This is a genomic window from Mesorhizobium sp. ISC11 (assembly GCF_037162595.1).
Classification (GTDB): domain Bacteria; phylum Pseudomonadota; class Alphaproteobacteria; order Rhizobiales; family Rhizobiaceae; genus Mesorhizobium; species Mesorhizobium ciceri.
Window position 1 is genome coordinate 1,627,316 of the sequence record NZ_JAVSPW010000001.1, and the last position, 230,686, is coordinate 1,858,001.

Consider the following 230,686-nt stretch of genomic DNA (forward strand, 5'->3'; position numbering starts at 1 on the left):
CTATTACGGCCTGCCCTGGCCATGCTGGGGCAAGCCGGAAATACGCCATCCTGGCACGGCCAACCTTTACAGCACCGGCCTGCATGTAATGGATGGCGGCAGTCCCTTCCGGGCCCGTTTCGGTGTGGAGCGTAACGGCGAGACGCTTCTTGCCGAAGGCTCCTACACGCAAGGCTCGGAACTGACCGACGGCTATCCGGAATTCACGATGGCGGTGCTGCAAAAGCTCGGCTGGGACAAGGACTTGAGTGCGGAGGAACTCAAAGTCGTCCAGACGATCGGCGATGATATGGGTGACATCGGCAAGGTCTCGTGGTCGACCGACCTGTCGGGCGGCATCCAGCGCGTCGTGCTCAGCCACGGCTGTCACCCCTACGGAAACGGAAAGGCCAGGGCTGTCGCCTGGAACCTGCCCGACCCGGTGCCGATCCATCGCGAGCCGATCTATACCCCCAGGGTGGACCTAGTCGCAAAATATCCGACCTATCCTGACGCCAAGCAGTTCCGTTTGCCGAATATCGGCTTCAGCGTTCAGAAGGCGGCGGTGGACAAGGGCGTCGCGAAATCGTTCCCGATCATCCTGACGACCGGTCGCCTGGTCGAATATGAAGGCGGCGGCGAGGAAACCCGCTCAAACCGGTGGTTGGCCGAGTTGCAGCAGGAGATGTTCGTCGAAATCAATCCCGCGGACGCAGCCGCCCGCGGCATTGGCGACGGCGTCTGGGTGTGGGTGACCGGCGCGGAGAACGATTCCAAAGCGCGGGTGAAGGCTTTGGTGACCGAGCGTGTCGGCAAGGGAGTAGCGTTCATGCCTTTCCACTTCGGCGGCTGGTTCCAGGGTGAGACCCTGCGGGCCAACTACCCCGAAGGCGCCGATCCCTATGTGCTCGGTGAAAGCGCAAACAGCATCACCACCTACGGCTATGACCCGGTAACGGGCATGCAGGAGCCGAAAGTCACGTTGTGCCAGATCGCGATGGCGTAACAGGGAGGTGCGGAAAATGGCCAGGATGAAGTTCCTCTGCGACGCCGACCGCTGCATTGAGTGCAACGCTTGCGTCACCGCCTGCAAGAACGAGCACGATGTGCCTTGGGGCATTAACCGCCGCCGCGTCGTCACGATCCATGACGGCAAGCCCGGCGAGCGCTCCGTCTCGATGGCCTGCATGCATTGCACCGACGCCCCGTGCGCGGCGGTGTGCCCCGTCGCATGCTTCTATACGACTGCCGACGCGGTGGTGCTGCACTCTAAGGATTTGTGCATCGGCTGCGGCTATTGCTTCTACGCCTGTCCGTTCGGCGCGCCGCAATACCCGCGCGTCGGCAATTTCGGATCGCGCGGCAAGATGGACAAGTGCACGTTCTGCGCGGCCGGTCCGGAGCCGGACTCGACCGAGGCCGAATATGCAAAATATGGCGCCAATCGGCTGGCCGAAGGCAAGCTGCCGCTTTGCGCCGAGATGTGCTCGACCAAGTCGCTGCTGGCCGGCGACGGCGAGATCATCGCTGCGATCTACAAGGAACGCGTGACGCAGCGCGGCTACGGCTCCGGTGCGTGGGGGTGGCAGACGGCCTATCGGGAGACAATTGAGGTGTAGTTCATCGCGGTGCCGATTGGTTCGCGCAGACAAACAAGCTCAGGAGGACCGAGCAAATGCGTATCTCGAGCCTTGGTCGACTGATTTCCCCGGCGGCCGCCGCACTCATACTGGCTCTCGGCCTGCTTGTTGTTCCGGCCAGGGCGCAGGACGCCGGTTCAGGAAACAACCCGACCGCCCAGGCTGTCAGCGAGCGGCAACTTCTCGATGAACTCAACAAGATCCGGGGCCGCGTCACCATACCGGACGGCAAGGCCGCCACGCTGCAGCAGCCGCAGGGCCGCGACTATCAGGGCTTCCATGAGCGCGCGCTGCCCTGGATCGGCGGCATTGCCATCCTCGGCATGCTGGTCGTGCTGGCGCTGTTCTATTTCGTCAGAGGCCGCATCCGCGTCGCGGCGGGTGAATCAGGCGTCAGGATCCTGCGCTTCAACGCCATCGAACGGCTTGCCCATTGGACGACTGCCACAGCGTTCATCATCCTGGCCGTTACCGGCTTGAATCTCGTATTCGGCAAACGCCTGCTGATGCCGCTGATCGGACCGGACGCGTTCTCGGCATGGTCGTTTTGGGCGAAATACGCGCATGACTTCGTCGCCTGGGCATTCATGCTGGGCGTACTTGTTATGCTGGTCGCCTGGGTCTGGGACAACCTGCCCGACCGCTACGATGCCAACTGGCTGAAGGTCGGCGGCGGATTCTTCGACAAGTCGAACCGGACGCACCCGCCGGCGGCACGCTTCAACACAGGACAGAAGCTTATCTTCTGGGCGGTCCTGCTGGGCGGAATTGCCTTGTCGGTGTCCGGCATCTACATGCTGTTCCCATTCTCCTTCGCCGATATCAACGGCATGCAGACGGCCCAGTATGTTCATGCGGTCGTAGGCGTCCTCCTGATCGCCGTCATCATCGCCCACATCTATATCGGCACGCTCGGCATGGAAGGCGCCTACGAAGCCATGGTGTCCGGCACAGTGGATCTGAATTGGGCCAAGGAGCACCACAGCGCCTGGGTTGCCAAGCAGCAGGCGAAGACGGGCGATGCTACGCCGGAGACTTCCGCTGAGCCGGCCGAATAGCGTTTCTATCGCTGGTCGACTGCAGCCCAATCGCTCAGGAGGTAGTTGGTCATGATTTGCCGGCGGAGCCGCCGGCGGGATCGCCCGACCAGTTCTGCCCGACGAGATTGTGGCCCGGATCGCCCACCCGGGCACTGTCGGTGCTGAAGACCTGCCAGGAAGGCACCTGCTGTGCGCGCAAAACATAGCCGGCACCAAAGGCAACTAAGACGGTAACGACAATTCCCGTCAAAATCATACGCATCCCGCCTGCTCCTTCCATTCTCGAGACGGGCCGCCAGCCACCGTTCTTGCTCTCGCTATTTCGGCGTGGCCGCCTGCGGCGCTAGACGCTGGGCACCGGCAGCCCCTGTGGGCTCGGCCGGCACAACCGCCTTCTGCTGATATTGCATATCGAGTGCTGCCAATGCAATCAGCGGCGGTGGCATGGCAACGCCGGCAACTCTCATGGCGCGGGCCGTTTTCTGGCACTGGGCGATATCGTTCGCATCGGCGAGTTGCTCTGCCGCTTCGACAGTCAGCACGGATTCCTTGGGCGTGCTGGTCACGTCTGCGGGGGGCAGCGGCGCTGCCCTGCTTTCTTTCTGCGGGGCATTGTGCGCCGATCCGCTGGCTGCGTTGTCCTTGCCTGGCTGGGGAGCGTCGGTTGCCACGCCGTCCTGTCCGGTGATTTTTTGCGCAGAGCCCGTACCACCCTCCGACTTCGCTGGGTCGCCCGATCCGGTCGTGCCCTGCTTAGCTGAAGCCGCATCCGGCTTCTTTGCCGCGCCGGTGGGTGGGGGCGTCTCAGCTGGAGGCGCTTTCATGAAGGCGAGGATCTCGTGACAGAGGTTGACCGGGCCGCCTTGCCCCGACGCAACCACCTGACCGGCAGGCGCCTCAGCGGTCGGTGCGGCTGGCTGAGGCGTCGCGGTCTGTGCCTGGGAGGCCGAAACCGAGAGTGTAAGCATTCCCGCGAGGGCAATTCTTCTCATCGCTAGCTCCTTCCCCTTCGTGTCAGACGGTGCCGCCGGATGCAGTCGGGGCACCACCGTCGCACGCGTGCCAATCCAGACGAAATGTCCAACGCCGCCTTGCGTTCCATTGCTGCCTTCAACTATCAGGTTCCCGCATCGTCAACCCCCGTTATGAGGGCTCGGGCACGGATCGCCGCATTACCGGCGCACCCGGGTCGGCTTATGTCGCCGAGCCGGTCTGCTTCAGCCGCACAAGAACAGCACAACGACTTTCGCCCTGACGTACTTGAGGCATCACCGTGCCGGCTGCACATGTTTTCGCCCGAATGACGCCGATCCGTGGAGCAGCACTCGGTTGCGGCCGGATTGTTTGGCAAGGTAGAGTGCCGCATCCGCGTGACTCTGTAACTGCTCTGGTGAGATGGCCTCGTCAGTCGTCTGAACTGCAACTCCAATGCTGAGTGTGACGCTAGGCGACATGCGGGATGCAGGGTTGGGAAAAGCCGCGGCCTCAACGCTCTGACGAATTCGCTCGGCCACCGCGACGGCCTCTTCCTCGTCCACCCCGGGCAGCAACACCAGGAACTCTTCGCCGCCGTAGCGGGCCACCTGATCGCGGCCGCGCCTCACGTTTTCCTGGATCATTCTGGCGACCTCGACCAGACAGCGATCGCCCTGGGCATGGCCGAGGTGGTCGTTCAGCTTCTTGTCGTCGATGTCGCACATCAGCATGGCGGCACCGCCGTGGCATTTCCGGCCACCGTCCCATAGACGGTCAAGCGTTTCCGTCATCCAGCGCCGGTTGGCTATGCCAGTGAGCGGATCAGTCCTCGCCAAAAGTTTCAGCCGATCATTCGCTTCCGCCAGTTCGGCGACCCTGCGCCGGTCGCGAAGCTCAAACAGGAAGGTCTTCTGAGCGAGAATTGTCATGCTGCGCCGCGCGGCGACCGTTGCGAAGATGCCGCTGGTGAAAACAACGTCGCAGCCACGGCGCTGCCAAATTCGATGCCCGGGTTGTGTAGTTGAAAAACGAGATAGAGACCGAGCGCCAAGGCGGCAATAGTCACCGTCCAGGCCAGCGGAACCCCGAAGATGATGATGGCTGTGATGGCCACGAACAGCATGATGTTCAAGTGCCGTTCGTAGAACTCGCCACCAGCGCTTACGCCGACTAACGCAACCGACAACAAAATGAGGAAGAAGCCCGCGATCAGCGAAGCCCCTTGTAGCCACGGCGCCCGCGGCTTTCGCCAGATAAGAACGACGGCCACAGCGACGGGCGGAATGATGGCGCCAGGCAGGAGCATGGATAGCGCAGTTGCCCTTGGGAGCATCACCATGTTGAGCGCGAGTGTCAGCACGTCCAACAAAGCCACCCAGACCATCCAGGCTCGGATGATCTTTGTCTGCGACCAGACACGCGCTCGAAACAGGCGGTAGATCTCGCCCGTCAGCCGGATATCGCGCGTGCGGCTCGCCAGTAGTCGGTCGACTTCTGCAGTTATGGCCAGGACTATCCTGCACGTCTAGGTGCATCCGTTCAGTCAAATATCGGCCCTTACAACTGGTTTCTCCTGAATGTTCCGCCCGAGCCATCCGCTCCTCGGGATGGACAAGAATGCCAAGCTATCCTGAAGATTTGATTTCCAGAGGTACCGACTTGCGAATTCCGCTGTGATCCCTGCAAGCGTTTACGGCTCCATCATGGCTCGCGGCCTGCTGCCAAGCCGCGCCCACTGACGAGACCGTGCCCGCGATCAGTGTCTCTTCGAGCAAAGGCGTACGGAGCGCATGAGAATGTCTTGGACTGCCCCTCCACTATCAAGTCGGGGTCGAAATCCAAAAGCCACCGTCTGCTGGCGGCTCAAGGCACTTGCCTAACTCCTAGCTATCTTTCCGATCGTGATAGCCACAATCTCACGAATTCTCTGGCGGGATGACACTGTCGATGAAGGTCGTGGGATTGTCCACGGGCTGGACCTAGACGCCAAGATGGTGTTGCAGCAGCCCCGCCTGGATCTTGAGTTCGGCGGCCGGGCCTTCGTGGGCGATATGGCCATTGTTGATGATATAAACGCGGCTCGCGAGCGCCAGCGTCGCTGCGATGTTCTGTTCCACCAGCACAATTGTCTGCCCTGCCTGGACCAGCTCGCGGCAGGCGCGCACCAAGTCGTACACAATGACTGGAGCAAGTCCTTCGAAGGGTTCATCAAGCAGGAGGATCTTTGGGTTGCGCACCAATGCACGCGCTATAGCCAGCATCTGCTGTTCGCCACCTGACAAATCCGTACCACGGCTGGCGCGTCGTTCCTTCAGCCGGGGGAACATCGTGTAAATGCGTTCCAGCGGCCACCGGTCATCCGCAGTCAACCCGGCCAGAATGATGTTTTCCTCGACGCTCAGGCTGCCGAAGATGCGTCGATTCTCGTGCACGAGTTGCATGCCTTCCCGAGCGATGCTGTGCGCCTTCCTGCCAACCAGTTCGACCCCGTCTAGTTCAACCGAGCCGGTCCGCGGCGTCACGACCCCCATCAGGCTCTTCAGCGTCGTCGACTTGCCAGCGCCGTTGCGGCCCAGGAGCGCCACGACCTCATTCTTCTCGACCCTCAATGTGACGTCGAACAGAATGTGACTGTCACCATAATAGCTGTTTAATGCTCTCACATCGAGCAGGCTCATGCCACCTCTCCATGTACACCGCCAAGGTAGGCTTCCTGCACCTTTGCGTTGGCCTTGATCTCACTGGGCGTGCCTTCGGCCAGCACCCTGCCCTCCTGCAGGACGGTGATTTTCTCGACCAGCTCGAAGAGCGAATCCATATCGTGGTCGATGATGATCATCGTGCGTGCACGCGCGATTGACTTGAGCAGCGCCACGGTCTCGACGCGCTCGCGCGGGCTCATGCCGGCAAGCGGTTCGTCAAGCAGGAGCAGGCTCGGCGACGTCGCCAGTGCAAGACCGATTTCCAGCCGCCGCTTCTCGCCATAAGCCAGTTCCGAAACTGGCCGATCGAGCCGCGCCGTAAGGTTCACCAGCGCCGCCGTTCGCTCGACCTGCTCGCTGAGACCGGGAACGCTGTGGATACTCTTGAACAGATCAAGCCGGAACTTTCCACGCGCCTCGCCCAGCGCGGCAATCATCAGGTTCCGCCGCACCGTCAAGCGGTCGAATAGCTGGTTGATCTGGTAGCTCTTGGTGAGCCCGAGCTGGCACACCTCGGATACGCCCATGCCCGTAATATCGCGGCCGGCCAGTATGATGCGGCCGGAGGTTGGCGCGATCTCGCAGGTGAGCATCTTGAAGAACGTCGTCTTGCCCGCGCCGTTGGGTCCAATGATGCCCCGTATCTCCCCATGATCGACGCTGAGGTCGATGTCGCTGTTGGCTGTGATACCGCCATAGCGTTTGGTTAGGCCCTGCACCTGCAGGATCGGTCCGGATGCTGGCGCAGCACCACGCCGGCGCGCCGGCATCGGTTCGACGGCGGTCACGACGTGCGGCGCACTCTCGACCGCGGTATTGGACGATTCGATGCGCTTGCGGCCACCGGTCAACCCATAGAGATCGACGATCGCACCGACGATGCCGCGCCGCAGGAAGCAGACCAGCAGCACGAAAACGATGCCGAGCACCAACTTCCATGTGGCGCCGAGATGCAATGTGTTCTGGAAAAAGTCGCTGAGATAGAGCCACACCGTCGCGCCCACCAGCGGCCCGAACAGTGTGCCGGCACCGCCGATCGCCGTCTGCATCACGACCTGGCCGGACGTGTCGAACATGAAAGCGTCCGGCGGCATGAAGCCCTGCATCACGCCCAACAGGCCGCCGGCAAAGCCGGCATAGATCGCGGCAACCACGAAGGCCGTGAGCTTGTAGCCGTGTATGTCGTGGCCCAGCGCCGCGGCGCGGAGCGGATTGTCGCGGATCGCCGAAAGGATCGCGCCAACGGGCGAGCGTACGATGCGCAGTGCGACGGCAATGCCGATGAAATAGCAGAACGCCAGGAAGGTATACATCGTCCAGTCGGTGTTGAATTCAAGCACCGTGAAGCCGAGGTTGACGACCGGGGTTGGCACGCCAGGCAAGCCGTTCTCGCCGCCCGTGAATGCCGAGAGCGGATTGAACTCGACAAAGAAGAAGACTTCGGCGATCGCCACCGTGATCATGGCGAAATAGATACCGGTGCGTCGCAGGGCTATCAACCCGATCACGTAGCCGACGACACCCGACACGACGGCGCCCAGGACAATGGCAGCCATGACATAAGAGAAGCCGGTTTCAGTCAGGAGATAGGCGGCGAACATCCCGCCAGTACCGTAGAAGGCCGACTGGCCGAAGGACAGCAATCCCGTGTAGCCGAACAGGATGTCGAAGCCGATCCCGAACAGTCCCCAGATCAGGATACGATTGATCGTGCTGGGCGAGAACCCGAGATGGGGCAGAACGAAAGGCGCCAGGACGAGCGCCAGCGCCGTCAGAAGCTCGACGAGGAAGGGATGTTTGATGTTCATGGCCGACCGCGTCTACTCACGCCCTGCCGTGCCGAGCAGCCCGTGCGGTCGAAGCACCAACACCAGCGTCATCGCCACGAACAGCATGACATACGAATAACCAGGATTGAACATCGAGGTGATGCTGATGATTTCGCCGGCGATGAGGCCGCCAAGGATGGCGCCGGTAAAGGAACCGACACCGCCGATTACCACGACCACAAAGGTCTGGACCAGTATGGCTTCCCCGACATCGGGCGCGATCGACACCACGGGTGCGTTGACAATACCGGCGAAGCCAGCTGCCATGGCTCCGATGCCGAAGACGAGCATGAAGATCTTGTAGACATCGATTCCAAGCGAGTCGACCATTACCGAATCCTCGATGCCTGCTCGCACGATCATCCCGATGCGGGTGCGATAGAGCACGACATAGAGCATCAGCAGCGCCAGGGCGACGATGCCGAGGAGCGCCAATCGGTAGGTGGGATAGACCATGAAGCCGAGATGGGTAATGCCGACTAGCGAGGCGGGCGGCGGCACCGTGTGCGAGAGGCTGCCGAAGAAAAAGCGGACCGTCTCGACGAAAACGATGCCGAGCCCGAATGTGACGAGAAGCTGGTCCTCGAGCGGCCGCGTGTAGAAATGGCGAACGATCAGCCGCTCGATCAACACCCCCACGATCATCACGAACAGCGATCCGGCCGCCACCGCGGCGAGGAATGAACCTGTGTAGGTGTAGGCGAGCCAGCCGGCATAGCCACCGAGCATGAACATCGCGCCGTGGGCAAGGTTCAGGACGCCGAGCGTCCCGTAGATGATGGTCAGCCCGGAGGAGATCAGCGCCAGAAGCGCGCCGAGTACGAGCCCATTGAAGCACTGCGAAATGAAATTTGCCCAGTTGATCACTCTGCGCCCACCTTGGTCATGAATAATATGCCCTGCCCGCGCGCCAGCAAGGGTTTGGCAGACAAGTCGCGAACAATCGACATCCCACCGAGCGCCGGGAGACGAACCGTCTGCGTCCGGGCAGAGCCAGTCCCGATGCGAGCGCCCTCTCCAGCCGTGGCGAAGCGGAGAAGGCGCTGCGGGCATCAGGTGTAGCTGCCCAGGTTGCAGCCGAACTCGTCGGGCTTCTGCATCAGCGGCGCGCCATCGACGACCTCCACCACATTCCAGTAGTCGTCGTCGCTCTTCATGTCCTTGGGATCCTTACCCTGAACGAGTACGACGGGTCGCACGCACTGATGGTCTTCCGGCCGATAGTGAACGTCGCCGACGAGTGAAGGGATGGTCTCGCCCTTCTCGTATTGCTTGATGACGTCCGGCGGATAGAAGCTACCGGCCTGCGACACCATGCGCGCCCAATGAGCGAAGCTGACATAGGCGTTTTCGGCGCCCCATTCCGGCCGATAGCCGAACTTTTGCTGGAATGCGTCCACGAACTGCTTGGCGAGCGGATACTTGTCCTGCAGGGTCCACCAGAAATCGGTAGCGGCAAAAACCCCGGCTGTCAGTTCGGGGCCTACTTCCTTGGCAAGGAAGGGGATCTGGTAGGGGATCACCATCTTCATGCTCGGAGTCAGGCCGAACTGCTTGGCCTGCTGGATTGACAGCACCGCGTCGCGGCCCCAGTTGACGTTGACGATGAATTCGGCGCCCGAATTGGCGATATTGGTCAGATACTGGCTGAAATCCTGGGTGCCCAACGGCGAGACCTGGTCCGTCACCATCTCCCATCCGCCCTGAGAGGTCAGGTAGTCGTTCACCGACTTGGTCACGGTGTGGCCGTAAGTGTAGTCCGGCGTCATGAATGCCGCCTTCTTTCCCTTGCCGTAGGTCTTCACAAGAATCGGGCCGATCGCGTTGGCTGCGGTCTGGCCGTAGAAATTCTGGCGGAAGCCGTAGCGAACGCAGTCCTTGCCTGTTGTGTCGTTTGAGCCGGAGATGCCCGCGACGTAGAGGATCTTCTCGCGCTGCGCGAATTTGTTGAGCGCAACCGCGACCGCCGATGAAGTCGAGCCGGTCATCAGGATGATGTTGTTTTGGTGGATGAAATTCTGCTCGAGCTCGACGGCCTGGTTCGGCTTAGCCGCGCTGTCGGCGGACAACAACTCGACCTTCTTGCCGAGCAACCCCTTGTCGACCTTCGGCGCCAACGCCTTCATCAACTCGTGGCCGTTGTTGATGTGGTCGACCGCGAGCTGCCAGCCCTTAAGTTCGTCAGCACCTTGCACGGCATAGGCACCGGTAAGGGGCACGGCGGCTCCGATGTAGACGGTGTCGCCCGCCGACCCGGCCGGCCAGGTGCCTATCGCGGGCTTGTCGTCGGCCGCAAAAGCCGCAAAGCTGGATAAGGGCAGAACGGCGCTGCCGAGAAGACCTGCGCCCGCGTGCAGCATGCTACGGCGGGATATATGGGAAGTATTTTGATCGTCGAGTGGCATGAGCTGTTCCTCCTTAGCGTGGAGCCGTCGGACGACTCTCATTGTTGTTCCGGAAACCGGTTTTTTTCAGCGAGACGCTGAAAATGGCCTATTTGCATGGGCATTCGCAGTGGCGTAGGCCTGCCAGTCAATACAACTTTCGTTTGATGATTCTGTTCATTGATCTGGATTAATAAGCATAGGAAAGTTTCATTGAAGGTCATGAACATGTGGAGCATGGCATGCCGCTGACCGGCCATCCGATCGTGACCCGACTGACACGTGCAATGAAGCTGGAATCGTTAGACATCAAACGTCTGGAGGCAATCTTCGAGCGCGATCTTACCATTCGGAAACGGGAGGAACTCGTCGTTCACGGCTCCGAGTTCCGAAACCTGTGCTTTGTTAAAGACGGCTACGCGATCCGTTACAGGTTGCTGCGCAGCGGCAGGCGGCAAATCCTGAAGCTTATCCTGCCGGGTGATGTCATTGGATTCCCGGTCAGCTTTTTCGATCGATCGACTTGTGCGGTCGTTGCCGTGAGCGAGCTGACCTACGCCGTGTGCTCGTTCGACGCTTACGTTCGTCTCTGCTACGAGCAGCCCCAATTCGGTCTGGTGTTAAGTTGGCTCGCCGCCCAGGAGGCAGCGACTTATGCGGAACACATTGTCAATCTGGGTCGGCGCACTCCGATTGAAAGGCTGGCGCACCTTTTGCTAGAGATCCACGCGCGTCTCCTGGAGGTGGAACGCGCTGACGAAGAAAGTTTCGACTTGCCATTTTCGCAGGAAGTCATGGCGGACGCGCTCGGGCTGAGCGTGCCCCATCTCAATCGCGTCATTCAGCAATTGCGCGCCGAACAGCTTATCACCAGCAACGCGCGCTTTATCGAGCTGACCGATCTTGCGGGCCTTCAAAGATTGGCTCAGTACCAGCCCATGACCCTAATCCCCGTCCCGGGGCCGAAACAGCTGGAGTGATCACACAGCCCTATTGCGAGCGGGCATCGAATGCGTTGTCGATTTGGCCTTTATGTCTGTTATCAAGAGCAACTTTATCAATGCTGACTGCCAGCTGCAGTTGCGTCATCCCATCCTTGCTGAGCATGATCGAACGACTTCACCGAGTGGCGAATGACGTTTCTCCGGGGCGAGGAACTTGGCCGTCAGATTGCAACGATGGGTTAGCAGAGCCGCGTTTGGCAGCAGCTTCCCAGCGATGGTCTCGCTGATCAGCGGCATGGCCGAACCGCCGGCGCCGGGCGTGGTGAACTCGTGCAGCTCGACGAAGGCGAAATTGGAGGTGCGGTCGGTGGCGACGAACATGTTCAGCTTGCCCCGCTCGGTGCGCACCTCCGCGACGTCGATATGGAAGTAGCCGATCGAATAGCTCTTGAACTTCTTCTTTGCCGGCTTGCCGCCGGCGCAGCCGCCGCAAACAGCGGCTCGGACCCTCACCACCGCAGCTTCGCTTCGAAGTTGAACCCGGTGCCAAGGTCACTTGAGGACAAAAAAGTCGCACCGGCTTGGAATAGCTTCGCCATCGTCTCAGTATACGGCACATGAATGCGAGCTTCGACGTCACTCCGCATCTGGAGGATCTGTGGCGGTATGGTCGAGTGCTTACGCACAACGACGCAGACGCCGACGACTTGGTGCAGGAGTCGCTTGTCCGCGCTCTTTCCTTGGCTCGCAGTTACGATTCTTCGCGTCCTCTCATGCCCTGGCTGATCACAATCGTGCGAAATACCTTTCTAACCAGTGCGGTGCGTGCGGACGCAGAGAGGCGGCGGATTGCCGCCTTTGCGGAGCAGTCTGACCCACTGTTACTGCCATCGCAGGAGCACAGCACCGAACTCTCCAATGTCAGAAAGGCGCTGAGAGAGTTGCCTACGGAGCAAGCCGAAGTTCTCCATTTGGTCGGCGTCCTCGGCTTCACCTATTCTGACGCCGCAACAGTACTCGGCGTACCGCAGGGAACTGTTATGTCCCGCCTGAGCCGCGCACGAGTTGCCCTGAAGAACAACATGGAAAAACTACGCGATTGCGCGCCTTCCCAGTTAAAAGTTGTAGGAGGCCGTGATGTGGCCAAGTGACCGTATTTCCGAGGACGAGATCAATCGCTTCCTTGACGGCGAACTGACCCAGCCTCAGAGATCCGACCTCCAGGCACGGCTTGCCCTGGAGCCGGAACTGGCGGCGGAAGTTTTTGCCCAGGCACAGCGCATGGAAGCATTGCGCGTCGCTCAACCGCAGCGGCTTTTCCCGCCCCGAGTTAGCGTGGACAAGGCCAAGCAACTGGAAAGTGCGTTTCGACGGCTAAGAATATTCAGTGCGCTCAAACTGCAAACGGCAGCCGCCTTGCTCATTCTGGCGGGTTGGTCGGCCAACTCACTGACACTGCCTCTCCGCCAGGGAGGGCAAACCACCGATGAGAATTTCATTCTTGCCGCGCGTGATGCCTTGCGAGTCGCCCAGCTGAATGCCGGTCCCGAAAGGGGCAGTGAGCCAAAGCAGGACAAGATCGAGCGACTGGTCGGCGCCATGAACATCAGCATGCCCGCTCTTCCAGCGACATGGAGGGTGAAAGATGTTCAGGTGCAGCCCTGGAACGGGCGGCAGAGCCTTGTCGTGACGGCTGACACACCGAGCGTTGGCCAGATCACACTGGTTGCGGTCGCGATGAGCGGCGAAGACGCCGTACCGCCTACTCCCGCTACGGATGGGCGCGTGCCGACCATATACTGGCAATCGGGCGGCACGGCCTACGCCCTGATGGGCCCTGCCGCGCCCGACCGACTTGAAAAAGAGGCTAAGGAAATCGAGGTGGCCACCCGGAGGAGCGTCGCTGCCAAAATACGGGGCTGAGGACCATTGGGCTATCATTAGTCAAAGGAAAGTGAGACTGCATGTCTGCCGAACAAATCCAGAAACATTTCATACGGTTTCTTGGTTCGGATGTCGGTGTATCGTTCAGTAATCCGTTAGATCCCCGCGAAGTCATTCTGTATCGGCCTGACAAATTGTCCGAGACATTTGTGACGTGGGCGTTCGAGGAACTGAAAAAGACCACGCCGGACGTCGCAAGAAAGATTGACCGACTGCTTGTATCATATGAAACCCGACATGGCCGCACTCGTCGCGGGATAAACATCTCCTCAACCAGCAATGTGCCTCAGCAGCGAAATCCTGAGTTATCGCGAGTTGAGGCTTCGGGGCGGGCGGCATGATAAGGCTTCCGCCGCCGACCCTAGGAGCCCTGCGGTATTACCCGTCGACGTGCCCGATTTGCGAAGAAACCGCGCTCGCGGCCGACATTATCTTGCGAACGGTAGAATTCCAGTGCGCCCGCTGCGGCGGATACGAAATCACCGCCGCCGCGCGCTCGGCAATGCGAGCTATGTCCCCGGAGCGCCGCATGCTGTGGCTTTCGCAGGCCCGGCTACAAATGTCCGGCGCTCAAAGAATAGCTCTCATACTCTGTGCGAGTGCAGATTTGATCGGCCGTGAATAATTGCGGTTTTGCGAAACCCCATCGAGTTCGGATGCAGGCGCCCATGAAGGAACGCGCCAACATCACCGTTTGGGGGAGCACAAGAGTGATGCTGTTTGAGCAAGTCCGCCCGCGGGCGTTTCCTGGCGGCCCGGCATTTTCGGCGGAGTTGGTGCCGGACCGATCCACTATGTTGTTTTCGATGTAATCCATCTCAAGACGACTGAGCGGCAGGCGCGGAGTTTCTGGAAGTTGATGAAAGGAACGTTCACTTGACTGATGTGTCTTCCGGGGGCGAGGCCCAAAATGCACGGCTCGCTGATCTACGGGCAGCGACAATGCTACGCGAGACCGCCCAAGTGTCGTTCGATGCGGCGACCGAATCCGCTCTGTCGGCAATAGCCGCCGAGATGAACATGAGTCGACCTGAGCTCATTCGGATGGCATTGGTTGACTGGCTGGAATCTCACAAAAACTCTCGAGCGGCTGCGAACGATTAGCTGCGCCGCGAACGCGCCCGATGCGTCCGCCCAGAATACCAGGCGAAGCTGCCACATCCACCGCGGACCTCACATCGCGCGAACGACGGACCATTCGGGATATTATAATCTCGTGAGTCACGGGAAGGCTGCCTCTGTTGGGAAAGAGGCACTCCCAGCCGCCTGTTTAACGGGACACCGTCCCCGGCGGCCTGGGCAGCGAATCATCATTCTCGTGCCGACTGACCTCTCCTTGCCATAGCGGCGACTTCCACTAACTTTTCAATATGGCCATCGGAACGGTGTTGATTTCCGGCGGCGGAATCGCCGGCCCCGCCCTTGCCTTCTGGCTGGCAGCCGGTGGATTCCGACCAACACTAATCGAACGAGCGCCCCATTTGCGCACGGGAGGTTACGTCATCGATTTTTGGGGCCTTGGTTATGGCATCGCCGAGCGAATGGGGCTCGAGGAGGAGATCAATCGCGTAGGCTACCATGTACGCGAAGTGCGCTTTGTAAACGATCGTGGAAAGCGCGTCACAGGTTTTGGCACGGACGTTTTTACTGAGCTGACAGCGGGCCGCTTTGTGACACTCGGACGCAGCGATCTCTCTAGGCTGCTTTTCGACAAGATAAAGGATACGACCGAAGTCATATTCGATGATGAGATCCTCGGCATTCAAGAGCATCCAGCCGGTGTGCGCGTTAACTTCAAGCGTGGAGGCGAGCGCGCGTTCGATCTGGTGATCGGCGCTGACGGTCTGCATTCCGGCGTTCGCCGTCTGGCCTTCGGGCCACAGCAGCAGTTCGAAAAGAGACTCGGTTACGCTGTCGCTGCCTTCGAGTGCGCTGGCTACCGTCCACGCGACGAAGACGTGTATTTGATGTACGGCCAGCCAGGAAGAATGCTCGGGCGTTTCACGCTGCGTGATAACCGAACGCTCTTCTTGTTCGTCTTTGCGGCGGGCAACGACCCAGTGCCAGCGACGCTGGAAATGCAGAAGGCAGTGCTGCGAAAAATTTACGGCGGTGGGGGATGGGAATGCCCGCGTATTTTGAATGCGCTGGATGGGATCGACGATCTCTATTTCGACAGCGTCAGCCAGATCAGGATGAACAGTTGGTCGCAAGGCCGCATTGCTCTAACGGGCGATGCCGCGTTTTGCGTGTCCTTGTTGGCCGGACAAGGTTCAGCCCTGGCCATGATTTCGGCCTATATCTTGGCGGGTGAACTTTTCAGGGCCGAGGGACGATATCAGGAGGCATTCCGCACGTACGAAACTCTCTTGCGGGATTACATTCATACGAAGCAGCGCGGCGCCGAGCGATTTGCCACAGCCTTTGCACCAAGGACGCAATTGGGCCTGTTTGTGCGCAACTTGGTGATAAGCACATTTGCAATCCCCGGTGTCGCACGATTGGCCATCGGGCGAGAAATTGCCGACGCTCTGCAGCTACCTGATTATCGCTGGCCATCGCCGACGAATTGACGACAGCGGTGGCGCGCGCCAGCCTCCCGCGCCAACCTTCCGAAAAATAGTCGCCATGCCGGAATAGTTTCCCGCCACGCTCGGTATATGCCGCATGAGAGTGAACTTCGACGTGGCGCATCAAGCAGCGGACCATCGTCCAATGCCGGGAGCGGCAGCGCCATCTTGGGAGCGCAGCGCGAGTGCTGATGATCACGACAACGTCAGTGCTCGCGGTCGGGAGGAGCGCGCTCTCATTGGCCCAGCGGTTGTCCCCCTGTCCATGGCCGCTGGGCCGGTCCGCCGATGAAAAGCACAAACATTCCAGGCGTGATTGGCGCAGCGGAGACACGGCCCCGCTGACCACGGATGCAGCAGACGGCACACGAGACGAGTATGCGGAAGCTAGAAGACTATGAGGAGATCGCGCTCATCGGTTACCCGTACGACGGAGACTACATAGCCATGTTGGACGGCAAAGGCGATCGTGCTCGACTGCTCGGCGGCGAATTGTGCGGCCTTTATGGCGCAACACTGACCGACCAGGCGGCGGCTTTGCCACGGTACTATCCGCGGGCGTCCCATCTCGTTATCGCCACCGTCAAGGGGACCGGCTTGTTGCGATCCGGGACTACTGAAGGGCAAATGTTGGACTTCCGCACGAAGGCAAAGTCCAACACCCGACTGAGGCAGTTCGATCAAGCCGCAGCACGGCCGGCTTGATGGTGGTCAGAACTTCCAAAGATCCCCCTTGAGAAGCCCATCTTCAAACATCAGTGATATGGAAACCACCTTGACCACGTTTGCTGGTATGAAATCTGGAAGGATATGATGACCATCAAAGCAGTTGTGGCAAGCATTGCATCCTTGCTACTTTCTATCACTTGGGTGCAAGCTGGCCCCAGACTTCTCTCTCAGCACGGTGCATGGGGCGTCTATTCTTATCGTTCAGACACAACATGGTGCTATGTCCTGAGTGTCCCTGTTTCCGAACTTCCTGCGGATGTCGATCATGGCGAGAATTTTGTCATGATCTCGCGAGCGCCGAAGGATGACCAGCCCGAAGCCGTCATGGGGTATCGGCTTAAGCCGGGGTCGGACATCGATGTGGTGATCGCAGACGAGCACTTCTCAATGTTTACCCAAGACAACAAGGCTTGGTTGGCGAGCGCCGAAGAGGATCGATCGATGGTCAATGCCATGCGGGCAGCCAGCAAAATGAAGCTGTTGGCCACGTCCTGGAGAGGTACACAAACCCAGTACGCCTATTCGCTGATGGGGCTCACCGCCGCCTTGAAAGCGAGCAAGATTTGCAAATCAGCTCGTTGAGCGAAGTCCGGCGACGCACGGTAGTCGCTCCAAAGCCGCTCAATCGACTTGGAGAAAACCACCCAGGCGCGTGAAACCTTGGATGAAGAAGATGAGAGAGTTCTTCAATACCGCTATCGTTATCCTGCTGATAGTGATTGCTGTCGTCCTGCTCTTCCTGGCACCAAGAGGCTTTCAGCTCGGTCCGCCCGATCCGCTTATTAGCTCACGGGCTTCTGGTTTGATGCGAGGGGTCGACTCCATTGTGCAGACCCCTTTAACAAAAACTATGGTGTGAGGTGGTCCGGCCGCGCCGCATGCAATCCTTTTTCGAAACCGAACGCGGCGCCCAGGTTTTTAAAGCGTGGGCGCTCATTCGATCTGCTCTCACGGTTGGCTTGGTAGCCGCTTCTGCACCGACGACAGGATTGCGAGCCGAGACCACTAGCGTTCCTATACCCCGCTTCGTCTCGTTGAAAGGTTCACCCGCGAACCTGCGGATCGGCCCTGGTGTCGATTACAGCATTGAATGGGTCTACATGCGCCCGGGCATTCCCCTTGAGATTTACCAGCAATTTGGCAAATGGCGGCGGGTACGGGATTGGAGCGGGGCCAGCGGATGGATCTATGCTCCGCTTCTGTCTGGACGCAGAACGGCCGTGATCGCTCCTTGGAGCAAAGGTAACGTTGCTCTACGCAAAAAGGCTAAATTCGATGGCCCGGTTATCTCCTGGCTGGAACCTGCCGTTGAAGTCAAACTCAGGGGATGCGATGGTCAATGGTGCAGCGTCGCGCTGAGTTCGATGTCAGGCTTCATCAAACAGTTCGACTTGTGGGGGGCTTATCCCGGCGAAGTGTTCTGAATGACGAGGCCGGAAAATCGTTGACGGACGTTCATTCACTTTTCGGCTGATCTATGTCCTCCCTCCGGTGTAAGCGTCATCAGGTGCCCACTGTGATCCAGACACCCCACGTCCTCACACTTGCTCGAAGCTGTCAGTTCGATGCATCACGCGCATCCATCGTATAGGCGTATGGGCGGCTACGACAGGAGTTCAGCCTGCGGATGGGCCATCTGCCCGTCTTCGCGCGCAATGGATGCGTGCGACTCGATGCTGGCTCTTTTGGCGCAGAGATCGTTGCAACTAGCGAGCGGAACCTTGCCACTTATCGCGGTGCACTCCGACAGGCACATGATGCCATGATGGGCACTTCTGCATGCGCCAGAGCCTGATCCAACTGCTGTCGGACGTCGCTGATTTCTACCGCGTCACCCCGTCGGCTAAGGCATTCAAGCAGGCCGTGAAGGCTCCAGACGTTGCGTGGGTGTTGGCAAGGCCGCGGCAACGTCGCATCAAGCCCAAGGTCAGCGCGATAGACAGCCTCAGCTTCGCCATATCGTTCGGCATCCATCAGCAATGCGCCAAGCGCGTGTCGCGTCGGCTGCATCCAACCCCATGGCTCGTCATAAAGTAAATTGTCGTCGAGATCGACCGCATGCCGCAGGAAATCCAGACCTTCATGGACGCGGCCGGATTTGTAGTGCAACTCCCCCAGCATCATCGCTTCGGCAACCTTCAGGATATCGGCGCAGGGGTTGTTGAACAGCATGCGCTCGGGTTGCACTGCATCGCGCGCTGCCGCGAAAAGGCTAGCGCTTTCCTCGGCTTGGGGAATTCACCGAGGTTGGACAGAGCCACTGTCCGGGCATAATGCAACAGGACGGCGCTGTAGGAGTAAAGCTCCGCATCCTCGGGGAAGGCCTCTTCCAGGATACAGGACCAGCGTCCAAAGCGGATAAGTACGTGCAACTTCATCGGCGCAAAGGCTTCAAACATCTCTGGCATGTAACGCACCACCGGCTCTGGCAGGTTTTCCACCAATGCCCTCGCAGCTTCGAAGGCGTCCGACGGGCGACCAAGAAACATGGCCCCGTAGATTTGAAAGTGAAGGTTGTGGATCCGGTAGACCGTGTAAAAGTTCTTGCCGCCTGCATGAGCGAAATATGAACGATCCACCTGAGCCGCCTGCCGGTTGCGCATCACGACTTTGTGGTAATCGCCGCAAAGCACGTCGATATGCGTCGCCATATGCACAAGATGCCCAGAGTCTGGCACGAGGCGCACCAACCGATCTGCATGCGGCAAGGCTTTTTCCGGCGTCGACGACATCTCCATCAGATGAATGTAGAAATGCAACAACCCCGGATGTCCCCAGGCTGCTGGCTGGGTCGTGAAGGCGCGGTCCAGAGCCGCGTGCGCTTCCTCCGTCGAGGTGCCAGCCGCAGGCTGCCCGGTACGAGTATCCCACAGCGCCCAAGGTGTGCGGTTGATCAGTGCCTCGACAAAGATCGCGGTCACATCTAGATCGTGAGGGAAACTCTCGTATACTGTGCGCATCGCTGCAGCGAAATCGTCATTCCAAGGGCCATAATCCGTAATCTCAGGGTCAGTAGGGAACCGCATGTCAGCGCATCAAGCAGTGCGCGCTCGACTTCGATTGCAGGCAGATGGCACGCCTCTGCCAACAATACATGCGCCCGCGTCAAAGCGACAATACGCTCTTCAGGCCCGAAGGAGGTCCATAGCTTGTTGTAGTTTGGACCTAGACAGTGGGCAATTCCCCACCGCGCCATGACGTTTGTAGGCGCCACTTCGAGCACACGCTCGTAACAGGCAATGGCCTCTTCGTGGTTAAATCCGTATTGCCAGATCAGCCCCCGGTCGAACCACATCTGCGCCTCGGAAGGCGTGTTGTCCAGCCGGCGGGAGAAGGTGCCTAGATCGAAATACGTCATGGTATCCAACTCCATGGCTGACGGCGACTACCGGCCCAGACTACATCAAACCCGGGAAGGAAGGGAGTTCGACAGAAGGCTGACCGCTTGATCTCACCGTGCCATCTTCCTCAACAGCCGCGATATCGTTCGCCTTTCCCAGCCCCGACCCCGATTTCGTACCGGGCCGAAAACGATGTCCCCTCGACGGACGACGTCAGCGAATTCTTGACCTGTTCATTCGGTGGCTCCGAGAATCGGAAACGAGATGAAGCTGAGTGCGGCGGGGCCGGAAGCGGAAGGTCCTCTTCCGTAAGGGGAAAGGGAACGAGGCTTTCACTGAGAAGGATCGATTACATGCCGCAATCCAGCTCCGCGAGCCGCGCCATCTGATTGCCCGCGGCGTCGAAGTTTTCGCTCATCAACCACCGACTTATTGTGGCCCGACGACGGGGCCACTCTTCTTTCAAGATGGAAAACCAAGCCACGTCACGCTGCCACCCGTCAACGATTGCCGCGCGTCGCCATGTTCCTTCGTAGGTAAATCCTAGATTCTTGGCAGCCTTGAACGATTTCTGATTTTGCGACTGACATCTCCAGACAAGACGTTGATAACCCAACTCATCCATCGCATGACACATCAGCAGAAAAATAGCTTCCCGCGCCGCGCGTGTCCCCTGCAACGACGGGGAGAACCAGATACTGCCGATTTCGATGCTGCTATCCTTTTGTTCCACGTCGCAAATTGAAAGCCATCCCTGCGGCGCTTGCCCTTTTGGCTCCACTATCCAAAATGGTTGATGCGTACGAGCGCTGACCTCCTTAAGAAACATTTGAAGGCTTTTGATTTCTGCAAATGGTCCGTATCGCAGATAGGTAAAACTCTCAGGGGCCGCAACGACAGCCGGCCAGAGAGCGTCAGCGTCATTCGCGCTCAAAGGCAGCAAATCGACATAGTTACCGACACGCCGTTCCTTTATCGGAAAGGGCCAGCTTTGTTGGGAAATACGAGTGCCGAGCGATGACGTCATACAGAAAGACGAACTGTCTCATCCAACGCTCGTGTGAGAATACACAGCCGTGGAATGAGCTTTGTCCTCAGGCCACTGACCGCAAGATCGTGGTCCGAGCTTCCCGGCCTTCCGGCGTTGGCATCCCAGCATAATTATGCGGCTGGCCCTGTTTAAGATGAAGTTCGACCGCCACTCCTGCCGCAGATGCCTTGGCGGCCATGTCGACGCAATCGGGATAGAACAGATCGAGCGTCCCGGAAAAGATGATTATCGGCGCCAGCCCACGGAAATCACCATTCAATGGACTGACATAAGGATGGGCGATATCAAAGTCCCCCGCAAAGAGGCGCCCGACTTCGCGTACGCCAGGTATATCATTGACAGGATCCCGCGCAGCAATCGGCACCTGCTCCGGCCGGCTGACGGAAAAATCCCCGCCAGGCGAGATCAACACAAGTCGGCTCGGTTGTGTGTGTCCACGATCTCGCAGCCACTGGGCCGCTGCCAATCCCAACGCGGCTCCGGCCGAATTGCCGACCACTGTCACCTTCACCGCCCCCGCATCTTGCAGGATTTTACGCAACAGTTCGCCCATGGCCGGCACTACCTCTTCTGCGGTGTTATGGGGTGCCAATGGATAAATAGGAACGATACAGCGTACCTCGGCAGTTCGGGTGAAGTAGCCGACAATGCGCCAGTGGGCGCGAACGATCTCATTGATATAGCCGCCGCCGTGCAGGAAGACCACGATGTTGCAACCTTCACAATGTGCGGCGGGCGCTGTGTGATAGATTGGCCATCCAGCCACGTCCTTTCTCGTCACCTCGACGCCGCGCCCCAGTCCTGTTGGCCCGAAGAGAACCGGCCGCAATGCTAATCGGCGCACGCGGTGTTGCACGGCACCAGCGGATGCCATCCGCTTCTTGACACGAAACAACCTCAGCAACCCAACGAGGATGCGGCTCTGCAAGCTTGTACAGTCTGTGCCCGAAGTAAGCCGTTGCAGCGTTCTTTCATTGCCGCGAACCAAGGGTGCCATTTTTAAACTCGCTTTCGAATATATTTCGTTCGCTGGCGCGTGCCGACGAGCCAGAGTCCAAGATTATGCGAACCCGTTCAATTCAGGTTTAGCGACCATCAAAGCGATGATGAGCGCAAAAGCGCTATGACGGCTAATCGTCCAGCCATAGCACGGCTGTCGGCGGCCAATGCCTTGACGTCCACTGCCGAGCCACGATGCCCCACTTGGCCTCGCATCGCCCATGGACGAACGAATGTGTGCTCAACGGCCATTAGAGCGCCGATAAGCGCGATGGACGCCACCAACCACGGCGTCAACAGGGACCAGCCGCCAAGAACCACAAGGACGATACCGGCGAGGACGCCAGCGCCGGTCAGAGGTCCCGCCAAGCGACTGGCCAAGAAGGCCATTCTTGCCGGTCTTCGGTAGCCTCGTCTTGCCGCAAGGAGCAGAAACTCTGCCGCCATGAACAGGAGCAAAGCGGTGCACATGGCATAGAGATGAATTCCCAAAACAGCTCCATAAAGCATTTATTCGTCCGCTCGTTCACAAGAATGGTGGACATAATGCGAGCGATGGCTCACAATTGTCTACTCGCATTAGGACGAGAGAAACATGGCGCCTAAGCCGCTTATGAATCCAAGGAAGGGCGCGTCTCAGGAGAGGTCCCGCGCGACGGTCGATGCGCTTGTAGAAGCAACTGCTCGCATATTGGTCAGAGAAGGCTTTGACAAAGCCAGCACCAACCGTATTGCCGTTGAAGCGGGCGTGAGCGTTGGCTCGCTTTACCAATACTATCCTGGCAAAGAGGCGCTCGTCGCCGCCGTCATCGATCGCCACAATCAAGAAATCATGCAGGTTGTCAGGAGGGCGTTCGCGGAGATCGCGTCACAGCCGGTTGAAAAAGCTGTGCGCCGGCTTGTCGCAGTTGCGATCGAGGCGCATAGCATCGACCCCAAGCTGCACCGTGTCCTTGCCGAGCAGATACCCCGCACGGGACGCCTCGAAAATGTGGAAACCTTCAATCGTGAAGCCCACGCCATGTTCAAGGCCTATCTCGAAAGTCACAGAGATGAGTTACGCGCGGCAGATCTGGCACTTGCCGCTTTTGTATGTGTGACCTCGATCGAGGCGCTAGCCCATAATGCCGTCTTGCATAGCGATGGGAAGCTTTCTGACAAAACCATCGGAACGCTCACCGACGAGGCCACTCGTCTCGTGGTCGGATATCTGCAATAGTCGCAGCCACTGCGCCGCGACGGCAACGGCGTCGAGACTTGGACGAAGCATCCTCAAAGCCTGGTCTCAGCCACTCCGTGAACATGAACCGAGACAAGGTGATCATTTCTGCTTCCCTGTAAGGCCGGTTTGAGAGCCTGCGAAATTGTCGGATTGAAGTGGTCGATGCTGCTCGATCGATCAGGACGGGCGAATGGTCAACTACTCGGGCATTGCGTAGCCAGCATATGATCCGGAGGGGGAAATAGACCGGGTGAATATAGCAAGGCGGTCGGCGCGCTGGACAAGTTCACCGTTCGGGAGTGATCGCGATCTGTGGCGGTCGTGCCACAGAACCTTGATCAGAACGCCGCAACGGCCGTAGAAGACGAACAGATGACCGTGCGGATCACGCTTTAACGTCTGCTGCACCACCAGCGCCAGGCCGGGAAGCCTTCTGCTGGGCAAACGTGCGCCGGCACTTCTACGAACTCGCCGCAGCCGGCCCAGCGCCGAATCGCGAGCGAGGCGCTCAGGCGCATCCCAGAACTCTATCGCGTCGAAGACGAACTCCACGGCCAGCCGGGGTTGGACGTCGTGCCGGCGCGCCAGGAAAGGTGCCGCCCGATTGTCGTTGCGCGAGAAGCTCGGAGCCCTCTTCACTCGACTCCCTTGGGAATGACGGAACTCGAAAGGCTGAAGCGGGACCTCGGATCGCTCACCTTCTCAGCCCAATACCGGCGCCCCCCCGCTCCGACCGATTGCAACCTCGTCAAGCGTTCGTGGTTTCCATAGTACGATCCAGGGCAGCTCAACCGTCGTTCAATGACGATCGTGCAAAACTGGGATACGGCCCTCAAAGGCGATATAAGTTGCGACTACTCCGTTGGGACGATCTGGGCGAAGGACGACAACACTACTACTTGCTCGATGTCGTTCGTACTTGCGCCGCCTACCCGCAACTGGTCCAGACGGTGAAAAGATCGATCGACGATCACGATCCGGATATCGTCCTGATTGAGGACGTCGGATCAGGGACGAGCTTGATAGCCTACCTCGACTATCAAGGTCTTTCGACCACGCCCGTCAAAGCTCGGATGGGCAAGGAGAGCCGTCTATCCCGTGTCTCGGCTATGATGGAGAAACGTTCACCTGCCGAAGGAGGCACATTGGGAGGACGATTTCCTGCTGGAAGTCTTAGCGTTCCCGGTCGCAAGCATGACGATCGGCTCGACTCCATGTCCCGAGCTCTGATTTTGGATGAAGGACGACAAGCCCGTTGAACGGTCGCGCACCAAATGAAGGTCTGGAATCGGCCGCAAGCGGACAATCTGTTTCCGGTTCCTGTCTTTGGATCAACGGGGCTTTAAAACGTGCACCGCGCGCGCCAGCTTTCCCTTCTGACCAATTGCCGGTTCTGCCCTGCACTCTTGAGCGCGCGTGAGGCGGATCTATGGAAGCTATCGGCGCAGGCCACCTCGACGTCTGCTTTGGTCAAGCCAACCTCGCGCAGATGGAAGTTTCATAGGTGACCAAGCGAGCGCTCTATGTTGCCGCGGGTGCCACTCATGGACAAGGGAAAGCAGGCGTCCGAGCGGACGATCAAGAAAAGTGCCCGGCACGGGCTGTGCGGTCTGGCCTAGTGTCGCTTGCATCGTGTTATGCTTGGTCATGGTACCTTCGTTGGTCGGGATTGCTCGAATGACGATCACCATGACGCTAGAAGACGCGGAGGCGCCAAGGCAGCTTCGGAAGCGTTCCGCTTCAGATTGTGAACTGGCCCTAGTCCTCCGCAAGGCCTAACTTGCGGCAATGGAGCGCTCAGCGCTGACGCGACGGCCTTACGGACTGGTCTGCCCGATCTCGCGCGCGTGTGAGTTCCTGGAGCCGCGCTGGACGATCCAGATCCTGACCGAGCTCTGGAACGGCTCGACCCGTTTCAATGATATTCGCAAGGGGGTAGGCAACATCTCCTCCGCCCTCTTGTCGAGGCGGCTCAAGGAGATGGAAGCGTTGGGCCTGGTCGAGCGCGTCGAGGACGAGGCTGCCCGCACCGTCGCCTATTCCGCACCGAGAAGTCGATCAAACTCGAGCCGGCGATGAACGCGCTGGCGAAATGGGCATAATGAAACATCCAGGCGGAGATCGCGCTCGCCGACATGGATGTATCGATCCTCATGTGGGCCGTGCGGCGAAAGATCGACCTCGCTGAACTGCCGCGGCGGCGCGCCGTGATCCGCTTCCATTTCCGTGACGATCCCCCACCGAAGTGTCCCCATTACTGGTTTGTGGTAGAGCCAGGCGAGGACTTACCCGAGCAATGCTCGCTCGACCCCCGCCGGGACGTCGACCTTTACGTCGAGACTGGCATTGTTTCGCTGGGGGCCATCCTGGAGGGCCGCTCCAACATCGAGCGCGAGAAAGAAAGGGGCGGCCTTTTCCTAAGCGGCGACCCCGGTCTTGCCTGCAGCATGGACCGTTGGCTGCGAACCTCGGTCTGGGCGGCGCTCGAGGGAATCGTCCCGCTTTCTTAAAAACCATAATGAGGGTGCGGCCACACGCATGGAGGGTCGCTCGTGCCCGTGCAACGCCTAGTACAGAGAATAGGGGAGGAAAGACATGTCAGCTAAAATTCTGCAAAAAACTACAAGCTCAACGGGTCCAGCACCAAGTATGAGCAAGAAAACGTGCCTTATGCTCAACCAATCGCGGACCAACCTGGCCTGGCTTGGATTGTCTGGATTATAAACGAGGCGCAAAGCGAAGCCGGCGGGATCTACCTGTTCGACGATGAGCAGTGCAAGCCTTCGTGGACGGGCCAATTATTGCGGAGATGAAAGGTGACCCGACGTTGAGCATCAAGGCCTTTGACGTAATCGCGGAACTCACGACCATCACACGTCAACGTAGTATTCTCGGAGGTAGGATGGCGCATGTAACAGTTGAGATAACGGGACGAACGCCTCCCGCTATCGCGCGTATGTAAAGTCAGCCCAGGCCAAACGGGAGTAGTAGCAGGAGCGCTGCCAGAGGCCCGACGATCCCAGCACGCCGCGCGCAGTAGCGCAGAAGCGCACGGAAGAGCGGCGGATCGAGTTCCACATCGGGGTGATGTGGCGACATCGGGCTTTGATGACCCCATGCCAAAAACATGGGGTCACGTCGATCTCAGACAGTTTGATACGGCTTTCCGCCAGTCAGTGAATATCGATACGTCGCGTCACCTGACCGTTACTTTCCCAGTAGGTATGCTTCTTGGCGATGATGGGGTCGTCCATTGCGGGTTGGACCTGCCCTCCAGTACTAACCGCACGCGAGGTGACTGTGTGCTCCCCGGCGGAGGGCTTGGGCCAGTCGACGGACCATATCTTCCAAGCGAAGTCCGCCTTGTCGGTTTCGTCGATGGCCGCCGGCATCCATGGCCCGTCATCGATCTTCACCTCGACCCGGTCGATCGGCGCGCCCCAGGCCGCCCCGACGATCCGGTGGTCACTGCCGATATGAGTGACCCGGGCCGGTGCAGACTTCAAGCGCGCCCGCCCGACAGAGGTTTCCACCCATACCGTCTCTCCGTTGTGCTCCTCCTCGCGCAGTGTGACATAATCGCGTCCCATAAACCGGTTCTCGAAGCGTTGGTCGCTCACGTCCATTCGTTTGAGCCATTTCACGTTCGCGATCCCGTACCAGCCCGGCGCTATCAGCCGCAGCGGGAAGCCGTTATCAGGAGGTAAGGGAGTTCCGTTCATCTCGTAGCAGAGGATGTTTTTGGGATCCATGGCGTCGGTGAGCGACATGCTGCGCGCAAAGTTCTGCGTGAACTTGATGTCGTCGGCTCGCTTTATTTCTCCTTCATCGGTGCCCCAGAAGACAACCTCGATACCACTGTCGAGGACTCCGACCTCCTTGAGGATCGGGGCGAGCGGCGTACCCGCCCAGCGAGCATTGCCAATCCCACCATTGAAAAACGGTAGGCCAGTATTGCCCGAACATTCGACCGTGAACGTGACTTCCTGGCGCGGTCGAGCCCTGATGTCGGCGAGCGTCAGGGCTGTTGGCTTTTTGACGGAACCGCCGATTTCGAGCTTCCACGTAGTTTCGTCGATGACCGGCCGGTTGAAATGCGCGATTGAAAAGAACTTGTCGTTGGGCGTCACCCAGGAATCGAGATCCTCCCACACCAGCTGATTTTTGATGACTTCCGGTACCGGGTTCGGCGGCAGCTGATCGAGCCATTTGATGACTTCCTCGCCGGCCCGGGTTGGAAAGGCATAGGCAATCCGCGATTGAAAGGACGTCAGTGCTACAAGGGCTGCTCCGCCTTGAATGATGAATTCACGTCTGGGAAGGTAATGCATGATGACTTCTCCTCCAGTGAAAAGCTCAGTTCTCCTTCAGGGGTAAGTGCAGTAGCGACCGGGATCGCGCAAAGCAGAGGCCGGCCGCGGCGGGCAATATGAGAGCGCGTGAAACAAGCGCCGTAGTTAAAGCGGCGTTTCCCGCTCTCAAATAGCCAGCTCGTCAGGTCCGAGCCGGCTGTCTTCAATCATATGCCCTATCTGTCCTCGTGGCGAGGGCAAGGGCTCGCATCTTTTCGCTCCAGGCTTGATTTCTGCGTCGTGCTCCAAAGTCGAATGCCGCCTACAATTGGTGAGTGGATCTTGTGGGCGGCATGGACCTATTCAGCACCGGGGTCGGCTTTTCAGGAACGATAGAACGACTGCCTACGGCAGAGATGAGGCGCAGAGCAGAATATGGGCATCGCGCCGCGACGGTTGAGATTCAATCGCGGCTCAGCGCTCGCCGGAGAGCACCGAAGCGAATGCGATATTGCGCTGGCGTCACCCCGACCTGGCGGCGGAAGAGACGCCCGAAAAAACTCGCATCCTCATAGCCGACTTCATTCGCCACCGCTTCGACAGGGAGCTCGCCCGTCTCCAGCAGAGCTGCTTGGCCTGCTCGAGCCTGAGCGCATGGATGGAGTCGATCGCCTTCATGTCCGTGGCCCTGGCGAAGCGGCGCACGAAGGAGCGCTCGGACAGGCCTGACAACTTGGTCATGGCTGCGACGGGCGACGGCGTCCGGTAGTTGAGTTCCGCCCATCTCTGGCACCGGTTGATCACCGCGTCGCTGGTCTGGCGAAAGCGCATCAGCGCCGCGAAGGGCTGCTGGCCCATATCGTGCCACTGCAGCATGTAGACCTTGGCGACCTCCATCGCCTCCTTGAGGCCGACAAAGCGCGCGATCAGATAGAGGGCGAGATCCTCCCAGCTCGAGCCGCCCCCGGCCATGACGATGCGGTGGGCCTCGCCGGTCAGCACGAGTGACTGGCCCGGCTTCACCTTAACGCCGGGATAGTTGTTCGTGAGCGTCTCGACATAGCCCCAGTGAATGGTGGCATCGCGATTGTCGAGTAGCCCGGCCTCGCCGAGCAGCACCGCGCCCGAACAAGCGCTGGCCAGCATGGCGCCGTCGTCATGCGCTCGCTTCAGCCATGCGGCTTCGGCGTCATACTGCCCGGCGACGCTTTCTCCCGGATTGACGAAGAAATCTGGGATACAGACGATGTCGGGTGGCGGGCAATCGGCAAGGCTGTGATCTGGGCGCATCCAGATGCCGTTTGCAGCGCGAAACGGGCTGCCGTCCCCAGCAACCACATAGGGCCGCATGCGCGGCGTGCCCGCCGCACCGCTGGTTATGAACAGGAAATCCCTGCCGGGCGAGGAAAACAGGTCGAACATGCCGTAGATCGTGGAGGCGGTAGCCTCCGGAACATCGCCCTTGCAATGGCATGACGTCACGTTGGGGCATACCCCTGACGTGCAGCTATTGACGGTTGCTAATTAACTTCTCTATCGCTCCGTGGTAGCGCGCCGTTGCGTGCCAGAAGCTCATGTGCTCAGGCCAGACTGCTTTGCTACCTAGATGAATCACCAGTTTCGCGCGCTGGAAAAAACAGTCGGGCGAAAAGCTCCTCGCTACCGAACCCACCCGACTTCGAGACGATGACAGTGCCATTCCAAGCGCCCGAGATTAATCGGCTGACCGCCACACCGGGCTCGTAGAGCCCTTCGCACAGCATTTGGGAGGCCCCGCAGATGCTCGCCAGCAGCCGCAAGGTCCACCCGCCTGTTACCAGCGCTGAACGTGGCGCCGGCAATCTGGCCACGAGTTGCTTGAGCGATTGCTCTATTGCCAGCCGCGCTTGGGCTTCCGCAGCAGCGTGGGACGGCGCGACCAACAGAAATGGGGAGGCGGGATGTACGGAAATGGATCCGTCCATCACGACGGTCTCCAGCCCGCGGACCGCCGCGACCTGGCGCAAAGCAACCGGATGGTTCGTGCCACAGATGGCGAGATCGAGTGCCGGTGGCCGGAGGCTGGAAGCCGACCTTCCCGCGAGCACAGAAGCCAATCCGCCTGAGCCCACATAAAGGTCCTCGGCATCCCCTCCGAAGGCAGCGACGGTCGCCGCAAGCTCGGCATCGCTTGAAGCGTTGGCGACAAGAAATCCATCCTGCTTCCAGGCGTCGCCGATCATCGCTGCAGGAACCCCATAGCTCGATAGTGCACCGACTAGCGCTGGACCGACAGGGGTTATCCCGTGGGACGAGCTTACCTGTTGCCGGCCATCGACCGTGGCTCGGCCCATGGCGGGGAATGCGGGAGCAAAAAGAGCACGTCTGAACCGTCCGGCGCGGAAAGCCGCTATCGCCTCGGCCACAGGGTGGCCACGCATGACGCTGTCGATTTTCTTGAATGAGAAGGTCCGTGCGTCAGGTTTGTGACTGACAAAAACGCCTGTGACCCGTTCGTACGCCGCTGCTTCCCCCAAGTCTCGGCTATCGAGGTCGATAGCATCGTAGCCGGTAAGCGACGGTGGCACATCGAACCAAACCTTCACCGGTCTTTCGGGCGTCGCGAAGTAACCGGCGGTATCGAGCGCGCCGGTGATGTCGTCGGCGACGATCAGAACATCGGACTTAGGCGATTTACGCGCGTTAGAATTTTGGCTCACGCGGCCTCTCTCCGGTCAAAAGCAGTGCGTAGTCGATGGCCTCTATGAGGCTGGTCTCTCGGGCGATGCCGCGGCCGGCTATGTCGAAGGCGGTACCGTGGTCGACAGAGGTCCGCACGATCGGTAGGCCGAGCGTGATGTTGACTCCGCTCAGGCCAAGCCATTCACCGGTCTGCGGGTCGATCTGGAAGCCAAGCAGCTTCACCGGAATATGGCCTTGGTCGTGATACATGGCCACGACCGCGTCATAGGCACCGCCGCGCATTTTCACGAAGACAGTGTCGCCGGGGACGGGGCCATGGACGTCGTGGCCGCGTGCCCTGTAGTCGGCGATGATCGGCTGGGTGATGCGGATGTCGTGGGTTCCGAAAATGCCGCCTTCGCCAGCGTGCGGATTGAGCGCCGCAATCGCGACGCGGGGGGCCGCTATCCCCACATGCCCCAAGGCTTCGATCGTAAGATCGAGAACCCGGCGCATGCGTGGCTCCGTCGCCCTCTCCGGCACATCTTCCAGCGGGATGTGGGTCGTGACGTGGCTGACGCGGAAAGAACCGTGCGCGAGCATCATTGCGCTGTCTCGCGCACCGGTCAGCGCCGCCAGCAACTCGGTGTGACCGGGGAACCGATGACCGGCAAGATGCAGCGATTCCTTGTTGAGCGGCGCGGTGACGATTGCCGAAGCCTCGCCGGCCATCGTACGCCGCACACCCTCGGCCACGGCTTCGTAGGCCTGCCTGCCTGCTTCCGCAGACACCTGCCCGATCGCGACGGCCGAACCCTCGATCGGCCAGATACCGAGCGGCTCATCCGCTGTCGTGAGGGCGCGCAAAGGCAAGACCAGCGACCGGGCTGTCTCGTCAAGCGCCGCCAGCGATCCTACCAACCGGAGCCGAAACACACCGGTCTCGAGCTGTGGCGCGAAATGCCGGGCGGCCTTGAGCGCGATCTCGGGTCCGACACCGGCCGGATCGCCGACGGTAATGGCTATAGTTGCGGTCATTCAGCTCTCCACAAGCGCTGTGCGGACGTTCAAGACAGAATCACGCGAGGGGCCGCCCGCCGTCGACTGGAATGATAACGCCTGTCGCGAAGCGAAGGTGGGTCGCGACCGCCAGAACTGCCTCGGCAACATCGTCGGGGGTGCCCAATCGCCCGAGCGGAGTCCGGTTAACCTGTTCATCTCGCCAGGACTCGTCGCGGCCCTTGATAAAATCGGTGTCGACGACGCCCGGCGACACCGACACGACCCTGATTTTCGGTGCCAGGGCGCGCGCCAGCGACTTGGTTAGGTTGTCGACAGCTGCCTTGGAGGCGCAGTAGGCGATGTTGCTGCCCATGGCCGTTACGCCCGCAATCGACGAGATGTTGACGATGACGCCGCTGGCGGCGCGGTCGAGCAGCGGTCGCATTGCCCGCGTAGCGGCGATGACACCGCGCACGTTGACGCTGAGGATGCGGTCGATCAATGCGTCGTCCAGACCATCGAGGTCCGAATGCTGCACGAACCGGGTTATGCCGGCGCAATTGACCAGGATATCCAGCCGGCCGAACCTCTTCTCGATCTGGCCGGCCAGTCGCGCAAGGCAGTCGCTCTCGGTTACGCTCGCCTTGGCGACGAGGTGGTCACGGGGCGCAAGCGAGGAGACCAGTGCCTCCGCCGCCTGGCGCGAATGGTTGTAGCCGACGACGACCGACGCCCCTTCGTGTGCGAGCCTCGATACAATCTGCCCGCCGATACCACCGGTCGCACCGGTCACCAGGGCGACCTTGTCTTGCAGCATTGCCGCCATGGCCCCCTCCCTGTCAGACGCTGGTGCGTCGCTTGTGGGCGACGAGAGCCATGAGCTTGCGGTCGCGCCAGGCGCTGCGCTCACCGAGGCGGGAGGCCGGCAGCTTTTCGCGGCGCGCGGCCTCGGCTTTGCTGACGAGCGCTTCGGACCAAGGCGCCGGATCGCGCCTTTCCAGCGCGATCGCGTGGTAGAGCGGCCCCAGACGCCGTGCATAATCGGCAATCCCACCTGGCGCGTTGAGGTCTATCGTCTCGAACGGCCCCATGAAGGACCAGCGGTAGCCAAGCCCGTGCGACACGGTCAGATCGATGTCGGCGGCACTTGCGACGCCTTCCTCAAGCAATGCCCAGGCTTCGTTGAGCAACGCGCCCTGAAGCCTGTTCAGCACAAAGCCTTCGACCTCCTTGCGCACGACGATGGCCGCCTGACCCACGGCTTCCATTTGTGCCCGAAGCCATGGAACGATGTTTGCGTCCGTCCATGGCGCCGGAACCAATTCGACCAACGGGACCAGATGTGGCGGATTTACCGGATGCACCACGAGGAAGTGTGCGCGGTTTGCACATGGTGCCGTAAACGCCGAGGCAGGTATACCTGAGCTTGAACTGCCAACGACGGCGTCGGGCCGCATGACCCGATCGATTTCGAGGCAGACGGCCTCCTTGACATCGCGCCGTTCGAGCACCGACTCCTGGATATAGTCGGCATCGGCGACCGCCTCCTCCAGGGTGTCGACAACGCTCAACCGCCGGATGACTGGATCGATTGCGTCGATCAGCCCAGCTTCTTTCATGTCGGCAAGACTGGCGCGGATCCTGTCAATCACCTTCGCGCGGATGTCGTCGCTACCATCGTAGATGGTCACCTGATGTCCCGCCCGGGCGAAAACGATCGCCCAGCCGCGGCCGACGAGCCCTGCCCCGATAATGGCGACCTTGCGGATTGCGTCCACTACTGCACCCACGATTTCTCGCCGTCCGCCAGGCAGATTTCAGTGATGCGCAGGCCATCCTTGGTGATGCGCGACGGGAAACGGTCCTTCAGCCGCTCTTCGTGGATGGGAATGACGCGCCGCGCCTCGTAATTCACCTGCTTCATCATCTCCTCGGTGGCCAGCACGAGATTTGTCTGGCTGCCGACCGCTAACCCCACCGGAACGTAGAGCGTCTCGATATCGACGGCAGCTCCCGAGCCCTCGATATTGTCGAAGACATAGACCAGATCGCCTGCCAGTACCCAGGTATCTTCCTTGCCGTTGCGTATGGTGACCCACATCGAACCGTAGGTGTGGCTATCGAAGGCGGGATTGAGATCGACATTCGGGAGCACGTCCTGCTTTGCCCCATCAATCGTCACCAGCCGCTTCTGGCGGGCAAGATCGACACCGCGCACGATATCGCCAGGGTCGACGGCGACGTTCATCCAGCGCATGCGGTCCGGCAGCGACATCGCCCAGACCCATTTCGCGATTTCCCGCTCCTGGATGTAGAAAGTCGCTTTAGGGAAGTCCTCGACATTGCCGAAATGGTCGAAGTGGGCGTGCGTGACGAAGACCGTGTCGACGTCTATCGGCGACAGGCCGATCTCGCCGAGGACGGCCTCGGGCGAGTGCCAGTTTTCGACGCCGAACTTGTCGCCGAGATGCTTGCCGTAGTCCTTGTTATTGTAGCCAACATCGACCATGGCGACGTGGCCGTTCCCCTTAATCAGCGCATAGCAGTAGGGAAGCTTGACGTGACCCTGATTGTGGGCGCCGTAGAGCACGCCGCTCTTGTGGTAGTTTGTGACGTAGCTGTACTCAAGCACCCAGATCGAATACTGACCCATCGTTTCCTCCCTGTTTTCGCCAGCGCTGTGCACAACTGCAGCAGGCATGATTGAAATCGATCGGCGTCATGCCGGCTCGAGGCTCCGACGCCGCCTGCAGCCAGGCATAGGCGTGCTTGATTCTCTCCGCTGCGCGGTCGAGATGCTGCTGCCAGTCGCGCCGCAGCCGAGCCAGGCCGAATTCGTCAAGCACTTCGCCGAGCGTCGCGTGCGCAGACTCCAAGCGCACGCGATGGGCCTCCAGACCGCGCGGCGACTGCAAGGCGCCCAGTCGCCGCTTGACCTCGGCCCATTGTTCACAGGCCGCCGGGATATCCGGCAGGTCGAGCACATCGCGGCGACCGCCAGCTTCGGCCAGAACCAGCAAGCCCGCGACCTGCCCGATCAGTCGGCGCAGACCGTCATAGATGGGACGGGTGGCAACGACATAGCGGACGACAGCCTCGTCGGTCGCCCCATCCTTATCGATGAGCGGCTGGGATTCCCCACTTTCAGCGGACGACGGCTGCGGCGCTGCAACCAGCTCGCAGTCATAGCGGTGAACGGAGAGCGCGCGTTCGAAGAATCGCTTCGCGGATGGATCAGTCATGGTCCCTCCTGCGTGTCGTCGCCCGCTCGATCACGGGGCCGGGCGCAATCATCTGCACGACCGGCTCCCGGCCAGCATTCGTGCCCAATTCCTTGGCCAGCGAGACCGTCGCCTCCAGCATCTTTTCGATGGGCTGCTTGACGGTCGTCAGACCGTGCGAGGGCCAGTGCGCCATTTCGATATCGTCGAAGCCGACGATCGAGATGTCGTCCGGCACGCTAAGCCCCAGTTCCCGCACACCGTCGAGGAAGCCGATGGCGAGAATGTCGTTGGCGCAGAACACGCCGTCGGGCATCTTTTCGAGATCATGCAGCTTGTGGGCGGCCTGATAGCCAGCGTGATAGCTGAATTGCCCCGCATCGATGACGGCAGGCTCTGCAAGGCCGCGCTCGACCGCGCGTTCGCTAAAGCCGCGGTGACGGGCGACATTGGTCGAGGCATCCGCCAGTGCGGCGATGTAGGCCAGGCGCCGGTGGCCCGTATCGGCCAGATAGTCGGCAATGCGGCGACCGCCAAGTATGTTATCGCAGGAGATGCCGAAAGCGTGGTCGTCGGCCGACAGTCGGTTGAAGAAAATCACCGGCGTGCCGGCCTTGCGGCACTCCTGCGCGGCTTCCGAAGACAAGGTCGCCGCGAGGATGATGGCGAGGTCGGGCTGGTAGTTGAGGAGAAGGCGCAGTGCCTGGTCGACCTCGCCAGACTGGTCGGCAGCGACCAGCATCACATTCATGTCGATGGCGCGCAGTTCGGTGGTGAGCCGGGTCAGCACTTCCGGATAGAACGGGTTCGTGATGTCGGCGACGACCACGCCGACGATGCGCGTCTTCTTGGTGATGAGGCTGCGAGCGAAGGGATTCGGCGAATAGCCGATCTCCCGCGCCCGGTTCAGCACCACGTCCCGCGTTTCCTTGGCGATCACGGCGTCGGCGTGAAAGGCCCTGGACACGGTCGCGACAGACATGCCGAGGTCGCGCGCCAGATCCTTTACGGTCAGGCGTGGCTTGCTGCTTTTGTTACGGGCGATGACCGACATGAAAACTCCGTTGGCGCGCAGCCTTAGGCCTCGTTGCGACCTCCGTAGCGGCGAACCCGGATGTTGGCCTGCTCGGCATGTCCGTAGAATCCTTCCAGGACGCACAGGCGCGAACAGTACTCGCCGATCATAGCGCTCGCTTCGTCGGTCAGGACGCGCTGATAGGTGCAGGTCTTGATGAACTTGCCAACCCACAAACCGCCGGTGTAGCGGGCCGCCTTCTTGGTCGGCAGCGTATGATTGGTGCCGATGACCTTGTCGCCATAGGCAACGTTGGTGCGTGGACCCAGGAACAGTGCGCCGTAATTGCGCATGTTGTCGAGAAAGTAGTCCGGATCGCGCGTCATCACCTGCACGTGCTCGGAGGCGATCCGGTCGGCTTCCACAACCATTTCCTCGTAGGAATCGCATACGATCACCTCGCCGTAGTCGGCCCATGCCCTGGCAGCGATTTCGGCCGTCGGCAGGATTTTCAACTGACGTTCGATCTCCGCCATGGTGTCGCGCGCCAGCTTTAGCGAATTGGTCAGAAGCACCGCCGGGCTTGTGGGACCATGTTCGGCCTGGCCAAGCAGGTCGGTCGCGCAAATCTCCCCGTCGACGCTGTCGTCAGCGATCACCAGCGTCTCGGTCGGGCCGGCGAACAGATCGATGCCGATGCGGCCGTAGAGCTGGCGCTTGGCTTCAGCAACGAAGGCGTTGCCGGGACCGACAAGCATGTCGACGCGTCCGATGGTCTCGGTTCCGAGCGCCATGGCGCCGACGGCCTGGATACCGCCCAAAACGTAGATCTCGTCGGCGCCGCCCAAGTGCATGGCAGCGACGATGGCCGGGTGTGGCCCGCCCTGGAACGGTGGCGCGCATGCGACGATCTTCTTCACGCCGGCGACCTTCGCTGTGACCACGCTCATATGCGCGGAAGCGACCATTGGATATTTGCCGCCCGGCACGTAGCAGCCAACCGTCTCAACGGGGATGTTCTTGTGGCCAAGGACGACACCTGGCAGCGTTTCCACCTCGAGGTCCTGCAGGCAGGCGCGCTGCTTTTCCGCGAAATTGCGGACCTGCACCTGGGCGAAGCGGATGTCCTCAAGATCTCTTGCCGAGACTTCGGACATGGCCTGCTCTATATCGCTGTCGCTCAGCCGGAAGCTCGGCGGCGACCATTTGTCGAAACGCTCCGACAGTTCCCGGACGGCGTCGTCGCCGCGTTTTTCGATATCGGCGAGGACCGTTTCGACGGTCGTTCGCACGGCCGCGTCGCCCTGGGCAACAGCCTCGGGATCCCTGCCCCGCTTCAGAAAGGTCGGCATGTTCTCATCCTTGTCTTGAGTCGGATGGACGGCACGACGCCGTCCATCTATCGCATTGCTGATCGTCAACGCTTCACTGTCGCCTCGATCTTGGTCAGCTTGTATTCGTCGGCCGCAGCCTTGCAGGACGAGCAGTTGATGCCGGGCGCGTCGGGCGCCTTCTTTACATCCGCCGGCAGCGGCTGGATGGTCGCTCCCGGTGTTGGCTTGCCCTCCAACGCCGACTGCAGCGACAGTTCCGGCAGCAGCTCGGGATTGAAGACCTCGGTGACGAAGGACGACGGCACCTTGTCTGACGGAAAGACGTTGCAGCCGTCGGCGAAGGTGTCGCCCTTGCAGGGCTTGACCTGATCGGCCGGCACCCACGGCAGCGGGTACTCGACGTTCATCGGCTTCAGGTCGCGCTTCTTGGTGAGGATCTCCATCATCAGCTTGAAGGCGTAGCCGGAGGTGGCAGGCGGCGAGCCGGCCGAGACGCCCTTGAGCCCCATGCCCTGCATCTTCGGATCGGCCAGGCCGAGGCGGAAGCCGTCAGAGTTCTCGCCGGTCATCGGCACGAGCTTGTTGCCCTTGTCAAGCTGCGCCTGGATCGCGCCGTATTCGCCAGCCTGGGCCCAGATGCCGTCGACGTCCGGATGTGCGGCGAGCGCCTTGGCCGTCTCCTGCTGCGTGGTGCGGTCATCCCAGTAGGAATAGTATTCGGCGACCACCTTGATGCCGGGATACTGGCTGAAGATGTGCATTGCGCCGTCGGTGTGGCGTTTGTCGACCGAGTTGCCCGGAACGCCGCGGCTGAGGAAGATATTGCCCTTGCCACCAAGGATATTGACCAGCGCCTGGGCGGTGTTCTCGCCAAAGCCGGCGGTGATGTAGCTGACGTTGTAGGCGCAGGGCTCGGTTACCGTGGCGTCGTACATGAAGAACAGCACGCCTTTCTGGCAGCCGCGATGTATGGTGCGGTTCAACGCCGTCGACGAGATCGGGAAGCTGATGATGCCGTCGGCGCCATCCTGGATCATGCTTTCATAGGCCGAGATCTGCGCCTGCGGATCGGTGCCGGAAATCACCTCCTTCAGTTCCACCGTCTTGTCGTAGGGCGGCGTCTGCGCCAGCGCCTTGACAATGTTCGCGGCCTCCGACTGCCACGAGTTGCCGCTATAGCTCAGCGACAGATAAACCTTGAGCTTCTTGTCCTGCGCGTCGGCCTGGTCGACGACCGTCCCGACGCTCACAGCTGTGGCAAGCGTCAGCGACGCGGCCAGACCTAGTGTTTTTAATAGCTTCATTTGCATCAACCTCCCTTTGGAATTTGGCCCTTGCGTGCCGGGCCAGAGCTTGTGAGAACGTTCTCACAATCGAAAGAAACATTGCAAGCAGGGGCATGGTCATTTCCTGCGCGTCAGCATCCGATTGCCGATGTGGGTCAGGAACTCGCCCCGCAGCACCAGCAGCGCGCCAACGATGATCCCGCCCTCGATGACGGTGCGCCATCCCTCGCTGAGTCCAATGGCGGAGATCATCGTGCCGAGCGTGGTTAGAAGGATTGCGCCGCCGACCGTGCCGATGAAGGTCCCGCTGCCGCCGAGAATCGAGGAGCCGCCGATCACGACGGCGGCGATCGAGGGCAGCATATAGCTGTCGCCCATTCTGAGTGTCGCGCCGTTCGAATAGCCGACGAGCATCATGCCGACGAAACCGGCGCAGGCGGCACTCATTGCATAGGGCACGAGTTCGAGCCGGTTGACGTTGACGCCAGCGATGAGCGCGGCGTCCCTGTTGGTGCCGAGCGCACGGAGCCGGCGTCCGAGCGCTGTGAAATTCTGCAGGAGCCAGCCGAACAGGATAAAGGCGAGTGTGAAGTAGATGATCACCGGCACGCCGAGGAACCACTCCTTCATCAGCCACAGCAGCGCCGATGGCGAGCCGCCGCGCGGCGTGCCGCTGGTATAGCCAAGCGCCACCGAAGCGACGAAGATCGACGTCGCCATCGTCATAATGAATGGCGGCACCTTCAGCCAGACGATGCCGATGCCGCTCACCGCGCCGACGAGCGCGCAGATGACCAGAATGGCCGGCAGCATGTACCAGATGCCGGCGTTGCCCGTGCCGATCCAGGTCGTCGTCAGGACGCCGCCGAGCGTGATGAGGGCAGGGATCGACAGATCCAGTCCGCCGACCAGGATGACAAGCCCTTGCCCGAAGGAAAGGATGATCAGGAAGGACGCAAGGATCAGCACCGTGAGCACCTGGCTCCAGGAGCCGAGCGCCGGGCTGATGAAGCGCGAGCACAACACGAGCACGATGCTCAGCCCGAACACGACAAGCGTGTTCACCGTTTCCCGGTCGAGTTTCTGCCTGCCGCGCTGGTCGGAAGAGGCATCGAAAGGCATCGCTACGTCCTTATGCGCGTTCACTGGACTTCGTCCTTCTTGAGCAGACGCGCCACCGCGTTGCCGAAAACGATCGCAAGCACCAGTACCAAGCCTTGGAAGACACCGGTGTAGAAAGACGAGACCCCGCCCGAGAACAGCACTTTCTGCAAAAGCATGAGCGTGCCGGCACCGAGGATCGATCCGACGAGGCTGCCGCGGCCACCGCTGAGCGGGGTGCCGCCGAGCGCCACAGCGGCAAAGGTAAGCATCAGGAATGGCGTGCCCGCCGTCGGATTGCCGGTCGCGGTCTGAGCGCTCAGCATGAAGCCGGCGACACCGTAGAGCATGCCCGCACCGATGAAGGCGGTGATGCGGACGCCTGAGACAGCCACGCCGGAGAAGCGGGCCGACTGTTCGTCGGCGCCAATCGCATAAAGGCCGATGCCGGTGTTGGTTCGCCGGAAGGCCAGCCACAGCAAGACGACGGCAACCAGGAACAGGCCGGCAGTCGGAACGGCGCCGAAAAGCGTGTCGGTCAGGGTGTAGCTGACGAAGTCGGCGATCATGCCGCCGGGCGCGTCGAGAATGACGAGCGCCAGTCCCTGGCAAATGATCATCGTGCCGAGTGTCGCCGCGATGGTCTGGAGTCCGATCCTGGCAACCAGAATGCCGTTGATCAAGCCGACGAAGGCTCCGATCGCGCAGCACATCAGCAGGCTGACCAAAGCTCCACCGGGGCCATCGAGCGGATAGACGGCCATCAGCACGTTGGTCAGCGAGACGACGCCGGCGACGGACAAGTCAAAGCCGCGGCTGATGACGACCAGCGTCTCGCCCGCAGCCGCTAGTGCCAGCGGCGTCGAATTGTTGACGAGGTCGGTGAACGTATAGACCGACAGCGCATCGGGCTGCCAGAACGCATAGAGCGCGTAGAGCAGAATGTAGATCAGTGCGACGATGCCGGTGCCGCTGACGACGGCGCGCCGGAAAACCGAGCGGCGCGGCGCGGGACTTGCCGAGATCGCGCTCATGCGGCCACCCCCTTCATCGTGCCCCGGGCATGGCCGATCAGCGCGCCGACAATGGCCTGCTCGTCGATAGCCTCGCCCTGGTATTCGGCGAAGATGCGGCCGCCATAGAGCACAATGCAACGATGCGCGAGGTGGACCAGTTCCGGCAGTTCGGACGAATAAAACAGCACCGAACCACCATCGGCGGTGAACTTGCGGATCGCCTCGTAGATCGACTGTTTGGTTCCGACATCGACCCCGCGCGTCGGATCGAAGAGCAGCAAAGTGCGCGCGCCGGTCATGATGACGCGCGCCAGAAGGGCCTTTTGCTGGTTGCCGCCGGAAAGCTCCTCGATCTTGAAATGCAGGTAGCGCTCCTGCAGGTCGACCGCCTTGGCTGTTTCTTGCGCGGCGCGGCGCTCGACGGCCGGCCAGACGATGCCGCCCTGCGCGATGCGGGAGATGATCGGCAGCACCATGTTGCTGGCGGTGGTAAGGCCGGCGAGGATGCCCTCCGACTTGCGATCCTCAGGCAGGTAGGCAAGGCCGTTACCACACTGGAGCGCGGCGCTCGGGCTGCCGATCTGTGCGCCCACGCCGTCGATTTCGATGCTTCCGCCCTTCGCCTTGCCAAGACCGATCAGCGTCCTGAACAGGTCGCGCTGGCCCTGCCCTTCGAGCGCGGCAATGCCGACGATCTCGCCGCGCCTGACATTGAACGATACATCGTTCAGGATGCCGCCCGAGAGGCTCTTGATGCCGAGCGCGATGGGCGCGCCGTCACCGGCTGCCGGCAACGCGTTGATCGTTTGACGCGCGCTGCGGCCCACCATCATCTCGAAGATGTTGTCATCCGAGGCGCCCGAAAGCTCGACGGTGCCGATGCTGCGGCCGTTGCGCAGGATGGTGGCGCGTGAGCACAAAGTACGCACTTCGCCGAGGCGATGGGAAATGTAGAGGATGGCGGTCTGCAGAGTCTTTTGCCGGCGCACGAGATCGAACAGCCATTCGACGTCGGCCAGCGCTGCCGTCGGCTCGTCCAGGATCAGCAGTTTCGACGCATGGCTGAAGGCACGGACGATTTCGAGCCGCTGACGATCCGACAATGAGAGCACACCGACCGACGCGTCCGGATCGAAATGCGCGAGACCGTAGTCCTGCAGGGTCTTGCCGGCGCAGGCCATGGCCGCGCTGTGTGAAGCGAGGCCGAGCATGCCTCTGGGCATTTTCGGCAGCATCAGGTTCTGCGCGATGCTGAGATTGGGCAGCAGGCTGAGTTCCTGGAAAGCCGTAGCCACGCCCTGCGCCCGTGCATCGACGATGCCGTGCGGCGTATAGGGCTTGCCGAAAACCGACATCGACCCGCTGTCGAGCTTCACCACGCCGCTGAGAATCTTCACCAAGGTCGACTTGCCGGCGCCGTTCTCGCCCAGCAGCGCATGGACTTCTCCCGGACGCAGGTCGATGGAAACGGAATCGAGCGCGACGGTAGGCCCGTAGGACTTCGCAATGCTGGCGATGCGGACGGCTAGCCGCGTCTCGTCGGTGCTCATGCCTCCTCCCAAGGTTAGGCCGCAAGCGGTGAGAACGTTCTCTGAGAACGTTCTCACCGTTCCACAGAGCGATATTCGTTGTCAACCGGGATTTGACGCCGCGTCTCCGCTATTGACGTATAGCTGAAGCAGGCCTACTGGTACACATACCGGACCACAAGACCTGTTAGGGTGCAAGGACGGATGGATCTACGAGCAATCCTAACCGACGACAACGGCGCGCTGAGCGGGGTGCCGAAGCGGTCGATGAAGGACTTCGTCGTCCAGAAGATCGCCACATTCATTGCGACTGGTGTGCTTGACGTGGGCGATCCACTTCCAAGCGAGCGTGAGCTTGCGGCCGCTTTGTCCGTCAGCCGAGAGACGGTGCGCGGTGCGATCCTGATCCTTTCGACGAAGGGCATCCTTTCCGTTACGCAGGGGACTCGGACCGTAGTCGCCTCTACAGAAGTCGGGGAACTCGCAGTTCAATCGGCTCGCTATCGCGATATCTCCGGATACAGTCTCGACGATGTCCATGAGGCTCGGCTGCTGATTGAAGAGCAGGTGGCGCGGGCCGCCGCTGACCGGGTCGAAGCGGCGACGCTGGAGACTCTGGCCAGATCGATCGAAGCGCAGGAGGCGGCAATCGATGATCCTGTCCGCTTCCTCATTTGCGATCGCGAGTTTCACACGACCATCTATCGAGCTGGCGGCAATGGCGCTTTGGCGGATATTGCCTCGGATCTCTATTCCTACCTTCTCGACCATCGACGGCGCGCGGTTGCTCAGCCAACGAGCATCGCGACGAGCATAGCCGATCACCGCGCCATTTTTGCGGGGCTCGAGGCGCGCGATCCTGACGCGGCGGCAAGAGCGTTCGCTGTCCATGAAACACGCATCTACACCACGACCAGGCAGCTTCTGACGAAGTCCGCCCGGAAGCGATGAGGACGGTATTGCCGAACGACCATGCAGCACAACAGGGAGGATTTACAATGCTGACCAGACGCCTTTTTGCCACCGCAGCCCTAGCGGGCATTGTCACGCTCACCGGCATTGCCGGCTCGATGACCACCGCTTTCGCCCAGTCCAAAGAGTTGGTTTATTTGACCCCAGGCCTTGACCTTGCCTTCTGGCGATACCTCTCCAAGGGCATCGAGAATGTCGCGACGAAGGGTGGATATACCTATCAGGCTCTGGATTCCGGCAACAACGCCCAGACGCAGCTTAAAAATGCCAAGGACGCGATCGCTCGCGGCGTGGCTGGCATAATTATTTCTCCAACCGACAGCTCAACCGCGCCGGCCGTGCTCGATCTCGCCAAGCAAGCAAATATCCCCGTGGTCATCGCCGACATCGGTACCGACAGCGGTGACTATGTGTCCTTCATCATCTCTGACAATTATCAGGGCGCAAACGGCGTCGGCAAAGCGCTGGCCGAGGCGATGAAAGCCGCAGGCAAGCAAGATGGCAGCGTGGGAATCGTCGGCATCAGCCAGGCCCGTCTCAACGGTCAGGCGCGGACGAAGGGCTTCAAGGACGCGATGACAGCGGCTGGCATCACCAAGGAAGCCGGGCTGCAGCAGATGCAGACCTACACCGCTGACGAAACCTTCAAGTTCACGCAGGATATGACAACCGCGCATCCGGACATGAAGGGGCTGTTCGTTCAGACCGACGGCCCGACGCTCGGCGCCTTGCAGGCGATCAAGGCGGCACGCCTCACCGGTGACGTACTGGTTGCCGGTTTCGACGGGGTGCCGGAATTCGTACCACTGCTCCAGTCGGGCGAACTGGTGGTTTCTGGCATGCAGCAGCCGTATCTGATGGGCCAAGAATCGGGGCGCGCGATGGTCGACCATCTCGGCGGCAAAACTCCAGAAAAGAAGATCCTCGTACCGATCAAGATCGTGACCAGCAAGAACATCGAACAGGAGCTTCCAACCATCAAGGAAACGGTCTTCGCCAACGAGATGTAATCGAGAGTTTAGCCGACTTATACTGTTCGGGGGACGCGCCCTCGCCGCACAGTTCAATCATGTTCTCTGGGAGTGTACCCGCGGATGGTAGAGAGCAGTAAGGCTAGCGAGCCACTTCTCGTGGCTCGTGGCATCACCCGCCTGTTTGGGACCGCCTACGCGCTCAGCAACGCATCGATAGCGCTCTGCCGGCACGAGATCTGTGGATTGATTGGCGCAAACGGTGCGGGCAAGTCGACGCTGTCGCGGATCGTTTGCGGCCACTTGCGGCCTTCGTCGGGCGAGATATTGTTTAAGGGCGCTCCTTTGATTGCGGGCTCCGCGCGTGATGCGCTGCGCTCCGGCATAGCGCTCGTCGCACAGGAAACCAGCCTGGCGCCCGACATGAGCGTGCTGGAGAACATCTTCTTGCCCAGCTATGCGATGCCCGGACGCCTGTCTTTCAGCCAATTGCGGCACAAGGCGCAGGCCCTCCTGTCGGAACTCGGTCACGACCACATGCTGCCACTCGACATCGAGGTGCGGCGGCTCTCGGCGGCGCAACGGCAACTCGTCGAAATAGCGAAGGCGCTGGCCTTAAACGCCGATCTCGTCATCTTCGACGAGCCGACCGCCTCGCTGTCGCCGATCGAGGTTGACCGGCTGTTCGACATCATGACGCGGCTGAAAAATAGTGGCAAGGCACTCGCTTTCGTCTCCCATCGGCTTGAGGAAGTGTTCGCAATCACCGATCGCGTCACGATCCTGCGCGAGGGCAAGACCGTGGCGGAAGGCCTGCCGACGGCCGGTCTCACCCAGGCTGACGTCATCCGCCACATGGTGGGACGCGACATCGGCAATGTGTATCGCAAGGCATCATCGCCTGCGGCCTCGAACGAGCAGCCGGTGGCTCTCGAGGTGACCGGGCTCAGCGCTTCGCCGATGGTGCGTAACGTCTCGTTCATGGTGCGCAAGGGCGAAATTCTCGGCCTCGGCGGCCTTGTCGGAGCTGGGCGCACGGAGAGCGCCGAAGCGATATTCGGGCTACGCCATCGCAACGGGGGGCGCATCCTCGTCGGCGGCAAGGAGATTCCTCCCAATAGCCCCATCGCGGCAATTCGCGCTGGCCTAGGCATGGTCGCCGAGGACCGGCGCGCCCAGAATATCGTGCCTGATATGACGGTCGGCGAGAACCTTTTCCTCGCCCAGATGGGCAAGCACAGGGGATTTGGCCGCGGCCACTCAGCGCGTCGAAAACAAGCCCGCGAGCTTATTTTCCGTCTCGGCCTTCCCACCGACCGGATGGAAGCAAACCTCCTGCACTTCTCCGGCGGCATGCAACAGAAGGTCATCATCGCGCGCTGGCTGCTGATCGAGCCCGAAGTGCTCATTCTGGATGAACCAACGAAGGGCGTCGATATCGGGACACGCCAGGCGATCTACGAGCTGCTGCGCGAAGTCGCCGAAAAGGGGATTGCCGTGGTGGTGATCTCCTCGGACTTTGGGGAGCTCCTGGGAGTTTGCGAGCGGGTCGTCGTGGTGAGTGACGGCTATACCATCGCCGACCTGCCGGCTTCGCTCCTGAGCGAAGAGAGCCTGACATTGCTCGCTGCGCCGCGAAGTTCAGCAGAGCGCAATGCTGCATTCCTGCGGGATCTTGTCGCCAGCTACGGCGGCACGGCATTCTGGGGACTGATCGACGACGACCGGTTCGTCTGCCTCGCCATCGCCGACAGTGCACGTAGTACACCAATGGGACTCGCGGCCGGCCATGTCTACCTGGCGCACCAGACGGCGATCCCCCTCGCTCTTGAAGGGCGCCAGCCCGGCATCGTGACTGAGAACGACGGCCGGTCTACTGTGCTTGCGCCACTCTCCAACCGCAGGGGCCACGATCTAGGCTGGATCGGCCTCACCCTACCGCCGGGATCCAAGCTGCCGAAAGCTGAGACGCTGTCGGCCCGCATGGCCGGGTTGTTCGATACACCTCAAAACGAAGAGATCGACGCATGAATGCGCCCTCCCGATCCTTTGCCATGCCTAGATTCACCAGCACCCTTGAGTTCCGAATGCTCGGCCTTGCCGTGGTGCTTGCGGTGATCCTGTCGTTCATCTCGCCCTACTTCTTCACCGAACGTAACGTGTTCAACATCCTCGACCAGTCGGTGGTGCTGGGCATTGTTGCCGTCGGCATGACCCTGGTGATTCTCACCGGAGGCATCGACCTTTCCGTCGGTTCGGTTGCCGGCCTGACCGGCATTGTTCTCGCCCTGCTTCTGAAGGAATTTCCCATTCCCTTAGCGATAGCGCTCGCCGTCGGCTGCGGCGCACTGATCGGGCTTTTCTCCGGCGTTCTCATCGCGGTGTTCGGCTTGGCGCCCTTCGTGGTGACGCTCGGCGTCATGGCGATGGGGCGCAGTCTTGCCTACATCGTGTCGGGGCAGCGCTCGATTTCGGGACTGCCGATGGGGCTGCAGAACATCGTCTACACGACCCTGCTCGGCATCCCCACCAACGTCATCTTCCTCATCGCGCTCTACGTCGCCACCTGGGCGTGGCTGACATATTCGAAGGGCGGGCGCACGATCTACGCTGTCGGCTCGAATCTCGAAGCCGCCCGGGCCGCCGGCCTCAACACCCTCTTCTACTCGATCTTCCCCTATGTAGCCTGCGGGGCCCTTTCGGCGACAGCGATGACCTTTTCGCTGGCACAGATCATGTCGGCCGACCCGATCGGCGGAAACCAGCTTGAACTCGACGCCATAGCGGCCGTGGTCATCGGTGGCGCGAGCCTCTACGGTGGACGAGGCACCATATTCGGCACGCTGATGGGGGTTCTGATCATGGTGATGATTCGCAATGGACTGAACTTGCTCGGCGTCTCGCCGTTCTGGCAGGGGACTGCTATCGGCGCCATCATCATCCTCGCCCTGCTGGCCGAGCGCCTCATCACCTGGAAATCGCGCCGCGTCTGAGATCGGGAGCACGCCGATGACACATTCCGATCCCTCCCGCACGGTCCGGCTTTACGGTACCGAGGAGCCCCCGGCAGAGGAGCGCGTGCTGAATGCCGGTCCGCTCAGCGTACTTTTTGACGGCGCCAACCTACGCGACGTCCGTATGCATGGCGAAGAGGCGATCCGCGCAATCTCCTTCGTCGTGCGCGACAAGGACTGGGCGACGCTGATTCCGAAAATTGCGGATCTGATCGTCCAGCAAGATGGCGATCGATTTTGGATCAGCTACCGCGCAGGAGTAGCCGGCAATGGCGAGACCTTTGGCTACGAAGTCGTCATCGAAGGGTCCGCAGCCGGCGTGCTGACCTATTCGGCTCGCGGGAAGACGCCGACCGGGCTTCTGACGAATCGAACCGGGTTTGTCGTCCTGCATCCTATTGAGGGCGTGAGCGGCGCGCCGGCCACGATCACGCATACAAGCGGCGAAAGGGTCGAGACACGCTTTCCCGTAGAGATCGATCCTGTACAGCCGATGATGGATCTTCGTGAAATAGCGCACCGTACTCCCGGCGGGCTGGAGGTCACCTGCCTGATGGAGGGCGACGCCTTCGAGATGGAAGACCAGCGGAACTGGACCGACGCCTCCTACAAAACCTATGTTCGTCCCCTCGCCTTGCCCTGGCCATACAGGATCGAGCCAGGCGAGGTCGTCCAACAGAAGATCACCCTGACCGTCAAGGGCTTTCCGAGGGCTCCGTCGCGTTGGGCTGGGGGCGCAGCCGTCCTGACGCTTGGCGAGGCGGAGGGCACGATGCCCCCTCTCGGCATTGGGCTCCAGCCCGAGGATGCTTCGGCTGCATTGCGGCATGTCGAGACGCTGCACCAGCTCGGCGTCGCCCATGTTATCTGCCATCACGATCCACGGCGCGGCCATGATGCCGAATCGCTGGCGAGGCATGTGGAGGTCGCCGCCGCATTAGGCGCGCAACCTTGGCTCGAAGCCGTCGTCGAGCACGTCAACGATGCCGGAGCCGCGGCGGAAATCGACTTCCTCGGCAAGCTTGTCGCGAAACTCGATCGTCGTTTCGCGACAGTTTTGGTGTCGCCGGCGCCCGACCTCAAATGCACGCTGCCCGGCAGCGTCTGGCCGGCTGCGCCTGCCCCGGCGAAACTCTATGCCGCCACGCGCACCGCCTTCCCTGGGTCCCGCATCGGCGGCGGGATGTTCAGCTTCTTCACTGAGCTCAACCGTAAACGTCCCCCGACCGAGACGATAGACCTCGTGACATTTACGACGGCAGCGATCTTCCATGCTGGTGACGACCGATCCTTGATGGAGACGCTCGAATGTTTACCGCATATCGTCAGGACCGTGCCAGCCATCGCCAGGGGGCTGCCGTATTCCGTTGGGCCGTCCGCGATCGGGTTGCGTGACAATCCCTATGGCGAAGCGCCCGTCGCCAATCCCACGAACATCCGGCAGGCGGTCAATTTCAATGATCCGCGCCAGAGGGGCATCATGGGCGCAGCCTGGAATCTCGGCTATTTCGCTGCCTTCGCGGAAGGCGGCGCGGAGGCCGTCGCGCTCGGCGGCGCGGTCGGCCCGTTCGGCGTTCTCTCCGTGCCGACGCCGTTTCCGCAGTCCTGGTTCGAGGGCAAGGGCGAACTGTATCCTGTTTGGCACATCGTGCGAGGCCTGGCGAAACTCAAAGGCCGTCCGATCCGTCCGCTGCGATCGTCCGCCGCCGGGGCGGTGCGAGGGATCGCGGCGGTTACGGAAAAAGGCACCGAGCTATGGCTCTGCAATCCCTCGCCCAACACGCTGGAAGTCCGCCTCCCCGAAGGCTTCACGACCGCTGCAATTCTTGATGCCTCATCTTTCGTTGCGGCATCCCGTCAACCGGATCTGCTCGACCGCCTGACGCCTGTCGAAGCACAGACGCTGTCGCTCGAAAGCTACGCGGTGGTGCGTGCCTTCAGGCCAGTATGATGCAGCATCCCGAGACAGGCCCTGAAGAGAACGGAGCATCCATGCATATACTCATCATTGGCGCTGGTGGAATGATCGGCCGCAAACTCGCGGCGGAGCTTTCCCGGACCGGGTCGCTCGGGGATAAGAAGATCGAGCGGATGACGTTGGCAGACTTGACGAAGCCCCCAGTGCCAACCGGTGCCTTATATTCCATCGAAGCCATTGCCGCTGATATTGCCGTCTCCGGTGCAGCCGAGGAGCTAGCCGCGCGCCGCGCCGATGTGATTTTCCATCTCGCAGCCATCGTGTCCGGCGAAGCGGAACGCGATTTCGAGAAGGGGTACCTGATCAATGTGGACGGCACGCGTGCTCTTTTCGAGGCGATCCGACTGGAAGGGGCGCGTAAGAAGTATCTCCCCCGGCTGGTGTTCACCTCGTCGGTCGCAGTATATGGCGCGCCTTTACCAGACCCTATTCCCGACGATTACATTCTTGCCCCGCTAACCAGCTACGGCACCCAGAAGGCGATATCCGAGCTGTTGCTCGCAGACTATTCGCGACGCGGCTTCCTTGACGGAATTGGGATACGGCTGCCTACGATCGTTATTCGGCCTGGCGCTCCCAACGCGGCGGCCTCGGGATTCTTCTCCGGAATCCTGCGCGAGCCACTCGCCGGCCAACGCTCCGTCCTGCCGGTGGAGGAGACGGTCAAGCATTGGCTGGCTAGTCCGCGCACGGCGGTAGCTCTCCTCATCCATGCCGCGATGCTCGATACGTCCGCGCTGGGCGCCCGGCGCACGCTGAACATGCCTGGGGTCGCGGCCACAGTCTCCGACCAAATTGCCGCGCTCCGCCGCGTGGCAGGCGCCGAAGCCGAGGCTTTGATAGACCGCAAGCCGGACGAGGCGATTAAGGCCATCATTGCGGGTTGGCCAAAATCCTTCTCGCCCACGCTAGCCAACAATCTGGGCTTCGTGGCCGAAAGCACGGTGGATGAACTGATAGCGGTTTACCTGGCGGATGACGCCCCGAAGGCCATCCCTTAACCGCCAAGGCAGAGTCACTAGCGTTTCCATGGAAGTTGAAAGTGAGAGATCTGATGCTTCTCGGCTGCATAGGCGATGATTTCACCGGGTCGTCCGACTTGGCCAACACGCTCGCCAAGGGGGGTATGCGCACCGTCCAGTACAATGGCGTTCCCAAAATCGACTCCGACCGCTCGGTTGACGCGGGCGTCGTTGCCCTGAAGACCAGAACGATACCCGCCAGCGAGGCGGTGAAGCAGTCGCTTGCGGCGCTAGAGTGGCTTAGACGCCAGGGCTGCCGCCAGTATCTGTTCAAGTACTGCTCGACATTCGATTCGACCCCCGAAGGCAATATCGGGCCGGTGCTAGACGCTCTTGGCGACGCCGTGGGGGCGGCACGCGCGATCGTCTGTCCGGCGTTTCCCGCGACTGGCCGGTCGATCTACCAGGGGCATCTTTTCGTTAACGATCGTCTGTTGAGCGAATCCGGCATGGAGAAACATCCGCTTACGCCAATGACAGATCCCGATCTGAGACGTTGGCTTGCACGACAGACCGGGCGCGGGATCGGCCATGTCCCCTACGACGTCGTGGCGGGAGGAAGCATCCCGATCAGGGATGCTCTAGAGGCTGCTGCTGCGAGCGGCTCTCGCTACATCGTCGTCGACGCCATTTTGGACAAGGACCTTATCGCCATTGGCGAGGCTGCCGAATCGGATGTCCTGCTCAGCGGCGGTTCGGGCATTGCCCTTGGACTTCCGACCAACTTTCGTCGGGCCGGGCTGATTGGCAGGGCGGCCATGGATTGGATGGGAAAACAGGGGCCGGCAGCCGTGCTTTGCGGCTCGTGCTCTGCCATGAGCCGACGCCAGATCGCCGAGCACCGGAAAAGCCATCCAACGCGCGTCGTGGAGGTGGACGCTGTCATGGACCGCGCGGCCAATCCTGTCGAATATGCCGAATGGGTTATCGGCCAGCAGCAGCATGGCTTGCCGCTCGTGTTTTCGTCGGCTGAGCCCGAAGCCGTCGCAGCCGCGCAGAAGCACCACGGGAAGGAGCGCGTCGCAACGGCGGTCGAAGGTTTTTTCGGCGAATTGGCGCGCCAGCTTCTGGCGCATGGCGTCCGCCGGCTGGTCACGGCGGGCGGCGAGACATCGGGGGCCGTCGTATCGGCGCTCGAGATTTCGTCGTTCGAGATCGGACCGGAGATCGACCCCGGCGTTCCAGCGTTGAAGGCCGGTGGGCTGGAAATGGTGCTCGCACTGAAGTCGGGCAATTTCGGCGCGGCTGACTTCTTCAAAAAGGCAGCCGGCGTCCTTGCTGGAGACGTTGTCCGATGAACGATGAAACAAGGCTCAGGGAGCAAATTTGCAGCGTTGCCGCGTCCATGTTCACGCGCGGCCTTACTGCCGGAAGCTCGGGGAACATCTCCGCTCGCCTCGGCGACGGTCGGCTTCTCGTCTCGCCGACGGGATCGTCCTTTGGCACGCTCGATCCCGCCCGCCTATCGTTGTTTGACGCGGAGGGGCGGTTCGTGGACGGCGACAAGCCGACGAAGGAAATGCCGCTGCATTCGGCGTTCTACGAGACGCGCGGTGCGCGCGCTGGAGCGGTCGTCCATCTTCATTCAACCCATTCGGTCGCGGTTTCGCTTCTGCCCGGCATCGATCCGGACAGCGTCTTCAAGCCATTGACGGCCTATTCGGTCATGCGGCTGGGCAAGGTGAAACTGCTGCCCTACATCCGGCCTGGCGATCCGTCGATGGGAGACGCCGTGCGCGGACTCGCTGGAAAACGGTCGGCAGTGTTGCTGGCCCACCACGGCCCCGTGGTGGCCGGCAAGGATCTCGAAGCCGCCGCCTACGCGATGGAAGAGCTTGAGGAAACGGCCAAACTCACGCTTCTCACCCGCGGCTTGCGGCCTAAAATCCTCGCAGCGCCGCAAATTCGTGAGTTGGTGGAATATTTTGACGTGGAGTGGGACGACTGATGCAGCTTTCGGCCAATCTGGGATTTCTTTTTCGTGACCTCGCGCTTCCAGACGCGATCCGTGCGGCAAAACGGCTCGGTTTTGCCGCCGTTGAGATGCATTGGCCATACGACACCGATGCATCGGTGATCGCGCAGACGCTCATCGAAACTGGCCTTCCGCTTCTTGGCATCAACACGGCCAGAGGCGACGTTGGAGCGGGTGACAATGGCCTCGCTGCGCTGCCGGGTCGGGAAACGGAAGCTCGCGCGGCGATTGACCAGGCGGTTCAATGGGCAGCAGCCACGCGCTGTCGCAACATCCATGTGATGGCAGGCAAGGCAACCGGTGACGAGGCCTTCGCGACCTTCGAAGGCAACTTGCGGTACGCATCGAAGAGCGCCGCGCAGCACAACATCGGGGTGCTGATCGAGCCGTTGAACCCGCGCGATGCGCCAGGCTATTTTCTTTCCGACCTCCCCACCGCACTGCGTGTGATCGATGCGACACAAGGCGCCGTAAAGGTCATGTTCGACTGCTACCACATGCAGATCATTCAGGGTGACTTGCTCAACTCGGTGAGGCGATTTGCCGACAGGATCGGCCATATCCAATTTGCCGCCGTGCCGGATCGTGGCGAGCCCGATCACGGCGAGGTGGACTATGGCTGGCTCCTGCGTGCAATCGCTGACGCCGGCTATGATGGCGCATTCGGCGCCGAATATCGCCCTGCTACCGATTCCTTTGCTTGGATGGAGTTGTTCGAGGATTAAGAGCGTGTGGGAGTGGACTGGGCCGGACACTCATTTTGGCCCGCGAACTTCCGCCAACTGACTGAACGGATGAAAGACGCCCCTATTGCGACGGCCTTTCTATCGGCGGTAGGAGGTTAACCAAAGCTTGGCGAGAAAGGGCCAACAACACACTCGCTCGATCAGCAGCGTTAGCCAAACGACTCAATCCATGCAATCCAGCGACGGCTCCCTTCGTGGCGGATCGACGTATCGATGACGAACGAACCCTTGTTCTGCGTGATCCTGGAGGGAGCCGTGCGCCTGTCTTTGGAAGGGCGGCCAACGATCGAGCTAAAGGAGAACGACTTTTTCCTCGTCCCGGCGGCACGCGACTTTACAATGTCGAGCCTTGATGGCGGCCCAAGGAGCCAGTCGGTGCATACGATCGTGGAGGACGAGACGGGGCACGGCGATCCGGCAGGCCAACGAACTTACGCATGCTAGCTGGCCGCTTCGCCTTCGGCTCGCCGGATGCCGGGCTGCTACTGTCGCTTCTGCCGGAGCTCATCCACGTCCGCTGGCTGAAGAGGATCGCTACGTTGGTACAGCTCGTCAGGAATGAAGCTCAGGACGAGAGGCCTGCCCGCGAGATGGTCCTCGGGCGCCTGCTTGCTGTACGGCTCATCGAGGCGCAGCGGGCGGCGGCGGACAACGCCGCCCCGCCGGGAGCCTTCTCCGTGGATTGGCTGACGCCCTAGCTAGGGAGCGCAATACACTGCATTCACGGCGACCCGCGCCATGAATGGACGGTGGAGCGACTGGCGAAGGAGGCCTCCATGTCGCGCTCGGTGTTCTTCGACAGGTTCCGCAGGGAGGTCGGCGTCCAGCCGATGGAGTACCTGCTATGTGGCGGATGGCCCTCGCCAGGGACATGCTGCGGCGCGGGGATGGCGGCGTGAAGGAGGTTGCTGAAACCGTCGGCTATGGCTCCGCCAGTTCCTTCCAGTGTTGCATTCACCCGGTTACCGCCAATACAGTTCGCACGCCAAAGGGTCTCACGGTAGGCTAGAGCTGTGAAGACCACTCCTTGGAATTCCCCTAGCCGACTTCTCGTTCGTTCATTTTTCCATGACGGACCACCGATTCCTGACCGACCAGGCCCCGCAATTGGCATCTTGCACCGGTGAGGCACCGAATAGCCGCTTGTATTCACGGCTGAATTGGGAGGCGCTGCCATAACCGACCGAAGGCCACACCGGCTGCGTCCAGCGGCGCCTGCAACAGTTGCCGGCGCGCGCCGGATTGCCAACGTACAGTGTGCTGTCTCTTCAGATCGCGCGCGGGCCGCATGTCCGCGTCGCCCGACTATACGAAAAGACGGAGCGGAATTTTCGCGCCCGTCGCCCTCGCCACAGCCTCCATCTTGCCGAATCCGTCCACCATTAGTGGGAAAGTTCGTTCTTATAGAAAACCCCACCCTTCATGATCGCCTGGAAGGATTTGCCTTCGTCGCCGAGCAGCGAGATGTCCTTCAGTGGATCGCCGTCTATCACAATCATGTCAGCATAGGCCCCTGCGGCGATGGTGCCGATCTTGCCAGCCATCAAGCACAGTTCGGCCGCGTTGATGGTGGTCGATCGGATGACCTCGATGGGCGGCAGCGCCTCGGCGCGGATATTGAATTCCAGGTTCTGGTGTGGATGTAGAAAGCCTAGATGATCCGAACCATGGCAAATCTTTACACCGGCGTCGTGCATGATCTCCAGCGATTCCGGGCCACGATCACGCACCCACTGCAGGCGCTCAACGGCGGCAGCGTCGAGTCCGAGCCTTTCAGCCTCGATGATTTGTCCCTCGTATGCGCTGATTGTCGGCGTTGAATAAGCGCCCTTCTCGGCCATGATCGCCGCCGTTGCGGGAGTGATCAGCGTACAGTGCTCGATCGACTTGATCCCGCAGGCCAGCGCCCGCGCGATTGACTCGTCCGAATGTGCGTGCACGCAAACGTATGTCTGGGCGTTCTCCGCTTCTTCCTGGAAGGCGCGAAGCTCATCCATCGAATAGGCATTCCATGAGCGTGGCATCCGCAGCTGCGCCGCGCCGCCGCCGGCCATCACCTTGATGAACTGAGCGCCTTTGCGTATCTCCTCGCGCGTCGCGCGGCGACACTCATCAACGCCGTCGACGATCTTCGACACGTTGCCGAGTTGATTGTTGAAGGTTTCAGCCGAGATCAGGTCGCCGCGCTCGCGCGGATCGGTATGGCCGCCGGACTGGACAAAAGCCTTGCCGCACATGGTCAACCTGGGTCCGTCGATCAGACCGCTTTCAAGCGCGTATTTGAAGCCCAGCGTCGCCCCACCGACGTCGCGGACTGTCGTGAAGCCGCGCAACAGCATGCCCTTGACGATCTTGGCCGCGTGCAGCGCCACCAGTTCGTTGGGCATACGTGAGCTGGCGGACGGATCTTCAGCGGCCGAATAAACGTGGACGTGGCAATCGATTAAGCCGGGCATCAGCGTCTTGCCCTTCAGGTCGATCATGATCGCGTTGACGTCCTTAATCGGCTTGTCGGAAACTTCGTCAATCATGCCTTCCGACACCCGTACATGACGGTCATACTCCCCGTCGTCCGAGGAACCATCAAGCACGCGCGCGTTCTCGAAGACATATGAAGGCATGGGAATCTCCTCTTCAATCATTCCTGTTAGTAGGTCGCACGTCCGCCCGACAGGTCGAAGACCGCTCCGGTGGTGAAGGAATTCTCCTGCGTGGCCAGCCAGCAGATCATGGACGCTGCCTCCTCCAGTTCGAGCATGCGCCCGCGTGGGATCTTGCCAAGGATATAGGCTATATGTTCGGGCGCCTGGGCCATCGCGCCCGGTGTCTTGGCGACGGCCGGCGTCACGCAGTTGACGGCGACGTTGCGATCGGCCAACTCCTTACCAAGCGACTTGGTTAGCGCGATCACGCCGGCTTTCATTGACGAATAGGCGACCGCATTGGGATTGCCTTCCTTGCCGGCGACAGAGCTGATGTTGACGATGCGTCCGTAACCCTTCTCCATCATGTGGGGCACGATCGTTCGGCAGCAGTGGAAGGTGCCATTGAGTCCGACCTGAACCACCTCTGCGAAGGCTTCCGGCGGATACTCCCAAGTTGGCATATTAGGGCCAACCAAGGCGGCGTTATTAACTAGGATGTCGACCTTGCCGTAGCGCTCGACAGTTGCCTTTGTCGCAGCCTCAACTGAGGCGAGCACGCCGATATCGGCTGTCAGGCACTGGACGCGGTCTGAGGCTCCGACCTTCTCGGCGCAGACACCGAGCACCATCTCGTCGCGGTCCCAGATGGAGACACTCGCACCTGATTCGAGCATACGCTTGACGACGGCAAACCCGATTCCTTGAGCGCCTCCCGTGATGACTGCGGTTCGGCCTGCGAGATCATATTCATTCATGTATAGACGGTTCCTGACTTTCCGCTGGCGCCCCGGCTACGCCGGACGTGAGCAATTTCATTTTGTGTTTTCTGCCAAACCGGAATACGACCTTATTGGAGACATGATGGGCAGCGCGAAGACTTGATTGGGAACGGGTGCGTCGTGATCCGCGATGACCCCGGCGCAGCTGAACATTCGCGATTGTCGATCCCTTCCTTGGCACCAGGATCGTGGACAGTGGTCGGCCAATCCAGCATGGAGCTTTGCGACGAATGCGTTTTGACCTGTTGTCATTGGAATTGTTCGTCGCAGTCTGTGAGGAGCAAAGCATTGCCAAGGCCGCTGACCGCGAGCACATAGCTGCATCTGCAATCAGCAAGCGCATTTCCGATCTCGAGGCCCGGCTCAAGACACCGCTGTTCTTGCGTGGTTCCAAGGGGTTGGAACTCACCGCAGCCGCCAATTCCCTGCTGTACCACGCCCGCGTGGTCATGCGCGACCTGCGCCAGATGGAATCCGAGCTGTCCAATCATGCCAGCGGCGTGCGTGGCCACGTCCGCGTCTATGCCAGTGTTTCCACCATCATCCAACACCTGCCGCGTGACCTGCGCGAGTTCCTCGCCCTACACGACGCCGTGCGCATTGACCTGCAGGAAGGAACAAGCCAGGAGGCGCTCGAGGCGGTGGCGGAGAACGCCGCCGATATCGGCGTCTTCGGCGGCGTTGTGCCGCGCCAAGGCTTGAAGATCATCCCGTACCGTGTCGACCGCATTGTCGCACTCGTTCACAAGGACCACCCGCTGGCGGACCGCACGATCGTCAAGTTTGCTGAGTTCACCGATTTCGATCTAATCGGGCCGATGAAGGGATCCTTCCTCGACTCGCTTGTGCTACGCGCTGCTTCCGACCTCGCCCGCTCGTTGCGGATGCCAGTCCGCGTGAACGGTTTCGAGACCGTATTCAGCATGGTTGAAGCCGGACTGGGGATCGGCCTGGTCCCGGAGAAATGCGCCGAGCGCTATGTGACCAGCGGCAACACCGTCGCCATCGTCCTTGACGAACCCTGGGCCGAGCGCCAGTGGAACCTTTGCGTGCAGGCAAGCCAGACCATGCCGCCGCCCGTGCGGCTGCTGCTCAACCATCTCACCAACAGCGAAACCCGATAAGGCCGCTTGATTTCGCCGGCCGTCCTCGTCGGCGCGGTCCGCCCGCGACCGCCGGGGCGCGTTCGCCTATGGCGATGGGCTGTTTCCGAAGGACGACTTCGAGGATGCACGCGACACTCCTATAAGACACCCGAAAGGGCGCGCGCCGTGGTGGTTTGCGCTCCTGTGAAATCCATCTGGAGGAATAGGACGTGAAAATCGCGGTACTTCCCGGCGACGGCATCGGCAAGGAGGTGACCGCTGAGGCGGTCAAAGTGTTGCGCTCACTTGCCGGCGCTGGACTCGCCTTCGAGATGACCGAAGCCATCATCGGCGACGAAGGCATTCAGACCGTCGGCGATGCGTTGCCGGCGAAAACGCTTGAACTCTGCCGTGCGGTTGACGCTATCCTGCTTGGCGGTACCGGTGTGCCCGCCGACGAGCACCGCCCACCATCCGAAGGCGCTGGAAACGGGTTGTTGCGGCTTCGCCGGGCGCTGTCGCTCTATGCCAATTTTCGTCCGGTCCTGCTCTATCCCGAATTGCTCGACGCCTCGACGCTGAAGCCGGAGGTGGTCGAAGGCGTCGATATGCTGATCCTGCGGGAGTTGAATGGTGACCTGTATTTCGGCGAGCCCCGCGGCATCTCTGTCAACGCGGCCGGGGAGCGCGAAGGCATCAACACAATGCGCTACACCGAGAGCGAGATAGACCGTATCGCCCATGTAGGCTTCAAGGCGGCGCAAAAACGCGGCAGGAAGCTGTGCTCTGTCGACAAGTCGAACGTGCTGGAGACAATGATGTTGTGGCGCGAGGTGGTGACCCGCGTCGGCAAGGACTATACGGATGTGGAACTGACCCATCTCTATGTCGATGCAGCCTCCATGGCGCTGATCCGCAATCCCAGGCAGTTTGACGTCATCGTCACCGGAAATGTCTTCGGTGACATCCTCTCCGATGCCGCGGCGATGCTTGCCGGTTCAATCGGCATGCTGCCGTCGGCCTCGTTGGGTGTCGGAAACAAGGGGCTCTACGAACCTGTCCACGGCACCGCACCCGACATTGCGGGCCGCAATATTGCCAATCCGCTGGCAGCGATTTTGTCGGTAGCGCTGATGCTGCGCTATTCTTTCTCGCTGGAAAATGAGGCCGCGCGGGTCGAGGCTGCGGTCCGTTCGGTGCTTGCCGCCGGCTACCGAACCGCCGACATTATGCGGCCCGGCTGTCGCAGGGTCTCCACCAGCGAGATGGGTGACGCCGTTGTAGCGGTTCTCGTCGCCGGATCCAGCAGGCAGGCCGTCTGCTGATCGGTCCGATGCGTCGCAAGTTCCTAGAAAGGAGAGTCCGTCTCCCGCGTGGGCGTCTTCAATCCAGGTCTGACGCTCGACTGAAATCCCAGTGGGCGCAAAAGGAGTACGACACGCGATGAAATTGCTGCGCTATGGCGAGCCGGGTGAGGAAAAGCCTGGCATTCTCGACCGAGAGGGCCTCATTCGTAACCTGTCTGGCCATGTCTGCGATATTGCCGGCGGGACGCTGTGTCCCATTGGTCTCGACGCGCTCCGTGCGATCGATATCGCCAGTCTCCCGGTCGTCGACGGTAATCCACGCATCGGCCCTTGCGTCGCCGGGACCGGAAAATTCATCTGCATCGGGCTGAATTATTCTGACCATGCCGAGGAAACCGGCGCCACGGTGCCGTCCGAGCCGATTATCTTCATGAAGGCAACTTCGGCGATCACCGGCCCATACGACCGGGTCGAGATCCCACGCGGTTCCGAAAAGACCGACTGGGAGGTCGAACTCGGCGTCGTTATCGGCAAGACCGCGAAATATGTCTCGGAGGACGAGGCGATGGACCATGTCGCTGGCTATTGTGTCGTCAACGACTTATCCGAGCGCTCCTTCCAGGCCGAACGACAAGGTCAGTGGACCAAGGGCAAGTCGGCCGACACCTTCGGCCCGCTCGGCCCCTGGCTGGTCACCGCGGACGAGGTGTGCGATCCACAGGCGCTGAAGATGCATCTTGAGGTCAATGGCAAAGCCTTCCAGAACGGCTCGACAGCGACCATGGTCTACGGCGTGAGGCACTTGGTATCCTATCTGTCGCAGTTCATGAGCCTGCGCCCCGGCGATATCATTTCCACTGGCACTCCGCCCGGCGTCGGCCTCGGTCAGAAGCCGAATATTTTTCTCAAGGCTGGCGATGTCATTACCTTGGGCATCGAGGGTCTTGGCGAACAGCGCCAGGAATGCATTCGGGCGTAGCGATCGGATGCTCCATGACCGTCGACCCGACGCCTTTGACGTGGGTGGCAGCGATTCAAATCCTCGAAGCTCGACGATTTCCGGTCGCCATCCCGATTAGGGGCCTTCCTATCGCCCATCAATGTTGGCATCTGACATTTCTAGACTCGCCGGAGCAGGCATGCACTTCAATTTTTCCGACCTCAAGCCCATTGAGCGATACAAGCTCCTGTCCTCCACCATCACGCCCCGCCCAATAGCCTGGGTTTCCACCATCAGCGAAGCCGGTCAACGCAACGCCGCGCCGTTCTCCTTCTTCAATGTTTTCGGCGAGGATCCGCCGGTTGTCGGATTCTCGATCAACGACCGCAGTCCCGGCGACCGGAAGGACACAGGCCGTAACATCCGCGCCACCGGCGAGTTCGTCGTCAACCTAGTCGACGAGGATCAGCTGAAGGCGATGAACGTCACGGCCACTGAATACGGCCCGGCCGTCGACGAGTTCACCGTCTCCGGCCTGAGCTCGCAGGCCTCGCTTTCGATCGGCGCGCCGCGCATCGCAGAAAGTCCGGTGTCCTTCGAGTGCAAGCTGATGCAAATCGTCGAGCTGGGGTCAAACCGTTCGCTTATCCTCGGCCATGTGCAAGTCATGCATATCCGCAACGACCTGCTCATCAATCCGGAACGCTTCCATGTCGATACGGCGAAGATGCGCGTCGTCGGGCGGATGCAGGGTAACAACTACATTGTCTGCGACGACATTTTTGAGATGGCACGCCTTCAGCCATAAGCCTGATTGCGGGAATAGAAGCGGCGCTTCCTTCACGGTGTTCGGTGCTCGTCGAGCGGGTGTCAGGCCGCGGAGCGAGAGCGACCCTATGGAGTTTTGGCGTATAACCGAGGCAAGTCGTTCGAGCCATGGATGACCCTAGCTGTGTCCCGATAGCGTTGCTTTCTGTAGCGGTTGTGGCTCAAACAGCAGCGAACACGATCGCTGCTAGCGGCGTAGAGAACGGTGCATCCGCGACTGCGTGGTCTCAAAGCGCAGCCGACAATAACGCCATTTGGCCCTTTCATGTCAGTCGGTGACAGCCCCGATACTGAGCCATGGCGTCGCTTGCGCCGACGCTTTCTCATGATCTTTGATCGCCGGCAGTTCCGCCAGAGTGTCGTCGATGAAATCATTGCCCTTCAGCAGTCGCTCCCGGTCTGAATCGACAATCAAGAACGGCACTGTGCCAAGCCGCAGGTGGCTGAGCTCGCGCCTTTCCAGGTCCACCGTGAAGCGCGCTTCCTGCGGATTCGCCGCCGCGCGCAGGCACTCTGCTAGCACGTCCTCACTGACGGTCGCAGGAATGATGCCGTTGTTGATGCAGTTCGCCTTGAAAATATCGGCGAACATGGAGGAGATCAGGCAGCGTATGCCAAATGATTTCAGTGCCCAGGGCGCGTGCTCGCGCGACGAACCGGAGCCGAAATTACGCCCCGCGATGATGATCGTCGCCTCGTCATAGGGCTGCTTGTTGAGGATAAAGTCCGGATCTGGTGTGCCGTCTGGTCTGTAGCGCAGGCTATGAAACAGGAACGGTGCCATCGCGTTGCGATCCGGCTTGCGCAGGAACTGCTGGGGATAGATCAGGTCTGTGTTGATGTCGGACATCGGAAAGGGCGCGGCGATGCCGCTGTGTCCGGAGATCGGTTCCATATTCGCCTCAGATCAGTTCGCGCACGTCTGTCAAATGGCCGGTGATCGCCGCTGCCGCGGCCATGGCGGGGCTCATCAGATGCGTACGCGCACCGCGCCCCTGTCGCCCTTCGAAATTCCGGTTCGATGTCGATGCGCATCGTTCGCCAGGTTTCAGCCGCTCGCCATTCATCGCCAGGCACATCGAGCAGCCAGGCTCACGCCAGTCGAATCCGGCCTCGATGAAGATCTGGTCGAGTCCCTCCTGCTCAGCCTGGTCCTTGACCGGCCCCGAACCAGGCACAATCCAGGCAGTCGTACCGTCGGCGACCTTGCGCCCCCGCACCACTACGGCCGCGGCCCGCAAGTCCTCGATGCGGCCATTGGTGCACGAGCCGATGAAGACGTGATCAACGTGGATGTCGGTCAGCGCCTGTCCGGGCTGCAGGCCCATGTAGTCGAGTGCGCCTTGGATACTGGTGCGCTCGCTCTCGTTGTCGCAGGACGAAGGGTTTGGCACCCTGCCTACGATCGGCAGCGATTGGCCGGGATTGGTGCCCCAGGTGACGAAGGGCACTACGTCGGATCCGGCGATTTCGACATCCGCGTCGAAGAACGCATCCGGATCTGACTTCAGCGAGCGCCACGAATCCACTGCCCGGCCCCACATTTCGTCCTTCGGCGAGTATTTGCGTCCTTCCAGATAGGCGATGGTCTTCTCGTCGGGCGCCACCATGCCGGCGCGCGCGCCGCCCTCGATCGACATGTTGCACAGCGTCATGCGCTGTTCCATGGTCAGCGCCCGAACCGCCTCTCCCTGGTATTCGATGACGTGGCCGGTACCACCTGCCACGCCAATCCTATGCAGAATCGAAAGGATTAGGTCTTTCGCCGTTGCGCCGGAGGGCAGTTCGCCCTTCACGTTGACACGCATCGACTTGGACTTGCGCTGCACGATGGTCTGCGTCGCCAGCACGTGCTCGACCTCGGAGATACCGATGCCAAAGGCGAGTGCCCCGAATGCGCCATGGGTGGAGGTGTGGCTGTCGCCGCACACCACCAGAGCGCCGGGCAGCACAAAGCCGAGTTCAGGCCCGATCACGTGGACGATACCCTGCCGGCGGTTGCCGACCGAATAGACGTCGATACCGGCCTGCCCGCAGTAGGCCTCAATGTCCTGGACCATCTTGCGTGCGTCCTCGTCCTCATAGGCGATCCCGTTGACGCGGGGCGTCGTGGGAACGACGTGGTCGGCCACGCCGATCGTCAGATCGGGACGGTGCACCTTGCGCCCGCGCGCACTTAGCCCCGAAAATGCGTAAGTCGCGACACCTTCATGAACCAGATGTCGGTCGACAAAGAGAATGGCCCTGTTGTCGCCCAGCGGCTTGACGACATGGGCATCCCAGATTTTTTCATACAGCGTCTTCGCCATGGTGACCTCTTCGCGGCGCCGCCTGATTGCATCTGCCGAGGACACTCGCTGAACGGCGCATGCGACTGGACACCAGGCGCTCGTCATCGGCGAAATCCTCAGAGGTATCAGGCCGCCTGCAATCTAGGAGTTAGCCCACACGCCTTGAAGGCTCATTTCGACATGGCTCCGTCGCGAACGACGATGCGGATCACGCCCTGGTCCAGTTTGCCCGCCGCATCTTCAAAATCAGCGGAGCGGCTGGACAGTTCTGCCTCCCAGCCCTGTCAGGTGTTGGTCGGCATTCCCAAGCCGACGCCAAAAACGGTCGGTCATGAAGGCTCCGATCCCGGCACGCCTTCCTACACGCAACGAGAAGTACGGAGAATTGTCAGACACCAAGATAGTCGAGTAGACTTTGTTCCTCCGCAGCCATGTGGAGATTCGTCAATTCCTTTACGATCTTCCCGTTCTCGATCATGTAGTATCTGTCCGTAACCTCAGCCGCAAACTGAAGATTCTGTTCGACCAATAGAATTGTCAGACCGGTCGACTTGATATCATTAATGATCGCGCCGATTGCATCGACAACTACAGGAGCCAAGCCCTCGGTTGGCTCATCAAGCAGGAGGAACGACGCTCCCATATAGAGCGGACGCGCGATCGCCAGCATCTGCTTCTCTCCGCCAGACAGAGACGCTGCTTTTTGCAGGCGCCGCGCCTTGAGAATGGGGAAATGCTGGTAGATCCGTTCAAGTGGCCATCCTGTGGTTTTGTTCGGCCGACCGATGGTCAGATTTTCATGGACGTTCAATGTCGAAAATATGCCGCGGTCCTCAGGGGCAAAGCCCACTCCCATCCTGCAAATGCGCTCGGGCGAAAGGTCGATGATTTCCGAGCTGCCAAAACGGATGCTGCCCGTCCGGCGCGGTATGTCACCAATGATGGATTTAAGCAGCGTGGTCTTGCCGGCGCCGTTGCGCCCCACCAGCGTCACGACCTCGCCTGCGTCGACTGACAGGCCAACACTCTGCAATATATGGCTTTCACCATAATAGGCATCGAGATTTCTTATCTCCAACATACTCAATGGCGTTTTCCCAGATAGGCTTCGATTACGCGAGGGTCCGTTCGTACGTCGTCATAGCGCCCGCGAGCGAGCAGAGCACCCTGCTGCATGACGATGATTTCGTCGGCGACATCGGCGATGACTCCAAGATTGTGCTCCACAACGATGATCGTGCGCTCGCGGGACAATTGGGCGATTAGGTCAGTTGTGCGTGACACGTCCGCACTCGTCATCCCTGCGGTCGGTTCGTCGAGAAGAAGGATCGCCGGGTGCGCCGCCAAGGAGATCGCGAGTTCCAAGGCCCGTTTGCGGCCATAGGAAAGATCACTGGCCGGCCGCTCGCGCAAAGATGGCGGAATGCCGACTTGATCCAGCAAAGCGTTGGCTTCAGGTCTGTGGTTTTCGTGCCAGCCTGACTTCGCCAGCACTTTGGCGCCCCCATCCGCTCGCCGTTGCACCGACAGGACAACATTGTCCATGACCGCCAGATTGGGAAAAATGCTGGTGATTTGAAAACTTCGCACGATCCCGCGCCGGGCAAACTGTTCGGTGCGCAGCGAAGTCATGTCTTCACCATTAAACAGCAGACGACCACGCTTGGGCCGATAAAAACCACTCAAGACATTGAACAGAGTGGTCTTGCCGGCGCCGTTCGGTCCGATGATCCCGTAAACCGGCTTTTTCTCGAACTTCAAGCTAATGTTGTTGATGGCCGTGAAACCGCCAAAGCTCATTGTGACCGATTGCAGTTCAAGGAGCGGCACGTCTGTCGAACCCGCCCCGTAGACGGAGTTACTAGCGCCAGGATCAGGCATCGGCCACCTCTCCGGTTGTTGCAATCTGGTTCGGGTTTGCAGCGAAAAGCTCACCCTTTGCCGGCATATCGGGCGACGTGGCGCGATCGACCGAATGATGCACGATCTCGCCGAGTATTCCGCGTCGGAACAACAGCACGACGGCCACGAACAGAAGGCCGAGGAACAGGCTGCCATTGTCCGTGATTGACGACAACGTATTGCGCATGAGCAAAACGATGCTACTGCCTAAAAATGGGCCGAAGATGGTACCGGCGCCGCCAAGCAGCGTCATCATGATAGGCTCTCCAGAAGCGCGCCATGAGACCATTTCAAGGGTAACAAACTGATGGTTAAGGGCATAGAGAGCGCCGCCGATCGAGCACACCACTGCCGAAAATACATACGCCTTCACACGCAAGCCGTAGACGCTGTAGCCAAGACTCATCATGCGCTGCTCGTTCTCGCGGGCGCCGAGAAGCGCAAGGCCATACGGCGACTTTAGAAGTCGAATTGTCGTGATAATCACCAAGGCAGCGGCAGCGAGGCAAACATAATAGAAGATCCGGTCGTCCTTGAGGTCCAAGCCCAGGAGCGTTGGTCGAACCAATCCGTGCAACCCGTCCTCACCGCCCGTGTAGTCGGGAAACTGATTGACGACGAAATAGACGATCGACGCGAATGCAAAGGTGATCATGGAGAAATAGATCCCTTTCTTTCTTGCGACGATGAAGCCAAAAAGAAGACTTACAATGGTGCTCAGGGCGACGCCGGCGAGCAGCGAAAGGAACATCGGAGCCCCGAACTTAACCATCAGGATCCCGGTGACGTAGGCCGACATGCCCCAATAGGCGGCCTGGCCGAACGAGAGGAGTCCGCCGATCGCGAACAACAGATCGAAACCAACCGCAAACAGCCCCCAAAGGATAATGTCAGTCGCAAGGACTGGATAGACCAGCCACGGAAGCAAAAGCGCTGCCGCCAGCGCAATGAGAGCGGTGGGTCGGCTCAAGAACACCCGCCGCGCACGCTCGGTCATCGGTGTATAATGCAGCGCGAAATGCGAAATATCGATGCCTTGGAAAATCCCGCCCGGGCGTATTAGGAGCACGACAAGCATCAAAATGTATATGACTGCGGAGGCCGCCGGCGCATAGAAGATGGCCGCGATAGCCGAGACGAGGCCTGACGCAAAGCCCATGATTGCCGATCCGGCGATCGAGCCCATGCCGCCGGCGACGACCACGGCGAAGACGAAATTGATCATTTCCTCTCCCATAAACGGCGACACGTTGCGCATCGGTGCGGAAAGCGCCCCCGCGAGCCCAGCCAGAGCGGAGGCGAAAAAGAACGTGCCGGACACGAGAAGGGGCACATTGCCGCCGAAACATTTAAGCAGATCGGGCCGCTCCGATGCCGCCCGGATCAGCGCTCCCAGGCGCGTGCGCTCAAGCGCCAAATATGTGCCCAGACATAGAAATACCGATACCACAACGACGAAGAGGCGATATTTCGGGTATGAGGCGAAGCCGAGGCTGACGGCACCCTTGAGAAGGTCAGGCACCAGGTATGGCGCCGACGTAACGCCGTAAAAAATTCGAACAACGTCTTCGATGATCAGCGAGAGGCCGAAGGTCAAAATCAGGATGTAGGCGAGATCCAAGCCATAAAGTCGGCGGATGAGCAGCCGCTCAATAATCACACCAAGCAGTCCGACCAGAACGGCGGAAATGAGAAAGCCCAGCCAAAGCGAAACACCGAGATGCGATCCCAGAATCACCGCGATGATTGCGCCCAGCATGAACATCGCGCCATGCATGAAATTAACCACGCGCATCATGCCGAAGATGATGCTCATGCCGAGACTCATCAACGCCAGGACACCTCCCGTGACAAGTCCGTTGAAGAGCAAAATTGCATAGTAAGACATTGGCCGGCCTCGGTTGCGTTGCGGATGAACCCCTCTCGCCGTCGGCGATCAGCCGGCGGCGGTAGGCATGCTTCTTCCGCTACCAATCGTGCTTGCAGGTGCTTTCTGCTTCCGGGTAGTACGCCTCATCCCCTGGAACCGACCCGACGATGTTGAAAAAGTCGCTGTCGTTCTTGACCTCCGATGCGGGTTTGACCTGGCCAATAAAGGTACGCTTCACCACAAGATGGTCGCGCTTGCGCATGAGCGCGTCCTTGGTGAACATGTCGCTGAAACGCCGACCTTCTAGGGCTTCCGTTACCTTGTCGGGATCGTCCGTCCCGATTTCTTGGACGGCCTTCAGTACTTGATAGACGGCAGAATAGTTGCCCGCGTGTATGTCACCAGGGTAGAAGCTGAGCTTCTCGCGGAAACGCTTTGTGAATTTCCGGGTTTCGTCGTCGAGATCCCAATACCAGATCAGCGCGGCGTTTACGCCGGCCCACGTGTCCGGCCCGAGAGCCTTCACATCAGATAGATTCAACTGTCCGGGAACAATCTTTATTCCGGCATCCATCAAGCCGAATTCACGGGCCTGCTTAACCGCGTTGCGCAGATCCTGTCCGGATTCAAGGATTCCGATTGCCTCGGCGCCAGCCGCCTGCGCTTTGAGAAGATAGCTTGAGAAATCGTCGTTCGGGAACGGCACCATATCCACCCCAACGACCTCACCACCGTTTTGATTAACGGCACTCGAGAAAGAAGCCAGCAACGACTTTCCGAAGGCAAAGTCGGCTGTGATAAAATACCATTTTTTGGTGCCGTCCTGGGTCATTTTCTTGACCGGCGCGGACATGGCTGAGGTATCGTATCCATAGTGCCAAGTGTATTTGCCGCAAGCTTCATTCGTAAGCGCCATGGTTCCCGGGCTAACAAAGGTCGTCAGAATGTGCCTTTCGTTAGCGAGCTTGGCTATGGCAATGGCTGCGGCGGAGCTCGACACGTCGGTAATGAGGTTCACGCCCTGAGAGTCTATGATCTCGCGCGCCTTATTGACCGAGAGTGCAGGATCCAGCTTGTTGTCGACGACGATGACATTGATCGGTACCCCGTTGACCTTTCCACCGAAGTCATCAACGGCCATCTTGGCGAATTCAACGTCACCGGGACCTGATGTTTCTGAATAAACCGAAGAAAGATCGGTCAACATCAGGATATTGAACTGTTTGGCTTTCATCTGAGCATACGCCGGGACGGTACCGGCAAAAGCGATAGCCGCCAGCAGGCCAGCGGCTGCCAATGATTTTATCCGCATTTCAACTCCTCCTCCTCGAAAACAGGCATCCCTAGCCGTGAGCCACTTCAGTGACCGCATCTTATTGTCATTCGGTTTTTAGCGGCAACGAAAGCAATGGGAGAAGTCTCATATGGGCAGGACGTCATCGCGTTTGGAGATGCACCACATCGCGCCAATCGCATCGCCATGGAAACTCCAGAACATCCGCGGGCCAACCTCAAATGATTTTCGCGTGCGCCAAGGTTTTACCGCGTTTCACTGATCGCGGCGCCCCTCTGGTGACCGAGCAACACTAGTAGGCGGAACATTCCTGTATATTCGCCACGCTTCATCCTATGGGCGCTGCCGAGCACCAACGCCCTCAATTCAGTATCTTCTTCCTCACCTCGAAAGGGCCCAGCACCGAACCTGTCCCGAGCGGCAGGTGAGAGGACGGTCTTAGTGTCCGCTTTGAAATCTCGGCGCTTGAGTTTGCTCAGCAGTGGCGCGACGGCAAACGGACGCGGGCACCCCGAACGTCCGCGATGGAACGACCAATATCGTTGACAAAAGAGGGTGCGGAACATGGCGTCGGCGGCAAGTTTGTTGCCGGCGGCTTTCATTCGCATGATTTATCACTTGGCGGGCACGCATTGCCGGATTGCGCCGTAACACTAAGTCGAAGTTGCCGCGAAGCTGATCAGTCGGCGCGGGACCTTCGGCCGCTGATCACAGTCTCTGTTGCGTTCCATCCACTCGTTGAGAAGCAGGGTTGGAGGAGCCAGCATAGCAACCATTTCTACGACCCAGCCAAAACGCCAAGCCTATCCAGAGCAGGCGCGAGCCCTTTTAGCGACACGGACAGCACCACGTCCTTCTGGTCGGTGCTTCTGACCTAGATCTTTAGCACGGTACCCGCCCGCAGTGCGGTAACCGTTGCTTCATCGAGAGTGAGCGGCACGATGCAGCCGGCCGCCTCGACAACGAGTACGGAAATGGGCTGCGGCATAAAACTATTGGACCATCGAGCTATTCATCAACCACAACGTGCTGAACGAAGATACGATTCAGGCGTCCAAACCATTTCATTTGCGTTTGAAGTTTTTTCCGATCCCGCTATTTTGCAGTAAGGGGTTATGAGACGGAAAATCGTGGACGTTCTGAAACGCAACAATGTCCGGCTCCACGGCACGGGGCCGAAAAGTATGGTGTTCGCGCACGGCTTTGGCTGTGATCAGAACATGTGGCGTTTCGTCGAGCCAGCATTCCGCCGCCAGTTTCGGACCGTGCTCTTCGACCATGTCGGCGCTGGAAGGTCCGATCTTGCCGCTTATGACAGCGCCAAGTACGCGGCCCTGGACGGTTACGCGGATGACCTTATCGAAATCGGGAATGCCGTAGAGCTTTCGGGAGCAGTGTTTGTCGGGCATTCTGTCAGCGCGATGATCGGAGTTCTCGCATCTGTAAAGGTGCCCGAAATGTTCGACAGTCTGGTTCTGGTCGGTCCGTCTCCTCGATATATTGACGATGCCGGCTATGTCGGGGGCTTTTCAGAGGCGGATGTCGAGGGTCTGCTTTCATCGCTTGCTGACAACCACATGGGCTGGTCGGCTGCGATGGCGCCAGCGATCATGGGCAACGCGGATCGCCCGGACCTTGCCGACGAGTTGACCAACAGTTTTTGTCGGACTGATCCCGACATAGCCCGCGAATTCGCACGGGCCACATTCACCTCTGACAACAGGTCCGACCTGCCGAAAGTCACCGCGCGGACGCTAGTCCTCCAGTGCTCGGACGACATCATTGCAGGCGATCATGTCGGTGAATACGTGCGTGCTCACATAGCTGGAAGCAAACTGATTCACCTGGACGCCGTCGGTCACTGCCCCAACCTCAGCGCCCCGCAGGAAGTTGTGGCGGCGATACGGGCTTTCGTCTGAGTTCGCGATGGGGGCGGACGACAAATATCTCGATCTTTTCGAGAACGCGCCGTGTGGCTACCTCGTCATAGGCGCAGATGGCCGCATCCAGGACGCGAACGGCACTTTCCAAAGATGGACTGGGTTCTCGAAGGAGGCAGTCTGCGGCAAACGCTTCCGTGAAATTCTCAATGTCGCAGGCAGGATGTTCTACGAGACACATTTCGCTCCATTGTTGAGGATGCAAGGATTTTTCGAAGAGGTCGCGTTGGATATCGTGAAGGCGGATGGCGACATCCTGCCGGTTCTAGCCAACTCATTGGAACAGCGCACGCCCGCCGGAGACGTGATCGAAACACGGGTGACATTGTTTCGCGCAACACAGCGGCGGCGCTATGAGCGCGAGTTGGGCGAGGCTAAACGTCAGCTGGAACAAGGATTGCATTCTGCGCAACAAACAGCGGAGTTGCGCGAGCAGTTCATCGCGGTGCTTGGCCACGATCTGCGAAATCCACTAGCGTCGATATCCGCTGGGGTACATATGCTCGCCCGTAACACCGATCCGAGTGACGAAAAAGTTGCCAAAGTCCTGCGCCTGATGCTGGCGAGCATAGCGCGCATGAGCGGCTTGATCGACAACGTCCTGGATTTCGCAAGGGGCAGGTTGGGAGGCGGCTTGGGATTGACGAGGGATCGAGGCAAGCCGATCCAGCCTACATTGCAGCAAGTGCTTGACGAGATTAGATCAAGTTACCCGGAGCGTCAGATCGACGTATTGTGGAATCTCGATGGTGACATGATCGAAGTTGACCATGTGAGGCTTGCGCAGCTGTTTTCCAACCTGATGGGAAACGCGATTGCCCATGGAGACCCTGAAACTCTGATCCAGGTGACCGGTAAGTTCAGTGAAGGCTTTTTCGATCTCTCGGTCGCGAATGGCGGCAAGCCTATTCCGCAAGCGGCATTGCAGCGCCTCTTTCAACCATTCTATCGAGGAGATGCAAAAGGTCGCCAACAAGGCTTGGGATTGGGGCTCTACATCGCGTCAGAAATAGCCCGTGCCCATGGTGGAACCTTGGACGTGGTGTCGGATATGGAGCAAACGCGATTTAGTTTCCGTATGCCCATAAGTTGATGACGCAAGCCAATTTGACTGCGAGCAGCTCCGCTTGGCGCCGAGACGCCAGCCATGCGTGACGACCTGCTCCCACGCATGTGCAGTGAATGCCAAAGCCGCAATGTCGATCTGATCTACACGCCCGACCCGTCGAAGCATTCCGGCATGGGGCAAGCTAACGCCTGTGCGAAGGCGAAGGACGGGCGCGAGGGCCAATCCGGCCTTGTCAGTACCGGCAAACCCGAACGCGTTCCAGCACCCGGTGGTGATGGTGCCAGTGCCTAACCCACTTCACGCGGCAATGGTGACGATGCCGGTAATAGTAGCGATGCGGGTAGCGGGCCACGTAGGCAGGATAGCGGGGGCCGTAATAGCGGCCGCCATAGTCGTAAAACGGACCTCCGCCGTAGAAGGGGCCACCGCGGTAAAACGGGCCGCCGCCGAACGGACCGAAGCCCCCGAACGGACCAAAAAAGCCGATGCCAGAACCGAAGTGTGCATCCGCAGGCACAACCGTGGCTGCGGCGCAGGCGATGGCAATCACCGAAGCAAGGAACAGTTTTCTCATAGCAACCTCCCTGAGGTCCCTTCACCCGAGAAACTCCCGCAGGAGCCGTACGTTCCCGATTGCTAAAATTCTCTGCGCGCCGTCACCCAACCAGACGTTTTTGCCGATTCCGCCGTATAAGGCCGCATCATACCTTCGACTTCCGCCATCCTGCCCACCATGCTTCCATTGAGAGCAGAACCAGCGCTCGCCTTTGGCCAGTTGACGACCGTTTCGGTGTAATGTCGCTGCCCTGGCATGTGGTAGATTCGCTCGCCTGTCACGCTAATGTTGCCCTTGATGGCGCAGCCGCTCGGCGCGCTAATGCCGCCGCCCTGACGATGCACTGTGGGGAGAGGATGCTGTACGGACTGCGGTATAAGGTAGCTTGCCCCGGCAACGCCGCAAAGCAAGACAGGGATTAGCGCCCGCTGCTCTAACAGCGAACGCCTACGTCGCCTTATAGGCTTGGAAGCCTTCTGCCCCTGTATGCCCACGCCCGGTGGGAGAATGCGACCCCTAAGGCTTGGAGTCCAGATGGGGCGGGCTCACCGGTCCTGTGGTGTTCCGCCGGATGAACGGGACTTCCTTCCCGGTCACTTCCCGCACGGCTTTGGACAGCGCCTCATGCAGGACGCGCGTCAGCCGGTAGTGCTTGCAATATATAACGGCTTGACGATGCTCAAGTGCAGCGCTTCCGCTGCTGTCACAAAGCGTTCAATTTCAGTCTGCGAATTTCTGCGAACCTTTTGACCTGGCCATTTTCCATCCGAATCTCTCGGTGTGCCATACGATCTTGGCCGTCGATCTTCGTCGGCTTGTGGATTATCAGGCTTCGGCAGGTGTTCGGGGTGGGCCTCGAGAAGCGTGATCTTGATCTGCGGTCTGCAGCGGTTCCAGTCAACCCGGGCGAGACCGTGGCCCTTGTCGGCCCGACCGGATCGGGCAAATCCAGCTCGATGGCGCTGGTGCACCGCTTCTATCCAACTTCAACCTCATAGGATCGACACCGCCGCCGTAAGCGGACATTGCCGCAGCTGCACTCGGCCTTCACAAGCATGTGTGCGGGATCGTGCGCCATCAGAACAAAAAAGGAACATACTCCTTGCGCGTCAAGACGCTTGTGGAATCTTTTCCCCCATGAGCGATGGACCATCCCGGCTTGCCGAAGGCATGACAGCGGCCCCGCGCGATCGACGAAGCGTCGACAATCATACGTGCGAGCACCCCGGCTGCGGCAAAGATGGAGGCTTCGGCTTCGCCAGGATGCGTCAGCCTTCGCACTGATTTTGCATGGAGCACCGTGGCGAAGGAGAGCTAGCACACTAAAAAGGCTCGCGGTCCCATTGGCGAGTCGCAGAGCTTCCCCGTGCCCCAACCCCACAGCAGCAAAGCGATTTCAGTCCCAGCCAATATGACCCATCGCGGGACGGCATAGCGCCAAGAATCACCTATCGCGTGAGCGGCGGACCTGTTTCCGAATAGGCGGGCCTCGCCGGCAACTTTGCCTTACTTAACGTAAGAACAGCCAGGGTCTTTAGCTGAACAGCGGGCGCGCCCATGCGAGGGATTACTCAACATTGTTTGCCCTGCTGACTTTACGCATGAGCTGCTTATCCACCCAGTCCTGAATTGGTCGGTCGGAGTTGCGACTACGCCAAGCAACCGGCGCAGTCGGATTTGAACCTACATGGAGTGCCAAATCTGTGAGCGACGGGAATGTCTTCTTGACCCCGTCGATTGTGACGGTAACCGGAATTAAAACCCCGCTCGGCATTGCCTTACCCCTCGCGCTGCTAACCAAATCCCGCCTCCGAGGTAAGCCGAGATGGCCCTCCTAGAGGTGGCGGCTGCCCCACCGGAATCAGCCCGCTGGGGCTGTTGATCAGCCCATTTAGGGACTGGCAAAAGGGGCTGTTCGGTGGTGACCCTGGATCACATGTGCAACTTGACGCCGTACTTTGGCTGGCACATCGGCCGAACAGATGAGGGCGTACGATCGATAGGAGTCGATCCGCCATATCAAGGCGTGAGAAGGCGATAGGTTCTGTCGGGAAATAGGTCTCACCAGCGCGTTTCCCCCGGCCGCCATCATACGCCGGCGATGCACCTTGCGCGTGCTGACGCCCGCCTGTGGCCAGCAGGAAGCGCGCATTCGCCCTTGCCCGGAAGAGATCGACCTCGGCCGGCTTCTGCGCTTCCCGCGCCAGCCCGTAGACCTCGGGCAGCGGTTGCCGGTCGGCCGGCTTCGCCTTCATGGTCCACTTCTCGCTGCGGAAGCTCCAATGAGCGATGCCGTCGAGTTCGCTGCCGTCGAACCAAGCGCTCGAGTTCAGTTTCGGTAAATGCAACACCCGAGCCATCCACCAGATTTTCTCGATGTCGTGTTCGCCGGCACCCTTCGCCCATGGCGCCAGCCCTTGCCTGGTCGCTCCGTCAGATCGCGTCGCGCATGGTGGTCTCCGTTTGTCTCACTTCAGGACGGAAGTGCTGGCACCCGTCTTGCACCGAAGGCGGTTTCCGGCTGATCCCGGGCAGCTCGTCGGGCTTGAGGCAGTAGTTGGGGGGGCCTCGCCCGGCGAGTTCACCAATGCGGTTTGTCAATGTTGAAGGGTCGCCCGCAACCATCGCTGGGCCTTGCGCACGATCCCCTGCGCTCATTCGTCGTCTTCCCAACTGTGAGTTTTTTCCACGGAGTTCATGGATGGCGCGCACAATGCAATGGAAATCTACATACCTCGGTGCATCGATCATTATTTTAGTGATCACTAAAATCCTCGATGATTTGAACGCCAGAGTTTAACGCAGCCCGTGCGATTTCAGGGCGACGTTTCTTCTGCGTGGGGTTGGATATGCGTGCCCGGATGTTAGTTAGGAACTCGAAGGCTACAGAAGCCTTCGAGTTGCGCGTGAAAATCTCGTCTTTGGAAGAGGAGCAGAGGCGAAGAGTGGCGAGCTCGGCCGGTATGTTAAAGCTGGCGCAAGTCGGCCAAGAATTAAAGTGGCTCCGGTTTCGCCTGGCCATCCTGGAAGACTGTGTGGCGGCGCTTTCAACCAAACACTAATTTACGTGCCCGTACTGGATTAGCCGGGACCATCATCGGCCGCCTTCAGATGAGACACCACCGTCCGACGGGTAGGCTCGGCAGTGTTTGGTTTTTCTTCGGTTCTCTTCGTCCCAAACTGGTAGAAAAGCGCGAATGAGAATACGAGATATCCCACCTGGAAAATGATCAAGATCAGCAATGTCCATGCAAGCGACTTCCAGAACGAGCCGGTTGCTAGAAGAATCCAGATCGCCGCCACGGTCGAAGTGGCGAACATCCCGATTAGGAATCGCGGAAAAAACATTTATGCTCAATGCCGCCCCATAACTGGACCGACCGGGTCTCTCGCGTCTACTCTCTAGAAGCATTTAACGTTTCACTAAATTAGTAATTGCGCAAGTCATCCTGGGAGGTGACCCCAGCGAGCCCTCTGGTCACCCACTTCGGAATGTAGGATTATTATCCTCGTTGCAGCGATCCCCTCAAAACGGAGTTCGCCAAATGCCTAGGTCAAAAGGTTCGCAGAAGCTATCGCAGGCTGAAATTGAGCGCCTTGTGGCGGCAGCGGAAGCGCTGCACTTGAGCATCATCAAGCCCTTCATATCCCCGCATTGCGAGTGGCGTTGCCCCCAGTTTTTATCCAGTTTGAGTTCGTTTCCGGCGTGGGTTGTGCCCTGCTGGGCGAGTGAAGCGACGGGCGCTGGCGCGGAGCCTTTGGCATAGCGCAGCGCGAGCGACCGCCGCGGATTGAAGGTGCTGGCGAACTCGGCCGGTGTCTGCCAGGCGATTTGGGAGTGCGGCCGGGCGGTGCTGTAGTCGGCGGGCACAGGGCGATGGCTACGCGCGCCTGAGCCAGCGAGGTAAACAGTGTCTCGTTGAGCAGTTCATCGCGCAGTCGGCCGTTGAAGCTCTCGATGAAGCCGTTCTGCATCGACTTCCCGGGCGCAGTGTAATGCCATTCGACGCGGTTCTGATCCGCCCAAGAGAGGATGGCGTTCGAGGTGAACTCGCTGCCATTGTCGCTGACGATCATCCTCAGCCGGCCGCGCTCGGTGATGAGCCGGTCCAATTCGCGGGCGACCCGCATGCCGGAGAGAGACGTATCAACGATCAGTGCCAGGCACGACTCGAACCCCCATAAATGCTTGGATCAAGGTTGCACCACAGCGGATCCAGACACCCCGACCTCCTCCAGAAGGGCCCGCATCTCGTCGGGAGCCGCAAGACAGAAAATTCGAAAAGCTTCTAGGAAACCCAAGCAGACTGAACGGCGCTGCGGACAATGAGGTTTACGAATACACCGGCGAACATTCGCATTGGGGCGGTCAATATCGTCGGCAGAAGAGCGTCCGAAAGGGCTATCGGCGGCTCCCTCGTAGGAACAAAAAAGAAGAGAAGCAGAACTTTCTTGTGCGTTTTTTGCACACAAGGTTCCGTAACCAGCTGATTATATCCAGGTATCCGGCCAGTCTCATCATTCGGTCGCCGTTTTTAGCCGCTGCACCAGATTCCACCTTTCGATGGAAGGGCGCAGAAGGACGACTTCGTCGCTTGGATCGGTCAGAGCTGATGGGATTAAGATCGGAAAAGCTTCACGGCTGTTTGGCGTCTTTAAAATCGCAGTCTCCGCACTTTCATCCACTGCCCACCAGCGTTAGGCCGAACAAGATGAGCAGCCAAAGTGCTGCAGCAGCGACCGCGAGTTGCGGAAGCACTGCCCCCCGGGACAAATGCATGAATGAGATCCCGATAATCACTGCCTTCGCCGCGGCGATCGCAAGATTGACGGTTGAGTTGAAGCCGCCGAGATCGATGAAGGAGGAGCCGACAGTGAGCGCCAGGAGCACCAGAAGGCCGGCATAGGCCGAGGCGAGTTTGCGGGTTTCGGTCACGACGGAGCTCAGCGGTTGGTCAGGTAGAGGACGGGGAAGAGAAACACCCAGACGATATCGACAAAATGCCAGTAGAGGCCGACCGCCTGCACGCGCCGGGCTCGGCTCGAGGCCTCGGTTCGCCACCACAGCGCCAGCGTGCCGCAGACCACTACAATTCCGCAGAACAGATGCAGGCCATGCAGTGCCGTCATCGCGAAATAGAGGCTGAAGAAAAAGGCAGCATGCACCGGGTCGGCGCCCCGATAGATGAAGGGCCCGCCCAGCACCGGCGCAATCCCCTCATGGAACTCCATCGCGTATTCGGTGCCCTTGATGATCAGGAAGACGACGCCCAGCGCCGCTGTCGCGGCCAGCGACCAGCCGGCTGCCCGCCAGCGCGAACCGGAGGTGAAGAAGTGCGCCAGCGCCATGGCGAAGCTGGAGGTAATCAGCACCGCTGTGTTTATCGTTCCCAGCATCAGTGACAAGTGCCTGGAGGCTTCGGCGAAGGCGGCGCCGTAGCTCAGCCGGGCGACGAAGAAGATCAGGAAAATGGCGCCGAACAGCATCGCCTCGGAGCCGATGAAGACCCACATACCGAAGGCATCGGCGGCCCGCTCGCGCTCGCCCGACTTGAAGGCGACGCTTTCGGTCGAGGCGCTCATAAGACCACCCCGGCTGCCGGATCGGTGCGCTTTTCTCCAAGCCCTTTCATCGGGTAGTCGTAGGCCGGTCTGGTCACCACCGGCATTTCGGCGAAATTGTGCGGCGGCGGCGGCGAGCTTGTCTGCCATTCGAGCCCGGTGGCGCCCCACGGATTGTCCGGGGCGCGCCGGCCTCGGAATAGCGACCAGGTCAGGTAGAAGAGCGGCATCAGATAACCGATCGCGAGCACCACGGCGCCCGCTGAAGACAGAACATGCCAGAACTGGAACTCCGGCGGATAAGTGTGGTAGCGCCGGGGCATGCCCAGAAACCCCAGCACATATTGCGGGAAGAAAGTGAGGTTGAAGCCGACGAAACTAACGGCGGCCGCAATGCGACCGGCCGTCTCGGAATACATGCGGCCCGTCATCTTCGGCCACCAGAAATGCATGCCGCCCATGAAGGCCATCACCATGCCGCCGACCATGATATAGTGAAAATGGGCAATTACGAAGTAGGTGTCGTGGAGGTGCACGTCGACCGCCAGCGAGGCGACGAACAGCCCGGCCAGCCCTCCGAAGGTGAACAGCGCAATGAAGAACAGCGCAAACAGCATCGGCGTCTCGAAACTGATCTCGCCCTTGCGCAGGGTAAGGCCCCAGTTGAACACCTTGATCGCCGAAGGAATGGCCACGATGAAGGAAAGGAAGGAAAAGATCACCCCGGCGTAGGCCGACTGGCCGGAGACGAACATGTGGTGGCCCCAGACCAGGAAGCCGAAAATGGCGATCGCCATGCTGCACAGTGCCACCGCCTTGTAGCCGAATAGCGGTCGGCGGGCAAAGCAGGGGATGACTTCCGACACAACCCCCATGCCAGGCAGGATCATAATATAGACCGCAGGGTGCGAGTAGAACCAAAAGAGATGCTGGAACAGCAGCGGGTCGCCACCGAGGTCGGGATCGAAGATCCCGAGGCCGAAGACGCGCTCCAGCACGATCAGGATCAGCGAGGCGGCCAGCACCGGAGTTGCCAGCACCATCACCAGGGCGGTGGCGTAGAGCGTCCACACGAAAATGGGCAGCCTGAACCAGGTCAGGCCCGGGGCGCGCAATTTGTGCACGGTCACGATAAAGTTGATGCCGGTCATGATCGAGGAGAAGCCGACGATCAAGACGCCAAAGGCGGCGGTCGAGACGTAGCTGTCGGAATAGATGCTGGAGAGCGGCGTATAGAAGGTCCAGCCGGTGTCGACGCCGCCGGCAAGCACCGCAAACATCGCGAACAGGCTGCCGAAGATGAAGACGTACCAGCTCGCCAGGTTGAGCCGCGGAAAGGCGAGGTCGCGCGCACCGATCATCAGCGGCAGCAGGAAGTTGCCAAGCGTGGCGGGGATGGACGGCACCAGGAAGAACCAAACCATGATGATGCCGTGAAGCGAGAACAGCCGGTTATAGACGTCGTCGGAGACGAGGTCGCCTGCGGGCGAGGCGAGTTCGATGCGCATCAGCACGGCGAAGGCGCCGCCGAGAAAGAAGAAGCCGGTGATCGCCACTAGATAGAGCCAGGCCACGCGCTTGTGGTCTGTGGTGAGAAGCCAGGCGGCCGGTCCGGCGCCCTCCTCCAGATAGCTTTGGGCCTGCATCGCTTCGCTCGTCATTGCACCGCCTCCGGCTGCGCCGCGCCTTGGGCCGCAGGCCCCGCCGCACCTGCTCCGCCTTTAGGCGACAGCGATTTCAGGTAGGCGACCAGCATCTGCAGCTCGGCCTCGTCTACCAGCCCCTCGAAACTGGGCATCACCGGCTGATACCCGGCAGCGACCTCCTTCATGGGATTGAGGATGGAATCGCGCAGGTAGCGCTCGTCGGCGACCACCGTCTGTCGGTCGGAGAGCGCCACTGGCCGCCCGAAGACGCCGGCAAGATCGGGCGCGCGCACCTTGCTGGAGTTTCCGTGGCAGCCGGAGCAGCCGAGCGCGCGGAACAGCTTTTCGCCGCCCTGCGCAAGCGACTCGCTCTCGCCCTGGGCGGAGAGCCACGCCGCATATTGCTCGGGCGCCATCACGTCGACCCAGCCGCCCATTTCCGAGTGTTGGGTGCCGCAATATTCGGCGCAGAAGAGATGATAGCGGCCGGGCCTAGTGGCGGTGAACCAGACATGGGTGGCGCGACCGGGCACCGCGTCCTGCTTGACCCGGAAGGCCGGCACGAAGAAGGAATGGATGACGTCCTGCGAGGCAAGCGACACCACCACCGGCTTGCCGACCGGCACATGCAACTCGTTAATCTCGCGCTGGCCGCCGGGATGGCGAAAAGTCCACATCCACTGCTTGCCCAGTCCGGCGATCTGTATGGCGTCGGGTGGCGGGTGGCCGCCGCGCACATAGAGCGCCGCCCCCCAGCCGAAAAAGGCGAACGATATGAGCAGGCTGGCCGTGGTCCAGGTGATCTCCAGCGGCAGGGTGCGCATACGCTCGCCGGTGCGATCGGCGCTGGAGCCGGCGCGGTATTTGACCGCGTAGCCAACGACCAGGCAGGTCAGGAGCAGGCCGAGCGCCAGGCTGAAGGCGAGCAGCGCATAAAACAGCGCGTCAACCTGCGGCGCCGCCGAGGAGGCTTCCTGCGGAACGAAGGGCACGTTGAAGCTCATGCCCGCCTCCGCCAGGAAAGAGCTAGTACGGCGGTGGCGAGCGCCAGCACCGTGGCGACGGCGCCGAGCTTTAGCGCCGCCCAGATCGCCGGCGTATACTGGCCTTTCGAAGTGTCGAAGCCGGCGCATAGCAGGAAGACGTGATCGGCGACGGACCCAAGCTTGCCGGCCGACGCCTCGACCAGCGCCAGCCTCAAGTCGCGCGGCTCGAAGCTCAATGCCGGCAGCACCTGCGCGATTTGTCCGCCGGGAGTGAGCGCCAGAACCGCGATCGGATGGACGAATTGGTCGATGCGCGGGCGCGTGTCGAACGAAATGCCGGCCTGCGCCGCCAGGGCCGCGGCGGCGCCGTCGGGACTGGTGAGGAAGCGCCAGGCAGAGAGGCCCTTCGCGTCGGTAGCGTCAGCGACCCCGGCGCGAGCGGCGGCAGCGTCTTCCTGCGTCTCGGTCACGTCGATGGAGACGAACAAAGCGCGGTAGTTACTGGGGTCGAGACCGGTCTTGTTGAGATCGGAAGCGACCGCCTGCTGGGTAAGTCCGCACAGGTTCGGGCATCTGTCGTAGCCGAAGATGAGCAGCGCCGGCCGGCCGGCGAGGATGTCGCCCAGCGTGGCCGTCGCCCCGGACTGGTCGCGGAAGGGTTTGTCCAGGCTGAGCTGCGCGCCGATCTTCGGATCAAAGGCGGGGCGTTCGACTGCTTGGGCGGCCGTGAGGACTGCAAAAAAGAGCGCAAGGGCCGCAGTCAGGCGCTTTCCCACCCCTAGCTCCTCCCTCTTGTGTGGACAAGTTAGGGGTGGGTGTGCACCTTCCGCAAAAGAGCAGGCACCAATTTCGCATGATAGCCATCGGAGGAGCAACCACCGCATCATGGCTGCGCTCCACCATGCGGCAATGCAATCCCTGACGGCGACACCCCGTCGTGCGGTTGCATTGGCTGGACTTGCTTCGCCTCGCCCTGCCCCGCTTGGCCTTGGCACCGCGCCGCCTGCGGCGCGCGGGGCACGTTTTCGCCGAGAAAAGCGCATTCCCCAACCCGAGCAGGCAGTTGCCGCGACCAGTCCGGCAGGCCGTTCCTGGCCACCAGTTCCATCGCATCTCCGATGGGAATGCGGGCGATGCCGGCGGCGCGGTCGACCCAGCCGAGCTTGGCCAGTTCCTTGTCCTCGCGATCACGGAAGGCGGCGAGGTCGATCGCCGGGAAGCGTTGCATGGCCGGCGTCGCCTCATTGCCCTGCCAGGCCGCGCCGGGCAGAGGCCAATAAGCATTGGTATCGAAGATCAGCCTGAGCACGACCACGGTGAGGACCAGGAATAGCACCAGCCCGCCACCGAACAGCAGCAGCGCGCGCGATGACACGTCCCGCGTTTCGGGATAACGAGGTTCGTCAGCCATTGGCGAACCTCCCGCGCGCCAGCCGCTCGCGCCAGGCGGCGATGCGCTCCGGCTCCCGAAGCGCGAACACGAAGAGCGCCGTCCACAGCCCGCCGGCACCGGCGAGCGCCGCCAGATCCGGCCAGCTCAGACCAAAGCCGGCGAAGGCCGGCCTGACGCGCCACAGCAAATCGGCAAAATGTCCGGCCAGTGTGATGGCGGCCAGCCAGACGATGCCGGCATGGCTGCGCTTCAGGTCGCGGCTGAGGAAGCCCGCGAAAGGCAGCACGAACTGCAAGGCAATCAGCCACAGCACGAATTGCCAGCCGTTCCGAGCGCGCACCATGTACCAGTGGATTTCGACGGGCAAGTCGCCGCCCCAGATGATCAGCCACTGCATGAAGGCGAGGTAGGCCCAGGTCAGCATCAGGCCGAACAGCATATTGGCGACGTCTTCGCTCAGCTCCACGCGCTCCGCGCCACCGGGCATGGTCTCGATCGAACGTCGCGCGGCTAGCACCAGCACGGCCACCGCATAGGCCCCGATCGTCTCGGCTGAGGCTTCCAGCATTCCGTAGATGGTCGAATAGAAGTTAGGCTCGAGCGACAGCATCCAGTCTGTGGAAAAGACGCTAACGGCAAAGCCGTGAACCACCAGCCCGGCGGCGCAGCCCATGCTTCTCGCCCGGCGCTGCTGGGCAGTCTTGACGGGAACGGTCGCGGTCGGGCCCAGCAGGAACCAGGCCAGCACGAACCAGACGATGACGCACACTGCAAAGCGGACGAGGAAGAAGGGCACATTCAGATAGGCGAGCTTGTGGCGCGCCGTCTCGGTTAGAGCGGCAGGATCGGCAGCCCAGGGGAAGACGAAGTCGGGTCGGACCAGCACGGGAAGAAGTAGTACGAGCGCCAGCGGCAGGGTCGCGACCATGGCTCTCAGCGGCGGTAGTGCGGCATCGCCCCAGCGGCCGCCGGTCAGGCCGTGGATCATCATGATCGTCATGGCGCCGAGCGACAGGCCGAGCAGGAAAAGGGCCATCGTGACCCATCCACAAATCGTCGCTTGCGCGCCAAGAAGCAGCCCGAGTATACACAGCAGCAGCCCGACGGCAGCTACGGCAAGCATCCAGCGGAAAGGCCGGTCGATCCTGTCGAGGCCGATCTTCATTGCGTCGCCTCCGCGTTGAGTTTGGTGCGGAGCGGCTCTGGCAAATCGGCCGCGGCGGCGCGACGGGAAAGCTGCAACGCGCGGATGTAGGCGACGATCGCCCAGCGGTCGGCCGGGGGAACGCACGCGGCATAGGAATACATGGCGCCGTAGCCGTTGGTGATGACATCGTAGAAATGACGGTCGGGCGCGCGGCGCAGCGCCTCCTGATGATAGGTCGGCGGGGCCGGAAAGCCGCGCTGAACGATCATGCCGTGGCCGTCGCCGGTGCGGCCGTGACAGGGCGAACAGAAGATATCGAAGCGCTCTCGACCACGGTTCAGCAGCGCCATGGTGACCGGTTGCGGGATGGCATCCGGCACCGGTGCAAGCTCGGCGTTGCGCGCCACCGTGCCCGACACCGGCATGCGCGCCGAGGCGCCGTCGGCGAACTGGCTGCTCGCCTCCAGCGGCTCGTAATGCGGCTGGTCGGCCATCTGCTGCTGGCACCCGGCAAGCGCCGGCGCGGCCGCGAGCGCGAGGGCGAACGCCGGCCTCACGCCTCCACCTCCTCGACCGTTTCGGCGCCCAGTCTGGTCAATTGCCCCTTGACGACGGCTTTGCGGAATCTCGGGTCGGCCGCCTCGACCAGCAGGTAGAACTTGCCGCCCTGCGCATAGGTGAAGCTCCGCGCATTGAAGACAGGGTGGTAATATTGCGGCAGCCGGTTGGCGGCGAGCACACCGATGAAGCCGGCCGTCGCCGCACCGAGAATGCCGGCCTCGAAGGCGATGACGACGAAGGGCGGCCAGGAATGCAGCGGCCGTCCGCCGACATTGACCGGGTAGTCGATCTCTACCGAATACAGGATCAGTCCGTAAGCAAACAGCGCGGCGAGGATGCCGCCGGCCAGCACCACCCAGGGCAGGCGCGTTTTCCTCATGCCGAGTACCTCCTCGGCCAGCCCCTTCACCGCATAGGGCGAGAAGGCATCCATGCGGCTGTAGCCGCGATCGCGCATGTCGTGGGCAGCAGCCGTCAGGGCGTCGGCATCGGCGAAGGTAGCGATGACGCCGTAGAGGCTCATTGCCCCCTGCCCTCCTGCGCCAATTCCTCGACCTCGAAGATGGTGATCGCTGGCAGGATGCGGACGAACAAGAAAACCAGCGCGAAGAAGGTTCCGATAGAGCCGAACAATATGCCGAAATCCAGCCAGGTCAGCGACTGCTCGCCCCAGGAGGACGGCAGGAAATCGCGGCTCGGGCCGCTGACGACGATGACGTAGCGTTCGATCCACATGCCGAGATTGATGATGAGCGCTATCGCGAACAGCGCCGGCATATTGAGCCGCACGCGGCGGAACCAGAGAAGTTGCAACACGCCGCAATTGCAGGCGAGCATCACCCAGAAGAACGGTGCGTAGGGGCCGAAGGCGCGCTCGGCCATCATGGTTCGCTCGTAAGCCTCGCCAGAGTACCAGGCGAAAAAGGCCTCCGTAACATAGCCGTACAACACGACCATGCCGGACGCGAGCATCAGTCTGCCGGCATTGTCCATGTGCCTCGGCGTAATCAGGTCCTGGACCGAAAAGGCCCAGCGCAGCGGGATCGCGATGGTGAGCACCATGGCGAAGCCGGAATAGAGCGCGCCGGCTACGAAATAGGGCGGGAAGATCGTCGAATGGTAACCGGGCAGAATGGCGAAGGTGAAGTCGAGCGACACGATCGAATGCACCGACACCACCAGCGGCGTCGCCAGCGCCGCCATCAAATAGTAAACCTGCTCGTAGCGCGCCCAATGGAAGGCAGAACCGCGCCAGCCCATTGCCAGAAGTCCATAGAAGATCTGCGCGCTGCGCGATTTCGCCCGGTCGCGCAGCACAGCAAGGTCGGGCAGCAGGCCCATATACCAGAACAGCAGCGACACGGTGGCGTAGGTGGCGATCGCCGCGAAATCCCAAACCAGGGGGCTGCGCCATTGCGGCCAGTGCATATGCGTGTTGGGCAGCGGCAAGAGCCAGTAGAAGAACCACGGCCGGCCGAGATGCAGGATGGGGTAGAGTCCGGCCATCGCCACGGCGAACAGCGTCATCGCCTCGGCAAAGCGGTTGATCGAGGCGCGCCAGGGCTGGCGAAGCAGGAGGAGCACCGCCGAGATCAGTGTGCCAGCATGGCCGATTCCGATCCACCAGACGAAGTTGGAGATCATCGTGCCCCAGGCGACTGGGATGCTGAGCCCAATGCCGCCGATGCCGACTACGATCAAGTAAGTGACCGAATAGAAGAAGACCAGCACCAGCAAGAAGCACAGGAAAAATGCCGCCCAGAAATAGCGCGGCAAGCGGCCACCGAGCACGATGGAGGCGATGCGGCCGCTGATTTCGGGAAAATCGTGCCGGCCGGCCAGCACCGGCGGGCGCCGCGGCCTTTTTTCCGAGCGGGCGGGAGTGGCCGCTTCAGCCATTGCCCGGCTCCGCTTTGGAGGCGCCGGCGAGGCGGGGATTCGGATTGCTGATCCGGCCCAGATACGTGGTGCGCGGACGCGTGTTCAGGTCTTCCAGAAGCCCGTAGCTCTGCGGCGCCGCCTTCTCCCGCGAAACTTCGGAGTCGGTGAGATTGCGGTCGCCGAAGATGATTGCTCTCGTCGGGCAGGACTGCTGGCAGGCGGTCACCACCTCACCGTCCCGTATCGGGCGGTTCTCGATCTGCGCGTGGATGCGCTTTTCGCTGATGCGCTGTACACAGTAGGTGCATTTTTCCATGACGCCGCGCGAGCGCACACTAACGTCGGGATTGCGCGCCGCCTGCTCGGGGCCGGCCTCCCCCTTGTCGAACTCGCGATAGTCAAGGAAATTGAAGCGGCGCACCTTGTAAGGGCAATTCTGCGAGCAATAACGCGTGCCGATGCAGCGGTTGTAGACCTGCGCGTTCAGCCCATCATGGGTGTGCACGGTGGCATTGACTGGACAGACGATCTCGCACGGCGCCTTCTCGCAATGCATGCAGGGCACCGGCTGGAAATAGGTATCCGGCGCCTCCGGCTCCCCTGCATAGTAGCGGTCGATGCGCAGCCAGTGCATTTCGTGGCCACGAGCGACCTCGTCCGGCCCGACCGTGGCTATGTTGTTCTCGGCTTGGCAGGCTGCGACGCAAGCCATGCAGCCGACGCAGGCCGAAAGGTCGATCGACATGGCCCAGGCTTCTTGATGGTAAGTCCAGTCCGGATAAATGGACTCGGCCGGCGCCGGCGGCACGCCGTCGCGCACGAAATCCGGATTCTTCGCGAATTCCGCCAGCGAAGCGTGACGCACGATCGCCCTGCCCTCCATCGCATTGTGATGTTGGGTGGTGACGATGCGCTGCGTCTGATCGCGGGGCGAAAGCGCGACGCCGTCAGCGAACCAGGGCGCGTCTACGGTCCTGAGCTGGAAAGCATCATAGCCGATGGCGAGAGGCGCCACCGCACCGGGCGCCTTGCGGCCGAAGCCGAAGGAGAGCGTCACCGTGTCGTCCGGATGGCCGGGCACGATCCAGGCCGGCGCATCGAGGCTGAGGCCGTTGCGGGCGAGGTTCACCGTCCGACCGTTCTCAAGCTTCAGGCGCGCGGCGGTCGCCGGCGAGACCAGCGCCGCATTGCCCCACACGATCTTCGTCAGCGGGCGCGGCAGTTCCTGCAGCATGGCCGAATTGGCGTAGCGGCCGTCGCGTAGGAAGGGATCGGCCGTGAACCTTATTTCCACCTCCTTGGCAGGCTCGGCGCGCGGCCGCAGGCCGGCGAGGTCGGCCGGCGGCTGGACCGCGGCGGGAACGGCGGCGGTGCCTGGGACAACGCCGTCGCGCAAAGCCTTGCGCCAGCCGGCATCGTCCAAGCTTTGCGCCCAATTTCGGCGCACCAGCATCAGCGCGTCGGCATCGAACGTGCCGGCAAGCGCCGCCAGGATTTCGTGCACGGTCCTCCCACCAAACAGCGGTAGGATCAGCGGCTGCACGATCGAGGCGGTGCCGTCGAAGGCGCGCAGGTCGCTCCAGCTTTCAAGATCGTGTGCGGCCGGCACATGCCATTGCGCCAGGAACGCCGTCTCGTCGCGGTAGAGGCCAAAATGGACAAGCAGTTTCAGAGACCCGAACGTCTTCTTCGCATCGAGGCCGGCAGGCGCGGTATGTACCGGGTTCGCGCCAAGCGCGACGACCGTGTCGATTGCAGCGTGCGAGATCGCCTGGCCGAGATCGGATAGGTCGCCATCGACAGGGACCGCATGCGGCGGTTCGATGAGATCAATCGTGTTGCCGAAGGCGCCGAGCCGGCCGTTGATGGCCAGCGCCACCGCGTGGACGAAGGCGGTCTGCTGCGATCCGGGCACGACCAAGGCGTTGCGGCCGCCGGCCTTGAGATCGTCGATAACGGCGGCAATCCACTGCCGGTCGGCTGCGCCGGCAGCACCCTCACCTCCCAGCACGGCATTCAGCGCGGCCGCGATTGCCTCCACCTCGCTTGGCCTTGCCGCCCGGCGGTGGTCGGCGGCCGCGCCGGTAATGGTCGGCGTCGACTCCACCGCATAGAGCCGGTTCATCGCGTCGCCCGGCTCGCGCACACGCCTTCGCGCCGCGAACTGCTTCGAATAGGCGAGCGCACCCGGCCCTTCACCGAGGAAATCCGCGTCCAGCGAGCAGATCACCTGGGTGCGGTCGAAGCGGTAGAGTGGCGTCAATGCCCGGCCGAACAGCTTCGTCGCGGCCTCCTCGTCGGCGGTCGCGGCAAGCGGATCGTGGCGATAGATGCGAAGTTCCGGATATTGCTTGCGAAGCGCGTCGAGTTGCGCCTTCATCGTCGACGAAGTGCCGGTCTCGACGAGCAGCGCCGCGCCTTTCCCACCCGAAGCCGTCCAGTCGGAGGTGAGCTTGGCCATATCCGCCAGGAAATCGCTGTAGGACGCCGGCTCGCCATTCTTCAGCGGGGTACGCGAGCGGTCGGGATCGAACAGGGCCAGCACTTGAGCCTGCATAACGGCATCCGTGGCGCCGAGCGAGGCGGGGTGATCGGGGTTGCCTTCCACCTTGGTCGGCCGGCCTTCGTGGCTCTCGACGACGGCGCCGATGCCGTAGCCGCCGCTGCAAAGCGTCGTCGCATAGTAAAGCGGCCGGCCGGGAATGACGTTCTCCGGCTGGCGCACATACGGCACGATGTCCTCGGCCCGGCCGCAGGCGGTCAAGCCGGCCAGCGAGAGCGAGGCGCCAGCGAGCTTCAAAAACGTGCGACGGTCGAGATTATGCGGCAGACGCTCGGCGATCGAAGGGAACTCGGCTTCGATGAAGCGGCGGAAATCCGGCGTACCGGCCATTTCGTCCAAGTTGCGCCAGAGATCGCCGGCGCCCGACGGACGGCGCGAACCGGCGGACCGGGCGGGTGGGTCCCTGTCAGCGGTGGCAGACATAGCAGTCGGTCATGGTCTCGGGATGGACGTCAAGCAGCTTGACGAGCGACTGTCGGATTTTCGCGATATCCTCCGGCGGGTTCCAGTGCATCAGGAAGGCGTCCTGCGGCGGCCGCAGATTGGGCTCGGGATCGCGGTGGCAGCCGAGGCACCATTCCATGCTCAGCGGCTCGGCCCGCGCCATCAGCGGCATGTCGTCGACCGCGCCGTGGCAGGTCTCGCAGGCGACGCCCTTGTTCACATGGATGGAATGATTGAAGTAGACGAAGTCCGGAACCGAATTGACCCTCTGCCAATGCAGCGGCTGGCTCCTGGCAAGGCTGGTGCGTATCGGCGCCAGCATGGCGGCATTGGTGTAGAGCTGCGAATGACAGGTCATGCAGATTTCGGTCGCCGGCAGCCCGGCTGAATTGGACGTCTCAACGCCGTTATGGCAATAGCGGCAATCGATGCCGAGCTGGCCGACATGGTGCTTGTGGCTGAAAGGGACCGGCTGTGCCGCTGCCTCGCCGACGCCGGTCAAAAAGCTCGAGCGCAGCAGCGCCGTGCCGGCGGTCGCAACCAGAAGCATGGTGCACACCCCGCCCCACAGCACGAACCGGGTGATGCCATTGGCGCTCCTTGCAAAGATTTGCGGCATCCCCTCGCCCAGAATGATTTGAACTTGGACCGACGTGATGGCGCCCAACTGAGAGGCCCCGCGGAAGTTCCGGAGCCGGTAGATTGCTCACGGGAAGGTGATCAAAATAACTCGTAACCGACATTTCGCGCGAAGCGATCGCCGGTTAAGGCGTTTGGAATCCGTCACGGTTCGTTACCAGCTGGAAGAAAGATATGGCTGTTGTAGCGCACGGGTTGCTGCCGGGCGATCTGCCTCGCAAGCCTCACGAACCGCCGTTTTCATGCGGTTTCCGATCCAACTTCTTGTCCTCGCCTGCCTCCTGGTTGGGACCGTACCCGGCCTGACCATTGGCCCGTTCCTCCACACCGCCGTCACCTCCGTCCTAGGACCCGCGATGCCACAGTAAGTCTGGCTATCTGGCACGGGTTCACAATTCCTCTGTTCATGAGCGTGTTGGCCCTTGCCGGTGGCGCAATCCTCTATCTGCTGCTGAAGAACTATCTGGCGCGGTGCGAGGACGGCCCGCCCTACTTCAGCTGTCTCAGCGCGTCTTCGAGCGTGTGCTGGTGGTGGTCTCATGGAGAGGTGCCCGCTTCATCGTAAGCGTCGCCATGGACCAGGATCATGACCATCGCCCTTCTATCAGCAGGAACAGCTCGCGCGCCCGCTCGCCGGGCGATGGCACGTCAGCTTCGGCGAGCAGGGTCGCCAAGTGCTTCTCCATCAGCGCCTTGTGCTGACGCGCCATCGAACGCGCGGGATGCCCCGAGAGATGGGCAAGCTCGATTGCCAGCCGCGTAATCCCGACCCCGCCTAAGGTGGCTTGGACGACCATGTGGCCAGTCCACCGAAGAGCTTGTCGACCAGTTGCTCAGCACCTCCTGACAGGTCGATGCCGTCCTTGCTGTGGTAGTAGAGGGTCTTCTTGGTGACGCCAGCGGTGCTTGCGGTCTCGTCCATGCCGACGCGAAAGAATCCCCGGCGGCGAAAGGGCTTGAAAGCCACCTGCAATATCGCTGGCCTGGTCTGGTCGGAGGATCGGCGCACGGAGCTAACGCCGATGAATGTATACTCGATAATGAGTTCATATCCGTGCGGTCTCGACATTCAATGGACCAGCGATTGTCTAATATTCGTTGGGAGCCGAGAATGGACAGGCTGATCACCGCAGTGCCCGATCTCCAACAATTCACGGAAGCCACAACCCTGGGCGACCGGACCAAGGCTTCACCGGCGCCTGCGCTCCTGACCTGCATGAGGACCTCTGTCAGGTGACCCGCCGCCGCGTTCCGCGAGCCTTTTTCGACTGTGTCGAGGCCGGCGCCTATTCCGGACAGACGCTGCGCGCCAACAGCGCCCGATCTGGAGCGCCTGACGTTTCGCCAGCGTTTGCTGGTCGACGTCTCGCGACGGGACACTGGAACAACTATCCTCGGCTAAAAGGCATCGCTACCAATAGCATCGGCACCGATCGGCATTGGCGGGATGCAGTGGGAGATTCTCGCTTGCCGCGCCGCACAGGCTGCCGGTGTCCCCTACACGCTCGGAACGATGGCGATCTGCTCGATCGAGTACGTTGCAGAGGCCGTCGATAAGCCGTTCTGGTTCCAGCTCTATGTGATGAAGGACCGCGGCTTCGTGCGTTCGCTCGTCGAGCGCGCAGCGGCTGCCCGCTGCAGCGCGTTGGTGCTCACGGTCGACCTGCCGGTGCTGGGACAGCGCCACGCCGACATCAAGAACGGGCTCTCGGTTCCGCCGTCTCTGACCGTGCGCAATCTTCTCGATATAGCGACCAAACCCGGTTGGGCCTGGCGAATGCTCACCGCCAAGCGCTAAACGTTCGGCAATCTCGCCGGCCATGTGAAAGGCGAGCAAGGCGTCAAGGAACTGGGGGACTGGGTATCGCATCAATTCGATTTCACGCTCAACTGGCAAAACGCGAGTGGATCGGGAGCATCTGGCCCGGCAAGCTCATCCTCAAGGGCATTCTCGACGTGGACGATTCACGTACTGGCAGCAAGGCCGGTGGGACCGCGATCGTGGTGTCCAATCATGGCGGCCGGCAGTTGGATGGCGCGCCCTCAACGATCTCGAAGCTGCCGAAAATCGTTGAAGCGGTAGGCTCCGAAACGGAAGTGCTGTTCGACGGCGGCGTGCGGTCCGGCCAGGCGTCTGGGGCCGGCGGAGAGTCCGGTGGCGACCGCCATCGAGATCCCTCGCAAGGAACCGTCCGTCACCATGGCGCTGACCGGCACACGACGTATCGATGAAGTCGACGAGCGGGTGCTGGATTAGCGAAGCTTGGCCGGATGGCGGCCGTCGCGGTGGTATCTGCCGCCGCCCCTCACGTCGCGACGACTGCCACTGTGTGGCACCGAGGAGAAGGGCGGCCCCGGCCAGCCGAAGGATTGCACACAATTTCGGGCCTACGCCCTGTGCGGCTGCTTGCCGCCCATGCCGTGGGGCGACTCGGCTGCCTCGGCACAACGTTTCTGGCAGGCGACGTCATAAAGCGGTCGAGAGCGGCGCGGAATTCTTCGTCGCGTCTGCGCCTCGTACCAGTTTCTCCGCTAGGGATGGATGAGGTCGGCCGCGCGCTCGCCAATCATAATTGCCGTCGCGTTGGTGTTGCCGGCGATATGACGCGGGAAGATCGAGGCATCCGCGACCCAGAGCCCTTCGGTGCCCCGTACGCGAAGCTGCGGGTCGACGACTGCGCTTTCGTCTGGTCCCATCCGGCAAGTGCCCACCGGATGCAGGAACGGCACCGTGGCCTTGCGCGCATAGGCTTCGTCCGCCGCAGGCCCCGCGCCTTCAGCCGGCACGTCGATGAGTTCGCGCACATGGCTGCCGAACGGGGGCGTCGAGGCTAGCTTCCGTATCCAATCCAAGCCGCGCAGCACACAGGCAATATCGTGTGGATGGTCGAGCAAGCGCGGATAGATTGCCACCGACTGTCGCGGGTCGCTGGAACGAAGCTCGAGGTAGCCGGTGCTTTTGGGATAGTTGACGTTGGCCAGGATGGTAACAAGGTTGCGCGTCGGCACGTGCAAACGGCCGTTGTCGTTGAAATATCCGAAGGGGAAGAGATGAAACTGGAGGTCCGGCATTTCCCTGTCCGGCGTGGATTTCAGGAAGGCGAGCACCTGGGCGGTGGGCACGCTCAACACGCCGTTTCGCGAAAGGATCCATTCGGCGAACGCTTTTGCCCGTCCGATCGGCGATGCAAAGGCATTCCCCGTCTTGACGTCCATCTCCGCACGGACATAGAGGCCCGGATGTTCCATCAGGTTGCGGCCGACCTCGGGCCTTGCTACCCGCACGCCAATCCCATGGCGGACCAGTTGGTCCGGATCGCCGATGCCCGAGAGCATCAGTATCTGCGGCGAGTTGATGGATCCGGCTGACAAGACTACGCCGCGCCGTGCCTTGGCTTGCATCTTCTGGCTGCCGCGCAGGATGTCGACGCCGATAGCCCGATTGCCTTCCAGCACGATGCGCTCAACCAACGCATCGTCCATGAATGTGAGCTTGGCGTCACCGAGGCGAGGCACGATGAACGCGTCGAATGCCGAATGACGAATGCCGCCTCTGGTGGAGCCCTGATTCCAAGCGACACCCTCGTGGGACCTTCCGTTAAGGTCGGCGTTCAGGGGCACGCCAGCATTCACGAAGCTGTCGATGAATTTGGCCGATAAGGGGTGCTTCCATCGCAGGGCTGATACACGTAACGGTCCCATGCCACCGCGATAGGCGTTATCCTTATCGTTATCGGCAGTCTCCATCTTGCGGAAATATGGCAGAACCGAACTCCAGCCCCACCCCTTGTTTCCCAACGCCTCCCAAGCGTCGTAGTCGGCAGCGGCGCCGCGAATGAAGATCATGCCGTTGATGGCCGAAGATCCGCCGGGCACGCGCCCTCGCGGCCACGATTCCCGCAGGCCGTTGCGGCTGGGATCCGGCTCAGTCACATAGTTCCAGTCGTAGCGGTTGTTACCGATCGTATACATGAGCGCAGCCGGTATGCGCGTAAGATGTAACTTCTCGCGCTTGCCCGCTTCAAGGAGAAGGACGCTCGCGCCCTTTTCGACAAGCCTTGCTGTAAGCGGTGAACCCGCACTGCCCGAACCTACGACGATATAGTCGAATTCCATGATACGCTTGCCTCATCGGGATTGCGGGGCACCGCGCCGGGGTTAGGGGGCCCGGCGCGGTCTGGGACTGCGCCGCTGTTACGGGCCGCTCAGATCGAGCGCGGGCATCAGCCTTGGGGCCGACAAGCCGGCCTCGACGAGATGGCACGCGGCATAATCCTCGTCGCGTCGTTTCAGCAGCGCCGGATCCTCCGTTGCGCAGCGGTCAAATGCGAACGGGCAGCGCGTGCGGAAGGTGCAGCCGGAAGGGATGTCGATGGGGTCCGGCGGCTCGCCTTCCAGGAGATAGGTCGCCGCGTCGTAGGGCTTGTGCTCGATCGCCGGAACCGCACTGAGCAGTGCCCGCGTGTAGGGATGGCCGGAATCGAAGAAAGTCGCCTCATTGCCGGCGAGTTCGGCGATGCGACCGAGATACATGACGGCCACGCGATTGCAGACGCGGCGCACCATGCTCAGATCGTGCGAGATATAGATGTAGGTCATGCCGTGGCGGGCCTGCAGGCGCTCGAAAAGGTCGAGCAGCTTGCCCTGTTCCACTTGGTCGAGTGCCGACAGCGTCTCGTCGAGGATCAGCAGTTCCGGGTCCAGCACCATGGCGCGGGCGATGTTGACGCGTTGCCGCTGGCCCGCACTGAGCCCTACCGGCAGTTTGTCCGTCAACTCGGGGCGCAACCCCACCTCGTTCATCGTGTAGGCGACCTTCTCGCCGATCTCCTTGGCGCTCATTCCGCCATGGATGCGCAGCGGTTCGGCGATCGTCCGGCCAATGGCCAAATGTGGCGGGATGGCGTTGTAGGGATCCTGCAGCAGGAGCTGGAACCGACGGCGCAGATCAAGCAGCTTCTTTCGGCCGAGATGCGCGATGTCCTGGCCCTTGAACAGGATCTGGCCGCGATTGGGTGCTTCGAGGCGGCTGAGTAGACGCGAAAGCGTCGACTTCCCGCAACCGGATTCGCCCACGATGCCGAGATTATCGCCTTTGTAGACATCGAAGGAGACGCCCCGGACGGCCTGGACGACCCGATACGCAAACAGCCTCTCACGGTCCTTGGTTGCGTAGGAACGGTAGACGTCGCGGACCGAAAGGATGATCTCGCGTGTGTCGTCCTTGGCCAAGGCCGGCGCGGCGGTGACCCGCTCAGCGTCCCAGATGCGCGGCACGCTCTTGATGAGGTTGCGCGTATAGTTGTGCTGGGGGTCGTCGATCAGTTTACGGGTCTCCTGGCACTCGACCACGCGGCCATCGGCGAGCACAAGGACGTTGTCTGCGATCTCGTTAACGACACCGAGCGCCGAGGAGACGAAGATGACCGCCGTGCGGAAATCGCGCTGGAGATCCCTCAGCAGGCGAAGAATCTGGGCGGCGACGGTCACGTCGAGCGGCTGCGTGATGTTGTCGGCGACGAGCAGGTCAGGGTTGGTGACCAGGGCATCGACGATCAGCACGCGCTGCATCATCCCGCCACTGAACTGGAAAGGAAATTCTTGGAAGCGCTGCGCTGGCGAAGGAATGCGGACCGCGTCGAGGACACGAAGCACGCGCGCCTTTGCTTCCGCCGTCGAAATGCCTGGCTCGACGGCGCGCAGCTTCTCGATGATCTGTTGTCCGACCGGGATGGTCGGATCGAGCGCGCTGCCGGGGTCGGAGCCAATATAGGCCACCTTGCGCCCTCGCAGTCTCTGCATCTCGGCGGGCGCGAGATCGAACAGGTTGCGGCCATGGTAGGCAATCGTCCCACCGGTCACGACCAGCGGCGGACTTATCCAGTTGACGAGTGCGCGCGACAGGACTGTCTTACCCGAGCCGCTTTCACCGATGATGCCGAGGACCTCGTCCTGGGAAACCGAGAGGTTGACGTCCCGAAGAACAGCGCGCCTTGCGCCGCCTTGCAGCGCTAGATCGACCGACAGGCCTGAAACCTCTATAATGCTGGCACTCTCCCCGCTCATACGACACCTTGGAGTAGCTTGTTGCGGGAGCGTTCAAGGGCACCCCCCATGAGGTTGATGCTGCACAGCGATATCGCCAGCAGCAGGCCGGGAATGGTGGTGATCCACCACGCATTTAGGAGATACTTGGTGCCGTCGGCGATGATCGTCCCGAATGTAGGCGTGGGCGGTTGGATGCCGATGCCGATAAAGCCGAGGATGGCTTCGAAGATCATCATTCGTGCGACGTCGAGCACGGCGACGAACGCGATCGGCGGCAGGATGTTAGGCGCGATATGCACCAGCAATATGCGCAGGTCCGATGCGCCCAGGATTTTGGCCGCACGCACATATTCCTTGCGCCGTTCCGACATGGTGACGCTGCGCGCCACGCGGGCGTAGCCGGGCCATCCCGCGAGGATGAAGACGAGGATGACAGTCAGCGGCGTCGGCCGCGTTACGCCGAGGATGGTGATGGCCAGGATGATCACCGGAATCGACATTTGGGCATCGGTGATGCGCATTAGGATCAGATTGGTCCAGCCACCGACATAGCCGGCCAGCATCCCGACGGCCGAACCGAGCACGAACATGCCCACCACGCTCGTAATACCGATCATCAGCGCGTTCCGCAGGCCGATCAGCGAACGCGCGAGCAGGTCGCGGCCGAGCTGATCGGTGCCGATCACGTGAGGCCAGACCGAGCCTTCGGCAGGCCAGGGGGGCGAGAACTTCAGGCCGACATTGAACTTCGTCGCGGAAAGTCCGAGCAGGCCCGGCGCGGCGACCGAGAGCAGGATCACGGCGATGAAAATTACCGCCCCGACCCGGAACTCCGGCGTCTTGAAAGCCTGAAGGAAGATATTAGCGCCGAGGCTTCGGGCTTTTTGGGGAACGCTGACGTCCTCTTCGACGATGGTGTGTTCGGACATCAGTACTGGAGCCTTCTGTCGATCGTGGTCGAAGCGAAATCGACGAGGATGTTCACACCGACGAGCCCGGCGCAGGCGAAGATCGCGATCGCCTGGATGATCGGGAAATCGCGCTGGAACACCGCATTGATCATGAGCAGGCCTATCCCCGGATAGTTGAAGAGGTATTCGACGACGAACAGCGAGCCGAGGATCAGTCCGACCGCCTGGATGCCCAACACGTTCAGAAGGGGTATCCCGGAGTTACGCAGAACATGCGCCGAGATCATGCGCCGTCGCGTCAACCCGCGGATTTGGCCAACATAGACATAGGGCTCGAGGAGGTTGGAGGAGACCGAAACCGAGAGCGACCGGACGATGATCGGGATCAGTTCCACCGCCAGGACCAAGGCCGGCAGGATGGCATAGGTCCAGTTCTCGTAGCCGATTGCAGGCAGCCAGCCCGTCTTGGCCGACAACAGATAAATGAACACCAGTCCGAGCCATACATTGGGCAGCGAGACGAGGACCGAACTCAGGTAGAGCGCGAATCGGTCGGGCGCCCTGCCCGCGTTAAGGCCCGCCCAGATGCCGAGCGGAACCGCGATCGACAGTGAGATCAGGAAGGCAAGGCCCGCAAGCAGCAGGCTGTAGGGCAAAGTCGCGCCGATCAGCTCGATGACCGGCGCCCGGTTGCTGGCATCGAAGGTTGATTCGCCGCGTGAGCCTCCAGTGCTGCCGCCCTGGGCGCTGCGCACGAAGGATCGGCCGAAATCGCCGCGAACGACCTGCGCCATATACCGCCCGAACTGGACGATTATCGGATCACGCAGGCCGAGCTCCTTGGCCGTCTGCTCCGCCACGGACTGCGAAACCATCGGGCCGAGCATCAGCCGCACTGGGTCGCCGGGCACCACCCGTAGCAGGGTGAAGATCAACAGGGCGATGCCCGCCACGATAATCACGCCTTGCGCGAGACGGCGAACGAAGAAGTCTATGGCGAAAAGCATTTCGGCAGGCTCACAAAGGAGCAGCGCCGCCGCATGGCGACGCTGCTGGCCAAGGGTTAGACGAGATCCGCCTTCGATAGGTCGATCGGCCCGTAGGGCAGATAGACCGCGCCTTCGAGGTTCTTGGCGGCGCCGTGGAAGGTGAGCGCAGAAAACAAGGAGAAGCTCGGGACTTTTTTGGCCATCGTCGGGAAGGTCTCCTCGGTGAGGATCTTCAGCCGCTGTTCCGGATTGGGCGCGTTGCGCTCCTTGTCCAGGACCGCGTCGATCTCGGGATCGTTGATGCCTGAAATCAGCGCCGCGCTGGAATGCCAGTTGGGCCGCAGGACGAGGTCCGGCTCAGGCGATGGCGTCATCCAGCCGACGTCGCACATATGGCCCTGGCCTTGGCCGTCGGCGCGGCGATAGATCGCCACTTCCCAGGCCGCCGGCTCGAGGACCGTCAACTGGACATTGAAGCCCTGCTCCTGGAGCATCGCGGCGATCAATTCGCCATACTCCTTGGTCTTGGGATAGAAGCCGATCGATGTGATATATTCGAGCTGCGGCAGCCCCGCCCCGTTCGGGAAGCCAGCTTCGGCAAGCAGACGCTGCGCTTCCTCGGGATTGTAGTCTGGATATCCCTTGATGTCGGTAAAGCCGAACTTCATCGGGGAGACGTAACAGCTTGACTCGAGCGCCGCTTCACCCATCAGTTCGAGAATCTGCTTGCGGTCAATCGAGTGGCATGCCGCCAGGCGGATGCGCGGATCGTCGAAGGGCGCCTTGTTGCAGCGAAAATGCAGATATTTGTTCTCGGTCGTGAGACCCTTGCGAGTGGTGACCTTCGGATTTCCTGCGAGAGATGCGTACTGTTCCGGCTCGAGACGTTCGGCGATGTGGTACTGGCCGTTCAGGAGGCCGAGAACCCGCGTGTTGGCATCCGGAACATAGGCATAGACGACCTCATCGATCTTCGGACGCCCGCCGAAGAAGTCGTCATATGCGTGAAGAATATTTTTGTCGCCGTTGGTCTCGACATACTTGAAGGCGTTCGTGCCGTTCGGACGCTTTTGCAGAATCTTCGGATCAGCAACATCCTTCGCAGAGAGGATCGGGATGACGCTTGAAATGAACCACCAAGCCGATGCCGGATAGCCGTGCTTCTCGGTGTGCAGTCGCACCGTAAGGCGATCGACGATTTCTACATCGACCTTTCCGGGGCAAAAGGAAGCGGCCGGGCGGGCCGGGTCGCAGGAGTATTCGAGCGTCGCCTTGACGTCCTCGGCGCTGAATTCCTTTCCGTCGTGAAATTTCACGCCGTCGCGCAGCTTGAATTCGAACGTGTTGGTGTCGATCAGCTTCCAGCTTTCCGCCAGCGCGGGTTCGAGCAGGTCCGCCTCGCCGTCCCGCATCGGGGCACGCGTCAACGCATTGAAGACAAACTTTTCGAAATTGCCCTGACCGAGGGTCGTGTGGGAGGTCGGATCCCAATTACCTGTGACGGGTCCCATGGACGCGAGCACGAGTGACTTCTTGCCCTGCGCATTGGCCGGCACGGCGACCTTGCCGAGCACGCCGGCCACGCCAAGCGCTCCCGCGCCAACCATAATGTCTCTACGCGTAATCATTGATCCTGTTCCCCTTTTTGACCTTCAGTTGTGCTGCAAACGGACGGTTTGTTTCGATGGCCGGTCGATGCCGCCCCAATCAGACGTACTCAATGGTTTGCCGCGCGGTATGGCGCGCGTCGCCCCAATGCTGGACGAACCCTTGACCGCCCAGAACCCTGAACGGCTGAGGACGCGAGATCCGCGTCTGACCGATTTTGCCAGTCTCTCAAATTACACAAATCGGTCAAAACGACCAATATCGGCACATCAGACTTGGGTCAAGGCCCCGATCGGCTCTGCTGTGAAAAATCAGATTTCTTTGCAAACGCCTGAAACGGAAAGGTTGCTGACGCATCTGCTGATTTGACGGATTTAAGTGGGATTTGACTGGTTTGCCGATGTGGCCTAGCTTGACGCGAGAATTTTTGCGTCCCTGGACGCAAACGGCTTTGTCGTAGTTGTCCGGCGCGGCCGGAATTAACTAAGGTCGGCAATGACTCAAATGGTTACAGGCAGATTCGGTCCATGAGATTTTCGGGGTTTCGGCAGGAAAAGATTCTCGAAATACTGCGCACGAATGAGCGCGCGAGCGTCAATCTGCTCGCCGATCGCCTCGAAGTCAGTCCGGAATCCATCCGACGCGATCTGCGATTACTCGAAATGAATGGCTTTGCCCGGCGCGTCTATGGGGGCGCGGTACTCACGCCGGCCGATAGCGACAAGCCGTTCGGCGAGCGCAACCGGGTCAATGCGCCGGAAAAGAACCTGATTGCCGAAAAGGCCGCCAGCCTGGTCCAGAACGGCATGAAGATCTTCGTCAGTTCGGGCACCACTACCCTGGCCTGCGTGAAGCACCTTCACAAGCATCAGGACCTGACGATTTTCACGAACTCCATCGCGATCGCGGCGCATTTCTTCTCCCACGGCTGGGGCACCAGCGTGCGCGTGCTGGGTGGTCCAATGGTGCCGGAATATCAGGCAACGTTCGGGCATTCCACCATCATGGCGCTGAACGGACACCGGTTCGATCTCGCTTTGATGGGCGCTAGCGCCGTCCACGTCGACCACGGCTTCATGGGCTTCGGCGAGGACGAGGTCGCCCTTCACGACGAGGCAAGGCGTCAGGCCGGCACCACCGTCATGGTGGCCGACCCATCGAAGTTCGGGCGCTTCGGCTCGGTTCGCGCCTTCGGGCTCGGCGACGCCCACCATGTCATCACAACTAAAGGCGTCGGCGAAGAATTCGTCCAGCGCTTCGCCGAACTGGGCGTCGACCTCATCCGCGTTTGAGAGCGCCTCGGCGCCGATAGGACAAGTCGGCACTTTACTCAGGCCCGCATAGATATAGCATTGCGTTTCCTGCTAGCGCGCCTCCCCCGCTCCCTTTCGTGGACCGGCCGTCGCCGGCGGGTTGTGCTTACTTGGATTACATGGGTTCCGCTGCCTTCATGGAAATTGCTCTGTCGCGAAAGGGTTTGGCTCGCCGCATCGGCCCGATGGACGTTCATCGCCTCCGGGCGGCAACGCAAGAACTCCGCTCCCATGTAGCGGATGACCTCACGGTGCCCGACGACTTCTGTCTGGCAATGCCCGACCAACCCGCCTCCTCTGGTGCCGGACCGCAGCTGTGCGGATCGGCACAGGAGATGGAGCCTGGCATCCTCGTCCCGTCGCATCGCGGCGTGGACAGCACCCGCCTGCTTCTCTCGGTCGATGGCCAACATCCGTCGCTCCTGCTCAAAACCATCCAGCCCGACCAGCGCCGCTTCATCGATGCGGCCGCATCCTTCGATGCGCAACGCAAGGCGGCCTGCCTCAACTGCGCGCCCGAAGTCCTTGCCATCGATGCGCGGCGCGCGACCTGCATTATGGAATATCGCAACGGCTGGGCGACCGCCCGTGTCAGCGACCTGAAAAATTTGGACGTCCTCAATGACGTGATCGGCGTCAAACGCAAGATCCACGGTGGACCGCGCTTCACGATCCCGGTGTCGCCGTTCGACAGGATCCGCGCGCTGAAGCAGGAATGCGACCGGGCCGTGGCTCAGGCTCCGGCCGACCTTCCGGTCCTGTTCGAGCAAGTTTTGCGCTTTGAGCGCATGATCGCCGCGTCGGGGGTCGACAGTGTGCCCTCCCATGCCGACGGCATGGCCTCGAACATCCTCATCGCGCCGGATGGTCGGATCGAACTCGTGGATTTTGACGGCGCCGGCAACGTCGACCCTTATTTTGAGATCGGGATCCTGATCAACGAAGTTTTCGAAGACGAGAAGGATTTCCTCCCGGCCCTCGAAATGTTCGAAGGCACGCCCAGGCCGGGAAGTCTCCGTCGCGCGCGTCTCTACGCGATCGCCGACGATCTCGCATGGGGTCTCTGGGGTCTCGTAATGGACGCCACCTCGCAACGCAAAGATGTCGAGTTCTACCGATACGGGTTCTGGCGCTTCATCCGCTGCCGCGCCGCGCTCGGAAGCGTCGATTTCGGCTCGTATGCGAGAATGGTCTGAGAACCCTGTCATGGAACGGAAGTGCGGGGAAGGCCATTCATCCTCCGAGCGACAATTGGAGACAATGCTCTCCATGGTCCCGGCATGGCAGGGCAAGGATATCTATTACCGGCCGATCTTCGGCGGCTTCAGCAATTCCAATTGGCACATCAGGATCGGAGGTGAACGGCAGACCTTCTTCCTGAAGATGCCCGGCCCCGGAACCGAGAAGTTCATCGATCGCAGCGCTTCGCTCGAGGCAGGCAGGCGCGCGCACCTGCTTGGCATCGGGCCCCGCACCTACGATGATCTCAGTGACCGCGGCGTCGAAATCTGCGACTTCGTCGAGCGGTCGCGCCCCTGCACGACGCGCGACTTCCACTCCGCGGAGATCAGGACGCGCACCATCAAGCTGTTCCGCACCTTCAACGATTCCGCCCCGCTCGGCTTGACCAAGACCCTTTTCGACATGATCGAAGAGCATATCATCCAGTTGCGTGAGCTTGGCGGCGTGTTCTCGCACGATTTTCCTGCCATCCATGCGCAGTACCTATCGGCGCGGGCCGCGCTGGAAGCGTCGGGCTTGGATATCGTCCCCTGCTACAACGACCCGGCGCCTGCCAACTTCCTGCTGACGGAGGACGGCAGAATCGTCATCGTTGACCTCGAATACGCGTCGAACAACGACCGATGCTGCGATCTCGCCACCTGGTGCGGGGAAATGGTCCTGAGCGATGCAATGCAAGATGAGGCGATCGAATGTTATTTCGGTCGTGTCGAGGCCAGCATCAGGGCGCGCATGCTTGTCTACCAGATGCTGGGCGACCTGAAATGGTCGCTGTGGTGCATGATCCAGAACATAACCTCGAGCATCGACTTCGACTTCTACAAATATGGCGCCTGGAAGCAGATGCGCCTGCGCTCGACCCTTCGGAACCCGTATTGGGACCGCGCCCTCATGTCTCTGTAGGGGCTGCCACCTCCTGACTCGAGGCTCGGGCGTCTCGCGATGAGCCCTAATTTCGGAGCCAATTGCCCGCGCAGCTACTTGCACCGTTTCGCCTGTCTCTCGATCCGGTCCGGCTACTGAGACCATCAATGCGTAGGCTGTGCCGTCGGACTGCCAGAAGACGGTCGGCACACCGCCCGTGGCCGTGGTTGGTGCCTGCGCTTCCCATCCATTGGAGCGACGAGTATGGTCCGGCCGACGCTTGGTATCGGTCACGACCAGGCTTTCCTTTCCTTCCAAAGCTGGACTTGGACGCCCACCCAACTGACGGGAGCGCCGGCATGCCGATATTCACAGCTCCGACCCCCCTAAACCAGCGCGCTCGCGGTTTTCGCCAGACAAGCAGGACGACCATAGCGGGCTCGCTGATCGCTGATCGTATGGATCGAAGCAAAGCAGCGTAGGTCCGCGCGGCTAAGACGGGTGAAATGATCGCGCCGGGCACGAGCATGGAAGCGCGATCGACCTTGGAAACAGCAACATGTTGAACGCCAGCGTCGACACGTCCAACAACGTGCCCCGGATCATCCAGGCACCGATGATCTTCTCCGTTTGCGATCTATAGGCGTTTGGAACTGTTGTAGATTTTTCTTTGAGGCGGATGTCGCGCGTGCGACGCGCCAGAAGTCGGTCAACTTCAGCAGTTACAGCAGGGTCATCCTGCTCGTCGAGGTGCACTCGGTGCGACAAAAATATCGGCCTCTAGAACCGCTTCTCCTAACGGTTCCGTCCGATCATCCGATCGTCGGGTAAGGCATGGATGCCGGAGCTATCCTGAAGATTTGATTTCTAACAGGTACCGATTGCCCATTGAGTTGGACGCCCTGCTTGGGCCGAAGGTCCTCGATAGGATGCCTTCCCCTAGGCTCGTCGAAGCTCTGACGGCGTAATGCCTTTGTACTGACGATATACACGGCTGAAATGGCCGGCATTTGGAAACCCGCACCTATAGGCGATATCTCCAATTTGGAGATCGCTCGTTTCCAAAAGCGTTCCTGCATAGTGCAGACGTATCGCGAGATATGCCACCATCGGGCTGGTTTGCACTTCCGTGGCAAATAAACGCTCAAGCTGGCGACGCGAAATCCCAAGCTTAGCTGCCAAGCTTTCTACAGTAATTTTCTCCTGCAGGTTGCTCTCCATCAGAAGTAAGGCTCGCCTTAAATGGCGACTCCTGGCCTTGGAGAAAAGCTCGCCGTTTGGCTGAACGTCCCGGCCTGTTCTGATTCTATCGAGAATCAGTATTTTTGCAGCCTTCTCAGCAGCTCTATTGTCCACGTGCTTCGACACAAAGTGGCTTGCAAGATCGGCTGCTCCGGCGCCCCCAGCGCAGGTGGCGCGGTTTCCGTCGATCGAGAACAAGGTGTCCGCGTGCGCCCGAACATGCGGGAAAGTGTTCCGAAAATCTTTGATGTGAAACCAGCTCACGCAGGCTCGATAGTTGTCGAGCAGACCATAGTGCGCCAGTACGAAGCTCCCGGTGCATAAAGCCGTCAGAGGCATATCACGCTGTGCGGCCCGTCGGAGAAAGGCCTCCTTTTCGCCGCTGAGGTACTGCGTGCCGCTAAGCAATCCCCCCACAACGACGATATTGTCGTATTCCTGCGGATCGGTGATTTGCCTAGTGGGCAGTAACTCAACGCCGCAACTCGAGCGGATTGGAAGACCCTTCTCTCCAATAATCTGCCAGTCGAACTTCCCACGCCGGCTGCGGTCGTCATCATCGCCGGCGAGGCGCAGTGTGTCGAGGAACAGCGACAGTGGGGAAAGCGTAAAGTTTCGGGCGAGCAGGAAGCCAAAACGCAATACCAATCCTCCTATTCCCCAGGAAGGATGTGGCCGGCGTCGGCGCGCCACGACACCCAGATCGTAGCGCCGGGCATTAAATTCAGTTGCTCCAACTCGTCATGGCTCTTTTGTGCCTTGAGTTCGATGCCATCGACCCCTTCGAGATGGATGACGGCGGTGGCACCGACAAACTCCTCGCCAACCACTGAGGCGCGCATCGCGTTGCTGGTAGCCGGCTGGCGGTTGTTCAACTGCACGCGGTCACCCGACACGACGAACGTCGCCTTGTCACCCTTAGCCAATGCCTTTGCCGGGTTCGGCGCGACGTCAAACTCGCCAGATGGCGTGGCGATCCTGACGGCATCGCTGGTGACCCCGGAGACCTTGCCGGCAAAGACGTTCGATGAGCCCAGGAATTCCGCGACGAACCGTGTGCGCGGAGCCCGGTAGATTTCCTGCGGATTGCCGATCTGTTCGATACGACCACGGCTCATGATGACGACCCGGTCGGCCATCGAAAAAGCCTCGGACTGGCTGTGTGTCACATACACAAAGGTAATGCCTAGTTCCTTCTGCAGGTTCGACAGCACGGTCTGCATGCGAACCTTGAGATGGGCGTCGAGCGCCGATAGCGGCTCGTCAAGCAGCAGGATCCCCGGTTCCGTCACCAGCGAACGGGCTAGCGCCACGCGCTGGCGCTGCCCCCCGGAAAGGTGCGCAACGTTGCGTTGGGCGAATTCTGTGATTTGCATTCGCTCCAGCCATTTGTCGACGCGCCGGGTGCGCTCCGCCTTGTCGACGCCGCGCATTCGCAGACTGAACTCGACGTTCTCGCGCACGGTCAGGAAGGGGAACAGCGCCAGACTCTGCCACACCATTGGCGTGTCGCGACGCCAGGTCGGCAAATCGTTGATGCGTTTGCCAGCCAAGCGGATTTCGCCCTCGGTCGGCGCCTCGAGTCCGGCCAACATCCTGAGCGTCGTCGTCTTGCCGCAGCCACTCGACCCCATGATGGCCAAGAACTCGCCCTTGCGGATATCGAGATCCATGCGTTCGACGGCGACGAAGGCGCCGAACCTTTTGACCACGCCGTCAAAGACGACGAGAGCTTCTTCGGTCATGTCTGGGTCTCCGCTTTGCCGCCACCGATCTGGGCGACGTTGCGTTTCATGAGGAGGAGTTGAGCGAGGACCACCAGGGTCATCGAAGCCAGGAAGACGAAGGTGCCGATGACGTTGATGCGCGGGCTGACCTGGCCCTGCAGGAAGCCGAGAACCTTGACCGGCAGCGTTTCGTGCAGCCCGGATACAAACCAGGCGACGGCAAATTCGTCGAATGACACTGCCATGGTAATGAAGAGTGCGGCGAAGATCGCTGGCCGGCAGAAAGGGACGATCACATGCCGCATGGCCATCCATTCGGAGGCGCCGAGGTTCCACGCCGCCGCTTCCAGCGAGGGATCCATCTGCGACAGGCGCAGGCGGCATATTGCCATGGCGAAGGGAGCGCACATCACGACATGGGCAATGATGACGGAGTGGATTTCACCCGACAGACTGACGTTCGACAGGAACGCCAGCATGGCGAGGCCAAGGATGACCACAGGTATGGTTGGCGGCAGAAGCGCCAGCGCCACATAAAGCGGCTTGCCCAAGAATTTGTAGCGGAAATCGGTATAGGCGGCGCCAAACCCGATCGCAGTTGCCAAGACCGAGACGGTGGCGCCGACGATCAAGGTGTTGCGCAGGCCCTCCCAGACCAGCGGGTCGGCGTAGACAGCCTCGTACCAAATGGTTGAGAAGCCACCAAGCGGCAGCGACGGGAAGCGGTCGACATTGAGCGAAAAGACGAAGCTTGCCGCGATTGGCGCGAAGATGAAGGCGAATGACATGACGATGTAGAGTTTCAGCGCCCAGTCGACCAGCCGGCTGCGGTTCAAGTCATTCATCGTCCGCGCTCTCGGTAGGCGAAGCTCACGGCCGCGAACGCCACCGCAAGCAGCGTCGCAATCATGGTCAGGGCGATGACGGCAGCGCGCGGCCATTGCTGGCCAGACTTGGTCGTATCGGTGATCAGGATCGAGAGCGTTGGCGGATCGCCGCCGCCAAGATAAAGCGGGCTGACGAAATCACCGAAGGTGAGAATGAAGCAGAACAGCGCCGCGATCACCAGCCCGACCCTTGCCGCCGGCACGACGATCTCGAACACGGTGCGCAGCCGCCCGCAGCGCAGATTGTGGGCGGCCTCGATCAGCGTTCTGTCGACAAAGACGAGGCTGAACAATTGCAGAAGCACAACCAACGGGAAGCTCAAGGTCAGGTAACCGATCATGGTGCCGAACGTCGTATTCAGCATCCCGAATGGGCCGACGCCGACATGGGTGAGCAGTGCGTTGATGATGCCATTGTCGGACAGGAATATCTGCCAGGAATAGACGCGCACCAGATAAGAGGTGAAGAATGGTATGACCATCAAGAACACGGCCCAGCGCCGAGCCGTTTCGGACAGCTTGAAGGCGATGCCGTAGGCGCAAGGGAATGCCAGTGCGCTGGTGATAACCGCGGCGGTGGCGGATAGCCATAGCGTGCGGAAATACGCGTTCCAGAAGACGCCACGGCCAAGCATCCTTAGCCAGTTGTCCGGATTGAAATCCGGTTCCATACGGAAGTTTTTAACCGTCCAGAAGCTGAGAGCGATCAGAAAGACAAGCGGCGCCAGGAAGAACAGCACCTGCCAGACCAGCATCGGCAGCGAAAATGTCAGGCCGTAAAGTGTAATCGACTTTCGCATTGGCACAGGCCCCGCCCGATTGAACACGGCTCCTCCGTCCGCACGGTGCACGGCGAGGCCTCAAAGGGTGCCGGGCGAGCCTTCGAGCCTCGCCCGGCAGTTTCTGATCGTTACGATCCCTTGTATTCGGACCAGAAGTCGTTCCAGTCTTCAAGGCTCTGCTGAACTGGCAACTGGCGGTATGTGATACGCCCATCGCGGATCATGTCCATGACATTACTCTGGTTGAGCACCATGCCCTGGCGCTTGGCCTCCGCCGGCGTTTCGGTGGCCAAAAGCTCCCAGCCCTTCTTGTTCGGGATGAGGCACGGATAGGCTACCATGTTGGCAGACTTCACCTGGCCCTTGGCCGAGGTGATGTACTGGATCCATTTCTTCGCCAGATCGGCCTTCTGCGAGCCTTTGCCGATCGAGAAGGATTCGGTGAACTGCAGGCCGCCCTCTTCCGGAATGACGGTCCGCACCTTCGCCCCGCCCTTTTCCAGCGCCCCGGTGATCCAGTCGCCGATGCCCGCCATGGCCAGCATCTGTCCGTTCTGAAGCGACGAGAAGGTGCCGCCGTAGTCGAAGAAGCCGCCGATCTGGGGGCGCAGCGATTTCGTTTTATCCTGAACCGCGCTCCACGCCGCGGCGTCAATATCGTACGGCGAGGCGTTGCCCGTGAGCAGGCTGATCTGACCGAGATTGGGCAGGTGCCAATCGAAATGCCCGACCTTGCCCTTCAGCTTCTCGGTCCAAAAGACATTGTAGGTGGAGGCCTCCTTCTCGGTGATCGCTTCGGTGTTGTAGGCCACGCCAAGGAAGCCGAAACGGGTGATGACGGAATAGAGGTCGTCGCCCTGCCAGTGCCCTGGAAAATGCTGGAATTCGGGGAAGAATTCGTCGAACGGGTAGTCGGCGGGATCGAGTTTCTCGATATAGCCGGCCGCGTTGAGCTGCTGCACGTACTCGGCATCCGACAGGATGACATCGAATGTTCCGGGAGGCGATTGGGCGATCAGCCCGAGCATGTTGTCGCCGCCGGTGTAGTATTTGGGCTTGAACTTGACGTTGTTGGCGGCCTCGAACTCGGCGACGACGTCTGGCTCGGCGTGGCCATACCAAGCGAGCATATTGAGTTCGACCGGTTCGGCAAACGCCAACCGGCTGAGGAACGGCATTGCCAAAGCGCCACCACCCAGGATGCTGGCTCCTTTTAGAAGATCGCGGCGCGTGCGCACGCCGGACAAGCTTTTTTTGATTGTCATGGTTGTTCCCCTTGGCTTGTTGTCCAGCAAGGGTAGAAAGGGTTCAGCTATTTGGAAAATTAATTCTTATAATAAATGCATTTGCATCACTTATTGACGGTCCAACTCGATCGGCCGCCGGACCGGGTCGCCGGAGACGCCGGCTTCATCTAGACGCGCGACGATATGATTGACTAGCCTGATACCGGCATCGGACAAGCGCGGGTGCTTATAGAACAGTCCGACACGGATTTCAGCGAGCGCTGGAAACCCGTCCGTTTCGTCAAGAACGCGCATGCCAGGCAGCATCGTGTAGCGAGTGAGCGCGCTGACGCCAAGCCCATTCACCACGGCGTTCTGCAACCCCGCGATGCCGGAGCCCGTGTAGGCCACCCGCCACCGGATTTCTGCAGCATCGAGAGACTGGATCATGCGGGCGCGATAGGCACAACCTTCCGGGTGCGCCGCCAAATGCACCCCAGTTCCCAAATCGAAGCGCGCCCCTTCAGCAGCAGCCCAGATCGGCCGCTCGATCCACGAACGTGACAGGTACTGCGAACGCTCGTTGTTGACCATCGCGACAGCCAGATCGAGTTCGTCGGCGCGCAACCGATCGAGAATGTCGGCGCTCCAGCCGCAATGGATTTCAAGTGAGATCCCCGGATGCTGGCTGGTGTATTCGGTGATGACGCCCTGCAGGAAGGCCACCGCATAGTCATTCGGCAGGCCGATGCGCAACACGCCTGCTATCTTCGACCGGTTGAAATAGGAAGCGGCTTGATCGTTGAGCCGCAGCATCTCGCGAGCATAGCTCAGCAGCATCTCCCCCTCACTGGTCAGGAGCAGTGTGCGTCCCACCTGTTTGATGAGGGGGGCGCCGACCAGTTCCTCAAGCCGGCGGATCTGCAGAGAGATGGCCGGCTGGGTACGTCCAAGCGCGTCACCCGCCTTGGTATAGGCGCCAAGATCGATTACCGACACGAAGGTCCGCAGGAGGTCGGTCTGGAAGTTGATTATGTTGCGCATGGATTTATATTTCTCATACGTGGATCACGAATATAAATTTTCCATATCACGCTTGTCCCCACTAATCATCAGTCTGGATGGCCGAAATTGGGAGGATTGTATGTCGGATGCCACTGTTTTTGCGGCCGAACTGCCTTGGCCCGATTATGACAAAACGGTTCGCGGCGGCTCGGTGCCCATCCTCCTGCCGGTCGGCTCGATGGAGCAGCATGGCCATCACATGCCCATGCATGTCGACGTGCTGTTGCCCGTCGAATTCTCCCGACGCGTCGCCGGGAAAATCGGCGCACTGGTCGCGCCGCCCTTCACTTATGGCTACAAGTCGCATCAGAAGTCTGGCGGCGGCAATCACCTGCCGGGCACGACCAGCCTGGATGGTGCGACGCTGGTCGCAGCACTCCGCGACGTCATCAAGGAGTTCGCCCGCCACGGCGTACGCAAAATCTGTTTGATGAACGGTCATTTCGAGAACTCGTGGTTCATCGTCGAGGGCATCGATCTGGCCCTGCGCGAACTCGGCTGGGGGGGCATTGGCGATATGAAGATCGTCGTGCTGTCCTATTGGGATTTCGTCGATAAGGCGACCATCGCACGCCTTTATCCAGACGGGTTCGCCGGCTGGGACCTCGAGCATGGCGGCGTGCTTGAAACATCGCTGATGCTGGCGCTCTACCCGAACTTCGTTCATCTTGAGCGCGCCGTTGATCATAAACCGGCGAGCTTCCCGCCTTATGATGTCTACCCGCCCAAGCCTGAATGGACACCGCCGAGCGGCACACTGTCATCACCCAAGGAGGCGTCGAAGGCGAAGGGCGACATCCTGCTCGATGTTTGTGTAAGCGGCATCGTCAAGGCGCTGGAGGTCGAATTTCCGCGCTGAGGCGCCGTCGTGCGCACATTATGTGGAATGTACCGACAGAATTTCTGCCTTCCGACTTGTACATGGAGGCTGGAGGCCGGATGCGTTTGCGAGCGGCTGCCAGATGGTTGTGGCAGATGATCGTCGGCTATCCACAGCGCGGTGTTACAATTGAAATATGACGAAATGCCTGTCAGGTTTGCCGGCCAGGCGAAAACAGCTGCGCTTGGTGAAAGCACGGATGGCGATGGTCCGTGTCGACGTCAGTAGAAGCGACCGATACGTCGCAGACATGGCGGTTGGCACGGACTCCATTTCCGTGCCTCTGTCCCTGTCAAAAAGCGAAGGTGCGCGCATATTTTGCGGCCGAAGAGAGCGCGCAGCCTATCGCAAACGCAGGAGATCGCTCTGAATCTTGCCGAAACGCGTACAGATGTATGGGCGGACAGGCACCATGCCGGTCGGGCACAGCGGCTAGAAGCGCCTGTCCCAACATGAGCCGATCATTGAGAACGACAAGGTGATTACTCAGAGATCATCGATGCTATTGGTTGGACGCGCGACACTTCTTCATGGACTGCACATCACTCGCGTCTCGCGCAGTTTTCTTAATCCCTGTTCCAGACTGAGGCACCACCAGACGAGTTGCGCCATGAAGGTACCAGGTAAGCCAGTCCGCCCGCTCCATCAGTACGGAAATGGCCAATTAGGCGGTGCCTGCGATATCTCCTCGCCGATATATTCAGGTGCACTCAAGCCAGAATCACTGCGCGTCACAAGGGTGTCTGACGTGAACACGCTTATCAGATAGATGGCAGATTCGTGGACGAGACCGTAAACGGGTGACGCTGAGTATGGGTCGGGCCGATTTGACCGGCCCGACACCCCACGATGCCACTCGTGCGGGATATAAAACACTTGGTCAGCCGCCGACGATGTTGTGCTCCGGGCCGAAAGGAAAGCCGGTGATGTTTTCCGCTCCGCTCTCCTTCACGAACAGGATGTCGTGTTCGCGATAGCCGCCGGCACCTGGCATGCCTTCCGGCAGCATCACCATCGGTTCCATCGAGACGACCATGCCGGGTTGCAGCACCGTATCTATATCCTCCCGCAATTCGACTCCGGCTTCGCGGCCATAATAATGGCAGAGCACACCGAAGGAATGACCGTAGCCGAAGGAGCGATACTTCAGCAGATCCCATCCCCGGTACATATCGTTGAGCTCGATCGCGATGTCCTTGCAGCGTGCGCCGGGCTTGATCAGTTCGAGTCCTCGGCGGTGGACGGCGACGTTCTTCTGCCAGATATCGAGACTGGCGTCGTCGACATGATCGCAAAACAGCGTGCGTTCGAGCGCCGTGTAATAGCCGAAGATCATCGGGAACGTGTTGAGCGACAGGATGTCGCCGGACTGCACGAGACGGTTGGTGACGGGATTATGGGCGCCGTCGGTGTTGATCCCCGACTGAAACCAGGTCCAGGTGTCCATCAACTCGACATAAGGATGGGATTTCGCGATCTCACGGATCATGGCGCTGGTTGTCGCGATTGCCACCTCGTGCTCAGGCACGCCGGCCTTCACGGCAGCCACGCAGGCAGCACCGCCGACGTCGCAGACCCGTGCCCCCTCCCGGATCAGCTTTTGCTCTTCCAGCGACTTGATGGAGCGCATCCACATCGACGGCTGAGCAACATCGACGAATTCGACGCCTGGCAGTGCCTCCTCAAGTTGACGGCGGAAGTCGAGGTTGACGTGGTCGAACTCGATACCGATGCGCTTGGCGCCCGCAGTGAGTTGGCGCACTGCACGATAGAAATTGTCGCGGCGCCAGTCGGTGTAGGTGATGTTATCCCCAAAGCTGCGGCGGTATGGTTGCCCGCCGTCGATACCGGCAGAAATCGTGGTTGCCTTGTGGTGGTCGATTACCATGCCGTATTTGCGGCCGAAGTAGCAGTAGAGCCAGCCGGAATAATAGTTGATGCAATGGTATGATGTGAACAGCGTCGCATCTACATTGTGCTCGACCATCCAGAGGCGAATATCGTCCTGGCGCCGTTTCATTTCAGCTTCAGAGAACGGAGAATACTCCTTCTCGCCATTATGCCATGCCGTCACGTGTAACATGTCTTCAGTCATCGTGCTTTTTCCCTGCGAGGTTGATGCAGGAAGCTACGATCAAGAGGGCGTATCACGAAAATTTATTCACCTGATGGCTGCATTTTGAAAAATTATGGGATCACCAACCGCCTCAGGTATCCCTCATATTCCACGTCTCATTTCTTGAGCGAGAGCCGACACCTTACAGTCCGCACCAAACCTGAAAGCTCATTTTGAGATGATGAACGTCTACGTCGTCGGGCGAGCCATGCCACGTTCACTGGCGCTCCTCCAAAAGACTCGGGGCATCCCCTCGCCCAGAATGATTTGAGCTTGGACCGACGTAGTGGTCGCCCAACTGAGAGGCGGAAGTTCCGGAGCCGGTAGATTGCTCACGGGAAGGTGATCAAGATACATCGTATTCCGATATTTTGCGCGAAACGATCGCCGATTTCGGGCGTTCGGAGACCATCACGGTTCTTTACGAGTTGGAAGAAAGACATGACTGTTGCCCATCATCACGCCAAAGCAGAAACCCGCAAAAGTCGGCGCGGCGTTTGGCTATCTCCGGATCCAGTCGGCAGCATGGTGGTGCTATGGCGATTAACGATCCTATAGGCGATCGGACAACACTTTGTAGCGGCCCTCGCCGACAATGTCGGCGCGGATAACATTCTCGACCTGAACTTATCGCAACCGCCATAAGCGCGGTGGCGAGATCGGCCCGAATGACACTAAGCAGGCACGTCATGTGGAGTTCAAGCGTGAATCGCGGAATAGCAATTACCCTGGTCGTCGTTGTCGTGGGAATCGCAGCATTTGTCGTCCTCCGGGGTGGTAGATCCACGGCTGGAGGTTCGGGTGGAGAAACGCCACACGCACTCGATCGTCGGCCCTAGCGTGGAATTCGTCGAACCGTCGCTAGGGCCTTCATCAGGTCGCGTTTCGATGCGGAAACGACAAACTCACACTTGATCAGGAGAGTGCGCGATGTATCGGCTCATGCTGTCAGCAATCATCGTTATCGTAGGAGCTGTCCTCGTCGTCGGGGGCCTCTGGTTGGCGGTCTTGGGCGGTAGCTGGTTCTATTTGGTGCTGGGTGCGATGCTCACCGCATCCGGGATTCTGATGGGGCGTCACAACCCAACTGGGGTGGGGCTCTACGCCTTGGCGACACTGGTCACACTCTGCTGGGCGTTGTGGGAAGTCGGCTTCAACTGGTGGGCCTTGGCGCCTCGGGGCGGGCTGTTGCTGGTCATAGGGGTTTTGGTGCTCCTGCCAGCCATCATAAACAAGCTCAACCGTTCTGAACGGGTGGCGACAGGTTCCGATCGTGCTCGCCCAGGTTTCGATTTCAACAATGCCGCTTTGACGGCGGTGATCGTGTTGGCGGCTGCTGCAGGCATCTATTCAATGTTTCAGGATCCGGAGGAGGTGACGGGGACTTTCGATCAGGAGCGCATGGCGGCGGTGGCGTCTTCAGACGACGGTACCCCGCCCGGACAATGGGTCGCCTATGGACGTAACTCGATGGGCCAGCGCTATTCGCCCCTAGCCCAGATCACGCCCCAAAACATCGGCAAACTGCAGGTGGCGTGGACATTCAAGACGGGGCAAATCCGCGGGCCTAATGACCCGCAGGAAACGACCTATGAGGTCACTCCGCTCATGGTGAACGACACGGTATACATCTGCACCCCCTTCAGCACTGTCATAGCGCTCGACCCAGTTACTGGCAAAGAGAAATGGCGGTTTGATCCCAAGCTAAAAGAGCCACCTCAGGCCACTACTCAACACATGACCTGCCGAGGCGTCGCGTACGAGGAGGTCACGCCGGCGGACCTGCCCCCGAACGTTTCACTCGCGCCGGAGGTTGCCGGGGCGCCCGCACAGGCTGGCGCCGATCTCCAGCAGAGCGTCGATGAAATCACAACGCAGGCCGCCGGGGTGCCGCAAAATGTGGTGACTGGACAGGCACAGCCTGGGGCTCCCAACCCGGTCGTCAATCGCGACCAGCCGCCAGCCAGCGTGAGCATCACCCGCGAATGCATGAAGCGGCTTTTCGTCCCCACATCGGATGGCAGGCTCATCTCGATCAGCGCCGAGACCGGCAAGATCTGTCCGGGGTTTGGCGGCGCTGACGGGACCGTCAATCTGTGGGCCAACATGCCCAACGTGACGCCGGGTTCTTTCTATTCGACGTCGCCTCCCGTCATCACTCACGATCTGGTCGTCGTTGCCGGAGCGGTCAATGACAACGTGGCGACCACTTCTCCATCTGGAGTGATCAGAGCCTTCAACGCCTATACGGGCGCCCTTGTCTGGAATTTCGACAGCAAGAATCCAGGTGCCACCGCTCCTATTCCCAATGGTCAGACCTATTCCAACAATGCTCCGAATTCATGGAGTGTCGCCAGCTACGACCCGAAGCTCGGATTGATTTATTTTCCGATGGGCAACGAGTCCCCGGACCAATTTGGCGCCAAGCGCGGACCCGAAACCGAGCGGTTTTCGTCTTCGATCCTGGCGCTGCATGCGGACACGGGTAAGGTGGCCTGGGTCTTCCAGACCGTCCATCATGACCTTTGGGACTACGACGTGCCGGCTCAGCCGAGCCTGGTCGATCTCACCGTGGGCGGACAGGACGTCCCGGCTCTGGTTGCGCCGACCAAGCAGGGCGAAATATTTGTTCTGAACCGCCTCACCGGAAAACCCCTTCTGCCCGTCCAGGAAGAGCCCGCCCCGCAAGGCGCTGTCGACGGAGATCACACCTCGCCAACCCAGCCCCACTCGGCGGTATCATTCCGGCCTAAGCCGTTGACCGGAGCGGACATGTGGGGCGCCACAATAGTAGATCAGCTCTACTGCCGCATCCGCTTTCGTCAGCTGCGGTATGATGGGGTATTTACGCCGCCATCCACGCAGGGCAGCATCGTATATCCAGGAAATTTCGGTGTCTTCAATTGGGGCGCGATCGCGGTTGATCCGCAACGAGATATTGCCTTTGCCATGCCGGTCTATCTGGCGTTCACGTCCCAGCTTCTACCCAGGCCGGACAACACAGCTCGTGTGGTGAGCAAGAAGAATGCGCCTGTGTTCAATGAAAATTTTGGCGCCCCCTACGCGGCCAAGATGGGCCCATTCTACTCGTTTCTAGATCTGCCATGCCAGCAGCCCCCTTGGGGATATGTCGCTGGGGTGGATCTGCGGACAGGCAAGACCGTATACCGCCATGTCAACGGCACGGTCCGGGACCTGTCGCCCATACCGCTCCCGTTCGAGATGGGAGTGCCAGGGATTGGTGGACCGATCATCACCGGGGGCGGTGTCGCGTTCCTGAGCGGGACGATGGACAACTACGTTCGCGGCTACGATCTTCGCACAGGACGCGAGATTTGGCGCCAGCGGCTGCCGGCGGGTGGGCAAGCAACACCGTCCACCTACCAGGCTACTGACGGTCGGCAGTATCTTGTCGTTGTAGCCGGAGGTCATGGGTCTACTGGCACCAAAGCAGGAGATTCGGTAATCGCCTACGCGCTGCCTCGCTAGAGCTTGGCTCAATGAGGCTAAACAGTGCGTTTTCAGAGCTAATCGGGCGAGCCGTATGCATATCAGTTACGGTGGGCGTCGAACCTCGTCGGCAGCACGGTTGCCCAAACCGCCGATCGACGCTCTCGATCCGATTGCGCGGTGTATCAGATTGAGTTTAAGCAGGCCACCGCCCACGTGAGGACAAAGGTTTTGAGAGGATCCGATGTCTCGCACGAGAGAGCGGGATGTTATGAGCCGGTCAGGGAGCTTTCCCCCGTTCGCAGTCGTGCAACGGAGGTGCATGACGCGTTGATCGGAAAGCGCCGAGGCGACATGACGGACGAGAGTGGTTTCGCGCGCTGTGCAATCTATGATCCGCTCCCGCCATAAGAGGATTGCATGGCCTAATCTGTTATCCGGGCTGGGTTCGGCCGCACTGGCACGCACACTTTGATTTTGGCGCTTGAGATGCTCGGTTCGGGCGGTGCCATCGCATGGAGGACGTCAACTCTAACCCCGAGCACCGCGACCTGATGCGCGCCGCCGAGCGCGGCGATTCGGTGGACTGGGGCGTCGTCTACGCCGGTTAGAAGGCGGCAGTCGACTGGCCGACGGCCTATTTCTGGCGCGAACTCGCCGAGTATTCCCCGACGCCAAGCTCATCCTCACCGTCGCCGAGGATTGGTCGGGGCCTCAACTAGGCTAGCGTGCGATCCAGGCGACCAGATGTTCCTCACGCTTTGAGGTCATTGGAAGCCAGCGGCTGGCTGTTGCGCGTGGCGCTGGCATTCCATCGCCCGAAACCGGACAGGTCGAGAACCGCCTAAGAGCGACCGCGCCGACATCGCGCGACGGAAACGCCGGCCAAGCGACCGAGGAGATCGTCGTCGTGGACGGCGGCGCAGCGGCTGAAACGCTGCGGCGAGATCAGTACCGGGGCAGTATAAGATCAGCGATGGCCAATCTCGATCCGTTGATCGGCCGAATCTCTCCACGGACGGCCTCCCCAAGCACGGACATCATGCGTTGGTGGCCCTCGGAAGGGGCCATGTTCGGGAAGTCCGACCGGCCCGATCCTTGAGAACGAAGCCGAATGGCTGACCTCCCAGCCAAAGACCGGTTTCAAGCCGTTCGCGTTCGTCGGTCTCGGATGGCGGGGAGTGTGGGCTCCCCATTTGCGAGATTTTACGCAACCAACTTGGTTTGCCAGCATTAATCTGGAAAGCACCGGAGGTGCCCCATGCTGCATTACAGTGTGCCTCGGGAGTTTGAGATTGGCGACGAGGTCGCGTTGACCTCTACCGTCATCACGGTTCTCCCTAGCGGACGCGCCAGAGTAAGCATTCCGTCCTACGACCCTCCTTATTCGGTGGATGCACCACCTAAAGCCCGAGCTGGGGATAAACTTGTTCTTGTTGGAGACATCATCCGCATCGATCGCGAAGCCAATAAGCTGACGGTGCGGATTGACTGCGGCGGGGTGATAACCATCGACAAGTCGGCCATCGCTAGGGTAAGAAAGCACCGTCAGGGTTCGCGGCCTGACGAGGAAAGAACATCATTGTGATCGCGGCTTGCGAACCAATTTGACGCTCCACCGTATGAGAGTGGTCGGGAACGGCGATCGCGCAACCGGATGAACGGTCGCGTTTCGGCCTTTCGAAGAAATGCCGGCTATCCTCGTCACGTTCACGGTGCGCTGTCTGCTTGTCGGGCTATTCTTGCCGTTGAGCGCGCTCGACAAAGTGCTGAATTTCGACCAGGCGATTGGCCAGGCCTCGCAGGCGATCCCTGGTCGCGCATTCGCGACGGTGATGATCGCGGGCGGATTCTGTATCGAAGTCTTCATGTCCCTGGCGATCCTGGGCGGCGTTGCCGACCCGCCTCGCGGCCCTGATCCTGGCGGGCTATTGCCTCGTGACGGCGCTGCTTTGGAAACAGTTCTGGCGCCGGCCGGATTTCCGCCTGAAAGGCAGGAGCGAGGCCCGGGACGTGTTCTGGGATTTCCTCAAGAACCTCGCTCTTGCCGGCGGCTTTTGTCGCCAGAAGTTCGTCGTCCGGCGCTTGCTGTTTGGGCTCATGCTGCATTGGAGCACCTGTACATCCTCTGGCGTCGCCAGTCCTGCGAGTCGTGTTCGAGACTTTCATGAAGTGCTGTTGAAGGCGGTGCGAGACGTGACAGGGGCGGAAGTTCCGTTCATCCGGTGGAACACCACGGGTCCGGTGAATTAGGCCCGGCTTATGGATTCAACGACGCAAACGTCGCATTCTTCCGTTTGGGAGTGAGGGGCGTGGGCAAAGTCCAGCGGCGTCATGAAGGGGCAGACCAGGCTAACCGCTGGCGCAAAAGTGCCACCAAGCGGAGGCGCGGCTTTTGGCGGCTGGAGTATCTATTCGCATTGATCTTGGTGCCAGTGGCCGTGGTGCTATCGCAGAACCCTGGCATCATCGGCGCGGCTCCTAGCCTAATGCAACTGCCCGAAGCGGCTGACGCGGCTCCTAGCACGTCGCTCTTTTCCATTGGATGCAACATCAAGGGAAATGTCAGCATCGACACTGGGGAACGTATCTATCACGTCCCCGGCCAGAAATATTATTCACAGACGATCATCAGGCCGGAATACGGAGAGCGGTGGTTTTGCTCTGAAGCGGAAGCCCGCGCCGCAGGCTGGCGGAAATCTAGACGGTAGCCATTCCCCTACGGCTGGGTAGCCGCCTTCTTCGTCGCCAGAAGCGGGAGGCGCCTTGTCGGTGCAGGTTTCACGGGCTCTTTCGCTTCAACCTTGTTTTGCCTGGCACGGTATTGAAGCATCTCGGCAATAACCGCTCTTGCGATGCGCTTGAAGTCATCGGACTTCTCGGAGTCCTCAACCAGCTTCTTGAAATCCGCGATAACTCCCGCCTCGTTCAAAATGTGCCGTGGGAAGATTAAGGCCTTTTTCGCCTTTGCCATTTTCGCGACCTCTCCTTTTGGGAAAAGAGAGCGTATCAGGACTTGCTAATGAAACGCAAACGGCCCGCCTTTGGGGAGGGCGAGCCGTGTATGAAGTTCTATCGCCGCAATCCTATTCACATTTGAAGGATCCGCCTGAAAAGGTATTGCAAAGTTTGTCGCAACATTCGTCATCGCTCGAGCACTTTGCGCCAACGGGCTTGCAAAGAAGTTCTGATTTGGTGGCTTTCGACATGTTGTCTCCGGATTGCGGTAGGCTTTTCTTGCAAGCGCATCCGACCAAAGAGAGACCGATAACGAGCGCGCATAAGACATATTTGATTATATGCACGTTTATCCCCTCCTCCATTATAATCCCACTTAAAATAGCAGTGCGACGACTTAATACAAACAAAGAACGATGAATAGGTGGGCCGCACCCCAACTCATCCGTCTCCAAATGCGGGCCTGCCAACTAGTTTCAGGTCAGGAGTGCCTACCCCGTCAGCCGGGTCTGTCAAATATTGATCACCAACGGGACCGTCATCATGACCAATCCTTGCAAACACGAAAGATCGCCGAACTAGCGTCGCCTGCGGAGGCATTTGCTTCGGTCGAGGTCGCCGTCTCTTCGCTGATACCAGGAACATCGATGGTCTTGCAATGGCGCGGCAAGCCGGCCGTCGTGCGCCACCGCACCAGGCAGGAAATTGAAGGCGCCGGAGAACATGGCGATCCCGGTGTTCCATTTCATTTCCGATACCAAGATTCGTATCGACTGAGAGAAGGGACAGTTCAATGAGCGAGGGACATTCCACCTACAAGCCCCAGACCGGTATCGGCCGCTGGTTCGACACGCGCCTGCCACTGCCACGGCTGGAGCATACTTCGTTCGAAATAGGCCACCTCGTCTCGAATTCCCTTGCACAGCGGAGCCGGTCCATAGATGCGGTGCATGATCGGCGCCAACTTGCGCGCCAAGGCGACGACGGCGTGCTTGTGACCTCGTTTAGTCGCCAGCCGCATGCCCCAGGTCCGCAGCCCGCAACGCTAATTACATCGACAGCGTTAACTGTTCATCCATTTGGATGTTGACGCTTACTCTTCATTGGCGTTAAGAATATGTTAATATAAGCGCCTTCTAAAAAATGGTCCTGACCGGCAGGCCGGGAAAGGGCGTCATGGAGACTAAAGGAAACGCAGCGCGGCTGCCAGATTCGTCGCCGGCTACATGTTGTGGTCAAGCCTTACACTCGGACGACATGTTGATGTCTGGCTGATCGCGGCACTGTGGCCTTGCTGCGACTGGACGCCAAAATTCGCATGTCGATCGTACTGTTCAGGTGGAGAAAGACTAATCTGTCAATGCGGCAGTGAACAGATGTGGAGGGCATCTGTCTCGTGTACGAGTAAAAGGGGTGGGGTTAAATGGCTTCTTGTCAAAGCACGGATGCCAACGGAGCCAAAACATCATTTCCAAATACAACGCCGACCGGAGGCGATGTATGTAGTTTTGCCGAAAATGCGACCATCCTCATTTCTACACCACTGACCGTTATTGCTCTCGATGTGTTGAGCAACGATTTAGCCGGAATCGCACTTTGCTCCATCGACAATGAGTTTTCCCCCTCAACCGATATGAACTCCGCGTCTGCCGATTGCCAAGATCCATCCGACATCCGGTATCCGGCGGACTCGCGATCGTTGGCGCTTGGCGTCTGTACGAATGTCATTGGTCCGAATGCGAACTCATCTGGTCCTGGTGCTCAGCCCAGGATCAAGCCGTTTGTGGGCGAAGGCGAACTTGCCCGAATAGGTTTGCAATTTTTGAGCGACAATCTGGTAAGCGGCGCGACGGCGCCGGCAATTCCCATGAGTGACAACAACAACAACAAGGGCGATAGGGGCGGGGCATGGCAACTACCATTGGCACAAGCAGCAACGACAATCTGGTCGGCGGCAGCGGCGACGACGTGCTGTCAGGAGGGGCGGGAGACGATCGCCTGAACGGCGGTTCAGGCGCCGATACGCTCGATGGCGGCAGCGGATTCGATACGGTTCTGGGCGGATCGGGAGCGGACACGCTTATCTATCGAGCTTGGGAAAACCAGTACAAGATTGGAACCCAGATTTACGGCACAGGTACAATCGCCGGACAAACAGCCTTTTCCGGTTACGACATCTACGACGGCGGTAACGGCAATGCTGCGAAAGGCACCGCCGAGATTGATACGCTCGTTATCTACCTGAGCAATGCTCAACTGGCCGACTCGTTATTTATGACGGCGTTTGACGCTGAAATTGCCAAGTTTCGCACCTTCATCGCAGCAAATTCGAACGCCAATACTGGCCAGGCAGGTCAAGCAGAATTCACATTCACTACGATCAACCTCAAGGTCTCCGCGATTGAGCAGGTGCGCTACGGAGCGGACCCAACCTCTCCCGTCGGCGTCAACGATACCAATGGAGCTGATCTCGTGCGAGAGGCTGGCGTTGGCCCGGGGAATACACCGTTTCCCGGCGATCCCATGGCGTCAGGTAATGTGCTGGCTAACGACACGGATTCCGACGACGGTCAGGCATCGCTGGTCGTGTCGGCGTTCCGGACAGGTACTGAATCCGGATCTGGAAGTGCCGGCACGGTCGGATCTGCATTAGTGGGCACTTATGGCTCACTGACCTTGAATGCGAACGGAACCTATACCTACACGCTCAACAACAGCGATGTGGACACCAACTCGCTCGCGGACGGGGTGACAGTCACTGAGGTGTTTACATACACCGTCCGTGACCCTCACGGGCTCACGGATACCGCGCAGTTGACCGTCACCATCACCGGGACCAACGACATCGTCTCGATCACCAGCGGCGCACAGGTTGGCGCGGTCGTCGAAGATGCCGACACGACGCCTTCGCCGACCGACTCGCTCAACGCCGCCGGCACGATTGCGTTCAACGACGTCGATCTCAGTGACGGCCATACCGCTTCGTTTGTTTCGACCGCCGGCGAAACTGCGCTCGGCACCTTCTCGCTCGACGCTGTCAGTGAAGCCGCAAACGCCGCCAGCGGTTCGGTCCAGTGGCACTACGCCCTCAACAACGGGGCTTCACAGTACCTTGCTGCCGGCCAGAGCGTGGTCGAGCATTATACCGTTACGGTCAACGACGGCCACGGCTCGACGGCAACGCAGGTCGTTTCCATCACCATCACCGGCACCAACGACATCGTCTCGATCACCAGCGGCGCACAGGTTGGCGCGGTCGTCGAAGATGCCGACACGACGCCTTCGCCGACCGACTCGCTCAACGCCGCCGGCACGATTGCGTTCAACGACGTCGATCTCAGTGACGGCCATACCGCTTCGTTTGTTTCGACCGCCGGCGAAACTGCGCTCGGCACCTTCTCGCTCGACGCTGTCAGTGAAGCCGCAAACGCCGCCAGCGGTTCGGTCCAGTGGCACTACGCCCTCAACAACGGGGCTTCACAGTACCTTGCTGCCGGCCAGAGCGTGGTCGAGCATTATACCGTAACGGTCAACGACGGCCACGGCTCGACGGCAACGCAGGTCGTTTCCATCACCATCACCGGCACCAACGATGCACCGGTCGTGGCGGCGACGGACGTCACCGGCGCGGTCACCGAGCAGGTCACCCCGCTCGGCAACCTCACCGACACCGGCACCATTGCCTTCACCGACGTCGACCTCACCGACGCCCACACCATCAGCCCAACGATCACGGCCTCGGCCGGCGCGCTCGGCGCCCTCACCGCCAGCGTCACCTCCGACACCACCGGCTCCGGCCTGGGTGGCGTGATCACCTGGAACTACAGCGTCGCCGATAGCGACGTGGAGTACCTCGCCAAGGACCAGACCAAGGTCGAGACCTTCACCATCACCCTCGACGATGGCAACGGCGGCACCGTGGATCGCACGGTTTCGGTGACCATCACCGGCACCAACGATGCACCGGTCGTGGCGGCGACGGACGTCACCGGCGCGGTCACCGAGCAGGTCACCCCGCTCGGCAACCTCACCGACACCGGCACCATTGCCTTCACCGACGTCGACCTCACCGACGCCCACACCATCAGCCCAACGATCACGGCCTCGGCCGGCGCGCTCGGCGCCCTCACCGCCAGCGTCACCTCCGACACCACCGGCTCCGGCCTGGGTGGCGTGATCACCTGGAACTACAGCGTCGCCGATAGCGACGTGGAGTACCTCGCCAAGGACCAGACCAAGGTCGAGACCTTCACCATCACCCTCGACGATGGCAACGGCGGCACCGTGGATCGCACGGTTTCGGTGACCATCACCGGCACCAACGATGCACCGGTCGTGGCGGCGACGGACGTCACCGGCGCGGTCACCGAGCAGGTCACCCCGCTCGGCAACCTCACCGACACCGGCACCATTGCCTTCACCGACGTCGACCTCACCGACGCCCACACCATCAGCCCAACGATCACGGCCTCGGCCGGCGCGCTCGGCGCCCTCACCGCCAGCGTCACCTCCGACACCACCGGCTCCGGCCTGGGTGGCGTGATCACCTGGAACTACAGCGTCGCCGATAGCGACGTGGAGTACCTCGCCAAGGACCAGACCAAGGTCGAGACCTTCACCATCACCCTCGACGATGGCAACGGCGGCACCGTGGATCGCACGGTTTCGGTGACCATCACCGGCACCAACGATGCACCGGTCGTGGCGGCGACGGACGTCACCGGCGCGGTCACCGAGCAGGTCACCCCGCTCGGCAACCTCACCGACACCGGCACCATTGCCTTCACCGACGTCGACCTCACCGACGCCCACACCATCAGCCCAACGATCACGGCCTCGGCCGGCGCGCTCGGCGCCCTCACCGCCAGCGTCACCTCCGACACCACCGGCTCCGGCCTGGGTGGCGTGATCACCTGGAACTACAGCGTCGCCGATAGCGACGTGGAGTACCTCGCCAAGGACCAGACCAAGGTCGAGACCTTCACCATCACCCTCGACGATGGCAACGGCGGCACCGTGGATCGCACGGTTTCGGTGACCATCACCGGCACCAACGATGCACCGGTCGTGGCGGCGACGGACGTCACCGGCGCGGTCACCGAGCAGGTCACCCCGCTCGGCAACCTCACCGACACCGGCACCATTGCCTTCACCGACGTCGACCTCACCGACGCCCACACCATCAGCCCAACGATCACGGCCTCGGCCGGCGCGCTCGGCGCCCTCACCGCCAGCGTCACCTCCGACACCACCGGCTCCGGCCTGGGTGGCGTGATCACCTGGAACTACAGCGTCGCCGATAGCGACGTGGAGTACCTCGCCAAGGACCAGACCAAGGTCGAGACCTTCACCATCACCCTCGACGATGGCAACGGCGGCACCGTGGATCGCACGGTTTCGGTGACCATCACCGGCACCAACGATGCACCGGTCGTGGCGGCGACGGACGTCACCGGCGCGGTCACCGAGCAGGTCACCCCGCTCGGCAACCTCACCGACACCGGCACCATTGCCTTCACCGACGTCGACCTCACCGACGCCCACACCATCAGCCCAACGATCACGGCCTCGGCCGGCGCGCTCGGCGCCCTCACCGCCAGCGTCACCTCCGACACCACCGGCTCCGGCCTGGGTGGCGTGATCACCTGGAACTACAGCGTCGCCGATAGCGACGTGGAGTACCTCGCCAAGGACCAGACCAAGGTCGAGACCTTCACCATCACCCTCGACGATGGCAACGGCGGCACCGTGGATCGCACGGTTTCGGTGACCATCACCGGCACCAACGATGCACCGGTCGTGGCGGCGACGGACGTCACCGGCGCGGTCACCGAGCAGGTCACCCCGCTCGGCAACCTCACCGACACCGGCACCATTGCCTTCACCGACGTCGACCTCACCGACGCCCACACCATCAGCCCAACGATCACGGCCTCGGCCGGCGCGCTCGGCGCCCTCACCGCCAGCGTCACCTCCGACACCACCGGCTCCGGCCTGGGTGGCGTGATCACCTGGAACTACAGCGTCGCCGATAGCGACGTGGAGTACCTCGCCAAGGACCAGACCAAGGTCGAGACCTTCACCATCACCCTCGACGATGGCAACGGCGGCACCGTGGATCGCACGGTTTCGGTGACCATCACCGGCACCAACGATGCACCGGTCGTGGCGGCGACGGACGTCACCGGCGCGGTCACCGAGCAGGTCACCCCGCTCGGCAACCTCACCGACACCGGCACCATTGCCTTCACCGACGTCGACCTCACCGACGCCCACACCATCAGCCCAACGATCACGGCCTCGGCCGGCGCGCTCGGCGCCCTCACCGCCAGCGTCACCTCCGACACCACCGGCTCCGGCCTGGGTGGCGTGATCACCTGGAACTACAGCGTCGCCGATAGCGACGTGGAGTACCTCGCCAAGGACCAGACCAAGGTCGAGACCTTCACCATCACCCTCGACGATGGCAACGGCGGCACCGTGGATCGCACGGTTTCGGTGACCATCACCGGCACCAACGATGCACCGGTCGTGGCGGCGACGGACGTCACCGGCGCGGTCACCGAGCAGGTCACCCCGCTCGGCAACCTCACCGACACCGGCACCATTGCCTTCACCGACGTCGACCTCACCGACGCCCACACCATCAGCCCAACGATCACGGCCTCGGCCGGCGCGCTCGGCGCCCTCACCGCCAGCGTCACCTCCGACACCACCGGCTCCGGCCTGGGTGGCGTGATCACCTGGAACTACAGCGTCGCCGATAGCGACGTGGAGTACCTCGCCAAGGACCAGACCAAGGTCGAGACCTTCACCATCACCCTCGACGATGGCAACGGCGGCACCGTGGATCGCACGGTTTCGGTGACCATCACCGGCACCAACGATGCACCGGTCGTGGCGGCGACGGACGTCACCGGCGCGGTCACCGAGCAGGTCACCCCGCTCGGCAACCTCACCGACACCGGCACCATTGCCTTCACCGACGTCGACCTCACCGACGCCCACACCATCAGCCCAACGATCACGGCCTCGGCCGGCGCGCTCGGCGCCCTCACCGCCAGCGTCACCTCCGACACCACCGGCTCCGGCCTGGGTGGCGTGATCACCTGGAACTACAGCGTCGCCGATAGCGACGTGGAGTACCTCGCCAAGGACCAGACCAAGGTCGAGACCTTCACCATCACCCTCGACGATGGCAACGGCGGCACCGTGGATCGCACGGTTTCGGTGACCATCACCGGCACCAACGATGCACCGGTCGTGGCGGCGACGGACGTCACCGGCGCGGTCACCGAGCAGGTCACCCCGCTCGGCAACCTCACCGACACCGGCACCATTGCCTTCACCGACGTCGACCTCACCGACGCCCACACCATCAGCCCAACGATCACGGCCTCGGCCGGCGCGCTCGGCGCCCTCACCGCCAGCGTCACCTCCGACACCACCGGCTCCGGCCTGGGTGGCGTGATCACCTGGAACTACAGCGTCGCCGATAGCGACGTGGAGTACCTCGCCAAGGACCAGACCAAGGTCGAGACCTTCACCATCACCCTCGACGATGGCAACGGCGGCACCGTGGATCGCACGGTTTCGGTGACCATCACCGGCACCAACGATGCACCGGTCGTGGCGGCGACGGACGTCACCGGCGCGGTCACCGAGCAGGTCACCCCGCTCGGCAACCTCACCGACACCGGCACCATTGCCTTCACCGACGTCGACCTCACCGACGCCCACACCATCAGCCCAACGATCACGGCCTCGGCCGGCGCGCTCGGCGCCCTCACCGCCAGCGTCACCTCCGACACCACCGGCTCCGGCCTGGGTGGCGTGATCACCTGGAACTACAGCGTCGCCGATAGCGACGTGGAGTACCTCGCCAAGGACCAGACCAAGGTCGAGACCTTCACCATCACCCTCGACGATGGCAACGGCGGCACCGTGGATCGCACGGTTTCGGTGACCATCACCGGCACCAACGATGCACCGGTCGTGGCGGCGACGGACGTCACCGGCGCGGTCACCGAGCAGGTCACCCCGCTCGGCAACCTCACCGACACCGGCACCATTGCCTTCACCGACGTCGACCTCACCGACGCCCACACCATCAGCCCAACGATCACGGCCTCGGCCGGCGCGCTCGGCGCCCTCACCGCCAGCGTCACCTCCGACACCACCGGCTCCGGCCTGGGTGGCGTGATCACCTGGAACTACAGCGTCGCCGATAGCGACGTGGAGTACCTCGCCAAGGACCAGACCAAGGTCGAGACCTTCACCATCACCCTCGACGATGGCAACGGCGGCACCGTGGATCGCACGGTTTCGGTGACCATCACCGGCACCAACGATGCACCGGTCGTGGCGGCGACGGACGTCACCGGCGCGGTCACCGAGCAGGTCACCCCGCTCGGCAACCTCACCGACACCGGCACCATTGCCTTCACCGACGTCGACCTCACCGACGCCCACACCATCAGCCCAACGATCACGGCCTCGGCCGGCGCGCTCGGCGCCCTCACCGCCAGCGTCACCTCCGACACCACCGGCTCCGGCCTGGGTGGCGTGATCACCTGGAACTACAGCGTCGCCGATAGCGACGTGGAGTACCTCGCCAAGGACCAGACCAAGGTCGAGACCTTCACCATCACCCTCGACGATGGCAACGGCGGCACCGTGGATCGCACGGTTTCGGTGACCATCACCGGCACCAACGATGCACCGGTCGTGGCGGCGACGGACGTCACCGGCGCGGTCACCGAGCAGGTCACCCCGCTCGGCAACCTCACCGACACCGGCACCATTGCCTTCACCGACGTCGACCTCACCGACGCCCACACCATCAGCCCAACGATCACGGCCTCGGCCGGCGCGCTCGGCGCCCTCACCGCCAGCGTCACCTCCGACACCACCGGCTCCGGCCTGGGTGGCGTGATCACCTGGAACTACAGCGTCGCCGATAGCGACGTGGAGTACCTCGCCAAGGACCAGACCAAGGTCGAGACCTTCACCATCACCCTCGACGATGGCAACGGCGGCACCGTGGATCGCACGGTTTCGGTGACCATCACCGGCACCAACGATGCACCGGTCGTGGCGGCGACGGACGTCACCGGCGCGGTCACCGAGCAGGTCACCCCGCTCGGCAACCTCACCGACACCGGCACCATTGCCTTCACCGACGTCGACCTCACCGACGCCCACACCATCAGCCCAACGATCACGGCCTCGGCCGGCGCGCTCGGCGCCCTCACCGCCAGCGTCACCTCCGACACCACCGGCTCCGGCCTGGGTGGCGTGATCACCTGGAACTACAGCGTCGCCGATAGCGACGTGGAGTACCTCGCCAAGGACCAGACCAAGGTCGAGACCTTCACCATCACCCTCGACGATGGCAACGGCGGCACCGTGGATCGCACGGTTTCGGTGACCATCACCGGCACCAACGATGCACCGGTCGTGGCGGCGACGGACGTCACCGGCGCGGTCACCGAGCAGGTCACCCCGCTCGGCAACCTCACCGACACCGGCACCATTGCCTTCACCGACGTCGACCTCACCGACGCCCACACCATCAGCCCAACGATCACGGCCTCGGCCGGCGCGCTCGGCGCCCTCACCGCCAGCGTCACCTCCGACACCACCGGCTCCGGCCTGGGTGGCGTGATCACCTGGAACTACAGCGTCGCCGATAGCGACGTGGAGTACCTCGCCAAGGACCAGACCAAGGTCGAGACCTTCACCATCACCCTCGACGATGGCAACGGCGGCACCGTGGATCGCACGGTTTCGGTGACCATCACCGGCACCAACGATGCACCGGTCGTGGCGGCGACGGACGTCACCGGCGCGGTCACCGAGCAGGTCACCCCGCTCGGCAACCTCACCGACACCGGCACCATTGCCTTCACCGACGTCGACCTCACCGACGCCCACACCATCAGCCCAACGATCACGGCCTCGGCCGGCGCGCTCGGCGCCCTCACCGCCAGCGTCACCTCCGACACCACCGGCTCCGGCCTGGGTGGCGTGATCACCTGGAACTACAGCGTCGCCGATAGCGACGTGGAGTACCTCGCCAAGGACCAGACCAAGGTCGAGACCTTCACCATCACCCTCGACGATGGCAACGGCGGCACCGTGGATCGCACGGTTTCGGTGACCATCACCGGCACCAACGATGCACCGGTCGTGGCGGCGACGGACGTCACCGGCGCGGTCACCGAGCAGGTCACCCCGCTCGGCAACCTCACCGACACCGGCACCATTGCCTTCACCGACGTCGACCTCACCGACGCCCACACCATCAGCCCAACGATCACGGCCTCGGCCGGCGCGCTCGGCGCCCTCACCGCCAGCGTCACCTCCGACACCACCGGCTCCGGCCTGGGTGGCGTGATCACCTGGAACTACAGCGTCGCCGATAGCGACGTGGAGTACCTCGCCAAGGACCAGACCAAGGTCGAGACCTTCACCATCACCCTCGACGATGGCAACGGCGGCACCGTGGATCGCACGGTTTCGGTGACCATCACCGGCACCAACGATGCACCGGTCGTGGCGGCGACGGACGTCACCGGCGCGGTCACCGAGCAGGTCACCCCGCTCGGCAACCTCACCGACACCGGCACCATTGCCTTCACCGACGTCGACCTCACCGACGCCCACACCATCAGCCCAACGATCACGGCCTCGGCCGGCGCGCTCGGCGCCCTCACCGCCAGCGTCACCTCCGACACCACCGGCTCCGGCCTGGGTGGCGTGATCACCTGGAACTACAGCGTCGCCGATAGCGACGTGGAGTACCTCGCCAAGGACCAGACCAAGGTCGAGACCTTCACCATCACCCTCGACGATGGCAACGGCGGCACCGTGGATCGCACGGTTTCGGTGACCATCACCGGCACCAACGATGCACCGGTCGTGGCGGCGACGGACGTCACCGGCGCGGTCACCGAGCAGGTCACCCCGCTCGGCAACCTCACCGACACCGGCACCATTGCCTTCACCGACGTCGACCTCACCGACGCCCACACCATCAGCCCAACGATCACGGCCTCGGCCGGCGCGCTCGGCGCCCTCACCGCCAGCGTCACCTCCGACACCACCGGCTCCGGCCTGGGTGGCGTGATCACCTGGAACTACAGCGTCGCCGATAGCGACGTGGAGTACCTCGCCAAGGACCAGACCAAGGTCGAGACCTTCACCATCACCCTCGACGATGGCAACGGCGGCACCGTGGATCGCACGGTTTCGGTGACCATCACCGGCACCAACGATGCACCGGTCGTGGCGGCGACGGACGTCACCGGCGCGGTCACCGAGCAGGTCACCCCGCTCGGCAACCTCACCGACACCGGCACCATTGCCTTCACCGACGTCGACCTCACCGACGCCCACACCATCAGCCCAACGATCACGGCCTCGGCCGGCGCGCTCGGCGCCCTCACCGCCAGCGTCACCTCCGACACCACCGGCTCCGGCCTGGGTGGCGTGATCACCTGGAACTACAGCGTCGCCGATAGCGACGTGGAGTACCTCGCCAAGGACCAGACCAAGGTCGAGACCTTCACCATCACCCTCGACGATGGCAACGGCGGCACCGTGGATCGCACGGTTTCGGTGACCATCACCGGCACCAACGATGCACCGGTCGTGGCGGCGACGGACGTCACCGGCGCGGTCACCGAGCAGGTCACCCCGCTCGGCAACCTCACCGACACCGGCACCATTGCCTTCACCGACGTCGACCTCACCGACGCCCACACCATCAGCCCAACGATCACGGCCTCGGCCGGCGCGCTCGGCGCCCTCACCGCCAGCGTCACCTCCGACACCACCGGCTCCGGCCTGGGTGGCGTGATCACCTGGAACTACAGCGTCGCCGATAGCGACGTGGAGTACCTCGCCAAGGACCAGACCAAGGTCGAGACCTTCACCATCACCCTCGACGATGGCAACGGCGGCACCGTGGATCGCACGGTTTCGGTGACCATCACCGGCACCAACGATGCACCGGTCGTGGCGGCGACGGACGTCACCGGCGCGGTCACCGAGCAGGTCACCCCGCTCGGCAACCTCACCGACACCGGCACCATTGCCTTCACCGACGTCGACCTCACCGACGCCCACACCATCAGCCCAACGATCACGGCCTCGGCCGGCGCGCTCGGCGCCCTCACCGCCAGCGTCACCTCCGACACCACCGGCTCCGGCCTGGGTGGCGTGATCACCTGGAACTACAGCGTCGCCGATAGCGACGTGGAGTACCTCGCCAAGGACCAGACCAAGGTCGAGACCTTCACCATCACCCTCGACGATGGCAACGGCGGCACCGTGGATCGCACGGTTTCGGTGACCATCACCGGCACCAACGATGCACCGGTCGTGGCGGCGACGGACGTCACCGGCGCGGTCACCGAGCAGGTCACCCCGCTCGGCAACCTCACCGACACCGGCACCATTGCCTTCACCGACGTCGACCTCACCGACGCCCACACCATCAGCCCAACGATCACGGCCTCGGCCGGCGCGCTCGGCGCCCTCACCGCCAGCGTCACCTCCGACACCACCGGCTCCGGCCTGGGTGGCGTGATCACCTGGAACTACAGCGTCGCCGATAGCGACGTGGAGTACCTCGCCAAGGACCAGACCAAGGTCGAGACCTTCACCATCACCCTCGACGATGGCAACGGCGGCACCGTGGATCGCACGGTTTCGGTGACCATCACCGGCACCAACGATGCACCGGTCGTGGCGGCGACGGACGTCACCGGCGCGGTCACCGAGCAGGTCACCCCGCTCGGCAACCTCACCGACACCGGCACCATTGCCTTCACCGACGTCGACCTCACCGACGCCCACACCATCAGCCCAACGATCACGGCCTCGGCCGGCGCGCTCGGCGCCCTCACCGCCAGCGTCACCTCCGACACCACCGGCTCCGGCCTGGGTGGCGTGATCACCTGGAACTACAGCGTCGCCGATAGCGACGTGGAGTACCTCGCCAAGGACCAGACCAAGGTCGAGACCTTCACCATCACCCTCGACGATGGCAACGGCGGCACCGTGGATCGCACGGTTTCGGTGACCATCACCGGCACCAACGATGCACCGGTCGTGGCGGCGACGGACGTCACCGGCGCGGTCACCGAGCAGGTCACCCCGCTCGGCAACCTCACCGACACCGGCACCATTGCCTTCACCGACGTCGACCTCACCGACGCCCACACCATCAGCCCAACGATCACGGCCTCGGCCGGCGCGCTCGGCGCCCTCACCGCCAGCGTCACCTCCGACACCACCGGCTCCGGCCTGGGTGGCGTGATCACCTGGAACTACAGCGTCGCCGATAGCGACGTGGAGTACCTCGCCAAGGACCAGACCAAGGTCGAGACCTTCACCATCACCCTCGACGATGGCAACGGCGGCACCGTGGATCGCACGGTTTCGGTGACCATCACCGGCACCAACGATGCACCGGTCGTGGCGGCGACGGACGTCACCGGCGCGGTCACCGAGCAGGTCACCCCGCTCGGCAACCTCACCGACACCGGCACCATTGCCTTCACCGACGTCGACCTCACCGACGCCCACACCATCAGCCCAACGATCACGGCCTCGGCCGGCGCGCTCGGCGCCCTCACCGCCAGCGTCACCTCCGACACCACCGGCTCCGGCCTGGGTGGCGTGATCACCTGGAACTACAGCGTCGCCGATAGCGACGTGGAGTACCTCGCCAAGGACCAGACCAAGGTCGAGACCTTCACCATCACCCTCGACGATGGCAACGGCGGCACCGTGGATCGCACGGTTTCGGTGACCATCACCGGCACCAACGATGCACCGGTCGTGGCGGCGACGGACGTCACCGGCGCGGTCACCGAGCAGGTCACCCCGCTCGGCAACCTCACCGACACCGGCACCATTGCCTTCACCGACGTCGACCTCACCGACGCCCACACCATCAGCCCAACGATCACGGCCTCGGCCGGCGCGCTCGGCGCCCTCACCGCCAGCGTCACCTCCGACACCACCGGCTCCGGCCTGGGTGGCGTGATCACCTGGAACTACAGCGTCGCCGATAGCGACGTGGAGTACCTCGCCAAGGACCAGACCAAGGTCGAGACCTTCACCATCACCCTCGACGATGGCAACGGCGGCACCGTGGATCGCACGGTTTCGGTGACCATCACCGGCACCAACGATGCACCGGTCGTGGCGGCGACGGACGTCACCGGCGCGGTCACCGAGCAGGTCACCCCGCTCGGCAACCTCACCGACACCGGCACCATTGCCTTCACCGACGTCGACCTCACCGACGCCCACACCATCAGCCCAACGATCACGGCCTCGGCCGGCGCGCTCGGCGCCCTCACCGCCAGCGTCACCTCCGACACCACCGGCTCCGGCCTGGGTGGCGTGATCACCTGGAACTACAGCGTCGCCGATAGCGACGTGGAGTACCTCGCCAAGGACCAGACCAAGGTCGAGACCTTCACCATCACCCTCGACGATGGCAACGGCGGCACCGTGGATCGCACGGTTTCGGTGACCATCACCGGCACCAACGATGCACCGGTCGTGGCGGCGACGGACGTCACCGGCGCGGTCACCGAGCAGGTCACCCCGCTCGGCAACCTCACCGACACCGGCACCATTGCCTTCACCGACGTCGACCTCACCGACGCCCACACCATCAGCCCAACGATCACGGCCTCGGCCGGCGCGCTCGGCGCCCTCACCGCCAGCGTCACCTCCGACACCACCGGCTCCGGCCTGGGTGGCGTGATCACCTGGAACTACAGCGTCGCCGATAGCGACGTGGAGTACCTCGCCAAGGACCAGACCAAGGTCGAGACCTTCACCATCACCCTCGACGATGGCAACGGCGGCACCGTGGATCGCACGGTTTCGGTGACCATCACCGGCACCAACGATGCACCGGTCGTGGCGGCGACGGACGTCACCGGCGCGGTCACCGAGCAGGTCACCCCGCTCGGCAACCTCACCGACACCGGCACCATTGCCTTCACCGACGTCGACCTCACCGACGCCCACACCATCAGCCCAACGATCACGGCCTCGGCCGGCGCGCTCGGCGCCCTCACCGCCAGCGTCACCTCCGACACCACCGGCTCCGGCCTGGGTGGCGTGATCACCTGGAACTACAGCGTCGCCGATAGCGACGTGGAGTACCTCGCCAAGGACCAGACCAAGGTCGAGACCTTCACCATCACCCTCGACGATGGCAACGGCGGCACCGTGGATCGCACGGTTTCGGTGACCATCACCGGCACCAACGATGCACCGGTCGTGGCGGCGACGGACGTCACCGGCGCGGTCACCGAGCAGGTCACCCCGCTCGGCAACCTCACCGACACCGGCACCATTGCCTTCACCGACGTCGACCTCACCGACGCCCACACCATCAGCCCAACGATCACGGCCTCGGCCGGCGCGCTCGGCGCCCTCACCGCCAGCGTCACCTCCGACACCACCGGCTCCGGCCTGGGTGGCGTGATCACCTGGAACTACAGCGTCGCCGATAGCGACGTGGAGTACCTCGCCAAGGACCAGACCAAGGTCGAGACCTTCACCATCACCCTCGACGATGGCAACGGCGGCACCGTGGATCGCACGGTTTCGGTGACCATCACCGGCACCAACGATGCACCGGTCGTGGCGGCGACGGACGTCACCGGCGCGGTCACCGAGCAGGTCACCCCGCTCGGCAACCTCACCGACACCGGCACCATTGCCTTCACCGACGTCGACCTCACCGACGCCCACACCATCAGCCCAACGATCACGGCCTCGGCCGGCGCGCTCGGCGCCCTCACCGCCAGCGTCACCTCCGACACCACCGGCTCCGGCCTGGGTGGCGTGATCACCTGGAACTACAGCGTCGCCGATAGCGACGTGGAGTACCTCGCCAAGGACCAGACCAAGGTCGAGACCTTCACCATCACCCTCGACGATGGCAACGGCGGCACCGTGGATCGCACGGTTTCGGTGACCATCACCGGCACCAACGATGCACCGGTCGTGGCGGCGACGGACGTCACCGGCGCGGTCACCGAGCAGGTCACCCCGCTCGGCAACCTCACCGACACCGGCACCATTGCCTTCACCGACGTCGACCTCACCGACGCCCACACCATCAGCCCAACGATCACGGCCTCGGCCGGCGCGCTCGGCGCCCTCACCGCCAGCGTCACCTCCGACACCACCGGCTCCGGCCTGGGTGGCGTGATCACCTGGAACTACAGCGTCGCCGATAGCGACGTGGAGTACCTCGCCAAGGACCAGACCAAGGTCGAGACCTTCACCATCACCCTCGACGATGGCAACGGCGGCACCGTGGATCGCACGGTTTCGGTGACCATCACCGGCACCAACGATGCACCGGTCGTGGCGGCGACGGACGTCACCGGCGCGGTCACCGAGCAGGTCACCCCGCTCGGCAACCTCACCGACACCGGCACCATTGCCTTCACCGACGTCGACCTCACCGACGCCCACACCATCAGCCCAACGATCACGGCCTCGGCCGGCGCGCTCGGCGCCCTCACCGCCAGCGTCACCTCCGACACCACCGGCTCCGGCCTGGGTGGCGTGATCACCTGGAACTACAGCGTCGCCGATAGCGACGTGGAGTACCTCGCCAAGGACCAGACCAAGGTCGAGACCTTCACCATCACCCTCGACGATGGCAACGGCGGCACCGTGGATCGCACGGTTTCGGTGACCATCACCGGCACCAACGATGCACCGGTCGTGGCGGCGACGGACGTCACCGGCGCGGTCACCGAGCAGGTCACCCCGCTCGGCAACCTCACCGACACCGGCACCATTGCCTTCACCGACGTCGACCTCACCGACGCCCACACCATCAGCCCAACGATCACGGCCTCGGCCGGCGCGCTCGGCGCCCTCACCGCCAGCGTCACCTCCGACACCACCGGCTCCGGCCTGGGTGGCGTGATCACCTGGAACTACAGCGTCGCCGATAGCGACGTGGAGTACCTCGCCAAGGACCAGACCAAGGTCGAGACCTTCACCATCACCCTCGACGATGGCAACGGCGGCACCGTGGATCGCACGGTTTCGGTGACCATCACCGGCACCAACGATGCACCGGTCGTGGCGGCGACGGACGTCACCGGCGCGGTCACCGAGCAGGTCACCCCGCTCGGCAACCTCACCGACACCGGCACCATTGCCTTCACCGACGTCGACCTCACCGACGCCCACACCATCAGCCCAACGATCACGGCCTCGGCCGGCGCGCTCGGCGCCCTCACCGCCAGCGTCACCTCCGACACCACCGGCTCCGGCCTGGGTGGCGTGATCACCTGGAACTACAGCGTCGCCGATAGCGACGTGGAGTACCTCGCCAAGGACCAGACCAAGGTCGAGACCTTCACCATCACCCTCGACGATGGCAACGGCGGCACCGTGGATCGCACGGTTTCGGTGACCATCACCGGCACCAACGATGCACCGGTCATTGATCTGAACGGCGCGGGCGCCGGCAATGACGCGACGGCTTCGTTCACGGAGCAGACGCCGCTGGTGATCGCACCTTTGGCAACAGTAACCGACGTCGACTCGGCCAACCTGACGTCCCTGACGGCGACGCTGACGGCGCGGCCCGATGGGAACGCGGTCGAATCCCTGTCGCTCAACGCCAGCGCCACGGCGGCCGCCGCCGGACTGACGGTGCTCTACACCGCAAGCACCGGCATTCTGTCGATCACAGGCTCGGCCGCGAAGGCGGCCTACCAGACGATCCTCGACGGCATCGTCTACAACAACACCAGCGACACGCCGACGACAGCGGCGCGGACCGTCAACGTGGTTGCGAGCGACGGCACAGACAGCAGTGCCTCGCATAGTGTCACGATCAGCGTCACGCCGGTCAACGACGCGCCGGTCATTGATCTGAACGGCGCGGGCGCCGGCAATGACGCGACGGCTTCGTTCACGGAGCAGACGCCGTTGGTGATCGCACCTTTGGCGACGGTGACCAATGCCGACTCGGCGAACCTGACGTCACTGACGGCGACGTTAACGGCGCGGCCCGATGGCAATGGGGTCGAATCCCTGTCGCTGAACGCCAGCGCCACGGCGGCCGCAAGCGGGCTGACGGTGCTCTACACGGCAAGCACCGGCATTCTGTCGATCACAGGCTCGGCTTCACAGGCCACCTACCAGACGATCCTCGACGGCATCGTCTACAACAACACCAGCGACACGCCGACAACAGCGGCGCGGACCGTCAACGTGGTTGCGAGCGACGGCACAGACAGCAGTGCCTCGCATAGTGTCACGATCAGCGTCACGCCGGTCAACGACGCGCCGATCGCGGCCGACGACGCCGGCTCAGCCACTGAGGCGGGCGGCATCGCTAACGGCACTGCGGGCAGCAATGCGACCGGCAACGTCATCACCACCGGACCGGGTGCCGACAGCGACGCCGACAACGCCACCGCCTCGCTGGTGGTCTCGGCGATCCGCACCGGCACCGAGGCCGGCTCGGGAACCAGCGGCACGGTCGGCACCGGGCTGGCTGGCCAGTATGGCACGCTGACGCTCAACACCGACGGCAGCTACAGCTATGCAGTCAACAACAGCAATGCCACCGTCCAGGCGCTCAATGTCGGTGGCACGTTGACCGACACCTTCACCTACACGGTCAAGGATCCGGGCAACCTCACCGATACTGCGCAGCTCACCGTCATCATCAACGGTGCCAATGATGCTCCTGTGGCGGTAGCGGATTCGGCAACCACGACCCAGAACGTACCAGTTCAGATTTCCGTGCTGGCCAACGATACCGAGGTGGACAACACTAATGCTCAACTGAGCGTGACGCAGATCAATGGCTCGGCTGTCACAGTGGGCGTGGCGGTTAATGTCGCTAATGGAACGGCTACACTAAACGCTGACAAAACTATTACCTACACGCCTAATACGGGTTTTTCTGGAAGCACATTCCAGGCATTTACCTATACAGTTAGCGATGGGCAGGCGACCTCGAGTGCGGCAGTCAATCTGACGGTCACCGCGGCACCACCGCCCACGTCCTCCGATTGGCCATTAATCGTCACTAAGAGCGCCGCCGTCAGCTGGTCAATCGCCCAGCTGCTCGCCAACGATTCAGATGTTACCAACGATCTAAACTCGATAACTTCGGCCAGGGTACAGGATTCAAGCGGAGCATTTATCAGTACGGCAACCATTGCCGGGGGTAATATTTCATTTACGGCACCTGGATCGGCAGCAAATGACTTCCTCTCCGTTACCCTTAATGATGGGCGAGTGTTGGTCTGGAAGCTGATCGTCGATAACTCATCGAACAGCTCAGACCTTCAAACCGACGGCGCTTACACAACATATCGAGCTCCGGGAACTCCCGGCACGTATATTGCCTCATATCTTGATATATCTAATAACGGCAACAAAGATTTAGGGGGCGCTATCGTTAGTGGATCGCTTGGCGGTTACGATGTCCTAGTCGGGAGGAATGGGGACGATATCTTGGTTGGAAGGAGCAGCGGCGATACACTGATGGGCGGTGGTGGCACAGACACGATCGTTGGTGATCAGAGCGACATCCTGCTCGATGGCGGTGCAAACAGTGATACGCTTCAGGTCGGCGCCAATTTCACCAGCACCAGCGACGCACAAATTGTTAACATAGAAGCAGTGACGCTGACGGCATCCGGTTTGACTCTTGATCTGACGAATCAGAGCGAAGCGCTTGCTATTGCCGGCTCGTCGGGCATCGACATAATCAAAGGCGGCTCAGGTGCAGACAGCATCACCGGTGGCACTGGTGCTGATACAATGACCGGCAATGGCGGCATTGACACTTTCATAATTAACACCGGCCACTCCACGGTGACGATTGCCGGCGCCGGAAATAGCGGCACAATATCCGGGTACGACGTCATCACTGACTTCAACACGACCGCAGGCGGCGACATTCTCGATCTGCCAATTGTCGGGGCATCAGCAACTTCCGGAAACGTCAATGGAGCCGGCGATTCAACCCTGACGATCGGGGGTGATACTGTCCAATCCCACAATGTTACGAACGGGATTGCCACTTTCTTTGGTACAGACACTTTCACCGCTCCGCTGACCGTCACGTCAACTGGCAGTCTTGCCGCTGTCGTTCAATATCTCTTAGGAAATGACATTGGCAACGCAGGTTCTACCGTTGCATTCACGACATCAGGCGCTATCGGCAATCATACCTTTGTCTACCAACAGACTGCTACCACTAATGGCAACGCCGGCGGATACACGCTGGTCGAACTCGCTAATGTGACGTTGACCAACGTCAGCGGCGCGCATGTGGCGCCTGCAGGCGCTGCAGGCGAAGCTATCAACCTTGGCCTGACAAATCCGGCGGATCATGTCGGCTCGATCAGCGTATCCATCAGCGGAGTTCCCGTCGGATGGACAGTCAGCCAGGGCATCGACAACGGCGATGGCACGTGGTCAGTGCAAACAAACGACGTCACCGCGCTCGCCGTGACCTCGCCAGGAGACTACGCTGGCGCACTTTCGCTGCACATGTCGCAAACCTGGATCGATTCCACCGGCGGCACCGGGCTCGCCATGATCACCGACAATGTCGAAGCTTACGCGCCGGGTTCGCCGATCTTTGCCTGGTCCGGCGACGACGTTCTGACAGGTTCCAGCGGGAACGACCTGTTTGTCTTCTCGCAGCCCATCGGAAACGACACCGTGCATAGCTTCGACGCGGACAAGATCGACCTGATCGGCTATTCCGGCTTCGCGAGTTTCGCTGACGTCCAGGCGCACCTGGCCGACGACGCCAACGGCAACGCGGTGATCACGCTTGGCGACGGGCAGTCGATCATGCTGGATGGCGTGCACTCAGCCGCGCTGACTGGTAGCAATTTTGTCTTCGACCAGACGCCGGTGGTCAACAATGCCGGAACCATGACGATCGGTGATGGCGCATTGCTGCCGCTGAGCGGCACGATCAACAATACCGGCCTTATCTCGCTCGACTCGAACGGTAGCGATACGCTGCTGCAGCTCATCCAGCACGGCATAACGCTGCAGGGCGGCGGACAGATCATCCTGTCCGACAGTGACGCGAACGTGATTTCGGGCACGGCCGCCGATGTCACTCTGACCAATATCGACAACACCATCTCCGGCGCCGGTCAACTCGGCGGCGGCCTGCTGGGTCTGGACAATCAGTGCACAATCATCGCCACCGGCACCCACGCGCTGGTTATAAACACCGGCGGCAGCACCGTCTCCAATTCCGGAACACTGGAGGCAACGGGGTCGGGTGGCCTGACGATCAACGGTGCCGTCGCCAATTCCGGACTGATCTGGGCCAATGGGGGTGATATCGCGATAGACGGCCAGGTTACCGGAGACGGCGATGCCATCATTGGAAACATGTCGCAGCTGGAGTTTCACGCCGCCACTTCCTCGGACGTCATTTTCGCGGCGGATGCTGCCGGCACATTGCGGCTGGACGATTCGTTCGATTTCAGCGGCAGCATCGCCGGCATGACGAGTGATGACAAGATCGATTTCGGTGACATCCTGTTCAACACCGGAACATCCGCTATCTATCAGGCAAACCAGGACGGAAGTGGGGGAACGCTGCTGGTTTCGGACGGCACTCATGACGCCACGCTCCACCTGCTCGGCGCTTACGAAACGGGCACCTTTACGCTCGCTGACGATGGCACCGGCCGGACCGCGGTCGCGTATAATCCAGCGGACGACTTCCACTTCGTGTGACGTGAAGCCGCGCGCTCCAATAAGGAGCGGGCGCCGGATTGATCCGGCGCCCGCTTCATATCTGATACTTGCGATATCAAGGAGGGAGGGCGAGCTATCTCTCCCTAAAGGCGCGCTGGAACGAATCCACCAGGGGTTTGGTCAGGTAGGCCAAAAACGTCCGTTCGCCGGTTGAAATGAACGTTTCGACCGGCATGCCCGGATAGATCTGCTCGGGCTTGACCTGCGGTGGCAGCTTGTCGGCCATTTTAAGCCGGACGGTGAAGTAGGGCAGTCCCGTGCTGGGTGTTATCAGCCGGTCCGCCGAAATGTAGAACACCTTTCCGGGCACTTTCGGCGTCGTGCGCGCATTCAGCGCCGTGAACATCATGTTTGCGTCCTGCCCGATCCGGATGGAATCGATATCCTCGGGCTTTATCCTGGCCTCGACGATGAGCTCGTTCGTGGTCGGCAGGAGCTCCATCGCCATCTCTCCCGCTCTGATGACGCTGCCCTGAGAATTGTAGAGCGATCGAACGATGATGCCATCCACCGGCGCCCGGATGGTCGTCCGGTCCAGGACCGATCGAGCAGCGTTGATTTGTTCCTCGAGGTCGGCGACCTGTGCCCGAGCTTTGTTCATGTCGGTCACGGCGTCCTCGACCCGGCTGGTCGTAAGCCGCTCGATCTGTTGACGCGCTTCCACGGTCTGGGTAGCCGAGGTGGCGATCTGCGCCTCCAGAGATCCCGCCTGGCCTACCAGGTCGGCGGTGCTGCGTAGAAGATCGGTATATTCCGAACGATTTGTCAGTCCTCTCTCCAACAGGCGCTTTTTGCGTTCCGTTTCCGTATTGACGATCGCGAGCTGGTTTTCTGCAGCTTTCTTCTGCGCTCTCAGGCCGGCAACGGCTTCCTGAAGGGCTGCCACCCGTTGCATCAAAATCGCCTGTTCCGCGGTATACCGCGCCAATCGCGCCTGAAATTCCTTTGTCTGCTGTGCAAAGACGTCGCTGAATTCAGCCGCGCCCGAATAGGCTCCCAGGTCACCGGGCAGGACAATTTTCACCAGACCGTCCCGTTCTGCTTCGAGCCGCGCGATTTCAGCCTTTTGTGCAACCCACTGCTTGAGAACGCGGTTGAGCTGGGACTGCGCCACCGTCGGATCGAGCACGATCAGGGCCTGGCCTCTTGAGACCCTGTCGCCTTCCCGGACCTTGATGCTTGTGACGACGCCTCCTTCGAGATGCTGGATCATGACGTTCTGCCCAGCTGCTGCGACCACGCCCGGCGCGATCGTCGCTCCCCCAATCGGTGCAGTGGTTGCCCAGAACCCGAAGCCGAGCACGAAAACGGCCACGCTTGCATATCCCGCCAGCGTGATCCGATCTGTGCGTGTATCGATGTTGCGCTGCCAGCGATACGTCTTGCCGACCGCCTGCATGGTTTGGCTAGGAACCGTCATTGGCGACCTTTATCTCCACGCGACCTGGTGACGGGAAAGGCACCACTCCTTCATTGTCATGCGACTGAGCGGCCGCCGCCGCCGCCGCTTGACCACGTCGCTCGGCAAGCTGGTCGAGCACGTCCTTGGTCAAACCGTAGATCTCGACCTGGCCATTGCGCAGCATGAGTATGCGATCGCATTTGGAAGCGAGCGAGGGCCGATGGGTGATGACGAGCACGGTCGTTTTTCGTGACCGCGCCTGGATGATCGCCCGCTCGAGCGCGGCTTCGCCGTCGGAATCGAGATTTGCATTGGGCTCGTCGAGAACCAACAGCTTGGGATCGCCGTAGAAGGCGCGCGCAAGCCCAATGCGCTGACGCTCGCCACCCGACAAGCGAACGCCGGTCGGGCCGATCACTGTCGAATATCCATCCCTCTGGCCCAGGATGAGCTCATGCACCTGCGCCTCCTGGGCTGCTTGAACCAATTTCTCATCGGGCGCGTCCGGCTCGAAACGCGCAATGTTCTGGCCGATGGTTCCCGGGAAGAGTTCCACGTCCTGCGGAAGATAGCCGATATGACGGCCGAGCTCCTCCGGATCCCAGCTTCGCATATCGCCGCCATCGATGCGGATCACCCCAGAACGGGGCTCAATGGCACCGACTATGAGGCGCGCCAGAGTCGATTTTCCAGCCTGACTTGGCCCGACGATCGCGACTGTTTCGCCAGCGGGGACTTCAAAGGTCACCCGCTTTATGAGCGGTAGCGCGCCATCGGCCGAACCTGGAAGATGATAAACTACCTGATCAGCGCCCAAAGACCCTTCGGGCGTCGGCAATGCAATATTTTCCTTTGGAACGAACTTCGATCGGCCAGCCGAAAGCCTCTTCCATGCAAGATTGGCATCGATAATCTGCCGCCAGCTCCCAATGATTTGATCAAGAGGCTGCAGAGCGCGCGCCGAAATCATCGAGGACGCAAATATCATACCGGCGGTCATCTCGTTGTGAAGAACCAGATAAGCGCCGACGCCCAATATCGCGATTTGCAGTACCGATCGCGTGGTGCGGGACACACCGCCATAAAATGCGTTGACGCGGGCGAGCCCGTCCGAAGCGTGCAGAGAGCCGGAAAAACGGGTCCCCCAGAACTCTATTGCATTGGACACCATGCCGAGCGCGCGAACCGTTTCGAAGTTTCGGGCGAAGGCCTGCGCCGAATTCATTGAGGCGCTAAGATTTTCCGCCGCCTCCTTGCCAGGTCGCGAACTCGCGACCTGGTTCAGCACGGCGAGGGCGACCATAAGAGCCGCCCCGATGACCGTTACCAGAAAAAGCAACGGATGAATGAAATACAGGAGGCCCACGAAGATTGGCCCGAAAGGAAGGTCGAAGAGAAAGAAAATCGTTCGTGAAGCGATGAAACCTCGCAGGGTGGCCAGGTCTCGCAAGGCTTGGACATCGCCGAGCCCAGCGCGGGGACCGCTCATTGCGGCGAGAAAAGACGATGCACCCAAAGAGACATCGAGCCGCGCCGCGAGTCGGCTTGCATATACACCCCGCACGACTTCGAGCACTCCGAACAGCAAAAGCGACGAGAGGGCAAGCAAGGTCAGGTAGGTGAGAGTATCCAGATTGGCAGCGGGCAAAACCCGATCATATACCTGCAGCATGTAGAGGGGCAGAATTAACACCAGGGTGTTCATCACCGCGGAGAATAGGCCCATTTCGACCACGCTTCTCGATAGAACCTTTCGGTTTGTAGAACTGGACATGCCCAAAATTGCCCCCAGCGAAATGCACACACATTAGGCAATCGTTATATATCATTCGACGTTGTCACGCTATCGGCCGCGATTCTTTTGAGAGCCATAGTAAAGAGGGCGGACGCCGACTGAGGCGCTATGCCAGCAAAAATCGATGCATTTGAGGTATGCTCGCCGGCCGCTGCGCGCACGCATAAATCAGGCTCGCGATCAACTGGCTCGACAAACCTAATGTCCTTACCCTTCCGGCGCTGGTTGCGGTGGCCACACCTCTTTACCGGCCTTGATCCACCTTGTCCCATGGTGTGTTTCGATCTTTGTAACGCGCTCGCAACTCGGTGGAGCGAACGATCGTTGTCAAGCCAATCGGACGGCCTACGTTGATCGCCTCTTTCTGCAAGGTCGCTGCGGAACCAAAGATGGAAATGCTGGAAGCTCGTTTTTTCTGGCCAGATCGTCAAGCAACCTGATGATAGCCTTGGCTTCTTCGGACTTGTAGGAATAGTACCGCCAGGAGCCTTCGGCGCGGCACTCGAGAACTCCATGTTCGACGAGCTCTCTTAGATGTAGCGAAATGGAGTGCTTGGTACAGCCCACTGGGGAGAGCAGATCTGACACCGTTCTTTCGCCATCCATCAAATGAATGAGTATCAGCAGGCGCTTGTCGTTAGCGAGGGCAGCAAGCAACCGCGCCGCGACCGCCACCTGTTCGCGGAAGGAAGGGCGCTTGGTCGGACGCCGCCGCGGAGCAGGGTTCGCCCCGATTTCCACAAGACCTTGTTTAACATATGCAGTCATGCACTTTGCCTCGGACCCAGCTAAGCAGAAGCAGTACGACGCTTCTCTGGTCAAGCATATGCTAAACGAGTCCGCTCTCCAGCATGATGCGAGCCCTTGCCCTTCATGTGGTTGGTGAGGATGGCAATGCGCTTGGGTGGTGAGGTCGAGTTCATCTTGGCGGTAGCCTTCTTCCGACTCGGACACCCGATCATGAGCGGACGCCTCCATCAAGGCTGTCCCACGGCCTAGCCGGACTTGCCAATCTCTTTCATCAGCACGGGTAATTCGGTTGGCGGAGTAAGACAGAACATTCGAAAAGCTTCCACGGATATTGCAGAGAACGCCTGCGGTGGAAAGGTTAATATCGTGGGCGAAAAGAGCTTCAAATAAAGCTGTGGGCGGCTACGTCGCGGGAACGAAAAAAGAAGAGAAGCAGAACTTTCATGTGCGATTTTTGCACACGGTCTCCCGCAACTGTCTGATCTTACTTATCTATCTGCCCCATCCATCATAGGTGCTATGGCTATCCTAAACCTTTGATAATCTTTCATGTTTCGTAACTTCGACAGGTTGGATCGCGTCGTACGGACTCTATCACGCGCCATGATAGGCCCAAGCCGCAAATTCGGCGGATGACTGGCCGGCGCGACGGCGTGGGGCGTCGAATACCTCAATCGCAGGGTAGCGTATAGGTCGACCTGGCCGGAATTGCCAACGCGTCATCTGCTTTCGATGCCTGGGCGGAGGACGGAACCCTCTAGCTTCGTATGACGGTGTCTGCGCCAACGATGTGGCTAGGAACTGGGAAGGCCAGCCCTCGACAGCATCTCAAGGAACCGGGAATGATGATGATCCTTTACATAGCGCGGCACAAAGCCAGGGCAGACATTGCTCAGATTGAGATGCGGAAGTTGTGACAGGCAATGGTGGATGGCCCGGGACGCTTCTTCGTTGTTTCCGGTGGCCGATGCGGTCGCGGCCCAATAAAGGGCGCCGCGAACGAAGCCAGGCTTTGTCCTGACCACTTTGCGGGCGGCTTCGAGCGCCCGCTGGTTGTCTCCGCCAGCGAAGAGCGCCACAACCAGGCCGTGGTGGCGCCAGAAGTCGATGACATCGTGCGTTCCGAGCCGGATTGCTTCGTTGGCCTCACGCACCGCTTCGTCGACCTGTCCGCGCAACGCAAAGAGCATCGAAATATCGCCGTGGCCAGTCGGGTAGCTTGGGTTGAGGCTGATCGCGTGGCGGCATTCGGCGATCGCCTCGTCGATGCGACCGCAACTTTCGAGAGCGAACGACAGAATACATCGGGCAATTTCATCGTCCGGTACCGCCCGTACTGCGGCTTCCGCAAGCTCGACCGCACGCTCGATCACCCCACGCTCCCGAGGCAGCGCACCAAACGCCACGCCCATGGATATTACGATCGAGAGCGTCCGCTTTGCACGGGCATTGTCGGGACCTATCGAGAAGGCCCTCTCGGCAAGCTCTATCCCGACCAAAAGTGAGTCCCGAGTCATCTCAAAATATTTCATGAGGGCTTCGTTCACCAGCCTGCGCACTTCAGGGATCCCTGGCGGGCTTTTGTCTCGAACCTTCCAGTTGGTCAGTTGAAGTTCGAGGATCACGGCAAGAACAACAGATTGTGCGATCCTGTCCTGGAATTCGAGCGCGTTCTCGGAGTGGCCGTCGAACTTCTGGGCCCAGACATGGTGGCCGCCGGCGGCATCGACGAGCTGGACATTCACCCTCAACCCATTGCCGGATCTCTGGACGCTGCCGCTGAGCATATATCGCGCCCGGAGTATCCCTGGTGTCTTGGCTTCTTCGCCTGGGCCGCTCTTCTCGGGCGGAAGCGCGGCGAGCACGACATAGTCGGCCACTTCGGAGAGGGCTGTCGTGATGTCCTGGACAAGTCCCTTTGCGAAGAAGTCGTCGCCTTGCTTTCCGGTCAGATTGACGAAGTCGGCAACGCTGATGGACGGACGCCCAAGGCGCTGGCTGGACGGAACACCATTTGTCGACTGCACATTTGAAGCGTCGTCGGCGGCGAGCAACAGAGATTGCCAAAGCGCCCGCGTTTCAGGGCCGGCTTCGACGCCGAACTCCTTCTTCAGCATGCTTCTGCAAGCTTCGTATGTCCTGATTGCCCTGTCGCGTTGGCCACATGCGAGCAGCAATTCCATCTTGAGCCGATAGGATTCTTCCCGTGTCGGTTCCATGGTCAGAATACGATCGGCCAGGATCAGCCCGGCATCGGGGTCGACGAGACGGGCCAGTTTTTCGAAGGACTCAAGCGCGCGGCCGAGCAGCCTGTCGCGTTCCGATGTGATCCAGTCATCGAACGCATTGCTTCCCAGATAAAGCCCGTCGAGGAAGGGCCCGGTGTAGTTCGCCAAGGCCTTCGCCAGCTCCTGGGCGGAACGGGCCGAGAGACCCGTTTCGAACTTCTCCGCGTCGACTTGAACCAGCTCTGGCCTCAGGGCGATCAACTCACCGCTGGAATGGATGAGATCCACCCCCTCTCGCGCCAGATCCTGGCGCAGGACACTGAGGGCCTGCCGAAGGCTGTTGCGCGAATGTTCAGCGTCGCTGTCGCCCCATAGGAGGTCAGCCAGCCTCTCCCGCGTCGCCGCCATGCCCGGACACCGGGCCAGATAGGCGATGATTGCCGGCCCTCGTTTCCCGGTCAGCCGAAGCGGGCCGGCCGTTTCATTTTCAATCCGGAAACCGCCGAAGAGTGAGATTCTATTTGCAGCGCCGCTGTCCTCACTTTGCATTTGCTATCCCAGCCTGACGAAATCCTAACTCAAAACTAACGCTTCGCAACAGTCGGCCTTCGCGCTCAAGCGCTGCCGTAACGGCAGGCTGTTTAGGCTTTGCTAAATTAAGGCGACCAAGTCAACGAAAGGCTTGGTTCGAGGGGGGCGCGTGTCCAGGACAAGAGCCAATTTGCTGCTGCTGTTTGCAGCCGCTTTGTGGGGCTTCGGCAATGTCTCGCAAAAGATGGTGCTTGTGCATCTCGACGCGCTGAGTGCTGTGGGTCTGCGATGCCTGATCGGCGGGCTGCTTGTGCTGCCCTTTGTCTTCATGGAGAAGCGGCTTCCGCTCGGGCCGGACTATTTTTCCAGCTTGGCCAAGGTGGGCGCGCTGTTTGCCATCTCCATCACGCTCCAGCAGCTTTGCTATCTCGGGGCCTCCGTCACCAATGCGAGCTTCCTGGTAAGCACGGCAACGGTAATGACACCGCTGGCCGCCTGGTTTCTCGTAGGCGAACGTCCGACAGCGAGTCTCACAATCGCCGCCGGATTGACCCTTGTTGGAGCCCTGCTGTTGTCGGATGGGATAGCCGGGTTCAGCAGTGGCGATCTTACCGCTGTCCTCTCGGCTGCCTGCTATGCGCTCTGGGCAGTCGAGCTGGGCCGGCACATGCAGGTGCATGCGCGGCCGTTCACCGCTGCCGCGACACAGTTCTTCGGCGCCGCAGCCTTCGCCCTGCCGCTCGGTGCAATGCAAGGCAATCTGTCGCTGGCCGCCGCATTCGCAGCAGGCCCGGAACTGGCGATCCTCGGCGTGTTCTCCACTGCGATTGCCTTCGGCATACAGACGGTTGCCCTCCGCTTTACGCCGGCCAGCCACGCCGCCGTGATCGTCAGCGCAGAAAGCGTTTTCGGGGCGCTGGGCGCGGCAATCTTTCTCGGCGAGCGGAGCTCGTCCGCGAGCGTCTTGGGTGCCGGCATTATCCTGGGTGCGATCCTGTCCGTTGCAATGTCGAACCGAGCGCCGCAGGCACGCACGTCCTTGCGAACCGCTTCGGTTCAACCCTTCGACGCGGCCCCTGCCTTTGCAGCTGCCGCCGCAAATTGGGCGGGCGACCGTCATCCCAACAATTCAGGTCCAGTGGAGGAATGTGATGGCCCTTGCCGGTGATGCGAAACGTATTCCAGACCCGGCCGGACTTGTCGCGGGGGCGCAGTGATGGATGCGCGGACAATCCTTCTTCCGGTCGCACATTTGGTATCGGCGCTTCGCGCCCGCATGAAAGGACCGGGTGGCTACTACAACAGCGGCAATGCGCTCGGCCTCATTGTCGGTCTGGCGATCCAGATTGCCACCGCGCCGGTCGGCCTGCATGAGGGAAGCAGCGTCACCATGGCGCTGATCGAATATTTCGCTGGCAGCCATGGCACTGTTGCGCTGACCTTGACCACCCTGGTCTTCTGGGGCGGCGAGGCCTATCACCGGGCCTGGGCAAGACCGGATGCTCCCGATCCCGCCCTCAACCGTCTGGGCGACTTCCTGTCGGGCCTGGGTGCGATCGGGCTCGGCATTGCCCTGTTGCTGCTCGGCGATCCATTGCTTGCGGCGACCTCCGGCCTGCTGCATGCGCTGGGCAAATTCGGCAGCACCTTTCACAGGCCCGGCACGCCAATTTCGATCTGGCCGGCGCTTGGCCCGATCCGTTCCGCAGTGCGGTGCTCGCCAGCCGGTTGCCGGCAATGCTGGCGACGACAGTGGCCCTCGCCCGCGCTTTGCCTGAGGTCTGGTGGAGCGGCTCTTTCGCGGCCCTCGCCATGCCACTGACCTTGCTCGGCTGTTATCTCTTGTGGACCAAGGCCGATCTGCTGCTCTTCGGCGTGGGCACCAAGGCGATCCGCCAGATTTCCACATGTTGAGCTCGCTTTTTGAAACGACCGGATGTCGAGATGGAGAATGATATGTTTGGCAGTGTGTATCATCAGGACGCCGGCCCCCCACCCTTTCGCGAACGGGTGCGGATGACAGGCTGGGGCAGTCTCCTGACGCTGGCCGGTTCAATCTCGAGAATGACAGGAATACTTGCAGCTTCGCTGTTTTGGGGGGTCTCTGCCCATGCCGCGAACGTTGACGTCGCCATCGTGTTCGCGGTCGACTTTTCGTCATCCATCGATCCGAAGATCGCCGATATGCAACGCGAGGGACATGCCACGGCACTCACCTCGCCAGAGATCATCGCCGCCATCAGCCGGAATTATGTTGGTTGCATCGGCGTTGCCTATTTTGAGTGGTCGAGCCCCGGACACGCGCGCGTCGTGCTGCCGTGGACAAGCATCTGCGGACTGGAAGATGCCAAAGCAGCGGCTGCGGTGATCAGCAGGAAAGGCGATACCGGCTTCATCCGCAGAGGGCGTGGCGGAACATCCGTCTCCTCGGCTATCGACATCGGCAGTCTCCTGCTCGACCAGTTCCCGGGAAAGGCCGCAAAGAAAGTCATCGATATCTCCTCCAATGGCGAGAACAACGACGGGCTTCCCGTCCAGCCGAGCAGGTCGAACGCCATAGCCAAGGGATATACGATCAATGCCATCGCCATCCCGGCGGAGGATGAGAATCCCGACCAACCTCTGGCATCCTATTTTGCCAAATCGGTCATTGGCGGTTCCCAGGCCTTCGTCATGACGCCGAAGGGGCCAGACGACTACACCATGGCGCTTCGCCGCAAGCTCGTGACTGAAGTAAGCATGAACGACGACCGTCCGCTGTGAAAGTGTGCCATGTAGGACAAACTTTCGAGGCCTTACCGTCAGGACAACAGCCTATCGCCGCAATGCGTGCACGCTTGCCTTGCCTTCGCCGCCTACCGGCAAAGCCATGTCATCGTCGAGAAGGCGCGTGATGCGGGCAAAGCCGGTGAACGCTTTCCTTGCTTCCTCGGCCGACATCTGGCCCGACAAGGCGGCCGAGCAACAGTTCAGCGCGCACTGATAAACCGGACCGCGCCGTCCCGCCGGCCATTTCCGCAAGAACATCATGGCTTCGGCAACACTATCGATTTCTTCCGCGGGGTGCCCTTGCCCGCGCGAAATCCGCACGGGCGAAAAGAAATGCAATTGATCCATCGTTTCCTCCCGGTCGACCGCAATGCGCTCGATCGAACCCCACCAAACGCGCCAACAGCCGGTTGGTTCCAGCCAAAAAATGGAATCTTTTAGAAATCTGTCAGGCGAAGGCGATCAGCTGTGCGGTGGTGAGTGTCGCCTACATCGTCGGAAAGTGGCAGGCGACTTTGCGACCGGGTCGGTATTCCCGCAACTGCGGCCGCTCCGAACGGCAGCGCTCCGCCGCGATCGGGCATCGGGGATGGAAACGGCAGCCGGTTGGAGGGTTCAGAGGGCTCGGTACGTCGCCGGTGAGGATGATGCGCTTGCGCGTCCCGCTGGGCGTCGTCTCCACGATAGGAACCGCCGAGATCAGCGCCTGGCTATAAGGATGGGCTGGTGCTGCAAACACTTCTTCCGCCGGCCCTTCTTCGACGATCGAGCCGAGATACATGACCGCTATGCGGGTTGAAACCTGACGTACCACCGACAGGTCGTGGGCGATGAAGATGTAAGTGAGATTGAGCTTCTCCTGCAGATCGGCAAGCAGGTTGACGATTTGCGCCTGCACCGACACGTCGAGCGCGGAGACGGGTTCGTCCAGGACCACGAGGTCCGGGTTCAATGCAATAGCCCGCGCGATGCCGACGCGCTGGCGTTGCCCGCCGGAAAATTCGTGCGGAAACCGCATGACGTGATCCGGCAGCAGGCCGACAAGGTCGAACAGTTCCGCCACGCGTCTGGTGATCTCGCTCGACGAGAGCCTGCCATGGATGCGCAGCGGCTCGGCCACCAGGTCGCCGACGCGCCGGCGCGGATTGAGCGATGCCGACGGATCCTGGAAAACCATTTGCAAGCGGCGCCGGAGCGGCCTGAGTTCGGACAGCGACTTCGAGGTGATATCGTTGCCTTCGAACAGAAGCTCGCCGTCCGATACGTCGTAGAGCCTCACTAGGCAGCGCGCCAGCGTGGACTTGCCGCATCCGGATTCGCCGACAAGGCCGACCGTCTCGCCGCGCCACACGGTCAGGGAAACATTGTCGACCGCATGAACGGTTCGCTTGCCTTCGGCGGAAAAACGGCTGCCGATCGAAAAGCGCTTGCCCAGCGAATGCGTCTCGATAATGGGGCGATTCTTGTCGGTCATCGATCCGCTCATGCCTGTGCCACCCTGAAGCACGCCGCGGCATGAGTGCCGCTCCCGAGGTCGGGTTTGCCGGCCTCGCAGGGCTCATAGTGAACCGGGCACCGCGGACCGAACGCACAGCCCTGCGGCAATCGCAGCAATGACGGCGGCGAACCGGGAATGGCCGGCAGGCGGCGTGGTTTTTCGCCGGTCAGCGGCGGGATCGAACCGAGCAGAGCGCGCGTATAGGGGTGTCGCGGATCGGAAAACAGCTCCGCGCGACTGCCGCGCTCCACCACGCGGCCGGCATACATGACCATGACCCGGTCGGCGAGTTCGGAGACCACGCCCATGTCATGCGTGATGAAGACCACCGCCGACTTGTGCGTCGCGCGCAGCTTGCGCACCAGATCGAGAATGCCGGCCTGTACGGTGACGTCGAGCGCCGTGGTCGGTTCGTCAGCCACCAGCAACGCCGGATTGCAGGACAAAGCCATTGCGATCACCGCCCGTTGACGCATGCCGCCGGACAGTTGGTGCGGGTAGCGCGACATCGCCTCGTGCGGGTTCGGAAAATTCACCTCGGCCAGCAATTCCTCCACGCGCTCCATCGCCTTGGACTTGCTGATGTTGCGATGCGCGCGGATCTGTTCGGCGATCTGCCAGCCGATCGTGTAGACAGGTGTCAACGCGGTCATCGGATCCTGGAAGATCATCGCGATCTCGTTGCCGCGCAGCCGCCTCAGTTCGCGCGCGGGCAGTCCCACCAGTTCGCGGCCCTTGTAACGGATCGAGCCTTCGATGGTGGCGTTGGGGTCGGTGATCAGACCCATGACGGCCAGCAGCGACACGGTCTTGCCGGAACCGGACTCACCGACGACGCCGAGGATCTCGCTCTCCTCGAGGTCGAAGGAAACGCCATCGATGGCCCGCACCAGGCCATCATTTGTGCGGAAGGATACTTTGAGGTCGCGCACCGACAGTATCATGATGTCCTCAGGCGCGGATCGAGAAGGATGTAGACGAAATCGACGACCGCATTGGCAACAACCACGAACATCGAAGCGTACATCACCGTTGCCATGATCATCGGCAGATCGAGATTCTGCAGCGCGTCATAAGTGAGCTTGCCGATGCCGTGCAGCCCGAACACCACCTCCGTCAGCAGGGCCGAGCCTCCGACCAGCGCACCGAAATCCAGGCCGAACAAGGTGACGAAGGCGATGAGCGACGTGCGCAAGGCATGGCGCAGCAGGATGCGGGTCTCCGACAGGCCCTTGGCCCGGGCCGTACGGATATAGTCCTCCTGCAGGGATTCGATGATCGCCGCGCGCAGCACGCGCCCATAAATGCCGATGTAGAGAATGGACAGCGTGATCCACGGAATGACCAGGGTCAGGAACCAGCCCTTTGGATCGTCGGAGAAGTTCTTGTAGCCGAGCGGCGGCACCCAGGAGAACGCCCAGCTGTCGTGGTAGCGGCTCTGGGTGATCAGGTTCATCACCTCGCCCAGCCAGTACACCGGCATCGAAATACCGAGCAGCCCTAGCGCCATCAGCAGCTTATCCAGCCAGCTGCCGCGCGTGGCGGCGGCGGCGATGCCGATGATGATGGAGACGACCACCCACAGGATCGCCGCTCCGAACACCAGCGAGAGCGTGACCGGGATCGAATCCATGACCGCCGGCACCACCTTCCAGCCACGATTGACGAAGGAGGTCAGATCGCCGGTGACGAAGATCTTCTCCATCATCGTCACATATTGCACGTAGAGCGGCCGGTCGAAGCCGAAGCTGTGGCGTACCGCCTCCAGCACTTCGGGCGATGCATTGCGGCCGGCGATGCGCGCCGCCGGATCGGAGCCCGGCGTTGCGAAGAAAATCAGGAAGACGATGACCGAGATGCCGAACATCACGAACAGCATCTGGCCGAACCGGCGCAGGATTGCGTAGATCATCAGTCGCGCCCCAGCCGAACCTTGGAGCGCGGGTCGAGCGCGTCGCGCAGACCGTCGCCGAAGACATTGAGCGCCATTACGGAAACCGCGATCGCCAGGCCCGGCACCAGCGCCACCAGTGGCCTGGTGTAGAGCAGCGCCTGTCCGTCCTGGATAATGGTGCCCCAGCTCGCGGCCGGCGGCTGCACGCCGATCGAAAGGAAGGAAAGGGCTGATTCCGTGAGCATGTTCAGCGCCATCATCAGCGGCACGAAGACGATCAGCGTCGTGGTGACGTTGGGCAGGATGTCGCGCCACAGGATGCGCCATCCCGGCACGCCCAGATTGATCGCGGCGAGCACGAATTCGCTTTTGCGCAGTGCCAGAACCTGCCCGCGTATCGGACGAGCCACATAGGGCACGTAGACGATACCGATGATGATGACAGGCAGCCACAGACTGCCGGACTCGATCTGGATCGGTCCTATCGTGATGCCATGCGCGATGGTGACGATGGAGAGCGAAATCGCCAGCAGATAAATGGGGAACGCCCACAGTATGTCGAGGAAGCGCGACAGCACCGTGTCGGTGACGCCGCCGAAATAGCCGGCGATCAATCCCGCCGCCGTGCCCAGGATCAGGGTGAAGATGGTTGCTGCTCCGGAGATCAGCAACGAGCTCAGCCCGCCATAGAGCATCCTGGCCATGACATCGCGCCCCTGGCTGTCGGCGCCGAGGAAGTAATTGCCCAGCCGCCAGGTCGGGCCGAGCGGTGTGTAGCCAAGCCCGAGCCCCTCAGTCGATTGTTCCATCACCGGAACGTCGGCGCCGTCGATCTGGATGACGGCGTCGAGCGTCGAGGCGAATGGGTCCACGCCGGCCCATTTCGCATAAAGAGGCGCACTGAGGCAGGCAAGGACGATGAGGAGGAACACGGCCAGCGACGCCATGGCAGCCCTGTCCCTTGCCAGCTTCGCAAACGCGACGGCCCAGGGCCCTCGCGTTTTGCGCGGCGCGGCGACAGCTACGTTCGACACGGACGTGCCCCTCCGCGGTTCGTTACTGCACCCAGGCCATTACTGTACCCAGGATTGGGTGATCATCCAGTTGAACTGCCGGTTGAACTTGAAATTGCCAAGACGTTTGCTGACGAAGTCGAGCCGCTTCGGCGTGAAGAGGCCGACCGCAGGTGCCTTGTCGGTGACTTGCCTGTCGATTTCAGCCCACATTTTATCGGCGGCTTTCTGATCGGTGACGCCGAGGTCCAATGCCTTTTGCATCTTGGCGTCGATTTCCTTGTCGCAGAAGCCGGCGATGTTGATCGAGGCGTCCGAACCTTCGCGGAAAGAGGCGCAGCTGAACAGGATGTTCAGGAAGTCCGAAGCCGCCGGATAGTCCTTGTACCACTGGGTGACGGACATCTGCACCTTGTTGTTGGTGTTCTGGATGTAGGTGAACTGGATGTTCGACGAGATCGGCTTGACGTCGGCGACATAGCCGATGCTGGTCAGCACGCTCTGCAGATAGACGCCGATGGAGCGCGAAATGGCGGTGTCCTCGACGATGATCGTCACCTTCTGGCCCTTGGTGCCGGAGTCCTCGACGAGCTGCTTTGCCTTGTCGAGGTCGGGGGCCGACCATTTGGCGCCCGGATTCTTGGTGAAGGGGCAATAGTCTTCATGGCCGGGGAAGTCCGGAGGCAGGACCTGGCAGACCGGCGAAGCCAGCACCTTGCCGCCGAACAGCTTGACCAGCGTGTTGCGATCGATCGCATAGGCAACGGCCTGGCGGGCTTTTTCATTGTCGAAGGGTGCGAGACGGTTGTTCAGCGGCGCGTACCACCAAGCCGAAAGCGGCGAGATGTGCAGCTGGTCCATGGACTTGCTGCCCAGTTCGCCCAGGCGATCGCTCGGCAGAGCGTCGAACATCCAGTCCGCTTCGCCGTTCTGGATCGCGGTGACGGCTGCCTCTTCGGACAGGCCGAAATCATATTGGACGACATCCGGATAGCCGTCCGGCTGGGCTTCTTCGCTCCACTGCTTGAAATTGGGGTTGCGGGAAACCGTCATGCCCTTGTTCGGGTCGAAGGCGGAGATCATGTACGCGCCGGTGCTGGGAATGGGCTTGGAACCCATGTCTTCAGCGGGCGTGTCCGCCGGCAGGACCACGGCATGCGGCAAGGCAAGCTTGTAGAGCAGCTCGGCATCCGGCTTGGTGATGTTGATGGTGATGGTGCCGGCCGCTTCGTCGCCGACAACGCCGCCTTCCAGCGTGCAGCTCTTGGTGTCGGCCAGGCATTTGTCCGCACCGACGATGCCGGCATAGAACGTGCCGGAGGTGGGTCCGGAAACCTTGAAGATGCGCTGGAAAGAAGCGACGACGTCCTTCACGCCAAGATCCTGGCCGCTGGAGAACTTGATGCCCTTGCGCAGCTTGAAGGTGAAGGTCTTGCCGTCATTGCTGACCTGCGGCAGGGCCTCGGCCAGATCGGGGACGATGGTGAAGCCGTCCATGCCCTCGGCCTTGCGGAAGGCCACCAGGCCGTCATAGATCGGCTGGTACATCTGCCAGCCCTGGTCCGTGTAATTGATGTGCGGATCGAGCGTTCCGGCCGCGGAGCGGGCCAGCAGGCGGACGGTGCCGCCTCGGTGCTCCTTGAGATATTCGGCCTGTGCCGGGGCCAGCCATGTACCGGCCAGCAATGCCGCGGCTGTTGCCGCCAGAAGCAGTTTCTTCATGTCTTGATTCCCCTTTTTTCAGTTATCGTTGTGGTCCAGGAAGTCTCCCACCACCCGCATGCACGCATCTTGCTCTTCGACATGCGGCATGTGGCTGGAATGCTCGAATATCTCCCAGCGAGACCCCTTGATGCCGTCCTTGTAGGGCTGCACGGTCGCGGGCGTGGCCTCGTCGTGACGTCCGGAGATGATCAGTGTGGAAACATCGATGGCCGGCAGGCGCTCGACGATGCTCCAGTTCTTCAGCGTTCCGATGACATGGAACTCGTTTGGCCCATTCATCAGATTATAGACGGTCGGATTGCGCACGACCTGGGCGAAACTTTCCGTGACTTCGGGCGGGAAAGGCACGACCCGGCAGACATGCCGCTCGTAGAACACCATCGTCGCAGCCTGGTACGCCGCATCGTCCGTCGTGCCGGCCTGTTCGTGCCGGGTCAGGGTCTCCTGCACATCCGCGGGCAGATCCGCACGCAACCGGTTGGCCTCTTCGACCCACAGTTTCATGGACGCCGGTGAGTTGGCGATGGTCAGCGACTTCAGGCCCTTCGGCCGCGTCACGGCATATTCGGCGCCCAGCATACCGCCCCAGCTCTGGCCGAGGACGTGGAAGCCCGCCCGAATGCCGAGATGATCAACCAGGTTTTCAAGCTCGTCGATGAACAGCCCAGGTGTCCAGAAATCGGCGCCTTTCTCAGGCAGCAAGGTGGAATTGCCGCAGCCCAACTGGTCGTAGTGGATGACGGCGCGATCCCTTCGCGCAAGAAGCTTGTAGGCATCGACATAATTGTGGGCGACGCCCGGGCCGCCATGCAGGATCACCACAGGCGCCTTTTCGCCGCCGAGTTCGCCACTGACCCGATACCAGGTCTCGTAGGCGCCGAAAGCGGCCCGTCCTTCCATGCCGATGATCTCAGATGACATCCCAATTCCCAGTGCGATTGAAGGTACTTTTATCGTCCGCGGCGGCAGGCGCCTAACTCATGTTACGGGTGACCTGCACCCACTCTTCCAGCATCTGCACGCCAAATGCCGTGGCACCTTGCCTACCGAGCGGCCGATCGGTGTCGGTCAGTTCCTTGCTGGCGATGTCGAGATGCACCCAGGGGCGATCTTCCGTGAAATGGCGCAGGAAGGCTGCGGCATAGGGAGCATCGCCATCTTCCATATCCTTGGCATGATGCCGCAGGTCCGCGAACGGCGATTGCAGGCCCTCGTCGTAGGCCCGATCGAGCGGCAGCCGCCAGAACCGCTCGCCGACCGTTTCTCCGGCCGCGATCATCTGTGACGCGATGGCATCGTCGGTGCTGAACAGGCCGGCGAATATCGACCCCAACCCACGCGTCACCGAATAGGTCAGCGTTGCCAGATCGACGATCACTAAAGGGTTGAAGCGCGTGGCTGCATAGTGGAGGCAGTCGGCCAGAAGCAGGCGTCCCTCCGCATCCGTGTCGAACACTTCCACTGTCTGTCCGGACGCCGTCGTGATGATGTCGCGCGGTTTGAGCGCCGTGCCGGATGGCATGTTCTCCGCAATGCCGAGAACACCGACAACGTGTACCGGGCTGCCTTGCCGGGCGAGTGCGATCAGCAGGCCGACCACAGCGGCCGCTCCGCCCATGTCGGCTTTCATGTCGAACATCTGCGCTCCGCCCTTGATGCAGAGGCCGCCCGAATCGAAGCAGACGCCCTTGCCGACGAAAGCGAGTGGTTGGGCGGGAGCACCCTTGCCCCGGTAGCGCAGGACAGCGACCCGCGGCGGGCGCGCCGAGCCCGATCCGACAGCAAGAAGCGCGTTCATGCCGAGCTCCTTCAGTTGCGCGGCATCAAGCATTTCGATGTCGATGCCGGCTTCACGCAGGGGCTCAAGATGATCGTGGAAATTGTCGGGATGGAGGTGGTTCGGCGGCAGGTTGACCAAGGTGCGTGCATATTCGACGCCGTCGGCGATGGCATTGATCCGCGCCAGCGCCGCTGTCAGATCCGGGCCGCGAGCCCCTACCAGTTTCACCCGCAAGGTTCTATCCGCTCCCGCCCCTTGCCGCCGGTTGCGCATGTCGAAACGATAGCGGCGCAGCCGCATGCCAAGCGCGACACGCGCCAGGATTTCGGCGCCGGGCAGGTCAACGCCGGCGATCGGGTCCAGGACCAGGGTGGCCGCGCATTCCCCCTTGCCCTCGAGATGCGCGGCAAGCAGACCGCCGGCGCGCGCCAGTGACAGGGTGGTTACGGCTTCAGCTTTGCCCAGGGCTAGAATGACCACGCGCTTGGTCGATACGGACTGCGGGGCGATAAGATCGATGCAGGTGCCGGATTCGGCCAAGGCGGCCGGGTCGGAGCAGGCGCGCGAGAGAATCCCGCCCATCTCGGCATCCAGGGTGGACGCCCGCGGGCCGAAGCCTGTTTGGGCAGTTTGCAAGATCACGACGACGGAGGCGGCGGAAATCTCGTCCGCGGTCTCGAAAACCGGCGCTGGCGATTGAGGCATAGGCTGGCGCTCTCTCCGATTGCGGCAATACCAGCCGGGTAGCGAGCAACGCTTCGCTCACCCCGGTGGAGACTGGTCAAGCCGGTCTCCGCCGTTCGTGGTATAATGCCGGTCCCCAAATAGTCGCTTTCTTGAGACGACTTAATTGCTCTTGTCTTCTGGGTATCTCCTAACAGGGCAGGCGATCAAACGCGAATTCTGCCCATGTCGATTGACAAAAACTCAACTGACAATTCATGATCGGCCAATGGCCCTTCCCTCACTCAATGGCATGCGCGCTTTCGAGGCCGCCGCTCGCCTTGGCAGCGTCAAGGACGCGGCGGAAGAACTGCATCTGACACCCTCGGCTGTCAGCCGGCACATCCGCGCGCTTGAACGAAATCTTGGCCAAGACCTGTTCGAACGCGGTTTTCGCCAGATAACGCCAACCATAAGGGGCTCCTACTATGCGCGCAGCCTCTCGGAGGCGTTCGAAGCGATCTGGCGCGCCACCGATGACGTCAGCCTCTCCGAGGGGTCGCGCCACGGCAAGATCCAACGTGTCCGGGTCTTGTGCGTGCCCACCGTTCTGAACCTTTGGCTGGCGGACCGGTTGCCGAACTTTCGCCGGTTGCATCCGTCGGTGGATCTGGAGATCTCCACTTCAGGCAAGCGCGCCAACTTCGATTTGGCCATTGTCGACGAATTCGTCTACAAGGCCGGCCCGGCTCTGACGCTGCTGATCCCGCTGCTTTTGACGCCGGTCTGTGCGCCTTCGCTTCTGGAGGGGCCTGTGCCGCTGCGATCGCCGGCCGATCTGGTCAATCATCATCTGATCCATGAATGCGAAACCATGAGATGGAAGCGTTGGCTGGAGCAGGAAGGCGTTCTGGAAACGACGCCAAAATCCAGCACAACACTGGATGATTGCACCTTGATCATGCGCGAAGCGATCAATGGCGCCGGAATAGCGCTTGCGGACACGATGATGGCGCAAGATTTTCTGCAGCAAGGCAAGCTGGTCGCGCCGTTCCGTGCCCGCCACACCTATCCGGCCGGCATTTACCTGCATCAGCGTCGCAGCATCGGCAACAAGCCAGGCACCGGTCTGTTTCAGGATTGGCTGCTCGCCGAAGTCGCGGACCACAAGCAGGTGATGGCAATCGCTTAGATGCCCCCAACCGAAAATGTCGGGAGCCACCGCTTCAGATTGGAATCCCCGCGTCGAACCTCGACTCATCCGTGGTCCAGCGATGACCCACCATCGCCTTGCATCGATAATCGCAGTTCTCATTGAATATCTTTAAGGCCAAAGCCGGCAAATAGGTTGCTTGTCGGTTCCCCTGCGGCAGGCTTAACCTGCACGCGGCCAACGCGTGAGGGCGCGTGCTGCAAAAGGGGAACATTGCCATGACGATACAGGGTGCTTCACCTGATCTGTACAACGAGGATCTGGCTCCGGCCAAAGTTCGAAACTGGGGACCATTCTCGATCTTCAACGTCTGGACGTCGGACGTCCACAGCCTTTGGGGCTACTATCTTGCCGCCAGTCTGTTCCTGTTCTGCGGCGGCTTCGTCAATTTCATCATCGCCATAGGCATCGGCTCGCTGATCATCTACGCGCTGATGAACATGGTCGGCTATGCCGGCGTGAAGACGGGCGTGCCCTACCCCGTGCTTGCCCGCGCCTCTTTCGGCATCTGGGGCGCCAACATACCGGCGCTGGTGCGCGCCGTCGTCGCCTGCTTCTGGTACGGCGCGCAGACTGCCGCCGCCTCGGGCGCGATCGTGGCGCTGCTGATCCGCACGCAATGGTTCGCCGATTTCAACGCCAGCACGCACTTCCTCGGTCATACCGGCCTGGAGGTGATCTGCTTCGTGGTCATCTGGGGGCTGCAATTGCTGATCATCCAGAACGGCATGGAAACGGTCCGCCGCTTCCAGGATTGGGCCGGCCCCGCGGTGTGGGTGATGATGCTGATCCTGGCGATCTATCTCTGTGTCAAATCCGGGAGATTTGCCTTCACCAGCGACATCCCGATGGACGTGCTGCTGGACAAGACGAAGGATGCGGGCGTGCCCGGCACGCCTGGCTCCTGGACCTCGCTGTTTGCGGTGGCCGCGATCTGGGTCACCTATTTCTCGGCGCTCTATCTCAATTTCTGCGATTTCGCCCGTTACGCGCCTGACAAGGCATCGCTGCGCAAGGGCAACATCTGGGGCCTGCCGATCAACCTGATCCTGTTTTCTCTGGTGGCCGGCGTCACCACCATTGCCGCCTTTGACGTCTATGGCGAGGTGCTGCTGCATCCCGACCAGATCTCGGCGAAATTCGACAGCTGGTTCCTGGCGGCGCTTGCTGCCCTGACCTTTGCAGTTGCGACGCTTGGCATCAACGTGGTGGCGAACTTCGTCTCGCCGGCCTTCGACTTCTCCAATGTCTTTCCCAGGCAGATCGACTTCAAGAAGGGCGGCTATATCGCGGCCGTGATCGCCCTGCTGCTCTATCCCTTCGCGCCATGGGAAGGCAGTGCGGCTTCCTTCGTCAACATCATCGGCGCGACGATGGGGCCGATCTTCGGGGTGATGATGGTCGACTACTACCTGATCCGGAAGGGTGAGGTCGACGTCGAGGCGCTTTATCGCGAAGATGGCGAATTCCGCTTCCAGGGCGGCTGGCACGTCAACGCCTTCATCGCCGCCGGCATCGGCGCCATCTTCTCGTCGATCCTGCCCAACTTCACCAACTGGCTGCCGTCCTGGTGGGGTGTCTATGGCTGGTTCTTCGGCGTGGCGATCGCCGGCATCATCTACTACGTGCTGCGCACCGCCGCTTTGGGCGCCGGCGCCAGGACCGCGAAGGCCTGACAAGGTGAATTTTGGGGCGGCGAGAGCCGCCCCAAAACCTACCCGAGCATCTCGGCCAATCTGCGCACCGTGTTCCAGTTGCGCGACGTGCCCGTGCCCATGCGCTTGTGATTCATCGCCGCAAGCAGCCGCGAGCTTGGCCTCTCGCGCGAAAAGACGACCCAGATGTCGCCGCCGACCGAAGTCACTTTTTCATCCTCGCCGGCATAGGCCTGGAGCCCCGTCACGGCCTCCACGGGCGCAGGCTTGCGCATCACCCGTACGGCTACCTGATCGCCTGCTTTGGCCGAATCGGCCGGGAACGGATTGCCGGCGGCAAGCTTCAGCCAGTCCTCGGCACCACGCACGATGATGTCGACATGGCGGCCGAAGGTTTTTTCGAAGGCTGCCTCCAGCCGCTGTTCAAGGTCGGCAACATCAGTTGCCGGCGCCTCGAAGACCAGATTTCCGGTCGCCACCAGGGTGCGCGGGTTCTTCAGCCCGAGATCTTCCGCCATGGCCTTGAGATCGGCCATGACGACCCGGCGGCCCTCGCCCAGGATGATGCTGTAAAGCAGCGCGACATAGGTCTGCATGGCCGACCGGCCTACACCAGCCGGCTCTGCTCCACCGCTGCCTCGATGAAACTGGCGAACAGCGGATGCGGGTCGAGCGGTCGGCTTTTCAGTTCCGGATGATACTGCACGCCGATGAACCAGGGATGGTCGGGATACTCGACTGTTTCCGGCAGCACGCCGTCGGGCGACATGCCGGCGAACACCAGGCCGCAATCCTCAAGCCGCTCCTTGTAGTCGACATTGACCTCGTAGCGGTGGCGATGGCGCTCGGAAATCTGCGTGTCGCCATAGATTTCGGCGATCTTGGAACCCTTGGCGAGCTCGGCCTGATAGGCGCCGAGCCGCATCGTGCCGCCGAGATCGCCGGTTTCGCGGCGCTTCTCCAGCATGTTGCCTTTCAGCCATTCGGTCATCAGGCCGACGACCGGTTCCTCGGTCGGACCAAACTCGGTCGAAGACGCATGCTCGACGCCGGCCAGCGACCGCGCCGCCTCGATGCAGGCCATCTGCATGCCGAAGCAGATGCCGAAATACGGCACTTTTCGCTCACGCGCGAACTTCGCCGCCAGGATTTTGCCTTCCGAGCCGCGCTCCCCAAAGCCGCCGGGAACCAGGATGCCATGCACCTTTTCCAGCCACGGCGTCGGATCCTCCTTTTCGAAGATCTCCGATTCGATCCAGTCGAGCTTGACCTTGACGTGATTGGCCAGGCCGCCATGCGACAGCGCCTCGATCAGCGATTTGTAGGCGTCCTTGAGGCCGGTATATTTGCCGACAACGGCGATGGTCACCTCGCCTTCCGGATTGTGGATGCGGTTGGACACCGCCTGCCACGGCTCCATACGCGGCTTCGGCGCCGGATCGATGCCGAAGGCGGCCAGGACTTCCGAATCGAGCCCTTCCTTGTGATAGGCCATCGGCACGTCGTAGATATGCGGCACGTCGAGCGCCTGGATCACGGCACTTTCGCGCACATTGCAGAACAGCGACAGTTTTCTGCGCTCTTCCTTGGGGATAGCGCGGTCGGCGCGGACCAGCAGGATGTCGGGCGCGATGCCGATGCCGCGCAGTTCCTTGACCGAATGCTGAGTCGGCTTGGTCTTCAGCTCACCGGCCGTCGGGATATAGGGCATCAGCGTCAGATGCACGTAGACGGCATTGTTGCGCGGCAAGTCGTTGCCGAGCTGGCGTATAGCCTCCAGGAACGGCATCGCCTCGATGTCGCCGACCGTGCCGCCGATCTCGCACAGCACGAAATCATAGTCGTCATTGCCGTTGAGGACGAAATTCTTGATCTCGTCGGTGACGTGGGGGATGACCTGCACGGTGGCGCCGAGATAGTCGCCGCGCCGCTCGCGCTCGATGATGTTCTTGTAGATGCGGCCGGTGGTGATGTTGTCCTGCTGGTTGGCGGAGCGGCCTGTGAAGCGCTCGTAATGGCCAAGATCAAGATCGGTTTCCGCACCATCGTCGGTGACGAAAACCTCGCCATGCTGGTACGGCGACATCGTCCCCGGATCGACATTGAGATAGGGATCGAGTTTTTTGATGCGTGCGCGATAGCCTCGCGCCTGCAGGAGAGCCCCAAGGGCCGCTGCGGCAATGCCTTTTCCAAGTGAGGAAACCACGCCGCCTGTGATGAATACATATCGCGCCATGGGAGTCATCGCTTAACGCGGCCGGATTGATTCCGCCAGAGAAAAAACCACCGCGAAGGTTTTTTCCCAAGAAGGCGCTCGGATCGTGAACAGGGCAAAACAAAAGGGCCGGCTGAGCCGGCCCTTTCGGCAGGATGACGAAAACGTCAGATGATGACGACCTTGGTGCCAACCCTGACGCGGCTGTAGAGGTCCATGACGTGCTCGTTGATCATGCGGAAGCAGCCATTAGAGGCGCTGGTTCCGATCGACTGCGGCGCGATGGTGCCGTGGATGCGCAGATGCGTGTCCTTCTTGCCGTCATAGAGATAGATGGCGCGGGCGCCGAGCGGATTCTGGCCACCGCCAGGCATGCCGTCCTTATACTGGCCGTAATGCTTCGGCTCGCGCTTCTGCATGTCCAGCGTCGGGATCCAGCGCGGCCATTCCTGCTTGTCGCCGACCGCGACCGTGCCCTTGAACTGCAGGCCCTCGCGACCGACCGCAATGGCGTAGCGCCGCGCGGTGGAAGATGATTCGACGAGGTAAAGGCGCCGCGCGCTGGTGTCGATGACGATGGTGCCGGCATCGTAACCAGTGAATTCCACGTCCTGCGGCACGAATTCCGGCTTCACCTTGAACTGCTTCTTGGCCTCCCTCTTGGCGAGAGCCTGATCGAGAGCCCGCGTCTCGGGAAGATAGCTTATCGAGGAGCCGGACGACGTCCCGCCGAAAAGGCCGGCGAACAGGCCGCCGCCGCTCGGCTTCTTCTGGCCGATGACTTCGCTGCGCAGTTCGCCATTGTTGCCGGTCAGGGCGACGTTCATGGCCTCCGCCGGAAGCGGCTCGGCCGACTGGATCGGCGCTATCGGTTCGATAGGCTCGATGATCTTGGCAGCCTGCTTCCTGGCCGGCTTGGCATCGGCCACCTCGGTTGCCGGCGCGCTCTTGCCCTTCTTGGCAAGGAACGCCTGCCGTTCCGCGTCGGCCTTGGCCTTTGCCGCCTCGCGCATTGCCAGCTTCCTGGCTTCGAGCGCCTTGGCTTTGGCGGCTTCCTTGTCGGCAACGATCTTGGCCTCGATCTTCTTGATCTGGGCGAGGTCGTCGGGCGTCGGGTTTTTCTTCTTCTTGAGAAGCTTCAATTGCGACGCATCACTCTTGACGGCGACGTTGATGGCAGAAGTTGTTTCAGCCGAAGGCTGTGCGGCCATATTGGCCGGAACGCCTGCGAAAGCGGGGGAACTCACGCCGAGTGCGGCGCAAAGTCCCAGGAAAATGAAGCTGCGAAGCTGCATGGCGAAGATCCGATCGTTCTATGCTTGTTGCCACGGCGTCGCCCAGCGCCCCCCAAGGGCGCCGGAAATGCCGCGTGCAATCTATAGTCGAATAAGCGCGGCCGCCTCAAGCGTGGGGCCATGCCTCACCCCGTCGAATCTTCGTGATCTCGCTGCATTTGCCGCGACTGTGTTCAAACGACCACAGATCGCGGTTCAGGCACCGAGGACTACTGGTTTGGAACCTGCGGGGTCGCCGGTGCGGCGGGAGCCGTGCCGTTGGTCGCCGGCGGCGTCGAGCCGGCGGCAGGCGCAGTGGCCGGGGCAGTCGCAGGAGCCGAAGCATCGTTGCCGGAAGGCGGCGTCGGCGTGGTGGTGCCCGCGGGCGCCGGAGTTGTGGTTCCAGGCAACTGGTTGAGCACGCCTTTGCCGGCGCCGTCCGAGGTCGCCGGCACGCGGTCCAGGATATCGATCGGCTTTTCGCCGTAGCGGGCGACGATCGACAGGGTCAAGGAGGTGGCGAAGAAGGCAGCCGCCAGGATCGCCGTCGCACGCGTCAGCGCATTGGCCGCACCACGCGCGGTCATGAAGCCGGACCCGCCACCGATGCCGAGGCCACCGCCTTCGGAACGCTGCAGCAGCACCACGCCGACAAGGGCGAGCACGACCATGAGATGGATGACGATCAGTACGGTTTCCATAGTTTATCCTGGCAAGGCCTTGCCCGGCCGCGGACACGACCGGTGAATTGGAGGCGGCTCAATACAATGCTTTGACGGCATTTCCAAGCCCGTGGCCGGAATATGGGAAGCAACCCGTCCTTTGCAACGATTTCGTGCACCGGAAGCCCTGTCCGGCGGGGAAATGTCTTCAAGCAATATTGCGATAGGCCTCGGCGATGCCGAGAAAGTCCGCCGCTTTCAGGCTGGCGCCGCCAACCAGCGCGCCGTCGACATTCCTGACGCCGAGCAGTTCGACCGCGTTGGAGGGCTTGACCGAGCCGCCATAGAGAATGCGCACCTTCGCCGCGACGCCGCCGAGCTTTTCCGACAGCTTTTCGCGGATATGTGCGTGTGCCGCAGCGACGTCGGCCGCCGTCGGCGTCAGGCCGGTGCCGATCGCCCATACCGGCTCATAGGCAATGATGGTGTTGGACGGGGTGGCGCTTGGCGGGACCGAGCCCTCGACCTGCCGCGACAGCACGTCCAGCATGGCGCCCGCTTCACGCTGCTCATGCGTTTCGCCGACGCAAATGATGGCAACAAGCCCGGCACGCCATGCGGCGGATGCCTTGGCCTGGACAGTGGCGTCATCCTCGCCGCGTTGCTCGCGGCATTCGGAATGGCCGACGATGACATGGCTCGCACCGGCATCCCTGAGCATTTCCGCCGAGATGCAGCCGGTGTAGGCTCCGCTCTCCTTGGTGTGGCAATCTTCGCCGCCGGCATGCACCGGCGTGTGCGACAGGATCTCGGCGGCGTGGGCAAGTAGGGTTGCGGGAACGCAAACCAGCGCTTCGGTCTCCGCGTCAAGCCCACTCATGAAGCCGTTGCCGATCATCCTGAGCTCGTTGAGGGAGGCGCTGGTGCCGTTCATTTTCCAGTTGCCGGCGACGAGCGGGCGAATTCCTGGCGTCATGGGTTTGCTTCTCCGGATGATATCGGGGCTCTGGCCCTCACTACCAAAATCAGGCCACAAAGCAATCGACAGTGGGCCGGAAGGGCGCTATTGCGCTTGTTTCAGACTCGGCGCATGCGAAAATGCGCATAAATCGGAAGTAAAAATGCTTGGTATATTGAGAAGCGCGGCAGGCACCTGGGTCGCGAAGGGGCTGTTGGTGCTGCTGGTGCTCAGCTTTTTGGTCTGGGGCGTTTCCGGACGGCTGATGGGCGGTTTGGCCGGCCATGATTCGGTGATAACCGCTGGCGGCACCAAAGTGTCGATCAACGAATACCGTCTCGCCTATGATCGCCAGCTCGCCGTCATGTCGCAGCAGTTCGGCCAACGTCTCAGCCACGAACAGGCAAAGGCGCTCGGTGTCGATAACCAGGTGCTGGCGCAGCTCGTCTCGGGTGCCGTTCTCGATGAACAGGCCCGCAAGCTGGGCCTCGGACTTTCCAAGGACCGGCTGGCCGAGCTGACACGCGAAGACCCGGCCTTCAAAGGCCCGGGCGGCCAGTTCGATCGCAGAACGTTCGAATATATGCTGCAGCAGATTGGCATGCGACCCGAGGACTATTTGAAGAACCGTGCTCAGGTGGCGGTGCGCCAGCAGATTGTCGAGGCGGTCTCGGACGGCCTCAAGGCTCCGGACACTTTCTTCAAGGCAGTTGCGCTCTATCGCGGCGAAGACCGCACCATCGACTATTTGACGCTGCCCAAGGCACTGGTGGAGCCGATAGCGGCGCCATCCGATAGCGTGCTTTCGGCCTATTTCGAAGCCAACAAGAAGACATATGCGGCACCCGAATACCGCAAATTCTCCTATGTCCGCCTCGAGCCGGTCGACATCATGGATCCGACCGCCGTCACCGACCAACAGGTCAGCGACGACTACAACAAGAACAAGGCGCGTTACACCACGCCGGAATTGCGCACCATCGAGCAGCTCGTGTTCAAGACGCCGGATGCGGCCAAGGCCGCGCTCGATTCGCTCAAGGCAGGCGCCACTTTCGACAAGCTGGTCACGGCGGAAGGCAAGACCCCGGCCGACACGTTGCTCGGCACGCTTGCCAAGGACAAGATCGCCGACAAGGCGGTCGCCGACGCCGCCTTCGCGCTTAACGCCAATGAAGTCAGCCAGGTCGTGCAGGGCGCCTTCGGTCCGGTGCTGCTGCGTGTCACCGAGATCAAGCCCGAAGTGGTGAAGCCGCTGGCCGAGGTGTCCGACCAGATCCGCAAGGATCTGGCGCTGGGCGAGGCAAGCCGCATCCTTCTGGACGTGCGCGACAATTACGATGACACCCGCGCCGCCGGCAGTTCGCTGGCCGACGCCGCGGCCAAGCTGAAGCTGAAGGTCGTCACCATCGATGCCATCGATCGCAGTGGACTGCGGCCAGATGCAAGCATCGTCAAGGACCTGCCGCAATCGCCGGAGCTGATCAAAGCCGTCTTCGACGCCGAACCCAACACGGAAAACGATGCCTTGACCACAGCCGACAACGGCTTCGTCTTCTATGAGGTGGCGTCCATCACGCCGGCTCGCGACCGCACGCTGGATGAGGTTCGTCAGAAAGTCGTGGCCGACTGGACGGCGGCGGAAACAAGCAAGCGGCTCGCCGCCAAGGCTGACGAGCTGGAAAAGCGGCTCAAGGCCGGCGCAACGCTCGATGTCATTGCCAGCGAACTGAAGCTGGAAAAGCAGACCAAGCGCGGTGTCAAGCGCGAGGCTGACGACGTCGATTTCGGCAAGGAAGGTGCCGCAGCGATGTTCGGAGTCGGCGAAGGCGGTACCGGCCTGATCCCCTCGCCTACCGGCGACGGGCAGATCCTGTACAAGGTCGCCGAAGTGTTCGAGCCCGCCGGGGCCGATGCCAGCTCGGTGCCGGATGACGCACAGAAATCCTTCACCTCCGGCATGTCGGACGACCTGCTCGACCAATTGGTGGCGCAGTTGCAGACGCAGTACGACGTTCGCGTCGACCAGGCCGCCGTCGCCCAAGCCTCGACAAGATGAGCGCGCTGAAAACCCATATCGCCAAGATCGCGACCGGTAGCGCGCTTTCCTTCGAGGAAGCGCGCGAGGCCTTCGACATCATCATGTCGGGTGATGCGACCCCCGGCCAGATCGGCGGTTTCCTGATGGCGCTGCGCGTGCGCGGCGAGACGGTGAGCGAGATTTCCGGCGCCGTCGCCACCATGCGGGCCAAGATGCTGCAAGTCGACGCGCCGGACGGCGCCATCGATATCGTCGGCACCGGCGGGGACAATTCCCACAGCGTCAATATTTCCACGGGATCGGCCTTTGTCATCGCCGGCAGTGGTGTGCCGGTTGCCAAGCACGGCAATCGTGGCCTGTCCTCGCTGACAGGAGCCGCCGACGTGCTGGTTGCGCTCGGCGTCAAGATCGACATCTCGCCCGAATTCATCGGCCGCTGCATCCACGAGGCTGGCATTGGTTTCATGTTCGCGCCCGCGCACCATCCAGCGATGAAACATGTTGGTCCGACCCGCGTCGAACTCGGCACCCGCACCATCTTCAACCTGCTCGGGCCGCTCTCCAATCCAGCTGGCGTCAAGCGGCAGCTGGTCGGTGTGTTCCTGCCGGAATGGATCCTGCCGGTTGCCGAGACGCTGAAGGCACTGGGTGCAGAGCATGCCTGGGTTGCTCATGGCGACGGCTATGACGAGATCACCACCACCGGCGAGACGCAGGTCGCCGAACTGATCGGCGGCGAGATCCGCAGCTTCACCCTGACGCCTGAAGCGGTCGGGTTGCCGCGCCACAGCAGGGACGAACTGCGTGGCGGCGATGCGGACTACAATGCCAAAGCCTTGCGCGATATGTTGGGCGGCGCTGCCGGCGCCTATCGCGACACCGTGCTGATGAATGCCGGCGCCGGCCTGGTGGTGGCGGGCAAGGCGACGACGCTTGCCGACGGCATCGCGCTCGCCGCGCAAGCCATCGACAGCGGCCGGGCCCTGCAAGTGCTCGACAGGCTGGTCGAGATTTCGAACGGGTAAAACGTGTCTGACATTCTTCGCAAGATCGAGGCCTACAAGCGCGACGAGATCGCGGCGGCAAAGGCACGTGTGCCGCTGGCCGAAATCAAGGCGCGAGCCAAGGACGCGGACGCACCGCGCGGCTTTCTTGCCGCGCTCGAAGCGAAGCGCAAATCCGGCGCCTTTGCGCTGATCGCCGAGATCAAGAAGGCAAGCCCGTCCAAGGGGCTGATCCGCGCCGATTTCGATCCGCCGGCGCTGGCGCAGGCCTATGCCGAGGGTGGTGCTGCCTGTCTTTCGGTGCTGACCGACGCACCGTCCTTCCAGGGCGCGCCGGAATTTCTCACCCGGGCGCGAGCCGCCGTCGCACTGCCGGCGCTGCGCAAGGATTTCCTGTTCGATCCCTATCAGGTCTACGAAGGCCGCGCCTGGGGCGCGGATGCCATCCTGATCATCATGGCCAGCGTCGACGACGCCCTGGCGAGCGAGCTTGAGGCAACGGCATTCGAACTCGGCATGGATGCGCTGATCGAGGTGCATGATGAGGCCGAGACGCTGCGCGCGCTAAAACTGTCGTCGCGGCTGATCGGCATCAACAACCGCAATCTGCGCACATTCGAGACCAGCCTTAAAACGTCGGAGCGGCTGGCACCCATGGTGCCGGGCGGCCGCCTGCTGGTCAGCGAAAGCGGTATTTTCACCCATGACGACTGCCTCAGGCTGCAAAAGAGCGACATCGGCACTTTTCTTGTCGGCGAGAGCCTGATGCGGCAACAGGACGTCACCACCGCGACGCGCCTGCTTCTGACAGGCAAGGCTTTGGCCGAGGCTATCTGACGATGGTATCAGGCCTGACCCATCTCGGCGCGCAGGGCGAGGCCAACATGGTCGATGTCGGCGACAAGGAAGAAACAACGCGCACGGCGATCGCCGAAGGCTTTGTCGCGATGCAGCCCGAGACGCTGAAGATGATCCTCGCCGGCAACGCCAAGAAGGGTGACGTGCTCGGCACCGCGCGCATTGCCGGCATCATGGCGGCGAAGAAGACGCATGAGCTGATCCCGCTCTGCCATCCGCTGCTGCTGACCAAGGTTTCCGTCGACATCGAGCCGGACCACGCTTTACCTGGCCTGAAGGTCACCGCACTAGCCCGCGTCACCGGCAAGACGGGCGTCGAGATGGAAGCGCTGACGGCCGCTTCGGTAGCCTGCCTGACCATCTACGACATGGCCAAAGCAGTAGACCGCGCCATGGTCATCACCGGCATCTGCCTGGTCGAAAAGACCGGTGGCAAGTCGGGTGACTACAAGGCGAGCTCCTGATGGCGCTGGTTCCTATCGCGGAGGCGCTTGAGCGCCTGCTCGATGGTGCGGCACCTCTAGCCGGCGAAAGCGTTCCTCTGTTCGAGGCGGTGGATCGTGTTCTGGCGGAACCGGTCGTGGCACTCCGTACCCAGCCACCTTTCAACGCTTCCGCCATGGATGGCTATGCCGCTCGAGCCGCCGACGTGGCGTCGGTACCATCGAAACTATCGGTAATCGGCATGGCGCCTGCCGGGCGCGGCTTTGACGGCACGGTCGGCCAGCGACAAGCGGTGCGTATCTTCACCGGCGCTCCGCTGCCCGAAGGCGCCGACACCATCGTCATCCAGGAGAATGTCCACGACCTCGGCGGCGGCGAAATCGAAGTGACCGAGCCGACGGCGCAATGGCGCAATATCCGCCGCATCGGGCTCGATTTTTCAACAGGCGATGTGCTGCTCGAAAGAGGCCGTTTGCTCGACCCGGCGGCACTGTCGCTGGCAGCATCGGCCAACCATCCCCAGGTCAAGGTGGTAAGACGACCGCTGGTCGCCATCATCGCCACCGGCGATGAATTGCTGCCGCCGGGCAGTGATCTCGGCCCGGATCAGATCATCTCGTCCAATGCCTATGGCGTCGCTGCCGCCGCACACTCGGTCGGCGCCCGCGCGCTCGATCTCGGCATTGCCGCCGATCGCAAGGAGGCCATCGCCGAACTGGTGCAAAAAGCGGTCGCGGCCGGTGCGGATGTCATCGTGACGCTTGGTGGCGCCTCGGTCGGCGATCACGACCTGATCCACGATGTGCTGACCGGCGAAGGCATGACGCTCGGCTTCTGGAAGATCGCCATGCGCCCCGGCAAGCCGCTGATGTTCGGCCGCCTCGGCGATATCAGGTGCATCGGCCTGCCCGGCAACCCGGTGGCAAGCCTGGTCTGCTCGCAACTGTTCATGAAGCCGCTGCTGGCGCGGCTCGGTGGCCGCAACCATCGCCAGGACATTCGCCCAGCGCGACTGGGTACCGCAATGCCGGCCAATGATTTGCGCCAGGACTATGTTCGAGCCGTGGTCAGGGAAGATGACGGCGCGCTGGTGGCGACGCCGTTCGGCATTCAGGATTCCTCGATGCTGAGAATGCTGGCCGACGCCAACGGGCTGATCGTGCGGGCGCCGTTTGCCCCTGCAGCAGCCGCGGGCGAGGCTTGCAGCGTTTTGATGCTGCGCTGAGGAATTCCAGGCAAGCCGTTCATAACAGACGAGAAAGTGATCTCGGCTCTAGCTGGAGATCAAGCTCTGCGTCAGCGGATGCGCCGGATCGGTAAGGCCGTCGACAATGTCGTAGTGATGCCGGTCGGGCTCGACCACGGTGCTGGTGGTGGCGCCAAGGCCGGTCCAGATGTTGGCAAGCAACGCATTCTGGCGCAGGAACTCGGCGCGCTCACCGCCGCCGGCCCAGCAGGTGATGCGGGCGCCATCCATCGGGCGCAGCAGGGCTGGGCTTTCAGCCAGCGCCTCCTCTTCGTCGATTGCCAGGTCCTTGTTCATGCCGGTGCGCATGAGCGGACGCAAATCGTGTAGACCTGAAATCGAAACGACATGGCGTATGCGCCGCGCCACATCCGGCGCCAAAGGCGTGGTTGTCGTCACCATCCGGGTGGCGAGATGGCCGCCGGCCGAATGTCCGGTCAGCATCAGCGGTCCGTCAACCATTGCCGCTGCCTTGCCAATCGCCGCCCCGACCTCCCGGACGATGCTTGCGATGCGTATGTCCGGGCACAGCGTGTAGGAGGGCATCGCAACGGCGAAGCCGCTGCCGACCGCGCCATTGGCGAGATGCGACCACAAGCTCTTGTCGGTCTCCAGCCAGTAACCGCCATGGATAATCACCACCAGTCCTTTGGGCGCGGCCTTGGGAAGGAAAAGATCGAGCCCATTGCGCGGCCCGTCGCCATAGGCGATGTCGAGCCGTGCCCGGCTCTCTGCCGAGAGCGCATCACGGAATGCTGCCGCTGGCTCGGCCCAGGCGGCTGGCCAACGGTCGCTGCCGGCAATGTTCGCGCCGTTGGCATAGGCATCATCCCAATCGACGATGTGACGTTCGAACATCTGCGCCCTCCCCCAAAACGGCATCGCTGTTGCGCTAGCAATGGCCAGCGCCACGCCATGCGTCAATGCTCAGGGCAAAAACATTTTAGGCTTGAAACAAATTTCGACTGGTGCGATCCTGCCCGTACGAACAGCCGACAATGGGAGGTCTGCTGTGCTGCCCTCACCTGCAGATGTTCACCCTTTCGGGCGCGCATCTCCGAGCAGGCGTGATGGGCAGCACGAAGCCTCCTCAGAGCAGGACCTTAGGATCCACCACATCCAGCCAAGGCGCATTGCGCACTGGCCAGGCAGCAGACGGGAGAGCGGCGACATGCTTGGGCCTTCAGCGCATATCGACACGTTCACGCGCGATCACCTGCCGCCGCCGGAGCAATGGCCCGATATACTGCTCGACGGCTTCGACTATCCCGAACGCCTCAACGCCGGTGTCGAACTTACCGACCGGCTGGTCGAGAAGGGCCTCGGCGACCGCACAGCCCTGATCGGCAATGGCCGCCGCCGCACCTACAAGGAACTGTCGGACTGGACGAACAGGCTCGCCCACGCGCTGGTCGAGAATTATGGCGTCGAGCCCGGCAACCGGGTGCTGATCCGCTCGGCCAACAACCCCGCCATGGTCGCCTGCTGGCTGGCTGCCACCAAGGTCGGCGCCGTGGTCGTCAACACCATGCCTATGCTGCGCGCCGGCGAACTGGCCAAGATCGTCGACAAGGCGGAAATCACCGTCGCGCTCTGCGACACCAGGCTGATGGACGAGATGACCGCCTGCGCCAAGGACAGCACCTTCCTCAAACAGGTCATAGGCTTCGACGGCACCGCCAACCATGATGCCGAGCTCGATCGTGCCGCTCTCGACAAGCCGGTGACATTCACCGCCGTCAACACCGGCCGCGACGATGTCGCGCTGCTCGGCTTCACCTCGGGCACGACAGGCGTGCCGAAGGCGACGATGCATTTCCACCGCGACCTCCTGATCATCGCCGACGCCTATGCCCGCGAAATCCTGGAGGTGACGCCGGACGACATCTTCGTCGGCTCGCCGCCGCTGGCCTTCACCTTCGGCCTTGGCGGGCTCGCTATCTTTCCCCTGCGCTTCGGTGCGGCGGCGACGCTGCTGGAGCAGGCGACGCCACCCAACATGATCCACATCATCGAGACCTACAAAGCGACGATCTCCTTCACCGCACCGACTGCCTACCGCGCCATGCTGAAGGCCATGGATGAAGGTGCCGATTTGTCTTCGCTGCGGGTTGCCGTTTCAGCCGGCGAAACCTTGCCCGCTCCGGTTTTCGAAGAGTGGACGCAAAAGACCGGCAAGCCGATCCTCGACGGCATCGGCGCCACCGAAATGCTGCACATCTTCATCTCCAACCGCTTTGGCGACATGAAGCCCGCGTCGACCGGCAAGCCGGTCGGCGGCTACGAGGCGCGCATCGTCGACGACGAGATGCGCGAAGTACCGCGCGGCGCGACCGGCAGGCTGGCGGTGCGCGGCCCGACCGGCTGCCGCTACATGGCCGATATCAGGCAGAAGGACTACGTGCGCGACGGCTGGAACATCACCGGCGACACCTTCACGCAGGACGAGGACGGCTTCTTCCATTTCGCCGCGCGCTCCGACGATATGATCGTCAGCGCCGGCTACAACATTGCCGGCCCCGAGGTCGAGGCCGCACTTCTGTCACATCCCGACGTCGCCGAATGCGCTGTCATCGGTGCCGAGGACGCCGAGCGCGGCCAGATCGTCGAGGCGCATGTCGTGCTGGTGCAGGGCGTGGCGCCTGACGCATTGACCACCAAGCGCCTGCAGGACCATGTCAAGGCGACGATCGCACCCTACAAATACCCGCGATCGGTGAAATTCATTGCTGCTTTGCCCAAGACCCAGACCGGCAAGATCCAGCGCTTCCGGCTGCGCACGGAGAAAGTCAATTGAGCGAGCCCTACGATCCGGCGTCCGAAGGCGCACAGATGTCGTTCAACGAGCGCATGTCGTACAGCGACTATCTGCACCTGGAGAAAGTGCTGGAGGCGCAGACGCCGCTGTCGTCGGCGCATGACGAGATGTTGTTCATCATCCAGCACCAGACCTCGGAACTGTGGATGAAGCTCGCTTTGCACGAGATTGGCGCCGCGATCCGCTCGATCCGCGCCGACCGGCTCGAGCCGAGCTTCAAGATGCTGTCGCGAGTCGCGCGCATCTTCGAGCAGCTGAACAATGCCTGGGATGTGCTGCGGACGATGACGCCCAGCGAATATACCGAGTTTCGCGACGCGCTCGGCCAGTCCTCGGGTTTTCAGTCCTGGCAGTATCGCGCCATCGAGTTCATGGCCGGCAACCGCAACCTGGCCATGCTCGGCCCTCACAAGCATCGGCCTGACCTTAGCGGAAAGCTGGAAGCCATCCTGGCCGAGCCATCGCTCTACGACGAAGCGTTGCTGCTTTTGGCGCGCAACGGATTCGACATCGGTGCCGATGCCAGGCGCACGGACTGGCGTGAGACGCGAACCGAGAATGAAGAGGTCCTGGTCGCCTGGCAGACTATCTACCGCGATCCGCAGCGCTACTGGATGTTCTACGAACTGGCCGAGAAGCTGGTCGACTTCGAGGATTATTTCCGCCGCTGGCGCTTCAACCACGTGACCACGGTGGAGCGCATCATCGGTCTGAAGCGCGGCACCGGCGGCACGTCGGGTGCTTCGTATCTGAAGAAAATGCTCGAGGTCGTGCTGTTTCCGGAGCTGTGGACGGTCCGCACCCGGCTCTGACATCATCGAAATGAGAACAGGCTCACCGAAGGGACGCTCTGTGGCGGAAACCCTTCGCGAACAACCGGGGACTGACCATGAGTGGAATTCCTGATCTCGCCGCAGTCGAAGCGATGGATGCCACGGATCCGCTGCGGGCCATGCGCGACCGTTTCATTCTGCCGGAGGGGGTGATCTATCTCGACGGCAATTCACTGGGGGCAGCATCTCATGCCGTTTTCGGCGAGCTGCAGCAGGCGGCGACGCAGGAATGGGCCCAAGATCTTATCCGAGCCTGGAACACGGCCGGATGGTTCGAGATGCCGATCGAACTCGGCGACCAACTCGGACGCCTGATAGGAGCCGCGGCCGGCCAGACCGTTGTCTGCGACACGACATCGACCAACATCTACAAGGTGCTGCACGCAGCGATGGAGATGCGGCCCGGCCGGTCAGCCATCGTCGCCGAAGGTGACAGTTTCCCCACCGACCTGTACATCGCCGAAGGCGTGGCCTCGACCCGGGATGGCGTCCTGCTGCGCCTCGCGGGTGTCGACGCGCCGACCATCGAAGAGCTGATCGACGAAAACGTCGCGGTGGTGCTGGTCAACCACGTCAATTACAAATCGGGTGAACTGCGCGACATGGCGGCGCTGACGCGCAGGGCTCATACGGCCGGAGCGTTGATCGTCTGGGATCTCTGCCACACCGCCGGCGCCCTGCCCGTCGAGCTCGATCAGGCAAATGCCGATTTCGCTGTCGGCTGCACGTACAAGTACCTCAACGGCGGTCCGGGCGCGCCGGCCTTCATCTATGCCGCGCAGCGCCACCACGGCGATATCAGCCAGCCGCTCAGCGGCTGGTGGGGCCATGCGCGGCCCTTTGCCTTCGAACGGGGTTATGTTGCCGGCACCGGCATCCGCCGTTTTCTGTGCGGTACGCAACCGGTCCTGTCGATGCGGGCGCTCAAAGGCGCGCTTGCCATCTGGAGCGACGTCGACATGGCGGCATTGCGAAAGAAGAGCGTCGCGCAGACAGAACTGTTCATCCAGCTCGTCGAAGCCAAGTGCGGCGCCTACGGTCTCACGCTGGAGACTACCCGCGACGCGACCAGGCGCGGCAGCCAGGTGTCGTTCCTTCACGACCATGGCTATCAAATCATGCGGGCGCTGATCGAGCGCGGGGTGATCGGTGACTTCCGCGCACCGTCGACCATCCGTTTCGGCTTCACGCCGCTCTATGTCAGCTACAAGGATGTGTGGCTGGCGGTTGAGGTTCTGGAAGACATTCTGCGCACGGGTGCATGGAAGGACCAGCGTTTCGCCGTCAAGGAAGCCGTTACCTGACGCACCGATCCCGGCGATCCGCCGTCGCTGCCCTCACTGCCTGGCAAATGACGGAGAGCTGAATTTCCAGCCAAAATGCCCAACTGACGTTGGCGTTTTGGCTCCGTTTCGTTCACGGCCAACGAACGTCCCGAAGGTTGCAATCGCCCCTTGTCGAGGTCGATCGACAGATAATGCCAAGCTTTGGTAGGGGATAAGCCACAGGTCATTAACCATAACAATTTCAATGTGAGCAGGCGCATTGCCGAAGGTGGCGCCCGTCGATCGTAACCCGCTGGCAAGCGCCAAATAATTTCAGCAGCCTTAACAAATTCATTAAACTTTAAACGGTTGCAGAACACAACTGGAACAGATAGTGTTTGTTCTGGGTTTGTTTTTCGATTCTGGTTTCAGGGAACCTGGGGGCCGCCATGCTGACACGCAAGCAACATGAACTGCTGATGTTCATCCATGAACGCCTGAAGGAGAGCGGCATTCCGCCATCCTTCGACGAGATGAAGGAGGCGCTCGACCTTGCCTCCAAATCCGGGATTCATCGGCTGATCACGGCCCTTGAGGAGCGCGGCTTTATCCGCCGGCTGCCCAATCGGGCCCGCGCGCTGGAAGTGCTGCGGCTGCCGGACTCCATCGCGCCAGGCCTCAATGCGGCAAAGAAGTTTTCGCCAAGCGTCATCCAGGGCAGTCTTGGTCAGGGTGGTGCTCTTGGCCGGCAGATCAAGCCGGCGCCTTCGCGGATGCCTTCGCCCGGCAATGACGACGATGCGGTCTCTGCCGTTTCGATCCCGGTCATGGGTCGCATCGCCGCCGGCGTGCCGATCGATGCCATCCAACATCAGACGCATTCGATTTCGGTGCCGCCGGACATGATCATGGGCGGCGCGCACTATGCACTGGAGGTCAAGGGCGATTCGATGATCGAGGCCGGCATCTTCGACGGCGACACCGTTATCATCCGTAACGCCGACACGGCCAGCCCCGGCGAGATCATCGTGGCGCTGGTCGATGAAGAGGAAGCGACGCTGAAGCGGTTCCGCCGCAAGGGCGCCTCGATTGCCCTCGAAGCCGCCAATCCAGCCTATGAGACACGGATTTTCGGGCCGGACAGGGTCAAGGTGCAAGGCAAGCTCGTCGGCCTGATCCGTCGCTACTGAGACGGCTGTGGGTTGACCACTGGCTTCTCGGGTTTCTTGAAGGGTGCCAGCCCCCTCGCCTCGCGAGAGTATTTGCGTTGCGTGTGCCAGGGCCGATATGGGCTGTCCACCGCGAAGCTGATCGTCGCCGGCGTGGTCGCCGATTGGCGATCGAAGAAGACCGCGGCACTGCCTTTGCGAGCCAGTTGCCGCTTGGTGATGACGAGAACCAGTTGGTTATGACAGGCGTCATAGGCGGTGGCGTCGTTGACGACGATCAGCTCGGCGAAGCCGCAGGCTTTCCAGGTGTCCTTGCGGTCCTCGACATAGGCAATGATCGCACCGGACATGTGCCTGGCCACGCAAACGCCTGAGGAGCAATAGAACGGCGATCCCGGCGGTAGCTCAACGGCATCCGCGACGTCGAATTGCCCATCCCTGTTGTCGAACACTTCCGGAACGACGATGGTTTCCGATGTCAGCGCGCGTTTCCAGTTGTCGACGGTGAATTCGTTCGGCCGTTGCCGGCTAACGGCAAGCTCACCGCCACCGATCGGCAACGCCACCAGCCGGGCGTCTTCCGAGATCAGCACATCGGGCGTGCGCGTATCCGAGACGGTCAGCAAGCCTGCCAACGCGAATGGCAGAGCCGCGAGCCGCAGCCATGTCGTCGCCATCGTCGCGATGACCAGGGCAATGGCCACCAGCAGGACCGACTGTTGCGAAATCAGCCCGACCCCATCGACAGGCGAACGCTCGGAGATCCAGCCCGATATGGCGATCATCATCGTCAGGCCCTTGCCCATCAGGTAGAGAGCTGGCCAATCCAATCCGAAAGGCATCAGCAGCGCGCTGGCGACGGCCAGGAACATGACGACGGTGACGATCGGCATAACCGCGAGATTGGCGAACAGGCTGAGCGGCGACACACGCTGAAAATGCCAGATGGCAAACAGCGTCGTGGCGCTGCCGGCGATGATCGAGGTCATGGCCAGACCAATTGCCGCCAGCAGGAATTTTCGTGTCAGGAACCCGGGCAAGGATCGCTTCGGCGGCGGCGGTCTTGCTTTTCCCGCGCGGTGATCCGCCCAGCCGGCATAAGCGCCGACCAGAGCCGCGGTCGCGGCGAACGACATCTGAAAACTCGGGCCGACCACCTCATGCGGCGACACCACGATGACGGCGATCGCCGAGATCGCCAGATTGCGCATGGTGAGTGCTGCTCGATCGAACAGAACTGCAATCAGCATCACTGCCAGCATGATGAAGCTGCGCTCGGCGGCGACGACGATACCTGAGATGACGAGGTAGGCTGCGATCGAGAACAGTGCGGCGGCAGCGGCATACTTCTTGACCGGGCGACGCGCGGAAAGATCGGGAAACAAGGCGAAGGCGCCGCGCAGCAACCCCATGATGGTGCCGGCGACCAGAGCCATATGCAGCCCCGAAATGGAGATGATGTGGTAGATGCCGGTACGTCGCATCGCCTCATTGATGTCGTCGGGAATGCCGGCGCGCACGCCGACGATCAGCGCCGCGGCGATCTCGCCTTCGGCGCCGCCGACGCTCGCCCTGATATGGTCGGCGATGCCTTCACGGGCATTTTCCACGCTGGAGGAAATTCGGGCCGACAGCGGCATGTCGCCATCATCGCTGACGACAAGCTTTGGATTGCCGAGAAAGAATCCGCTGCCACCAATGCCGGCAAAATAGCTGTCGAAGGAGAAATCATAGCTGTCCGGTCGCACCGGCCCGGTCGGCGGCAAAAGCTTGGCATATCCAGTGATGAGAGAGCCTGCGGTCACGTCAGCCGGGATCTTGCGTGCCGAAAGCCGCACCCGTTCCGGCGCATAGCGCAGTTTCGGTCTTGCGGTCGATGTTACGTCGATGGTCAGCCGGATACGGCCAGTTTCCATCCGGTCGAGCGAGACGACGCGGCCGGTCACCTGCGTCGAGATTTCCGAGCCCAACATTTGTGTGCCCGCACGCCACGTCTCGACCTTGGCAGCAAGCAGTCCTAGGGCGCACAAAAGTGCCGCCATGAAACACAGATGGGTCTTTGGCCATGAGCGCGAGACCAGCGCACAGATCCCCGTCAGGATGACAACCGCGACAGGTCTCGCAAAGTCGGGTTCAGCCGTCAGCGAAAAATAGCCGATCGCTCCGATCGCAAGGCAGACCGGCACCAGCAGGAAGGCCACGCCCCGGTCGAGTTCCAGGCTCGCCGCCATGTTCACGCTGTGGCGCAGGCGAGGCAGTGATATCAGGCCGATCTGCCGGCGCACGCGCACGATCCTGCCGGTTCCGGCAACCGGAACAGAGGCGGCGACACCCGTTTGCAAGGGCAGCTTGCCGGAATCCGGCACGAGGGGCGACGGCGGCGGCAATGAGGCTGGCAGAGGCGCAAACAGGGACCGTTCGCTGACGCCAATGGCAGCGTCCTCGCCCTGATCCGAGCCCCAGCCTCGTCCAGCCATCGGGTCTGCCCCTTGCGCCCTCGACACCCTATGCTACATGAACGCGCAAAGCGCGAAAGTCCGCGCGACCGCACCCCGCTTCAGATGGTTTCCGAGAGTTCCATGTCCGACAAGGTCGTCACCCGTTTTGCCCCCTCGCCCACCGGCTATTTGCACATAGGCGGCGCGCGCACGGCGCTGTTCAACTGGCTGTATGCAAAGCACACCGGTGGCACGATGCTGCTGCGCATCGAGGACACCGATCGCGAACGCTCCAATGAAGCCGCGACGGCTGCCATCCTCGACGGGCTTTCCTGGCTTGGCCTGAGCTGGGACGGCGAGCCGGTGTCGCAGTTCGAGCGTGCGCCCCGCCACCGCGAGGTGGCCGAGGAGCTCGTGCGCATCGGCAAGGCCTATTATTGCTACGCCACGCCAGCCGAACTGGAGGCCATGCGCGAGGCCGCCAGAGCCAAAGGGCTGCCACCCCGCTACGATGGCCGCTGGCGCGACCGCGACCCCTCAGAGGCACCCGCAGGCGCCAAGGGCGCCATCCGCATCAAGGCGCCGACCGAAGGCGAGACCGTCGTCCATGACCGGGTCCAGGGCGACGTGCGCTTTCCCAACAAGGATCTCGACGATTTCATCATCCTGCGTTCTGACGGCAATCCCACTTACATGCATGCCGTCGTCGTCGATGATCATGATATGGGCGTCACCCATATCATTCGCGGCGATGATCATCTGACCAACGCCGCTCGCCAGACCGTGATCTACAACGCCATGGGCTGGAACGTGCCGTCCATGTCGCATATCCCGCTGATCCACGGCGCCGATGGCGCCAAGCTATCGAAGCGGCACGGCGCGCTTGGCGTCGAGGCTTATCGCGCCATGGGCTACCTGCCGGAGGCGCTGCTCAACTACCTGGCGCGTCTCGGCTGGAGCCATGGCGACGACGAGATCATGTCGATCAAGGACATGATTTCCTGGTTCGACATCGGCGATGTCAACAAGGGCGCGGCGCGCTTCGACTTCGCCAAGCTGGAGGCAATCAACGGCGCACATATGCGCCGCATGAGCGATGCCGAACTGTTCGACATCTTCATCGCCACCCTCCCCTACCTCGAAGGTGGCCCGGCGATCGCCGCACGCCTGAACGACAGCACCAAGGCGCAGTTGCTGGCAGCGCTTCCGGGCCTGAAGGAGCGCGCCAAGACGCTGGTGGAGCTCGTCGACGGCGCGGCCTTCCTGTTTGCCACGCGACCGCTGCCGATCGACGACAAGGCGGCCCTTCTGCTCACCGATGACGCCCGCAAGATCCTGCGCAGTGCTCACGAAGCTTTGAACGGGCTTGCGGATGACTGGACAGCCGCCTCGGCGGAGGCGGCGATCCGCGAGGTGGCGGCGGCCGGCAGCCACAAGCTCGGCGCGGTGGCCCAGCCTTTGCGCGCCGCTTTGACCGGCAAAAGCACCTCGCCGGGCGTGTTCGATGTGCTCGCCGTGCTCGGCCGCGAGGAAAGCCTGGCGCGCATCTCAGATCAAATCGATTAGGAGCAAACTGGCCCAAGAAGATTGGCATTGAAAGGCGGGTTTCGCAGTGCAACATTAGGCCTTGGCCCAATCTGGCACGCACCTCCTGAAATGCGGTGGCGAATACGCGCATTGCGGTGATTTTCGACGTGTCGCTCTGCGAAATTTGCCTTTGCCGGCATGAGGAAACAAGAAGGAGTTTGCAATGACCGAAGCTGCGAAAAAACTGGATTTGGGCAAGACCCAAGAGGCCACCGCAACGCTTGAATTCGCCGGCAAGACCCATGAATTCAAGGTGCGAAGCGGTTCGGTCGGGCCTGATGTGATCGACATCGCCTCGCTCTACTCAACCACCGGCGCTTTCACCTACGATCCCGGCTTCACCTCGACGGCAAGCTGCGAGTCCGAAATCACCTTCATCGACGGCGACGCCGGCATCCTGTTGCACCGCGGCTATCCGATCGACCAGTTGGCCGAACATGGCGACTTCCTCGAGGTCTGCTATCTCCTGCTCTACGGTGAATTGCCGACCAAGGCGCAGAAGGACGATTTCGATTACCGCGTGACGCGCCACACCATGGTGCATGAGCAGATGTCGCGCTTTTTCACCGGCTTCCGCCGCGACGCGCATCCGATGGCGGTGATGTGCGGCGTGGTCGGCGCGCTGTCGGCCTTCTATCACGACTCCACCGACATTTCCGACCCCTACCAGCGCATGGTTGCCTCCATGCGGCTGATCGCCAAGATGCCGACGATCGCGGCGATGGCCTACAAATACCACATCGGCCAGCCCTTCATTTACCCGAAGAACGAGCTGAACTTTGCCGCCAACTTCCTGCATATGTGCTTTGCCGTGCCTTGCGAGGAATACAAGATCAACCCGGTGCTGGCGCGCGCCATGGAACGCATCTTCATCCTGCACGCCGACCACGAGCAGAATGCCTCGACCTCGACCGTTCGCCTCGCCGGCTCGTCGGGCGCCAACCCGTTTGCGTGCATCGCCGCCGGCATAGCCTGCCTGTGGGGACCCGCGCATGGCGGCGCCAATGAAGCGGCGCTCAACATGCTTGGCGAGATCGGCCATGTCGATCACATCCCCGAATTCATCGCCCGCGCCAAGGACAAGGACGACCCGTTCCGCTTGATGGGCTTCGGCCACCGCGTCTACAAGAACTACGATCCGCGCGCCAAGATCATGCAGAAGACGGCACATGAGGTTCTGGGCGAGCTCGGCATCAAGGACGATCCGCTGCTCGACATCGCCATGGAGCTGGAAAAGATCGCGCTGACCGATTCCTATTTCATCGAGAAGAAGCTCTACCCGAATGTCGACTTCTATTCCGGCATTACGCTGAAGGCGCTGGGCTTCCCCACCACCATGTTCACCGTGCTGTTCGCGGTCGCCCGCACCGTCGGCTGGATCGCCCAGTGGAAAGAGATGATCGAGGATCCGCGCCAGAAGATCGGCCGCCCGCGCCAGCTCTATACCGGTGCACCGGAGCGGGATTACGTGCCGATCGCAAAGCGGTGAATCAGGAAATAGTGAGTAGTGAGTAGCGAAGTCGACCATTTCTACTGACTACTGACTACTCACTCTCTTGACGTACCGCATCACCACCTGCGCGGCGATCTCGCCGGACGGTCTACCGGTAGCCATGCGCCGCCTGATCTCTGCAAATCCATCCTTCTGCCAGGCACGCATGCCGCTGTCGGCGAACAGTGCCTCCAATTGCCGGGCAAGATTGTTCGGCTTGATATAGCCGTCGTAGAATTCGGGAATAAGCGCTCGATCCGATATGAGATTGGGCAGCAGCGCCGACCAGACGGAAACGAGGTACGGCGCCAAGATGCGCGCGACCGGGTCGAGCCTGTAGCAGGAAATCATCGGCACGCCGGCCAGCGCCAGTTCCAGCGATACCGTCCCGGACGCGATCAGCGCCGCATCGGCCTTGCCGAAAGCCTGCCATTTGCGCTGGGGATAGACGATGATCTCAGGCTTTTCATCCCAGCGGTTGACAGAAGATTTGACGAGGTCGGCGACATGCGGGACGGTCGGCAGCAGCAGCCGCAGGCGGTGGCCGCGCGCGCGCAGGATTGACACCGTCTCGCCGAACGGGTCGAGCAGCCGCCGTACCTCGCCACGCCGCGAACCGGGCAGGACGAGCAGGGTTTTGACACGATCAGGAGAAAGGTCGCGTGGCAGCTCCTGCGCCTTGGCTGCAGCAAGCAAGCCCGCATCGTGCGTCAGGCGATGCCCAACATAGGTGCCCGGTGGCCCGCCGAGCCGCTCCAACTCCTTAACCTCGAAAGGCAGGATGCAGAGGATGTGGTCGACATAGGGCTTCATCGCGACCGCCCTGCCCGGCCGCCACGCCCACACGCTCGGGCAGACATAGTGGATGATCGGAATCGACGGGTTGGCCGCACGCACCTTTTTGGCGACGCGCAACGAAAAGTCCGGACTGTCGATGGTGACGAGGCAATCCGGCTTTTCGTCGGCAACGGTCTTGGCCAGTTGGCTGATCCGCCGCATCAGGCGCGGAAGGTCGCGCAGGACGGCACTGAACCCCATGAGGGCGATCTCACCGGCATCGAATGGCGAGACCAGTCCCAGCGTCTGCAGATGACGGCCTCCGAGGCCGACGAGTTGCACCTCGCGTCCCGCAGCCTGCCTGAGCGAGCGCACTATATCGGCGCCAAGCAGGTCGCCGGACTCCTCGCCGGCAACAATCGCGATCTTCAATGCCCTGTCAGCCATTGTGCCGCTCCGTCGTGGCAGGCAGGCCAATGACGAACAGGCCGAGTGCGTTGGCGCGCGCGATGGTTTCAGGACCTTCGAGAACCAGCGAACGTCCCGCCTCGACGGCAATCCCGGCAAGCTCGGCTGCATGCGCTGCTTCGACCGTCTGCAGGCCGATGGACGGAAGATCCGCTCGCAGTTCCTGGCCAGGCTTGGCGCACTTGACCAGGACGCCGCGGGTCTTGCCCGCAATACGGCCGTGGCCGCGTAAAAGCTTTGCCCGCTCAAGCAATCCGGCTGTTCCTTCGATGCCTTCCAGCGCAATGGTCCGGCCACCGATGGCGATCGCGGCCTGGCCGATGTCCAGCGCCCCGATGGCCTTTGCTGCGTCAAGGCCTGCCTCGATGTCACGCCAGTCCGACTTTTGTGGCGCGGCGTTGGTCAGGACGCCTTCGGCGGCGACAAGGCTCGGCACGATTTCATGCGCTCCCACAACCTTTATTCCACGGGCTTCGAGGCCCCTCGCCAAGACCTTCAGCAGGCCATCGTCGCCACGCGCGAGCGCCATGACGACCAGCGGAATTACCGCGAGCAGGCTGAGACTGGGGCGCAGCGCAAGCAATCGCGGTCGGCGCTTGATCTCGCCTGCAAGCACCAGATGGGTGATCCGGTGCCGCCGTAGCAATGGGACCAGCGAACCTATACCTTCCAGAGCGAGGCTTTCATGATCGTATCGGGAGAGCTCCGCGATGCGGTCGACCTCGCCTTCCATCAGGATGACGAAGGGCGGATAGCCTTGTTCAGCCGAACCGGCCGCGACTTCGACCGGCAGACTGCCGCCGCCGGCAATGATGCCGACCCTGGAGCCCGGCGGAAGATCAAGACGCGCTGCCGCTGTATCAGTCTTCGTCATCGACATCGTCGCCATCGCCGCCCTTGAGCGACGGCACAGCATAGTGCCGCTTGCCGCGACTGGTGATGAAATCGATGATCTTCATGGCGGTCGGCGACGACGCGAACTCCGCCTTGGCGAACTCGATGTTCTCGCCAACGGTGCGGGAACGATCGAAGATCATCCTGTAAGCCTTGCGCAGCACAAGGATTTCGGACCTTGGCAGGCCGGAGCGCTTGAGGCCGATGATGTTGAGGCCGCGTAGGCTGGCGCGGTTGCCGACCGCTATGGCGAAGGGGATGACATCGCCGACGATCGCGGAGCAGCCGCCCAGAAAGGCGTTGTCGCCGATGCGGACAAACTGATGCACTGCGGTCAGGCCGCCGATATAGACGTTGTTACCGACCTCGCAGTGGCCGCCCAGCGTTGCGCCATTGGCGAACGTCGCATTGTTGCCGACGACGCAATCATGGGCGATATGGGCGTAGGCGAGGAAATTGCCGTTGTCGCCGACCGTCGTCTCACCGCGGCTGGAATCGGTGCCGAGATGCATCGTCACGCCTTCGCGGATCGTGCAGTTCCTGCCGATGACCAGGGTGGTTCGGCCGCCCTTGTGCTTTGTGTTCTGCGGCGGCGCGCCCAATGTCGCCATCGGGTAGACCTTGGTCGAGGCGCCGATCGACGTCGCGCCCATCACCGAGACATGACTGACCAGTTCGACGTCGTCGCCGATCACCACATCGGCGCCGACATGGCAGAACGGCCCGATGCGCACACCTTGGCCGATTTTGGCGCCTTCCTCGACAATGGAAGAAGCATGGATGGATGTCTTGATTTTCATAAGCACTCGATCGTCAGTCGCTGGTGACCATCATGGCTGAAATCTCGGCCTCGGCCGCCTTGGCGCCGTCGACCATGGCTTCACAAGCGAATTTGAGCAGGTTGCCGCGTTTCTTGATTTTCTTGACATAGATCTTCAACTGGTCGCCGGGAACGACCGGTTTGCGGAATTTGGCGTTGTCGATGGTCAGGAAATAGACCAGCGACGGCTTTTCGGTACCCAGGCTGCGGATACAGATGGCGCCGGCCGTCTGCGCCATCGCCTCAACGATGAGCACACCCGGCATGACCGGCTGCTCAGGGAAATGGCCCTGAAAATGCGGCTCGTTTATGGTCACGTTCTTGATGCCGATGGCGGATTCGTCACCATCGATGTCGACGATACGATCGATCATCAGGAACGGATAGCGGTGCGGCAGGAGCTTCATCAGCCCCATGATGTCGACCGCTTCCAGCGTCGTCGACGCGATCATGTCAGCCATTGCCTCCCTCGCCCTGTTTGCGGGTCCTGGCGAGCTTGCGCAGCATGGCTATCTCCCGCATGGCTTCCGCCATCGGCTGTGCAGGATAGCCGCCCCAGATCTCGCCTGCAGGGACATTGCTCATAAATCCACTTCTGGCGGCAAGCTTGGCCCCTGTCCCTATCGTCAGGTGATCCGCAAGCCCCACGCCGCCGCCCATGGTGACATTGTCACCCACGACCACAGAACCCGAAATACCCGAAAGCCCGGCTATTATGCAATTGCGGCCGATGCGGACGTTATGGGCGATCTGCACGAGATTGTCGATCTTGGTGCCTTGGCCGATGATCGTATCGGACATGGCGCCGCGATCGACGGTGGTGTTGGAGCCGATCTCGACGTCGTCCTGGATAACGACACGACCGATCTGCGGCACGCGTTCGGGACCCTTGGCCCCGCCGACGAACCCAAAACCATCCTGGCCTATCCTGGCGCCGCCATGAATGATGACGCGATTGCCGATCAAGGCATACTGGATGCTGGCGCCCGGACCGACATAGCCGTCGCGGCCGATCTGGCAGGATTGTCCGATGACCGCATTCGGGGCGATGACAGTACCGCTGCCGATCGAAGCGCCTGGCCCGATAACCGCGCCGGCCTCGATGACGGCACCGGCTTCGACATGCGCGGTCGCATCGACATGAGCGTGCGGCGAGACGCCGGTTTCACTGGTCATCGGCCCTGGTGTCGCCGCCCTCGGAAACAGCAGACGCCCGATCAGCGCAAAGGCCTGTTGCGGGCGCGGATGAATGAGAACGGCAACGCTTGCCGGCGCCTTGCCGGCAAATTCCGCCGGGCACAGGACCGCGGCAGCCCGCAGCGACGGCATCAGCGCGGAATTACGCTTGCCGTCGACAAAGACGAGCGCATTCTCGCCGCCCTCGCTGGCCGGCGCGAGTGCTTCGATCGAAATATTGGAGTGGCCGGAATCGACAAGCACCGAGCCGGTCAGATTCGCGACTTCGCCCGCCGTATACCGGCGTGATGGCGCGAAGAACACCGGATCGGTCATTCCAGAAGCTATATCCAGCTAGGTCGGAACATTTCTCCCGGACCCTGAGGACCCGGGAGCATCGTTGGCCGCCGATCAGAAGCGGGTCGATATGCCGAAGTTGAATTCCTGCACGTCGTCAGACGCTTCCTTCTTGACCGGGATCGCGTAGTCGATACGGATCGGACCGAACGGCGACGCCCACATCAAGCCAACACCGACCGAAGCGCGCAGCTTCATGCCCACAGTCGACTGGTCGACCAAGTCGTTGGCAACCTTGCTGCCGTAGAGCGTGGCCGCATCCGCGAAGACCGCGCCACGCAGGCCGAAGCTCTCTGGAACGACCGGAAGCGGGAACTGGGCTTCCGCCGAGGCGTTAAAATAGGTCGTGCCGCCCAGATGGTCGCCAGCGCCGTCGTTGTCGACCGGACCGATGCCGCCGTAGGCGAAGCCGCGGATCATGCGGTCGCTGCTCTGGAAGTGATCGAACACGCGCAGATCGCCGTCGCCGCCGTAGCCTTCGACATGACCGGCGCCGCCCGAAATAAGTCCGACCAGATCATACTGCTCCGACAGCGTCTGGTAGATGCTGCCTCGCCCCGTGACCTTCACGAACTTTGCATCGCCACCGAGACCCGCAACTTCCACCGTCGTGGTGGCGTAGATACCCTCGTGCGGGTTCTTCATGTCGTCGATGGTGTTGTAGACCAATCCCAGGCTAACCGAAGACTTGATCCATGGGCTCTGCTCTATGCCATCCAGGATAGCGTCGGAAACATTGCACTTAAGGGGATCATAAATGCCACCGGTCACGCAATCATCATCCAGCTTATATTTCTCTTGCGAGATGTTGTAAGCTAGCTGCGTCGTGATGCTGTCGGTGATCGGCAGGCCGAAACGCACGGTCGCACCCGTGGTGTCACTGTCGTAATGATCGTAGTTCCGGGTTTGCTTGAAGATGTCGAAACCGGCGGCGATGCGCCGTCCGAGGAAATAAGGCTCGGTGAAGGACAGGCTGTAGTCGCGCGAATTCTTGCCGCCGCCCGCAGACACCTTGATGAACTGGCCGCGGCCGAGGAAGTTGCGCTCGGTCACCGATCCTTCGACCGACGGACCGGCCGTGTCGCCACCGGTCGAATAACCAGCACCCACCGAGAACTCGCCGGTCGACTTCTCAACCACGTCGACCACCAGAACGACCTGGTCGGGCTGCGAACCCGGCACAGTCGAGATGTCGACTTTCTCAAAGTAATTCAAGTTTTCCAGGCGCTTTTTCGCGCGCTGGATGAGCACCTGGTTGAAGGCGTCGCCTTCGCTGACGTCGAACTCGCGGCGAATGACATAGTCGCGCGTGCGATCGTTGCCGCGGATCTCGATGCGCTCGATATAGGCCTTGGTGCCCTGGTCGATCGTATAGACCACCGAAATGGTGTGGTTCTCGAAATTGCGGTCGCCGCGCGGCGTGACCTGCGCGAAGGCATAGCCGGAACCGGCCACCTTCTCGGTCAGCGCGATGATGGAATCCTCGACGTTCTTGGCGTTGTAGACGTCACCCTTGTGGGTCTCGATCACCGATTCCAGCGACTTGCCGTCGACTTCAGGGATCGTGCTCTCGACGCTGACATCGCCGAACGTGTAGCGGTCGCCTTCCTGGACGGTGATGGTGACCGTGTACTTGTTTGTCGCGCTGTCAAGCTCGCCGACAGCGGACACGACCTGGAAGTCGGCATAGCCGTGATTGTAGTAGAAGCGGCGCAGCAGCTCCTGGTCCGCGCGCAGCTTGTCGTCGTCGTAGACGTCGTCGCGCAGGATGAAGGAAACCCAGGACGAACGCTTGGTGTTGATGATATCCGACAGGCGGCGGCTGGAATAGGCGCTGTTGCCGACGAAATTGATCGCCGCGATCTGCGTGCGATCGCCTTCGGCAATGTTGAAGACCACATTCACGCGATTGTCGCCAAGCTGCATGACCTGCGTGGTCACGGTCACGTCGTCGCGACCAATGCGCTTGTAGGCAGCCTTGACCGACTCCACGTCGGCATCGAGCGTCGCCTGCGAGAACGTTCCGCGCGGCTTCAGCTGCACCGCCGCCGCGAGCGCATTGTCCTTGAGTTTCTTGTTGTTCTGGAACAGCACCTGGTTGACAACCTGATACTCGGCAACCTTGACCACCAGCGTCGAGCCGACCTGGTTGATCTGCACGTCCGAAAACAGGCCGGTGCCAAACAGTGCCTTGACCGCACCGTCGATATCGGAACTGGAGAAAGCCTTGCCAGGCTTGATGGTGATGTAATTGCGGATGGTCTCAGCGTCGATACGCTGGTTGCCGCTTACTTCGACTCTGCTGACGACAGCGGCTTCAGCCGCCGATGTGGCAACGAACTGCACTGCGAGCGCGCCTGGCACGACCATGGCCGCGGACAGGGTCACCGCGGACGCGGCGCTTAGAAACTTGGATGCTGCCTTCATCGGGCTTAATAACCTTTTCTCGTAGTCCCCACGGCGAGAAAACCGGACGTGCGGTAATTTCCCCTACCGTATTAACCGGATTTTCCCTACACGCAAGGCTTCTGGTTAATTTGTATTTACTTAACCCTGCGGCGTGGCTTTCGCGTCACTCATATCCCCTTGCATGGTAAACGGCGTCTCAACATCGTCCATGCAGAAGCCAAATTTCTTCATGATTTCAGCACCCAAACAGATCGTTCCAAAAAACGAACCCCATGAAGCACAGCACCAGAAGCAACCCGGCCCGATAGGCCATTTCCATCATCCGTTCCGACACCGGACGGCGAATGACAGCCTCCACCCCGTAGAACAAGAGGTGACCGCCGTCGAGGGGGGGAATCGGCAAAAGGTTCAGAATTCCGATGCCAACGGATAGCAGTGCAACCAGCTGCACGAGCCATTCGAATCCCAGTTTCGCAGCCCTGCCCGCCATGTCGGCGATCTTCACCGGGCCGCCCAGCTGACATTTGTCTTCGCGCCCGACAACAAAGCGCTGCAGGAACTGGCCGGTGCGCTGGATGACGTGACCGGTTTCCTCGACCGCTGCCGCGACAGCTCCAACAGGCGTGTAGGTGATGAGCCGTGGCTGGCCGAGTTCCTTGTTGTTGACGACACCGATTACAGCGACCTTGACCTTGTTGCCGAGCGCGTCTTCCTGTTCCATCAGCCGCGGTGCCGCGGTCACAGTGACCTCCCGGCCGTCGCGCAGCATGACGAAAGTGATTGCGTCGTCCGCACGGCCCGAGACCAGGCGTTGAACGTCGCCAAAGGTTTCGACCTTGTTGCCGTCGACGCTGACGAATCGGTCGCCGGGAAGGATGCCGGCCTTCGCCGCCGGGCTGTCGGCGGTCACCTCGGCCACCATCGGCTCGGCGACATAGCGGCCATAGGCGGTGAACAGCACGGAAAAGACGACGATCGTCAGCAGGAAATTGAACAGCGGTCCGGCCACCACCGTTGCCGCGCGCTTCCAGATCGGCTGCGTGTGGAAGGCGACCTTGCGCTCTTCCGCGGTCAGCGTTTCAATTTCTTCCGACGTCGGCTGGCTCGATGTGGCGTTCATGTCGCCGACGAATTTGACATAGCCGCCAAGCGGTATCGCACACAGTTTCCAGCGCGTGCCGTGGCTGTCGTTGAAGCCGAAGAGTTCCGGGCCGAAGCCGATCGAGAAGGCCCTGACGCCGATGCCGCACCAGCGCCCGACAAGGTAATGGCCCATTTCGTGGACGAACACGACCACGGTCAGCACGAAGAGGAATGGCACCAGCGTGCCGAGGACAAAGCCTTGTGTGCTGAAAAGCGCGTGAAGAATCTCGTTCAAGACAAACCCTCAAATTCTTCCACGGCGCAGACTGCGCCGTGACTGTGACACCAATCCGGGCGAATCCAAGGCGCATCGCGCAAAGGACCTGAAATGACACCACTCAAACGGGAAACAGACCCTGCGCCGGATGATCGGCGTTCGCCGAAATCCAGCCGATGACGTATAGGGCGAATGCGGCTGCGACAAGCCCATCGACACGATCCATGACGCCGCCATGGCCCGGGATGAGCGCGCCTGAGTCCTTGCGGCCATGGCGGCGCTTGACCCAGGATTCAAACAGGTCGCCTGCCTGCGAGACAATCGACAGCACGAGCGCCACCAGGCCGAGCAATGCCAGATTGCCGACACCGGCAGCTACGGCGAGGACCAGCCCGGCGACGACGCCGCCGAGCGCACCGCCGAGCGCGCCGCTGCGCGTCTTGCCGGGCGAGATAGAGGGCGCCAGTTTCGGCCCCCCAACGGCACGGCCAACGAAATAGGCAAGGATATCGGTGGCCCAGACGACCGCAAACAGGAACAGGATGGCAATGAGGCCCGAACGATCGCCATCGCGCAGCAAGGCGAGCGACAGGCCTGAAACCGCGGCATAGGCGAGGCCGCTCGCATCCCATTGTCCGGTCTTGCGAAGCGAGGCGGCTATCGCCGTTGCGGCAACAATGGCCGCCACAAGCGGTAGCAGCCAGGAGGCGGCCAGGCCGCCGATCAAGGCGCCAACGAAGACGACCAGCAATGCTTCCGGCAGGAAGCCCAGGCCCGTGACCCCGGTCGGGCGCGACATGCGGGTCCATTCATAGAAGATCGCCGCCGATATCACGGCGCACAGCAGCCGGAACGGCAGACCGCCGATCCAGGTCAGACCGAGAGTGATGATGGCGAGCACGATCGCCGAAACGACACGCAGCTGGAGATTGCTCATCCCGCGGCCGGTCGCGAAGCGACGTCCTGGCCTCCAAGTCCGCCGAAACGGCGTTCGCGGCCAGCAAACTCACGCAAAGCCTCGGCAAGGTGCTCGCGGCTGAAGTCGGGCCAGTAGCAAGGCAGGAAGACGAGCTCGCTATAGGCGGCCTGCCACAGGAGGAAATTCGACAGCCGAAGCTCGCCGCTGGTGCGAATGACCAGTTCCGGGTCGGGAATGCCTTGCGTATCAAGCGCAACGGCAAAGCTTTCGGCTGATATCGCCTCGGCGTCGAGTTCGCCACGCGCCACGGCCAAAGCGAGCTTTTGCGCCGTGCGAACGATCTCGTCGCGTCCGCCATAGTTGAAGGCGATCACCAGCGTCAGAGATTCATTTGCGGCCGTCAGCGTTTCGGCCTCGTCGAGCAGTCCCCTGATATCGGGCTGCAGCCCTGCCCGGTCGCCGATGATTCTAACCCGCACACCGCTCTGGTGCAGTTCGGCGAGGTCACGGCGGATGAACATTTTCAGAAGGCCCATCAGGTCGCTGACCTCGGATTTCGGCCGCGACCAGTTCTCCGACGAGAAAGCGTAGACGGTCAGGTAGGAGATGCCGAGCCCGGGTGCTGCGCGCACCGTCTTGCGCAGCGCCTCGACGCCGGCACGATGGCCCGCAAGACGAGGCAAGCCGCGCGCCTTGGCCCAGCGTCCGTTTCCGTCCATGATGATCGCGACATGCGCGGGCGTTGCCATGTTCTCGCTTTCGGGTCAGCCGGAGGCCAAGACCCTAAACCTGCATGATTTCAGCTTCCTTATCGGAAAGCAGGTGGTCGATGGTGCTGATCGTCTCGTCGGTAAGTTTCTGAACCTGGTCCGAGCGCTTGCGCTGATCGTCCTCGCTGATGTCGCCGTCCTTCTCCGCCTTCTTCAGGAAGTCCATGCCGTCGCGGCGCACATGGCGCGCGGCGACCCGGGCGTTCTCGGCGTAGGTGTGCGAGATCTTGACCAGTTCCTTGCGCCGCTGTTCGTTGAGTTCGGGAAGCGGAATCCTGAGGTTGGTGCCGTCCACGATCGGGTTGAAACCCAGATTGGATTCGCGGATCGCGCGGTCGACCGCGCCGACCATCGACTTGTCCCATACCGATACCGAGATCATGCGCGGCTCCGGCACCGAGACGTTGGCGACCTGGTTGATCGGCATGGTGGTGCCATAGGCCTGCACCTGGATCGCATCGAGCAGATTGCTGGAGGCGCGACCGGTCCGCAGCGAAGCCAGATCATGCTTGAACGCGGCGATGGCCCCATCCATGCGCCGCTTGAGATCGTCGTACTCACCACTCATCTTTATCTCCTCGACCCGTCTAATGCGGGCTCACTGCTTCGGGGCCGTCTTCGAATCGGACCTTCGAAAACCGGTTTCCCTTCGGGCCAGGCCGCCGATCAATCGTCCGCGACGACCGTGCAGCGGCCGCCGCCCCTCAGAATATCGCCGAAACCACCTTTTTCGTGGATCGAATAGACGATTATCGGAATGTTGTTTTCGCGCGCAAGTGCAATCGCTGCAGTATCCATGATGGAAAGGCCGCGATTTATGACTTCGCCATGGCTGATGCGCTCGAAACGCGTCGCATTCGGGTCCTTCTTCGGGTCCGCCGAGTAGACGCCGTCGACCTGAGTACCCTTGAACAGTGCGTCGGCGCCAATTTCAGCCGCGCGGAGGGCGGCGGCCGAATCAGTGGTGAAGAACGGATTGCCGGTGCCGCCGGCGAAGATCACCACCTTGCCCTGGTTCATGTAGGCAGTCGCCTGGCGCTGCGAAAAGCTCTCGCAAAGTTCGGGCATGGCGATCGCCGAAAGCACCACGGCGTCGACGCCGATCTTGTTCAACGACGTGCGCAGCGCCAGCGAGTTGATCACCGTGGCAAGCATGCCCATGTGGTCGCCGGTGACACGGTCGCCGCCCTTGGAGGCAACCGCCACGCCGCGAAAGATGTTGCCGCCGCCGATGACGACGCCGACCTCGATGCCCAATGCACGCGCCTCGGCGATGTCGCCGGCGATGCGATCCACCACTGAAACGTCGATGCCGAAATGCTGCTCGCCCATCAATGCTTCGCCCGACGCTTTCAACAAGACACGTCGGTAGAGGGGCTTCACCGTCATCTGGGCCTCTTCATTTGCATGTGGCGCGTTCCGGTGGCTACCCTCGCGCAGGCGCCGCCTCGAAACAATGGCGTTCCGATACACGAAGGGCGCCGCGATGTCACGCGGCGCCCAAACGGCAAATTCGCCGGTTTCCTGTCCCATCAATCAATTGGTGGACACGCTGGCCGACTCTCCTTCGATAAGCACCGGTGACACGTAGTTGGAGGGCTTGTCGCCGGTTGTCGCGCCGCCGGTGACGCGCGCCTGTATCTGCGCGCCGAAATAGGAATAGGGAAACGGCGCTGGAGTTCTGCTGACCCTCTCCAGCCGGTCGCGATGCGCTTTCGGAATCTCGAAATCCAGCGCGCCAAGATTGTCCTGCATTTGGCTGAGCGTCGTCGCACCGAGAATGACGGTCGCGATCCCCGGCTGCGTCGCTACCCAGTTGAGCGCGACCTGAGGCATGCTGCGGCCGATCTCGGATGCGACCTTCTCGAGTTCGGCCACGATAGCCCAGTTGCGTTGCGTGAGCTTTTGGAACCCCGGATGCGTCGAGTTGCGAAATCCGTCGAGCCGGCCCGCGGTTCCGGCCTGAGCCGGCCGATACTTGCCGCTCAGCAGTCCGCTGGCCAGCGGGCTCCACACCATGATGCCGGCGCCATGGCGCGTGCCGAATGGCACGAACTCATTCTCGATCGCGCGTTCGGCCAATGAATATTCGAGCTGTAGCGCCGAAACCGGCTCATATCCGCGCAATTCGGCGATCGCCTGTGCGCGGCCCGCATACCAGGCGGGCACATCCGAAAGACCGACATGGCGCACCTTGCCCATCCGAACCAGGTCATCCAGCGTGCGCATGACCTCCTCGGCCGGGGTCAGCCTGTCCCAGACATGCATGAGATAGAGATCGATATAGTCGGTCCCCAACCGTTTCAGCGAAGCATCGACGGCCCGCATGATGTTCTTGCGGCCATTGCCGCCGGCATTCGGATTGCCGGGCTGCATGTTCATGGTGAACTTGCTGGCGATCACCGCCATGTCGCGCAAGCCGCGCTCGGCGATGAATTCGCCAAGCCAGGCTTCGGCCGTGCCGTCTGTGTAGAGATCCGCCGTGTCGAAGAAATTGCCGCCCGCCTCGACATAGGCGTCGAACATCGCCCGCGCCGTATCCCTGTCGGCTCCCCAGCCCCATTCCGTGCCGAAAGTCATCGTGCCCAGCGCCAGCCGGCTGACCCTGAGGCCGCTGTTGCCAAGAGTGTAGTAGGTCATGGTCATAATCGTCTTCCAATGCTTGGTGATAGATGCCCGAGCGTCACTGGCCCGGAGTGGTCTTGACCCAGGGATTGCCGCGCTCGTGTGTCATGCGGAACGCAAAGCCATCGACCTTCCAGCCATCCGCAAAACGCGTCAGGTGATGCTCATAGGTGCCCCAGACCTCCCAAAGCGGGTCGCCATTGCCTTCCATCCGGTTCCAGGCATAGCCGTTCGACAGGACAGTCGCCGTGTCCCCTTCGAGAACGACCTGGTGATTGGTGCGCAGATGCAGGCTTGTCTTGCTGCCCTTGAGGTTGGCCGCCCAGGCGCCAATCAGGTCGTCGGAAGCGATGTTGGCCGCCGGCTGTCCGGAAAGGCTGCTGAAATCGGCAGTGGCCCGATCCGCGAAATAGCTGCGTGCAAGCTTCCAGTTCTGGGCGTCGACGGCCCGGTCGATGGCATCGGCGATGCGAATGACCGCGCGTTCGTCTGCGAGGGCCCGCCAGTCTGATGGCTCCGCCCCGCCGGCGTCCATCGGCGCCAACGCCATGCCTGCCGCGAAAGTTACGCGCTTCAACGCATTCATGTTCTTTCTCCTCGATGCCATCAGCCCATCGCCGACGTACGGCCGGCAATGTGGACCGCTCGGCCGACATTGATAAGATTGCATGGTAGGCATGGACCATGCGATATCGTGCATGAATGTACCGGGACCTGCTCACCCACCTGCCTGTGATCGTCGCCGTGGCTCGACGCGGCGGCTTCGCGCTTGCCGCCGCCGAACTCGGCATGAGCCCTTCGGCAGTCAGCCATGCGGTGCGCATTGTCGAAGAGCGGATCGGCCAGCCTTTGTTCGCACGGACGACGCGCAGCGTTTCGCTCACCGAGGCCGGCAAGGCGCTGGTGGAAACGGCGGCTCCGGCCCTCCAGGATATTGCCGAGCGGATGGACCGTATCCGCAGCGTCAAAGGCAGACCGTCTGGCCTGCTCAGGATCAACGCCTCCAACATCGCCATACCATTGGCGGTGACGCCGGTGGTGGCGGCGATGGCCGAACGCTATCCGGAGGTTACGGTGGAGGTCTTCGCTGACCAGGGTCTGGTTGATATCGTCGGCGAAGGCTTCGATGCCGGCATCCGGCTTGGCGAGATGATCGCCCAGGACATGGTCGCGGTCCGGCTGACGCCGCCGTTCTCCGTCGTCATCGTCGCCTCGCCCGCTTATATCGGACGGCACGGCCGTCCCAGCAGCGTTGCCGATTTGGCGAATCACAATTGTATTGGCTACCGGCTCGTCCGCTCCGGTGCGCTCTATCGCTGGGATCTGATCGAGGATGGCAAGGACGTCGCCATGGAGACGCGGGGCAGCGTTGTCGTGACGGACTCGCTCGCAGCAATCGATCTTGCGCTTGCAGGCGTCGGGCTTGCCTATGTCTTCGAGCCGCTGGCGCGCGCCGATCTTGCCGCGGGCCGCCTGGTCCAGGTGCTGCCGCAGACGGCGATCGAAGAACCGGGGCTATTCCTCTATTTCCCGCGCCGGGCGTCAATGGCGCCGAAGCTCAGGGCCTTTATCGACACCGCACAAGAAATCGGCCGGGCATCCTTGCGGACACCCGGCCGAGTTGCCTGAGCTGAGAAGCCCCTTCAGGGGCTATTTGTAAGGATTATTTCTTCACCGCAGCCGCGACTTCCGCCGCGAAATCGGTCTCTTCCTTTTCAATGCCTTCGCCGAGCGCAAAGCGCAGATAGGCGGAGATCTTGGCCGGAGCGCCGATTTCCTTCTCGGCATCCTTCAGTGCCTGCTCGACAGTGATGTCGGGATTGAGCACGAAGGCCTGCTTCAGGAGCACGACTTCCTCATAGAACTTGCGTAGGCGGCCTTCGACCATCTTTTCGATGATCGCTTCCGGCTTGCCGGACTGGCGCGCCTGATCGGCGAAGATCGCCTTCTCGCGCTCGACCGCAGCCGGATCGATCTGCTCGGCCGTCAGCGCCAGCGGGTTGGTGGCGGCGACATGCATGGCAACCTGGCGGCCAAAGGCATTGGCGGCATGCTCATTGCCCGTGGTCTCGATCGCGACCAGAACGCCGAGCTTGCCAAGACCATCGGCAACTGCGTTGTGGACGTAGGTGGCGACAGCACCGTGCGGGACGGTGAGCTTGGCCGAGCGGCGGAAGCCCATGTTTTCGCCGATGGTGCCGACAGCGTCCTTGATGGTGTCGGCAACCGACTTGTCGGAACCTGGATACTTTGCGGCGGCCACAGCCTCCGTCGTGCCGTAGGCCAGCGCAACCTTGGCAACATTGGCGACGATTTCCTGAAACGCGGCGTTGCGGGCAACGAAGTCGGTCTCGGAATTGACTTCCACGACGGCAGCCTCGCGCACGCCGTTGTCGACGCCGATCAGGCCCTCAGCCGCGGTGCGGCCAGCCTTCTTGTCAGCCTTGGAGATACCCTTCTTGCGCAGCCAGTCGACGGCCTCTTCCATGTTGCCGTTGGTCTCGGTCAACGCCGCCTTGCAATCCATCATGCCCGCGCCGGTCAAGTCGCGGAGTTCTTTGACCTGTGCAGCCGAAATGCTCATTGTCGCCTCTTTGTTTTAAATGCACCGACGCACCATCGGTATTCGATGGTGCGTCTGTTTAGCGTGCCAGAATATGAGAAAGATGAAGGCCGCAACCGGCCTCGATTATCAAGCTTCCGGAGCGTCTGCAGCCGGGGCCGGAGCCGGGTCGAGCGCGGGTTCGACGGGAGCTTCGATCGAAGCGCCGATGTCGACGCCGAGCGCGCCCTGCTGACGGGCGATGCCGTCGATCGCAGCCTTGGCGATCAGATCGCAATAGAGCTGGATGGCGCGGGCCGCGTCGTCATTGCCGGGGATCGGGAAGTCGATCTTGTCCGGATCGCAGTTCGAATCGATGATGGCGACGACCGGGATGCCGAGGCGCTTGGCCTCGAGAATGGCGATCGCTTCCTTGTTGGTGTCGATCACGAACATCAGGTCGGGCGTCGAGCCCATGTCCTTGATGCCGCCCAGCGCCTTGTCGAGCTTCTCGCGCTCGCGGTCGAGGTTCAGGCGTTCCTTCTTGGTCAACCCTTGCGCCTCGCCGGCCAGCATCTCGTCGAGCTTGCGCAGGCGCTGGATCGAATTCGAGATCGTCTTCCAGTTGGTCAGCATGCCGCCGAGCCAACGCGAGTTGACGTAGTACTGAGCCGAACGCTGTGCCGCATCGGCGACGATGTCGGACGCCTGGCGCTTGGTGCCGACGAACAGCACGCGGCCGCCCTTGGCGACGGTGTCGGAAACCTGCTTCAGCGCCTGGTGCAGCAAAGGCACCGTCTGCGAGAGGTCGATGATGTGGATGTTGTTGCGGGCGCCATAGATGTAGGGCGCCATTTTCGGGTTCCAGCGATGGGTCTGGTGGCCGAAGTGAATGCCAGCTTCCAAAAGCTGGCGCATGCTGAAATCAGGCAGTGCCATTCAAAGTTCCTTTCCGGTTAGCCTCCACGGACACAGGCATTTTTGGACTTTGTCCTCGAACGCCACCGGAGGTTTCAGCCGGATTTCTCCCGGGCAGACACCAAAGTCCGTGTGTGGAATGAGCGCGCATATAGAGGGGATGCGCGATAAACGCAAGCGCCGTGGGACCTGTGTGCGGCGTGCGACGATCCGCGCGCTGCCGTCAGCGCTTTATCTTGCCGTTCGGCACCCGCACCCGCCGGAAGACCGCGACGATCTCCTCGCGGCTGCATTCGATGGCGCCGAGCCGCACCGCACGGTCACGCTCGAAGCCGGTTATGTCATAATGCGGCGCCGATGTCTTGGGCGGCCCCTGGTAGGATGAGCGCTTGACGCCAAGATGCGCGGCAAAGCGATGCAACTCGTCGGTGTCGTCGGCCAACAGATGGCACCAGCGATGGCCGGCCCAGTTCCAGATCGCTGCGTCGACATAGGCTGCCATAAAGCTTGCTGTCTGCCTTCCATCCGTCACGACAGTCGGCCACATGGCCCGGCTGATGTCAGTGACGATAGAATGGATTCGGATAGAAAATGAAGCCGCCATTGGCTGCAAGCTCGGCGACGATGTTGGTGACTGTATCCTGCATGCGACGGTGCAGATCGGCAACCGCATCGTCGATCGAGCCCGTATGCTCATGCAAGCCCAGTGCCTCCGGCACCCGGATGTGGGCGCAACGCGGCCCGGCCGGCTGCGGAACGAATCGGTTCATCGTGTCGCGCAGCCCGCCCCGACAATAGTCGTTGCGGATCCGCTTCAGATGTTCGGCGATCTCCTCCTGGCTAATGCGCGGATTGGCGCAGGCCCAGGGTCCGACGCGTTGCAGCCTCTGAACCCTATCGACGAGCGCGCGGACCTGCCTTTGCCGTTCGGCATCGCCAGTGTTTTCGCGCTGCCAGCGGCGCGCCCGCCGCAGAATCTCGGTGATGTCGGTGACATCAATGTCGGCTGAGATGCTTTTGCCGAGCTGGCGGCTGAGCTCGGTGACCAAAACCCTCTGACGCTGGGCATAGGAAGCGCCTTGGTCGAACGGCATGCCGGTGGCAGCTTCATCGCGGGCCAGCAGTGTCGAATAGACATGGTGAATGCGCTGCGGCAGCGTGTCGGTCGCCTGGCGTTCTATTTTGAGGTTTTTCTCGACATAGGCGCATTCCTTCGCCAGTGCCGCTTCGACGTTGCCGGTGAAGGCAAGCTTCCAGACGACGGGCGCGATCCAGACCTTGAAATTGGAATCCGTGGCCCGACCGCGCTTGAGGGCTTCCAGTCCCATCTCGACGGCACCCGGCAGCAAAGACGCAACGACATTGGCATGCCAGCCGACGCCGCCTTCGGGATGCAGCAGCACGCCATGGCCTTTCAGGGCCCAGGCGATCGAGTGTTCCTTCGCTGCCCCGCTGTTGCCGGGAATCTGGGCGATCAGATTGTTGGCAAGCCAGAACTTCTGCATCAGCCGGCCAAGGCCGTTGACGACACCATTGGTCGCCCATGAGGCCGTGAGCGGGCTGACCTGCGACACGATTTCCTTGTCGATCATCCAGTCGGTGAAGAACTCGGGATGATTGGGTGTGATGAAGGTCGCCTTCCCTGCCCCGCAACTGGCCTTCAGCCGCTCAAGATCGGCGTCGGGAAAGTCGATATGGCGGACATTTGAGACGCCGCGCAGACCGGCCAGGCGATTGAACGGCAACAGATCCCGAAACCCGGGAATGCCGCGCAGCATGACGATCCGGTTGACGGATGTCATGGCCCTGATCAGTGCCGGGTTGGGCCGCGGCGCGACGAACGTATCGATCCTGCTCAAGCTGATCCCCCTCGCGCCTGGACGCTGGAAGAGGTTGAGAGACGATTGCGGCACGTTCAAGTCGTTCGTTACGACCACGCCGTGCCGTGGCAAATCAGCTGCCTAGACAGGCACTATTTGGCGGGACAAGGTTTTGTCTGGTCGAACAGCGACAGGTTGACCAGCTTGCCGGTCATCGAGAAGTCGCCATAGTCCATGACGAGATCGCGGGTGATGCCGTTCTCATGCAGCTTGAAGCTGATACGGTATTCCGGAACCTCTTCGCCGGTCTTGTTGGTGTCGTCGAAATAGGCGATGTCGACCGGCCAGTATTTGTCGGTGGCGAGCTTTGCCAGTGCCGAAGCTTCCGGGTCGGCCTTGTCGGCATCGGTTTTCTTGCCGACAACGACGGTGGTGGTCATCACCTTGTTGGCGTCTTCGGAACCGTCGAACAGGTTGGTTTCGTAAAAATTCTCGCCTTTTTCGGCCTTGCCGATCAATTCGACCAAATGCTGGGTCGGGAATTGGGTTGTCGCGAGCTCGACGCTGTTCTTTTCAGGCTTGTCGATGTCGACCTTCAGGCCCTTGGTTTCTTTCGTGGCGATGCCCTTGACCTCCTTGTCGAGATTCTGGTCGACGAAGGATTTTGTCACGAACGAAAAGGTCTTGCCCTCGGCATCCTCGAAAGTGGTCGTCTGCTGGTCCGTCAACCTGGTGTTGTCGGCGGTGACGATCTGGGTGACGAAACGGAATTTCACCGTATAGCCTTCGCAGGCCGAGCCGTTGAACTCATAGACCATGCGGCCGGATATGCCTGTGATGCCGGACTGATCGGAAGCCTTTTTTAGGGTAAGATCGTAAACGGCGCGGTGGGCTTGCAGCGCCGGCGCTGCGAAGACAGGGCCTATCGAGAAGATGCCCGACAACAGGACGGCATGGAATGCGAGGCGCGTTGCGCGCATGAGGTACTCCGATCGTCGCGACTGATGGCAGGCCGCAGGGAAAGATGGTCCAGCTTAAAAAAAGTCGTGGCGGAAGCGAGGCAAAAATAGCAATTTCGGCCCGGCCGGCGCGGCGTCACCAAGCAATAGGGAAATACCATGAGTGAAACAATCGAAAAGCGGCTAAGCGATCTGGGCGTGACGCTTCCCGTCGCCGCCGCGCCCGCCGCCAACTACGTGCCCTATTGCAGGACCGGCAATTTGCTGTTCACTGCCGGGCAATTGCCGCTTAAGGACGGCAAGCTGCAGGCGAGCGGGCTGTTGGGCCGCGATCTCGATACCGCAGGCGGCAAGGATGCGGCAAAATACTGCGCGATCAACATCCTGGCGCAGGCCAAGGCAGCACTCGGCGACCTCGAGAAGATCAGCCGCCTGGTGAAGATCACCGTTTTCGTCGCCTCGACACCCGAGTTCGTCGAGCAGCATCTGGTTGCCAACGGCGCCTCCGATTTCCTGGTCGCCGCCCTTGGCGAGCGCGGCAAGCATGCACGCTCCGCCGTCGGCACGGCCTGCCTGCCGCTTAATGCCGCAGTGGAAATCGAAGCCATCTTCGAAGTCGCATGAGCCAGGGTACAGATATGACCGACCTATCCTGGCTGACCGCCCGGCCCGTTGCCCACCGCGGCTTCCACGACATGAACAAGACGCGCTGGGAAAACACGCTGTCGGCCTTTGCCGCAGCCGCCGAACGCGGCTACGCCATCGAATGCGACGTGCACCTGTCGTCCGACCGCGTTCCCGTCATCATCCATGACGGCGATCTCAAGCGCCTGACCGGCCAGGATGGTTTCGTCTGGCAGCGTACCGCAGCTGAACTCGCGGCGCTCAGGGTCGGTGGCACGGCGGACCATGTGCCGACGCTGCAGGAAGCGCTCGACCTGGTCGATGGCCGCGTGCCACTGGTCGTCGAGCTGAAAGGCACGCCCGGCTATGACGAAGGCCTGGTGGCAAGCGTCGGCAAGATGCTCAAGCGCTACAAGGGCAAGGCGGCGATCATGTCGTTCGACCATTGGCTGGTCCGCGATTTTCCGAAGGACGCGCCGGGTATCCCAGGGGGTCTCACCGCCTACGGCAAGGACGTCGGGTTGATCGAGGCGCATTTCGCCATGCTGGCGCATGAGATCGCCTTCACCTCCTACGCCGCCGGCGACCTGCCAAACCCATTTGTCAGCTTCGTGCGTGAAAGGCTGAAAATGCCTGTTATCACCTGGACGGTGCATGACCAGCCGGCGGTCGACCTGACCTTCAGATATGCCGACCAGATGACGTTCGAAGGGTTCGAACCCGATCTGGTCAAAGTCGCCTGAGTGTCTGAAACGTGACTTGCACCAGGCCGGACGGAGCTTAAATAAGCCTCATGGATCAGGGCGACGAGGGTGACGGACAAACGGCCAATGCGGACTATTCGATCCGCGTCGCCGCCGGCATCGGCGCATTCACCTGTGATGAATGGAATGGCTTTGCGGGAACTGCGCGCGGCGATTTAGAAACCAGCTACAATCCTTTGGTTTCATTCGCCTTTCTAGGCGCGCTTGAAGATTCTGGATGCGCCGTGCGGCGTACCGGCTGGCAGGGCCACCACCTCCGGCTGGAGGATGGGCAAGGCAGATTGCTGGGCGCGGTGCCCTGTTATCTCAAATCGCACAGCCAGGGCGAATATGTGTTCGACCATGGCTGGTCGGATGCGTTCGAACGCGCCGGTGGCCGTTACTATCCCAAACTGCAAAGTGCCGTGCCGTTCTCCCCGGTCACCGGCCCTCGCCTGCTGGTCACCAGGGGCGAGGACAGTGCCAAGGTGAAGGCCGGTCTCGCGGCGGGCCTAAAGGCGGTGACGCAAAAGCTCGGTGTCTCTTCCGCACATGTCACCTTCGCGCAAGAGAGCGATGTGGAGGTGCTGGAAGCAGCCGGTTTCCTGCACCGCACGGACCAGCAATTCCATTTCTTCAACGAAGGCTTTTCAACCTATGACGACTTCCTCGCCACCCTTGCCTCGCGCAAGCGAAAGGCGATGAAAAAGGAAAGGCGCGAAGCGCTTGCCCCAGGCATTTCAATCGACCGGCTGACCGGCAAGGACCTCACGGAGAAAGCCTGGGACGATTTCTTCGCCTTCTACATGGACACCGGCAGTCGCAAATGGGGCCGGCCCTATCTCAATCGTCAATTCTTCTCGATGATCGGCGAGCGCATGGCCGATGACATCCTGCTGGTGATGGCCAGGCGCAACGGGCGCTATATCGCCGGCGCGATCAATTTCATCGGTTCGGATGCACTTTATGGCCGCAACTGGGGCTGCATCGAGGACCATCCCTTCCTGCATTTCGAGGTCTGCTATCACCAGGCGATCGACTTCGCCATCGAGCGCAAGCTGAAGGTGGTCGAGGCGGGAGCGCAGGGCGAGCACAAGCTGGCGCGCGGCTACCGGCCGGTGACCATGCATTCCGCCCACTACATTGCGCACCCAGGCCTGCGCAACGCCGTCGCCGACTATCTTCGGCGCGAACGGCAGGAGGTGGAGCGGATGAGCGAATATCTGGAAGAGCATACCCCGTTCCGCAAGGATCTGGAGGAGTAGCCCCGGCTGGCCGGCTGGGAGGGTCGACGATTATCTTGCCGAATTTCGACGCCTTCGCTACACGAAGGCACAATCCGGAGCGTTCGCCATGACCGAGGCCGCCTACGATACCGACAACATTTTCGCCAAGATCCTGCGCGGCGAAATTCCCTCGCACCGTGTCTACGAGGATGATGCGGTCATCGCCTTCATGGATGTGATGCCGCAGGGGCCCGGCCATACGCTGGTGGTGCCGAAAGCGCCATCGCGCAACCTTCTCGATGCCGATCCGTCAATTTTCGGCCATCTCTTGAGCGCCGTTCAGAAAGTGGCGCTGGCGGTGAAAAAGGCCTTCGGCGCCGATGGCGTCACCGTCATGCAGTTCAATGAGCCGGCCTCGGGGCAGACCGTCTATCATCTGCATGTGCATGTCATTCCGCGCTTCGACGGCATCCCGCTGAAGCCGCACACGGGCGAGATGGAGAAGCCGGAGATTCTGGTCGGGAACGCCGAAAAGATACGGACTGCACTCAAAAATTGAGAGCGGGAGGTCCGCCAATGATGTGGTGGACCGGGTCGAGAATATCGGACTGACAAGCGCCGTTCAGTCCAGAAGCCGATTCTAATGCCCGGCCGTGCCCAGTGCCGACTCAACCGTTTGCAACTCTAATCGTCTGATTAGGAAATATCGAACCATCTCACGGTAAAATGCTAACGCGTGGCGAGCTGTGGGGCTTCAAAACCATGGAACATTCGGTTGCGGCATCGGCCCCACTGGCGGGGGCAATTGTCGAGCGTGCTTTTCTTGGCATCTTGGCGGATGCCTTTTGGCGACACCGGCTGCTGCACGCTATGGCTGCCGCTGCGCTGCTTCTGGCAAGCGCAGTCGGGTGGCACACTGGAAACATGCCGGATTTCGGCGTTCTGGAGGAATACGCTGAGTATCTTTTCATCGCCTTCTGGATTTGCGGCTCAGCCTTTGCACTTGGGACGCTTCTCCATCTTGCGCTGGTCCAGCGGGATACCGAACCGCTGCACACCTTCCTCAAGTCACTGGGTAGATTCTTTGGCGACGCCGAACGCATTGCCAACAGCCTGAATGGCCTGGGTGCGGGTCTTGCCTTCATATCCGCGATCGGTGTGTTGAAGGGAGCCATTGCAATCCTCTCTCCGTTTGCATGGGACAAGGCATTGGCTCAGGCCGACCGCATCCTGCATTTCGGTCGAGCCCCGCACGAATGGTTGCGGTTTATCGTCCAGTCGCCGCTTGCATTGAAGATCATCAACATCGCTTACAATTTCTGGTTCGTCGTGCTCATTACCGCGGTTTTCACCGTGTGCATCGCACGCAAGGATACGAAGCTGCGTCATCAGTTCCTGATGAGCTTCATGACGGTGTGGACGCTGGGTGGCTTCTTCCTCGCGATGGGCCTGTCGTCGGCTGGCCCTTGCTTTTACGAGCGATTGGGGTTCGGCAACGACTTTCACGCCCTCATGCAAGCACTCGCCACCGCCGATCGCATCTATCCAATCTGGGCGCTCAACACGCAGGATATGCTGTGGGGTGGCTACACCGGCGCAACTACCGGCAGCGTCGGTATATCCGCCTTCCCATCCCTGCACGTTGCGATGGCGGTGCTGTTCGCTCTCTATGCAACGCGGCGGTCTCGGCTGGCCGGTGTTGTGATGTGGTTATTCGCGGGCGTCATTATGGTCGGATCCGTCGTGCTTGGCTGGCACTATGCCGTGGATGGCTATGCGGGCGCATCCCTGATGGTCGCGATCTGGAAGGCGTGCGGATATTTGCTGACCCGTTTCGAGTCGGACAGCGCGGCCGCTGAGAGCTCCACCATGCAATCGCCGGCCCTTTGCGGGATGTAAATTCGCCGATCTGGACGAACTCGCCTGCGGCGGCATGCCGGTCAAAACGCCTAAAGGGCGGCGCTGGATGGGTTGGACAATTTCCGAAACGCTGTTCGATACGATCCTTGCCGAAGCTGCTCTGCGAGCGTGTCCGCGCATTGCCCAGGGCTCAGGAGCGACGTGTCGACTTCCAGATCGTACACGCCGGGCCGGTGCACCTCTTCCTGCCACAGGCGCGCCATCGGGCCGCAATCCCATCCCGGGTCGATAGCGCGGCGGCATGGCCTGCTCGCAAACGTCGACACCGAGATTGATCCAGACGCTATCGAAGCACTCCTGAACAGCCTTAGCGATGCTTGTTTTCCGATCGCGGCGCACCGTTCAGGATGATGATCTGGCCGATTATGCCTACCCTCGCTCCAATAAAAAGCCCCGTCTCCGGGGCTTTTTTGACTTTCGTAAGCTCAGTTCTTTCGGGGCAGTTGTGGCACCAGGCTGCGCTTGCCGCCGTCCTTGCCCTTGGCTTCGGGCTTCTGCGCCACCAGCTTCTTGGCCGCCGGCTTTTTCACCACGGCCTTTCTGGACTTCGGCGTTTCTTCCGGCTCTTCCTTCTTCGGCTTCACCGGCGCCTCGTCGGCCAGCGATTCGAGCTTCAGGCCGGTCTCGCCGGTTTCCTTCTTCTCGACGGTGACGCGCACCGTGCCGCCCTTCTTGAGCTTGCCGAACAGCACCTCGTCGGCCAATGGCTTCTTGATGTGCTCCTGGATCACACGACCGAGCGGCCGCGCGCCCATGCGCTCATCATAGCCCTTGTCGGCGAGCCAGGCGATCGCGTCCGCCGACAGGTCGAAGGTGACGCCACGCTCGGAAAGCTGGGCCTCGAGCTGCATGACGAACTTCTGCACCACCTGATGGATGACCGGCACCGGCAGCGAGCCGAACGGGATGATCGCATCGAGACGGTTGCGGAACTCCGGCGTGAACAGTCGGTTGATCGCCTCGACATCGTCGCCTTCGCGCTTGGTCGAGCCGAAGCCGATCGCCGCACGCTGCGCATCCGACGCGCCCGCATTGGTGGTCATGATCAGGATCACATTGCGGAAGTCGATCTGCTTGCCGTTGTGGTCGGTCAGCTTGCCATGATCCATAACCTGCAACAGGATGTTGAACAGGTCCGGATGCGCCTTCTCGACCTCGTCCAGCAACAGCACGCAATGCGGATGCTGGTCGACGCCGTCCGTCAGAAGACCGCCCTGGTCGAAGCCGACATAGCCGGGAGGAGCACCGATCAGCCGCGACACGGTGTGGCGCTCCATATATTCCGACATGTCGAAGCGGATCAGCTCCACGCCGAGCGACGCGGCCAACTGCTTGGCGACTTCGGTCTTGCCGACGCCGGTCGGGCCGGAGAACAGGTAGGAGCCGATCGGCTTCTCCGGTTCGCGCAGGCCGGCACGCGCCAGCTTGATCGCCGAGGTCAGTGCGGTGATCGCAGTGTCCTGGCCATAGACGACTCGCTTTAGCTCGATATCGAGACCCTGCAGCACCTTCTCGTCGTCGGCCGAAACCGTCTTCGGCGGGATGCGGGCCATGGTGGCGATCGTCGCCTCGATCTCCTTGATGCCGATAGTCTTCTTGCGCTTGGCTTCCGGCACCAGCATCTGCGAGGCGCCGGTCTCGTCGATCACGTCGATCGCCTTGTCCGGCAGCTTGCGGTCGTTGATGTAGCGTGCCGACAATTCCACCGAGGCCTTGATCGCCTCGTTGGTGAACTTCACCTTGTGGAACTCCTCATAATAGGGCTTGAGGCCCTTCATGATCTCGATCGCGTCCTCGATGGTCGGCTCGTTGACGTCGATCTTCTGGAAGCGCCGCACCAAGGCACGGTCCTTCTCGAAGAACTGGCGGAATTCCTTGTAGGTGGTCGAGCCGATGCAGCGGATCGCACCCGACGACAGCGCCGGCTTCAACAGGTTGGACGCATCCATGGCGCCGCCTGAAGTCGCCCCTGCCCCGATCACCGTGTGAATCTCGTCGATGAACAGCACGGCGCCAGGATAATCCTCGAGCTCCTTGACGACCTGCTTCAGACGTTCCTCGAAATCACCGCGATAACGCGTGCCGGCGAGCAGCGTGCCCATGTCGAGCGCGAAGATGGTGGCATTGTGCAGCACTTCGGGAACGTCGCCCTCGACGATGCGCTTGGCCAGGCCCTCGGCGATCGCCGTCTTGCCGACGCCGGGGTCACCGACATAGAGCGGGTTGTTCTTGGAGCGGCGGCACAGCACCTGGATGGTGCGGTTGATCTCGGACTCGCGGCCGATCAGCGGGTCGATCTTGCCGGCCTTGGCCTTGTTGTTGAGATTGACGCAATAGGCCGTCAGCGCGTCCTGCTGCTGCTTCTTCTTGCCGCCTTCCTCTTGCGGCTCGGCGCCGTTCTGGCCGCCCTGCTCGTCATCGGCGCCGCGCGGCGAGCGTGTCTCCGACGCGCCCGGACGCTTGGCAATGCCGTGCGAGATGTAGTTGACCGCATCGTAGCGGGTCATCTGCTGTTCCTGCAGGAAATAGGCGGCATGGCTCTCGCGCTCGGCGAAGATGGCGACGAGCACGTTGGCGCCCGAAACCTCCTCGCGGCCAGAAGACTGCACATGGATCACCGCGCGCTGGATGACGCGCTGGAAACCGGCCGTCGGCTTGGAGTCCTCGTCGTAGCCGGTGACGAGGTTGTCCAGCTCGGTGTCGATATAGGTGAGAACCGTATGCTTGAGCTCATCGAGATCGACATTGCAGGCGCGCATGACGGCGGCCGCCTCGGTGTCGTCGATGAGCGCGAGCAGCAGATGTTCTAGGGTTGCATATTCATGGTGCCGCTCATTGGCGAGCGTCAGCGCCTGGTGAAGCGCCTTTTCCAGGCCTTGGGAGAAAGCCGGCATGTTACCTCACTTCTTCTCCATCACGCATTGCAGCGGATGCTGATTCTGTCGGGCGAAATCCATGACCTGGGACACTTTGGTCTCGGCCACCTCGAATGTATAGACCCCGCACTCGCCCACTCCATGATTGTGAACATGAAGCATGATGCGTGTGGCGGCTTCGCGATCCTTCTGGAAAAAACGCTCCAGCACGTGAACCACGAACTCCATCGGAGTGTAGTCGTCGTTGAGGATGAGGACCCGATAAAGGCTGGGCTTCTTGGTCTTGGTTTTGGTGCGCGTGATGACGGCCGTCCCACGGCCGGCCCCATTGCCGTTACCGTCGCCGTCTTGCATTCGCACCACGCGTCTCGTGGCAGTCAAACCGATCGTCACGTATTCCTGCCTCTTTCGATTCCCCATGCGAGTTCGACATGTAGGTGTTCGATGTACGATTTTAAGCCCTTCTGGTTAGCTGACAATATGGCTAGGTCACCAAACTTGGACGATTTTCGCAATCGTGAAGGGGCGCGAGGCTCTGGAACGGAAATTGACACGAAAAAGCCCGGCCACGTTTCCACGGCCGGGCTTTTTCTCAGGGTCAAAAGGCTGAATCTGGGTCACGTCAGGCGAAATCAGTTCGCCCGGGCGAAATTACTTTGCCTTGGCAACGATCGATTCGAATGGCTTGTAGGCTTCCTTGGCGAGTTCGGCATAGAGATCGCCAATCTTGGTGGCCTCGGCGACGAAAGCCTCATAGGACTGCTTGGCATAGTCCGACTGGATCTCGATGGCCTTTTCCAGCGACTTGGCTGAAAACAGCTTCTCCACAGTGGCGCTGCCGGTTTCAAAACTCTTCTTGGTGTATTCACCAGCCTCGGTGGCAATCGCCTGTGCGCCCTTGGAGAGCGACGCGAAGCTCTTCAATCCGGTGTCGGCGAACTCTTTGCCGTATTTGCTGAAGTCCTCATAGGTCTGGGTCATTTCACGATTCCCTTGACGGTTGAGGCGTCCTTCTTCGGGGCGCCCTTGTGCAATGCAAGATAATATATTGTGCGCCGCACAAAAGTCAAGATTTCGCGGGCTTGCGGACCCGCCTGCGCAGCCAATGGCTAAAAATCGAATAAAGAGAGCTTCAAGCACGAAGAAAATGGTGAACGCGGCGGTTACCATAAACGGATTGGTAACGCTGCGCCGGTAGCTTGGCCGGAAGCGAGGCAGGACCCTTTGCCGCCTCCAACGCAACGAAGAAATCCAAGGGAAGTACCAGTGCGTAAGGCGTTGTTGGGCATCGTTTCCAAATCCACCTCCCCTCTCAAAACGATGATGATCATCGCCTTGGCGATGACATTCGTTTTTGGAGACGTTGCCTCGTCGCTGGCGGCCAAGCAGGCGGCCATCGTCGTGGATGCCAAGACTGGCAAGGTGCTTTACTCCGCAGATGCCAACGGCAGGCGCTATCCAGCTTCGCTGACCAAGATGATGACGCTGTACCTGACCTTCGAAGCGATGGCGAAGGGCAAGATCAGCAGGAATACGCCAGTGGTGTTTTCCGCCAAGGCCTCAGCCGAGGCGCCGACGAAACTTGGCGTGAAGCCGGGCGGTTCGGTCACGGTCGAGACCGCGATCCTGTCGATCGTCACCAAGTCGGCGAATGACTCGGCCACCGCGCTCGGCGAAATGCTCGGCGGCAATGAGACCACTTTTGCCCGCATGATGACCGCCAAGGCGCGTGCGCTGGGCATGAACGGCACCGTGTTCCGCAACGCCAATGGCCTGCCAGACCCTGGCCAGTTCACCACCGCGCGCGATATGGCGACGCTCGGCATCGCGCTGCGCGAGCATTTTCCGCAATATTACGGCTATTTCTCGCAGCGCTCCTTCCTCTACGGGCGTCAGCGCATCAACGGTCACAATCGCCTGCTCGGACGCATCAAGGGTGTCGACGGCATCAAGACGGGCTACACCCGCGCCTCCGGCTTCAACCTCGTCTCGTCGGTTTCCGACGGCAATCGCCGCATCGTCGGCGTGGTCATGGGCGGCAGTTCCGGCCGCAGCCGCGACAATCAGATGGCCAGCTTGATCAACACCTATCTGCCGAGGGCATCGACTCGCGGCGGTGGCGATCTGGTGGCCAAGGCCGGCGGCAACAACCCGGTCACCGCCCTCGCCCAGGTTCTCCTGCCCAAGCATGACGCTCCGACGCCCGATGACAAGCCTGTTGTGGCGCAGGACGACGCCACCGTCGCCGAGGACGCCACGGTCGCGGAAGACGATACCCCGCAGGCCGAAGAAGCAGCCCCCGTCGTCAAGACCAGAAAGGTCAAGACCGTCATCGTTTCAGCCCCCCAGGTCGCGACGGCCCAGGTCGTCGCTGCCTATGCCGAGCCAACGCCAGCGGCCGTCGACCCGGTCAACACGGCGTCGGTGCCGTCGGGCTGGGCCATTCAGGTCGCCTCGTCGCCAAAGCAGTCCGAGGCACAGGCCTTCCTCGACAAGACCACCAAGCAGGCGCCCAAGGTGCTGGCCGACGCCTCCGGCTTCACCGTCGCCTTCGACAAGGACGGCGTCACCTACTACCGCGCCCGCTTCGGCGGCTTCGGTTCGAAGACCGCCGCCTGGAAGGCCTGCACCGCTTTGAAGAAGAAGAACATCGAGTGCTACGCCGTCCAGCAGTAGGACGGCGTGGAAATCATCTCCCGGAAAAATTCTGCGTCGAAGGAGACTAGTTGTGATTGGAGAGCAAGACGTCCTTGGCTTCGTTAATCCGCGCCGCCAGGAAAGACGTGCCGCCGACATCGGGGTGCAGGCGCTGCATCAGGCGGCGGTGCGCCTTGCGGACATCCGCCGCGGCGGCCCCCGCTTCAAGACCAAGGACCTTGTAGGCCTCCTCCTTAGTCATGGCGCCCGGACCTGGCGCAACACCCAGCCCTTCGCCACCGTTCGTCTCAGTGTTTTTGCGCCAGACGGGAAATCTGCCGTCAAGATACGTCTCTAGCAACTGCCGGCTCTCCGGATCACCGGAGAGTTCGCGGTAGAGATGCTGCAATTCCATCAGCCCCATCGCGCCAAGCATCTTGCCTTCGTGGCGGCCAGCCAGGACCAGTCCTTCGAGGCCGCCGGTATCGTGATCGAGCTCCATTTCCAATGCCGCTGTGCGCACCGTCGAGCGTTTGCCCGGCGCAAGCCCCGCCGGCTGGCGTTTCATTCGCATGGAACCATACCAGGCAATTGCCGCGGTGAGGATCATGCCGCCGACGCCTTCACGGCCGACCACCAGCACGGCGACGCCGACAACTGCCAGAAGAGCCGGCCCGAGCGTTCGCAGCGTGCCCGCCAGTTTCGCTGGCTCGGCACGCAGAAAAATCGTCACCGCGCCGAGCAGCAGCAAAAGCAACGCTACAAAAGCGATGATTGCGCCCATTATTTTCCGCCACCCCGCAGATGCTCGATCATCAGCCGGTCTTCCGGCCTGCCTCTGGCTTCGAGCGCCTTCAACCCGCCGGTCGCGAACACGGCGACAGCCGAAAGCAGTCCGGCCAGGGTCGCGGCAGCCCGCCGATCAAACCGGAACCAGGCCCCCTTTGACAGCCGCGCAACCTCTTTGAACGCCTTTTCCGCGCTGGAATCATGGCCTTCCTGAAAGACGAAGACAGGAACGCCATGAAGGCCGAGGCTGCCGGCCTTTTCGGCCAGATCGTCGATATCCTCTTCCATCGCATCGCCGATATAGACCAGCGCATTGACCTTAGCGGTTGCCGTCTGTTTCAACGCATGCGCCAGCACCTTGCCGATCTGGGTATGACCGCTGCGGCACTCGATCCGCGTCATCAGCTGCTTCAAGGCATTGGTGTCGCTCACGAAAGCGGACGAACGGCACTCGCCAAGACCGCGAAAATAAACCAGTTGCACGCTGAGGGTTCCTGCCTTGCCGACGGCGTCGAACATCTGGCCCTGCAGCGTGCAGGCCAGATCCCATGTCGGCTGGCGGCTCATCGTCGCGTCGAGAGCAAGGATCAGCCTGCCCGAACCGGTCGCCGATGCGGCAAGTGTCCTCGCCTGGCGAATGAAGGTGTCGATCTCGCCGGCGTTGGATTGGGGCTTGATCGGCGCAGGATTGGTCCTCGCTGGCACAGGTTGCTTCTTATCGCTCATAAAAAACAAGATGTGGCGTTGCCACATCGCTTGCAAGCCCCACATCGGGTGGCACAAAGGGCCAGACGGTGATGCCACCTGGGGTCAGAGCAGGCCGAGGTCGGCAAGCTCGCGCCTGAGTTTCGGCGGCATCTCGATCAGTCCGACCTTGCCCTTGCCCAGATCGAGCGGCGCGTCGGCCGGCTTCAGATAGCGCCAGCCCTGAAAGGCCCGGCGCGGCTGCCAGTCGGTTCGAACAACCTCGGGGTCGAGAATCAGGTGGCAGCGGCCGATGCCTTCACTATCGGTGAACGGCCGGATCTCGGTGATCAGTTGGCGGCACTGCACATTTCCTTTGATCACCCAATAGAGCGAACCGCCATCGGTGACCTCGGCGCCGCGCGTCGGCATCATGCGCGTGGTGTGATATTGCTCGACCGGCTCACCGGCGCGCCGCCGCTCGTCGAGGCGGAAGGCGATCCACTCCTCGAGATCTTCGACGCTGTCGCAGCCGACACAGAGTTTTATGAGATTGAGAGACATCGCTTAAGGTTAGTCCCGCATGCGGACGCGTCAACGACCGGATCGACTTCTCCACAGTGGCAGTTTAGGCCAGCCTTCAGCATTCCACGACGTTGACGGCGAGCCCACCCAGGCTGGTTTCCTTGTACTTCTCGTTCATGTCGAGGCCGGTCTGGCGCATGGTCTCGATCGCTGCATCGAGAGGTACGAAATGGGTGCCGTCGCCCTTGATGGCCAGTGACGCTGCCGTCACCGCCTTGACCGCGCCCAGCGCATTGCGCTCGATGCACGGCACCTGCACCAGCCCGCCAACCGGATCGCAGGTCATGCCGAGATGGTGTTCGAGCGCGATCTCGGCGGCATTCTCGACCTGCTCGGGCGTACCGCCCATGACGGCGCACAGGCCGGCCGCCGCCATTGCCGATGCCGACCCAACCTCGCCCTGACAGCCGACCTCGGCGCCGGAGATCGAAGCATTGGTCTTGATGATGCCGCCGACGGCAGCAGCCGTCAGCAGGAAATCACGAATGCTCGGCTGGTCCGCCTCGGGATGGAAATGCAGCCAGTAGCGCAGCACCGCCGGCAGCGTGCCGGCCGCACCGTTGGTCGGCGCTGTGACGACCCGGCCGCCAGCGGCGTTTTCCTCGTTCACCGCCATGGCGTAGATCGACAGCCAGTCATTGGCGAGCAAGGGATTGGGCTTGTTCTGCTGCCATTGCTCCTGCAGCTTGTCATGCAGCATGCGGGCACGGCGGCGCACCTTCAACCCGCCCGGCATGATGCCGTCCTGCGACAGGCCACGGTCGATACAGCCTTTCATGGCGCTCCAGATGCCGTCGAGGCCGGCGTCGAGCGCCTCGCGCGTCATCTGCGTCTCCTCGTTGACGCGTTTCATGTCGGCGATGGAAAGGCCGCTTTTGCCGGCCATGGCCAGCATCTCGACCGCATTCTTGAACGGATAAGGCACTTTCTTGCCTTCCGTCGTCACCGATCCCTTGGCCTTCATCCGCTGCAGTTCCTCTTCGGAAACCACGAAGCCGCCGCCGATCGAATAATAGATGCGCTTGAGCAGCAGGCGGCCGCCGGAATCATAGGCGTAGAACGCCATGCCGTTGGCGTGGCCGGTGAGCGGCGTCTTGCGGTCCAGCACCAGATCGGTGGCCGGATCGAAGCGATAGGTGGGATGGCCGGGCGGCGAAATACGCTTTTCGGCGGCGATGCGGCTGGCAATGCCATCGGCCTGGTCGGGATCGACCGTCTGCGGCGTCAGACCGGCAAGGCCGAGCATGACGGCGCGGTCACTGCCGTGGCCGATGCCGGTATAGGCGAGTGACCCGTGCAGGCTGGCGCCAAGGCGGTCGACCTTCACACCCGCCGGGCGCGGCCAGTCATTTCCCGCGACCTCGTCGAGAAACCGCGCCGCGGCGGTCATCGGTCCCATCGTGTGCGAACTCGAGGGTCCTATGCCGATCTTGAACAGGTCGAAAACCGAAAGGAACACGCGGCGTTGTCTCCTGGAGTCAGGTCGAGGACTACATATAGGAATTCCCACGATGTTTCCGCTCTTTTGGAAATCGCGGCGCTGCACCCGCCGACCTTGTTTGCTCCGGCAGCGACATTGGCACGATCGCTGTATGCGGACATCGAAGCGATCGCGCTGAATGTGATAAATTCAGGCCATGGGCGATTCCCTCGATCTTTCGACAGCCGATCTCGCGGCGCTGGCCTTCTTCCTCGTCGCGTGGCTGCTGCACACGTTTGCCTCCGACGGCAAGCTTGTCAGCCGGGTGTCGCTGACGACGGCGATGAATGCACAGCGGCAAGCCTGGATGCGGACCATGGCCGAGCGCGAGATCCGCATCGTCGACACCGCCATCATGAGCGGGCTGCAGCAAGGCACCGCCTTTTTCGCCTCCAGCTCGCTGATCGCGATCGGCGGCTGCTTTGCCCTGCTCGGCGCGTCCGACCGGGTTCTTGAAGTGCTCAGCGACCTGCCTCTGGGTGGCGCGCCGTCGCGCGCGGCCTTCCAGATAAAGGTGTTTGGGCTGGTGCTGATCCTGGCGTTTTCGTTCTTCAAATTCGGCTGGGCGTACCGGCTGTTCAATTATTGCACGATCCTGATCGGCGCCGTGCCAATCCCGCATGGCGAAGCCTCGCGCAATCCGGTCACCGAAACGGCGGTGTGGCGTGCGGCGCAAATGAACATGCTGGCCGGAAAGCACTTCAACTCCGGCCTGCGCGGCGTGTTCTTCTCGATCGGTTATCTCGGCTGGTTCGTCGACCCCATGGTGTTCGTGTTGTCGACGCTGTTGCTGCTGGCGGTGCTGGTGCGGCGCCAGTTCTTCTCGGCGGCCAGGCAGGCGGTGATCGGTCAGCCACCCGGAAAAGGCTGATCGATCCGGCCTGACAGCCAGTAGGCAAAAAGCCCGATCCATTCCCGGATGGCCATGGTGGTGGCCTGCAGCGAATCGGCTGGATTGTCGCGGAACAGGCCGACGCCTTCCCGTCCCGAGGTGCGATAGTCGACCGGCCATGGAACGGTTGCAAAGCCGGCCTTGTCGAACAGCGCCTTGGCGCGCGGCATATGGAAGGCCGAGGTCACCAGCAGCCAGGTCTCGCCGGGCTTCGGCGTTACCAACTCCTTGGTGAAGACCGCGTTCTCATAGGTGTTGCGGGACTTGTTCTCCAGGATCATACGGTCGGCGGCCACGCCAAGCGCGGTGAGCAGGCGCGGCGCGGTTGCGGCATCGCCCTCGCCATCGAGAAACAACGCGCCGGTGCCGCCGGAGACGACCACCTTGGCGGTGGGAAAGCGCCGGGCGAGAATCGCGGTCTCGACCATCCGATCGCCGCTGCTGTTCAGCTCATAGCCGCCGCGCGCCAGATTGATGGCGCCCTCGAAGCCGCCGCCGAGCACGACGATGCCGTCGACCTTTTCCGGCAGCGGCGGGCGTTGAAAGCGCTCTTCCAACGGATTGAGCATCATGGCGCCGAGCGACGTCCATGCTGACAGTGCAAGGATCAAAAATGCCAGCACGCTGCCGGCGGCCGCTAACCGTCGGCGCCCGATCGTGACCGCGAGCAGTCCCGCTAGCAGCAGGAAGATCGCCAGGTTGAGCGGCTGGATGAAGAACCAGAAGATCTTGGAAAGGTAGAAGAACATTGGCTGCCTATCGTCGGCTCGAATTCTCACGACCGATGAAGTGCTCGACGGCACTTGTCACAGCCTCGGCCTCGGGCCGGCTCAACTCCCTGCCGAAAACAAGGACGCCGTTGGTGTTGGTCAACCTGATGACTTCCGATAGCCCCGCTTCATCCGTTGGATAGGTATGGTCGAGGATTTCGGCCTCAAGGTGCCCTTTCAAAGGCAATGAGGAACGATTTCGCACAAAACCCCTGACGTCGCGCACGGCTGCCACGTCGATTAGCCGCAGGGTTTCCTTGCCGAACACCAGCCACATGAAATCCTTGCCGAGGAAGTAGGTGAAGAGGGCAATGATCGCAGTGAACGACAGCAGTCCGAGAGTGCCGCTGGCGACGTTTGCGGGCGACGTGTCGGTCAATCCCATGTAGCCGGTGTAGGCAACGATCGCGGCCCCAACCAGGACGAAGCCCATCCTGAAATCCGAGATGCGCGGTGGGTTGGTTATCAGCAGTTCGTCTTCCGTCTCGACGATGGAAATGCGAGACGGGGGCGGCATCTCTACCACCACTTCTCCGGCTGGAATGTGCCGGCGGCTTGCTCGATGACGGCGGCGGTCTGGAACAGGGTTTCCTCGTCAAACGGCCGGCCGATCAACTGAAGCCCGAGCGGCAAACCCTTGGCGTCGAGCCCGGCGGGCACAGCGATGCCCGGCAGGCCGGCCATGTTCACCGTGACGGTGAAGATGTCGTTCAGGTACATCTTGACCGGATCGGCAGCCATGTCCTCGTCGGCGATGCCGAAGGCGGCGGATGGCGTTGCCGGGGTCAGGATGACATCGACGCCGGCGGCGAAGACAGTCTCGAAATCCCGCTTGATCAGATTGCGCACCTTCTGCGCCTGCAGATAGTAGGCGTCGTAATAGCCGGCCGACAGCACATAGGTGCCGATCATGATACGGCGCTTGACCTCACGGCCGAAACCGGCGGCACGGGTCTTCTCATACATGTCGACGATATCCTTGCCCGGCACGCGCAAGCCGTAGCGGACGCCATCGTAGCGGGCGAGATTGGACGAAGCCTCGGCGGGCGCCACGATGTAATAGGCGGGCAGCGCGTATTTCGTATGCGGCAGGGAAATATCGACGATCTCGGCGCCGGCGTCCTTCAGCCAGGCAATGCCCTTCTGCCACAGCGCTTCGATCTCTTCGGGCATGCCCTCGACGCGGTACTCCCTGGGAATGCCGACCTTCATGCCCTTGATCGGCTTGCCGATCGCGGCCTCATAGTCCGGTACCGGCATGTCGACCGACGTCGTGTCCTTCGGATCGACGGAGGCCATCGACTTCAGCAGGATCGCGGCATCGCGCACGTCACGAGCGATCGGGCCGGCCTGGTCGAGCGACGAGGCGAAGGCGACGATGCCCCAGCGCGAGCAGCGGCCATAGGTCGGCTTGATGCCGACCGTGCCGGTGAAGGCGGCCGGCTGGCGGATCGAGCCGCCAGTATCCGTCGCGGTCGCGCCGGCACACAGGAAGGCCGACACTGCGGTTGCCGAACCGCCGGAAGAACCGCCCGGCACCAGCTGCGCATTGTCCAGGCTGCGCGCGGTCCTGGTGCCGCCGGCCGAGACGAAGCCGCCATCACCCTGATGCGTCGTCGGCATCACCACCGTGTCTAGGCGCGAGCGCCGCCACGGATTGATGACCGGGCCATAGTAGGACGTCTCGTTGGACGAGCCCATGGCGAACTCGTCCATGTTGAGTTTACCGAGCATGACGGCGCCGTCGGCCCACAGATTTGACGTAACGGTCGATTCGTAGCGCGGCTTGAACCCGTCCAGCACATGACTGCAGGCCTGCGTATGGACGCCTTCGGTGCCGAACAGGTCCTTGATTCCGAGCGGGATGCCTTCCAGCGCACCGCCCTCGCCCTTGACCAGCCTTGCGTCGGACGCCTTGGCCATGTCGCGCGCCTTGTCGCCTGTCACCGCGACATAGGCATTGAGCGCGGGATTGGCGCGATCGATGGCCGAGAGATAGGCCTCGGTGATCTCGGTCGCGGTGATTTCCTTGCCGTGCAGCTTGGCGCGGGCCTGTGAAATCGTCAGCTGGGTCAGGTCGCTCATCAAAGGCTCTTTTCGTAAAACACCGACCACTCGGAATCGGGATAATCCAGCACCGGGCCGCAACGCGAAAACCCGGCGCGTTCGTAGACGGTCCACGCCGCGGGGTGACGGTCGCCCGTCTCCAGCACCAGGCGCTTCAGCCCCTCGTTGCGCGCCAGCGCCTCGACCTGCTCGACGATTTTCGCGCCGATCTTCTGCCCGCGATGCGAGGGCCGCGTGTACATGCGCTTGACCTCGCCGACAGCGCCGTCATGGCGTTTCAGCGCACCGCAGCCAATGGCCATGCCGTTGTCGCGGGCGATGAAGACAGTCGTGTCCTCACCAGCCATCTGCTCGACCGTCAGATGGTAGCAATGCTCCGGCGGCGTCAGTTCGAGCAAGGTCTGGTTGAGTTCCTCGACCAGGCCGCGCACGTCGTCCTGCAGTGGCGTTTCAATGGCGATGTCGATTGCCATCGGCCGGTTTACTCCACGACCTTCGGCACGAGGAAGAAATTCTCTTCGGTCGCCGGCGCGTTGGCGACGATGTCAGCTGCCTTGCCGCCGTCAGTAACAACGTCCTGACGCTTCTTCATGTCCATCGGCGTCACCGAGGTCATCGGTTCGATGCCGGAAACATCGACCTCATTCAGCTGTTCGACGAAGCCCAGAATGGCGTTCAGCTCGCCGGTCATCCGTTCGGCATCTTCCTCGCTCACTGCAATGCGGGCGAGATGCGCGACGCGCTTCACTGTCTGAAGATCTACGGACATGTTTTTGCCTCGGGGAAAACCAGTTCGGGCTATAGCGGCGCCGCGCGCGCTGCGCAACATGCATCGTGCGAGAGACCAGGCTGCGGCGGCGGCCTAGTCTTCGGCCATCGATCCACGCACAGGATGATGTCTACGGCAGGGCAACGCCCTCGCACAAATAGTAGCTGCCGCTGTTGCCGCTTGCTTCGCTTTCGTCGTTGACGGGCCGGACCGACACGAGATCGATCTGCTTCTCATTCATTTGCGTCACCGAGAGGACATCCGGGAAGACATAGCCCGGTTCCTGGCAGAGGGCCGTCACCGCCCAGCTCGGCGAAGCGGTCGCCTTGCTGACCTGCAGAAACTCGCAATTGTATTCCACGCTCTGCAGGCCGTGCGCCGAAAGCACGATGTTGCCGGCGTCGATCAGCGTTTGCAGCGTGTCCTTTTTGGCCTGCGTGCAAAGCTCTTCGGACTGAAGGTAGACGCCTTCGATGAAGTCATCCGCGGCGAGCGCGGGCGACGCCGCGACAAACATGGAAACGCAAAGAGATCGCCCCAATACCATGGATTTATTCCACTTTAGCTGTTTCTAGATCGTAATCGTCTCACCGATTTTCGGCAACGCCACCCTTACACCGGATCCTTCCAGGCCGGCCTCGAACTTATCGGCGGTCGGGTCGATCATCGGAAACGTGCCGAAGTGGCAGGGAACCACGGTGTCGAATTTGAAGAAGCGCCGGCAGGCAAGTGCCGCCACCGCGCCGCCCATGGTGAAGCGGTCGCCGATCGGCACCAGGCCTATCTTCGGCTCATGCAACTCGTTGATTAGCGCCATGTCGGAGAAGATGTCGGTGTCGCCCATGTGATAGAGCGTTTTGTCTTCCGGGAAATGCAGGACGAGGCCGCCCGGATTGCCGAGATAGGTGTTCTGGCCGCCCTCGCCCGGGAACGAGGATGAGTGCAGCGCCTGGACAAAAGTGGTGGTGAAGCTGCCGCAATCGACGGTGCCGCCGATGTTGCCGGGATTGATCTTCTTGTCGCTGACGCCCTTGCCGACCAGATACATGCAGATCTCGAAATTGGCGACGAGCTGGGCGCCGGTTTTGCCGAGCACCTCCACCGCGCCGCTGATGTGGTCGCTGTGGCCATGCGTCAGCAGCACATGCGTGACACCCTCAGCCGGGCCCTCCCAGCCACCCGTCCATGACGGATTGCCTATCAGATAGGGGTCGATGAGGATCTTGACATCAGCGGTATCGATCCGAAAGGCCGAGTGGCCGTACCAGGTCAGTTTCATGAATGCATTCCTCGATTTTTGACTTGCCAAAGGATAGAACGCCAGTGGCCCCGAGATCAAAGGGTTACTTGTCCGCCACGCGTTTGACAAAACACCTGGTGGTGAAAGGCGAAGGACGGCCGGTGGGCATTATCACGATCGAAGAATTGCCGGCGCGGTTAGCCGGCGGTAAGACGCTGGCGGGGCTTGACCTCGGCGACAAGACGATCGGCGTCGCGGTCTCGGACCAGAGGTTTTCCTTCGCCCATCCGCGTCCGGTCATCATGCGAAGGAAATTTTCGCTCGATGCGGCGGTGCTGCTCGCCTTGCTGCAGAAGGAGAATGCCGGCGCCGTGGTGATTGGGCTGCCGATCAACATGGACGGCTCGGAAGGTCCGCGTGCGCAGAAATCGCGCGCCTTCGTCCGTAACATGGCACAAATGAGCGACCTGCCCTTCGTGCTCTGGGACGAAAGGCTATCGACGGTCGCGGCCGAAAGGACGCTGATCGAGATGGATTTCTCGCGCCGCAAGCGCGCCGGCAAGATCGATTCGGCGGCAGCCGCGTTTATTCTGCAGGGAGTTTTGGACCGGCTTCAGTCGCTCCACGCATCCGCTCGAACGGAACCGGACCCGCCCAGCGCTGTCTGACCCAGCCGGCGATTTCGCGGCGACGGCGGAATGCCCAAAGCGCCATCAGCAGCAACCCGTCGAAGACGCACGTCTTCGCCACCATGCCGGGGATGATCGCCGGATCGATGCCGAGCATCTGACCGTAGAGCTGGAAGAAGACGTCGTGCATCTGGCGGCTGAGCATCGCGTAGCCGAAATTGATGTCATTGGCCGACAGATAGAACCAGCCCCAGAAAATCGCCATCGGCGCCGCCCAGAATCCGAAGATGTAGCGCATCAGCGGCCTCCCCTGGGATTGGAGCCGGTTTTGGACACCGTTCGGCCTGATATGAGTGAAAGCAGCGAATTGTGGGCTGCGGCTTTTGCCATGCCGTGCGCGACGGCATGGATCTCGCCTTCGCCCGAAGCCGCTGCCGCAACCACGGACCGCCGTTCGGCAAGCATGGCGACATAGGATGCCAGAAGTGCTGCCAGCTGCACGGCAACAGCCATGAACAGCCCGTTTATGCCTTGCGCAGCACCCCCGATGACGATCAGCGACAACACGCCGGACGCGCAGATGAAGGCGATGCGGGCAACGCTGTCGGCGTCCGGGCTGGTCGCGTCGTTGACCAGGGCTTCGACAAAGGCCCAGAAAAACAGAACCGCGACGACCAGCAATGCGGTGGCAAGCGGCGCCACGACAACGAAATTGTCGAGGTTGACGAAGCGGGTACCCTCGATTGTGGCACCGATCACGCCGAGCGCCGCCGCCACACCACGGTTTCCGTCGATGCAGATGAGCGCAAGCAGGGCGAAAACAATCGTCCAGTGCAAGGTCAGAAAAGAGGTCAGTACCTGTCGCATCGGTGTTCCTGCTTCGCAAAGCAGGAGACGGCCAATCTGAACCATTGCCTGCTTGCGCCGGGACAGTGGGCCTTGCCGCTCGCCATCGCAACGGAAACCATTTGTTAAGGTTAACGGAAATTAGCCATATGCGAGAGGATACGGACCAACGCCTCAAAACTGTGGATGGCGCCGGTTTTTGCGATGCTCGCGGCTCAGTTCACTGGCGGATAGAGCGTGTCGATGATCATGCGTGCATCGTGGCGCGAATCGATCATGCCATAGGTGTTGCGCCATTGGCCGGCCAATCGCGTCTCGACGAAAGCGTCGGCGATCCGCCCTGCCCCCAGACGGCGCAATTCTGCCGCCGCAGCCGACAGAGCCAGCTGCTCGGTGAGCAGCCGAGCCGAACCTTCGTCGGTTGAAGCGACCTGCATCGCCGCCTTCAGCACGCCGATCGTGCCGCGTCCGCCGGCGCCGAGATCGCGGTCGATGCCGGCCAGTACATCCTCGAACAGGCCGGGCGCACGGCCAAGCACGCGCAGCACGTCGAGCGCCATGACATTGCCCGAGCCCTCCCAGATCGCGTTGACCGGGGCCTCGCGATAATAGCGGGCGAGCGGCGCCTCCTCGACATAGCCATTGCCGCCGAGGCACTCCATCGCCTCATAGAGCAAAGGCGGCGCGATCTTGCAGACCCAGTATTTGACGACCGGCGTCATGGCGCGGGCAAACGCCGCTTCACCGCGGTCGCTGGCCGCCTCGTCGAAGGACCGCGCCAGCCGGAACGACAGTGCGGTGGCGGCGGCGACATCGAGTGCCATGTCCGCCAGCACGCGCTGCATCAACGGCTGCTCGATCAGGGTCGAACCGAACACCTGACGATGGCGGGCATGATGAACGGCCTCGGCGAGGCCCGCGCGCATGATCGCCGACGAGGCGATGGCACAATCGAGCCGGGTGAGCGTCACCATGTCCATGATCGTCTTCACACCGGCACCGGGTTCGCCGACCATCTCGCCGATGGCATTGACGAATTCGACTTCGGAGGATGCGTTGGAACGGTTGCCGAGCTTGTCCTTCAGCCGCTGGAAGCGGAAGCCGTTGCCCGAGCCGTCACCGAGAACGCGCGGTACGAGGAAGCACGACAGCCCCTCCGGCGCCTGCGCCAGCACCAGGAAGGCATCCGACATCGGCGCCGACATGAACCATTTGTGCCCGGTCAGACGATAAAAACCGCTGCCGGCGCGTTCCGCCCTCGTCACATTGGCGCGCACATCGGTGCCGCCCTGTTTCTCGGTCATGCCCATGCCGAGCGTCAGCCCGGTTTTCTCGACCGGCGGCTTTTGGCTCTGGTCATATTTGCGCGTCGTCACGCGCGGCGCCCATTCACGAAACAGTTTCGGGCTTGCCATCAAGGCCGCCAGCGAAGCATTGGTCATGGTGATGGGGCACAGATGCCCGGTCTCGAGCTCCGCCGTCAGATAAAACCGGGCGGCACGGACCTGATGGCGGCGGCCGATCTCGGTGTCGCCGTTTTCCCACACCGAGGAATGCAGCCCATTGGCCACGGAGCGGCGCATCAAGGCGTGATAGGCGGGATGGAACTCGACCACGTCGATGCGCCGTCCTTGGCGATCATGCGTCCTCAGCTTCGGCGTCTCGACATTGGCGAGGCGCGCCAGTTCCTGCGCCTCCTGCGTCAGCACGAAACGGCCGAGACCGTCGAGTTCCCGGCGCACCGGATCGGAAAAACGCTCCGCGAGCTGGATCAGCAACGGATCGCCCCGCCAGGCGTTGCCGCCCGTCAGCGGCGGCGGCTGGTTCGTCACGTCGTCGGTCACGCCCAATCCTTCTATCGTCAGAAAGCCACGAATCCGAGGCTGTCGGCTAGATATAGCCAAGCCATGCAGCGCGCGCGATGAAAATACCGGCCGATACAATCGGCCATCTACACGAAAAAAATGAGGAGAACGGCTCCAATGCAAAGCTGGCGCTTGCAGCCGCAAAGTCTCCACCCTATAGCAGCCCCTTGAGATGACCGACGCTTCGTCCCCCTATCCTCATCGCCATCTTCTGGGCATCCGCGACCTTTCCCCTGCCGACATCGAGCTGTTGCTCGACAGGGCGGACCGGGCGGTCGCGATCTCGCGGCAGTCCGAGAAGAAAACCTCGACGCTGCGCGGCCGCACACAGATCAACCTGTTCTATGAAGCCTCGACGCGCACGCAGTCGTCGTTCGAACTGGCCGGAAAGCGGCTTGGCGCCGATGTCATGAACATGTCGGTGGCAAGCTCTTCGGTGAAGAAGGGCGAAACGCTCATCGACACGGCGATGACGCTGAATGCCATGCGGCCCGACATATTGATCATCCGCCACCAGTCGGCCGGTGCGGCCGCGCTTCTGGCACAGAAGGTCGGCTGCTCCGTCGTCAATGCCGGCGACGGCGCGCATGAGCACCCGACACAGGCGCTGCTCGACGCGCTGACCATCCGCCGCGCCAAAGGCCCGCTGTCGAAGCTGATCGTGGCGATCTGCGGCGACATCCTGCATTCGCGCGTGGCGCGCTCCAACATCATGCTGCTCAACGCGCTCGGCGCGCAGGTGCGCGTCGTTGCGCCGTCGACGCTGCTGCCCACTGGCATCGAGAAGATGGGCGTCATCGTCACCCGTTCGATGGCCGAAGGCCTCAAGGACGCCGATGTGGTGATGATGCTGCGCCTGCAGCGCGAGCGCATGGAAGGCGCCTTCGTGCCTTCGGTGCGCGAGTATTTCCGCTATTTCGGCCTCGATGCGGAAAAACTGAAGGCGGCCAAAGACGACGCGTTGGTGATGCACCCCGGACCGATGAACCGTGGCGTCGAGATCGCTTCGGAAATCGCCGACGGCCCGCAAAGCGTCATCCAGGAACAGGTCGAAATGGGCGTTGCTGTGCGCATGGCGGTCATGGAAGCGCTGCTCGATCCCCGTCGCAACCAAGAGGGCCGCGGCGCATGAGCATAACGGTCTTTGAGCGCGCCCGCATCGTCGACCCCTCGCGCGGCATGGACGAAGTCGGCGCCGTCATCGTCGATGGCCGCAAGATCGTTGCCGCCGGCAAGGTAGCGCTCAACCAGGGCGCGCCCGAGGGCGCCACCATTATCGACTGCGCCGGCAAGGCGATCATTCCAGGCCTGGTCGATGGCCGCGTCTTCATCGGCGAACCGGGCGGCGAGCATCGCGAAACCATTGCGTCGGCGAGTGTCGCGGCGGCGGCTGGCGGCGTCACCTCCATCGTCATGATGCCCGATACCGACCCGGTGATCGACAATGTGGCGCTTGTCGAGTTCGTGCTGCGCACCGCCAAAGACACGGCTATCGTCAACGTCTTTCCGGCTGCGGCGATCACCAAGGGCCTCGACGGGCGCGAGATGACCGAGTTCGGCCTGCTGCGCGAAGCCGGCGCGGTCGCCTTCACCGATGGCCGCCACACCATATCGAGTGCGCTGGTGATGCGCCGCGCGCTGACCTATGCGCGCGACTTCGGCGCCACCATCGTGCATGAGACGCAGGATGCGGACCTCGGTTCATCCGGCGTGATGAATGAAGGCCTCTACGCCAGCTGGCTCGGCCTTTCCGGCATTCCGCGCGAGGCCGAATCCATCCCGCTGGAACGCGACCTTGCGCTGGCGCGGCTGACGCGCGGTTCGTACCATGCGGCGAAGATCTCGACGGCGATGGCGGCAAACGCTGTGACGCGTGCCAAGGCCGACGGGGCGACGGTGACGTCGGGCGTGGCGATCCACAATCTGTCGCTCAATGAAAACGATGTCGGCGAATACCGCACCTTCTTTCGCCTGACGCCGCCATTGCGTGCCGAGGAAGACCGGCTGGCGATGATCGAGGCGGTCAGGGACGGTACGATCGACATCATCGTCTCCTCGCACGATCCGCAGGATGTCGACACCAAGCGCCTGCCCTTCGCCGATGCGGCGGCCGGCGCCATCGGGTTGGAGACGCTGCTGGGCGCGGCCTTGCGGCTCTACCACAATGGCGACGTGCCGTTGCTGAGGCTGATCGAGACCCTGTCCACGGCCCCGGCAAAACTGTTCGGACTGCCCGGTGGCACGCTGAAGCCCGGCGCTGTCGCCGATCTTGCGCTTGTCGACCTCGACGAACCCTGGATCGTCAGCGAAAGCGGCATTCGTTCGCGCTCAAAAAACACCTGTTTCGAAGGTGCGCGCCTGCAAGGCAAGGTCTTGCAAACGCTGGTTGCGGGCCGCACAGTGTTCTCCGTCTGAGCCGGACAACCCGCGCACCGCGCCTGATCCGGCCAAACTGGGGGAAATGCGGGGGAAACAATGACTTACAGCCTCATCCCAGCGCTTGTGTTCGGCTATCTCCTGGGCTCGATTCCGTTCGGGCTTCTGCTCACCCGCGCGGCCGGCCTTGGCGATGTGCGCCAGATCGGCTCGGGCAACATCGGCGCCACCAATGTTCTGCGCACCGGCAACAAGGGCCTAGCCGCGGCGACGCTGTTGCTCGACGTGCTGAAGGGCACGGCCGCCGTGCTGATTGCTGGCTATTTCGCGCCTGACCTGGCGATCTGGGCCGGTCTCGGCGCCTTTCTCGGTCATCTCTTCCCGGTATGGCTGGGCTTCAAGGGCGGCAAGGGCGTCGCCACCTATCTCGGCGTGCTGATCGGCCTTGCCTGGCAGGTAGCGCTGATCTTCGCCGTCGTCTGGCTGGTGATGGCATTCCTCTTCCGTTATTCCTCGCTTGCGGCGCTGACGGCGGCGGTCATCGTGCCGATCGCCCTCTATGTCCTGAGCACGCCGCAAATTGCCGGATTGTTCGTGGTGATGAGCGTCATCGTTTTCATCAAGCACCGGGAAAACATTTCGCGCCTGCTTGCCGGCACCGAGGGCAAGATCGGAGCCAAGGGATGAGCGAGCCGACCGCCGGGCCGCGCCTCAGCGACCGGCAGCGGCTGAGCTGGCTACGACTGATCCGCACCCAGAATGTCGGCCCTGCCTCCTTTCGCGACCTGATCAACCGCTTCGGCTCAGCCGAAGCGGCGCTTGAAATGCTGCCGGAACTGATGATTTCGGGCGGCGCCATCCGGATCGCCCGCATCCCGTCCGTTGCCGAGGCCGAGGCCGAACTGGAAACAGCTGGAAAGGCCGGCGCCCGCTTTGTCGGCATCGGTGAAGCAGACTACCCACCCCTCTTGCGCAACATGGATCATCCGCCGCCCCTGCTGGCGGTAAAGGGCAACGCAGCTGTTTTCCGGCTGCCGGGTGTCGCCATAGTCGGGGCACGCAACGCGTCGCTGGCCGGCATCAAGATGGCGCGCATGCTGGCAGCCGACCTCGGCCGCGACGGCTACGCAATCGTCTCCGGCCTAGCGCGCGGCATCGACACAGCGGCGCATCAGGGCAGTCTTGCGACCGGCACGATCGGCGTGCTGGCCGGCGGCCTCGACCAGCCTTATCCGCCTGAAAATGCAGGCCTGTGCGAAGAGATTGCCGAGCGTGGCGCCATCATTTCGGAGATGCCGTTCGGCTGGCAGCCGCGCGCTCAGGATTTTCCGCGCCGCAACCGCCTTGTCGCGGGTGCGGTCCTTGGGCTGGTGGTGGTCGAGGCAGCGCAACGCTCTGGGTCCCTGATCAGCGCCAGGCTTGCCGGCGAAATGGGCCGACTGGTCTTCGCTGTACCGGGCTCACCGCTCGATCCACGCGCCGCCGGCGCCAATGGCCTGCTCAAGGATGGCGCCACCCTGGTCACCGAGGCATCGGATATTTCCAGGGCAATCGCGCCGCTGACCGGCATGCGGGCGCCCGACGTGCCGCCGTTCGAAGAGCCGCCCGACTTCTTGGCCGCACCACCGCCCGGCGAAAGCGATCGCGCCCGAGTCATCGAGGCGCTCGGCCCGACGCCCGTCTCGGTCGACGAGATCATCCGCCACACTGGCCTGCACCCGGCCCAAGTGTTCATGGTGCTGCTGGAACTCGACCTCGCCGGCCGGCTAGAACGCCATGCGGGAGGACATGTTTCGCTGGTGTTTGGGGATTCTTCTGTCTGACCGACACCTCCGGTGTGAAGCTGTTCGCTTCCCAGCAAGAAGATTCGCCCACGTCATCCGGGGGCAGAAAAAACGCACCAACCAGATTTACAACTGACATGTTAGTGAGATATCACTGCCTTCGAACTTCTTTTCGGAGACCCCCGGTGACATCACGTTTTGGCCTTTCGGCCGCCCTCGCCACGCCTTTCGATGCCTCCGGGCAGATCGCCACCGCCCTCATGGTCGCCCAGGCCAAGCGTTGCCTGGCGGAGGGGTGCACCAGTGTTACGCTTTTTGGCACCACCGGCGAAGGCGCATCGGTTGGCACCGGGGAGCGGCGGTCGGTGACCGAAGCCATGCTGGCTGCCGGCATCCTGCCGCATCAGCTTGTTACCGGCGTGCTGGTCGATGCGGCCGAAGACGCCGCTGAGCAGGCCCGGCATGCCTTGCAGCGCGGCGCCCGCAACATTCTGCTGGCGCCGCCGAGCTACTTCAAGAATGTCGGCGACGATGGTCTTTTCGGCTGGTTTTCCACTGTCTTTGCCGTGCTCGGTCCCCTCGCCCGTGGCGTTCTGCTCTACAACATCCCGTCGGTCACCATGGTGCAGCTCTCGCTTGACCTGATCGGCCGATTGCGTACGGCTTTTCCGGATGTCATTGCGGGGGTCAAGGATTCCGGCGGGGACTGGGACTATAGCGAGGCGCTGCTCGGCGCCCATGGCGATCTGGTGATCTTGATCGGTGACGAGCGGCATCTGGCACGAGCCGTGCGAATTGGCGCTCAAGGCGCAATCTCCGGCATGGCCAATTTCGTTACCAGCGAAATCCGCGCCATGGCCGAGGACGGGCGCGACGACACACGCGTCGAGCGTTTCGTGCTCGAATTGCTCAAACACCCGGTAACGCCGGCGGTGAAGGTCATGGTGGCGCGCAAGACCAGCGACGACCGCTGGCTGGCGGTCCGTCCGCCGCTGGAGCCGATCGGTTCGCAGGGGCGACAACAGCTGGCTGACGCCTATGATGGGCTGTTTGCCAGGGAATCAGCCTGACCGGCGAAGGGATATGCGCTGAAATGGAAGACGGCAGCGAACCGACCACGCTTAGGGAAAAAGCCTATGCCAGCTTCACGCGGCATTTGCTGGCCCGCGACCTGCTGCCGGGCCAGTTCGTATCGCAGCGCGAACTGGTCGCCTTCACCGGTCTGCCGCTCGGCGCCATTCGCGAAATCGTGCCGCGTCTCGAGGCCGAAGGGCTTCTGACGACGATCCCGCAGCGCGGCATGCAGATCGCCCATATCGACATCAGCCTGATCCGCGAGGCTTTTCAGTTCCGCCTGTTCATGGAGCGCGAAGCGGTGGCGCTGTTCACCGCCAGCGCTTCCGATGACGAACTTGCCCGCCTGCGGCGCGAACACGAGGAGATGCTGGCTCAAGCCCTTTCGCAGGCGCCGACGCCGGAAATGGAAGCCAGGGCGCAGAGCATTGACTGGGCGATGCACGACACTTTCATCGATGCGCTGGGCAACGAGATCATCGCCAAGGCCTATCTGGTCAACTCGGTGAAGATCCGGCTGATCCATCAGGAGCGCTTCCGCATCGACGGGCGCGTCGTGCCGGTCATGCGTGAGCACCTTGCGGTCATCGAAGCCATGGAAAGCCGCGACCCGCAGAAGGCGGTCGAGGCGATCAGCCTGCACATCGACAAGGCGCGCCGGCTGGCGCTGCAAATCTGAGGAAGCATGAGCCGCGTCGCGGTCGCGACGCATTCGACAACGACAGCAACCGGGAGGAAGAAATGTCGTCCAATCTGTTCAACCCAACCAGGAGGCAACTCCTCCAGGGAACCGCGGCACTTGCCGCCGCCGGCCTTGTGGGTGTTCGCCCAGGCTTTGCCGCGGCCGTCGACTGGAAGCGCTTTGCCGGCACGACGCTCGACGTCAATCTGGTGAAAAGCCCGCGCAGCGACACCCTGATAAAATATCTCGCCGAGTTCGAGGAGTTGACCGGGATCAAGGTCAATGCCGAGGCAACGCCTGAGCAGCAGCAGCGCCAGAAGACGGTGATCGAATTGAGCTCCGGCAAGCCGAGCTTCGACGTCGTGCATCTGAGCTACCATGTGCAGAAGCGGCAGTTCGAAAAAGGCGGCTGGCTTGCCGACATATCAGGCTATCTCGCCGACCCCACCCTTACCGATCCGGGTCTGGTCGAAAACGATTTCGCCGACGCCGGCATGCTGTTCGCCAAGGACGGTCAGGGCGTGCTGCGCTCGCTGCCCTTCTCGGTCGACTACTGGATCGTTTACTGGAACAAGGAGTTGTTCGAGGCCAAGGGCCTCAAATATCCCGAAACCTTCGAGCAGCTGGTGGCCGCGGCCGAGGCGCTGACCGACCCGTCGACCAATACTTACGGTTTCGTCGCCCGCGGCATCAAGAACGCCAACACGCCGGTGTGGACATCGCTCATGCTCGGCTACGACATGACGCCACTCGACGCTCAGGGCAAGCTGCGCACGACGTCGCCCGAGGCGATCGAGGCCGCCGGCCTCTACCAGCGGCTGATGACCAAATCCGCGCCTCCAGGCGTCACTGGCTTCAACTGGGCCGAAGCGCAGTCCGCCTTCCTGCAAGGCAAGATCGGCATGTGGTTCGATGGCGTCGGCTTTGCCCCGCCGATGGAAAATCCGGAAAAATCGCGGGTGGTCGGCAAGGTCGGCTATGGCGTCATGCCCAAGGGTCCCAAGGCGCACGCGGCTGGCACCTTCGGCGACGGTATCGGCGTGACGGCCACCAGCGAGAAGAAGGAGGCCGCCTATCTGTTCTGCCAGTGGGCAGTGTCGCCGGTCATGGGCGCGCGCCTGCTGCAGGCAGGCGCCGGCGTACCGTTCC

Annotated in this window: 195 protein-coding genes and 11 pseudogenes (2 of these 206 cut by a window edge); 83 read left to right on the forward strand and 123 right to left on the reverse strand. The window is 61.6% G+C overall.

Translation table 11 applies throughout. The features are described 5' to 3' along the window. The 3 genes in view from RPF88_RS08275 to RPF88_RS08285 are tightly spaced (at most 56 nt apart) and all read left to right on the forward strand, a layout consistent with a single transcriptional unit that may run on beyond the window. A protein-coding gene (locus RPF88_RS08275; RefSeq protein ID WP_337122149.1) for a formate dehydrogenase subunit alpha crosses the window boundary here: on the forward strand, positions 1 to 985 show its final stretch. 1,937 nt of this gene lie to the left of the window's left edge; the window shows 985 of its 2,922 coding nt (coding positions 1,938–2,922); its start codon lies beyond the left edge, outside the window; the stop codon is at positions 983 to 985. Positions 986 to 1,001: 16 nt separating this feature from the next. Further along, positions 1,002 to 1,598, forward strand: coding sequence for a formate dehydrogenase FDH3 subunit beta (gene fdh3B, locus RPF88_RS08280; RefSeq protein WP_064994234.1), 597 nt, complete (start codon positions 1,002 to 1,004; stop codon positions 1,596 to 1,598). A gap of 56 nt (positions 1,599 to 1,654) precedes the next feature. Next, positions 1,655 to 2,677 carry a formate dehydrogenase subunit gamma gene (locus RPF88_RS08285; RefSeq protein ID WP_127367326.1) on the forward strand — a complete coding sequence of 341 codons (1,023 nt, stop codon included), beginning with the start codon at positions 1,655 to 1,657 and terminating at the stop codon, positions 2,675 to 2,677. 49 nt (positions 2,678 to 2,726) lie between these two features. On the opposite strand, the gene RPF88_RS08290 is transcribed toward RPF88_RS08285, so the two are convergent. The 7 genes and pseudogenes from RPF88_RS08290 to RPF88_RS08320 all read right to left on the reverse strand — a co-directional run bounded on the left by RPF88_RS08290 (position 2,727) and on the right by RPF88_RS08320 (position 10,570). After that, a complete protein-coding gene (locus RPF88_RS08290; protein WP_064994232.1) occupies positions 2,727 to 2,921 on the reverse strand; it encodes a hypothetical protein in 195 nt (64 codons plus the stop codon). A 55-nt stretch (positions 2,922 to 2,976) separates the two neighbouring features. Continuing rightward, on the reverse strand, positions 2,977 to 3,651 hold the full coding sequence (locus tag RPF88_RS08295) for a hypothetical protein (RefSeq protein ID WP_206524286.1): 675 nt from the start codon (positions 3,649 to 3,651) through the stop codon (positions 2,977 to 2,979). A gap of 276 nt (positions 3,652 to 3,927) precedes the next feature. Continuing rightward, positions 3,928 to 5,150: pseudogene (locus RPF88_RS08300) on the reverse strand (diguanylate cyclase). A 463-nt stretch (positions 5,151 to 5,613) separates the two neighbouring features. Further along, on the reverse strand, positions 5,614 to 6,312 hold the full coding sequence (locus tag RPF88_RS08305) for an ABC transporter ATP-binding protein (RefSeq protein ID WP_064995205.1): 699 nt from the start codon (positions 6,310 to 6,312) through the stop codon (positions 5,614 to 5,616). After that, positions 6,309 to 8,144: a branched-chain amino acid ABC transporter ATP-binding protein/permease gene (locus RPF88_RS08310; protein ID WP_127385081.1), complete on the reverse strand. Its 1,836-nt coding sequence runs from the start codon at positions 8,142 to 8,144 to the stop codon at positions 6,309 to 6,311. The genes RPF88_RS08305 and RPF88_RS08310 overlap by 4 nt, the downstream gene beginning before the upstream one ends. A 12-nt stretch (positions 8,145 to 8,156) precedes the next feature. Continuing rightward, a complete protein-coding gene (locus tag RPF88_RS08315; RefSeq protein WP_064995207.1) occupies positions 8,157 to 9,032 on the reverse strand; it encodes a branched-chain amino acid ABC transporter permease in 876 nt (291 codons plus the stop codon). Between the two features lie 185 nt (positions 9,033 to 9,217). Further along, positions 9,218 to 10,570, reverse strand: coding sequence for a substrate-binding protein (locus RPF88_RS08320; RefSeq protein ID WP_127368574.1), 1,353 nt, complete (start codon positions 10,568 to 10,570; stop codon positions 9,218 to 9,220). A 221-nt stretch (positions 10,571 to 10,791) separates the two neighbouring features. On the opposite strand from RPF88_RS08320, the gene RPF88_RS08325 reads away from it, so the two are divergent. After that, entirely contained in the window at positions 10,792 to 11,529 is a 738-nt protein-coding gene (locus RPF88_RS08325; protein WP_084016167.1) for a Crp/Fnr family transcriptional regulator, read from the forward strand. 294 nt (positions 11,530 to 11,823) lie between these two features. On the opposite strand, the pseudogene RPF88_RS08330 reads toward RPF88_RS08325, so the two are convergent. Next, a pseudogene (locus RPF88_RS08330) lies at positions 11,824 to 11,970 on the reverse strand (IS481 family transposase); the annotation flags it as partial. A 140-nt stretch (positions 11,971 to 12,110) separates the two neighbouring features. Here RPF88_RS08330 and RPF88_RS08335 point away from each other — a divergent pair. From RPF88_RS08335 to RPF88_RS08370, 8 genes are all read left to right on the forward strand, one after another. Further along, a complete protein-coding gene (locus RPF88_RS08335) occupies positions 12,111 to 12,644 on the forward strand; it encodes a sigma-70 family RNA polymerase sigma factor (protein WP_064995211.1) in 534 nt (177 codons plus the stop codon). Continuing rightward, on the forward strand, positions 12,631 to 13,416 hold the full coding sequence (locus RPF88_RS08340) for an anti-sigma factor family protein (RefSeq protein ID WP_064995212.1): 786 nt from the start codon (positions 12,631 to 12,633) through the stop codon (positions 13,414 to 13,416). The genes RPF88_RS08335 and RPF88_RS08340 overlap by 14 nt, the downstream gene beginning before the upstream one ends. Positions 13,417 to 13,457: 41 nt before the next feature. After that, positions 13,458 to 13,778, forward strand: coding sequence for a hypothetical protein (locus RPF88_RS08345; protein ID WP_127385082.1), 321 nt, complete (start codon positions 13,458 to 13,460; stop codon positions 13,776 to 13,778). A 1,029-nt stretch (positions 13,779 to 14,807) separates the two neighbouring features. Then, positions 14,808 to 16,010 (forward strand): FAD-binding domain, encoded by a 1,203-nt coding sequence (locus RPF88_RS08350; protein WP_337122150.1) that lies wholly within the window; start codon positions 14,808 to 14,810, stop codon positions 16,008 to 16,010. A gap of 375 nt (positions 16,011 to 16,385) precedes the next feature. Continuing rightward, positions 16,386 to 16,712 carry a hypothetical protein gene (locus RPF88_RS08355; RefSeq protein ID WP_157678534.1) on the forward strand — a complete coding sequence of 109 codons (327 nt, stop codon included), beginning with the start codon at positions 16,386 to 16,388 and terminating at the stop codon, positions 16,710 to 16,712. A 108-nt stretch (positions 16,713 to 16,820) separates the two neighbouring features. Next, positions 16,821 to 17,318 (forward strand): invasion associated locus B family protein, encoded by a 498-nt coding sequence (locus RPF88_RS08360; protein ID WP_210192527.1) that lies wholly within the window; start codon positions 16,821 to 16,823, stop codon positions 17,316 to 17,318. Positions 17,319 to 17,400: 82 nt separating this feature from the next. Then, positions 17,401 to 17,595, forward strand: a complete 195-nt coding sequence (locus RPF88_RS08365) for a hypothetical protein (RefSeq protein ID WP_337122151.1) — start codon at positions 17,401 to 17,403, stop codon at positions 17,593 to 17,595. A gap of 19 nt (positions 17,596 to 17,614) precedes the next feature. Continuing rightward, positions 17,615 to 18,160 (forward strand): SH3 domain-containing protein, encoded by a 546-nt coding sequence (locus RPF88_RS08370; protein WP_127365634.1) that lies wholly within the window; start codon positions 17,615 to 17,617, stop codon positions 18,158 to 18,160. Between the two features lie 304 nt (positions 18,161 to 18,464). On the opposite strand, the gene RPF88_RS08375 is transcribed toward RPF88_RS08370, so the two are convergent. The 5 genes from RPF88_RS08375 to RPF88_RS08395 form a co-directional block, all read right to left on the reverse strand. Then, positions 18,465 to 18,908 (reverse strand): hypothetical protein, encoded by a 444-nt coding sequence (locus RPF88_RS08375; protein WP_337122152.1) that lies wholly within the window; start codon positions 18,906 to 18,908, stop codon positions 18,465 to 18,467. Continuing rightward, positions 18,875 to 19,657 carry a hypothetical protein gene (locus tag RPF88_RS08380; protein ID WP_337122153.1) on the reverse strand — a complete coding sequence of 261 codons (783 nt, stop codon included), beginning with the start codon at positions 19,655 to 19,657 and terminating at the stop codon, positions 18,875 to 18,877. Before RPF88_RS08380 ends, RPF88_RS08375 begins: the two co-directional genes overlap by 34 nt. Positions 19,658 to 19,659: 2 nt before the next feature. Further along, on the reverse strand, positions 19,660 to 20,094 hold the full coding sequence (locus RPF88_RS08385; protein WP_337122154.1) for a tetratricopeptide repeat protein: 435 nt from the start codon (positions 20,092 to 20,094) through the stop codon (positions 19,660 to 19,662). 332 nt (positions 20,095 to 20,426) lie between these two features. Next, the gene (locus RPF88_RS08390; protein ID WP_337122155.1) at positions 20,427 to 21,104 is read right to left on the reverse strand and encodes a GNAT family N-acetyltransferase; all 678 of its coding nucleotides are present in this window, start codon (positions 21,102 to 21,104) and stop codon (positions 20,427 to 20,429) included. 67 nt (positions 21,105 to 21,171) lie between these two features. Next, on the reverse strand, positions 21,172 to 22,125 hold the full coding sequence (locus tag RPF88_RS08395) for an alpha/beta fold hydrolase (protein WP_337122156.1): 954 nt from the start codon (positions 22,123 to 22,125) through the stop codon (positions 21,172 to 21,174). Positions 22,126 to 22,722: 597 nt separating this feature from the next. Here RPF88_RS08395 and RPF88_RS08400 point away from each other — a divergent pair. After that, positions 22,723 to 23,346, forward strand: a complete 624-nt coding sequence (locus RPF88_RS08400; protein ID WP_337122157.1) for a TetR/AcrR family transcriptional regulator — start codon at positions 22,723 to 22,725, stop codon at positions 23,344 to 23,346. A gap of 201 nt (positions 23,347 to 23,547) precedes the next feature. On the opposite strand, the gene RPF88_RS33330 is transcribed toward RPF88_RS08400, so the two are convergent. Next, positions 23,548 to 23,760, reverse strand: a complete 213-nt coding sequence (locus RPF88_RS33330; RefSeq protein WP_442921293.1) for a hypothetical protein — start codon at positions 23,758 to 23,760, stop codon at positions 23,548 to 23,550. Positions 23,761 to 23,777: 17 nt separating this feature from the next. On the opposite strand from RPF88_RS33330, the pseudogene RPF88_RS08410 reads away from it, so the two are divergent. The 5 genes and pseudogenes from RPF88_RS08410 to RPF88_RS33335 all read left to right on the forward strand — a co-directional run. Next, positions 23,778 to 23,970: pseudogene (locus tag RPF88_RS08410) on the forward strand (IS66 family transposase); the annotation flags it as partial. A gap of 278 nt (positions 23,971 to 24,248) precedes the next feature. Next, the gene (locus RPF88_RS08415; protein ID WP_337122158.1) at positions 24,249 to 24,608 is read left to right on the forward strand and encodes a hypothetical protein; all 360 of its coding nucleotides are present in this window, start codon (positions 24,249 to 24,251) and stop codon (positions 24,606 to 24,608) included. Positions 24,609 to 25,137: 529 nt separating this feature from the next. Continuing rightward, positions 25,138 to 25,428, forward strand: coding sequence for a winged helix-turn-helix transcriptional regulator (locus tag RPF88_RS08420; protein WP_337122159.1), 291 nt, complete (start codon positions 25,138 to 25,140; stop codon positions 25,426 to 25,428). Between the two features lie 56 nt (positions 25,429 to 25,484). Next, the gene (locus tag RPF88_RS08425) at positions 25,485 to 25,859 is read left to right on the forward strand and encodes a hypothetical protein (RefSeq protein ID WP_337122160.1); all 375 of its coding nucleotides are present in this window, start codon (positions 25,485 to 25,487) and stop codon (positions 25,857 to 25,859) included. 123 nt (positions 25,860 to 25,982) lie between these two features. Further along, a pseudogene (locus RPF88_RS33335) lies at positions 25,983 to 26,162 on the forward strand (YdhR family protein); the annotation flags it as partial. Positions 26,163 to 26,522: 360 nt separating this feature from the next. Here RPF88_RS33335 and RPF88_RS08430 read toward each other — a convergent pair. The 15 genes and pseudogenes from RPF88_RS08430 to RPF88_RS08495 form a co-directional block, all read right to left on the reverse strand. Beyond that, positions 26,523 to 27,680, reverse strand: a complete 1,158-nt coding sequence (locus tag RPF88_RS08430; protein ID WP_064995223.1) for a sulfite oxidase — start codon at positions 27,678 to 27,680, stop codon at positions 26,523 to 26,525. A 424-nt stretch (positions 27,681 to 28,104) separates the two neighbouring features. Next, the gene (locus RPF88_RS33340; RefSeq protein ID WP_442921294.1) at positions 28,105 to 28,425 is read right to left on the reverse strand and encodes a helix-turn-helix domain-containing protein; all 321 of its coding nucleotides are present in this window, start codon (positions 28,423 to 28,425) and stop codon (positions 28,105 to 28,107) included. 317 nt (positions 28,426 to 28,742) lie between these two features. Further along, positions 28,743 to 29,063 (reverse strand): annotated as a pseudogene (locus RPF88_RS33345) (AraC family transcriptional regulator); the annotation flags it as partial. Positions 29,064 to 29,239: 176 nt separating this feature from the next. Continuing rightward, complete coding sequence (locus tag RPF88_RS08440; RefSeq protein ID WP_337122161.1) at positions 29,240 to 30,340, reverse strand: four-carbon acid sugar kinase family protein; 1,101 nt, start codon at positions 30,338 to 30,340, stop codon at positions 29,240 to 29,242. Continuing rightward, positions 30,324 to 31,340, reverse strand: coding sequence for a 4-hydroxythreonine-4-phosphate dehydrogenase PdxA (gene pdxA / locus RPF88_RS08445; protein WP_064994848.1), 1,017 nt, complete (start codon positions 31,338 to 31,340; stop codon positions 30,324 to 30,326). Before pdxA ends, RPF88_RS08440 begins: the two co-directional genes overlap by 17 nt. Before the next feature lie 40 nt (positions 31,341 to 31,380). Then, the gene (locus RPF88_RS08450; protein WP_084016082.1) at positions 31,381 to 32,130 is read right to left on the reverse strand and encodes an SDR family NAD(P)-dependent oxidoreductase; all 750 of its coding nucleotides are present in this window, start codon (positions 32,128 to 32,130) and stop codon (positions 31,381 to 31,383) included. Positions 32,131 to 32,143: 13 nt separating this feature from the next. Next, complete coding sequence (locus RPF88_RS08455) at positions 32,144 to 33,094, reverse strand: 3-hydroxyacyl-CoA dehydrogenase (RefSeq protein ID WP_245465092.1); 951 nt, start codon at positions 33,092 to 33,094, stop codon at positions 32,144 to 32,146. Then, positions 33,082 to 33,957 carry an N-acyl homoserine lactonase family protein gene (locus tag RPF88_RS08460; protein ID WP_064994846.1) on the reverse strand — a complete coding sequence of 292 codons (876 nt, stop codon included), beginning with the start codon at positions 33,955 to 33,957 and terminating at the stop codon, positions 33,082 to 33,084. Before RPF88_RS08460 ends, RPF88_RS08455 begins: the two co-directional genes overlap by 13 nt. Beyond that, a complete protein-coding gene (locus RPF88_RS08465) occupies positions 33,929 to 34,546 on the reverse strand; it encodes a hypothetical protein (RefSeq protein ID WP_064994845.1) in 618 nt (205 codons plus the stop codon). Before RPF88_RS08465 ends, RPF88_RS08460 begins: the two co-directional genes overlap by 29 nt. Further along, on the reverse strand, positions 34,539 to 35,579 hold the full coding sequence (locus RPF88_RS08470) for a LacI family DNA-binding transcriptional regulator (protein WP_064994844.1): 1,041 nt from the start codon (positions 35,577 to 35,579) through the stop codon (positions 34,539 to 34,541). The genes RPF88_RS08465 and RPF88_RS08470 overlap by 8 nt, the downstream gene beginning before the upstream one ends. A 23-nt stretch (positions 35,580 to 35,602) precedes the next feature. Then, positions 35,603 to 36,892 carry a histidinol dehydrogenase gene (gene hisD, locus RPF88_RS08475; RefSeq protein ID WP_064994852.1) on the reverse strand — a complete coding sequence of 430 codons (1,290 nt, stop codon included), beginning with the start codon at positions 36,890 to 36,892 and terminating at the stop codon, positions 35,603 to 35,605. A 65-nt stretch (positions 36,893 to 36,957) separates the two neighbouring features. Beyond that, on the reverse strand, positions 36,958 to 38,178 hold the full coding sequence (locus tag RPF88_RS08480; RefSeq protein ID WP_337122162.1) for a sugar ABC transporter substrate-binding protein: 1,221 nt from the start codon (positions 38,176 to 38,178) through the stop codon (positions 36,958 to 36,960). A 99-nt stretch (positions 38,179 to 38,277) separates the two neighbouring features. Further along, on the reverse strand, positions 38,278 to 39,306 hold the full coding sequence (locus RPF88_RS08485; protein ID WP_127385218.1) for an ABC transporter permease: 1,029 nt from the start codon (positions 39,304 to 39,306) through the stop codon (positions 38,278 to 38,280). Further along, a complete protein-coding gene (locus RPF88_RS08490) occupies positions 39,303 to 40,295 on the reverse strand; it encodes an ABC transporter permease (RefSeq protein WP_337122163.1) in 993 nt (330 codons plus the stop codon). Before RPF88_RS08490 ends, RPF88_RS08485 begins: the two co-directional genes overlap by 4 nt. Next, positions 40,292 to 41,827, reverse strand: coding sequence for a sugar ABC transporter ATP-binding protein (locus tag RPF88_RS08495; protein ID WP_337122164.1), 1,536 nt, complete (start codon positions 41,825 to 41,827; stop codon positions 40,292 to 40,294). Before RPF88_RS08495 ends, RPF88_RS08490 begins: the two co-directional genes overlap by 4 nt. Positions 41,828 to 42,010: 183 nt before the next feature. Between RPF88_RS08495 and RPF88_RS08500 the strand changes: the two genes are divergently transcribed. From RPF88_RS08500 to RPF88_RS33360, 12 genes are all read left to right on the forward strand, one after another. Beyond that, on the forward strand, positions 42,011 to 42,757 hold the full coding sequence (locus tag RPF88_RS08500; RefSeq protein ID WP_337122165.1) for a FadR/GntR family transcriptional regulator: 747 nt from the start codon (positions 42,011 to 42,013) through the stop codon (positions 42,755 to 42,757). 47 nt (positions 42,758 to 42,804) lie between these two features. Continuing rightward, a complete protein-coding gene (locus tag RPF88_RS08505; RefSeq protein ID WP_064994838.1) occupies positions 42,805 to 43,788 on the forward strand; it encodes a substrate-binding domain-containing protein in 984 nt (327 codons plus the stop codon). 120 nt (positions 43,789 to 43,908) lie between these two features. Beyond that, positions 43,909 to 45,780 (forward strand): sugar ABC transporter ATP-binding protein, encoded by a 1,872-nt coding sequence (locus RPF88_RS08510; RefSeq protein ID WP_337122166.1) that lies wholly within the window; start codon positions 43,909 to 43,911, stop codon positions 45,778 to 45,780. 23 nt (positions 45,781 to 45,803) lie between these two features. Next, positions 45,804 to 46,742: an ABC transporter permease gene (locus RPF88_RS08515; RefSeq protein ID WP_245321868.1), complete on the forward strand. Its 939-nt coding sequence runs from the start codon at positions 45,804 to 45,806 to the stop codon at positions 46,740 to 46,742. A 16-nt stretch (positions 46,743 to 46,758) separates the two neighbouring features. After that, a complete protein-coding gene (locus RPF88_RS08520) occupies positions 46,759 to 48,714 on the forward strand; it encodes a hypothetical protein (protein ID WP_337122167.1) in 1,956 nt (651 codons plus the stop codon). 41 nt (positions 48,715 to 48,755) lie between these two features. Continuing rightward, the gene (gene denD / locus RPF88_RS08525) at positions 48,756 to 49,742 is read left to right on the forward strand and encodes a D-erythronate dehydrogenase (RefSeq protein ID WP_064994851.1); all 987 of its coding nucleotides are present in this window, start codon (positions 48,756 to 48,758) and stop codon (positions 49,740 to 49,742) included. Between the two features lie 41 nt (positions 49,743 to 49,783). Beyond that, positions 49,784 to 51,061, forward strand: a complete 1,278-nt coding sequence (gene otnK, locus RPF88_RS08530; protein WP_337122168.1) for a 3-oxo-tetronate kinase — start codon at positions 49,784 to 49,786, stop codon at positions 51,059 to 51,061. Then, entirely contained in the window at positions 51,058 to 51,711 is a 654-nt protein-coding gene (gene otnC / locus RPF88_RS08535) for a 3-oxo-tetronate 4-phosphate decarboxylase (RefSeq protein ID WP_064994833.1), read from the forward strand. Before otnK ends, otnC begins: the two co-directional genes overlap by 4 nt. Beyond that, positions 51,711 to 52,463 (forward strand): hydroxypyruvate isomerase family protein, encoded by a 753-nt coding sequence (locus RPF88_RS08540; RefSeq protein WP_064994832.1) that lies wholly within the window; start codon positions 51,711 to 51,713, stop codon positions 52,461 to 52,463. Before otnC ends, RPF88_RS08540 begins: the two co-directional genes overlap by 1 nt. A 234-nt stretch (positions 52,464 to 52,697) precedes the next feature. Beyond that, positions 52,698 to 52,928, forward strand: coding sequence for a hypothetical protein (locus tag RPF88_RS33350; RefSeq protein ID WP_442921268.1), 231 nt, complete (start codon positions 52,698 to 52,700; stop codon positions 52,926 to 52,928). Further along, positions 52,922 to 53,182 carry a cupin domain-containing protein gene (locus RPF88_RS33355; protein ID WP_442921269.1) on the forward strand — a complete coding sequence of 87 codons (261 nt, stop codon included), beginning with the start codon at positions 52,922 to 52,924 and terminating at the stop codon, positions 53,180 to 53,182. The genes RPF88_RS33350 and RPF88_RS33355 overlap by 7 nt, the downstream gene beginning before the upstream one ends. Before the next feature lie 78 nt (positions 53,183 to 53,260). After that, complete coding sequence (locus tag RPF88_RS33360; RefSeq protein ID WP_442921270.1) at positions 53,261 to 53,383, forward strand: hypothetical protein; 123 nt, start codon at positions 53,261 to 53,263, stop codon at positions 53,381 to 53,383. Between the two features lie 483 nt (positions 53,384 to 53,866). Here the strand turns inward: RPF88_RS33360 and RPF88_RS08550 are convergent, their stop codons facing one another. Then, on the reverse strand, positions 53,867 to 55,105 hold the full coding sequence (locus RPF88_RS08550) for a metal-dependent hydrolase family protein (RefSeq protein ID WP_337122169.1): 1,239 nt from the start codon (positions 55,103 to 55,105) through the stop codon (positions 53,867 to 53,869). A 26-nt stretch (positions 55,106 to 55,131) separates the two neighbouring features. Next, complete coding sequence (locus tag RPF88_RS08555; protein WP_064994829.1) at positions 55,132 to 55,884, reverse strand: SDR family NAD(P)-dependent oxidoreductase; 753 nt, start codon at positions 55,882 to 55,884, stop codon at positions 55,132 to 55,134. Between the two features lie 254 nt (positions 55,885 to 56,138). Here RPF88_RS08555 and RPF88_RS08560 point away from each other — a divergent pair, with 254 nt between their 5' ends. The 4 genes from RPF88_RS08560 (at position 56,139) to RPF88_RS08575 (ending at position 60,048) form a co-directional block, all read left to right on the forward strand. Continuing rightward, a complete protein-coding gene (locus RPF88_RS08560) occupies positions 56,139 to 57,032 on the forward strand; it encodes a LysR family transcriptional regulator (protein WP_127368273.1) in 894 nt (297 codons plus the stop codon). 191 nt (positions 57,033 to 57,223) lie between these two features. After that, complete coding sequence (leuB, locus tag RPF88_RS08565; protein WP_337122170.1) at positions 57,224 to 58,318, forward strand: 3-isopropylmalate dehydrogenase; 1,095 nt, start codon at positions 57,224 to 57,226, stop codon at positions 58,316 to 58,318. A 118-nt stretch (positions 58,319 to 58,436) separates the two neighbouring features. Further along, the gene (locus RPF88_RS08570; protein WP_337122171.1) at positions 58,437 to 59,279 is read left to right on the forward strand and encodes a fumarylacetoacetate hydrolase family protein; all 843 of its coding nucleotides are present in this window, start codon (positions 58,437 to 58,439) and stop codon (positions 59,277 to 59,279) included. A 160-nt stretch (positions 59,280 to 59,439) separates the two neighbouring features. Further along, complete coding sequence (locus tag RPF88_RS08575; RefSeq protein ID WP_064994825.1) at positions 59,440 to 60,048, forward strand: flavin reductase family protein; 609 nt, start codon at positions 59,440 to 59,442, stop codon at positions 60,046 to 60,048. 288 nt (positions 60,049 to 60,336) lie between these two features. Here the strand turns inward: RPF88_RS08575 and leuD are convergent, their stop codons facing one another. The 6 genes from leuD to RPF88_RS08605 form a co-directional block, all read right to left on the reverse strand. Next, positions 60,337 to 60,963 carry a 3-isopropylmalate dehydratase small subunit gene (gene leuD / locus RPF88_RS08580; RefSeq protein ID WP_064994824.1) on the reverse strand — a complete coding sequence of 209 codons (627 nt, stop codon included), beginning with the start codon at positions 60,961 to 60,963 and terminating at the stop codon, positions 60,337 to 60,339. 7 nt (positions 60,964 to 60,970) lie between these two features. After that, on the reverse strand, positions 60,971 to 62,377 hold the full coding sequence (gene leuC / locus RPF88_RS08585) for a 3-isopropylmalate dehydratase large subunit (RefSeq protein WP_064994823.1): 1,407 nt from the start codon (positions 62,375 to 62,377) through the stop codon (positions 60,971 to 60,973). Positions 62,378 to 62,747: 370 nt separating this feature from the next. Continuing rightward, positions 62,748 to 63,440 (reverse strand): ABC transporter ATP-binding protein, encoded by a 693-nt coding sequence (locus RPF88_RS08590; RefSeq protein ID WP_337123868.1) that lies wholly within the window; start codon positions 63,438 to 63,440, stop codon positions 62,748 to 62,750. 2 nt (positions 63,441 to 63,442) lie between these two features. Beyond that, positions 63,443 to 64,240, reverse strand: a complete 798-nt coding sequence (locus RPF88_RS08595; RefSeq protein WP_157678544.1) for an ABC transporter ATP-binding protein — start codon at positions 64,238 to 64,240, stop codon at positions 63,443 to 63,445. Beyond that, on the reverse strand, positions 64,233 to 66,149 hold the full coding sequence (locus RPF88_RS08600; protein WP_337122172.1) for an ABC transporter permease: 1,917 nt from the start codon (positions 66,147 to 66,149) through the stop codon (positions 64,233 to 64,235). The genes RPF88_RS08595 and RPF88_RS08600 overlap by 8 nt, the downstream gene beginning before the upstream one ends. A gap of 79 nt (positions 66,150 to 66,228) precedes the next feature. Further along, positions 66,229 to 67,443: an ABC transporter substrate-binding protein gene (locus RPF88_RS08605; protein ID WP_064994819.1), complete on the reverse strand. Its 1,215-nt coding sequence runs from the start codon at positions 67,441 to 67,443 to the stop codon at positions 66,229 to 66,231. Positions 67,444 to 68,555: 1,112 nt separating this feature from the next. On the opposite strand from RPF88_RS08605, the gene RPF88_RS08610 reads away from it, so the two are divergent. After that, positions 68,556 to 69,344 (forward strand): alpha/beta fold hydrolase, encoded by a 789-nt coding sequence (locus tag RPF88_RS08610; protein ID WP_064994850.1) that lies wholly within the window; start codon positions 68,556 to 68,558, stop codon positions 69,342 to 69,344. A gap of 7 nt (positions 69,345 to 69,351) precedes the next feature. Next, positions 69,352 to 70,458, forward strand: coding sequence for a PAS domain-containing sensor histidine kinase (locus tag RPF88_RS08615; protein ID WP_337122173.1), 1,107 nt, complete (start codon positions 69,352 to 69,354; stop codon positions 70,456 to 70,458). Between the two features lie 208 nt (positions 70,459 to 70,666). On the opposite strand, the gene RPF88_RS08620 is transcribed toward RPF88_RS08615, so the two are convergent. Beyond that, entirely contained in the window at positions 70,667 to 71,008 is a 342-nt protein-coding gene (locus RPF88_RS08620) for a hypothetical protein (protein WP_337122174.1), read from the reverse strand. Between the two features lie 498 nt (positions 71,009 to 71,506). Next, a pseudogene (locus RPF88_RS33365) lies at positions 71,507 to 71,749 on the reverse strand (hypothetical protein). Between the two features lie 134 nt (positions 71,750 to 71,883). On the opposite strand from RPF88_RS33365, the pseudogene RPF88_RS08630 reads away from it, so the two are divergent. Continuing rightward, a pseudogene (locus RPF88_RS08630) lies at positions 71,884 to 71,970 on the forward strand (ATP-binding cassette domain-containing protein); the annotation flags it as partial. A 2,101-nt stretch (positions 71,971 to 74,071) separates the two neighbouring features. On the opposite strand, the gene RPF88_RS08635 reads toward RPF88_RS08630, so the two are convergent. From RPF88_RS08635 to RPF88_RS08700, 14 genes and pseudogenes are all read right to left on the reverse strand, one after another. Next, complete coding sequence (locus RPF88_RS08635; RefSeq protein ID WP_337122175.1) at positions 74,072 to 74,311, reverse strand: hypothetical protein; 240 nt, start codon at positions 74,309 to 74,311, stop codon at positions 74,072 to 74,074. 367 nt (positions 74,312 to 74,678) lie between these two features. Then, a pseudogene (locus tag RPF88_RS08640) lies at positions 74,679 to 75,157 on the reverse strand (integrase core domain-containing protein); the annotation flags it as partial. Between the two features lie 511 nt (positions 75,158 to 75,668). Next, positions 75,669 to 75,926, reverse strand: coding sequence for a cytochrome C oxidase subunit IV family protein (locus RPF88_RS08645; protein WP_337122176.1), 258 nt, complete (start codon positions 75,924 to 75,926; stop codon positions 75,669 to 75,671). An 8-nt stretch (positions 75,927 to 75,934) separates the two neighbouring features. Next, complete coding sequence (locus tag RPF88_RS08650; RefSeq protein ID WP_337122177.1) at positions 75,935 to 76,573, reverse strand: cytochrome c oxidase subunit 3; 639 nt, start codon at positions 76,571 to 76,573, stop codon at positions 75,935 to 75,937. Further along, the gene (gene ctaD / locus RPF88_RS08655; protein WP_064995260.1) at positions 76,570 to 78,213 is read right to left on the reverse strand and encodes a cytochrome c oxidase subunit I; all 1,644 of its coding nucleotides are present in this window, start codon (positions 78,211 to 78,213) and stop codon (positions 76,570 to 76,572) included. Before ctaD ends, RPF88_RS08650 begins: the two co-directional genes overlap by 4 nt. Next, complete coding sequence (coxB, locus tag RPF88_RS08660) at positions 78,210 to 79,202, reverse strand: cytochrome c oxidase subunit II (RefSeq protein ID WP_337122178.1); 993 nt, start codon at positions 79,200 to 79,202, stop codon at positions 78,210 to 78,212. The genes ctaD and coxB overlap by 4 nt, the downstream gene beginning before the upstream one ends. Then, a complete protein-coding gene (locus RPF88_RS08665) occupies positions 79,199 to 79,960 on the reverse strand; it encodes an SCO family protein (RefSeq protein WP_127366774.1) in 762 nt (253 codons plus the stop codon). The genes coxB and RPF88_RS08665 overlap by 4 nt, the downstream gene beginning before the upstream one ends. A gap of 107 nt (positions 79,961 to 80,067) precedes the next feature. After that, complete coding sequence (locus RPF88_RS08670; RefSeq protein ID WP_337122179.1) at positions 80,068 to 80,595, reverse strand: hypothetical protein; 528 nt, start codon at positions 80,593 to 80,595, stop codon at positions 80,068 to 80,070. Then, entirely contained in the window at positions 80,588 to 81,742 is a 1,155-nt protein-coding gene (locus tag RPF88_RS08675) for a hypothetical protein (protein ID WP_337122180.1), read from the reverse strand. The genes RPF88_RS08670 and RPF88_RS08675 overlap by 8 nt, the downstream gene beginning before the upstream one ends. Next, complete coding sequence (locus RPF88_RS08680) at positions 81,739 to 82,281, reverse strand: c-type cytochrome (RefSeq protein WP_337122181.1); 543 nt, start codon at positions 82,279 to 82,281, stop codon at positions 81,739 to 81,741. The genes RPF88_RS08675 and RPF88_RS08680 overlap by 4 nt, the downstream gene beginning before the upstream one ends. Beyond that, positions 82,278 to 82,808, reverse strand: coding sequence for a DUF3341 domain-containing protein (locus RPF88_RS08685; RefSeq protein WP_084016186.1), 531 nt, complete (start codon positions 82,806 to 82,808; stop codon positions 82,278 to 82,280). Before RPF88_RS08685 ends, RPF88_RS08680 begins: the two co-directional genes overlap by 4 nt. Beyond that, positions 82,805 to 84,184 carry an NrfD/PsrC family molybdoenzyme membrane anchor subunit gene (nrfD, locus tag RPF88_RS08690; protein ID WP_337122182.1) on the reverse strand — a complete coding sequence of 460 codons (1,380 nt, stop codon included), beginning with the start codon at positions 84,182 to 84,184 and terminating at the stop codon, positions 82,805 to 82,807. The genes RPF88_RS08685 and nrfD overlap by 4 nt, the downstream gene beginning before the upstream one ends. Next, on the reverse strand, positions 84,177 to 87,152 hold the full coding sequence (locus RPF88_RS08695; protein WP_337122183.1) for a TAT-variant-translocated molybdopterin oxidoreductase: 2,976 nt from the start codon (positions 87,150 to 87,152) through the stop codon (positions 84,177 to 84,179). The genes nrfD and RPF88_RS08695 overlap by 8 nt, the downstream gene beginning before the upstream one ends. After that, on the reverse strand, positions 87,136 to 87,792 hold the full coding sequence (locus RPF88_RS08700; protein WP_337122184.1) for a cytochrome c3 family protein: 657 nt from the start codon (positions 87,790 to 87,792) through the stop codon (positions 87,136 to 87,138). Before RPF88_RS08700 ends, RPF88_RS08695 begins: the two co-directional genes overlap by 17 nt. A gap of 221 nt (positions 87,793 to 88,013) precedes the next feature. Here RPF88_RS08700 and RPF88_RS08705 point away from each other — a divergent pair. Further along, positions 88,014 to 88,367: pseudogene (locus RPF88_RS08705) on the forward strand (monovalent cation/H+ antiporter subunit A); the annotation flags it as partial. A 29-nt stretch (positions 88,368 to 88,396) separates the two neighbouring features. Here RPF88_RS08705 and RPF88_RS08710 read toward each other — a convergent pair. Continuing rightward, entirely contained in the window at positions 88,397 to 88,609 is a 213-nt protein-coding gene (locus RPF88_RS08710; RefSeq protein ID WP_337123930.1) for a hypothetical protein, read from the reverse strand. Beyond that, positions 88,588 to 88,779, reverse strand: coding sequence for a TetR/AcrR family transcriptional regulator (locus RPF88_RS08715; protein WP_318014167.1), 192 nt, complete (start codon positions 88,777 to 88,779; stop codon positions 88,588 to 88,590). The genes RPF88_RS08710 and RPF88_RS08715 overlap by 22 nt, the downstream gene beginning before the upstream one ends. A 480-nt stretch (positions 88,780 to 89,259) precedes the next feature. Between RPF88_RS08715 and RPF88_RS33370 the strand changes: the two genes are divergently transcribed. Together RPF88_RS33370 and RPF88_RS33375 are read left to right on the forward strand one after the other, a co-directional pair. After that, entirely contained in the window at positions 89,260 to 89,610 is a 351-nt protein-coding gene (locus RPF88_RS33370; protein ID WP_442921271.1) for an alpha-hydroxy acid oxidase, read from the forward strand. Next, positions 89,577 to 89,882 (forward strand): annotated as a pseudogene (locus tag RPF88_RS33375) (alpha-hydroxy-acid oxidizing protein); the annotation flags it as partial. The gene RPF88_RS33370 and the pseudogene RPF88_RS33375, both read left to right, overlap by 34 nt. Positions 89,883 to 90,344: 462 nt before the next feature. Here RPF88_RS33375 and RPF88_RS08725 read toward each other — a convergent pair. From RPF88_RS08725 to RPF88_RS08745, 5 genes are all read right to left on the reverse strand, one after another. Beyond that, entirely contained in the window at positions 90,345 to 91,928 is a 1,584-nt protein-coding gene (locus tag RPF88_RS08725; RefSeq protein ID WP_198327523.1) for a GMC family oxidoreductase, read from the reverse strand. Positions 91,929 to 92,006: 78 nt separating this feature from the next. Further along, positions 92,007 to 93,878 carry a dipeptide ABC transporter ATP-binding protein gene (locus RPF88_RS08730; RefSeq protein ID WP_224674365.1) on the reverse strand — a complete coding sequence of 624 codons (1,872 nt, stop codon included), beginning with the start codon at positions 93,876 to 93,878 and terminating at the stop codon, positions 92,007 to 92,009. After that, positions 93,875 to 94,789, reverse strand: coding sequence for an ABC transporter permease (locus RPF88_RS08735; protein WP_064994905.1), 915 nt, complete (start codon positions 94,787 to 94,789; stop codon positions 93,875 to 93,877). Before RPF88_RS08735 ends, RPF88_RS08730 begins: the two co-directional genes overlap by 4 nt. Next, positions 94,789 to 95,778 carry an ABC transporter permease gene (locus tag RPF88_RS08740; RefSeq protein WP_337122185.1) on the reverse strand — a complete coding sequence of 330 codons (990 nt, stop codon included), beginning with the start codon at positions 95,776 to 95,778 and terminating at the stop codon, positions 94,789 to 94,791. Before RPF88_RS08740 ends, RPF88_RS08735 begins: the two co-directional genes overlap by 1 nt. Positions 95,779 to 95,834: 56 nt before the next feature. Next, positions 95,835 to 97,388, reverse strand: coding sequence for an ABC transporter substrate-binding protein (locus RPF88_RS08745; RefSeq protein WP_064994903.1), 1,554 nt, complete (start codon positions 97,386 to 97,388; stop codon positions 95,835 to 95,837). A gap of 507 nt (positions 97,389 to 97,895) precedes the next feature. On the opposite strand from RPF88_RS08745, the gene RPF88_RS08750 reads away from it, so the two are divergent. The 3 genes from RPF88_RS08750 (at position 97,896) to RPF88_RS08760 (ending at position 100,826) form a co-directional block, all read left to right on the forward strand. Beyond that, on the forward strand, positions 97,896 to 98,660 hold the full coding sequence (locus tag RPF88_RS08750; RefSeq protein WP_337122186.1) for a DeoR/GlpR family DNA-binding transcription regulator: 765 nt from the start codon (positions 97,896 to 97,898) through the stop codon (positions 98,658 to 98,660). Positions 98,661 to 98,800: 140 nt separating this feature from the next. Continuing rightward, entirely contained in the window at positions 98,801 to 99,877 is a 1,077-nt protein-coding gene (locus RPF88_RS08755) for a phosphotransferase (RefSeq protein WP_064994901.1), read from the forward strand. Between the two features lie 64 nt (positions 99,878 to 99,941). Beyond that, positions 99,942 to 100,826 carry a choline kinase family protein gene (locus RPF88_RS08760; RefSeq protein ID WP_245321872.1) on the forward strand — a complete coding sequence of 295 codons (885 nt, stop codon included), beginning with the start codon at positions 99,942 to 99,944 and terminating at the stop codon, positions 100,824 to 100,826. A gap of 900 nt (positions 100,827 to 101,726) precedes the next feature. Here RPF88_RS08760 and RPF88_RS08765 read toward each other — a convergent pair. The 6 genes from RPF88_RS08765 to RPF88_RS08790 form a co-directional block, all read right to left on the reverse strand. After that, positions 101,727 to 102,671 carry a GlxA family transcriptional regulator gene (locus tag RPF88_RS08765; RefSeq protein ID WP_224674368.1) on the reverse strand — a complete coding sequence of 315 codons (945 nt, stop codon included), beginning with the start codon at positions 102,669 to 102,671 and terminating at the stop codon, positions 101,727 to 101,729. Positions 102,672 to 102,682: 11 nt separating this feature from the next. Then, positions 102,683 to 103,702 (reverse strand): ABC transporter ATP-binding protein, encoded by a 1,020-nt coding sequence (locus tag RPF88_RS08770; RefSeq protein ID WP_337122187.1) that lies wholly within the window; start codon positions 103,700 to 103,702, stop codon positions 102,683 to 102,685. A 68-nt stretch (positions 103,703 to 103,770) separates the two neighbouring features. Further along, complete coding sequence (locus RPF88_RS08775) at positions 103,771 to 104,601, reverse strand: ABC transporter permease (RefSeq protein WP_084016098.1); 831 nt, start codon at positions 104,599 to 104,601, stop codon at positions 103,771 to 103,773. Next, positions 104,598 to 105,443 (reverse strand): ABC transporter permease, encoded by an 846-nt coding sequence (locus RPF88_RS08780; protein ID WP_224674370.1) that lies wholly within the window; start codon positions 105,441 to 105,443, stop codon positions 104,598 to 104,600. Before RPF88_RS08780 ends, RPF88_RS08775 begins: the two co-directional genes overlap by 4 nt. Positions 105,444 to 105,553: 110 nt before the next feature. Further along, entirely contained in the window at positions 105,554 to 106,690 is a 1,137-nt protein-coding gene (locus tag RPF88_RS08785) for a polyamine ABC transporter substrate-binding protein (RefSeq protein ID WP_064994896.1), read from the reverse strand. A gap of 90 nt (positions 106,691 to 106,780) precedes the next feature. Beyond that, the gene (locus RPF88_RS08790; protein WP_064994895.1) at positions 106,781 to 107,695 is read right to left on the reverse strand and encodes a LysR substrate-binding domain-containing protein; all 915 of its coding nucleotides are present in this window, start codon (positions 107,693 to 107,695) and stop codon (positions 106,781 to 106,783) included. On the opposite strand from RPF88_RS08790, the gene RPF88_RS08795 reads away from it, so the two are divergent. Then, positions 107,685 to 108,575 carry a creatininase gene (locus RPF88_RS08795; protein WP_224674371.1) on the forward strand — a complete coding sequence of 297 codons (891 nt, stop codon included), beginning with the start codon at positions 107,685 to 107,687 and terminating at the stop codon, positions 108,573 to 108,575. The two genes, RPF88_RS08790 and RPF88_RS08795, sit on opposite strands and share 11 nt — an antisense overlap. Positions 108,576 to 109,476: 901 nt before the next feature. Here RPF88_RS08795 and RPF88_RS08800 read toward each other — a convergent pair. Continuing rightward, entirely contained in the window at positions 109,477 to 110,691 is a 1,215-nt protein-coding gene (locus RPF88_RS08800; protein ID WP_337122188.1) for a M24 family metallopeptidase, read from the reverse strand. A 951-nt stretch (positions 110,692 to 111,642) separates the two neighbouring features. On the opposite strand from RPF88_RS08800, the gene RPF88_RS08805 reads away from it, so the two are divergent. The 5 genes from RPF88_RS08805 (at position 111,643) to RPF88_RS08820 (ending at position 116,873) form a co-directional block, all read left to right on the forward strand. After that, complete coding sequence (locus RPF88_RS08805; protein WP_224674373.1) at positions 111,643 to 114,201, forward strand: membrane-bound PQQ-dependent dehydrogenase, glucose/quinate/shikimate family; 2,559 nt, start codon at positions 111,643 to 111,645, stop codon at positions 114,199 to 114,201. Positions 114,202 to 114,597: 396 nt separating this feature from the next. Continuing rightward, positions 114,598 to 114,717 carry a hypothetical protein gene (locus RPF88_RS33380; RefSeq protein ID WP_411970053.1) on the forward strand — a complete coding sequence of 40 codons (120 nt, stop codon included), beginning with the start codon at positions 114,598 to 114,600 and terminating at the stop codon, positions 114,715 to 114,717. A 706-nt stretch (positions 114,718 to 115,423) separates the two neighbouring features. Continuing rightward, positions 115,424 to 115,750 carry a preprotein translocase subunit YajC gene (locus RPF88_RS08810; protein WP_064994891.1) on the forward strand — a complete coding sequence of 109 codons (327 nt, stop codon included), beginning with the start codon at positions 115,424 to 115,426 and terminating at the stop codon, positions 115,748 to 115,750. 305 nt (positions 115,751 to 116,055) lie between these two features. Continuing rightward, on the forward strand, positions 116,056 to 116,415 hold the full coding sequence (locus tag RPF88_RS08815; RefSeq protein WP_064994890.1) for a hypothetical protein: 360 nt from the start codon (positions 116,056 to 116,058) through the stop codon (positions 116,413 to 116,415). A 59-nt stretch (positions 116,416 to 116,474) separates the two neighbouring features. Continuing rightward, entirely contained in the window at positions 116,475 to 116,873 is a 399-nt protein-coding gene (locus RPF88_RS08820; RefSeq protein WP_224674375.1) for a sunset domain-containing protein, read from the forward strand. Between the two features lie 8 nt (positions 116,874 to 116,881). On the opposite strand, the gene RPF88_RS08825 is transcribed toward RPF88_RS08820, so the two are convergent. Then, positions 116,882 to 117,136, reverse strand: a complete 255-nt coding sequence (locus RPF88_RS08825) for a hypothetical protein (protein ID WP_064994889.1) — start codon at positions 117,134 to 117,136, stop codon at positions 116,882 to 116,884. A gap of 1,407 nt (positions 117,137 to 118,543) precedes the next feature. Here RPF88_RS08825 and RPF88_RS08830 point away from each other — a divergent pair. Both RPF88_RS08830 and RPF88_RS08835 read left to right on the forward strand, forming a co-directional pair. Then, positions 118,544 to 119,122 carry a hypothetical protein gene (locus RPF88_RS08830; protein ID WP_337122189.1) on the forward strand — a complete coding sequence of 193 codons (579 nt, stop codon included), beginning with the start codon at positions 118,544 to 118,546 and terminating at the stop codon, positions 119,120 to 119,122. Continuing rightward, entirely contained in the window at positions 119,029 to 138,927 is a 19,899-nt protein-coding gene (locus RPF88_RS08835; protein ID WP_337122190.1) for a VCBS domain-containing protein, read from the forward strand. The genes RPF88_RS08830 and RPF88_RS08835 overlap by 94 nt, the downstream gene beginning before the upstream one ends. 94 nt (positions 138,928 to 139,021) lie before the next feature. On the opposite strand, the gene RPF88_RS08840 is transcribed toward RPF88_RS08835, so the two are convergent. The 4 genes from RPF88_RS08840 to RPF88_RS08855 form a co-directional block, all read right to left on the reverse strand. Further along, positions 139,022 to 140,368, reverse strand: coding sequence for an HlyD family type I secretion periplasmic adaptor subunit (locus RPF88_RS08840; protein WP_337122191.1), 1,347 nt, complete (start codon positions 140,366 to 140,368; stop codon positions 139,022 to 139,024). Next, positions 140,355 to 142,124 (reverse strand): type I secretion system permease/ATPase, encoded by a 1,770-nt coding sequence (locus RPF88_RS08845; protein ID WP_337122192.1) that lies wholly within the window; start codon positions 142,122 to 142,124, stop codon positions 140,355 to 140,357. The genes RPF88_RS08840 and RPF88_RS08845 overlap by 14 nt, the downstream gene beginning before the upstream one ends. Positions 142,125 to 142,490: 366 nt before the next feature. Next, positions 142,491 to 142,913 carry an ArsR/SmtB family transcription factor gene (locus RPF88_RS08850; protein ID WP_337122193.1) on the reverse strand — a complete coding sequence of 141 codons (423 nt, stop codon included), beginning with the start codon at positions 142,911 to 142,913 and terminating at the stop codon, positions 142,491 to 142,493. Positions 142,914 to 143,689: 776 nt separating this feature from the next. Beyond that, complete coding sequence (locus RPF88_RS08855; protein WP_337122194.1) at positions 143,690 to 145,672, reverse strand: BTAD domain-containing putative transcriptional regulator; 1,983 nt, start codon at positions 145,670 to 145,672, stop codon at positions 143,690 to 143,692. 151 nt (positions 145,673 to 145,823) lie between these two features. Here RPF88_RS08855 and RPF88_RS08860 point away from each other — a divergent pair, with 151 nt between their 5' ends. The 3 genes from RPF88_RS08860 (at position 145,824) to RPF88_RS08870 (ending at position 148,417) form a co-directional block, all read left to right on the forward strand. Beyond that, complete coding sequence (locus RPF88_RS08860) at positions 145,824 to 146,822, forward strand: DMT family transporter (RefSeq protein ID WP_013531720.1); 999 nt, start codon at positions 145,824 to 145,826, stop codon at positions 146,820 to 146,822. Between the two features lie 48 nt (positions 146,823 to 146,870). Then, on the forward strand, positions 146,871 to 147,476 hold the full coding sequence (locus RPF88_RS08865) for a hypothetical protein (RefSeq protein ID WP_337122195.1): 606 nt from the start codon (positions 146,871 to 146,873) through the stop codon (positions 147,474 to 147,476). Between the two features lie 194 nt (positions 147,477 to 147,670). Next, entirely contained in the window at positions 147,671 to 148,417 is a 747-nt protein-coding gene (locus RPF88_RS08870; protein ID WP_442921295.1) for a DUF1194 domain-containing protein, read from the forward strand. 51 nt (positions 148,418 to 148,468) lie between these two features. On the opposite strand, the gene RPF88_RS08875 is transcribed toward RPF88_RS08870, so the two are convergent. The 8 genes from RPF88_RS08875 to RPF88_RS08910 all read right to left on the reverse strand — a co-directional run bounded on the left by RPF88_RS08875 (position 148,469) and on the right by RPF88_RS08910 (position 157,038). After that, positions 148,469 to 148,771 (reverse strand): DUF982 domain-containing protein, encoded by a 303-nt coding sequence (locus tag RPF88_RS08875; protein ID WP_013531722.1) that lies wholly within the window; start codon positions 148,769 to 148,771, stop codon positions 148,469 to 148,471. A gap of 139 nt (positions 148,772 to 148,910) precedes the next feature. Continuing rightward, positions 148,911 to 149,897: an ABC transporter ATP-binding protein gene (locus RPF88_RS08880; RefSeq protein ID WP_337122197.1), complete on the reverse strand. Its 987-nt coding sequence runs from the start codon at positions 149,895 to 149,897 to the stop codon at positions 148,911 to 148,913. Positions 149,898 to 149,905: 8 nt separating this feature from the next. Next, positions 149,906 to 150,865, reverse strand: coding sequence for an ABC transporter ATP-binding protein (locus tag RPF88_RS08885; RefSeq protein WP_024503324.1), 960 nt, complete (start codon positions 150,863 to 150,865; stop codon positions 149,906 to 149,908). Further along, positions 150,862 to 151,833 carry an ABC transporter permease gene (locus tag RPF88_RS08890; RefSeq protein WP_013531725.1) on the reverse strand — a complete coding sequence of 324 codons (972 nt, stop codon included), beginning with the start codon at positions 151,831 to 151,833 and terminating at the stop codon, positions 150,862 to 150,864. Before RPF88_RS08890 ends, RPF88_RS08885 begins: the two co-directional genes overlap by 4 nt. Beyond that, positions 151,833 to 152,849 carry an ABC transporter permease gene (locus RPF88_RS08895; RefSeq protein WP_063167981.1) on the reverse strand — a complete coding sequence of 339 codons (1,017 nt, stop codon included), beginning with the start codon at positions 152,847 to 152,849 and terminating at the stop codon, positions 151,833 to 151,835. The genes RPF88_RS08890 and RPF88_RS08895 overlap by 1 nt, the downstream gene beginning before the upstream one ends. Before the next feature lie 39 nt (positions 152,850 to 152,888). Next, positions 152,889 to 154,550 (reverse strand): ABC transporter substrate-binding protein, encoded by a 1,662-nt coding sequence (locus tag RPF88_RS08900; protein WP_337122198.1) that lies wholly within the window; start codon positions 154,548 to 154,550, stop codon positions 152,889 to 152,891. 18 nt (positions 154,551 to 154,568) lie between these two features. Next, positions 154,569 to 155,474 carry a proline iminopeptidase-family hydrolase gene (locus RPF88_RS08905; protein ID WP_337122199.1) on the reverse strand — a complete coding sequence of 302 codons (906 nt, stop codon included), beginning with the start codon at positions 155,472 to 155,474 and terminating at the stop codon, positions 154,569 to 154,571. Positions 155,475 to 155,526: 52 nt separating this feature from the next. After that, positions 155,527 to 157,038, reverse strand: a complete 1,512-nt coding sequence (locus RPF88_RS08910) for a leucyl aminopeptidase (protein ID WP_337122200.1) — start codon at positions 157,036 to 157,038, stop codon at positions 155,527 to 155,529. 247 nt (positions 157,039 to 157,285) lie between these two features. On the opposite strand from RPF88_RS08910, the gene RPF88_RS08915 reads away from it, so the two are divergent. Together RPF88_RS08915 and RPF88_RS08920 are read left to right on the forward strand one after the other, a co-directional pair. Next, positions 157,286 to 158,188 carry a LysR substrate-binding domain-containing protein gene (locus tag RPF88_RS08915; protein WP_024503328.1) on the forward strand — a complete coding sequence of 301 codons (903 nt, stop codon included), beginning with the start codon at positions 157,286 to 157,288 and terminating at the stop codon, positions 158,186 to 158,188. Positions 158,189 to 158,427: 239 nt separating this feature from the next. Continuing rightward, positions 158,428 to 159,885, forward strand: a complete 1,458-nt coding sequence (locus RPF88_RS08920; protein ID WP_024503329.1) for an NCS1 family nucleobase:cation symporter-1 — start codon at positions 158,428 to 158,430, stop codon at positions 159,883 to 159,885. Between the two features lie 38 nt (positions 159,886 to 159,923). Here RPF88_RS08920 and RPF88_RS08925 read toward each other — a convergent pair whose 3' ends face one another. From RPF88_RS08925 to tpiA, 5 genes are all read right to left on the reverse strand, one after another. After that, positions 159,924 to 160,460 (reverse strand): DUF1697 domain-containing protein, encoded by a 537-nt coding sequence (locus RPF88_RS08925; protein ID WP_337122201.1) that lies wholly within the window; start codon positions 160,458 to 160,460, stop codon positions 159,924 to 159,926. A gap of 11 nt (positions 160,461 to 160,471) precedes the next feature. Then, a complete protein-coding gene (locus RPF88_RS08930) occupies positions 160,472 to 162,109 on the reverse strand; it encodes a CTP synthase (RefSeq protein ID WP_013531733.1) in 1,638 nt (545 codons plus the stop codon). 137 nt (positions 162,110 to 162,246) lie between these two features. After that, on the reverse strand, positions 162,247 to 163,374 hold the full coding sequence (locus RPF88_RS08935) for a L,D-transpeptidase (RefSeq protein ID WP_337122202.1): 1,128 nt from the start codon (positions 163,372 to 163,374) through the stop codon (positions 162,247 to 162,249). A 209-nt stretch (positions 163,375 to 163,583) separates the two neighbouring features. Continuing rightward, positions 163,584 to 164,054 (reverse strand): preprotein translocase subunit SecG, encoded by a 471-nt coding sequence (gene secG / locus RPF88_RS08940; RefSeq protein WP_013531735.1) that lies wholly within the window; start codon positions 164,052 to 164,054, stop codon positions 163,584 to 163,586. Positions 164,055 to 164,223: 169 nt separating this feature from the next. Continuing rightward, the gene (gene tpiA, locus RPF88_RS08945; RefSeq protein WP_337122203.1) at positions 164,224 to 164,991 is read right to left on the reverse strand and encodes a triose-phosphate isomerase; all 768 of its coding nucleotides are present in this window, start codon (positions 164,989 to 164,991) and stop codon (positions 164,224 to 164,226) included. A 145-nt stretch (positions 164,992 to 165,136) separates the two neighbouring features. Here tpiA and RPF88_RS08950 point away from each other — a divergent pair, with 145 nt between their 5' ends. Genes RPF88_RS08950 through RPF88_RS08970 form a run of 5 tightly spaced genes read left to right on the forward strand, consistent with a single transcriptional unit; the run spans position 165,137 to position 170,542 of the window. Continuing rightward, the gene (locus tag RPF88_RS08950) at positions 165,137 to 167,029 is read left to right on the forward strand and encodes a SurA N-terminal domain-containing protein (protein WP_013531737.1); all 1,893 of its coding nucleotides are present in this window, start codon (positions 165,137 to 165,139) and stop codon (positions 167,027 to 167,029) included. Further along, positions 167,026 to 168,036, forward strand: a complete 1,011-nt coding sequence (gene trpD, locus RPF88_RS08955) for an anthranilate phosphoribosyltransferase (RefSeq protein WP_024503335.1) — start codon at positions 167,026 to 167,028, stop codon at positions 168,034 to 168,036. The genes RPF88_RS08950 and trpD overlap by 4 nt, the downstream gene beginning before the upstream one ends. Positions 168,037 to 168,039: 3 nt before the next feature. After that, positions 168,040 to 168,852 (forward strand): indole-3-glycerol phosphate synthase TrpC, encoded by an 813-nt coding sequence (trpC, locus tag RPF88_RS08960; protein WP_337122204.1) that lies wholly within the window; start codon positions 168,040 to 168,042, stop codon positions 168,850 to 168,852. Positions 168,853 to 168,854: 2 nt separating this feature from the next. Then, positions 168,855 to 169,337: a cyclic pyranopterin monophosphate synthase MoaC gene (moaC, locus tag RPF88_RS08965; RefSeq protein WP_064995870.1), complete on the forward strand. Its 483-nt coding sequence runs from the start codon at positions 168,855 to 168,857 to the stop codon at positions 169,335 to 169,337. Next, positions 169,337 to 170,542, forward strand: a complete 1,206-nt coding sequence (locus tag RPF88_RS08970) for a molybdopterin molybdotransferase MoeA (protein ID WP_337122205.1) — start codon at positions 169,337 to 169,339, stop codon at positions 170,540 to 170,542. Before moaC ends, RPF88_RS08970 begins: the two co-directional genes overlap by 1 nt. A gap of 48 nt (positions 170,543 to 170,590) precedes the next feature. Here the strand turns inward: RPF88_RS08970 and RPF88_RS08975 are convergent, their stop codons facing one another. Then, positions 170,591 to 171,421, reverse strand: a complete 831-nt coding sequence (locus tag RPF88_RS08975) for an alpha/beta hydrolase (RefSeq protein ID WP_337122207.1) — start codon at positions 171,419 to 171,421, stop codon at positions 170,591 to 170,593. Between the two features lie 313 nt (positions 171,422 to 171,734). On the opposite strand from RPF88_RS08975, the gene RPF88_RS08980 reads away from it, so the two are divergent. The 4 genes from RPF88_RS08980 to lexA all read left to right on the forward strand — a co-directional run bounded on the left by RPF88_RS08980 (position 171,735) and on the right by lexA (position 176,669). Continuing rightward, complete coding sequence (locus RPF88_RS08980; protein ID WP_063167974.1) at positions 171,735 to 173,360, forward strand: AMP-binding protein; 1,626 nt, start codon at positions 171,735 to 171,737, stop codon at positions 173,358 to 173,360. Then, entirely contained in the window at positions 173,357 to 174,193 is an 837-nt protein-coding gene (gene kynA, locus RPF88_RS08985) for a tryptophan 2,3-dioxygenase (protein WP_013531744.1), read from the forward strand. Before RPF88_RS08980 ends, kynA begins: the two co-directional genes overlap by 4 nt. A gap of 77 nt (positions 174,194 to 174,270) precedes the next feature. Continuing rightward, positions 174,271 to 175,518 (forward strand): kynureninase, encoded by a 1,248-nt coding sequence (gene kynU, locus RPF88_RS08990; protein WP_337122209.1) that lies wholly within the window; start codon positions 174,271 to 174,273, stop codon positions 175,516 to 175,518. Between the two features lie 410 nt (positions 175,519 to 175,928). Then, positions 175,929 to 176,669: a transcriptional repressor LexA gene (gene lexA / locus RPF88_RS08995; protein WP_013531746.1), complete on the forward strand. Its 741-nt coding sequence runs from the start codon at positions 175,929 to 175,931 to the stop codon at positions 176,667 to 176,669. Here the strand turns inward: lexA and RPF88_RS09000 are convergent. After that, positions 176,663 to 179,125 (reverse strand): ComEC/Rec2 family competence protein, encoded by a 2,463-nt coding sequence (locus tag RPF88_RS09000; protein WP_337122210.1) that lies wholly within the window; start codon positions 179,123 to 179,125, stop codon positions 176,663 to 176,665. The two genes, lexA and RPF88_RS09000, sit on opposite strands and share 7 nt — an antisense overlap. 102 nt (positions 179,126 to 179,227) lie before the next feature. On the opposite strand from RPF88_RS09000, the gene gltX reads away from it, so the two are divergent. Further along, positions 179,228 to 180,652, forward strand: a complete 1,425-nt coding sequence (gltX, locus tag RPF88_RS09005) for a glutamate--tRNA ligase (protein WP_063173675.1) — start codon at positions 179,228 to 179,230, stop codon at positions 180,650 to 180,652. A gap of 184 nt (positions 180,653 to 180,836) precedes the next feature. Then, positions 180,837 to 182,162 carry a citrate synthase gene (gene gltA, locus RPF88_RS09010; protein WP_013531749.1) on the forward strand — a complete coding sequence of 442 codons (1,326 nt, stop codon included), beginning with the start codon at positions 180,837 to 180,839 and terminating at the stop codon, positions 182,160 to 182,162. Positions 182,163 to 182,210: 48 nt separating this feature from the next. On the opposite strand, the gene lpxB is transcribed toward gltA, so the two are convergent. From lpxB to RPF88_RS09075, 13 genes are all read right to left on the reverse strand, one after another. Further along, positions 182,211 to 183,389: a lipid-A-disaccharide synthase gene (lpxB, locus tag RPF88_RS09015; RefSeq protein ID WP_337122211.1), complete on the reverse strand. Its 1,179-nt coding sequence runs from the start codon at positions 183,387 to 183,389 to the stop codon at positions 182,211 to 182,213. Then, entirely contained in the window at positions 183,382 to 184,284 is a 903-nt protein-coding gene (locus tag RPF88_RS09020) for an LpxI family protein (protein WP_442921272.1), read from the reverse strand. Before RPF88_RS09020 ends, lpxB begins: the two co-directional genes overlap by 8 nt. Continuing rightward, positions 184,271 to 185,104 (reverse strand): acyl-ACP--UDP-N-acetylglucosamine O-acyltransferase, encoded by an 834-nt coding sequence (lpxA, locus tag RPF88_RS09025; RefSeq protein WP_013531752.1) that lies wholly within the window; start codon positions 185,102 to 185,104, stop codon positions 184,271 to 184,273. The genes RPF88_RS09020 and lpxA overlap by 14 nt, the downstream gene beginning before the upstream one ends. A gap of 13 nt (positions 185,105 to 185,117) precedes the next feature. Continuing rightward, entirely contained in the window at positions 185,118 to 185,585 is a 468-nt protein-coding gene (fabZ, locus tag RPF88_RS09030) for a 3-hydroxyacyl-ACP dehydratase FabZ (RefSeq protein WP_013531753.1), read from the reverse strand. Then, positions 185,578 to 186,636: a UDP-3-O-(3-hydroxymyristoyl)glucosamine N-acyltransferase gene (lpxD, locus tag RPF88_RS09035; protein ID WP_013531754.1), complete on the reverse strand. Its 1,059-nt coding sequence runs from the start codon at positions 186,634 to 186,636 to the stop codon at positions 185,578 to 185,580. Before lpxD ends, fabZ begins: the two co-directional genes overlap by 8 nt. Before the next feature lie 75 nt (positions 186,637 to 186,711). Further along, a complete protein-coding gene (gene bamA / locus RPF88_RS09040) occupies positions 186,712 to 189,084 on the reverse strand; it encodes an outer membrane protein assembly factor BamA (protein WP_027161557.1) in 2,373 nt (790 codons plus the stop codon). 217 nt (positions 189,085 to 189,301) lie between these two features. Next, entirely contained in the window at positions 189,302 to 190,444 is a 1,143-nt protein-coding gene (gene rseP / locus RPF88_RS09045) for an RIP metalloprotease RseP (protein WP_024503348.1), read from the reverse strand. Between the two features lie 103 nt (positions 190,445 to 190,547). Continuing rightward, on the reverse strand, positions 190,548 to 191,363 hold the full coding sequence (locus tag RPF88_RS09050; RefSeq protein ID WP_013531757.1) for a phosphatidate cytidylyltransferase: 816 nt from the start codon (positions 191,361 to 191,363) through the stop codon (positions 190,548 to 190,550). Further along, positions 191,360 to 192,094 (reverse strand): isoprenyl transferase, encoded by a 735-nt coding sequence (locus RPF88_RS09055; RefSeq protein ID WP_013531758.1) that lies wholly within the window; start codon positions 192,092 to 192,094, stop codon positions 191,360 to 191,362. Before RPF88_RS09055 ends, RPF88_RS09050 begins: the two co-directional genes overlap by 4 nt. 34 nt (positions 192,095 to 192,128) lie before the next feature. Beyond that, on the reverse strand, positions 192,129 to 192,683 hold the full coding sequence (gene frr, locus RPF88_RS09060) for a ribosome recycling factor (RefSeq protein WP_013531759.1): 555 nt from the start codon (positions 192,681 to 192,683) through the stop codon (positions 192,129 to 192,131). A 98-nt stretch (positions 192,684 to 192,781) separates the two neighbouring features. Next, a complete protein-coding gene (pyrH, locus tag RPF88_RS09065) occupies positions 192,782 to 193,504 on the reverse strand; it encodes a UMP kinase (protein WP_013531760.1) in 723 nt (240 codons plus the stop codon). Between the two features lie 147 nt (positions 193,505 to 193,651). Continuing rightward, positions 193,652 to 194,761, reverse strand: coding sequence for an aldo/keto reductase (locus tag RPF88_RS09070; RefSeq protein WP_337122214.1), 1,110 nt, complete (start codon positions 194,759 to 194,761; stop codon positions 193,652 to 193,654). Between the two features lie 37 nt (positions 194,762 to 194,798). Further along, positions 194,799 to 195,326 carry a nuclear transport factor 2 family protein gene (locus tag RPF88_RS09075; protein WP_337122215.1) on the reverse strand — a complete coding sequence of 176 codons (528 nt, stop codon included), beginning with the start codon at positions 195,324 to 195,326 and terminating at the stop codon, positions 194,799 to 194,801. Between the two features lie 116 nt (positions 195,327 to 195,442). On the opposite strand from RPF88_RS09075, the gene RPF88_RS09080 reads away from it, so the two are divergent. Further along, complete coding sequence (locus RPF88_RS09080) at positions 195,443 to 196,369, forward strand: LysR family transcriptional regulator (protein ID WP_337122216.1); 927 nt, start codon at positions 195,443 to 195,445, stop codon at positions 196,367 to 196,369. 34 nt (positions 196,370 to 196,403) lie between these two features. Here the strand turns inward: RPF88_RS09080 and tsf are convergent, their stop codons facing one another. The 5 genes from tsf to RPF88_RS09105 form a co-directional block, all read right to left on the reverse strand. Then, positions 196,404 to 197,324, reverse strand: a complete 921-nt coding sequence (tsf, locus tag RPF88_RS09085) for a translation elongation factor Ts (protein WP_013531764.1) — start codon at positions 197,322 to 197,324, stop codon at positions 196,404 to 196,406. 108 nt (positions 197,325 to 197,432) lie between these two features. Beyond that, positions 197,433 to 198,221: a 30S ribosomal protein S2 gene (gene rpsB / locus RPF88_RS09090; RefSeq protein WP_013531765.1), complete on the reverse strand. Its 789-nt coding sequence runs from the start codon at positions 198,219 to 198,221 to the stop codon at positions 197,433 to 197,435. Positions 198,222 to 198,423: 202 nt separating this feature from the next. Beyond that, the gene (locus RPF88_RS09095; RefSeq protein WP_013531766.1) at positions 198,424 to 198,702 is read right to left on the reverse strand and encodes a DUF4031 domain-containing protein; all 279 of its coding nucleotides are present in this window, start codon (positions 198,700 to 198,702) and stop codon (positions 198,424 to 198,426) included. A gap of 58 nt (positions 198,703 to 198,760) precedes the next feature. Further along, entirely contained in the window at positions 198,761 to 200,059 is a 1,299-nt protein-coding gene (locus tag RPF88_RS09100; protein WP_337122217.1) for a hypothetical protein, read from the reverse strand. Positions 200,060 to 200,172: 113 nt separating this feature from the next. Further along, positions 200,173 to 201,000 (reverse strand): cell envelope integrity EipB family protein, encoded by an 828-nt coding sequence (locus RPF88_RS09105; protein WP_013531768.1) that lies wholly within the window; start codon positions 200,998 to 201,000, stop codon positions 200,173 to 200,175. A 138-nt stretch (positions 201,001 to 201,138) separates the two neighbouring features. Between RPF88_RS09105 and RPF88_RS09110 the strand changes: the two genes are divergently transcribed. The 5 genes from RPF88_RS09110 (at position 201,139) to RPF88_RS09130 (ending at position 205,471) form a co-directional block, all read left to right on the forward strand. Further along, entirely contained in the window at positions 201,139 to 201,603 is a 465-nt protein-coding gene (locus tag RPF88_RS09110) for a RidA family protein (protein ID WP_013531769.1), read from the forward strand. Positions 201,604 to 201,617: 14 nt separating this feature from the next. Next, positions 201,618 to 202,346 carry a glycerophosphodiester phosphodiesterase gene (locus tag RPF88_RS09115; RefSeq protein ID WP_024503355.1) on the forward strand — a complete coding sequence of 243 codons (729 nt, stop codon included), beginning with the start codon at positions 201,618 to 201,620 and terminating at the stop codon, positions 202,344 to 202,346. Positions 202,347 to 202,396: 50 nt separating this feature from the next. Beyond that, entirely contained in the window at positions 202,397 to 203,611 is a 1,215-nt protein-coding gene (locus tag RPF88_RS09120) for a GNAT family N-acetyltransferase (RefSeq protein WP_224619229.1), read from the forward strand. Between the two features lie 88 nt (positions 203,612 to 203,699). After that, the gene (locus RPF88_RS09125; protein ID WP_013531772.1) at positions 203,700 to 204,131 is read left to right on the forward strand and encodes an HIT family protein; all 432 of its coding nucleotides are present in this window, start codon (positions 203,700 to 203,702) and stop codon (positions 204,129 to 204,131) included. A gap of 203 nt (positions 204,132 to 204,334) precedes the next feature. Beyond that, the gene (locus RPF88_RS09130) at positions 204,335 to 205,471 is read left to right on the forward strand and encodes a phosphatase PAP2 family protein (RefSeq protein WP_337122218.1); all 1,137 of its coding nucleotides are present in this window, start codon (positions 204,335 to 204,337) and stop codon (positions 205,469 to 205,471) included. A 50-nt stretch (positions 205,472 to 205,521) separates the two neighbouring features. Here RPF88_RS09130 and RPF88_RS09135 read toward each other — a convergent pair. The 4 genes and pseudogenes from RPF88_RS09135 to RPF88_RS09150 form a co-directional block, all read right to left on the reverse strand. Continuing rightward, positions 205,522 to 205,859: pseudogene (locus RPF88_RS09135) on the reverse strand (phosphotransferase-like protein). 58 nt (positions 205,860 to 205,917) lie between these two features. Further along, positions 205,918 to 208,386, reverse strand: a complete 2,469-nt coding sequence (clpA, locus tag RPF88_RS09140; protein ID WP_013531774.1) for an ATP-dependent Clp protease ATP-binding subunit ClpA — start codon at positions 208,384 to 208,386, stop codon at positions 205,918 to 205,920. A gap of 6 nt (positions 208,387 to 208,392) precedes the next feature. Continuing rightward, positions 208,393 to 208,722 carry an ATP-dependent Clp protease adapter ClpS gene (clpS, locus tag RPF88_RS09145; RefSeq protein WP_023812950.1) on the reverse strand — a complete coding sequence of 110 codons (330 nt, stop codon included), beginning with the start codon at positions 208,720 to 208,722 and terminating at the stop codon, positions 208,393 to 208,395. Between the two features lie 297 nt (positions 208,723 to 209,019). Continuing rightward, complete coding sequence (locus tag RPF88_RS09150) at positions 209,020 to 209,349, reverse strand: phasin family protein (protein ID WP_013531776.1); 330 nt, start codon at positions 209,347 to 209,349, stop codon at positions 209,020 to 209,022. A 285-nt stretch (positions 209,350 to 209,634) separates the two neighbouring features. Between RPF88_RS09150 and RPF88_RS09155 the strand changes: the two genes are divergently transcribed. After that, the gene (locus RPF88_RS09155; RefSeq protein ID WP_013531777.1) at positions 209,635 to 211,044 is read left to right on the forward strand and encodes a D-alanyl-D-alanine carboxypeptidase; all 1,410 of its coding nucleotides are present in this window, start codon (positions 209,635 to 209,637) and stop codon (positions 211,042 to 211,044) included. A gap of 46 nt (positions 211,045 to 211,090) precedes the next feature. Here RPF88_RS09155 and RPF88_RS09160 read toward each other — a convergent pair whose 3' ends face one another. The 4 genes from RPF88_RS09160 to RPF88_RS09175 form a co-directional block, all read right to left on the reverse strand. Beyond that, entirely contained in the window at positions 211,091 to 211,789 is a 699-nt protein-coding gene (locus RPF88_RS09160) for a DnaJ domain-containing protein (protein WP_224619234.1), read from the reverse strand. Further along, positions 211,789 to 212,520, reverse strand: coding sequence for a VWA domain-containing protein (locus tag RPF88_RS09165; RefSeq protein WP_164919949.1), 732 nt, complete (start codon positions 212,518 to 212,520; stop codon positions 211,789 to 211,791). The genes RPF88_RS09160 and RPF88_RS09165 overlap by 1 nt, the downstream gene beginning before the upstream one ends. 84 nt (positions 212,521 to 212,604) lie before the next feature. After that, positions 212,605 to 213,042 carry a DUF1489 family protein gene (locus RPF88_RS09170; protein WP_337122219.1) on the reverse strand — a complete coding sequence of 146 codons (438 nt, stop codon included), beginning with the start codon at positions 213,040 to 213,042 and terminating at the stop codon, positions 212,605 to 212,607. 76 nt (positions 213,043 to 213,118) lie between these two features. Continuing rightward, a complete protein-coding gene (locus RPF88_RS09175) occupies positions 213,119 to 214,522 on the reverse strand; it encodes an L-serine ammonia-lyase (RefSeq protein WP_013531781.1) in 1,404 nt (467 codons plus the stop codon). Positions 214,523 to 214,700: 178 nt separating this feature from the next. Here RPF88_RS09175 and RPF88_RS09180 point away from each other — a divergent pair, with 178 nt between their 5' ends. Then, positions 214,701 to 215,414 carry a DUF599 domain-containing protein gene (locus tag RPF88_RS09180; RefSeq protein ID WP_013531782.1) on the forward strand — a complete coding sequence of 238 codons (714 nt, stop codon included), beginning with the start codon at positions 214,701 to 214,703 and terminating at the stop codon, positions 215,412 to 215,414. On the opposite strand, the gene RPF88_RS09185 is transcribed toward RPF88_RS09180, so the two are convergent. The 7 genes from RPF88_RS09185 to RPF88_RS09215 all read right to left on the reverse strand — a co-directional run bounded on the left by RPF88_RS09185 (position 215,393) and on the right by RPF88_RS09215 (position 220,320). After that, the gene (locus RPF88_RS09185) at positions 215,393 to 216,184 is read right to left on the reverse strand and encodes a YdcF family protein (RefSeq protein ID WP_024503482.1); all 792 of its coding nucleotides are present in this window, start codon (positions 216,182 to 216,184) and stop codon (positions 215,393 to 215,395) included. The genes RPF88_RS09180 and RPF88_RS09185 overlap by 22 nt on opposite strands. A gap of 7 nt (positions 216,185 to 216,191) precedes the next feature. Next, complete coding sequence (locus RPF88_RS09190; protein ID WP_337122220.1) at positions 216,192 to 216,722, reverse strand: hypothetical protein; 531 nt, start codon at positions 216,720 to 216,722, stop codon at positions 216,192 to 216,194. 2 nt (positions 216,723 to 216,724) lie between these two features. Then, complete coding sequence (locus RPF88_RS09195; RefSeq protein WP_063172098.1) at positions 216,725 to 218,290, reverse strand: amidase; 1,566 nt, start codon at positions 218,288 to 218,290, stop codon at positions 216,725 to 216,727. Then, positions 218,290 to 218,745, reverse strand: coding sequence for a GNAT family N-acetyltransferase (locus RPF88_RS09200; RefSeq protein WP_013531786.1), 456 nt, complete (start codon positions 218,743 to 218,745; stop codon positions 218,290 to 218,292). The genes RPF88_RS09195 and RPF88_RS09200 overlap by 1 nt, the downstream gene beginning before the upstream one ends. 8 nt (positions 218,746 to 218,753) lie before the next feature. After that, a complete protein-coding gene (gatC, locus tag RPF88_RS09205) occupies positions 218,754 to 219,041 on the reverse strand; it encodes an Asp-tRNA(Asn)/Glu-tRNA(Gln) amidotransferase subunit GatC (protein WP_013531787.1) in 288 nt (95 codons plus the stop codon). Between the two features lie 130 nt (positions 219,042 to 219,171). Next, on the reverse strand, positions 219,172 to 219,558 hold the full coding sequence (locus RPF88_RS09210) for a hypothetical protein (protein WP_032899252.1): 387 nt from the start codon (positions 219,556 to 219,558) through the stop codon (positions 219,172 to 219,174). A gap of 54 nt (positions 219,559 to 219,612) precedes the next feature. After that, a complete protein-coding gene (locus tag RPF88_RS09215) occupies positions 219,613 to 220,320 on the reverse strand; it encodes a metal-dependent hydrolase (RefSeq protein WP_337122221.1) in 708 nt (235 codons plus the stop codon). Between the two features lie 122 nt (positions 220,321 to 220,442). Between RPF88_RS09215 and ruvX the strand changes: the two genes are divergently transcribed. Continuing rightward, the gene (gene ruvX, locus RPF88_RS09220; RefSeq protein WP_013531790.1) at positions 220,443 to 220,949 is read left to right on the forward strand and encodes a Holliday junction resolvase RuvX; all 507 of its coding nucleotides are present in this window, start codon (positions 220,443 to 220,445) and stop codon (positions 220,947 to 220,949) included. Here ruvX and RPF88_RS09225 read toward each other — a convergent pair. The 3 genes from RPF88_RS09225 to RPF88_RS09235 all read right to left on the reverse strand — a co-directional run bounded on the left by RPF88_RS09225 (position 220,867) and on the right by RPF88_RS09235 (position 223,600). Continuing rightward, complete coding sequence (locus RPF88_RS09225; RefSeq protein ID WP_337122222.1) at positions 220,867 to 221,208, reverse strand: DUF6105 family protein; 342 nt, start codon at positions 221,206 to 221,208, stop codon at positions 220,867 to 220,869. The genes ruvX and RPF88_RS09225 overlap by 83 nt on opposite strands. After that, entirely contained in the window at positions 221,208 to 221,777 is a 570-nt protein-coding gene (locus RPF88_RS09230) for a hypothetical protein (RefSeq protein WP_013531792.1), read from the reverse strand. The genes RPF88_RS09225 and RPF88_RS09230 overlap by 1 nt, the downstream gene beginning before the upstream one ends. Before the next feature lie 194 nt (positions 221,778 to 221,971). After that, entirely contained in the window at positions 221,972 to 223,600 is a 1,629-nt protein-coding gene (locus tag RPF88_RS09235) for a DNA alkylation response protein (protein WP_013531793.1), read from the reverse strand. 193 nt (positions 223,601 to 223,793) lie between these two features. Between RPF88_RS09235 and RPF88_RS09240 the strand changes: the two genes are divergently transcribed. The 7 genes from RPF88_RS09240 to RPF88_RS09270 form a co-directional block, all read left to right on the forward strand. Further along, positions 223,794 to 224,753 (forward strand): aspartate carbamoyltransferase catalytic subunit, encoded by a 960-nt coding sequence (locus RPF88_RS09240; protein ID WP_013531794.1) that lies wholly within the window; start codon positions 223,794 to 223,796, stop codon positions 224,751 to 224,753. Continuing rightward, positions 224,750 to 226,036 (forward strand): dihydroorotase, encoded by a 1,287-nt coding sequence (locus RPF88_RS09245; RefSeq protein WP_337122223.1) that lies wholly within the window; start codon positions 224,750 to 224,752, stop codon positions 226,034 to 226,036. The genes RPF88_RS09240 and RPF88_RS09245 overlap by 4 nt, the downstream gene beginning before the upstream one ends. A gap of 60 nt (positions 226,037 to 226,096) precedes the next feature. Continuing rightward, positions 226,097 to 226,684, forward strand: a complete 588-nt coding sequence (gene plsY / locus RPF88_RS09250) for a glycerol-3-phosphate 1-O-acyltransferase PlsY (protein WP_024503489.1) — start codon at positions 226,097 to 226,099, stop codon at positions 226,682 to 226,684. After that, on the forward strand, positions 226,681 to 227,820 hold the full coding sequence (dprA, locus tag RPF88_RS09255) for a DNA-processing protein DprA (RefSeq protein WP_337122224.1): 1,140 nt from the start codon (positions 226,681 to 226,683) through the stop codon (positions 227,818 to 227,820). Before plsY ends, dprA begins: the two co-directional genes overlap by 4 nt. A 146-nt stretch (positions 227,821 to 227,966) precedes the next feature. Next, positions 227,967 to 228,851: a dihydrodipicolinate synthase family protein gene (locus RPF88_RS09260; protein WP_337122225.1), complete on the forward strand. Its 885-nt coding sequence runs from the start codon at positions 227,967 to 227,969 to the stop codon at positions 228,849 to 228,851. A 23-nt stretch (positions 228,852 to 228,874) separates the two neighbouring features. After that, positions 228,875 to 229,534 (forward strand): GntR family transcriptional regulator, encoded by a 660-nt coding sequence (locus RPF88_RS09265; protein ID WP_064995846.1) that lies wholly within the window; start codon positions 228,875 to 228,877, stop codon positions 229,532 to 229,534. Between the two features lie 62 nt (positions 229,535 to 229,596). Beyond that, positions 229,597 to 230,686: the 5' portion of an ABC transporter substrate-binding protein gene (locus RPF88_RS09270; protein ID WP_027161536.1), read on the forward strand. 248 nt of this gene lie beyond the right edge of the window; only the first 1,090 of its 1,338 coding nucleotides appear in the window; the start codon lies at positions 229,597 to 229,599; its stop codon lies off the right edge, out of view.

Coding starts and splice junctions, on each gene's coding strand:
- fdh3B (WP_064994234.1), top strand. CDS start 1,002: ATGGCCAGGATGAAGTTCCTCTGCGACGCCGACCGCTGCATTGAGTGC.
- RPF88_RS08285 (WP_127367326.1), top strand. CDS start 1,655: ATGCGTATCTCGAGCCTTGGTCGACTGATTTCCCCGGCGGCCGCCGCA.
- RPF88_RS08290 (WP_064994232.1), bottom strand. CDS start 2,921: ATGCGTATGATTTTGACGGGAATTGTCGTTACCGTCTTAGTTGCCTTT.
- RPF88_RS08295 (WP_206524286.1), bottom strand. CDS start 3,651: ATGAGAAGAATTGCCCTCGCGGGAATGCTTACACTCTCGGTTTCGGCC.
- RPF88_RS08305 (WP_064995205.1), bottom strand. CDS start 6,312: ATGAGCCTGCTCGATGTGAGAGCATTAAACAGCTATTATGGTGACAGT.
- RPF88_RS08310 (WP_127385081.1), bottom strand. CDS start 8,144: ATGAACATCAAACATCCCTTCCTCGTCGAGCTTCTGACGGCGCTGGCG.
- RPF88_RS08320 (WP_127368574.1), bottom strand. CDS start 10,570: ATGCCACTCGACGATCAAAATACTTCCCATATATCCCGCCGTAGCATG.
- RPF88_RS08325 (WP_084016167.1), top strand. CDS start 10,792: ATGCCGCTGACCGGCCATCCGATCGTGACCCGACTGACACGTGCAATG.
- RPF88_RS08335 (WP_064995211.1), top strand. CDS start 12,111: ATGAATGCGAGCTTCGACGTCACTCCGCATCTGGAGGATCTGTGGCGG.
- RPF88_RS08340 (WP_064995212.1), top strand. CDS start 12,631: ATGTGGCCAAGTGACCGTATTTCCGAGGACGAGATCAATCGCTTCCTT.
- RPF88_RS08345 (WP_127385082.1), top strand. CDS start 13,458: ATGTCTGCCGAACAAATCCAGAAACATTTCATACGGTTTCTTGGTTCG.
- RPF88_RS08350 (WP_337122150.1), top strand. CDS start 14,808: ATGGCCATCGGAACGGTGTTGATTTCCGGCGGCGGAATCGCCGGCCCC.
- RPF88_RS08355 (WP_157678534.1), top strand. CDS start 16,386: ATGCGGAAGCTAGAAGACTATGAGGAGATCGCGCTCATCGGTTACCCG.
- RPF88_RS08360 (WP_210192527.1), top strand. CDS start 16,821: ATGACCATCAAAGCAGTTGTGGCAAGCATTGCATCCTTGCTACTTTCT.
- RPF88_RS08365 (WP_337122151.1), top strand. CDS start 17,401: ATGAAGAAGATGAGAGAGTTCTTCAATACCGCTATCGTTATCCTGCTG.
- RPF88_RS08370 (WP_127365634.1), top strand. CDS start 17,615: ATGCAATCCTTTTTCGAAACCGAACGCGGCGCCCAGGTTTTTAAAGCG.
- RPF88_RS08375 (WP_337122152.1), bottom strand. CDS start 18,908: ATGCTGTTCAACAACCCCTGCGCCGATATCCTGAAGGTTGCCGAAGCG.
- RPF88_RS08385 (WP_337122154.1), bottom strand. CDS start 20,094: ATGACGTATTTCGATCTAGGCACCTTCTCCCGCCGGCTGGACAACACG.
- RPF88_RS08390 (WP_337122155.1), bottom strand. CDS start 21,104: ATGACGTCATCGCTCGGCACTCGTATTTCCCAACAAAGCTGGCCCTTT.
- RPF88_RS08395 (WP_337122156.1), bottom strand. CDS start 22,125: ATGGCACCCTTGGTTCGCGGCAATGAAAGAACGCTGCAACGGCTTACT.
- RPF88_RS08400 (WP_337122157.1), top strand. CDS start 22,723: ATGGCGCCTAAGCCGCTTATGAATCCAAGGAAGGGCGCGTCTCAGGAG.
- RPF88_RS08420 (WP_337122159.1), top strand. CDS start 25,138: ATGGAGCGCTCAGCGCTGACGCGACGGCCTTACGGACTGGTCTGCCCG.
- RPF88_RS08425 (WP_337122160.1), top strand. CDS start 25,485: ATGGATGTATCGATCCTCATGTGGGCCGTGCGGCGAAAGATCGACCTC.
- RPF88_RS08430 (WP_064995223.1), bottom strand. CDS start 27,680: ATGCATTACCTTCCCAGACGTGAATTCATCATTCAAGGCGGAGCAGCC.
- RPF88_RS33340 (WP_442921294.1), bottom strand. CDS start 28,425: ATGGGCGGAACTCAACTACCGGACGCCGTCGCCCGTCGCAGCCATGAC.
- pdxA (WP_064994848.1), bottom strand. CDS start 31,340: ATGACCGCAACTATAGCCATTACCGTCGGCGATCCGGCCGGTGTCGGA.
- RPF88_RS08450 (WP_084016082.1), bottom strand. CDS start 32,130: ATGGCGGCAATGCTGCAAGACAAGGTCGCCCTGGTGACCGGTGCGACC.
- RPF88_RS08460 (WP_064994846.1), bottom strand. CDS start 33,957: ATGGGTCAGTATTCGATCTGGGTGCTTGAGTACAGCTACGTCACAAAC.
- RPF88_RS08465 (WP_064994845.1), bottom strand. CDS start 34,546: ATGACTGATCCATCCGCGAAGCGATTCTTCGAACGCGCGCTCTCCGTT.
- RPF88_RS08470 (WP_064994844.1), bottom strand. CDS start 35,579: ATGTCGGTCATCGCCCGTAACAAAAGCAGCAAGCCACGCCTGACCGTA.
- hisD (WP_064994852.1), bottom strand. CDS start 36,892: ATGCCGACCTTTCTGAAGCGGGGCAGGGATCCCGAGGCTGTTGCCCAG.
- RPF88_RS08480 (WP_337122162.1), bottom strand. CDS start 38,178: ATGAAGCTATTAAAAACACTAGGTCTGGCCGCGTCGCTGACGCTTGCC.
- RPF88_RS08490 (WP_337122163.1), bottom strand. CDS start 40,295: ATGAGCGCGATCTCGGCAAGTCCCGCGCCGCGCCGCTCGGTTTTCCGG.
- RPF88_RS08495 (WP_337122164.1), bottom strand. CDS start 41,827: ATGAGCACCGACGAGACGCGGCTAGCCGTCCGCATCGCCAGCATTGCG.
- RPF88_RS08500 (WP_337122165.1), top strand. CDS start 42,011: ATGGATCTACGAGCAATCCTAACCGACGACAACGGCGCGCTGAGCGGG.
- RPF88_RS08505 (WP_064994838.1), top strand. CDS start 42,805: ATGCTGACCAGACGCCTTTTTGCCACCGCAGCCCTAGCGGGCATTGTC.
- RPF88_RS08515 (WP_245321868.1), top strand. CDS start 45,804: ATGCCTAGATTCACCAGCACCCTTGAGTTCCGAATGCTCGGCCTTGCC.
- RPF88_RS08520 (WP_337122167.1), top strand. CDS start 46,759: ATGACACATTCCGATCCCTCCCGCACGGTCCGGCTTTACGGTACCGAG.
- denD (WP_064994851.1), top strand. CDS start 48,756: ATGCATATACTCATCATTGGCGCTGGTGGAATGATCGGCCGCAAACTC.
- otnC (WP_064994833.1), top strand. CDS start 51,058: ATGAACGATGAAACAAGGCTCAGGGAGCAAATTTGCAGCGTTGCCGCG.
- RPF88_RS08540 (WP_064994832.1), top strand. CDS start 51,711: ATGCAGCTTTCGGCCAATCTGGGATTTCTTTTTCGTGACCTCGCGCTT.
- RPF88_RS33350 (WP_442921268.1), top strand. CDS start 52,698: ATGACGAACGAACCCTTGTTCTGCGTGATCCTGGAGGGAGCCGTGCGC.
- RPF88_RS33355 (WP_442921269.1), top strand. CDS start 52,922: ATGCTAGCTGGCCGCTTCGCCTTCGGCTCGCCGGATGCCGGGCTGCTA.
- RPF88_RS33360 (WP_442921270.1), top strand. CDS start 53,261: ATGTCGCGCTCGGTGTTCTTCGACAGGTTCCGCAGGGAGGTCGGCGTC.
- RPF88_RS08550 (WP_337122169.1), bottom strand. CDS start 55,105: ATGCCTTCATATGTCTTCGAGAACGCGCGCGTGCTTGATGGTTCCTCG.
- RPF88_RS08555 (WP_064994829.1), bottom strand. CDS start 55,884: ATGAATGAATATGATCTCGCAGGCCGAACCGCAGTCATCACGGGAGGC.
- RPF88_RS08560 (WP_127368273.1), top strand. CDS start 56,139: ATGCGTTTTGACCTGTTGTCATTGGAATTGTTCGTCGCAGTCTGTGAG.
- RPF88_RS08570 (WP_337122171.1), top strand. CDS start 58,437: ATGAAATTGCTGCGCTATGGCGAGCCGGGTGAGGAAAAGCCTGGCATT.
- RPF88_RS08575 (WP_064994825.1), top strand. CDS start 59,440: ATGCACTTCAATTTTTCCGACCTCAAGCCCATTGAGCGATACAAGCTC.
- leuD (WP_064994824.1), bottom strand. CDS start 60,963: ATGGAACCGATCTCCGGACACAGCGGCATCGCCGCGCCCTTTCCGATG.
- leuC (WP_064994823.1), bottom strand. CDS start 62,377: ATGGCGAAGACGCTGTATGAAAAAATCTGGGATGCCCATGTCGTCAAG.
- RPF88_RS08590 (WP_337123868.1), bottom strand. CDS start 63,440: ATGTTGGAGATAAGAAATCTCGATGCCTATTATGGTGAAAGCCATATA.
- RPF88_RS08595 (WP_157678544.1), bottom strand. CDS start 64,240: ATGCCTGATCCTGGCGCTAGTAACTCCGTCTACGGGGCGGGTTCGACA.
- RPF88_RS08600 (WP_337122172.1), bottom strand. CDS start 66,149: ATGTCTTACTATGCAATTTTGCTCTTCAACGGACTTGTCACGGGAGGT.
- RPF88_RS08605 (WP_064994819.1), bottom strand. CDS start 67,443: ATGCGGATAAAATCATTGGCAGCCGCTGGCCTGCTGGCGGCTATCGCT.
- RPF88_RS08615 (WP_337122173.1), top strand. CDS start 69,352: ATGGGGGCGGACGACAAATATCTCGATCTTTTCGAGAACGCGCCGTGT.
- RPF88_RS08620 (WP_337122174.1), bottom strand. CDS start 71,008: ATGAGAAAACTGTTCCTTGCTTCGGTGATTGCCATCGCCTGCGCCGCA.
- RPF88_RS08635 (WP_337122175.1), bottom strand. CDS start 74,311: ATGTTCGCCACTTCGACCGTGGCGGCGATCTGGATTCTTCTAGCAACC.
- RPF88_RS08650 (WP_337122177.1), bottom strand. CDS start 76,573: ATGAGCGCCTCGACCGAAAGCGTCGCCTTCAAGTCGGGCGAGCGCGAG.
- ctaD (WP_064995260.1), bottom strand. CDS start 78,213: ATGACGAGCGAAGCGATGCAGGCCCAAAGCTATCTGGAGGAGGGCGCC.
- coxB (WP_337122178.1), bottom strand. CDS start 79,202: ATGAGCTTCAACGTGCCCTTCGTTCCGCAGGAAGCCTCCTCGGCGGCG.
- RPF88_RS08670 (WP_337122179.1), bottom strand. CDS start 80,595: ATGGCTGACGAACCTCGTTATCCCGAAACGCGGGACGTGTCATCGCGC.
- RPF88_RS08675 (WP_337122180.1), bottom strand. CDS start 81,742: ATGAAGATCGGCCTCGACAGGATCGACCGGCCTTTCCGCTGGATGCTT.
- RPF88_RS08685 (WP_084016186.1), bottom strand. CDS start 82,808: ATGAGCCTCTACGGCGTCATCGCTACCTTCGCCGATGCCGACGCCCTG.
- nrfD (WP_337122182.1), bottom strand. CDS start 84,184: ATGGCTGAAGCGGCCACTCCCGCCCGCTCGGAAAAAAGGCCGCGGCGC.
- RPF88_RS08695 (WP_337122183.1), bottom strand. CDS start 87,152: ATGTCTGCCACCGCTGACAGGGACCCACCCGCCCGGTCCGCCGGTTCG.
- RPF88_RS08700 (WP_337122184.1), bottom strand. CDS start 87,792: ATGCCGCAAATCTTTGCAAGGAGCGCCAATGGCATCACCCGGTTCGTG.
- RPF88_RS08710 (WP_337123930.1), bottom strand. CDS start 88,609: ATGGTCGTCCAAGCCACCTTAGGCGGGGTCGGGATTACGCGGCTGGCA.
- RPF88_RS33370 (WP_442921271.1), top strand. CDS start 89,260: ATGCAGTGGGAGATTCTCGCTTGCCGCGCCGCACAGGCTGCCGGTGTC.
- RPF88_RS08725 (WP_198327523.1), bottom strand. CDS start 91,928: ATGGAATTCGACTATATCGTCGTAGGTTCGGGCAGTGCGGGTTCACCG.
- RPF88_RS08730 (WP_224674365.1), bottom strand. CDS start 93,878: ATGAGCGGGGAGAGTGCCAGCATTATAGAGGTTTCAGGCCTGTCGGTC.
- RPF88_RS08735 (WP_064994905.1), bottom strand. CDS start 94,789: ATGTCCGAACACACCATCGTCGAAGAGGACGTCAGCGTTCCCCAAAAA.
- RPF88_RS08740 (WP_337122185.1), bottom strand. CDS start 95,778: ATGCTTTTCGCCATAGACTTCTTCGTTCGCCGTCTCGCGCAAGGCGTG.
- RPF88_RS08745 (WP_064994903.1), bottom strand. CDS start 97,388: ATGATTACGCGTAGAGACATTATGGTTGGCGCGGGAGCGCTTGGCGTG.
- RPF88_RS08750 (WP_337122186.1), top strand. CDS start 97,896: ATGAGATTTTCGGGGTTTCGGCAGGAAAAGATTCTCGAAATACTGCGC.
- RPF88_RS08755 (WP_064994901.1), top strand. CDS start 98,801: ATGGGTTCCGCTGCCTTCATGGAAATTGCTCTGTCGCGAAAGGGTTTG.
- RPF88_RS08760 (WP_245321872.1), top strand. CDS start 99,942: ATGCTCTCCATGGTCCCGGCATGGCAGGGCAAGGATATCTATTACCGG.
- RPF88_RS08770 (WP_337122187.1), bottom strand. CDS start 103,702: ATGGATCTCGATATCCGCAAGGGCGAGTTCTTGGCCATCATGGGGTCG.
- RPF88_RS08775 (WP_084016098.1), bottom strand. CDS start 104,601: ATGAATGACTTGAACCGCAGCCGGCTGGTCGACTGGGCGCTGAAACTC.
- RPF88_RS08780 (WP_224674370.1), bottom strand. CDS start 105,443: ATGCGAAAGTCGATTACACTTTACGGCCTGACATTTTCGCTGCCGATG.
- RPF88_RS08785 (WP_064994896.1), bottom strand. CDS start 106,690: ATGACAATCAAAAAAAGCTTGTCCGGCGTGCGCACGCGCCGCGATCTT.
- RPF88_RS08795 (WP_224674371.1), top strand. CDS start 107,685: ATGTTGCGCATGGATTTATATTTCTCATACGTGGATCACGAATATAAA.
- RPF88_RS08790 (WP_064994895.1), bottom strand. CDS start 107,695: ATGCGCAACATAATCAACTTCCAGACCGACCTCCTGCGGACCTTCGTG.
- RPF88_RS08800 (WP_337122188.1), bottom strand. CDS start 110,691: ATGACTGAAGACATGTTACACGTGACGGCATGGCATAATGGCGAGAAG.
- RPF88_RS08805 (WP_224674373.1), top strand. CDS start 111,643: ATGTATCGGCTCATGCTGTCAGCAATCATCGTTATCGTAGGAGCTGTC.
- RPF88_RS08810 (WP_064994891.1), top strand. CDS start 115,424: ATGCTGCATTACAGTGTGCCTCGGGAGTTTGAGATTGGCGACGAGGTC.
- RPF88_RS08825 (WP_064994889.1), bottom strand. CDS start 117,136: ATGGCAAAGGCGAAAAAGGCCTTAATCTTCCCACGGCACATTTTGAAC.
- RPF88_RS08830 (WP_337122189.1), top strand. CDS start 118,544: ATGGCTTCTTGTCAAAGCACGGATGCCAACGGAGCCAAAACATCATTT.
- RPF88_RS08835 (WP_337122190.1), top strand. CDS start 119,029: ATGGCAACTACCATTGGCACAAGCAGCAACGACAATCTGGTCGGCGGC.
- RPF88_RS08840 (WP_337122191.1), bottom strand. CDS start 140,368: ATGACGGTTCCTAGCCAAACCATGCAGGCGGTCGGCAAGACGTATCGC.
- RPF88_RS08845 (WP_337122192.1), bottom strand. CDS start 142,124: ATGTCCAGTTCTACAAACCGAAAGGTTCTATCGAGAAGCGTGGTCGAA.
- RPF88_RS08850 (WP_337122193.1), bottom strand. CDS start 142,913: ATGACTGCATATGTTAAACAAGGTCTTGTGGAAATCGGGGCGAACCCT.
- RPF88_RS08855 (WP_337122194.1), bottom strand. CDS start 145,672: ATGCAAAGTGAGGACAGCGGCGCTGCAAATAGAATCTCACTCTTCGGC.
- RPF88_RS08865 (WP_337122195.1), top strand. CDS start 146,871: ATGGATGCGCGGACAATCCTTCTTCCGGTCGCACATTTGGTATCGGCG.
- RPF88_RS08870 (WP_442921295.1), top strand. CDS start 147,671: ATGACAGGCTGGGGCAGTCTCCTGACGCTGGCCGGTTCAATCTCGAGA.
- RPF88_RS08875 (WP_013531722.1), bottom strand. CDS start 148,771: ATGGATCAATTGCATTTCTTTTCGCCCGTGCGGATTTCGCGCGGGCAA.
- RPF88_RS08880 (WP_337122197.1), bottom strand. CDS start 149,897: ATGACCGACAAGAATCGCCCCATTATCGAGACGCATTCGCTGGGCAAG.
- RPF88_RS08885 (WP_024503324.1), bottom strand. CDS start 150,865: ATGATACTGTCGGTGCGCGACCTCAAAGTATCCTTCCGCACAAATGAT.
- RPF88_RS08890 (WP_013531725.1), bottom strand. CDS start 151,833: ATGATCTACGCAATCCTGCGCCGGTTCGGCCAGATGCTGTTCGTGATG.
- RPF88_RS08900 (WP_337122198.1), bottom strand. CDS start 154,550: ATGAAGAAACTGCTTCTGGCGGCAACAGCCGCGGCATTGCTGGCCGGT.
- RPF88_RS08905 (WP_337122199.1), bottom strand. CDS start 155,474: ATGTCATCTGAGATCATCGGCATGGAAGGACGGGCCGCTTTCGGCGCC.
- RPF88_RS08910 (WP_337122200.1), bottom strand. CDS start 157,038: ATGCCTCAATCGCCAGCGCCGGTTTTCGAGACCGCGGACGAGATTTCC.
- RPF88_RS08915 (WP_024503328.1), top strand. CDS start 157,286: ATGGCCCTTCCCTCACTCAATGGCATGCGCGCTTTCGAGGCCGCCGCT.
- RPF88_RS08920 (WP_024503329.1), top strand. CDS start 158,428: ATGACGATACAGGGTGCTTCACCTGATCTGTACAACGAGGATCTGGCT.
- RPF88_RS08925 (WP_337122201.1), bottom strand. CDS start 160,460: ATGCAGACCTATGTCGCGCTGCTTTACAGCATCATCCTGGGCGAGGGC.
- RPF88_RS08930 (WP_013531733.1), bottom strand. CDS start 162,109: ATGACTCCCATGGCGCGATATGTATTCATCACAGGCGGCGTGGTTTCC.
- RPF88_RS08935 (WP_337122202.1), bottom strand. CDS start 163,374: ATGCAGCTTCGCAGCTTCATTTTCCTGGGACTTTGCGCCGCACTCGGC.
- secG (WP_013531735.1), bottom strand. CDS start 164,054: ATGGAAACCGTACTGATCGTCATCCATCTCATGGTCGTGCTCGCCCTT.
- tpiA (WP_337122203.1), bottom strand. CDS start 164,991: ATGACGCCAGGAATTCGCCCGCTCGTCGCCGGCAACTGGAAAATGAAC.
- RPF88_RS08950 (WP_013531737.1), top strand. CDS start 165,137: ATGCTTGGTATATTGAGAAGCGCGGCAGGCACCTGGGTCGCGAAGGGG.
- trpD (WP_024503335.1), top strand. CDS start 167,026: ATGAGCGCGCTGAAAACCCATATCGCCAAGATCGCGACCGGTAGCGCG.
- moaC (WP_064995870.1), top strand. CDS start 168,855: ATGGTATCAGGCCTGACCCATCTCGGCGCGCAGGGCGAGGCCAACATG.
- RPF88_RS08970 (WP_337122205.1), top strand. CDS start 169,337: ATGGCGCTGGTTCCTATCGCGGAGGCGCTTGAGCGCCTGCTCGATGGT.
- RPF88_RS08975 (WP_337122207.1), bottom strand. CDS start 171,421: ATGTTCGAACGTCACATCGTCGATTGGGATGATGCCTATGCCAACGGC.
- RPF88_RS08980 (WP_063167974.1), top strand. CDS start 171,735: ATGCTTGGGCCTTCAGCGCATATCGACACGTTCACGCGCGATCACCTG.
- kynU (WP_337122209.1), top strand. CDS start 174,271: ATGAGTGGAATTCCTGATCTCGCCGCAGTCGAAGCGATGGATGCCACG.
- lexA (WP_013531746.1), top strand. CDS start 175,929: ATGCTGACACGCAAGCAACATGAACTGCTGATGTTCATCCATGAACGC.
- RPF88_RS09000 (WP_337122210.1), bottom strand. CDS start 179,125: ATGGCTGGACGAGGCTGGGGCTCGGATCAGGGCGAGGACGCTGCCATT.
- gltX (WP_063173675.1), top strand. CDS start 179,228: ATGTCCGACAAGGTCGTCACCCGTTTTGCCCCCTCGCCCACCGGCTAT.
- gltA (WP_013531749.1), top strand. CDS start 180,837: ATGACCGAAGCTGCGAAAAAACTGGATTTGGGCAAGACCCAAGAGGCC.
- lpxB (WP_337122211.1), bottom strand. CDS start 183,389: ATGGCTGACAGGGCATTGAAGATCGCGATTGTTGCCGGCGAGGAGTCC.
- RPF88_RS09020 (WP_442921272.1), bottom strand. CDS start 184,284: ATGACGAAGACTGATACAGCGGCAGCGCGTCTTGATCTTCCGCCGGGC.
- lpxA (WP_013531752.1), bottom strand. CDS start 185,104: ATGAAAATCAAGACATCCATCCATGCTTCTTCCATTGTCGAGGAAGGC.
- fabZ (WP_013531753.1), bottom strand. CDS start 185,585: ATGGCTGACATGATCGCGTCGACGACGCTGGAAGCGGTCGACATCATG.
- lpxD (WP_013531754.1), bottom strand. CDS start 186,636: ATGACCGATCCGGTGTTCTTCGCGCCATCACGCCGGTATACGGCGGGC.
- bamA (WP_027161557.1), bottom strand. CDS start 189,084: ATGAAGGCAGCATCCAAGTTTCTAAGCGCCGCGTCCGCGGTGACCCTG.
- RPF88_RS09050 (WP_013531757.1), bottom strand. CDS start 191,363: ATGAGCAATCTCCAGCTGCGTGTCGTTTCGGCGATCGTGCTCGCCATC.
- RPF88_RS09055 (WP_013531758.1), bottom strand. CDS start 192,094: ATGGCAACGCCCGCGCATGTCGCGATCATCATGGACGGAAACGGACGC.
- frr (WP_013531759.1), bottom strand. CDS start 192,683: ATGAGTGGTGAGTACGACGATCTCAAGCGGCGCATGGATGGGGCCATC.
- pyrH (WP_013531760.1), bottom strand. CDS start 193,504: ATGACGGTGAAGCCCCTCTACCGACGTGTCTTGTTGAAAGCGTCGGGC.
- RPF88_RS09070 (WP_337122214.1), bottom strand. CDS start 194,761: ATGACCATGACCTACTACACTCTTGGCAACAGCGGCCTCAGGGTCAGC.
- RPF88_RS09075 (WP_337122215.1), bottom strand. CDS start 195,326: ATGAATGCGTTGAAGCGCGTAACTTTCGCGGCAGGCATGGCGTTGGCG.
- RPF88_RS09080 (WP_337122216.1), top strand. CDS start 195,443: ATGTACCGGGACCTGCTCACCCACCTGCCTGTGATCGTCGCCGTGGCT.
- tsf (WP_013531764.1), bottom strand. CDS start 197,324: ATGAGCATTTCGGCTGCACAGGTCAAAGAACTCCGCGACTTGACCGGC.
- rpsB (WP_013531765.1), bottom strand. CDS start 198,221: ATGGCACTGCCTGATTTCAGCATGCGCCAGCTTTTGGAAGCTGGCATT.
- RPF88_RS09095 (WP_013531766.1), bottom strand. CDS start 198,702: ATGGCAGCCTATGTCGACGCAGCGATCTGGAACTGGGCCGGCCATCGC.
- RPF88_RS09105 (WP_013531768.1), bottom strand. CDS start 201,000: ATGCGCGCAACGCGCCTCGCATTCCATGCCGTCCTGTTGTCGGGCATC.
- RPF88_RS09110 (WP_013531769.1), top strand. CDS start 201,139: ATGAGTGAAACAATCGAAAAGCGGCTAAGCGATCTGGGCGTGACGCTT.
- RPF88_RS09115 (WP_024503355.1), top strand. CDS start 201,618: ATGACCGACCTATCCTGGCTGACCGCCCGGCCCGTTGCCCACCGCGGC.
- RPF88_RS09120 (WP_224619229.1), top strand. CDS start 202,397: ATGGATCAGGGCGACGAGGGTGACGGACAAACGGCCAATGCGGACTAT.
- RPF88_RS09125 (WP_013531772.1), top strand. CDS start 203,700: ATGACCGAGGCCGCCTACGATACCGACAACATTTTCGCCAAGATCCTG.
- RPF88_RS09130 (WP_337122218.1), top strand. CDS start 204,335: ATGGAACATTCGGTTGCGGCATCGGCCCCACTGGCGGGGGCAATTGTC.
- clpA (WP_013531774.1), bottom strand. CDS start 208,386: ATGCCGGCTTTCTCCCAAGGCCTGGAAAAGGCGCTTCACCAGGCGCTG.
- clpS (WP_023812950.1), bottom strand. CDS start 208,722: ATGCAAGACGGCGACGGTAACGGCAATGGGGCCGGCCGTGGGACGGCC.
- RPF88_RS09150 (WP_013531776.1), bottom strand. CDS start 209,349: ATGACCCAGACCTATGAGGACTTCAGCAAATACGGCAAAGAGTTCGCC.
- RPF88_RS09160 (WP_224619234.1), bottom strand. CDS start 211,789: ATGGGCGCAATCATCGCTTTTGTAGCGTTGCTTTTGCTGCTGCTCGGC.
- RPF88_RS09165 (WP_164919949.1), bottom strand. CDS start 212,520: ATGAGCGATAAGAAGCAACCTGTGCCAGCGAGGACCAATCCTGCGCCG.
- RPF88_RS09170 (WP_337122219.1), bottom strand. CDS start 213,042: ATGTCTCTCAATCTCATAAAACTCTGTGTCGGCTGCGACAGCGTCGAA.
- RPF88_RS09180 (WP_013531782.1), top strand. CDS start 214,701: ATGGGCGATTCCCTCGATCTTTCGACAGCCGATCTCGCGGCGCTGGCC.
- RPF88_RS09185 (WP_024503482.1), bottom strand. CDS start 216,184: ATGTTCTTCTACCTTTCCAAGATCTTCTGGTTCTTCATCCAGCCGCTC.
- RPF88_RS09190 (WP_337122220.1), bottom strand. CDS start 216,722: ATGCCGCCCCCGTCTCGCATTTCCATCGTCGAGACGGAAGACGAACTG.
- RPF88_RS09195 (WP_063172098.1), bottom strand. CDS start 218,290: ATGAGCGACCTGACCCAGCTGACGATTTCACAGGCCCGCGCCAAGCTG.
- RPF88_RS09200 (WP_013531786.1), bottom strand. CDS start 218,745: ATGGCAATCGACATCGCCATTGAAACGCCACTGCAGGACGACGTGCGC.
- gatC (WP_013531787.1), bottom strand. CDS start 219,041: ATGTCCGTAGATCTTCAGACAGTGAAGCGCGTCGCGCATCTCGCCCGC.
- RPF88_RS09210 (WP_032899252.1), bottom strand. CDS start 219,558: ATGTTTGTCGCGGCGTCGCCCGCGCTCGCCGCGGATGACTTCATCGAA.
- RPF88_RS09215 (WP_337122221.1), bottom strand. CDS start 220,320: ATGAAACTGACCTGGTACGGCCACTCGGCCTTTCGGATCGATACCGCT.
- RPF88_RS09225 (WP_337122222.1), bottom strand. CDS start 221,208: ATGCGCTACATCTTCGGATTCTGGGCGGCGCCGATGGCGATTTTCTGG.
- RPF88_RS09230 (WP_013531792.1), bottom strand. CDS start 221,777: ATGCGACAGGTACTGACCTCTTTTCTGACCTTGCACTGGACGATTGTT.
- RPF88_RS09240 (WP_013531794.1), top strand. CDS start 223,794: ATGACCGACGCTTCGTCCCCCTATCCTCATCGCCATCTTCTGGGCATC.
- RPF88_RS09245 (WP_337122223.1), top strand. CDS start 224,750: ATGAGCATAACGGTCTTTGAGCGCGCCCGCATCGTCGACCCCTCGCGC.
- plsY (WP_024503489.1), top strand. CDS start 226,097: ATGACTTACAGCCTCATCCCAGCGCTTGTGTTCGGCTATCTCCTGGGC.
- dprA (WP_337122224.1), top strand. CDS start 226,681: ATGAGCGAGCCGACCGCCGGGCCGCGCCTCAGCGACCGGCAGCGGCTG.
- RPF88_RS09265 (WP_064995846.1), top strand. CDS start 228,875: ATGGAAGACGGCAGCGAACCGACCACGCTTAGGGAAAAAGCCTATGCC.